Below are 227038 nucleotides of genomic sequence, written 5' to 3' on the forward strand. Positions count from 1 at the left end.
AGCGTGCGGATCGACTGGGTCGGTTCGATGAAGGTGCGGCCGACATAGTGGTTGCGGATGATGCCAAGTTCAAACGGAACGCCGGATTCTTGGCTGTAGCCGATGGCGGCAGGCACGCCACTGTCCGGCACCGGCACGACCACATCGCTGTCGGCATGGGTTTCGCGGGCAAGCTGGCGGCCCATCTCGCGGCGCACGTCATAGACCGAGCGGCCACCGACGACGGAGTCGGGACGGGCGAAATAGACATATTCGAAGATGCAGGGACGCGCCGGGCGACGGCCGAAGGGGAAGTAGCTCTCGATGCCGGACGGGGTGCAGACGATGACTTCGCCATTTTCCACTTCGCGGATGAAGCGGGCGCCGATGATGTCGAGGGCGCAGGTTTCAGACGCCAGGATCGGGGCGCCGTTGAGATCGCCCAGAACCAGCGGCCGGATGCCGAGCGGATCGCGGGCACCGATCAGCTTCTTGCGCGTCAGGGCAACGAGCGAATAGGCGCCTTCCATCTGCTGGATCGCCTCGATGAAGCGGTCGACGATCTTCGGCTGGCGGCTGCGGGCGACGAGCTGCAGCACGACTTCCGAATCCGAGGTTGACTGGCAGATGGCGCCGTCGCGGATCAGCTGGCGCCGCAAGGTCAGCGCATTGGTGAAGTTGCCATTGTGGCAGATGGCAAAGCCGCCGCCATCCAGTTCGGCAAACAGCGGCTGCACATTGCGCAGGATCGGCTCGCCGGTGGTGGAATAGCGTACATGGCCGACAGCGGCCGAACCCGGCAGGCGCGAGATCGTGTTGGCGCTCGAAAAATGATCGCCGACAAGGCCAAGATGGCGCTCGGCGCGGAACTGGTCGTTCTCGTCATAGGTGACAATGCCGGCGGCTTCCTGGCCCCGGTGCTGCAGCGCATGCAGGCCGAGAGCGGTCAGGGCGGCGGCATCCTCATGCCCCAGAACGCCAAACACGCCGCACTCCTCGCGCAGCGTGTCGCCGTACATGTCGTCGATCTGGTCAATTGCGTCTTTCGACACCTGGTCCGGGTGATGGGTCGTTCCGGTCATGGCGATGTCCTTAGCTCTTTACGAACCGGGCGGACCCGGCCCAACCTGGCTTAGTTTCCGGTGCCACCGGTTGTCAGTTGCTCGATACCCTGGCGTTCAGCCGGGGAGTAGCCTGTATTCTCGTTCGCCGTCGCCGGGGAAGTCCCCGACGGGGCTGCGGGCGCGGCGCCCTGGCCCGAGCGGATCCGGTTGAGAATAGCAGCTTCCGGGTCTTCCGGCAGCGCCGCGACGAGGCGGTCGCCGATATGAACCAGCAGATCACGCGACTTGGCCTGGGCCACCCAGGTCGGCTGGCGCTCGGGGGCGACGAACCAGTTGAAGAACAGCATGGCGACGACGACCAGCAGCAGGCCACGAGCCGCGCCGAAGACGAAGCCGAGCGTGCGGTCGAGTGCCCCGATGCGGCTGTCCAGCACGAAATCAGAGATCCGCATCGTGATGTAGCTGACGATGATCAGGGTCAGCAGGAATACGCCGGCGACTGACGCGCCAAGGGCGACATATTCGTTGCTGATATACTGGCGCGCGAAAGGCAGCACATGCCCGTAGAGCATGTAGGCGCTGGCCGCTGCAGCCACCCAGGAGGCGATCGACAGCACCTCGCGCACGAAGCCGCGTACCATCGCCAGGACAGCCGAAATAAGCATGATGACGATAAGGATTCCGTCCAGAAGCGTGATCGGCATTGCTCGGTCTTGTCCTCATGTCCCGCGCGGCGCACCGGACATAAGCCGGTTGCTCCCTGCGCGCAAGGTGCAGGTCAAATTCCGTTCCGGCTAAGCGCTTTTTCCGCAGCTCAGTCGGCACTCCGGCCCGGTGTCCGGGCCGTTTCCCTGGTCGGTGCATCGCCCTTGCGGGGCGCACCGGCGGTGATCCTTGCTATGAAGGCGGCGAGATCCTGAACTCCGTCCGCCGCAATCTCCGCCTTGCCCCCGTCCTTGACGGTGCCCTGCGGACAGATCGCCCGGTCAAAGCCGAGTTTCTGCGCCTCTTTCAGTCGTGCCTGTCCCTGCGCGACCGGTCGGATCGCACCGGACAGGCTGACCTCGCCGAAATAGACGCAATTGGCCGGCAGGGCAAGGCCGCTGAGGGAAGAGACGAGTGCTGCGGCAACCGCAAGGTCAGCGCCCGGCTCGTTGATGCGAAGGCCACCGGCCACGTTCAGATAGACATCGTGCTGGGAAAACCGCACGCCGCAGCGCGCTTCCAGCACGGCCAGGATCATCGACAGGCGGGCACTGTCCCAGCCGATCACGGCGCGGCGGGGCGTGCCGAGCGGCGAGGGAGCGACCAGCGCCTGGATTTCGATGAGCAGCGGACGCGAGCCCTCCAGGCCGGCGAAAACAACGGATCCGGGCGAATTGGTGGCGCGATCGCCGAGAAACAGCGCAGACGGATTGGCCACCTCCTGCAGGCCGGCCCCGGTCATTTCGAAGACCCCGATCTCGTCGGTGGCGCCGAACCGGTTCTTGACCGAGCGCAGGATACGGTACTGGTGCGCCCCGTCGCCCTCGAAATAGAGCACCGCGTCGACCATATGCTCGACGACGCGGGGACCGGCAATCTGGCCGTCCTTGGTCACATGCCCGACCAGCACCATGGCGGTGCCGGACTTCTTGGCATAGCGGACCATGGCCTGAGCGGATGCACGGACCTGGGTCACGGTGCCCGGGGGCGAATCAGCCTGTTCGGTCCAAAGTGTCTGCACCGAATCAAGGATCAGCAGGGCAGGGGGCGGGCCAGCTTCGAGGGTCGCAAGGATATCCTCGACACTGGTCTCGGCGGCCAATGCCACTGGCGCCTGCGACAGGCCAAGGCGCTCAGCGCGCAGGCGAACCTGGTCAATGGCCTCTTCACCCGAAATGTAGACCGAGCGCAGGCCCTTGTTGGCAAGCGCTGCGGAGGCCTGGATCAGCAGGGTCGACTTGCCGATGCCCGGATCGCCGCCAACGAGCAAGGCCGAACCGCGCACGAACCCGCCGCCAGTCACCCGGTCGAGTTCCTTGATGCCGCTCTGGAAGCGCGGGGCTTCCTTGGCTTCACCGGACAGGCCAACGAGCTGGACGACCCGGCCCTTGGCCGGTTTGCCCTTGGCCGGTCCACCGCCGACGCCGCCTCTGGTCTGCTCCTCAACTATGGAATTCCATTCACCGCACGCATCGCAGCGGCCGGCCCAGCGGGTGCTGACCGCGCCACAAGACTGGCACAGGAAAGTGGTTGAGCGGCGCGCCATCTCAGCGGGGTTCCTTCAAGGTTGCAGAAACTGCGGCCGACAGCGGGGCATAGATCCGCTGATGGCGCTGGCCGAGGCTGGTGAGCAACTCGTAGTCGATGGTTTGGGCCGCACCAGCAATGTCAGTCATGTCGATATCGGGTCCATAGAGCTGAATGAAAGCGCCGCGCCTCGTGAGGTCGGCGGGAACATCCGTGATGTCCACCGCCAGGAGGTCCATTGAAACCCGGCCGAACAGTGGCACCTTGTAGCCAGCCACCGCACCATAGGCAGACGGCTGGCCGTCCGCGCGGTTGTCCGCGCCGCCGGCCCTGCGGTGATATCCGTCGCCGTAACCGGTCGACAGGATGGCGAGCCGGGTCGGGCGGCAGGTGGTCTGGGCCTGACCATATCCGACGGACACATCAGCCGGGACATGCCGGATCTGCAGGATCCGCGCCTCGAGCTTGACCACCGGACGCAGCCGCTCCGGCGCGCCCTCGATGATCTCGCCGCCGTAGAGTGCAATCCCCGGACGCACCATGTCGAAGTGATAGTCCGGGCCGAGATAGATACCGGCGGAATTGGCAAGCGAACAGGGCGTGCACGGAAACAGCTCCCGCAGCGACTTGAACCGCGCGAGCTGCTCCGCGTTGAAAGGCGAACTGGCCGTTGAGCCGCAGGCGAGGTGGCTCATCACCAGCGTGAGGTCGAAGGCCTGCAGCATCGCGCTGTCGGCGGCGATCCGCCGCGTGTCGGCCTCGCTCAGTCCAAGGCGGTTCATGCCGGTGTCGATATGCAGCGCCGCGCCCAGCATCACCTTGCGCCTGCGGCAGAACAGGGCCCATTCCTCTGCCTCAGCCAGCGAGCCGAGCACGGGACGGAGCCTGGCTTCGGCGTAATGGGGAGCGGCGCCCGGCAGGAGACCATTCAGCACATAGATGATGGCACCCGGCATTTCGCGGCGAACCACGACGCCTTCTTGCGGCAGGGCGACAAAAAAGGTGGTGCAGCCGGCCCCCGCCAAGGCCCGCACGACCGGCGTCAGCCCACAGCCATAGGCATCGGACTTGACGGCCGCAGCGCAGATCACAGACGCACCGACCCGGTCACGCAACATCCGCCAGTTGGCTGCAATCGCATCGGTGTCGATGGTCAGGCGGCTGCCATGGACCATGCTGTCGGCGTCACCTTCGGCCCCGCCGTCCGGCCGCAGGCCAGGCGATGCAGATGGCGGTCTGGTCTCTTTGGTGACTGGCGTCATGCTTGGCGGTCTTGTCCGGCGATGCGTCGACAGGAAGGCGATTCGTGGCCCAGGCGGTTGGCACCATCATAAAGACCCGAAGCCGGAATTTCGCCCGTTGCCTTCGTCCAGAACGAAGAAACCCGGGCAACGGTGCTGCCCGGGCTTGTCCAAGGCCCGACAAGGCCAAGGCAAGTGAAAGATTTATTCCATCCGTTCGGGCAGATACTGGTCTTCGGCCAGATCCGAGAAGCGGGTGAACTCGCCCTGGAAGTGCAGCTGCGCCGTCCCGGTCGGGCCGTGACGCTGCTTGGCGATGATGATTTCTGCCTTGCCCTTCAGGCGATCCATCTTGTCCTTCCAGACCTCGTATTCCGGGGTGCCTTCCTCCGGCTCGGTCTTGCTCATGTAGTATTCCTCACGGAACACGAACATGACCACGTCGGCGTCCTGCTCGATCGAGCCTGATTCGCGCAGGTCCGACAGCTGTGGCCGCTTGTCCTCGCGCGATTCCACCTGACGCGAGAGCTGGGACAGGGCGATGATGGGAACGTTGAGTTCCTTCGCCAGCGCCTTCAGGCCCGTGGTGATCTCGGTGATTTCCTGGACGCGGTTGCCGCTGTTCTTCTGGGAACCGGACAGGAGCTGGATATAGTCGACGATAAGCAGGTCAAGGCCGCGCTGGCGTTTGAGCCGGCGGGCACGGGCGACCAGCGAGGCGATGGAAATGCCACCGGTCTGGTCGACGTAAAGCGGTACGGTCTGCATGTGCTGGGCGCAGGCGGCAAGCTTCTCGAACTCGGCCTCGGTGATGTCACCGCGCCGGATTTTCGACGAGGAAATCTCGGCCTGCTCGGAGATGATACGGGTGGCGAGCTGTTCGGCCGACATTTCCAGCGAGAAGAAGCCGACGACACCGCCGTTCATCGTCTTCATCGTGCCGTCTGGCTGCTCCTCGGCCATGAAGGCCTGGGCGACGTTGAAGGCGATGTTGGTGGCAAGTGATGTCTTGCCCATGGCGGGCCGACCGGCGAGCACGATCAAGTCGGAATGCTGCAGGCCGCCCATCAGCCGGTCGAGATCGGTCAATCCGGACGAGATGCCCGACAACGCGCCTTCGCGGTTATAGGCGGCATGCGCCATCTGGATGGTTTCGGTCAGCGCATCGCTGAAGGAGACAAAGCCGCCCTCGCTGCGGCCCTTTTCCGCCAGTTCGAACAGCCGCCGCTCGGCATCGTCGATCTGCTGGTTCGGCGGCATGTCGATCGGCGCGTCGAAGGCGATATTGACCATGTCCTCGCCGATGCGGATCAGGTTCCGGCGCACGGCAAGGTCATAGATCGTGCGGCCATAGTCCTCGGCGTTGATGATCGAGGCCGCATCGGCGGCAAGGCGCAGGAAATATTGCGTCGCGCTGAGGTCGGCGATCTTGGTATCGGCGGGATAGAAGGTCTTGAGCGTGATCGGCGAAGCCGTCTTTCCGGCCCGGATGAGTTGGCCGATCTTCTCGTAAATATCCTTGTGCGGCGGCAGGAAGAAATGATGTGCTTCGAGAAAGTCCGAGACGCGGTAGTAGGTCTCGTTGTTGACCAGGATCGCGCCGAGCAGCTGGCGTTCGGCCTCCGCATTATGCGGCGCGACGCGCAGGCTGTCGCTGGCAGCCTCGATCTTCTGAATGTTGCCTTTCATGGGGTCCCCCGCCTGTCGCACCCCTTCGTTTAGCGGGGATGGCGAGACAGGAAAAGGCGGGAGTGAAGGATCTGTTAATATCCTGCCTGCGCTTCAGATCAGCGGGGACAACTGTCGTTTTCCGCCTTGACGTCCTTGCCCGAGGGGCCGTGACCTGACCTATCCGGCAAACGAAAAACGGCGCCCGCAAGGGGCGCCGTCGCTCAGGTCTTCGATGATGCGAAGACCAGAAAATCAGACGTTGTCGTCTTCGCCTTCGACATCGTCGTCACCGTCTTCAGCTTCATCTTCTTCAAACTCGAAGATGTCCTGCTCGCGGCCGGTCAGGTCTTCGCCGGTTGCCTGGCGCGCGGCTTCGTCGGCCGAACGGGCAACGTTGATGTTGATCGCGACTTCGACTTCCGGGTGCAGCGCAACGATGACGCTGTGCAGGCCGATGTTCTTGATCGGGGCAGACAGGACAACCTGGGTGCGGGCAACGGTGAAGCCGCCAGCGGTTGCAACATCGGCGATGTCACGGGTCGAGACCGAGCCGTAGAGCTGGCCGGTTTCAGAGGCCGAGCGGATGACGACGAAGGTCTGGCCCTTCAGGGTCTCGCCAACAGCCTCGGCGTCCTTGCGGCGCTCCAGGTTGCGGGCTTCGAGCTGAACGCGGTCAGCTTCGAACTTGGCGAGGTTCGCCTTGTTGGCGCGCAGCGCCTTGCCCTGCGGCAGCAGGAAATTGCGGGCGTAACCGTCGCGGACGCGAACCTTGTCGCCCATCTGGCCGAGCTTGGCCACGCGTTCAAGCAGAATGACTTCCATTGGACTTCTCCAGTCGGTCTGTCCCACGGACATCATGGTCCGTGGTTAGAGGCCGAGCTTCAGCCCGTCGGCCCCAATCCGGGATTGCCAGGTTTTACGCCGACAGCGTCAGGTCTTAAACTGACAAGGTCGCGGCAAGGAAACCTCGCCGCGACCTGAACCGGGTCAGGCCCGGGATTACTTGATGACGAAGGGCAGCAGCGACAGGATGCGCGCACGCTTGATGGCGCGGGCCAGTTCACGCTGCTTCTTCGCGGACACCGCAGTGATGCGGCTCGGAACGATCTTGCCACGCTCGGAAATGTAGCGCTGCAGCAGACGGATGTCCTTGTAGTCGATGACCGGGGCACCGTTGCCGGTGAACGGGCAGGTCTTGCGACGACGGAAGAACGGACGACGGGTCTGGGACTGGGTCTGGGCGATTTCGGACATTGTCAATTACTCCGCATCTGCACGGCGGGGACCACGGTCGCCGCGGTCACCACGAGCCGGACGGTCGCCACGATCCGGGCGGTCGCTGCGCTCACCGCCGAAGCGGTCGTCGCGGCGGCGACGGTCGTCACGGTCGCGCTTCTGCATCATGGCAGACTGTTCTTCGTCATGGGCTTCGACCTTGATGGTCATGAAGCGCAGGACGTCTTCGTTGAGGCCCATCTGGCGTTCCATCTCGGCAATCGCGGCATGCGGTGCGTCGATGTTCATCAGGGTGTAGTGAGCCTTGCGGTTCTTCTTGACGCGGTAGGCGAGGGAGCGCAGGCCCCAGGTCTCGATCTTGCCGACCTTGCCACCATTGGCCTCAAGGAGACCCTTGTACTGCTCGACGAGCTGCTCGACCTGCTGGGTCGACACGTCCTGGCGGGCCAGGAACACGTGTTCATAAAGCGGCATGTGTTGATTGCCTTTCTAAGTGTCAATCGGACGGAACCTGGCGCAAAGCCTCAACGTGCCTACGGAAAGGTACGTATAAGTCCTACGAGAGCGGAGACACGGGAAGGCGGATCCCTTACGATCCTGATGCGTCCAAAAAGACACATCCTTCCGTTCAGCCACCAGCCAAGGTTCCGGACGAGCCCGCTCTATACAGGAACTTTGCCGGATTGCAAGACGAATGGCGCTTCAAAGCTGGTCGAGGCGTGACAATGGCGGGGCTGGCCATGGACTTTGACAGGCCTTGCGCCTGGAAACGGGGATTAGCGCCCTGCAGTTCCGGCCCCTGACCAAGAGAAAGCCACGGAAATCTAGGGGTGCATCGGGGGGCAGACGCCCTGCAAGACTTGACAGCAGGCCAGCGCCCGGACCATAGCGGCGCAAAGATCGGTTGTATTCCCGCTTGGATGGCGCTGCCGCGACAGGGCGGGGACAACATGAACAGGTTAACAAGGGCCAGGCGGATCACGCCTCGCCGCTGCGGAGGCACAGGCATGAGCGTTGCTTTCATCTTCCCCGGACAGGGCAGCCAGGACATCGGCATGGGCAAGGAACTTGCCGACGCCTTTCCGCAAGCCCGTGCCGTGTTTGAAGAAGTCGACGCCGCGCTTGGCCAGAAGCTGTCCGAGCTGATGTGGTCGGGCGAGAAAGATGAACTGACGCTGACAGCGAACGCCCAGCCGGCGCTGATGGCCGTCAGCCTCGCGGCCATGAAAGCCATGGAATCGCGTGGCATCGACCTGAAGGCAAGCGCTGCCTTTGTTGCCGGCCATTCCCTCGGTGAATATTCGGCCCTGGCTGCAGCCGGAAGTCTGAGCATTGGTGACACAGCCCGGCTGCTGCGCCTGCGCGGATCCGCAATGCAAGCAGCGGTCCCGGTCGGGGTCGGCGCCATGGCGGCCCTGCTCGGTCTGGAGTTCGACGTTGCCCGGGAAGTCGCCGCCGAAGCGAGCGCGCCGGGAGAAGTCTGTGAGGCGGCCAATGACAACGCCCCCGGGCAGGTGGTCGTCTCCGGCCACAAGGCCGCAGTCGAACGGGCGCTGGAAATCGCCAAGGGCAGGGGAGGGCGCCGTGCCGTTCTGCTGCCTGTCTCCGCACCGTTCCATTGTTCCCTGATGCAGCCGGCCGCAGATGCGATGGCTGCAGCGCTTGCGGATGTGACCATTCATGCGCCGAAAGTGCCGTTGGTCGCCAATGTGCTGGCCGCACCGATCAGCGACCCGGACGAAATCCGTGCCCGCTTGGTCGAACAGGTCACCGGCACCGTGCGCTGGCGCGAATCCGTCGAGTGGATGGCCGGACAGGGTGTGGATACGTTTGTGGAAATCGGGGCCGGCAAGGTGCTGACCGGCATGGTCAAGCGCATTGCCAAGGACGCGGGCGGCCTTGCCGTGAACGTGCCGGCCGACATCGATGCCGTGCTTGAAAAACTGAACGGCTGAGTGGCCCTTGCCGAAGTCGAACTAGGAAGGAAGAAGCAATGTTCAACCTGACCGACAGGATGGCCCTCGTCACCGGCGCAACCGGCGGGATCGGTGAAGCCATCGCCCGTGCGCTGCACGCCCAGGGCGCAACCGTGACCCTGTCCGGTACCCGCGCCGAAAAGCTGGAAGCCCTGGCTGCCGATCTTGGCGAACGGGTGCACGTCGCGCCGGCCAACCTGTCCGACCGCGCCGCCGTTGAAGGGCTCATCCCCTCAGCTGAAGCTGCAATGGGCCGGGTCGACATTCTCGTCAACAATGCCGGCATTACGCGGGACAACATCTTCATGCGGATGAAGGACGACGAGTGGGACCAGGTGCTGGAAGTGAACCTGACCTCCGGCTTCCATCTCTGCCGCGCCGCGATCAAGGGCATGATGAAGCGCCGCCATGGCCGCATCATCGGCATTGCCTCGGTCGTCGGCATCACCGGCAATCCGGGCCAGGCGAACTACGCGGCGGCCAAGGCAGGCATGATCGGCATGTACAAGTCGGTTGCCCGCGAGATTGCCAGCCGCGCCGTCACCGTCAACACCATTGCGCCGGGCTTCATCGAGACGGCGATGACGGATGTGTTGAATGACAAGCAGAAAGAATCGATTCTGGGCAGCGTCCCGGCCGGACGGCTGGGCACCGCGCATGAAATCGCCGCTGCAGCTGTCTATCTGGCCAGCGACGAGGCCGGTTACATGACGGGCCAGACCCTGCATGTGAACGGCGGCATGGCGATGATCTGATCCCGAGCGGCGGGCGATCCGGCCCTTTGCCGGGTTCGTCCACAGCACGGTCGGTCAGCCACCATAAGGTGCTGATGCAGAAGCATCATCGCATCTATACAAGAGTTTCCAATTGCCGGTGGAACACGTTGTTCCCCGGCATTCCAAGCCCTGGGTCTGCGTCTGGTAATGCCCTACAAAGTGTGTTACCTAGCCGCCGATTATTCTGGACAGATCAACGGACTGGCCTATTTCCCTTGGCTATGCCCGGCGATCGGCCCGGATATCTCCCGAGCGAGCACTTGTGGATTTCTAAAATATGCCCAAGATGCGCTGGCACGGGTGACCGGTTCGTAAAAACCACCGAGGTAAGTAAAATGAGCGATATCGCGGAACGTGTGAAGAAGATCGTTATCGAGCACCTGGGCGTCGATTCCGAGAAGGTTGTCCTGGGCGCGAGCTTCATCGACGACCTCGGCGCAGACAGCCTTGACACTGTTGAACTGGTCATGGCGTTCGAAGAAGAATTCGGCGTTGAAATCCCGGACGATGCAGCCGAGACGATCCTGACCGTCGGTGACGCTGTCAGCTTCCTGGAAAAGAACGCCGGTTAATCCGGTTCTCCCCCTGACCTTACGGGCAGCAGCGTTCGCGCTGCGCCCGAACCATGTGCGGGCTTATGAGACGAGTCGTCGTTACCGGTATGGGCATGGTCACTCCGCTTGGTTGCGGAGTTGACGTGACCTGGAAGAAGATCCTCGAAGGTCAGAGCGGGGCGCGTCGCGTCACCGGCTTTGAAAGCGATGATCTTGCCTGTCAGATTGCGTGTCAGATCCCGCGCGATCCTTCGGTCGAGGGGGCCTACAACCCGGATGACTGGATGGATCCGAAAGAGCAGCGCAAGGTCGACGATTTCATCGTCTATGCCATGGCTGCCGCGGATCAGGCCCTTGCCGATGCCAACTGGAAGCCATCGACCTACGACGAGCAGACCCGCTCGGGCGTGTTGATCGGCTCCGGCATCGGCGGCCTCCAGGGTATTGAGGAAGCGGCAAACATCCTGCGGGACAAGGGCCCGCGCCGCATCAGCCCGTTTTTCATTCCCGGGCGACTGATCAATCTGGCCGGCGGTCAGGTGTCGATCCGGCATGGGCTCAAGGGACCGAACCATGCGGTCGTCACAGCCTGCTCCACCGGTGCGCATGCCATTGGCGATGCCGCCCGGCTGATCGCCTTCGGTGATGCCGATGTTATGGTGGCCGGCGGAACGGAATCGCCGATCTGTCGCCTGTCGCTGGCCGGCTTTGCCGCCTGCCGGGCACTTTCCACAAGTTACAACGACCAGCCGACCAAGGCCTCGCGCCCCTATGACAAGGACCGCGATGGGTTTGTCATGGGCGAGGGGGCCGGTGTCGTCGTGCTGGAAGAATATGAGCACGCGGTCGCCCGCGGCGCCCGGATTTACGCCGAAGTCATCGGCTATGGTCTGTCCGGCGACGCCTTCCACATCACGGCCCCGTCCGAAGATGGCGATGGCGCTTTCCGTTGCATGAGCGCCGCCCTGAAGCGGGCCGGCGTCATGGCCAGCGACATCGACTACGTCAATGCCCATGGCACGTCGACGATGGCCGATACGATCGAACTGGGCGCTGTCGAACGCCTTGTTGGCAATGCCGCCAATCGGCTGACCATGTCCTCGACCAAGTCGTCGATCGGACACCTGCTCGGCGCAGCCGGGGCCGTGGAGGCAATCTTCTCGGTTCTGGCCATCCGTGACAGCATCGTTCCGCCGACATTGAACCTGGACAATCCGTCGGTTGAGACAGAGATTGATCTGGTTGCGAAAAAGGCCAAGCCGATGAATGTCGACATTGCCCTGTCGAATTCTTTCGGCTTCGGCGGCACGAATGCCTCGCTGGTGTTCCGCAAGGTCGCAGCCTGAGGCAAGACATGGCGTCTGGTCCCGGGCAGCGCTGGCTGTGCCGTCCGGGGCTCCTGCAAATCGCTGTTTCGCCCCAATCGGCAGGTTTAACCGTGACGGGGTGATCAGCCGGGGACCTCGCATCTCCGGCGCGCCCTGACAGAACGCCAGCTGTATCTCGTCCGACATGCCCCCGCGGGCGGCGGACGCAGTGCCTGCGAACCCGATCCTGAGGAACGAGCGAGCCTATGCGACTGAAGCCGAAAAGCCCGCGCGAAGCGATTCAGCCGGACAAGGCCCCCGAGCCGCCCACCCGCTCGCGCCATGTGCGCAACCCGTTCGTCATTCTCATCAATCTCATCCTCAGCAGCATTGTCCTGATGATGTTGGCTGCAGGAGCCGCGCTCTACTGGGGCAAGACCCAGTTCGATGCCGGTGGCCCCCTCACGGCGGACAGGACTGTCATTATTTCCTCCGGACAGGGCCTCAGCACGATTGCCGAAACCCTCGAAGCGAACAACGTCATATCCAATGCCTGGGTGTTTGACGTCGGGGTTCGCGCCTACAAGAACGCCGGCCGGCTCAAGGCCGGGGAATATGCCTTCAAGGCAGGCGTCTCGATGCAGGACGTCATGCAGGATCTGGTCGAGGGCAATGCCGTTACGCATGCCGTGACCATCCCGGAAGGCTGGTCTACGGCACAGATCGTCGCGCGGCTGCGGGAAAACGAGATCCTCACCGGAGAGATTGCGACCATCCCGGACGAAGGTGCCCTGTTGCCGGAGACCTACACCTTCACCCGTGGCGCCTCCCGCCAGCAGATCCTGGACCAGATGGCGGCTGCCCAGACAAAGCTTCTCAAGGAAGTCTGGGGACGGCGGACGGAAGGCCTGCCGATCAAGACACCGGAAGAACTCGTCATCCTCGCCTCCATCGTGGAGAAGGAAACCGCCCGGGCCGATGAACGTCCGCGCGTCGCTGGTGTGTTCGTCAACCGGTTGAACAAGTCGATGCCGCTGCAGTCGGATCCGACCATCGTCTACGGCATTCATGGCGGCGAAGCCTGGACCCGTGACCGTTCGGCGATCACGCGGGCCGATCTGGATCGCAAGACCCCTTACAACACCTACCAGATCCCGGCGCTGCCGCCCGGACCCATCGGCAATCCGGGCCGGGCAGCCATGGAGGCCGTGGCCAATCCGTCGCGGACCAAGGACCTGTATTTCGTTGCGGACGGCACGGGCGGACACGTCTTTGCCGAGACCTACGAGCAGCATCAGGCCAATGTGCGCAAGTGGCGTGAGATCGAGCGCAACCAGCGCAGCCTGCAGGGGCAGCAGACCCCTGCAGCTCCGGCCGCACCCGCGACGCAGAACTAGGCGGCGGCCGGTGGGACCGGTGACAGCATCCGAAAGCGTGAAGGACAGGACAACATGGCACTGGCCAGCATGACCGGGTTTGCCCGGGTCGAGGGCTCCCATGGCGGCGCCCGGTGGACGTGGGAACTGCGGTCTGTCAATGGCAAGAACCTGGACCTGCGCCTGCGACTTCCGGCCGGTATGGAGGAGCTTGAGGCCAGCCTGAAAGCGCGGGCCGGTCAGGTCCTGGCGCGCGGCAACGTTTCCGCCAATCTGTCGCTTCAGCGCGAGCAGGGCGGGGCTGTCCTTGCCGTCAACGAGGCCGCGCTCGAAGCTGTCCTGCGTGCGATCCAGGTGCTGCACCGCCGGCTGCCGGATGCTGCCCCGCCGACGCTGGACGGGATCCTCGCGCACAAGGGGGTGTTGGAACTGGTTGAACCGGAGGAAGACGAAAGCGAACGGGCAGCGCTTCAGACGGCCGTTTCCGAAAGCTTCGACACCGCGTTGGCGGCATTGGTCGACATGCGTCTCAGTGAAGGGGCAACCATCGCCGAGGTGCTGGACGGTCATCTCAACACCATTGCCGCCGCAACGATGGCAGCAGAAGCGCTGCCAGCCCGGCAGCTTGAGGCGATCAAGGCACGGCTGAAAGCGCAGCTGGAAGACCTGGTCGCCGCCGTCCCGGCACTCGATCCCCAACGCCTGGCACAGGAGGCCGCCTTGCTGGCCACCAAGGCGGACGTGCGCGAGGAACTGGATCGCCTCAGCGCCCATGTGGACGCAGCGCGCAAGCTGCTGGCGACCGGCGGCCCAATTGGCCGCAAGCTCGATTTCCTGGCGCAGGAATTCAACCGCGAAGCCAACACCCTGTGTTCCAAGTCGAATGACGTGGCGCTCACCGCCATCGGACTGGAGCTGAAGGCGGTGATTGATCAGCTTCGCGAACAGGTTCAGAACTTGGAGTGACCCCGATGGCAGATGCGCAAAAGTCGCAAGCCGGTACAGTCGTGACTGCGGACGCTGCCGAGGCCAGCCGACGCGGCCTGATGCTGGTGCTGTCCTCTCCGTCAGGTGCGGGCAAGTCGACCATTGCCCGGCTGTTGCTGGAGCGGGAAGACAATCTCGAACTGTCGATCTCGGTGACCACACGGCCACGCCGCAGCAGCGAGATCGACGGCGTGCATTATCATTTCATCAGCCGCGAGCGTTTCGAGCAGATGCGCGACCGCGGCGAATTGCTGGAATGGGCCGAAGTGCATGGCAATTACTACGCCACGCCGCGCGATCCGGTCGAGATGGCGCTCGGCGAGGGCAGGGACGTCCTGTTCGATATCGACATCCAGGGCACGTTCCAGCTCTATGAGCGCATGCGCGAGGACGTGGTCTCGGTCTTCATCCTGCCGCCGTCCATCGCCGAGATGAAGTCGCGGCTGCATCGCCGGGCGGAAGACACCGAGGACGTCATCCTGCGCCGCCTGAAAACGGCTGTCGGCGAGATGCGGCACTGGAGCGAATACGACTATGTCGTCGTCAACGAGGATCTTGCCCGCGCCTATGAGGCAGTCCGGGCGATCCTGAAGGCCGAACGCCACAAACGCGCCCGCTCCGCCGCCATCGGCCAGTTCATCGAAGGCATGGTCGGAGACCTGCAAGGGGAACTCGGCGGCGAAAGCTGAGCGGACAAATCAGGACACGCCCCAAGCCCGCCCGGGTTGCCGGTTGCGGGCTTTTTGCCAGTCACATCAGAGCAGCCAGATGCCGTTTTCGATAGCCGGAGCGACGAGGGCCTTGTTCTCAGCGCTCTCGGAGAAGCCGATGAGGACGCCCGCCCGGTCCCAGGCGCCGGATGACAGTCGCTCGAGCCAGCCGGTCAGTCCGGCACTTTCGGCATCACGGCCAAGGACGTTGTTGTACAGGGCGTTGATATAGGCGCTGTCGGACGTGTTGCTGCCATAGCGCTGGAGGAATTCGGCCGACCCGAGGAAGGCAGAGGACATCTGGTGCTGTGTCATCCCGGCATCCACAAGTTTAACATTGTGCCTCAGTCCGTCGGTATCGGGAGTGCGGGCAAAGGCCGCCTGGTAAAGGCGATAGGTCTGGCCGGCGGCACCATCCAGGTCAAAGGCGAGGATATTTACTCCGTAACTGTAAAACTCGACCCGTTCAACATTCACAATCTCGATTGATTGGAGGGGCGTGGTTGATTTGTGGCAGATCAGAAAGCCGTTCGAGTTCTTTTCAATATTATAGGATGTTGGATGCCCTTGAAGACGAGCCGTATCGAGTCCGCCTCTTCCATCGAAATAATTCTGTCCTGATCCTAGGAAAGCTCGATTGTTAAATTGATTTCCATATACTGTATCGTCGCCGGATCCAGCTGAAACATCTCTAAAGTTCGTATATGTATTTTCGATAATCTTTCCATCGTACGTGCCGCGATAAGCACCGCTTTCCATATCGAAAGAACTGATTTGTGATTTCGGGTCGGCACTTAGGCTAATAGCGCCGTTTCCGATCACAGTAGAACCTGAACTGAAAACAATAATTGACGTTCTAATATTTGCTTCGGAGAAATCTATAAACAGCGACTTTCCACTCGAGCCGAAGTGCAAATCGCGCGATCGCTCCCAGGTCCCATAAAACTCAAATCGTTCAACATTGTTGATAATATACTCGCTTAAATATGCGGCGTTCATCCTTAGGGTGTCATAGCCATCGCCGCCATCCAGATTGAATGAGTCGATCTTTGAATTGAGGTGGAAAAAATCATCTCCGGCGGTCCCGAAATTGTCGCCTTCCTTGATCGAGATCACATTGCGCACGCTGGTCTCCAAATGTCGGCCATGACTTGGGCGCACTGATAAAATTTACGAGTGCAAAATGCAATCGGAAGTCGCGGGAAATCCCGCGCGTGCCGGCGCAGTCCCGAATTAAGCCAAGAGGCAACCAGGGCGGAAAACAAGGCGCAGGGCAGGGGCAGGGCGGGACCCTTTCAGCCTTGACGCGCGTAGGCGCGCAAGAAAACGCGGACGGCGGCGTTGACCGTTGCGGTTCGCTCAGTGTCGGTCGGTGCGTCGCCAACGTTCAGCAGCATGCGGCGCAGGGTGCCGGCGATGCACAGGTCGAGAAAGTGCCAGGCGGCCACGTCCTCGTCCTCGATGTCCAGGGCGCCGGCGGCGATATGCGGGCGCAGGAAATCCTTGAGGTTCTCGCGGCCACGCAGCGGGCCTTCCTCGTAGAGCAGGCGGCCGAAGTCGGGGAACTTTTCGGTGGCGCCGATGACCATGCGCAGCATCGAGATCATGTCCGGCTGCATCATTCTGGCCAGATAGAGGTCAGCGATGGTCTTGAGGTCGTGTTCCAGGTCGCCGATGGTTGCCGGGATCTGCAGGCAGCTTTCCGGCTGGTCAAAACGGTCCTTCAGGATCAGCGCCTTGAACAGGGCTTCCTTGCTGTCGAAATAGACATAGAGCGTACCCTTTGACACTCCGGATTCCCGGGCAACCGCATCCATGCTGGTGCCATCAAAACCGTTGGCCCGGAACACGCGGCGTGCGCCGTCAAGGATCTGCTGCCGCTTGGCATTGTCCTGCCGGTCATCTGCCGGCGTGGCTTCTGGCGTTGCTTCCGGCCTGGTGGCTCCGCGTGTCATGTCGTGTCCATGGTTGAAGGGCAGAGAGCCTGCCGTTTGTCCCGGTTCGTACGTATCTGGCCCGATCCTGTCAAACCCCGAGACCCGATCTGGCGGAAGAGTGCCAGATTCGCGGGCTCCTCCTGCCAGAATGTCCCGAATTTGCCAATTGCCCGGATCACCTGGCGGAGGAGGGCGTGTTTTCGAGGGGGCCGGCCTCTTGCAAGGGGGCGGGCACAGCGCTATAAACCATTGACCGAACCGTTCAGTCAATACGCAATGCCCCTTCTGGCGCGCAGTGCGGTTCCAAGGAAAGTTTACGCCTGTGTCCGACAGCGTTCCCGCCTCGATTGACACTTCCGCTGCACCTACAGCAGCAGAACCGAATCGCCGCTCGCCCCACGCGACGGCGACGGGCGGCGGATCTCCGACAGGTCAACCGGAAGCACATTCCCCCACCCGTGCCCGGAACAACCCCGGAGATCCGTCGCCGATCCCATCCGATCGCAGCCGGCGCAAGGCGAAGGCAAAGACCATCCTCAGCGTGATCGCGCTGGTGGCGCTTGGCAGCGCGTCCTGGGCCGGATTTGGCTGGTGGACCGAGGGCCGCTTCATGGAGACCACCGACGACGCCTATGTCTCGGTGGATATCACCAGCGTCCTGTCCAAGGTTTCCGGCTATGTCGCGGCCATCGAGGTGAGTGACAACCAGCGCGTCGAGGTTGGGGACATCCTGGCCCGCATCGATGATGGCGACCACCGGCTCGTCGTGCAGGGCGCACGGGACCAGATTGCCAGCGCCGAGGCGACGGTCGACCGGATCGCAAGTCAGATCACGGCTGCCCATGCTTCGGTCGACCAGGCCACCGCAACAGTGGCGGCCATGCAGGCCCGGGCCGACGAGGCCCGCGCCAACCACGAACGGCAGATCCGACTGACGGAAGGCAAGGTGACCAGCCAGGCGTCACTGGATGGAGCCGTCGCCAATCTGCACAGCAGCGAAGCCAACTTGCGGAGCGCGGAGGCCGCTGTCGCCGTGGCGCGCGCCAATATCCTCGTGCTGGAAGGCCAGAAGCGGGAGGCGGAACAGGCCATCGCCGCGGCCCGCACCAAGCTGGAAAAGGCCGAGTACGACCTCAGCTTTACCGCCATCCGGGCACCCGTCGCCGGCATCGTCAGCAACCGGGCGGCGCAGGTCGGCACGTTGCTGCAGCCGGGCAGCCGGGTTGCGGCCATCGTGCCGCTGACCGACACCCGCATCGACGCCAATTTCAAGGAAACCCAACTCGGCCACATCCGCCCCGGCGCCCGTGCGGCGGTCAAGGTGGATGCCTATCCGGGGCTGGTGCTGGAGGCGACCGTCGACAGCATTTCGCCGGCGACAGGCTCTGTGTTCTCGCTGCTGCCGTCGGAAAATGCCACGGGCAATTTCACAAAGGTGGTGCAGCGCGTGCCTGTTCGCATCACCGTGCCGATGAGCCAGAAGGGCGCCGATGCCCTGCGTGCCGGCATGTCGGTGGTGGTGGACGTGGACACCCGCACGGGTGCGGCCAATCCCGCCGCCACGGCCAGCCTGCACTAGGCCCGGCATGACCAGCGCGGTGGCAACCAGCAGTGACGCGCCAAGCCGGGGCGGGGAAGGGCGCAAGCTCTTCACGTTCCTTTGCATGGTCTTCGGCATGTTCATGGCGATCCTGGACATCCAGATCGTCTCGGCCTCGCTTGCCGAGATCCAGGCCGGGCTGGCGGCGTCCTCGGATGACATCCCCTGGATCCAGACCAGCTACCTGATCGCCGAAGTGATCATGATCCCGCTGTCCGGCTACCTGTCGCGGATGCTGTCGACGCGCTGGATGTTTGCAATTTCCGCCGCCGGCTTCACCTTGATGAGCCTGATGTGCGCCACCGCCACCTCCATCGAGGAAATGATCGTCTGGCGCGCGCTGCAGGGATTTCTCGGTGGCGGCATGATCCCGACGGTGTTTGCCACGGCCTATCTCATCTTCCCGCGCGAGAAGTTCAACGTCATCTCGCCGATCATCGGCCTTGTCGCCACGCTTGCGCCCACCATCGGCCCGACGCTCGGCGGCTACATCACCGACTTTGGCTCGTGGCACTGGCTGTTCCTGATCAACGTGGTGCCCGGCATCTTCGTGACGCTGGCCGCCGTGATGCTCATCGACTTCGACAAGCCCGACCTCAGCCTGTTCGACCACTTCGACTGGGTCGGCTTTGCCGCCATGGCGGTGTTTCTCGGCTCGCTGGAGTTCGTGCTGGAGGAAGGCAACGGCGAGGACTGGTTCCAGAGCGAGGAAATCGTCCTGTTCACGGCTGTCATGCTGCTGGGCGCAGCGATCTTTTTCTGGCGCGCGTTCACCGCCCGCGAGCCGGTGGTGGATCTGACGGCCTTTTCCAACAAGAACTTCGCCATGGGCAGCCTGTTCAGCTTCGTCCTCGGCATCGGGCTCTACGGGCTCACCTATCTTTATCCGGTCTATCTGGCTGGCGTGCGCGGCTACACGTCGCTGCAGATCGGCGAGACGATGTTCGTCAGCGGCCTCGCCATGTTCCTGACCGCGCCACTGGCCGGACGGCTGATGTCGGTGCTGGATCCGCGCGTGATGATGGGCATCGGCTTTGCCGGGTTTGCCGCCGGCACCTGGCTGATGACCGGCATCACCCGGGACTGGGACTTTTATGAGTTGCTGCTGCCGCAGATCCTGCGCGGCTCGTCGCTGATGTTGTGCATGGTGCCGATCAACAACATCGCGCTCGGCATGCTGCCGCCAGAGATGATCAAGAATGCCTCCGGCCTGTTCAACCTGACGCGCAACCTGGGCGGTGCGGTGGGGCTTGCCATCATCAACACGGTGCTGAGCCAGCGGCAGGATTTCCACTATGCGCGGCTGCAGGAAAGCGTCAACGGCGCGCGGGCCCCGGTGACCGAAACGCTTGCCGGCCTGACGCAGACGTATCAGAGCCTCGGCGATGATGCGGCCACTGCGGCGCTGAAGGCGCTGAGCGGCATGGTGACGAAACAGGCGTTCCTGATGTCCTTCATCGACGTGTTCCTGATCCTGACGCTCCTGTTCCTGTCGCTGCTGGCGGCGATCTTTTTCGTCGAACGGCCCAAGCCCATGGGCGGCGGGGGCGGGGGCCACTGAGCGGGCATCCGCATTCGCACCGGCAGACACGGCACGAATCCGGTAGGCTCGCGCCCATGTCCGACCCTGCAAAACCCGTGCGCAAGAAGCCGCGCGTGCCAACCGAAGAGCGGCTGACGCGGATCACGCTGGCCTATCTGGAGCGCTACGCAACGTCACTCGCCAACCTGCGCCGGGTGCTGACACGGCGTGTCGAGAAGGCTGCAAAGGCGCATGAGCGCGATGTGGCCGAGTTTCTTCCGCTCGTCGAGATCGTGCTGGAGAAAGCCGCGCGGTCCGGCCTCGTCAATGACGAGGTCTATGCCGAGACAAAGGCGGCCAGCCTGCGCCGCAAGGGCGCGTCCAGCCGCCAGATCACCGCGAAACTGAGCGCCCGTGGGGTCAGCCGCAGCGTCATCGAAGAGACGCTCGCCCGCGATGACTCCGATTCAGCCGCTGCCGCCCGCCGCTACGCACAGCGCCGCCGCCTTGGCCCCTGGCGCAAGGGCTGGCACGACGAAGACGGTGCCGCCCGCCGGGACCGAGACCGCAAGGACCTGGCGGCCCTGTGCCGTGCCGGCCATGGGCTGGATGTGGCGCGCAAGGCGTTACAAGGTGCCGAGGACGAGTTGGGGTAAGCGTTGCGATCCAGACGCATAGAGCACCTTGGATGCGGCGGCCTTGGTCGGTGATCGCGGCGGAAGTCCCGGCGAGAAGTGATCAGTGGTTTGGCCATCATCTGGGCGCAGGCAGACAAGGCGTTCTCGTTCCACCTATTCATATAAGTTCCATAATATATCTTATGCGAATTACGGGTATGGCAACAGCGGCGTGGGTATGAGGCGCAGAACAATGCCTCGATTGGAGGATTTCCGCTCCCCCTATCGGCGACACACAGCAGTTCTGTCCATCTGGCCATCAACCCAACTGCTTGCACATGAAAACCGAGTACGGGTCTGGCTGGTAGTCTGCAAACGGGTCGACGTACGAGAAACCGGACGCCTCATAGAGATGGCGTGCGGCAAAACTGTCGGTGCCGGTCTCCAGATAGAATGCGCGGATGCCTTCGGCCACCGCGTCAGTCTCCAGCCTTGCGAGGATCGTCCGGGCAATGCCTTGGCCGCGAAAGGCCGGACGGACAAACATGCTCTTCACTTCGGCAGTTGCCGCATCCATCGGCACATAGGCACCACATCCGGCCAATGCATCGCCAACCCGCGCAGTCAGGAAAACAACAGACGACTGATTGAGCGCGCGGATGCCCAAGGCATGATTGCTTTCCGGCGGCGAGGTTTCGGCAGACTGGGCTAGCCGCTCGGCGATCAGTGCCTCGATCTCAACGCCTGCCGGACACTCGCGGCGAATGACGGGTTGCATGACAAGCCTCCGATGAAACAGCAGATACTCGCTTGAGAGGCAAGAATGGTGCCGGTTGGCGCTCACCGGGTGGTTCCATCTCTTGGTGTCTCGAATGCCCTCAGGTGATCGAGGACAAATTCGGCCCTGGTCGGAACATCCGTCTTCGGCAGGATGACCACGTCGTATCCAAGCCCCGGATAGATCTGCAGCAGGCGCTCATACTCCTCTAGGGCACTGGCAAGATCATGCCGCCTTTCCGCGTCGGTCCGGTAAAGTTCCGGCCAAGGCGGCGTCAGGAAGACCTGAGCGTGAAAGCGCGGCTGGTCGCCAAGGGTGTCCGCAAGGCTGCAGCCTGACGCAAGCTGCAGGGCCGCCGCCGCATCGATGAGGCCCCGATCAAAGAACACCCATCCCTTTTCATCCGCAACACGGATGCGATCGAGACAGGCCATGTCGACGGCGCGGCGGGCAAAAGCATCGAGATTGACCCAGGGAAGCGCCGTTCCTGCCCCGTGCAGTTCCTCGGCGACGATCCGCCGGCCAGGCTCCTCGACCGTCCTGTAGCCGCGTTTCGCGAGCGCCTCGATCAGGGTCGACTTGCCCCCACCGGAACAGCCGGAGAGGATCACATGACGACTTCCGGCATTCTGATGCATTGATCCGGGTTCCCTGCCCCTGCCTTTAAGTCGGGCCATGCTGCCCCCTGCTGCCGCTCAGTCGCTGTCCGGCCGTCCGCTGCGCAGTTTCTTGATGCCGCCGCGCTGCTTCTTCGTATCGAGGCGGCGCTTTTTGGAGGCAAGCGTCGGCCGGGTTGCCTTGCGGGGCTTGTCGCGGTGGGCGGCCTTGATAAGAAGCTCGATCAGCCGGGCCAGCGCATCTTCGCGGTTTTGTTCACGCGTGCGGAAACGGTCGGCCTGAATGAGGATTTCACCAGCCTGCGTCAGGCGGCTACCGGCCAGTTCCCCTGCCCGTTGCTTCACATCATTTGGCAACGTACGGTTGTTGTCAAGTTGAAAACGCAACTGCACCGCCGTCGAGACCTTGTTGACATTCTGGCCGCCCGGCCCGGAGGCGCGGATGAACTCTTCGCTGAGGTCGCGCTCGTCAATATGCAGCCGTCCCTTGATCGTGATGCGGCGGCTTTCCGGCGCGGTCTCGAGCGGCCTCGGGGCTGGTGGACCCGGAGGCGCCGGCGGCACTGGAGGCTCCCGGTCGCTCATGCCAACACGCCTCCCAGAATGGTGGCGACAAGCGCTGCTTCTGCCTCGCCGCGGAAAGCCTCGTCCTTCAGCGTTTTGCCGGTGAGCGCAAGAACCTGGGTCTCGAAATCGGCATAATGTTGCGTCGCCGACCAGATGAGGAAAATCAGATGCACCGGCTCCACATGCGGCTTGAGTTTGCCTGCCGCGATCCAGGCGCGGATGACGGCTGCCTTTTCGCTCACCAGCTGGCGCAGCGAGCCCTGCAGCACGGGTTTCACCTGCGGCGCCCCTTGCAGGATTTCGGAGGCAAAAAGACGCGACGCTTCAGGCCATTCAGCCGAGATCTTCAACTTCTGGCGGATGTAGTCCGCCAGCTCTGCCGCCGGATCACCGGTGATGTCCAGCATGCGCAGCGGCGCCAGCCAGGTGTCGAGAATGTGCTCGAGCACGGCTTCGTAGATCGCCGTCTTGGTCGGGTAGTAGTAGAGCAGGTTCGATTTCGACATCCCTGCCCCGGCGGCGATCTTCTCGATGGTCGCCCCGCCGAAGCCGAAGCGCGAGAATTCCAAAAGACCGGCTTCCAGGATGCGGGCGCGGTTGCGTTCCTGGATCCGGGTCGGCTTGCCATCCGTGTCGCCTGGCGTCTGCCGTGCTGCTGGCGCGCTGCGCAGGCCGGGCTTGCGCTTCAAGGGGGATGATTTCGGCGTGCTGCGCGTCGGGCTCATCGGGCAGCTCCGGCCTTGACGCTGCTTGCGACCCTAGGCCGGATGCCGACGCCGGACAGGATGATGCGCACCACGTTGTCGCGAGCAAGGGCGAACTGCTCGTCGCTCAGCGGCTTGCCGTCGTTCAGCGTCTCGATCTGGTGGATGAAATCGGCGTAGTGCTGCGTCGTCGACCAGATCATATAGAGCAGCGTGCGCGGATCGACCGGGTCCATCCGCCCTTCCCCGACCCAGCGCTCGATGATGGCGATGCGGGTGGCGGTCCATTCGCGCAATGTCGTCTCGAGATAGTCCTGGATGACCGGCGCCCGGTGCAGGATCTCGTTGGCCCAGACCTTGGATCCCATCGGGTGCTGGCGCGAGATGTCCATCTTGGTGGTGATGTAGTGGGTCAGCGCCTCCTCCGGGTCCTCGCAGTCGTCGAAGGAGTTGGCGGCATCGAGCCAGATCATGAAGATGTTTTCGACGACCTGGCGGTACAGCGCTTCCTTGGTGGCGAAATAGTAATGCAGGTTGGCTTTCGGGATCCCTGCCCGCTCGGCGATCATGCCGGTCGTTGCGCCCCGATAGCCATGCTCGGCAAACACGGCCTCTGCTGCCGACAGGATCGCCCGTTCCGTTTCCGCCCGTGCTGCACTTCTGGTGGACACCTTGCGATCCATGCGCTCCCGTTTCCCCTGCGTTCGGCAGGTCGTATTCCGGCAAGCGGGTGCCGGGAAAATCATCTGGCCGATGAAATTATCATCTTGACCGTTTGGTCAAGTATTCATAGGCTCAATTTGACCGTTTGGTCAGGTTTCATGGACGCCCAGTTCCGGCTGCATAGCCCGAACAGGAGGACATTGAAAGCTAGCCAAGGTCCAACGACAAGCGTCAAAGTCCACAGAACAACGGACGGCGCACTCCAGAGAGATATCCGGCCTCGCCTGCGGCTTCATTTCCGCACGATGATCCGGTGGGAACAGCACGAATGGATAATCTGAAGACGACCCCGGACAAGACCGCGCGCCACTGCTAGGCTCGGGTGCTGTTCGCGTTCGGCCAGGTCCGTCCGCGTGCGCTGAATGCTGCTGCCACGACCGGTCCGCTTGAGATGGACCGGCAAGGAGGAACCATGTCTGACAAGGCTGCGACCGCTGCCATTCCGAACAATCTCGAAGCTTTCTGGATGCCGTTCACTGCCAACCGGCAGTTCAAGAAGGCCCCGCGCATGTTCGTGGGCGCCAAGGACATGCACTACACCACCGCCGACGGCCGCCAGGTGCTGGACGGAACGGCCGGCCTGTGGTGCTGCAACGCCGGCCATGGTCGCCCGCGCATCGTCGAGGCCGTGCAACGCCAAGTGGCCGAGATGGACTATGCGCCGGCCTTCCAGATGGGCCATCCGCGTGCCTTTGAACTGGCTGCCCGCCTGGCCGCACTGCTGCCCTCCCCGCTCGATCATGTGTTCTTCACCGGCTCCGGCTCGGAAAGCGTCGACACGGCGCTGAAGATCGCGCTCGCCTATCAGCGCGCCATCGGCCAGGGCTCGCGCACGCGCCTCATCGGCCGCGAGCGCGGCTATCATGGCGTCGGCTTTGGCGGCATCTCGGTTGGCGGCATCGTCAACAACCGCAAGCATTTCGGCACCATGCTGGGCGGCGTCGACCACATCCGTCACACCCATGACCCGGCCCGCAACGCCTTCACCCGGGGCGAACCGGAGCATGGCGCAGAGTTTGCCGATGACCTGATCAAAGTCATCCAGCTGCATGATCCCTCGACCATTGCCGCTGTCATCGTCGAGCCGGTGGCAGGCTCCACCGGCGTGCTGATCCCGCCGAAGGGCTACCTGAAGCGCCTGCGCGAAATTTGCGACCAGCACGGCATTCTCCTGATCTTCGACGAGGTCATCACCGGCTTCGGCCGCCTCGGCACCGGCTTTGCGACGGATTACTTCGGCGTGGTTCCGGACCTGATCACCACCGCCAAGGGCATCACCTCCGGCGTGATCCCGATGGGCGCGGTGTTCTGCAGCAGCACGATCTACGAGACCTTCATGACAGGTCCGGAACACATGATCGAGCTGTTCCACGGCTATACCTACTCGGCCCATCCGGTCGCCTGCGCTGCCGCCCTCGGTACGCTCGACACCTACGAGGAAGAAGGCCTCCTGACCCGCGCGGCAGAGCTTGCCTCCTACTGGGAAGACGCGGTGCATTCGCTGAAGGACTGCCCGAAGGTCATCGACGTCCGCAACCTCGGCCTGATCGGCGCCATCGAGCTGGAATCGATCCCGGGTGAGCCGACCAAACGGGCCTTCTCGGCCTTCCTGAAGGCCTATGACGATGGCCTCCTGATCCGCACCACCGGCGACATCATTGCCCTGTCGCCGCCGCTGATCATCTCCAAGGCGCAGATCGACGAGCTGTTCGGCAAGCTGCGCACGGTGCTTCAGAGCAATATCTGACACGGCACTTTCTGGCCCGCGCGGACACGCGCGGGCCCTTCCAGACAAGACAACAAGTCCGCCAGGGACAGTCCGGGGATCCAGACCATGAAGAAGATCAACAACGCCATTGGCGGCCGCGAAGTCGTGTCGAATTCCGGGCGCGTCGCGCCGGTGTTCAACCCGGCGACGGGCGAACAGGTGGCCGAACTCGGACTGTCGTCGGCAGCCGAAGTGGCGGACGCCATTGCGGTGGCCAAGGCCGCCTTCCCGGCCTGGCGCGACACGCAGCCGCTGAAGCGCGCCCGCTTCATGTTCCGCTTCAAGGAACTGCTCACCGAAAACGCGGATGCCATCGCCCGGGCGATTTCCGCCGAACACGGCAAGACCCATGACGATGCGCTTGGCGAAGTCGCGCGCGGCATCGAGGTGGTGGAATTTGCCTGCGGCATCCCGCATCTCCTGAAGGGCGAGTTCGCCCGCAACGTCGGGCCGGCCATCGACAGCTACTGCGACCGCCAGCCGCTCGGCGTCGTCGCCGGCATCACGCCGTTCAACTTCCCCGCCATGGTGCCGCTGTGGATGTATCCGATCTCGGTTGCCTGCGGGAACACGTTCATCCTCAAGCCGTCCGAGCGCGATCCGTCTGCGGTCATGTTCGTCTACGACCTGTTCCGGCAGGCGGGCTTCCCCGAGGGTGTCCTCAATGTGGTGCATGGCGACAAGGAAGCCGTGGACGTTCTCCTGAAGCACCCGGACGTGAAGGCGATCTCCTTCGTCGGCTCCACGCCGATTGCCGAATATGTCTATGCGACCGGCACCGCCCACGGAAAACGCGTGCAGGCGCTCGGCGGGGCCAAGAACCACATGATCATCATGCCGGACGCCGACATGGACCAGGCCGCCGACGCGCTGATGGGTGCGGGTTATGGTTCCGCCGGCGAGCGCTGCATGGCCATCTCCGTCGCGGTTCCCATCGGCGAGAAGACTGCGGACGCGCTGGTTGAAAAGCTCATCCCCCGCGTCGAGGCGCTGAAGATCGGTCCGGCCACGGACAAGTCGGCCGATATGGGGCCGGTGATCACCGAGGCGCACAAGCGCAAGGTGCTGGGCTACATCGACCAGGGCGTCAAGGAAGGCGCCAAGCTGCTGGTCGATGGCCGCGGCTTCAATCTGCAAGGCTACGAGAACGGCTATTTCGTCGGCGGCACCCTGTTCGACCGCGTGACGAAGGACATGACGATCTACAAGGAAGAAATCTTCGGTCCGGTGCTTTCGGTCGTGCGGGCCAAGGGCTACGAGGAAGCGCTGACGCTGATCAACGAGCATGAGTATGGCAACGGCACCGCGATCTTCACCCGCGACGGCGATGCGGCGCGTGCCTTTGCCGACCGGATCGAGGTCGGCATGGTTGGCATCAACGTGCCGATCCCGGTGCCGGTGGCCTATTTCTCCTTCGGCGGCTGGAAGCGGTCTCTGTTCGGCGATCACTCGATCTACGGGCCGGAGGGCGTGCGCTTCAACACGCGCATGAAGACGGTCACCACGCGCTGGCCGGCCGGTATCAAGGACGGCGCGGTCTTCACCTTCCCCAGCCTCGAATGACGGCAAGCCGGCAAGACCACACGAACCACAGCATCAGGGAAACGGCATCATGGCAGCACTGGGACAGAACCTCAGGATCAACCCGGACCGGCTCTGGGACAGTCTGATGGACATGGCGAAGATCGGACCGGGCATCGCGGGCGGCAACAACCGCCAGACCCTGACGGATGCCGACGCCGAAGGCCGCAAGCTGTTCCAGTCCTGGTGCGAGGACGCAGGCCTGACGCTGGGCGTCGACAAGATGGGGACGATGTTCCTGACCCGTCCGGGCAGCGACCCGGACGCCCTCCCCGTCTATGTCGGTTCGCATCTCGACACTCAGCCAACCGGCGGCAAGTATGATGGTGTGCTCGGCGTGCTGGCGGGTCTCGAACTGGTGCGCACGCTGAACGACCTCGGCATCAGGACGAAGCATCCTATTGTCGTCACCAACTGGACCAACGAGGAAGGCGCACGCTTTGCCCCCGCCATGCTGGCCTCCGGCGTCTTTGCCGGCGTACACAGCCTTGACTACGCCTATGGCCGCAAGGACCCGGAGGGCAAGACCTTTGGCGATGAACTGAAGCGCATCGGCTGGGTCGGTGAGGAAGAGGTGGGCGCACGCAAGATGCACGCCTATTTCGAGCTGCATATCGAGCAGGGCCCGATCCTGGAGGCCGAAGACAAGCAGATCGGCGTCGTCACCCATTGCCAGGGCCTGTGGTGGCTGGAGTTCACGCTGACGGGCCGCGAGGCGCACACCGGTTCGACGCCGATGAACCTGCGCGTCAATGCCGGACTGGCCATGGCGCGGATCATGGAAATGGTCCAGACCGTGGCGATGGAAAACCAGCCCGGCGCGGTCGGCGGCGTCGGCCAGGTGAATTTCTCGCCCAACTCGCGCAACGTGCTGCCGGGCAAGGTCGTCTTCACGGTCGACATCCGTACGCCGGATCTCGCCAAGCTCAACGCCATGCGCGCCCGCATTGAAACCGAAGCCGCCGAAATCTGCGCGGCGCTCGGCGTCGGCTGCGCGGTGGAGGCCGTCGGTCATTTCGATCCGGTGACCTTCGATCCGAAACTCGTCACCAGCGTGCGGGCGGCAGCTGAGCGGCTCGGCTATAGCCACATGGATCTGATTTCCGGCGCGGGCCACGACGCCTGCTGGGCAGCCAAGGTTGCCCCCGCCACCATGATCATGTGCCCCTGCGTCGGCGGCCTGTCGCACAACGAGGCGGAAGACATCTCGAAAGACTGGGCCGGCGGCGCCTGCGACGTGCTGCTGCATGCGGTGCTGGAGACGGCGGAAGTTGTGGGGTGAGTGATGCGGCTGGTGGCCTGTTTGGTGTTTTCTCCGCGCCGTCCCGGCCCTGAGCCGGGACCCGTGAAGGGGGCTCAGAGTGAGGCGCGTTCGAGCTTCGGGCGGTGGCGGGAATTTGTAACCCGGCACTCCTCCGCATGACAGGTCCCGGCTCAAGGCCGGGACGGCGCGGGAGTTTTGGGGAGCGCGGGAAACACCGACTGCATATGAAACCAAAAGGGAACAGACATGGCAAGCACTGTGATCAAGGGCGGCACCGTGGTGACCGCTGATCTGACTTACGAAGCCGATGTGAAGGTCGAGGGCGGCAAGATCGTCGAGATCGGCAAGAACCTCTCCGGCGACAAGGTGCTGGATGCCAAGGGCTGCTACGTCATGCCGGGTGGCATCGATCCGCATGTTCACCTCGAGATGCCCTTCATGGGCACCTATTCGGCCGATGACTTTGAAAGCGGCACCCGCGCCGGGCTTGCCGGCGGCACCACCATGGTGGTCGATTTCTGCCTGCCCTCCCCCGGCCAGTCGCTGCTCGACGCGCTGTCCATGTGGCACAACAAGACCAGCCGGGCGACGGCGGACTATTCGTTCCACATGGCGATCACATGGTGGGGCGAACAGGTGTTCAACGACATGGAGACTGTCGTACGCCAGAAGGGCATCAACTCCTTCAAGCATTTCATGGCCTACAAGGGCGCGCTGATGGTGGATGATGACGAGATGTTCTCCTCGTTCCAGCGCTGCGCGGAACTGGGGGCGCTCGCCATGGTCCATGCCGAGAACGGCGACGTGGTGGCCCAGATGCAGGCCAAGCTTCTGGCAGAAGGCAACACCGGCCCTGAGGCGCATGCTTATTCGCGGCCAGCTGAAGTCGAGGGCGAGGCCACCAACCGCGCCATCATGATCGCCGATATGGCGGGCGTGCCGCTCTATGTGGTGCATCTGTCTTGCGAGCAGAGCCACGAGGCCGTGCGCCGTGCCCGGGCCAAGGGCATGCGCGTCTTTGGCGAGCCGCTGATCCAGCACCTGACGCTCGATGACAGCGAATATGCCCATCCTGACTGGGACCATGCCGCCCGCCGCGTCATGTCGCCGCCGTTCCGCAACAAGATGCATCAGGACAGCCTGTGGGCCGGCCTGTCGTCGGGCTCGCTTCAGGTGGTGGCGACGGACCATTGCGCCTTTACGACAGCACAGAAGCGCAACGGAATCGGCAACTTCACCCAGATCCCCAATGGCACCGGCGGCCTTGAAGACCGCATGCCCATGCTGTGGACCTATGGCGTGGCGACCGGCCGGCTGACGATGAACGAGTTTGTCGCTGCGACCTCGACCAATATCGCCAAGATCCTCAACATGTATCCGAGGAAGGGCGCGATCCTTGTGGGGGCGGATGCCGACATCGTCGTCTGGGACCCGAACCGGGAGAAGACGATCTCGGCCGCCAGCCAGCAATCCTCCATCGATTACAACGTCTTCGAGGGCAAGCATGTGAAGGGCCTGCCGCGCTTCACGCTCACCCGCGGCCACGTGGCCATTGAAGAGACGACGATCAACACCCGGGAAGGCCACGGCGAATTCGTCGCCCGCCCGCCGGTCACGGCCGTCAACAAGGCCCTGTCGACCTGGAAGTACCTGGTCGCGCCGCGCAAGGTGGAACGCAGCGGCATTCCGGCCAGCGGGGTCTGAACTGGGAGGCTTGCTCCGCCAGTCCCCCTCCCCCCCCGAGGGGAGGGGTTAGGGGGGGGTGAACCACACGGGGGGCCTTGCGAGTACGGCAGCCCTGCAGGAGTTCCGGTTGCAAGGGTGGAGGGAGCGGCAAGGCCGTTACCCCCACCCCTACCCCTCCCCTCAAGGGGGAGGGGTACAAGTGGCAAGGCCTTGGGTGATGTTGGTTGGCGTCGCTGGACCATGACGAAATGCGGCTCGCCCCACCCCTAACCCCTCCCCCCTTGAGGGGAGGGGTTAGGGGTGGGGGTGAGCCACACGGAAAGGCCTGAAGATTGAGGCAGCGCGGCAGGTGTTCCGGTTGCAAGGGTGGAGGGAGTAGCAAGGCCGCTCCCCCCACCCCTGCCCTTCCCCTCAAGGAGGAGGGGTACAAGTGGCAAGGCCTTGGGTGATGTCGGTTCGCATGGCCGGAACGTGACGAAATGCGGCACTCTCCACCAGTCCCCCTCCCCCTTGAGGGGAGGGGTTAGGGGTGGGGGTAGACCACACGGAAAGGCCTGACGATTACGGCGGCGCGGCAGGAGTTCTGCTTGCAAGGGTCAAGGGTGCGGCAAGGCCGTGTCCCCCCCCCCCCCCCCCCCCCCCAAGGGGGAGGGGTACAAGTGCCAAGGCCTAGGGTGATGTCGATTGATGGGAGCGGGAAATGGCACCGACGCAAGTCAAACGGCCAGCAATCACGCGGGCAAGACGACTGCGGGAGGCCATGACCGATGGGGAGCGGAGGCTGTGGCAGAGCCTGAAGACGTTTCGGCTTCTGTACGGGTTCCATATCCGCAGGCAGGTGCCAATCGGGCCCTACACAGCAGATTTCGCCTGCCATGCCGCACGGCTGGTGATCGAGATCGACGGGGAATGGCATGAAGAAGCTGGACGCCGGCAGAGAGACAAGCTGAGGGACGAGTGGATGGCGCAAGCCGGTTACCGAACTCTGCGCATATCGAGTGGCGACCTGAGCGAGAATTTTGACGGGTGTTTGAACCTGATCCTGACTGACCTAGGGGGACTGAAATGAACGCAACGGCCATGAAACATCCCCCCGCCCCACATGGGGACCGGGCCGGGCCTGTGATTGATATCGAGAAGCTGTCGCTGACCTTCGAGACCAATGACGGGCCGGTCCATGCCCTGTCCAACATCGACCTAAAGATCGAAGAGGGCGACTTTGTCTCCTTCATCGGTCCGTCGGGCTGTGGCAAGACCACGCTCTTGCGGGTCATCGCCGATCTGGAACAGCCGACGGCCGGCAGGATTGCCGTCAATGGCATGAGCCCGGAAGAGGCGCGGCTGAACCGGGCCTATGGCTATGTGTTCCAGGCGCCCGCGCTGTATCCCTGGCGGACGATAGCCGGCAATGTTGCCCTGCCGCTTGAAATTATGGGGCTGGAGCGGACGGAACGCGAGGCGCGGATCGCGCGCAACATGGACCTGGTCAACCTCAAGGGCTTTGAGAAAAAATTCCCATGGCAATTGTCGGGTGGCATGCAGCAGCGTGCGTCCATCGCCCGCGCGTTGGCTGTCGAGCCGAAGCTGCTGCTGATGGACGAGCCCTTCGGCGCACTGGACGAGATCGTCCGCGATCATCTCAATGACCAGTTGCACCAGCTCTGGGCCAAGACCAACAAGACGGTGGTCTTCGTCACCCATTCGATCCCGGAAGCGGTCTACCTGTCGACCAAGATCGTGGTGCTCTGCCCACGCCCCGGCCGGATCTATGATGTGATCGAAAGCGACCTGCCCCGCCAGCGCACGCTCGATATCCGCGAGACGCCAGAGTTCCTGAAGATTGCCCACCGTGTCCGCGAGGGGCTGAAGGCGGGGCATTCCTATGACGACTGAGGCTTCTCCGCGTCCGCTCTCCCCTTTCGCCGGGCTCATGTCGGGCACGACTGGCCCTGTGCTGGTGGTGGTGCTTGCGATCATAGCCATCTGGTATGTGGCAACCGTTGCCCTCAATGCCCCGTTCCAACGCGACATTTATTCCCGCGCCGGCCAGGCCGACGTCCCCTTCACCCAGCTTCTGGCCGATACGCTGGCGCAGGAGCGACCGGTTCTGCCCTCGCCGCATCAGGTGGCCGGCGAGATCTGGGACACGACCGTCAACAAGAAGATCACCTCCAACCGCAGCCTGATCCATCACACCGGCATCACCCTCACCTCGACCTTGACCGGCTTTGTCATGGGCACGCTGCTCGGCATCGGCCTTGCTGTCCTCGTCGTGCATTCGCGCGTGCTCGACATGTCGCTGATGCCCTGGGTGATCTCCTCGCAGACGATCCCGATCCTCGCCATCGCGCCGATGATCATCGTGGTGCTGAATGCGGTCGGAATTTCCGGGCTGATCCCGAAGGCAATGATCTCGACCTATCTGTCGTTCTTTCCTGTGACGGTCGGCATGGTGAAAGGCCTGCGTTCACCTGAACTCATCCACCTCGATCTGATGCGCACCTACAGCGCCAGCCGGGCCGAGACCTTCTGGAAGCTGCGGTTGCCCTATGCGGTGCCGTATCTGTTTGCCTCGATGAAGGTTGGCATTGCTGCCAGCCTCGTCGGCGCCATTGTCGGCGAACTGCCGACGGGCGCTGTGGCCGGGCTCGGGTCTCGCCTACTTTCAGGGTCCTATTATGGCCAGACGCTGCAGATCTGGTCGGCACTGATCGTGGCCGCGGTCGTTGCCGGGCTGCTGGTCACCCTGATCGGGCTGCTGGAGAAACTCACGCTGACGCGGATGGGGATGAACCGATGAGCACGATTGCCGCGGGCCAGCCCCGCATCGACACGCCCGCGCTGCTGGCGATCACCGTCCTCGTCTTCGCGGTGCTGGGCCTGACCGGGACGGCCTTCCGCCCGGATCTGGGTGCGCTGGACCTGCCCCGGCTTGCCATCGTGGTCACGGTGCTTGCCATTCTTGGCGTGCGCTACACGCTGGGATTTGCCCGCCACAAGCTCGGCGATGTCATCATCGGAGCGGTGACCGCCCTCTCCGCCTGGTTCCTTGTCGGCACTGCCGGCAAACATCCCGGCCAGGCCGCCTTCGGCTTCTGGTGCCTGACACTGGCCACCTGGGCAGCGGCCTGGCTGTTCGTCGAACGTCTTGCGCATTGGCGCGGCCTGTCGCCCACTGCGCAGAAGCTGGTCAATCTGGCGATCCCACTGATCTTCGGTGTCACAGTGCTGGTGCTGTGGCAGCTTGTCGTGGTCGGTGCCGGAATCCCGCAGGTGCTGCTGCCCTCCCCCGGTGCCATCGGCGCGCGGCTGGTCAGCTCGGTGCCGGTGCTCTGGGCCGACTTCCAGCAGACCTTCCTGAAGGCGGTGCTGGCCGGCTATGCCATCGGCTGCGGCAGCGCCTTTGTCGTGGCGATCCTGATCGACCGGGTGCCGTTCCTGCGCCGGGGCCTGCTGCCGATCGGCAACCTGGTCTCGGCCCTGCCGATCATCGGCGTCGCCCCGATCATGGTGATGTGGTTCGGCTTCGACTGGCCGTCAAAGGCTGCGGTCGTCATCATCATGACCTTCTTCCCGATGCTGGTGAACACGGTGGCAGGGCTCGCCGCAGCTGACGCCATGCAGAAGGACCTGATGCGCACCTATGCGGCCTCCTACTGGCAGACGCTGGTCAAATTGCGCCTGCCGATGGCCCTGCCCTTCATCTTCAACGCGCTGAAGATCAACTCCACCCTCGCCATGATCGGCGCGATTGTGGCCGAGTTCTTCGGCACACCAATCGTCGGCATGGGGTTCCGCATCTCCACGGAAGTGGGGCGCATGAACCTCGACATGGTCTGGGCCGAGATCGCGGTCGCGGCGCTGGCTGGCTCGCTGTTTTACGCGGCCGTCGCCCTGATCGAGCGCATCGCCACGTTCTGGCATCCCTCGCAGCGCGGCTGAGCGGGCCGAACCGGCATAGGCACCTGGCCGGGAAGCCTGTAGGCTCCCGGCCAGGTGATTCCGTCTGATCTGCCTTGCAAGGACCGCCATGAAGCCCGGCCGCGACATTTCCGTTCTCATCAACATTATGGCAGCGCTGCGCACCCCTGTGACGGGCTGCCCCTGGGACCTGGAGCAGGATTTCTCCACCATCGCCCCCTACACGGTCGAGGAAGCCTACGAGGTGGCGGAGGCAATCAGCCGCAACGACCTCGATGACCTGCGCGAGGAACTGGGCGATCTGCTGTTGCAGGTGGTCTATCATTCGCGCATGGCCGAGGAACAGGGAGCCTTCAGCTTCCCCGATGTGGTGGAAGCGATCACGAAGAAGATGATCCGCCGGCATCCGCATGTCTTCGGCGACGACACCGCCCGCAGCTCCGGCATGGCCAAGGGCATGTGGGACCGCATCAAGGCCGAGGAAAAGGCCGAGCGCAAGGAACGCCGCGCGGCTCTTGGTATGGCCGATACAGAACCTGGTTATCTCGATGCGGTGCCCTCCGCCTTCCCGGCCCTGATGGAGGCGGAAAAGATCCAGCGGCGGGCCGCCCGCGTCGGCTTCGACTGGGACAGCTTTGCGCCTGTCATCGCCAAGATCCGGGAAGAACTGGACGAGCTGGAAGCCGAGCTGAAGGACCACACCGCGCCTGCCGTCACCGGCAACGTGCCGGACGCGATCAAGGACGAGATGGGCGACGTGCTGTTTGCGCTGGCGAACCTTGCCCGTCATCTGGACGTGGAGCCGGAAGACGCGCTGAAGCGGACCAACGCCAAGTTCCGCCGCCGCTTTGCTGCCATCGAGGCCGAAGCCACCCGCCGCGGCGTTGCGCTGGAGGACATGACACTCGATGAGATGGAAGCGGTCTGGCAGGCGGCGAAGGGGAAGTGAGCCGACCAATTAGCAGGCCAGGATTTTTTGGCACGATCTCCAGCCGGTCTGCTGGCGTGCCCTCCTGACAGGTCCCGGCACAAGGCCGGGACGGCGCAGTCACTGAGTTGCTGGCGGCGCAATAGCCGGGTTGCTGCAGCGCCACCGGCCTGCGTTGCGGGTTTGTAGTGCGGGAAATCTGGAGGGACAGCTTTTCTCCGCGCTGCCCCGGCCTTGTGCCGGGGCCTGTCATGGGGCCTCAGCTTGCAAGACGTTCACTGCCAGAGATCAGTTGCTGTCAGCTTCACTCCGCCCCTTCAATGAACGCACCATAGCGCGCCCGGAAGTTGCCGCGCTGCTTGTCGGAGACGCGCACGGTCAGTTCGATGCCCTCGTCCGTGTCCTCGCGCGCCAGAACCTCGGCGATCTGGTAGAGACCGGCCAGCAGGTGACCGTCGGTAACGGGCAGAACGAGATCGAACCGGTCATCGCCAAGGGCGACGAAATTCTCGATCCGCGCGAGCAAGGCATCGACACCATCGCCCGTGAGCGCAGAAAGAGCGATCGCGCCTTCGGGCCCGTTCGCCTCCAGCAGCTTGCCTTGGCGTTCAGCATCAAGACAGTCGATCTTGTTCCAGACCTCGACGATGGGTGCACCGGTCTGCGCGCTGACACCGAGGGCCTCCAGCGTGCGGGAGACGTCGACCGCCTGGGCTTCTGTATCCAGATGGCTGATGTCGCGCACATGCAGGATGAGATCGGCTTCCAGCACCTCTTCCAGCGTCGCGCGGAAGGCGGCGACCAGATGGGTCGGCAGTTCCGAGATGAAGCCCACGGTGTCGGACAGGATGACCTCGCGGCCGTGCGGCAGCTTGATCCGGCGCAGGGTGGGATCGAGCGTCGCGAACAGCAGGTCCTTGGCAAAGACCTCGGACGAGGTCAGCCGGTTGAACAGTGTCGACTTGCCGGCGTTGGTGTAGCCGACGAGTGCCACCACCGGCTGGGGGATCTTCTTGCGCTTCTTGCGGTGCAGGTCGCGGGTGCGCCGCACCTGCTCCAGCTCACGCTCCAGCCGCAGGATCTTGTCCTGGATCTGGCGGCGGTCGGCTTCAATCTGGGTTTCACCCGGGCCGCCCATGAAGCCGACACCGCCGCGCTGGCGTTCAAGGTGGGTCCAGGAACGCACGAGCCGGCTCTTCTGCCAGCTGAGATGGGCCAGATCGACCTGCAGCCGGCCTTCCTTGGTGCGGGCGCGGGCACCGAAGATTTCCAGGATCAGACCGGTCCGGTCGATCACCTTGGTCTTCAGTTCCTTTTCCAGATTGCGCTGCTGGATCGGTGTCAGCGCATGGTCGACCACGACCACGTCGACCTCATGCGCCTCGACGAGAGCCGCGATCTCCTCGACCTTGCCGGTGCCGAGCAAAGTCGCCGGACGGCGCTTGGGGATCTTGACGATGAGGGCATCGACAATGTCGAGTTCGATGGCCGCGCACAGGCCAACCGCTTCCTCGAGCCGGGCTTCCGGCGTACGGACGGCGGATGCATCGGTTTCGCTGCCCCGTACCGTCTTGTCGGCCGTGATCGGCTCGATCACCAGGGTACGGGAAATCGGCGTGCGCCGATCCATGTCTGGCCCACGCTCGCCCGGCGCGGTCTCGCCGCGCCGGCGTTCGCCCGAGGGGCCATCAGATCTGGGAGTTTGCGTCAATCAGGCGCCCGCTTTGTCGGAGCCTTCTTCGCCCGGTTCGAACAGCTGAACCGGACCATTGGGCATGATCGTCGAAATTGCATGCTTGTAGACCAGCTGCGAATGTCCGTCACGGCGCAGCAGGACGCAGAAATTGTCGAACCAGGTCACAACACCCTGCAACTTGACACCGTTGATCAGGAAGATTGTGAGCGGGATCTTCTGCTTGCGAAGATGATTCAGAAAAGTGTCTTGGAGATTCTGCGCACGCTCAGCCATGAGTCTTCTTATCCTGTATCTGCCACATGCGGCCGGGGCATCTGGCAATTGCTTTTTTTACGCAGGGGAGCGAGGCCTTGAACACAAACGCTGCCGCCTCTCCCGGCTGCACCGGGTCCGCCCTGAGACTATATCAAGTCAGCTATGCTGCCCCACTACTATTTCACACGTTTAGCGGATTTCTTCCAGATGGCTCGCCGTGTGAAATGCTTGGCGCAAACCGGTTGCAATGCTGCCCGGGTGCCCATTGCCGATTGGCCGTCCATCGAGCTGAACCACCGGCATCACAAGCGTGGAGGCAGCAGTCACAAAGGCTTCGCGGGCCTCAAATGCTTCCTCAAGCGTAAAGGCGCGTTCCTCGAATCGAATGCCTTCGCGCGCCACCAGGTCCAGAACCACCGCCCGGGTGATGCCCTTCAGGATGCCGCTCTCGGCCGGCCGGGTCACCAACACGCCGTCCTTCGTGACGATCCAGGCATTGGTCGAGCCGCCTTCGGTGACATGGCCGGTCGCATCGACGTACCAGGCCTCCTTGGCACCCTGCTCGCGCGCATATTGCTTGGCAAGGACATTGGGCAGCAGGCCGACCGTCTTGATATCGACGCGCGGCCAGCGGTTTTCAGGATGGCTGACGACGGCAATCCCGGTCTCGGCCTGCGTGTCGCCCGCGCGCGGGTTGGTCGACTTCGCTGTAATCACAATCGATGGCGGTACATCGCCTGCAGGGAAGAAGTGATCGCGCCGGGCGACACCACGGGTCACCTGCATGTAGACGAGGCCGTGGCGGACGCGGTTGCGGCGGATCACTTCCTTCATGACAAAGGTCAGCGCCCGCCGCGTCATCGGCATGGCGATGCGCAGTTCCCGCAAGGACCGCTCCAGCCGGTCCAGATGGCGCGGGCCATCGACCAGATTGCCCTGCCAGACCTCGCAGACCTCATAGACACCGTCGGCAAACTGATAGCCACGGTCCTCGATATGCACTGAAGCGGAAGCGTGGGCGGCGTATTCGCCGTTTACATAAGCAATTCGGCTCATGATCCTGTCCCTGAAACATTCTGAAAGGGTGAGCCTCGCGGCTCAGAAAAACTCTAGGCTGACGCGGAACATCTGCTCGACCTGACGCACGCGATTGGCCATGGCAAAGATGACGATACGGTCCCGCGCCTGGATCTGCATCCCGCCATTCGGCATCAGCACCTTGCCGGAACGGAACACGGCGCCGATGCGGATCCCGTCCGGAAGATCGATGTCGCGCAACGGCCGGCCAACCAGCGGCGAGGTTTCAAGTGCCTCGGCCTCGATGACTTCCGCCGCACCATTTTGCAGCGAATGCACGCCGCGAATACGACCGCGCCGGACGTGTTGCAGGATCCGTGAAATCGTGACCGTGCGCGGGCTGATATAGGCATCAATTCCGAGCGCATTGGCAAAGGCCGGATAGCTCGGGTTGTTGAGCAGCGACAGGTTGCGCCGGCAGCCCATCTTCTTGGCCATGACGCAGGACAGGATGTTGACCTCGTCATCATTGGTCAGGGCCACCATTGTATCGGCGGCAGAGACGTCGGCTTCCTCAAGGATGGCCTGGTCCAGCGCCGAGCCATGCAGGATGACCGAGCGCTTCAGTTCATTGGCAATGCCAACCGCGCGTTCCCGCGAGGATTCGATCACCTTGATGCGCGTCTTCGACTGCCGCTGTTCCAGCGCCTTGGCAACATAGAGGCCGATGTTGCCGCCGCCGGCGATGACCACGCGATTGGCCTCCGGCTCCTCGTGCCCGAAAATGCCCAGGGTTCGGCGCACCTGGTCGCGCCGGGCAACCACATAGGCAAGGTCATCGACCAGAAGCTGGTCGGAACTTTTGGGAACGAACAGCTTGCCCCCACGGAATACACCAACGACAACCGCGCCGAGGTCCGGGAACAGGTCGGTGAGCTGCTGCAGCGGCGTATCGACGACGGGACAGTCTTCCTGGCAGACGATGCCCACCATCACCACCTGGTCATCGGCAAACCGCACGGTTTCGGCGGCGCCCGGCAGGGCCAGACGACGCAGCACCATGTCGCCCACCTCGATTTCCGGCGAGATGATCACGTCGATCGGCAGATGCTCACGGGCAAACAGATTGCTCCAGCGGCCCTGCAAGTAGCTCTGGGCGCGCACGCGGGCGACCTTGGTCGGCACGTTGAACAGGGAATGAGCCACCTGGCAGGCGACCATGTTGACCTCGTCATAGAGGGTCACCGCGATGATCATGTCAGCCTGGTCGGCGCCGGCCTGGGCCAGCACGTCCGGATGGGCGCCGTTGCCGACAAAGCCGCGCACATCGAGCTGATCACTGATCGCGTTGACGAGTTTGGGCGAGGAATCGATCACCGAGACATCGTTCTGCTCGGCAGCAAGACGCTCTGCAATGCCGTATCCGACCTGTCCGGCTCCGCAAATGACGACTTTCATCGGAACGAACTCCCGAAAGACTCAGAGGCGCAAACGCGCATCACGATAGCCCTAGCGACTTCAGCTTGCGATGCAAGGCCGAACGCTCCATGCCGACAAATTCAGCCGTGCGCGAAATGTTGCCGCCAAAGCGTTTGATCTGCGCCTGAAGGTAATCCCGCTCGAAGATTTCGCGGGCCTCGCGCAGGGGCACGGACATGAGATGATCGCCGCCGCCGTTCGATGGCAGGTTCGGCAGCATCGCCCCCACTTCGGCCGGCAGGAGATCGGCCGTGATCACCGCAGCCGGATCAGCCCGGGTCAGGATCATCAGCCTTTCAACGTTGTTGCGCAGCTGGCGGATGTTGCCGGGCCAGTCGTGGGTCTGCAGCACAGCCATGGCGTCCTCGCCGATCCGGCGCATCGGCAGACCGGCGCTCGACGAAATCTGCTCCATAAAATGCCGCACCAGGACCGGCACGTCCTCACGGCGCTCTGCCAGTCCCGGCACCCGCAGCGGCACCACGCCAAGCCGGTGATAAAGGTCCTCGCGGAACGTGCCGTTGGCAATTTCCTGCTCCAGATTGCGCGCCGTCGAGGACAGGATGCGAATGTCGACCTGCACACGGGTGGCCCCGCCAACGCGGCTGAATGTCTGGTCCACGAGAACGCGCAGGATCTTGCCCTGAGTCTCGCGCGGCATGTCGGCCACCTCGTCGAGGTAGAGCGTGCCGCCATGTGCTTCTTCCAGCGCGCCGACCTTGCGCAGGTTGCCCTTCTCGTCCTCGATGCCGAACAGCTCTTCCTCCATGCGCTCGGCGGTGATCGTCGCGGCATTGAGTGCAACAAACGGGCCCTTCGAGCGCGGCGACAGATCGTGGATCATCCGCGCGGCCAGCTCCTTGCCCGCGCCAGACGGTCCGGAAATCAGGATGCGGCTGTTGGTGCCCGCAATGCGCTCGATGGTCTGGCGCAACTGATGAATGGCATTGGATTCGCCGATCAGCTTGGCCGTATCGCCGGAGCGCTGCTTGAGGTCACGGATTTCCCTCCGCAGGTTCGAGGCTTCCAGCGCCCGCTCGGTGATGAGCAGCAGCCGGTCAGCCTTGAACGGCTTCTCGATGTAGTCGTAGGCGCCCCGCTTGATCGCCGAGACGGCGGTTTCCACGTTGCCATGGCCGGAGATGATGACGACCGGCAGATCCTTGTCCTGCGCCTTGATCTCGTCGAGCAAGGCCAGCCCGTCGAGACGGCTGCCCTGCAGCCAGATGTCGAGAACCACCAATGACGGACGGCGATCCTTGATGGCCGCCAGCGCGCTGTCGCTGTCGGAGGCTGTCCGCGTTCCGTAGCCTTCGTCGTCAAGGATCCCCGCGATCATTTCGCGGATGTCCGTCTCGTCGTCCACGATCAGGATGTCATAGGCCATGGCCGGTCACTTCTTCTTTTCTGATGTCCTGGTTTGGCGAACCGGCAGGCCCCTCAACTGCCAGTTCCTGCGGCCCGATGATCAACCGGACCAATGCCCCGCTTTCGCCCTCGCTGGCGCCCGGCGCATCGAGCAATTCGATGCCGCCCCCGTGGTCCTCCATGATCTTGCGCACGATGGCAAGCCCCAGTCCTGTGCCTTTTTCTCGGGTGGTCATGTAGGGTTCCAGTAGACGCTGGCGATTTTCCATTGGCAGGCCGATGCCATTGTCGATCACGTCGATCACCTGCCTGCTGCCGTCCTCATAGAGGTGGATGCGGATGCGGCCCTTGGGCAGGTTGTCGCCCGTCCGACCGGTCACGGCTTCGGCGGCGTTCTTGATCACATTGGTCAGAGCCTGCCCGATGAGCCGTTGGTCGACAAACCCCGAGATCGGCCCTTCGGGCAATTCGGTGCGGATCTCGATGTCGGGATTGCCGACGGTCTGCAGGAAGGCGGCCTCGCGCACCATGTTGCGCAAATCGGCCTGGCTCTTGGTTGGCTTGCGCATGCGGGCGAAGGACGAGAATTCGTCGACCATCTGGCCGATGTCGCCGACCTGCCGGATGATCGTGTCGATACACTGGTCAAAGACGGACCGGTCATCTTCGACCTTCTTGCCATAGCGGCGCCGGATGCGCTCGGCCGACAGCTGGATCGGCGTCAGCGGGTTCTTGATCTCATGGGCGATGCGGCGGGCCACATCCGCCCAGGCGGAATTGCGCTGCGCCGAAACGAGGTCGGTGATGTCGTCCAGCGTCACGACATAGCCATGTTCGCGCCGGGTGGACTGCTCGGTGGTGATGCGGACGTTGACGGTGCGTTCGCGCCCGCCACGGACCAGCGTGATCTGGGTCTCCTTGACCCGCTCGGCTTCTTTCTGGATCGCATTGGCAACGCAGTCAGCCAGTTCCGGTAGCACCTCGGCAATGGGCCGGTCGAGTGCATCGCTTTCCTCGATCTGCAACAGCGCCCGCGCCGACCGGTTGACCAGCGTGATCGCCCCCTCGTCATCGATACCGATGACAGACGCCGTCACACCGGACAGCACCGCTTCGGTGAACCGGCGGCGGCGGTCGATCTGCTCGTTGGCCGCCAGAAGCGCATCGCGCTGGCCGCGCAACTGCCCTGTCATGTTGTTGAAGGTTGATCCAAGGTTGGCCAGATCGCCTTCGGATTTCTCCGTCACGACCTCGACATAGAGATTGCCCTTGGAGACCTGGTCTGCCGCCGAGATCAACCGGCGGATCGGCGCAACCAACCGGCTGGAAAAGCCGAAGCCGATCCAGATCGCGGACAAGAGCAGGATCAGCGCAACGCCAAGATAGATCAGCGCAAAGGCCACCTGCGCCCCGAAGCGCGTTTCTTCCATCTTGCTGTATTCGGTCGCCCCTTCCTCGGCGAGGCGCAGATACTCGGTGACCCGCGGATCCATGCCGCGCGTCACATAGAGATACATGCCGTCAAAGGACTCCAGCTTCATGACACCGCCAACAAGGTTGGAAGTCCCTGGCGCAATCAGGATCGGTTCGCCGGCGGTCGCCTTGGCATAGATATCTTTAGGTGGCAGCAGGATGTTGGCGCGCGGATCCAGCACGACACGGGTCACCACCGTGCCGTCTTCCTTCATTACGAAAGCCGCAAGCAGGCCACGCACCTGGGCCTGCGCCGTGAAGAACGAATCAAACCGGGTCGGTTCGTAGTCATAAATGCCTCGGGCCCGATCGACATCGCTGACCATCGCGGTCAGATCGGCTCGCAGCACATGGGCATGTTCCTGAAGATAGGCTTGGGCCACCGTCAACGCGTTGTCGATGATCTGACGGGTGCGCTGCTCGAACCAGCGATCCAGCCCCTGATCGAGGGTAATCGTGGCAACGACGGCCATCAGAAGCGCGGGAACGGCGGCGATCAGACTGAACATGGCGACGATGCGCACATGCAGCCGGGCAGCGGCCCTGCCCTTGCGCCGCGCCTGCAGCAGTTTGTAGATCTCGAGAAGAATGGCAGCAACCAGCCCGCTGGCGAGCAGGCCGTTGACCAGCATCGACAGTTTGACGACCTGCTGGGTCGGCTCGATCGGGGTCGCGCCGGTCAGCACCATGAAGGTGATGCCGATCGAGGCCAGCGACAGGATCATCACCGCCAGACCGATCCGCCGCCCGATCCGGCCACGCCGGCTTTGATCCACATCCGCGCGCGGATCACGTTCCAGTATCATCCGTCCTCATCGAGTCTTTGGCTGAATGGTCATCGGGTGGCGAGTCCGGGGCAATTGCGGCGCCAGCAAGTCAATCTGACGCGGGCAAGCCACAGGAAGCGACATGGTTACCACACCTTGTTGCCAAATTGCGACAGGATTGCGACCAGGCAACCAGCAAGGGCATCCCTCATCCGCAGCACTACGGAGGATATGTTGCATTGCAAGCAGCCCGTACGCGCCGCATAACTCAGGCTGGAAATCCTGAGGTTGAGGGGCAGATACAATGACCGCGCGCGGACGGATTTTGGCTCTGGCTGCACTGGTTCTCATGGCCGGAGCTGCCGGCGGATGGTGGTGGTGGCAAGGCCAAGCAACCCTGCCCGACGGCATTGCCACGGCGAACGGGCGAATCGAGGCCGAAACCGTCCAGATCGCGACCCGCACCGGCGGACGCGTCATGGAGGTGAGGGTCGCCGAGGGGGATCTGGTTGCGGCCGGTGAGGTTCTTGCCCGGGTCGACACGTCGGAACTGGAGGCCATGCGGCGTGGCGCGCTGGCCCAGGAAGCGGCATCACGCGAGGCCGTGAACACGGTTCTGGCCCAGATCCTCCAGCGCGAAAGCGAGTTGAAATACGCCGAACAGGCGCTGGAACGCGCCCGCACGCTGCTCGGCAACGGCCATATCTCACAGCAGGAAGTTGACCAGCGCCAGACAGCCCGTGAAACCGCCGCTGCCGCCCTCACCGCCGTCAAGGCACAGCTTGCCAATGCCGAGAACACGGTTCTTGCAGCTGCCGCTGAAGTCGGCCGGATCGCCACGCTGATCGACGACAGCACGCTGACCGCTCCGATCGCCGGGCGTGTCCAGTATCGGCTGGCAGAACCGGGCGAAGTGGTCGCAGCGAGTGGACGGGTGCTGACACTGCTCAACCTTGGCGATGTCTACATGAGCGTGTTCCTGCCGACTGGCAGCGTCGGGCGTGTGCTGATCGGGGCCGAGGCGCGGATCGTGTTGGATGCGGCCCCAGAATTCGTGATCCCGGCGACGGTGTCCTTTGTTGCTGCCGATGCGCAATTCACCCCGCGCGAGGTTGAGACGCGGTCCGAACGGGACAAACTGATGTTCCGCGTCAAGCTGAAGATCGATCCGGCCCTGCTCGCCCAGCATATCGACAAGGTGCGTACCGGCCTGCCGGGTGAGGCCTATGTCATGATGGCGCCGCCCATCCCCTGGCCATCGACGCTCGAGGTTCGCTTGCCGCAACAGCCGTGAGGCAGCCATGACCCTGGTTACAGACACCCCCACCCCGCTTCCAGTCGCCCGGCTGATCGATGTCACCCATCGCTACGGTAAGGTTCTGGCCCTCGACGCCGTGTCGCTTGGTGTGCCGGCCGGCCGGACCATCGGACTGATCGGACCCGATGGCGTCGGCAAGTCGACCTTGCTGGCATTGCTGGCCGGTGCGCGCAAATGCCAGGGTGGCAAGGTCCATGCTCTTGGAGCGGACCTGTCGCGCTCAGGAGCCCGCCGCAAGGTGCTGCCGCGCATTGCCTACATGCCGCAAGGCCTCGGCAAGAACCTCTACATGGACCTGACGGTGACCGAAAACCTTGAGTTTTTCGGGCGTCTGTTCGGACAGGACCGGGCCGAGCGGCAACGCCGGATTGCCGATCTGACGCGCGCGACCGGATTGTTTTCCTTTCTGGACCGACCGGCAGGAAAACTCTCCGGGGGCATGAAGCAGAAGCTCGGGCTGTGCTGCGCCCTGATCCACGACCCGGACCTCCTGATCCTGGACGAGCCGACCACCGGCGTCGATCCGCTGTCCCGCCGCCAGTTCTGGACGCTGATCGAGACCATCCGCGCCGATCGGCCGGGCATGACCGTGATCGTCGCCACCGCCTATATGGACGAGGCCGAAGGGTTCGAGCATCTGGTGGCCATGCATGCCGGACGGATCCTGGCTGAGGGCACGGCGGCGGACCTGAAGGCGCAAGGTCAGGGCGCAACGCTTGAGGAAGCCTTCGTCAACCTCCTGCCGGAGCGCGCCGGCCGGCCGCATGAGGCACTGATCGTGCCGCCCTTCACCGGCTCTGCCGACAAGCCAGCCATCGTTGCCAGGGAACTGGTGCAGCGCTTCGGGGCCTTCACGGCCGTCGATCACGTCAGCTTCGAGATCCGCAAGGGCGAGATTTTTGGGTTCCTTGGGTCGAACGGCTGCGGCAAGTCGACGACGATGAAGATGCTGACGGGCCTTCTGCCGCCGACCGAGGGCGAGGCTTTCCTGTTCGGCGAGAAGGTCAACGCGGCCAATCTGGAGAGCCGGAAGCGTGTCGGCTACATGTCGCAGGCCTTCTCGCTCTATGGCGAGCTGACCGTGCGCCAGAACCTGACGCTGCACGCGCAGCTTTTCCACATGCCGGCCGCCGACGTACAGACCCGTGTCAGCGAGTTGCTCGACCGTTTTCGCCTCGCCGAACATGCGGACACGCTGCCCGATGCGCTGCCGCTTGGCGTCCGCCAGCGCCTGTCGCTGGCGGTCGCCATCGTGCACCGTCCCGATGTGCTGATCCTTGACGAGCCGACGTCAGGCGTCGATCCGGTGGCGCGCGATGAATTCTGGCAGCTGCTCATCACCCTCGCCCGGCAGGACCAGGTGACGATCTTCCTGTCGACGCATTTCATGAATGAAGGCGAACGCTGCGACCGCATTTCACTGATGCATGCCGGCAAGGTTCTCGCCTGCGACACGCCGCAGAACCTGATCCGGGACCATGGTGCCGCCAATCTGGAGGATGCCTTCATCGCCTGCCTTGAGGCGGCAAGCCCGGAGGGACCAGCAACCGAGGCCGCACCGGCCGGTGCTGTGCCGCCAAACACAACAACGGCGCCAATGCCCGCAACGGACGACGCCCCTGCCCGCAAACGCCGGGCGCCGTTTTCGTTTCTGTCACGCCGCCGCCTGATGGCCTATTCGCTGCGCGAAGCCAAGGAATTGCGCCGCGATCCCGTCCGGCTGGCGGTCGCCCTCATGGGAACGATGCTGCTGATGCTGGTGTTCGGCTACGGCATCACCACCGATGTCAACGAGCTGACCTATACCGTTCTGGACCAGGACCAGACGCGCGAGAGCCGGCAATATGCCGAGAGCTTTTCCGGCTCACGCTATTTTGCCGAACAGGCCCCGATCCGGTCCGAGGCGGAGATCCTGCCGCGCCTCAGATCCGGCGACATCTCGCTCGCCATCGAGATCCCTCCCGGCTTCGGCAAGGCCCTGCTCAGAGGCGAAACACCGCAGGTCGCGGCGACCATCGACGGGGCCATGCCGTTCCGGGCCGAGACGATTGCCGGTTATGTCGAGGGGCTGAACCGGGCCTATCTGGTCGAGCAGTACCGGCAACAGCAAGGCGAAGCCCCGCCGCTGGGGGCTGCGACCATCGAACCCCGGTTCCTCTACAATCAGGACTTCAAGAGCATCAACGCCATGGCGCCCTCCGTCATGGCGCTGCTCCTGGTCTTCATCCCGGCCATCCTGACCGCCGTCAGCGTGGTGCGCGAGAAGGAGCTGGGCTCGATCACCAATCTCTATGTCACGCCGGTGACCAGCCTTGAGTTCCTGATCGGCAAGCAGGCGCCCTATGTTCTTGTGGCGCTGATCAATTTCGTGCTGATGACGCTGATCGCCGTATTCGTGTTCGGCGTGCCGATCAAGGGCAGCCTCGCAGCGCTCACGCTCGGCGCGGTGCTCTACATCCTCGCCACCACGTCCATCGGCCTTTTGTTCTCGACCTTTACCTCGACGCAGGTCGCCGCAATCTTCGGCACGGCCATCGGCACGGTTCTGCCGGCGGTGCAATTCTCCGGAATGATGCAGCCGGTGTCTTCGCTGGAAGGAGCCGGGGCTTTCATTGGCGCGATCTATCCGACAGCTCATTTCATGACCATCGCGGTCGGCACCTTCACCAAGGGACTTGGCTTTGCGGAACTGTCCGCCAGCTTCCTGGCGCTGTTGCCGGCAGCTCCCCTGCTGCTCTTTGCCTGCGTCCTCCTGCTGCCGAAACAGGAGCGCTGACCCATGCGCCGTCTTGCCACCATCTACCGGCTGGGCCTCAAGGAAATCCTGTCGCTGTGGCGTGACCCGGTGCTGCTGATCCTGATCCTCTGGGCCTTTACCGGCGGCGTCTACATGGCCGCCGAAGGCATGAAGAGTGACCTCAACAACGTCTCCATCGCGGTGGTGGACGAGGATCGCTCACAGCTGTCCCTGCGGCTCGTGGAGGCGCTGCGCCCGCCAGAGTTCCTCCCGCCAGAGCGGATCTCCTATGGCGAGATCGACGCAGCGCTCGACAGTGAAACCTACTCTTTTGTGCTGGTGATCCCGTCGCGCTTCGAGGCGGATGTGCGGGCCGGAAAGACGCCGGCAATCCAGCTCGACATCGATGCCACGGCCATGATGCAGGCCGGGATCGGGGCCAATTTCATTGCCAATGCGCTGGGACAGGAGATCAACCGGTTCGCCGAAAGCCTTGGTCTGTCACAGGACATGCCGCTCGATCTGGTGCTGCGCTATGCCTTCAACCCCAACCTGACCGGCGCCTGGTTTTCCTCGGTGATGGAAATCATCAACAACGTCACCATGCTGACCGTGGTGCTGACCGGCGCGGCAGTGATCCGCGAGCGCGAGCATGGCACGCTGGAACACCTCCTGGCGATGCCGCTGACGCCCTTCGAGATCATGATGGCCAAGGTCTGGGCCAACGGGCTGGTGATCGTCGCCGTCGTCGCCTTCTCGCTCTGGATTGTCGTCGAGGGGCTGTTGAAGGTGCCGGTGGCGGGCTCGATCCCGCTGTTTCTTGCCGGAACCGTGCTCTATCTGTTCTTCGCGTCGGCCCTCGGCATCCTGCTTGGCACGCTGGCGCGCACCATGCCGCAGTTCGGCCTCCTGTTCATCCTCATCGTGCTGCCGATGAACCTCCTGTCCGGCGGTGAAACTCCGCTCGAAAGCCAGCCGGAGGCCTTGCAGAGGGTCATGAGCCTGGTGCCCTCGACCCAGTTCGTGGCGATGGCGCAGGCGGTGCTCTACCGGGGCGCGGGTGCGGCCATCATCTGGCCTAAGCTGGTGATGATCACCATCGTCGGCCTCACACTGTTCACCCTCGCCGCCGCCCGCTTCCGCCGCTCCATCGCCGCTGCGCGGTGAGGCTCGGCGGCGGGGATGTCTGCTTAGCGGCTGGAGCGCAGGACCTGGACGTCGAGGTCGCGGATCTTCTTGCGCAGCGTGTTGCGGTTGACGCCGAGGAGTTCTGCAGCCTTGATCTGGTTGCCGCGTGTGGCCGCAAGGGCTGCGCCGATCAAGGGATACTCGATTTCGCGCAGGATACGGTGGTAAAGCCCCGGAGGCGGCAAGGCGTCGCCGTAGTTGGCGAAGTAGCCGTTGAGATAGCGTTCGACTGCCTGGCCGAGGTTGATCTCGCCGGACTGTTCCTCCGAGGCCTGCGATGCCACCGGCGTTGACAGTTCCTGCTCCAGCAGTCCTTCGCCGATGACGTCCTGCGGATAGAGCGCGGCAAGCCGGCGAACGAGGTTTTCCAGCTCGCGCACGTTGCCCGGCCAGCGATAGCGGCGCAGCAGGTTCATGCCGCTCGCATCGATCTGCTTGGCTGGAAGGCCTTCCTTTTCCGCTAGCGCAAAGAAGTGCCGCACAAGATCCGGAATGTCCTCGACACGCTCGCGCAGCGGCGGAAGGCGGATCGGCACCACATTCAAGCGGAAGAACAAATCTTCGCGGAACAGGCCCTGGTTGATCGCCTGGCGCAGGTCCTTGTGGGTGGCCGCGACGATGCGCACGTCGGTCTTGATCGGCGTGCGGCCGCCGACGGTGGTGTATTCGCCCTGCTGCAGCACGCGCAAGAGCCGGGTCTGTGCCTCCATCGGCATGTCGCCGATTTCGTCGAGGAACAGCGTGCCACCGTCCGCCTGTTCGAAGCGGCCGGAGGAGCGGGCCTGCGCGCCAGTAAAAGCGCCCTTCTCGTGACCGAACAGCTCGGCCTCGATCAGGTCGCGCGGAATGGCGGCCATGTTGATGGCAACGAACGGCCCGTTGCGGCGCTTGCCGTAGTCATGCAAGGCCCGAGCAACCAGCTCCTTGCCGGTGCCGCTCTCGCCGTTGATCATGACCGTCAGGTCGGTCTGCATAAGGCGGGCGAGCACCCGGTAGATCTCCTGCATCGCCTGCGACCGGCCGATCAGCGGGATATTCTCGCCCATGTCCTCGGTCTCGACCTGGCGGCGCTGTTTCGGCTCCTCCAGCGCGCGGGCGATGATGCTGGTGAGTTCCTTCAGGTCGAAGGGCTTGGGAAGATATTCATAAGCCCCCTTCTCCGACGCCCGGATGGCGGTCATGAAGGTGTTCTGCGCGCTCATGACGATGACCGGGAGGTCGGGCCTGAGCTTCTTGATGCGCGGCAGCACGTCGAAGATGTTCTCGTCCGGCATGACCACATCTGTCACAACGAGGTCGCCGTCGCCCGAACTGACCCAGCGCCACAAGGTGGCGGCATTGGAGGTGAGGCGCACCGTGTAGCCGGCCCGCGACAGGGCCTGGTTTAAAACCGTGCGGATAGCTGCATCGTCGTCAGCAACCAGAATGGTCCCGGTCGGCATGGTCAGGCGGTCCTGTCGCTGGAGGTGGGGTCAATGTCGATGAAGGCTGGCAGAAGGATGCGGAACACCGTGCGGCGTGGCACGCTCTCGCATTCGATGACGCCGCCATGATCGCTGATCATCTTGGCCACCAGCGCCAGCCCGAGGCCCGAGCCATTGGTCTTGGTGGTGATGAAAGGCTCGAAGATATGCGGCATCAGGTCGTCCGGCACGCCCGGGCCGTTGTCCTTGACGCAGAATTCCAGCGGCAGGCTGACCTTGTCGCTGGTGCCGGGCACCGACAGGCGCACGCCGGGACGGAAGGCGGTGGTGATGCGGATCTCGCCGTCGGGATCGTTGCCTATGGCCTCGCTGGCGTTCTTGACGAGGTTGAGGAACACCTGCACCAGCTGGTCGCGGTTGGCATAGACGAAGGGCAGCGAGGGGTCATACTCCTCAATAATGCGCTTGCCGCGGGCAAAGCCGGTGTCCGCCAGCCGTTTCACATGGTCCAGAACCACATGAATATTGACCGGCTCGCGCTCGATCGGCCGCTCGTCGGAGAAGATTTCCATCCGGTCGACGAGTTTCACGATCCGGTCGGTCTCGTCCATGATCAGGCGGGTCAGCGCCCGGTCGTCCTCGCTGGCGGACTGCTCCAGAAGCTGCGCTGCACCGCGAATGCCGGAGAGCGGGTTCTTGATCTCATGCGCCAGCATGGCGGCAAGACCCGTGACCGTGCGCGCGGCGCCGCGCGAGGTGAGCTGGCGGTCGATCTTCTCCGCCATGGTGCGTTCCTGGAACATCAGCACCACCGCACCCGGCCGGTCCGACACCGGCGCGGCATGGATATCGACGACCCGGTCGGAGCCGATGCGCGGCGAGCCGATGTCGACCTTGTATTCATTCACGGGCGCGCCGCGCTCGCGCACCTGCTCGATCAAAGTCAGGAGCGGACTGCCGAAGGGCACGAAATAGTCGATCGGATGCCGGCGCAGCACCGAAACCGAAGAGCGCAGGAAAATCTCTGCCGCCATGTTGGCCGCCTCGATCACCCCGTCGGGGGCAACCAGCAGCACCGGATGCGGCAGCGCATCGAGAATGGTCGGTCCGTCCGTTGTCAGGGCCGCCGCGCGGCCATCTGTAGATCTTGCAACGGGCGCGGTCATGCGGCGGTCCTTGTCGGTTGCGAGGAAAACCAGGCGCGGACGAGGTCACGCACGGTGGCCGGGCTGTCGCTGGTCATCATTTCGGCGCGCAGGGCGCCGGGCACGTTGTCGGTCTGGTCGAGATACCAGCCGAGATGCTTACGGGCGATGCGCCGGCCGAGCTCCAGCCCGTAGAGGGACAGAAGCGCGTCATAATGTTCGAGCGCGAGGTCGGCGAGTGCTGCCCCCTCCGGTGCAATGGGAACAGGCGTGCCGTTGAGATGGGCTCCAATCTGGCCGGGCAGCCAGGGCCGGCCATAGGAGCCGCGCCCCACCATCACACCGGCGGCCCCCGACTGCGCCAGCATGTCCTCTGCCGCGTTTATGGACACGCAGTCGCCATTGGCGATCACGGGAATGCTGACGGCCTCAACGACGGCGCGGATCGCCTTCCAGTCGGCCTCGCCCTTGTAGAACTGGTTGCGGGTGCGGCCGTGCACCGTAACGAGCTGGACGCCGGCATTCTCGGCCCGGCGGGCAAGATCGGGTGCGTTCAGGCAGTCCCGGTCCCAGCCGAGCCGCATCTTCAGCGTCACCGGCACCTTGACCGCCTGCACGGTTGCCTCGATCAGCGTCAGGGCATGGTCGAGATCGCGCATCAGCGCCGAGCCGGAATAGCCGGTGGTCACGCGCTTGGCCGGGCAGCCCATGTTGATGTCGATGATGTCGGCGCCGGCATCCTCGGCAATGCGGGCTGCCTCGCCCATCCAGTGTGCCTCGCGGCCGGCAAGCTGCACGACATGCAGGTCAAGGCCATCGCCTTCGGCACGCGTCCGGGTTTCAGCATCGCCTTCGACAAGGCTTTCGCAGGCAACCATTTCCGACACGACGACGCCAGCGCCGAAACGGGCGGCGAGCCGGCGGAACGGCAGGTCGGACACGCCGGACATCGGCGCAAGAAACGCCCGATTCGCCAGGCGATGCGATCCGATGACCAAGGGGTCGGTTGGGGTGATGGGGCCGCTTCTGCTCATATCGTGTGCAAGTTTCATTGTGCCTACAGAGTAATCATTTTTTGCGCTGCGGCAAGCGTCATATTTCCGGCAGAGGGGAAGTGCGGCAAATAACCGGTTGAGGCTTGCAAAGGAAAGCCTTTATCTGCAGTCAACCCGAAGCGACCGCTGCGCCGCGCTCTCCTTGCCTGGACCGATCTGATGAACAGCCCTCCCCTCGTCGACGCGCTCGTCGTTGCAGCAGGCCGTGGCACCCGGTTGAAAAGCGCCGATGACAGCGCCCCGAAACAGTATCTGCCGCTGGGCGGACTGCCGGTTCTGACCTGGACCCTGGAAGCGCTGTGCGCGTGCCCGGATATTCACCGTGTCCAGGTGGTGATCCATGCAGACGATCAAACGCTGTATGAAGAAGCACGCGCGGCCCTGTCGCACCATGCAGCCGGACGCCTGTTGCCGGCTGTTACCGGCGGCGACACCCGCCAGGCATCGGTGCGTCTGGGGCTGGAGGCGATGTCCGCCGGTCGCGATGAGGTTCGCCACGTGCTCATCCACGATGCGGCGCGGCCATTCTTGCCGGTCAAGGTGATCGAGCGGATGATGGCAGCGCTCAGGTCAGGTGACCTGGCCGTGCTTGCCGCCCTCCCCGTCCACGACACCCTAAAGCGGGCCGGACCGGACGGCTTTGCCACCGGTACCGTCGACCGCAGCGGGTTGTGGGCGGCGCAGACGCCGCAGGGCTTCGGCCTTGCCGAAATCCTCGCGGCTCACCGCGCGGCCTTCGCCGCAGGCGAAGCCGCCTTTACCGACGACACATCCCTTGCCGAATGGGCCGGCCTGAAAGTGAGGCTGGTGGAAGGCGCCGCCGAGACTTACAAGATCACCACGAGAGCCGATCTGGACCGGGCCCGCAGGGATGTGGAGCGGTTCGCGGCAACGCTGAACAGGAACGCCCCCGCATGACCGACTGGTCCAACTACCCCGATATCCGTGTGGCAACCGGCTATGACGTGCATGCCTTTGAAGCCGGGGATGCGGTGATCCTCGGCGGGATCTCCGTGCCGCATGAGCGCAAGCTTGCCGGCCACTCCGATGCCGATGTGGTGCTGCATGCGCTGACCGATGCCATCCTCGGCGCAATAGCAGACCGGGACATTGGGGCGCATTTCCCGCCCTCCGATCCGAAGTGGAAGGGCGCGGCCTCGGACCAGTTCCTGATCCATGCGCTGGATCTCGTGGCCGCACGCGGCGGCAAGGTGGCTCATCTCGATGTGACCATTGTCTGCGAGGCCCCCAAGATCGGCCCCGTGCGCGAGACGATGCGAGAGAAGATCGCGGAGATCTGCGCCCTGCCCCTCGGCCGCGTGTCGGTCAAGGCAACCACCTCAGAGCGCCTTGGCTTTACCGGACGCAAGGAGGGCATCGCGGCGCTCGCCACCGCAACCGTGCGCCTGCCGGCCGGGCAGGACGAGGCCTGATCCATCCCCCGCATGCAGGAGCCCTCGAATGACCGATCTTGATCCCCTGCTGGCGGAGACCGCCGAACTGGTCAAGCGCATGGCTGAGTCTGGCTTGAAGCTTGCGACAGCCGAATCCTGCACCGGCGGCCTTGTTGCCGGGCTGGTAACGGAGGTACCGGGATCATCGGCCGTGCTGGACCGTGGTTTCGTTACCTATTCCAATGAGGCCAAGGCCGAGATGATCGGCGTTCCGATGGCGCTGATCAGGGAGCATGGGGCGGTCAGCCGGCCAGTTGCCATCGCCATGGCAGAAGGCGCGCTCGCCCGCTCAAGGGCCGATATTGCGGTCGCCATCACTGGAATCGCAGGTCCGGGCGGTGGCTCGGCGGCAAAACCCGTTGGTACAGTTCACTTTGCCTGCGCTGCGCGCGGCCAGGACACAGTCGCCGAGTTGCATCAAATACCGGACACCGGACGCGCCGCAGTCCGGGCTCAAGCAGTCCGTGTCGCCGTTCGGCTTGTTTCAAATTTTACCGATGTTCTGAAGGCATCTTCAAACAGTTGCCCGTAGAACCGTATGCTTGTGTGAGGCTGTTTCGGGTCTCGCACCGGATACAGAGGGTACCATGCGCGCAATGATTGCGTCGCTCTGGCTGGCCATCTTCGGTCAGGCCGTTTGGGCAGATGAACTGCCGGTCGAGGGAGACTACTTCCTCATTGCCCGTCAAAATGACGGCAGCTTTTCCGGGAGCCACAAGGTTCTGGACAAGCCCGGCGAGGGCTATGTCGAGGCAACCTATTGCGGCCGCGTGTTCTGGGTCCGACCGTTGACCGTTGCCTGGACACAGATGGAAGTCTCCGAGTATCGCCGCCGTGTTGCGCTGGAGTTCAATGCTGGCCGCGGCTGGCTTCCGCTGTGCCGGGAGGCGCACAAGGAAGTTCAACTCGCAGACCTCGGTATCACGGAGGAGGACTTCGTCGTAGCCAATGGCGGCGACTATTCCCGTCCGTCCACCGAGAGCCGCTTCAAGGCCATCAGCGACCGCTTCAACACCAAGCGCGCGCCCACGCACAAGAGCAGCAGCTACCACCAGAATTGACGGGCCACACCAACCTGTCCCAGCGCTTTTGCCCCAACGCTCATGTTTTATTAAACATTGAGCGTTGATACTCATTCTTAAGAAACAGTTATTGTTCACACTGGCATCGATCAGTACCGACCGACAGACAGTTGGCCGGGCAACTCGATGGGATCCTGTCGTGAAGTGGTATGTAATCCTGATGCTCGCCCTGGGCCTGATCGCACCGCCATCGGCTGCCGAGGCCTATCGCTATCCCGAAGAGTTTCACATCATATCCCGGGACAACATGAACCGGTTCCGGGGTAGCCACCAGTTGCTGCGGCGGGCCCAGGACGGCTTTGCCGCGGTGATCTACTGTGACACGACCTATTGGGTCCGCCCGCGCACGGTTGCCTGGACCGAGCAGGAAGCCGAGCGCGGCTATACGCTTGCCATCGAGACAAACAGCGGCAATGGTTGGGCGCAAGTCTGCCTCAATCCACAAAGCCAGGTGCGGCTGAGAGATCTCGAGCTGAACCGGCAGGAGGAACGGGCCGCGACGTCGGAGCCCGCTCCGCGCAAGTTCCGTTTCCAGGAAATCAGACGGGCCTTTGAATCGCGCTGACGTTCAGGCCGGTGTCGCCGGGCCGTAGACGTCATCCGCCCGCGCCTCGAAGGCGCCGGCAAACTTGCGGAAGGCCATGTCGAACATGGCGCCCATCAGCGATGCCAGGGTCCGGCTCTTGAAGTCATAGGTGATGAAGAACTGCACCTTGCAGCGCCGGTCATCGACGGCGGCAAAGCTCCAGCGGTTTTCCAGATGCCGGAACGGTCCGTCGAGATATTCGACGAGGATCTCGTTCTTTTCCCGGTCAAGGGTGACCTTGCTGGTGAAGGTCTCGCGGAACAGCTTGTAGGCCACCGTCATGTCGGCGATCAGCACTTCCCGCGCCGCATCCAGTTCCCTGCGCCCGCGCACGACCAGGTTCTGGCACAGCGGCACGAACTGCGGATAGTTTTCCACATCGGCCACAAGATTGAACATGTCCGCCGCCGAATGGCCGACATCCCGGGTCGTATCAAAGGACGGCATCGCTCTGTGTCCGGTCTCTGTCCGCGTTGCGCTCGCCTCAGTAGCCGAGCCGGGCCGCCCGCGCAGCCCTGAGGTCAGCAAAATCTTCACCCGCATGGTGTGAAGACCGCGTCAACGGACTGGCGGAAACCTTGAGGAAGCCCTTGGCATAGGCAATCTTCTCATAGGCCTTGAACTCGTCCGGTGTCACAAAGGACAGCACCGGATGATGCTTCTTCGAAGGCTGCAGATACTGGCCGATGGTGAGGAAGTCGACGTCGGCCGACCTGAGATCGTCCATGAGCTGCAGCACTTCATTGCGGACTTCACCCAGGCCGACCATGATGCCGGACTTGGTGAACATCGACGGATCCAGTTCCTTCACCCGCTGCAGCAGGCGGATGGAGTGGAAGTAGCGCGCGCCGGGGCGCACCTTCAGATATTTCGACGGGACGGTTTCCAGATTGTGGTTGAACACATCCGGCTTGGCTTTCACCACAATCTCCAGCGCGCCGTCCTTGCGCAGGAAGTCGGGCGTCAGCACCTCGATGGTGGTCTTCGGCGCCTTGGCGCGGATCGCGGCAATGACGGCGGCGAAATGGTTCGCGCCGCCATCATCCAGATCGTCCCGGTCAACGGAAGTGATGACCACATGTTCCAGGCCCATGGTGGCGACGGCCGTGGCGATGCCCTCGGGCTCATGCGGGTCGACGGCGGTCGGCATGCCGGTGCGCACGTTGCAGAAGGCGCAGGCGCGGGTGCAGGTGTCGCCGAGGATCATGAAGCTGGCGTGCTTCTTCGACCAGCATTCGCCGATGTTCGGGCAGCCCGCTTCCTCGCAGACGGTGACGAGCTTGTTCTCGCGCACCACCTGATGCGTCTCCCGGTAAACGGGCGACGTCGGCGCCTTGACGCGGATCCACGCCGGTTTGCGCGCGACCGGATTGTCCGGGCGATGCGCCTTTTCCGGATGGCGGGGCTTCTGGGCATCGGTGTCCGGCTGCGGCCGGTTCAGGGTGTCGAGGATCGTGACCATGTGCACCAGATGTAGCGGTTCTGCGCGAAGGTCAAGAGCTGCCTTCGCCGCGGGCCTATGCGTTGTCGTTTGAACTGATGAGCTGCGTGAGCCGCGCGACGGCTGTGGGAGACAAGGGACGTGACTTGCGTGTCGTCTCGTCCATCTGCACGATGACGGAAACGGCGCGCGCGGCGCAGACGTCGGTCTGGAACACGGCCTGTTCGAGCGTCACCGAGCTGGTGCCGATCTTCAGGACACGCGTGCCGATGGCAACCTCGCCGGGCCAGCGGATCTCGGCCAGAAAGTCCAGCTCGAGACGGGCGATGACGAAGGCGGACCCGTCGTCTGCCAGATCAACGCCCGTGCCGGAGGCCGCGCCGAACAGCGCCTCGACCCGGCCGGTTTCCAGGAACGTTGCGAAGACCGCGTTGTTCACATGGCCCTGACGGTCGGTGTCGCCGTAGCGCAGCTTGTCACGGGCTACACTCGGGTAGTCTTCGAGTCTGATAGCCTTGGCGTCCACGTCCCTCTCTCCTGCCAACCAGAGCGCGGTTCAGCGGCCCCGGATCTTGCGCCAGAGAAACAGGAACAGGATCGCCCCGACCGTCGCCACCACCAGCTGGTCGAGAATCCCGCCCGTGATGTTGAGCTTCAGCATTTCGGACAGCTTGCCACCGACAAGTGCGCCGATGAGCCCGACGATGAGCGAGCCAAGAAACCCGCCCCGGCTGTCGAGTACCCGGTGGGCGACGGCACCGGCAATCAAACCGATGATGATCCAGTAGAGAAAGCCCATGCCGTCTTCCTTCAGTTCGTGCCTCAGGCCAGCATCCGCGCGATCAGCACGACGACAATCGCACCAATGGCCGCCACCAGGACTTCATTGACCAGCGGATGACCGATGTTGATGGAAATCCCCGTCGCCTTGACGAGGAAACCGCCAACAAAGGCGCCGATCAGACCGGTCAGCAGATAGCGGAACAGACCGCCGCCGCCGACAATGAAACTTGCAATCCAGCCTGCCAGCAGACCGATGATGCACCAGATGACAATCGCCTTGACGTCCATGACAACACCTCAACCTTCAAAGAAACAAAAATGAAAGCCGCCGCCGGGGACAGCGGCTTTCCCATCAAGCATTGAGGGCGCGCCCGTAGGCGTCCAGAACGCTTTCCTTCATCATCTCAGAAAGCGTCGGATGCGGGAAGATCGTGTGCATCAGGTCTTCCTCGGTCGTCTCCAGGTTCATGGCGACGACGAAGCCCTGGATCAGCTCGGTCACTTCCGTGCCGACCATGTGCGCGCCGATCAGCTCGCCGGTCTTCTTGTCGAAGATCGTCTTGATGAGGCCGTTGTCCTCACCCAGCGCAATCGCCTTGCCGTTGGCGCCGAAGGAGAAACGGCCGACGCGGATCTCGCGGCCGAGTTCCTTGGCCTTGGCTTCCGTCAGACCAACAGAGGCGACCTGCGGATTGCAATAGGTGCAGCCCGGGATCTTGCCCTTGTCCATCGGATGGACATTCGGCAGGCCGGCGATCTTCTCAATGCAGATGACGCCTTCATGCTCGGCCTTGTGGGCGAGCATCGGAGGACCAGCCACATCGCCAATGGCATAGAGACCGGGCACATTGGTGCGGCCATAACCGTCGATCACGACGCAGCCACGGTCGGTCTTCACGCCGAGGGCCTCAAGGCCGAGGTTCTCGATGTTGCCCTGCACGCCGACGGCGGAGATCAGGCGGTCAGCGGTGATCTCGGTCACCTTGCCGTCCTTGGTTTCCACATGGGCGGTGATGGAATTGGCACCCTTCACGACCTTGGCAACCTTGGCTTCGGTCATGATCTTCAGGCCGCGCTTTTCCAGCGCCTTGCGGGCGATCGCCGAAATCTCGGCGTCTTCCACCGGCATCACCTGCGGCATGACCTCGACGACGGTCACGTCCACGCCCATGGAGCGGTAGAAGGACGCAAACTCGATACCGATGGCGCCCGAGCCCATGACGACCAGCGACTTCGGCATGAAGTCCGGCTTCATCGCCTCGAAATAGGTCCAGATCAGCTTGCCATCCGGCTCGATGCCCGGCAGCGCGCGCGGACGGGCGCCGGTGGCGACGATGATGTGCTTGGCGGTGTAGGTGCCCTCCCCCTTCACGCCCTTGGGCGCGGGGTGCTGCGGCTCGACCGCAGGCTTGGAGGATTTCGCCACCACGACCTCACCCGGCTTGGTGAGCTTGGCCTCACCCCAGATGACGTCGATCTTGTTCTTCTTCATCAGGAAGCCGACGCCGGCATTGAGACGGGCCGAGACGCCGCGCGAGCGGGCGACCACGTCCTTGACGTCGGCCGTTATCCTGCCTTCCAGCGTCAGGCCGTAGGACTTGGCGTGGTTGGCGTGATCGAGGATTTCGGCCGAGCGCAGCAGCGCCTTGGTCGGGATGCAGCCCCAGTTGAGGCAGATGCCGCCGAGATGCTCGCGCTCGACGATGGCAGTCTTGAAGCCCAGCTGGGCCGCACGGATCGCGGTGACGTAGCCGCCGGGTCCGGAGCCGATGATGAGGACGTCATAGCTGTCGGCCATGGAAGTTCCCTCGCCTGTTTCGCAGGAATTTTGCGTGTGCCAAAAAAGGAAGAAAGGCCCCGGACCAGCCGGGGCCTCGCTGAGGTCACTCAGACCAGCATGCTCATCGGGTTCTCGATGTAGCCCCGGAAGGCCCCGAGAAGTTCCGCGCCGAGGGCGCCGTCGACGCAGCGGTGGTCGGTCGAGAGCGTGACGGTCATGACGGTGGCAACCGCCAGGGCGCCGTTCTTGACGACAGGACGCTGTTCCCCCGCGCCGACGGCCAGAATGGTCGCATGCGGCGGGTTGACGACGGCCGAGAAGCTCTTCACGCCCATCATGCCCATGTTGGACACGGCGGTGGTGCCGCCCTGGTACTCTTCCGGCTTCAGCTTGCGGTCCTTGGCGCGCTGGCCGAGGTCCTTCATCTCGTTGGAGATGGTGGACAGGGCCTTCTGCTCGGCGCTGCGGATGATCGGGGTGATCAGGCCGCCCGGGATCGACACGGCAACGCCGACATCGGCGTGCTTGTGCTTGACCATGGCGTCGTCGGTCCAGGACACGTTGGCGTCCGGCACATCGCGCAGGGCCAGCGCCAGGGCCTTGATGACCATGTCGTTGACCGAGAGCTTGTAGGTCGGCTTGCCGTCCTTGGACTTCGGCGCAGCATCATTGAGCTGGGTGCGCAGGGCCAAGAGCGCGTCGAGCTCGCAGTCGACCGACACGTAGAAGTGCGGAATCGTCTGCTTGGACTCGGTGAGGCGCTTGGCGATGGTCTTGCGCATGCCGTCATGCGGCACGAGCTCGTAGGAGCCTTCGGCGAAGAGCTTGAGCACCTGTTCCTTCGAAGCGCCGGTGGCCATCGCCGGGGCAGCAGCCGGAGCTGCAGGTGCGACAATTGGAGCCGGGGCGGCGGCAGCGGCCGGAGCCGCCTTGCCTGTTCCCGACTTCAGGGCCGCTTCGATGTCGCGCTGGACGACACGACCATGCGGGCCGGAGCCGGCGATGGCATGAAGGTCGAGCCCGTTCTGGGCCGCGAGACGCCGGGCGAGCGGCGAGGCGAAGACCCTTGCCCCACCGGACGCAGGCGCTGCGGCAGGTGCCGCTGCAGCAGGAGCGGCGGCAGCAACCGGTGCTGCAGCTGGGGCGGCCGGAGCCGGCGCTGCAGCCGGAGTTGCAGCCGGGGCAGCCGAAGCCGTTGACGCATCTTCGCCCTCAGCGGCCAGCACGGCGATCACCGTGTTGACCTTGACGCCCTGAGATCCGGCCGGAACCAGGATCTTGGCGATGGTGCCCTCATCGACGGCTTCCACCTCCATGGTCGCCTTGTCGGTCTCGATCTCGGCGATCACGTCGCCGGAAGAAACCTTGTCGCCTTCCTTGACCAGCCACTTGGCCAGATTGCCCTCTTCCATGGTGGGAGAGAGGGCCGGCATGGTGATGTTGATCGGCATCTGTGCCTCCCTCGCCTCAGGCCTTGTAGGTGACGGCTTTCACCGCATCGATAACGTCCTTGACCGTCGGCAGCGCCAGCTTTTCAAGGTTGGCGGCATAGGGCATCGGAACGTCCTTGCCGGTGACGCGCAGGATCGGGGCGTCGAGGTAGTCGAAGGCCTTTTCCTGGACCTGGTAGCCGATTTCCGACGACACCGAGCAGACCGGGAAGGCTTCCTCGACGGTGACGCAGCGGCCGGTCTTACGGACCGAGGCCAATACCGTGTCGATGTCGAGCGGACGGATGGTGCGCAGGTTCACGACTTCCGCCGAAATGCCCTGGGCCGCCAGTTCGTCCACGGCCTTCATGACATAGGTCATGCCGATGCCCCAGGAAACGATGGTCACGTCCGTGCCGGCGCGCTCGATCTTGGCCTTGCCGATTGGCAGGACAAAATCGTCGACCTTCGGCACCTCGAAGGACTGGCCGTAGAGGATCTCGTTTTCCAGGAAGACGACCGGGTTCGGATCGCGGATGGCAGCCTTCAAGAGGCCCTTCGCATCGGCGGCCGACCACGGCTGGATCACCTTAAGGCCCGGGATATGGGCATACCAGGAGGCATAGTCCTGGCTGTGCTGCGCGCCGACGCGGGCGGCAGCGCCGTTCGGACCGCGGAAGACAATCGGAGCACCCATCTGGCCACCAGACATGTAGAGCGTCTTGGCAGCGGAGTTGATGATGTGGTCGATCGCCTGCATGGCGAAGTTGAACGTCATGAACTCGACGATCGGCTTCAGGCCAGCCATCGCAGCGCCAACGCCAAGACCGGCAAAGCCGTGCTCGGTGATCGGGGTGTCGATGACGCGGCGGGCGCCGAATTCGTCCAGCAGCCCTTGCGTGATCTTGTAGGCGCCCTGGTACTCGGCCACTTCCTCGCCCATGACGAAGACGCGGTCATCGGCCCGCATTTCCTCGGCCATCGCGTCGCGCAGCGCTTCGCGAACGGTCATGGAGACCATCTCGGTGCCGGCCGGCGCATCGCTGTCGGCAGAACCGGAGGTGACGGGAGCAGCCGGAACCGGAGCTGCAGCGGCAACCGGCGCAGGCGCAGGCGCAGCAGCCGGGGCAGCGGCGGGCGCCGGTGCGGGTGCAGCAGTTGCTGCGGAGGCATCTTCGCCTTCGGCCAGGAGAACGGCGATCGGCGTGTTCACCTTCACGTTCTCGCTGCCCTCGGCCACGAGGATCTTGCCAAGCGTGCCCTCGTCGACGGCTTCCACTTCCATGGTTGCCTTGTCAGTCTCGATTTCGGCGATGACATCGCCGGCCTTGATGGCGTCGCCCTCGGCCTTCAGCCACTTGGCGAGCTTGCCCTCTTCCATGGTCGGAGAGAGAGCCGGCATCAGAATGTTGATCGGCATGGTATCCCCCGGCCTTAGAGCAGAATGTCGGTGTAGAGCTCGGACACATCCGGCTCCGGATCGTTCTGGGCGAATTCGGCCGCCTCGGCGACAATCGCGCGCACATCGCGGTCGATTGCCTTGAGGTCGTCATCCGTGGCCCAGCCGTTTTCCATCAGACGCACGCGGACCTGCTCGATCGGGTCGTGCTCGGTACGCATCTTCTGCACTTCGTCCTTGGAGCGATACTTCGCCGGGTCGGACATGGAGTGACCACGGTAGCGGTAAGTGATCATTTCCAGGATGTACGGGCCCTTGCCTTCGCGGCACCAGGCCAGCGCCCGGTCGGAGGCCGCCTTCACGGCGCGCACGTCCATGCCGTCGACCTGCTCGCCCGGAATGCCGAAGGACAGACCGCGCTGGGACAGGTCGGTCATGGCGGAGGCGCGCTCGACGCTGGTGCCCATGCCGTACTTGTTATTTTCGATCACATAAATGACCGGCAGCTTCCACAGCTCGGCCATATTGAAGCTCTCGTAGACCTGGCCCTGGTTGGACGCGCCGTCGCCGAAGAAGGCCATCGAGACATTGCCATTGCCGGTGTACTTGTTGGCAAAGCCGATGCCGGTGCCAAGCGCAACCTGCGCGCCGACGATGCCGTGGCCGCCGTAGAAGTGCTTCTCCTTGGAGAACATGTGCATGGAGCCGCCCTTGCCCTTCGACAGGCCGCCCCGGCGGCCAGTCAGCTCGGCCATGACGCCCTTCGGGTCAAGGTCCATGGCCAGCATGTGGCCGTGGTCGCGGTAGCCGGTGATCATCTGGTCACCGTCCTTCTTGGCCATCTGCATGCCGACGACGACAGCTTCCTGACCAATGTAGAGGTGGCAGAAGCCGCCGATGAGGCCCATGCCGTAAAGCTGTCCCGCCTTCTCCTCGAAGCGGCGGATCAGCAGCATTTCGCGATAGGCGTGGAGTTCGTCCTCTTTGGTGAACTCAGCGATGGCGGGCGCGGCCGGATTGGCGGCGCCGCTGGACCGGGTGGCGCCTTTCGCGCGCGTACCGGCGGAAGACTTGTTCGTTGCGGCCATGACCCTCGTCTCTGCGTGGCGTTTCCCCTAGGAAAGCAAGCGGAAGGTAACCCGCGATCCTTGTCAATCCAAGAGGAGGTGGGTTGGGAAGGAAATTCGAATAACGTATTGGATAAGCGAGAAAAAAAGAAATAAACCAGTTTGTGGTTATCTCAGCGAAATCAACCGAATTTTGGTTATTAACTCATCTTGCAGCAGGGCGCAGGATGGCGAGTTCATTGACATGAACAACATTGAGATTTGCCCGGGCCCGCTCGTCCACCATGTCCGGATCCAGGCTCTCGGGACGCAGAAGGCTGACGCGACCGGCCAGATGCTCCCGCTCGGAGACGAGATCAGCCAGTTCCGTCTCAAGGGCTGCAACCTGATGCTCGATCCGCTCGCGGCCGGCCATTCCAAATTCACCGTTCACCGCATGATAGGCAAAATAAGCCAGCACGGCGCTCGCCGCGACCGGGATGACAAATCGGCGGAGGACAGACTTCTTGCGCTGACGGGTGGTAGCAGACACGCGGGACGACCTACACGGGACAATGGGCCTTGAAGACCTACTGTGCCGGATCTGCCTTAACAGACCCTTTCACCTGATATGAACACGGCGGGAAAAGCCTTCATTATCAGGTACCGTCTCGGAGAGGCCCTCCCGTCAGGCGGCCTTGGGCGGGGCCGCCAGACGGGCCAGTTTCGTCATGATGGTCGCCGTGCCCTTGAGCCGGTCGTCCGCCTTGTCCCAGTCGCGCGACAGCACGACCTTCTGATCCGGCCGGATCTTCGCGAGCGAGCCCTGCTCCGCGATATAGGCGACAAGCCCCGCCGGATTGGCGAATTGCTGCCTCCGGAACGTGATGACGATGCCCTTCGGACCCGAATCGACCTTCTCCACATTCGCCTTGCGGCACAGGCCCTTGATGTAGACGATCTTCAGGAGATGCCCGACCTCTTCCGGCAGCGGGCCGAACCGGTCGATCATCTCCGCGCCGAAGGCATCAATCTCCTGGGCTTCCGTCAGATCCGCCAGGCGGCGGTACAGCGACAGGCGCAGCTGCAGGTCGGGAACATAGCTTTCGGGAATCAGCACGGGCGTGCCGACATTGATCTGCGGCGACCACTGGTCCTCGCCGATCTCGTCGCCGCCATCCTTGAGCTGGGCAACCGCCTCTTCCAGCATCTGCTGATAGAGTTCGTAGCCGACTTCCTTGATGTGGCCGGACTGTTCCTCGCCCAGCAGATTGCCGGCCCCGCGAATGTCGAGGTCGTGGCTGGCGAGCTGGAAGCCGGCGCCCAGATTTTCCAGCGACTGAAGCACCTTGAGCCGCCGTTCCGCGGTTGCCGTCATCGGCTTGTTGGCCGGAACCGTGAAGAGCGCATAGGCTCGGGTCTTCGACCGGCCGACGCGGCCGCGCAGCTGGTACATCTGGGCAAGGCCGAACATGTCGGCCCGGTGCACGATCAGCGTGTTGGCGGTCGGGATGTCTAGACCTGATTCGACGATTGTCGTCGACAGCAGCACGTCATACTTGCCCTCGTAGAAGGCGTTCATCACGTCCTCGAGCTGGCCGGGCGCCATCTGGCCATGGGCGGTGGCTACCTTCACTTCCGGCACGCTGGCGGCCAGGAACTCTGCCTGCTCGGCAAGATCCGAAACGCGCGGGCAGACATAGAAGCTCTGGCCGCCGCGATAATGTTCGCGCAGCAGGGCCTCACGCACGACCAGCGGATCGAAGGGCGAGACGAAGGTGCGCACGGCAAGCCGGTCCACCGGCGGCGTGGCGATGAGCGACAGTTCACGCAGGCCCGTCAATGCCTGCTGCAAGGTGCGCGGGATCGGCGTTGCCGACAGGGTCAGGACGTGCACGTCGGACTTCAGTTCCTTCAGCCGTTCCTTGTGCTTGACGCCGAAATGCTGCTCCTCGTCGATGATGAGCAGGCCAAGGTCGCGAAACTTGACGCCGGCGCCCAACAAGGCATGAGTGCCGACGACGATATCAATGGAGCCGTCCTCGACGCCCTTCTTGGCCGCCGAAAGGTCTTTCGGGCTGACGAGGCGCGAGGCATGGGCGACATTGATCGGCAGGCCATGGAAGCGGGTGGCAAAAGTGCGATAATGCTGGCGTGCCAGCAGCGTTGTCGGGACTACCACAGCCACCTGGCGCCCGGACATGGCGGCGACGAAGGCGGCGCGCAGCGCCACTTCCGTCTTGCCGAAACCGACGTCGCCGCAGACGAGGCGATCCATCGGCCGGCCAGCCGCCAGATCCTGGAACACCGCGTCGATGGCGGTCAGCTGGTCTTCCGTCTCCTCGTAAGGGAAACGGGTCGAGAATTCGTCATAGACCCCTTCCGGCACCTCGACCACCGGCGCGGTCTTCAGCGCACGGGCAGCGGCGGTCTTGATCAGGCCGTCGGCGATCTCGAGGATGCGCTTCTTCATCCGCGCCTTGCGCGCCTGCCAGGCCCCACCGCCCAGCTTGTCGAGCATGACGTCGGTGTCTTCTGAGCCGAAGCGTGTCAGCAGCTCGATGTTCTCGACCGGAAGGTACAGCTTGTCGCCGCCCTGATATTGCAGCTCCAGACAGTCATGCGGCGCGCCGAGCGCCTCGATGGTCTTGAGGCCGATGAAGCGGCCGATGCCGTGGTCGACATGGACGACGAGGTCGCCTTCCGAGAGGCTTGTGGCCTCGGTCAGGACATTGGCGCCCTTGGCCTTGCGCCGGCCCTTGCGCACCAAGCGGTCGCCCAGGATGTCCTGCTCGGAGATGAAGACCAGCCGGTCGACCTCGAAGCCCTGCTCCAGGCCGAGAATGCTGAGCGCCGTGGCGCGCGGCGGCAGGGTATCCAGATCCGCCACCCGTTCGGCCGGCATCGGCAGGTCAAGTCCGTGATCGCCGAGGATCTGGCCAAGCCGGTCGCGCGAGCCCTCGCTCCAGCAGGCGATGACCACCCGGCGCTGGTCCTTGTGCAGCGCCCGGACATGTTTCACCAGCGCGTCGAAGATGTTCACGTCGCCGGCTGCGCGCTCGGCGGCAAAGCTGCGACCCTGACGGCCGCCGAAGTCGATCACCGTCCGGCCAGACCCCGGCGGCGGCGTGAAGGGATCGATCTGGCAGCTGGCACTGTCGGCGAGCCGGACGGTCCATTCCGTCCCGACCGGATAGAGCGCCTGCGGCTCCACCGGCATGTAGGGCACCGCGCCGGCCAGGTGACCGTTCTCGAGCGCGTCCTTGCGGGCGGCGTGATGCTCGTTGATCTGATCAAGCCGCTCGCGGATGGCATCGCCCGACATGGCATCAAGCACGACCGGTGCGTCGCCGATATAGTCGAACAGGGTTTCGAGGTGCTCGTGGAACAGCGGCAGCCAGTGCTCCATGCCGGCATAGCGGCGACCGTCACTGACAGACTGATAGAGGACATCCTCGCGCCGGGCGGCACCGAAGCGGGCGAGATAGTTGCGGCGGAAGCGCGAGATCGCCTCCTCGCCCAGAACCACCTCGCTCATCGGCACCAGTTCCAGCCGCCTCAGCTGCTTCGTGGTGCGCTGGCTTTCGGTATCAAAGGCGCGGATCGATTCCAGCGTGTCGCCAAAGAAATCCAGCCGGACCGGATCGTCTGCGCCGGGCGCATAGAGATCGATGATGCCGCCGCGCACCGCGTATTCGCCGGTCTCGCGGACGGTCGGCGTGCGCGAGAAGCCATTGAGTTCCAGCCAGGCGGCAATCTTCGTCAGGTCGATGCGGTTGCCCGGTGCCATCGAAAATGTTTGGGCCGCCACCCAGGCCCGTTCCGGCAGGCGCTGCAGCGCTGCGTTGACCGTTGTCACCAGCACCTTCTGGCCGGACCCGGCGGGAATGCCCCGCGCGAGCTGGCCCAGCACAAGCAGCCGGCGGGCGCTGATCGCCGGGTTCGGTGAGACGCGGTCATAGGGAAGGCAATCCCAGGCCGGCAGGGACAGAGCCTCGACGTCTGGCGCAAAGTAGCTCAGCGCCTCGATGACGCCCTGCGCCCGGCCGGCGTCCCGTGCGACGAAGACGGCTGCCAGCCCATCCTTCGGCGCCTGCCCCAGGATGCGCGCGAGCGCCAGTGCCTCGGCTCCATCCGGAACGCTGGCAAGGGTGATATTGGCGCGGTCGCGGAAGAGCGTCTCGAACACGGCTTGGGTTCCCGGGAGGTTTTGCGGCAATCAGCCGAGGGTGATGTCGTGGAAGGCCAGCATCTTGCGGAACAGCGGCCGGTTCCATTCCTCCGGCAGCGGCTTGCGTCCTGTGATCCAGGCGTAGAGATCCTGATCGTTGATCGGGATGATCTCTTCCAGCTCGTCCAGCTCCGCTTCGCTCAGCCGCGCGATCTCGGCCTTGGTGAAGCCGCCGAGCAGCATGTCCATTTCCTTCATACCGCGATGCAGGGTGCGGAACAGGATGCGCTTGCGGCGGGTGTCGAGTTCACCGTCGCCGGAGGGGTCGGCGGGAGCGTTGGCGCTGTCTGTCATGGCGGATCCTGACGAATCGAGCTTGATCCGGATGCGGGTTGCATGCCGGAGCGGGGAATGTCTGAGGGCTTATAGCGCTGTGCTGGCACGATGTCAGTCCTGAACACTCAGCAGAACAACTGATCGGACTGACCTTCCCGCGTTGCAAGGCGAAAGCAAAGGGTGCAGAACGCTGGTCTGACCCATCGCGACCGACTGAAGACAGATCCTCGCCCATGCGCCCGTCCCTGCTCGATCCCCTGTTTGCTCCTGTCTCGGTGCTGCCCGGCATCGGGCCGAAGATTGCCAAGCTGTTGGAGACCTTGCTGGATACGGCCCCTGGACGCGAGGCCACCGTGCTGGACCTTGCCTTCCACCTGCCCCATGCGGTTATCGACCGCAGCCGCCGTCCGGGCATCGCCTATTCCGAGAACGGCGACACGGTGACCCTGGACGTGCGCGTCGAGCGGCACATGCCCACCCCGCGTGGCAGCCGGGCGCCTTACAAGGTGATCGCCGCGGATGCGACCGGATCCATCGCGCTGGTGTTCTTCCATCCGCGGCAGGACTGGCTGGAAAAGGTGCTGCCTGTGGGCGGCAGGCGGATCATTTCCGGCAAGGTCGAGTGGTTCTCCGAACGGCCGCAGATGGTCCATCCCGACTATGTGCTGACGCCGGAAGAGGCCGAGACCATGCCGGCCATCGAGCCGGTCTATCCGATGACCGCAGGGCTTGCACAGCGCACCTTGCTGAAAGGCATCGCCGGCGCGCTGGATCGGCTGCCCGTGTTTGCGGACTGGCTCGATCCGGAGTTCCGCGCCCGCCAATCCTGGCCCGATTTCGATGAGGCACTGAAGCGGGTGCACCGGCCGGACGGCGCGCGCGATCTTGACCCCGCCTCCCCGGCCCTGTCGCGCCTTGCCTATGACGAGTATCTCGCCAACCAGCTGGCGCTTGCACTCGTCCGCGCAACCATGCGCCGGCTGGATGGCGAACCGCGCATGACGACCGGTGAGCTGAAGGCCCGCATCCTGGCGGCCCTGCCCTATCAGCTGACCGGCGGCCAGGCAGAGGCGGTGGCCGAAATCGAGGCCGATCTGCGCAGCCCGCAGCGCATGCTCCGCCTGCTGCAGGGGGACGTGGGCGCCGGCAAGACCATCGTCGGCCTGCTTGCCATGGCTGCTGTGATCGAGTCCGGCGCGCAGGCGGCGATGATGGCCCCGACCGAAATTCTCGCGCGCCAGCATTTTGCCTCGATGGCGCCCCTGTGCGAGGCGGCCGGCATCCGGATTGCGCTCCTGACCGGACGCGACACGCCGAAGCAGCGGCGCGAGACCCAGGCAGCGCTGTCGAATGGCGAAATCGATCTTGCCGTCGGTACCCACGCTCTCTTCCAGGGCGCGGTCGAGTTCGCCAATCTCGGCATTGCCGTGGTCGACGAGCAGCACCGCTTTGGCGTGCATCAGCGCCTGGCGCTCTCCTCCAAGGGCAAGGGCGTCGACGTGCTGGTGATGACCGCAACACCGATCCCGCGCACGCTGGTTCTGACCTATTTCGGCGACATGGACGTCTCCCGCCTGACCGACAAGCCGAAGGGGCGAAAGCCGATCACCACGGTCTCGGTGTCGCTCGACCGGATGGGCGAGATGGTCTCCCGCGTCAAGGCGGCCGTCGCCGAGGGCCAGAAGGTCTACTGGGTCTGCCCCCTCGTCGAGGAAAGCGAGAAGATCGACCTTGCCGCCGTCGAGGACCGGCATCGTCATCTGTCGCAGGAGCTGAAGGTTCCGGTCGCCCTCGTTCACGGCCGGATGAGCGGCGAGGACAAGGACACGGCAATGATGGCCTTCAAGGAGGGCCATGCCCGGGTGCTGGTGGCTACCACCGTCATCGAAGTGGGCGTTGATGTGCCCGATGCCACGATCATCGTCATCGAGCACGCCGAGCGCTTCGGCCTTGCCCAGCTGCATCAGCTGCGCGGTCGTGTCGGGCGCGGCGACAAGCCGTCCTCCTGCGTGCTGCTCTACAAGGGACCGCTGGGCGAGACCTCGGCGGCGCGCCTTGCCGTGATGCGCGAGACCAACGACGGCTTCGTCATCGCCGAGGAAGACCTGCGCCTGCGCGGCGAAGGCGAAATCCTCGGCACCCGCCAGTCCGGTGCGCCAGGATTCCGTCTGGCGCGCGGCGACGCCCGCACCGACCTGATGGAAATCGCTCGCGACGATGCAAGGCTTATCCTGGAAATGGACCCGGAGCTGAAGGGCCCGCGCGGTCCGGCGCTGCGGACGTTGCTCTATCTGTTCAGCCGCGACGAGGCGATCCGCCTGCTCCGGGCAGGCTAATCTTCTGCTTTAGATTTATTATATATCATATTGATTTTGAATATTATTTTATATCATTTAAAGTGATTTCTCAGCTTCCGGACCTCCACTCGGTGATGCAATTTGTCGCCAGGGCTGCGGCGCTTTGGACAGCGCGGAGCAAATCGGCTATGCCAACAGGAAACCGCTGCACCGCAGCGGTCTGAACCGGCGGCGTCCCTCCCTAACCCGCCGTACAGTGGAGCCCAGCACGTGCGACGGACCGCCTACAAGCTCGCGGGCCTGGCCTTTGTCGCCACCGGCCTTGTCGGTGCAGTGCTGCCGCTGCTGCCCTCGACCATCTTCTTCATCCTCGCCGCCGCCATGTTCGCCCGCTCCTCGCCGGAGTTAGAAGCCAGGATCCTGGCGCATCCGGTGGTCGGGCCGCAGGTCATCGCCTGGCGCAATCACGGCGTGATCCCGCCACGCGCCAAGGCTCTGGCCGTCGGCGGCATGGTGCTCGGTTACGGGGTGTTTCTGGCCACAAGCGGGGCCGGGCTCGTGCTGGCGCTGATCGTGGCGGCCATCATGGCGGGGTGCGCTGCCTATGTCGTGACCCGGCCGTCGCGGCCGCAGACCTGATCAGGTCTGTCGTGGATTCTAGGCCACCCCAGCGCGCGCTCACGCGTCAGGAATGAGCCGCTTGCCAAGCGAGATGACATCGTCCTGCGCATAGCCGATACGGTCGTAGAACGCCATCACAGGAAGGTTCGAACTGCGAACCAGCAGGTTGAGCTTGGGGCAGCCACGGTCAATCAGCAGCGCTTCGCAGTGCTCCATCAGGCGGCGGGCGTGGCCCTGCCCCTGATGGTCCGGGTGAACGCAGAGATAGTACAGCGAGCCGCGATGGCCGTCATAGCCCAGCATGGCGGAGCCGATGATGCCATTGCCCTGGCGCAGCACGAGAAAGCCCCAGGGGCTGTCTGCCATCTTGCGGTCGATGTCCTTGTCCGGATCGTTCCAGGGCCGCGTCAGGCCGCAGTCGGTCCAAAGGCGCACGACCCGGTGCCGGTCGCCTTCCGAAAACGTGTCGATGACGGTCTCGAAGATCAGGCTCATTCCACCGTCACCGACTTGGCAAGGTTGCGCGGCTGGTCCACGTCCGTGCCCATGAAAACGGCCGTGTGATAGGCAATCAACTGGATCGGGATCGAATAGACGATTGGCGCGACGATATCGGCAACGGCCGGCATGATCACCCGGTCGTTGTCGGCCAGACCCGAGGCCTCGGCGCCCTGCGCGTCGGTGATCAACAGGATGCGCCCGCCGCGCGCGGCCACTTCCTGCATGTTCGACACGGTCTTCTCGTAGACGCTGTCATGCGGCGCGATGACGATCACCGGCAGGTTCTCGTCGATCAGCGCGATCGGTCCATGCTTCAGCTCGCCGGCCGCATAGCCTTCGGCGTGGATGTAGGACAGTTCCTTGAGCTTCAGCGCGCCTTCCAGGGCAAGCGGGTAATTGGTGCTGCGGCCCAGATAAAGCACATCCGAGGCCCGCGACAGGCTGGGGGCGAGCTTCTCGATGCGCGGCTCCAGCGCCAGCGCGGTGAGGGCCAGGCCCGGTGCCTCGGCCAGCGCCTTGACCAGTTCGGCTTCCTGGGCTTCGGAGAGCACGCCGCGCTGGTGTCCGGCCAGAATGGCGAGCGAGGCCAGCACCGCCAGCTGGCAGGTGAAGGCCTTGGTCGAGGCAACGCCAATTTCCGGACCGGCGATGGTCTGGAACACCACGTCGGATTCCCGGGCGATGGTCGATTCCGGCACGTTGACCACGGCGCCGATCGTCAGGCCTTGCGCCTTGCAGTAGCGCAGCGAAGCCAGCGTGTCTGCCGTCTCGCCGGACTGGGAGATGAACAGCGCCATCTCGCCCGCATTGACCGGCAATTCGCGGTAGCGAAACTCGGACGCGACATCGATCTCGACCGGCAGGCGCGCGTATTTCTCGAACCAGTATTTGCCGACGAGACCGGCGTAATAGGCCGTGCCGCAGGCCGACATGACAAGGCGCGTCAGCTTGGAGAAATCAGCGCTTGCGCCGTCCGGCAGCTTGGCGCGGTGGTTGGCCAGATCCAGATAGCGCGACAGCGTGTGGCCGATGACCTCCGGCTGTTCGTGGATCTCCTTGGCCATGTAGTGGCGGTAGTTGCCCTTGTCCATCATGGCCGCGCCGACGCTGGAGCGGCTTTCCGGCCGGACGACCTCGCGGTTTGCACTGTCGTGGATGCTGCAGCCCTTGCGGCTGATGACGGCCCAGTCGCCTTCCTCCAGATACGTGATCCGGTCGGTGAAGGGGGATAGCGCAATGGCATCGGAGCCGAGGAACATCTCGCCCTCGCCGTGGCCGACGGCAAGCGGCGAACCCTTGCGGGCACCGATCAGCAGATCGTCCTCGCCCTCAAACAGGAACACCAGCGAGAAGGCACCCTTGAGGCGCGGCAGCACGGCGGCAACCGCATCCGCCGGGCTCTTGCCGGAGCGCAGTTCGAGGTCGGTCAGGAGCGCGACCACTTCCGTGTCGGTATCAGTCACCGGTGACAGGCCGGCAGCAACGGCCTCGGCGCGCAGGGCGAGATAGTTCTCGATGATGCCGTTGTGGACGACGCAGACGCGGCCACTCTGGTGTGGATGGGCGTTGGTGACGGTCGGCGCGCCATGGGTGGCCCAGCGGGTGTGGCCGATACCGATGGAACCGCCGAGCGGGCTGCCGTCCAGGACCGCTTCGAGGTTGCGCAGCTTGCCGCTGGCCCGGCGCCGGGTGAGGACGCCTGCCTCCAGGGTGGCGACACCGGCGGAATCATAGCCGCGGTACTCAAGGCGCTTCAGCGCGTCCACAAGCTGCGGCGCAACGCCCGACTTCCCGACAATCCCGATGATGCCGCACATGCCATCCATCCCTTATAATGAAACCGCCAGCTTCCCTTAGACGAGGCAGGCTGGCGGATTGAAATAAAACCTTGTTTCAGACCGTGACAATGTGTTCCAGGATCACGACTTTTCCGCCTTGCGCGCTGCGAACCTTGCCCGCAACTCTTTCGCGCGCTCGGGCTTTACCGACTGATGAGCCCGACCGATGGCCAGCGCATCCACCGGCACCGCTTCAGTAACTGTGCTGCCAGCCGCGATATAGGCGCCATCGCCAATCTGGATCGGTGCCACCAGTGTGCTGTTGGAGCCGATGAAGCAGCCCTCGCCGATCTCGGTCTTGTATTTGCCGTAGCCGTCATAGTTGCAGGTGATGGTGCCTGCGCCGATGTTGGAACGTGCGCCAATGCTGGCATCGCCAATGTAGCTGAGGTGATTGACCTTGGCCCCTGCCCCGACCTTGGCGTTCTTGATCTCGACGAAATTGCCCACATGCGTGTCGGCGGCAAGGACTGCGCCGGGACGCAGGCGCGCATAGGGACCGATGAGCGATCCGGCCCCAACATGAGTCCCCTCCAGGTGGCTGAAGGCCCGGATCCGCGCCCCTGCCTCGACCGTGACACCCGGCCCGAACACCACATTCGGCTCAACCGTGACATCAACGCCCAGCACCGTGTCATGCGAAAAGAACACGGTCTCCGGTGCCTGCAGCGTGACGCCGGAGAGCATCACGTCCTGCCGCATCCGCTTCTGGAAAATCGCTTCACATTCAGCCAGTTGCGCGCGATTGTTGATGCCGCGCACATCGTCCTCGCTGGCCGAGACGGCGATGACCTTGAGCCCGCGGGCATGGCCAAGCTCGGCCGCATCGGTGAGGTAATACTCGCCCTTTGCATTGGTGTTGCCGATGGCCGAAATCAGATCGAGCGCGATGGTGCCGCGAAAGCCCATGATGCCGGAATTGCAGAAGGTGATCGCCCGCTCGGCCTCGGTTGCGTCCTTCTCCTCGCGAATGGCCAGAAGCGCGTCGCCCTTCATCACCAGACGGCCATAGCCGAAGGGATCGACGGCCTCGAAGCCCAGCACCACCACATCAGCCCCCGACGCCAGTCCGCCCCGGACCCGGTCGACGGCGGCGTCACTGACGAGCGGCGTATCGCCGAAAAGGACCAGCACGTCGTCCTTCGGTTGCTTGAGAACATCGCGTGCAGCCAGCACGGCATGGGCGGTGCCAAGGCGGTCAACCTGTTCATGGCAGGTCGCTCCCGGAGCCAGCTTGCCGACCAGCTTGACCAGATCCGGCATCTGCGGTCCGACGACAACGGCAATCCCTGCCCCGTCGTAGCGCTGCACGCGCTTCAGCACATGCCCGACCATGGGCAGATTGCCGATCTCATGCATGACCTTCGGGGCGGCGGACCGCATCCGTGTGCCAAGCCCGGCGGCCAGAACGATTGCCTGCAGGGAACGATCAGACATCAGCTTACCTCTTCACTCGGTCGGCGCTTGCGCCATCTCCGGGACATCGCCCGCATGGCGTCAGTTCAGGCCGGCACTGTTTCGATCTCTGCGCCGGGGCGCAAGAGGGGTTTCATGCCGCGATCCACAGGTCAATAGCTCCTGTCACCTCGCGGCAATCCGGGTTTCTTGTTCGTTAACCATATTTGCGCTGTGATGGCAGCGTCGCGATCTAAGATTCGTTTCAGGGCAGGACAGAACCGCCGTGCGTAGCCGTCAGAAGGACGCCGAGATGCCGGAGGCCGGAGCATCCTTGCTCCGGTCGCGCTATCTTCTGGCCGGCTGGTCCTTTGCAGCGGTGCTGTTTGGCATCGTTGGCGTCTCTGCGGTCCACTTTGCTCCAACGCCGGATATCGAGCGCAACAGCCGTACCTTCGCCGGGCTGCCGCTTCCATTGGGAGGAACCGACCGTGTTGGCCCGACGGGCAGCATCGTGGCTGACGATGAGACCGTGACAATGGGCGTGATGCCTTCCACAGGTGGAATGGCCAATGCCGAGGCCATGCGGCTGATGGAAGCACAGGTGGACACGCTGCGGCGGGAACTTGTCGCCCTGCGTCGCCGCTCCGAGATGCTTGCAGAGCAGAACAGGGCCCAATCCGACCGGATCGCGACACTGGAGAAATCGGGAGCCCCCCTTCCGCCAGAGGCTGAACGCACGCCGCGCCCCGCTGTTCCCCAATCCCAACCGGACGCAAAGGCACCAGACAAGCCGAAGCCGGACCAGAAGGTCAGGGCTGTCCCCGCTCCGCGGCCGGTTCCCGTCGAAACCATGCCTGCGCCCGAGACACGTGCTGGCATAGAGCCACCAGCGGCCGTTGCGCCTGTCCGTGGCAATCCGGAAGCGATGACATCGGAGCCTGTCAAGGTCGCCCGCGCTCCGGCAACACCGGTCCGGATCGTCGACTTACCAAAGGCCAGTTCAGCCGAACCTGTCGCGACCGGATCCATTCCCCAGACGGATGTCAGCCCGCCGGCGATCACCCGCGATCTAGCCGCCGCCATGGTCATCCGGCCAGCCGACCCGTCCGGCCGGACCCTTGGCTCCAGCACGGTGATCGGTCGCAGCGATTTTGCCGTCGAGATTGGGCGCTACGCCAGCCGGGCCGAAGCTGACGCCGCCTGGGCGGGTTTCCGCGACACGCATCAAGACCGCATGGCGGATCTGCGTGCCCTGACAGCCCCGGTCGAGGGCGCGGACGGTGTCAGGCTTCTGGCAGGCCCCTTTGCCAATGCAGCGCTGGCCGCTGTTGCCTGCCTTCGCCTGAGCGAAGACGGGAACACCAGTTGCCGTCCGACCTTCTTTGTCGGCGAGCCGCTGGACGACCAGTAGGGTCACCCGATCTGGCTGAACACCGGAAATGTTTCAAGCAGCCAGAACGAGGCCTGCTGCATCCAGCCACCGAGAAACAGGATCCCTGTGAGGATCATCACCACGCCCATCGCCTGTTCCACCCGGCCAATATGCCGGCGGAACCGTGTCATGAAGCGGAGAAACGGTCCGGCAAACAGAGCCGCGCCCAGGAACGGAATGCCAAGGCCAAGGGCATAGGCCGACAACAGCAACGCCCCTTGCGCAGCTGTATCCTCGGCACCGGCAACGAACAGGATCGCCGCAAGGATGGGCCCGATACAGGGCGTCCAGCCAAAGGCAAAGGCAAGGCCAAGCACATAGGCCCCCGGCAACCCCGCCGGCTTCCGGTTCACCTGCACCCGCGCCTCGCGGTACAGCAGGGCAATGCGAAACACGCCCAGGAAATGCAGCCCCATCACGATGATGACGATGCCGGCAATGGTGCTGAGGATCCCGATATATTGCGAGACGGCCTGCCCGACCAGGGACGCGCTCGCCCCCAATGCCACGAACACTGTCGAGAATCCGGCGACAAAGGCGATGGACGTCTGGAACACCCGGCGGCTTGCATCTGTCGGAGCGCTGCCGTCGGCAACTTCCTCAAGGCTTGTTCCGGCGAGATAGCCAAGATACGGCGGCACGAGCGGCAGGACACAGGGCGAGACAAAGGACAGAAGGCCGGCAAAGACGGCTCCAACGAGCGTGACGTCCTGCATCATTGTGATGGAATTCCCTGGCTGTGCGTGCGGATCGGCGACATCGCCGAGAAACCGTCCACCTCTTTTACCGGCATCGCGGTGAAAGCTAAAGGTGCCGCCATGTCACAGGTTCGGGACCAAACACAGGCACATCGTGAAGTGACGGACATCCCGGACGAGCGAGGAAGGAATTGAGTGAGGTCGAAGAGACAACACTAATGTCAGGCGTCGTTCTTGAGACCGCCCCTGACGACTTCAAAGACGCGGCGGTTCAGCTGTGCCACATCATGCCCGTCGCGCAGCCCCTGTCGCCATTGTTCCAGCACGGTGCGCAGCGCCAGCGTCTGGCGATTATGCGGCAGCTGGTGCATGAAACCGGCAAAAAAACTGTCCAGCGCAACCCTGTCCACCGCCCCCTGATCGATCAGCGCATGGATCAGCGTCATGGTCGCTGCGATGTGCCCCTTCAGGAAGTCGAACTCCGCGCCAAGGGCGGCATGATCTGCAGTTGCGTCCAGCATGTCCTCAACCCATCTGCCGGCCATCCCGGCCCTTTGGCACCACGCCTGTCTACCGAAGCTGACACATCTTCCTTTACGTCCGGTATCTCACGCCGCAGCCCAATCTAGGTATATTTCCTAGCAAATAACCACTGTTTCGCCGAACTGTACACAATCCGACCGGATTTGAAATGGAATTGATGTCCGTCTTTCCCCGAAGTTGCAGAAGCACACCAAGTGTGCGTTGCAACTTTCAGGCATCAAACTGACCTCCGGCCAGTGAGCCGGTCCGCAACAGGACTGCCCTGTGCAGGCCCAGTACCATGGAAAATCGATTGCCCGGTCCAGTGGCCTGAACACACAAACGCCCAGACTGGATAAGCCCGGGCGATGCCATCAAAAAAGAAGGGGAATGGTGAGCGAGCGGGGGCTCGAACCCCGGACCAACTGATTAAAAGTCAGTTGCTCTACCAACTGAGCTACTCGCTCCCACTTAAGGGACCGCAGAGCCAGGCTCCGCGTTGGCGGTGTGTTTATGTCCAAGTGGCGCGGCGCGCAACCCAGAAAATGACACACACAACATGCTATCCACGATCCATAGCCTGCCATGCAAGCGATGAAGGGCCCGTAAACCGGCCGTGTCGCCGGTTTCCAGGCTCCGGTTAGTCAGGCTGGGTCGAGGATCAGGCCGAGACCAAAATTTTCAGCCGCAGCAACGACCTTGCGCGTTTGGATTGCCGGCACGGTCAGGCGCACTGCGGCAATGCAGGGCAAGGTTCCTGCCCCCTGGATTGTCAGCCCATAGAGGCCTTCAAATGCCACCGGTGACAGGATGGTGATCAGGCCACGCGCGGTCCGGCATTCAATGCCCAGACTTGTCGAACGCAGTTCACGCACCCCTGTGAAGGCTTCCAGGAACACGTGATGATCGGCCGGATCCCGCGCCACCAGAATCACATCGGCAAGTTCCAGCGCGCCGTTGGCATGCGTCTGGTACTCGGGCTTCCAGAAGTTTTCCGGATAGCGGTTGCGGCAGGTGAAGAAGCCGATTCCCGGCGCATCCGGATCAAGGGTAAAGGTCAGGTCGAAGCCGACCTTGCGGGCACTGCCATCCGGGGCCGTCGCCGTCCGCTCAAACCCGAAGGGCTCAAACACCTTCAAGCCGGCGGCAGCAAACTCAGTCCGGTCCGCGTCCGGATCAATGCTGTCCAGCACCAGCATCGAGGCCCCCTCGCCACGGGCGAGAAAATCCCGGTTGAACGCACCGAAGGAAAACGCGCCCTGGCCTGGTGCCGCAATATCGACACCGGCCGGCACCGTCAGCAACTCCAGGAAGGTGCCCTGAAGCTGGACCAGCCGGTTCTCCGTGCCCCAGGGATGCCGGGCTTTCGGCGTCAGGGTAAAGCCCAGTGCTTCGTAGTGGGCCGCGGCCTGATCAAGTTCACGCACGGCCACCACGACATGATCGAGACCCCGGATCATCCGCCCCTCCCCGCCCGGCTCAGACAAGTCGGCTGCGCTTGACGGCCGCGCCAATGAAAGACGCAAACAGCGGATGCGGTTCAAAGGGCCGCGACTTCAGCTCCGGATGATACTGCACGCCGATGAACCAAGGATGGTCGGCGATCTCGACCGTCTCCGGCAGCACGCCGTCCGGAGAGGTACCTGCAAAGCTGAGACCGCAGTTCTCCAGGGTCGGGCGATAGGCGATATTCACCTCGTAGCGGTGACGATGGCGCTCCGAGATTGTTGTGGTGCCATAGATTTCAGCGATGCGCGATCCAGGCTTCAGCGCGGCCTGATAGGCTCCGAGGCGCATGGTGCCACCGAGGTCATCCCCGTCCGCGCGCGTCTCCACTTCATTGCCGCGCACCCATTCGGTCATCAAGCCGACAACCGGTTCGGACGATGGGCTAAACTCGGTCGAACTGGCCTTGGCGATGCCGGCGAGATTGCGGGCCGCCTCAAGCACGGCCATCTGCATGCCGAAGCAGATGCCAAAATACGGAACCTTGCGGGTACGGGCGAAATGCGCCGCAGCGATCTTGCCTTCGGCACCGCGCTCACCGAAGCCACCCGGCACCAGGATGCCCGCAACGCCTTCGAGGTAGAGGCCCGGATCCTCCTTTTCGAAAGTCTCCGATTCGATCCATTCGAGGTTGACCTTGACATTGTTGGCGATGCCGCCATGCACAAGCGCCTCGATCAACGACTTGTAGGCATCCTTCAGCACCGTGTACTTGCCAACGACGGCAATGGTCACCTCGCCTTCCGGATTGGCGATCCGGCGCGAAATTTCCTCCCAGCCTTCCAGCTTTGGTGCCGGGGCTCCGGTGATGCCGAAGGCCTTCAGCACTTCCTCGTCAAGGCCTTCCTTATGGTAGGCGATCGGCACGTCATAGATCGAGGACACGTCATAGGCTGGGATGACCGCGCTTTCCCGCACGTTGCAGAACAAGGACAACTTGCGCCGCTCGGTGTCCGGGATCTTGCGGTCGCAGCGGATCATCAGGATGTCCGGCTGGATGCCGATGGAGCGCAATTCCTTGACCGAGTGCTGCGTCGGCTTGGTCTTCATCTCGCCGGCGCTCGGAATATACGGCATAAGGGTCAGGTGGATGTAGATCACCTGGCCGCGCGGCAGATCATTGCCCAGTTGGCGGATCGCCTCGAAAAAGGGCAGCCCCTCGATATCACCAACCGTGCCGCCGATCTCGACCAGCACGAAGTCGACGTCCTCATTTCCCTCCAGCACGAAGGCCTTGATGGCATCTGTCACATGGGGAATCACCTGTACGGTGCCACCGAGGTAGTCGCCGCGGCGTTCCTTGGCGATGATGTCCTGATAGATGCGGCCGGTGGTGATGTTGTCCTGCTTGGTCGCAGGACGTCCGGTGAAGCGCTCGTAATGGCCCAGATCAAGGTCCGCCTCGGCACCGTCGTCGGTGACGAAGCATTCGCCGTGCTGATACGGGCTCATCGTGCCCGGATCGACGTTGAGATAGGGATCGAGCTTGCGAAGACGGACGGTGTAACCGCGCGCCTGCAGGAGTGCGCCGAGGGCTGCCGAGGCAAGGCCTTTGCCGAGGGAGGAAACCACGCCGCCAGTGATGAAAATGTATCGCGCCATGGAGCAACACCTTAACGGGACCTGGGCCGGGTCGGCCACACGGGTCTTGCGGTTAGACACAATAAAAATGCCCTGCGATTGGTGCCGCAGGGCAAATTCAGACTGATGAGCCGGCTGGGCCGGGGCGCATTACTGCGCCGCCGGAACCTGCGGACCGGTCGGTTGCGGGCTCTGCTGCTTCAGCGCATCCAGAACGCCACCACCCGTTGCCGGCGTGTCGCCGCCCAGCGGCGTCGCAGGCGTCTGCGAGGTCGGCAGGCTGTCGAGCACCGAGGCCGGGCTGTCGTTCATCTTGGCGATGAGGGTGAGCGAGATGGACGTGACAAAAAAGGCCACGGCGAGCAGCGAGGTCGCACGGGTCAGCACATTGGCCGTGCCGCGCGCAGTCATGAAGCCGCCGCCGCCACCGCCGCCGCCCATGCCAAGCGCGCCGCCTTCGGAGCGCTGCAGAAGGACGACCAGCACCAGGGCCAGCACGACCATCAGATGAATGACGATGACCACCGTTTCCATTTGGGACCGAAACTCTGTTGTACGATTGGCGCCTTCTACACCACTCGTGTCTGGCTTTCCACCCTTGATGCAAAAGAGCTGCCCTGCGCCTGTGGCAAAGCAGCTCTCCGCTCAAGGATCAGCGATAGGCGGCGATGATACCGAGGAAATCCGCCGCTTTCAGGCTGGCACCGCCAACCAGCGCGCCGTTGACATTGGGCACGGCCATCAACTCGGCGGCATTAGCCGGCTTCACCGAGCCCCCATAAAGAAGCCGCATCGCAGCCCCTTCCGCGCCAAAACGGGCAGCAAGCCGGGCGCGCAAGTCGGTGTGAACTTCCGCGACATCATCGACGGTCGGCGTCAGACCCGATCCGATGGCCCAGACAGGCTCATAAGCTATGACCGTATTGGCCGCCGTCGCGCCATCCGGAATGGACCCGGCAATCTGGCCGGCGACCACCTCGATCGTCTTGCCCGCCTTGCGTTCGGCCTCGGTCTCGCCGACGCAGATGATCGCCACAAGCCCGGCCCGCCAGGCAGCTTCCGCCTTGGCCCGCACCGCTGCATCGCTCTCGCCGTGATCAGCCCGCCGTTCCGAGTGGCCGACGATCACGGCCGTGGCACCGGCATCCTTCAGCATTTCGGCAGAGATATCCCCGGTGTGGGCGCCCTTGGCATTGGCATGGCAGTCCTGGCCACCCATTGCGATCTTTGTCGATGCCGCATCAGCCGCCAGAGGCGCCAGCAGCGTGGCCGGCGGGCAGATCATGACATCGACCTTTTGGGTCAGTGACGGATAGAGCGCTGCAGCAAGCGCCTTGAACTCAGCGCGGTTCGCGTTGAGGCCGTTCATCTTCCAGTTCCCGGCCACCAGCGGGCGGATCGGATGTGTGTTTGCTGCGGTCATCTTGCACTCCTCCGGACTGCCAATGGCGGCAGGTCAAGCTGCTTTGCCGTCTTGGCTAGCGGGGCGCGGAAGAAAGCGCAAGGGCTGCTGCGGTGACGGCTTGTCCCTCGCCCCTATTGTCCGCTGCCGTTCAACGGGCTATGCAGGGGTAATCGCCCGGCGGCAACGCCAGGCCGCATGCATATTGACCAGTGGAGACAACATGCTCGACGCGCTGCGCAAGGGCGCCGGCACCTGGGTTGCCAAGATTTTCCTCGTCCTCCTCGTCCTCAGCTTTGCAGCCTGGGGCATCGCGGACGTTTTCCGTGGCTTCCAGACGACGACCGCTGCCAAGGTCGGCAATGCCGAAGTATCCCTGATCGACTTCGAACGGAGCTATCGCCAGGAACTCGACCGGATCGGCCGCCAGATCGGACGTCCGCTGTCGACGACCGAAGGCGCGCAGTTCGGCATTCCGCAACAGGTGCTGGGCCGTCTCATCGCCGATGCCGCAATGAACGACGAAGCCAAGGCCATGAACATCGGTCTCTCGAAAGAGGAACTGGCCAAGGCGATTCAGGCCAATCCGGCCTTTCAGCGCGGCGGCAAATACGACCGCAACCTGCTGCTGGAACTGCTGCGCAGCAACGGCATCCGCGAGGAGCAGTTCGTGACTGACCAACAGCTCACGTTCCAGCGCATGCAGATCGCGGAAGGCATTTCCGGAGGCATGAGCGCGCCGAAGACCATGCTCGAAGCCGTCAATGCCTATCAGAATGAAAGCCGCAGCGCGCGCTATCTGGTTCTCACGCCGCAGAGTGTCGGCGTTCTGGCTGATCCGGATGAAGCCGCCCTCACCGCGTTCTATGACGAACGCAAGTCTGACTTCCGGGCTCCGGAACTGCGTGCCCTGACCGTTCTGGAATTGACTCCCGAGACCATGGCCAAGGCCGAAACGATCACGGACGAGGCCGCGCGCGCCGAGTATGAGCGCACGATCAACCGGTACCGCACCGAAGAGCGCCGGCGCGTCCGGCAGATCCCCTTCACCGATCCGGCTGAAGCGGAAACGGCGGCGGCAGATCTGGCCGCCGGCAAAACGTTCGCCGACCTGATGGCCGCGCGCAACCTCAAGGAGACCGATGTCGATCTTGGCCTGCTCGCGCGGGACAAGTTCCTCGATCCGGCCATTGCCGAGGCGGCTTTCTCCGCCGCGCAGGGCATCGTTCCGCAGCCGGTCAAGGGGCGTTTCAGCACGGTGATTCTCGACGTTGCCGAGATTTCGCCGGCGGCGACCCGGCCGTTCGAGGACGTTCGGGACGAGATCAAGGCATCGCTGGCACTCGCAGCCGCAGAAGAAGACGTCATGGACCTGCATGACGAGATCGAGGATGCCCGCGCCGGCGGTACCACGCTTGCCGAGATCGGCACCCGGTTCAATCTCACCCCAACCACGATTGCTGCTGTCGACAGCACCGGCAAGGACGCAAGCGGCAATGCCCTGACCCTGCCCGGCACCGGCGACTTGCTTGCTGAGGCCTTTGCCAGCGACGTCGGCGTGGAGAACGACGTTCTGGCTTCCGGTCAGCGTGGCTATCTGTGGTTCGAGGTGGCCAGCGTGACGCCTGCGCGCGACCGCGACCTCTCGGAAGTTCGCCCGGCTGTCGTAGACGCCTGGCTTGCGGCCGAACGCGAGAAAAAGCTCGTGGACCTGTCCCTCGCCACGGCAGAGCGTCTGCGCAAGGGCGAGACACTGGACGCGGTTGCCGCGGAACTCGGTCTCGAAATCAAGACGGACCCGGCCTTGAAGCGCAATCTTGCCTCCGCAGACCTTCCTGCGACGGCCGCAAGTGAAGCCTTTGCCGGCCCCGTCGGCACCGTGGTGGAAACCGCCGGAACCGGTGGCAACCGGGTGGTTCTCGTTGTCGACAGCATTGCGACCCCGGCCTTCTTCATTGAAGCCGAGGAAATCAAGCCGATCGACGAACAGATCACGCGGCAGCTGCAGGATTCGCTCCTGAACCAGCTGGTTTCGCAGGTTGAAAAGGACAAGGGCGTCGAGATCAACCAGGCCGGGATCGCTCAGGTCATCGGAACCAGCCAGACCCAGTAACCCGCCATGCAACGGCAGCGCGTCGCGCTCCCCCGCGAAGAGACATCCCATGAGCAATTTCAAGGCCTATATCGCCAGGATCGCCGAGGGGGAGCCGCTTGCCCGCGAGGACGCCCGCGCTGCCTTCGACATCATCCTGTCGGGCGAAGCCACGCCGTCGCAGCTCGGCGGGTTTCTCATGGGCCTCAGGCTGCGCGGTGAAACCATCGACGAGGTCACCGGGGCGGTCGCATCCATGCGCGCCCGCATGCTCCCGGTCTCAGCCCCCGCCGATGCCATCGACATCGTCGGCACCGGCGGCGACGCGACTGGAAGCTACAATATCTCCACCTGCGCCGCCCTCGTTGTGGCGGGCTGCGGCGTGAAGGTCGCCAAGCACGGCAACCGCTCGCTGTCGTCGAAATCGGGTTCTTCGGAAGCTCTGGCCCAGCTTGGCGTCAACATCGACATCGGTCCGGAGCGAATTTCGGCCTGCGTCGCTGAAGCCGGCATCGGCTTCATGTTTGCCCCGCTGCATCATGCGGCCATGAAACATGTCGGCCCGACGCGCATAGAGCTTGGCACCCGCACCATCTTCAACCTGCTCGGCCCCCTCTCCAATCCGGCCGGCGTGAAGCGCCAGATGACGGGCGTCTTCGATGGCCGCTGGGTCGAGCCAATCGCCCATGTGCTGAAGAACCTCGGCTCCGAGCATGTCTGGATCGTGCATGGCTCCGATGGCATGGACGAGATCACCACCACAGGCCCGACTGAGGTGGCCGAGCTGAAGGACGGCGTGGTCCGCAGCTTCACCATCACCCCGGCCGATGCCGGCCTGCCGACCGCGCGCTTCGAGGACCTGAAGGGTGGCACGCCGGAAGAGAACGCCGCCGCGTTGCGCGCCGTGCTCACGGGTGCGAAAAACCCCTACCGCGATGTTGTGCTGATCAATGCGGCTGCCTCGCTTATCATCGCCGGCAAGGTCGCGACCTTGCCCGAAGGCGTGGCGCTGGCAGCCCGCTCGATCGACAGCGGCGACGCACTCGACCGGCTCGAGCGGCTCGTTGCCGTCTCCAACGGATAAAACATCATGGCCGATATTCTGACCCGCATCGAAGCCTACAAGCGCGAGGAAATCGCAGCCGCCAAGGCGGCCCGCCCCCTTAGTGAGGTGATGGCGGCGGCAAAGGCCCAGTCTGCCCCACGCGGCTTCGCCAATGCGATCCGGGCAAAACATGCTGCTTGCGATTTCGCCCTGATCGCAGAGATCAAGAAGGCCAGTCCCTCCAAGGGTCTGATTCGGGCCGACTTCGATCCTCCTGCGCTGGCCCGTGCCTATGAGGCTGGCGGGGCGGCCTGTCTGTCCGTTCTGACCGATACACCGTCCTTCCAGGGCAAGCCGGAGTTCCTGACCGCAGCCCGAACCGCCGTGTCGCTGCCGGCCTTGCGCAAGGATTTTCTCTACGACACCTATCAGGTTGCCGAAGCGCGCGCCTGGGGCGGTGACTGCATCCTGATCATTCTGGCCGCCGTCGATGACGCGCTGGCGAAGGATCTTGAGGACGCCGCCCTCGATCTCGGCATGGATGTGCTGCTTGAGGTCCATGACGAGGCGGAGCTGGAACGGGCGCTGAAGCTTGCCTCGCCGCTGATGGGAATCAACAACCGCAACCTCAAGACCTTCGAGGTTTCTCTGGAGACCAGCGAACGGCTTGCCCCGAGGATCCCGAACGACCGGATTATTGTCGGCGAATCGGGCCTGTTCACCCCGGCAGATCTCGCCCGGATGCAGACGGCTCGGATCTCCACTTTCCTCATCGGCGAGAGCCTGATGCGGCAGGACGACGTAGCCAGCGCCACGCGAGCGCTTCTTGCCCGCAGCGACGAGGCCGCCTGACCAATGGCCGGAGACCAGGATCACCTGACCCATCTCGATGCCAGCGGCACTGCCAACATGGTGGACGTTGCCGACAAAGCCGTGACGCGGCGCGAAGCCCTGGTTCAGGGCGGGGTCCGCATGGCGCCGGAAACCCTGCAACTGATTCTCGACGGCAACGCCAAGAAGGGCGACGTCATCGGCACGGCGCGCCTTGCCGGCATCATGGCCGCCAAGCGCACGCATGAGCTGATCCCGCTCTGCCATCCACTGTTGATCACAAAGGTCACCGTCGACATCGAACCGGACCCTGCCCTGCCCGGCCTGATCGTCACCGCCTCCGTTCGCGTCACCGGCCAGACCGGCGTCGAGATGGAAGCGCTCACCGCCTGCTCCGTCGCCTGCCTGACGATCTACGACATGGCCAAGGCCGTTGACCGGGGTATGGTGATCGGCAACATCCGGTTGCTTGAGAAAAGCGGCGGCCGGTCCGGCGACTGGCGTGCGGCCGACACCGCGCCTGACGCCTGAGCCCGCGCAAGGACCCACTGCCATGAGCCTGATGCCGGTCGAGGACGCCAGAGCCAAACTCCTAGCTGGTGTTGAACCGCTTGGCCGCGAGCAGGTGCCGCTCAAGGCGGCCAATGGCCGTGTGCTGGCCGAGAGCCTTGCCGCACGGCGCACCCAGCCGCCCTTCCCCGCCTCTGCCATGGACGGATATGCGCTGCGTGCCGCCGATGCCGCGTCTGCGGGGGTGGCACTCGCCATCATCGGCGAGGCACCGGCCGGCCATCACTTCGCCGGGAACGTAGGCTACGGCGAGGCTGTGCGCATTTTCACAGGTGCCCCGGTGCCTGCCGGGGCGGACGCAATCCTGATCCAAGAAAATGCCGTGAGAACCGGCGACCGGCTGACGGTCCAGGAACCGGTGCAGCCAGGCCAGTTCGTGCGCCCGGCGGGGCTCGACTTCCGGGAAGGCGAAGTTCTTCTGCGCGCTGGCGAGAGCCTCGATTACAAGGCCCTGGCGCTGGCTGCGGCCATGAACCACGCCGACTTGCCTGTCTGGCGCAAGCCCCTGGTGGCGATCATCGCCACTGGCGACGAGCTGGTGCCGCCGGGCTGCACACCCGGACCCGACCAGATCATCGCTTCCAACCACTGCGGCGTCGCGGCACTCGTCGAGGATTGCGGCGGTGTTCCACTTGACCTCGGTATTGCGGCTGACGATCCCGCCGCCATCGCGCTGAAAGTCCGCGAAGGCCTTGCAGCGCAGGCGGACGTTCTCGTCACTCTCGGCGGCGCTTCCGTCGGCGATCACGATCTGGTCCAGTCCGTACTGGGCGGCGAGGGCATGGACCTTGCGTTCTGGAAGATCGCCATGCGGCCGGGCAAGCCGCTGATGGCCGGTCACCTCGGCCGGACCAAGGTTCTGGGCCTTCCCGGAAACCCGGTCTCCAGCCTCGTCTGCGCGCTCCTGTTCCTGCGCCCGCTGTTGATGGCCCTGACGGGTCGCACTCCGGCTCTGGGCACGACCACAGCAACGCTGACCGCCCCGCTCCCGGCAAATGACCGGCGCCAGGACTATCTGCGTGCCCGCCTCATGACCTTGCCTGATGGCACAAGACAGGTAACGCCGTTCGACCGGCAGGACAGTTCCATGCTCGGCCTTCTGGCGGCGTCCGGAGCCCTTATCATCCGCCCGCCACATGCGCCGGCTTGCGCGGCCGGTGGGACGGTTGACGTTTTAGTAGTATAAGCGCAGTTTTCAACCGGAAATATTCTAACGCCATATTCCGGTCACAGCGCAAAGTCTATAGATCTTGCGGCGCGCCGTCACTTGACACCACAATGGTAGACTGCGTGGACACGCGCACAATATACCGCAACGTTATTTTATTGTTTGAGTATGAGATTAAAAAGATCCTTTCTGAAGCGGACAAAGAACATCCGCGCCCGCCTGTTCGACTATCCACTCTCCCCACTGGAAACCGTCGAAAATGCCGTCATCCGAGAAGTGCCCGGAACGGCGATCCCACCGGTCGTCTACCAGACCTGGGAAGAGAACCTGTTCGGCAAGCGTCATCTGGCTGCCCTGCAAGCCTTCAGGGCCAACAATCCCGATCTGTGCTTCATCCTGATGGATCGCAAGGCGCGGGATGACTACATGGCCGCGACCTGGGGCCAGCATCCGGCTTACCGGATCTACAAAGGGGCCCAGTTCGGCCCGATGCGCGCCGACATCTTCCGCTACTGTCTGCTGCATGACAGGGGCGGGTATTACTTCGACATCAACAAGGCGGTCACCCGGCCGATCCGCGCCCTTCACCCTGCACATGCAACCGCAATGCTTTCGCATGAACTGAGTGAATGCAACATCCTGCCGGACCGGGAGATCCTCGGCTTCTTCCCGCATCCGGGGCAGAACATCATCCAGTGGTCCTTCGGCTTTGCAGCCGGGCATCCGTTCCTGAAGCGCACGATCGACTGCATCTGCGACTATGCAGACACCTATGCCAACCGGGTGTTCCACAATCCGAAGTCGGCAATCCTGCAATTGACCGGACCCGGCGTCTTTACCAAAGCCGTGCGGGATTGCCTGAAGGCTGATCCAGCCCTGGCAACGTCCCTTTGCATCGTCGGTGAAAACTACGGCGGCGCGGCAGAAACCAATCTGCCTGGCTCGGAAGTCCGCTACCTGCGCCAGCCGCCCTATTTCCAGAGCCGGAACCAGCCGATCCTGATCCTGCCTGAGACAGGTTCCGACAGTTTCGCCAACAGCCCCCCGCCCGCCCAACTGCAGTTCGCCTAGCACCTGCAGGCGGGGAGACCGGGCAGGCTGGGAGACCGGGAGGCAGGGAGACTGGGCAGGCTGGGAAATTGGGCAGGCTGGCACCTGACCCTTCATTTCATTTCCATGGACTTTATTTCGAATGAAATAAGATCATTTCTTATGACATAAAATCAGATCGCCTTCCGGATCCACACCGCCGTGTCATGGTACGCAGCACCGCCATAAGGAGCGACCGGATCGGCACCGGTCAATGTATTGATCCCGCACCCTGTCTCGAAGGCGGAGTTGGGCCACAACCCTTCGGAGATCACCGTCCCCTGCACCAGCCCCTCGATCACCCGGGCATGCAGCACGACCTCGCCCCGCGCATTGCCCATCACCACCTTGTCGCCGTCGGCCACGCCGGCCTGTGCGGCATCCATCGCCGTCAGCCAGACTTCGGGCCGTCCGCCTTCCTTCTTCACCGAGCCAGGTGTCTCGGAGAAAGTGGAGTTAAGGAACGAGCGTGCCGGTGCCGTCACGAGGCGGAACGGGTGTTCGACATCGGCCCGCTCGACCGCATCCCAGTAGTCGGGCAGTTCCGGCATGGTGGCCACTGGTCCGAGCGCCTTGCCGTCCTCGGGCCGGTTGGGGGCCAGCGTCTCAGCCCAGTCGACGCGGAAATGGAACTTGCCGTCCGCATGGCCGAAGCCGGTGAGAAAATGCGCCTGCTCGAAGCCGGGCTGCATGTCCTTCCAGCGGCCGGCCTCCAGGTCGGCGAGCGTGCCATAGCCGGAGTTGACCAGCATCCAGTCGACATGCTCGCGCGCGCTCATGTGGAAGCCGGGATGGTCCTTCGCCCCGAGCCGGCGGGCCAGTTGGTTGATGACGAACAGGTTCTCGCGCGCCTCACCCGGCGCCTCGGTCAGCTTCGGACCGAAGATCAGATACTGGTGGCCGCCGCCCTTGTAGATGTCGTCATGCTCGAGGAACTGCGTCGCCGGCAGCACGATGTCGGCATGGCGCGCGGTATCCGTCATGAACTGCTCATGCACGACGGTGAAGAGATCCTCGCGGGCAAAGCCGGCGACCACCTTGCGCTGTTCGGGGGCGACGGAGACCGGATTGGTGTTCTGGATCAGCATGGCCGTCACCGGCGGGCCTCCGGCCAGCGCCGTGCGATCGCCGGTCAACACCCGGCCGACGAGGCTCTGGTCGAGGAGGCGCGTTGCCGTCTTCAGCTCCGGGGCCTCCACCATCGCCTTGTTGAGCTGGTAGATCGCGCCGTTGTTGTGGAAAGCGCCGCCGCCCTCATATTGCCAGCAGCCGGTTACCGCAGCGATGCTGGCGGCCGCATGCATGGACACAGCGCCGTTGCGCGTGCGGGTGAAGCCGTAGCCGAGGCGGAAGAAGGTCTTCTTCACGTGGCCGATCATGTGGGCAAGGCTGACGATATCTGCCGCCGGGACGCCGCAAATGGTCTCTGCCCATTCCGGCGTACGGCTCGCCAGATGCGCCTCGAGGGCGTCCGGGCAATCGGTGTAGCGGGCGAGATACGCCCGGTCGGCAAGACCATCACGGAAGAGCACATGCATGATGGCACAGGCGAGCGCCGCGTCGCTGCCAGGCTTGACGATCACGCCCACATCCGCCTGCTTCATCGTTTCGGTGCGATAGACATCGACGACGATGATCCGCGCGCCGCGCTGCTTGCGGGCGGCAATCGCGTGGGTCATGACGTTGACCTGCGTCGCCACCGCATTGGTGCCCCAGATGACCACCTGGTCGGCGCGGGCGATCTCGCGCGGATCGGGCCCCGACAGCCGCCCCGTGCCGGCGACATAGCCGGTCCAGGCCATGTTGGTGCAGAAACTGTCGAACTGGCGCGAGGTACCCTTGGCGTGGCGGAACCGATGGATGGCGTCGCGCTGCACCAGGCCCATGGTCCCGGCATAGTGATAGGGCCAGATGGTCTCGGCACCAAAGCGGGCCTCGGCCTCGAGGAACTTCTCGGCAATGAGATCGAGCGCCGCGTCCCAGGAGATCGGCTCGAAGCGCCCCTCGCCCTTGGATCCAACGCGCCGGAGCGGCTGGGTCAGCCTGTCGGGATGATAGAGCCGCTCGGTGTAGCGGGCCACCTTGGCGCAGATGACGCCGGCCGTGTAGTCATTGTCCGGCGCCCCGCGCAAACGGCCGATCCGCCCCTCCGCCGTCACCTCCACCTCGAGCGCACAGGTCGAGGGACAGTCGTGCGGGCAGGCGGAAAAGGCAGTGATCGTGGCGGGCTTGTTCATGAAACACTCGCTGGCTGGTGCCTGAGCGGACGAAAGCTCCGATAAGGCGACGTTGATCGAGGTTTCAGACCTTGCGCTGGCGAAGTCAAGCAACAGCCCGCGCAAAATCGGGGTGCCAGTTTGGCCCCTTCTCCCGGACATGAAAAAAGCCGGCCCCTCGCGGAGCCGGCTCAGACTGCTGACAAACCTCGACCTCACCGAAGTCATCCCGGCCAAGCGCAGCGCCGAGCCGGGACCGGAGAGCCGAGGCCCCTATAATTCAATGAATTAAGCCCGAAGAGACCTTGGCTCTCCGGTCCCGGATCTCCGCTTCGCTGCGTCCAGGATGACGATAGAGGGTTTGTCATCAACCTCAGCCGGCCCCTTGCGGAGCCGGCTCTTGTCACTGCGTGACGGTCAGTTGATCAGCCGACGATCTCGTTGCCGGCGAACCAGAACGCGATTTCTTCGGCAGCGGTTTCCGGAGCATCCGAACCGTGAACCGAGTTTTCGCCGATCGACAGGGCGAACAGCTTGCGGATGGTGCCTTCTTCGGCGTTGGCCGGGTTGGTCGCGCCCATGACTTCACGGTTCTTCAGAACAGCGTTTTCGCCTTCCAGAACCTGGACAACGGTCGGGCCGGAGGACATGAACTCGGTCAGTTCGCCGAAGAACGGGCGGTCCTTGTGGACGGCGTAGAAGGCTTCAGCCTGGCGCTGGCTCATCCAGACGCGCTTGGAAGCGACGACGCGCAGGCCAGCTTCCTCGAGCTTGGCGATGATGGCACCGGTCAGGTTGCGCTTGGTTGCATCCGGCTTGATCATGGAGAAGGTGCGTTCAATGGCCATGGGTCATCTTTCCTGAAAGTGTCAAATCCGCTTGAAAAGCGGCGGGCAGCTTATGGCCCGAGCATATTGCCCCAGGCCGGAAACTCGCGCGTTCCTATAGCTTTGCCCAGCACGCCCTGCAAGAGCCCGTGGAGATTTCTCGCCACACCTTGGCAACTCCGTGCAGGGAACAGCCAAAGTCCTGTGCGAGATGCTTGCAAACGCTGCAAAGCTCCCCCAAAGATCCGCCCATGCTTCAAATCAATGACCTCACCTATCGCATCGCCGGCCGCCTTCTGATTGACGGCGCAAGCGTTATCCTCCCAGCCCGCACCAAGACCGGTCTTGTCGGGCGCAATGGCGCTGGAAAGTCGACGCTGTTCAAGCTGATCACCGGCGACCTGACGTCGGAATCCGGCTCGATCAGCATTCCCAAATCATCCCGCATCGGCCAGGTCGCCCAGGAAGCGCCGGGCACGGAGCAAAGCCTGATCGAGGTCGTTCTGGCCGCCGACACAGAACGCGCTGCCCTGCTGGCGGAAGCCGACACGGCCACCGATCCGAACCGCATCGCCGCCATCCACACGCGCCTTGCCGATATTTCCGCCCATACGGCCGAGGCCCGCGCGTCCTCGATCCTGTTCGGTCTGGGTTTTGATGCCGAAGCACAGCGCCGGCCCTGTTCCGCCTTCTCTGGCGGCTGGCGCATGCGCGTGGCCCTCGCCGCCGTGCTGTTTTCCGAGCCGGACCTGCTGCTGCTTGATGAACCGACCAACTACCTCGACCTGGAAGGCACGCTGTGGCTGGAGACCTATATCGCCCGTTATCCGCATCAGGTTCTCCTCATTTCGCATGACCGCGAACTGCTCAACAAGGCGGTGGATTCCATCGTCCATCTCGACCGTGGCAAGCTGACCTTCTATCGCGGCGGCTATGACAGTTTCGACCGGCAGCGGCGCGAGACCATGATCCTGCAGCAGAAGGCCAAGGAAAAGCAGGACACGCAGCGCAAGCACATGCAGGCCTTCGTCGACCGCTTCCGCGCCAAAGCCTCCAAGGCCCGCCAGGCCCAGTCGCGCCTGAAGATGCTGGAGCGCATGGACACGATCGTGCCGCTCACCGAGGAAAGCGCCAAGCCGATCCATTTTCCCGCGCCCCAGGGCCGGCTCGCCCCGCCAATCCTGAAGCTGGAAAATGTTTCGGTCGGCTATGACGAGCGCGTTGTCCTGTCACGCCTGACCCTCAACATCGACACCGATGACCGCATCGCTTTGCTCGGCTCCAACGGCAACGGCAAGTCCACCTTCGCCAAGCTCATTTCCGAGCGTCTTGCCCCGAAGGGCGGCGAGATCACGCGCGCGTCCAAGCTGAAGATCGCCTTCTTCGCCCAGCATCAGCTCGATGAGCTGCGCCCGGCCGAAAGCGCGGTCGCCCATGTCCGTTCGCTGATGCCGCAGGCCGCGGAGGCGCAGGTCCGCGCCCGGGTTGCCCGGTTCGGGCTGCCGACAGACCGCATGGAGACGCCGGCGAAGGACCTGTCCGGCGGCGAGAAGGCCCGGCTGTTGCTCGGTCTTGCCACCTTCGATGGTCCCAATCTCATCATCCTCGACGAGCCGACCAACCACCTCGACATCGACAGCCGCGAAGCGCTCGTCCAGGCCCTGAACGAGTTCGAGGGCGCCGTGGTGCTGATCTCGCACGACCGCCATCTGGTGGAAGCCTGCGCCGATCAGCTCTGGCTCGTGGCCGACGGGGGCGTGAAGAACTTCGACGGCGACATGGAAGATTACCGCCGCTACATCCTGCAAGGCCCGGATGCCGTCCGAAAGGCCCGCGAAGAAGAAGCCCGCGCCGCCAACGCCCAGGAAAAGCGCCGCGAGGCGGCCGTCAGGCGGGCCCAGAACGCACCCTTGCGCAAGAAACTGGAAGCTGCAGAAGCCGAGATGGCCCGGCTTCAGGACAAGATCGCCAAGATCGATGCCATGATGGCCGATCCTGACTTCTTCACCCGTGATCCCGAACGGGCCTCCAAATTCGCCAAGGAACGCGCCTTCTGCGAAAAGAAGCTGACGTCCACCGAGGAGGACTGGCTGGCCCTGTCATCTGAACTGGAGGCAGGGTGAATTGATGGCGTATCGCGTTTGAGATACAGTCGGCAACGACCAGATGCGCGGCTATCAGCCCAGGAGACTTTTCATGACCTCCAAGACCGGCATGCTGCATGTCCGGATCGAAGACGAGACGAAGGCACGTGCCGCAGCCGCACTGGATGGCACCGGGCTGTCCCTGTCGGATGCGGTGCGGATCCTCGTGACCCGGATCGCTCAGGACGGCGTCCTGCCCCCGGGGCTGTTGCTTGACACAGAAGCCCATGACGCCTGGTTCAGGGACAAGGTCGCCGAGGCGCTGAATGACCTTTCAACCCCCGTGTCGCACGAGGATGTCATGGCGGCGGCAGACCGGCGGATTGCACGCGGCCGAATTGACAGCGGCATCTGAGGGGCTCTGCGGTGCGGCTAGCGTGGCACCCATTGGCAGCGCAGGACTTTCTTGCGATCATTGACTACATCGCGGCGGACAATCCGGCCGCCGCGACGGCGTTCAAGCAAGATGTGGAAGCCCGCGTCGCAACACTGACGCGTCATCCTGACCTCGACCGCCCGGGCCGTGTCGCGACAACACGAGAACTGGTCGTTCGCTAGACCTATATCGTTGTCTACACTGAACGGGCCGGTTCGGTCCTCATCCTGCGCCTGCTTCATGGCGCCCGGCAATGGCCCTGAGCCTGCCTGTCACCACCACCCGAAAGCCTGTCCATGCCGCTGCCGCAGTCTCCCGCCGTGATCGCCTTCGATGCCGATGACACGCTCTGGCACAACGAAAGCTTCTTCAAGCTGACGGAAGCCCGTTTCGCCGGGCTGCTCGCGCCCTACTGCGAGAAGAACCGCATCGAGGAACGGCTGGTGGCGGCCGAACGGCGCAACGTCCACCACTATGGCTACGGCATCAAGGGCTTCATCCTGTCGATGATCGAAACCGCGATCGAGGTCACCGACGGCAAGGTGCCGGCGACGGTGATCGGCGAGATCCTGACGGCGGGCCAGGAGATGCTGGGCCACCCGGTCGAGCCGCTCGACGGCGTGCGCGAGGCGCTTTCCGCCATCAATGGCATTGCCCCGCTGATCCTCATCACCAAGGGCGACCTGTTCGACCAGGAACGCAAGATCGCCGCCTCGGGCCTGCAGAAGCACTTCACCGCCGTTGACGTGGTCAGCGAGAAGAGCCCAGAGGTCTACGCCCGGATCTTTGCCCGTTACACCGACGACATGTCCAAGGTGGTCATGATCGGCAACTCGGTGCGCTCCGACATCCTGCCCGTCCTTGAATTGGGAGCGACAGCCATTCACGTGCCCTACCCGCTGCTCTGGGCGCTGGAAGCGGCCGACTTCCCGCAAGACCATCCGAGAGCGTTCCAGCTCAAGAGCCTCGCCGAGCTGCCGGCGCTGTTCGGGCGGGCCTGAGAGCCGCCTGCATCAGGGGGCGGCAACCGGATGCAGCGGCGTCCCGGTTGACAGGAAGCTCGTGACATTGGCGATGGTCGTCTCGGCGATGGCTCTCAGTGCTTCCTCGGTGAAGAAGCCCTGGTGGCCGGTGATGAGCACATTCGGGAAGGTCAGGAGCCGGGCGAAGAGGTCATCCGGGATGATCCGGTCCGACAGGTCCTCGAAGAACAGCTGGCTTTCCTCCTCGTAGACATCGAGACCGAGGGCGCCGATCTGGCCGCTCTTCAGCCCCCGGATCACGGCGGCCGTGTCGATGACCGCCCCGCGCGAGGTGTTCACCAGCATGACGCCGGGGCGCATCTGCGCAATCGTTTCATCGTTTATGAGATGAAACGTGGCCGGCGTCAGCGGGCACTGCAGCGACAGGATGTCTGCGACGGCGAAGAGTTCGGCCAAAGGCAGATAGGTGACGCCAAGGGCGAGGCAGGCCGGGTTCGGCACCGGGTCATGCGCCACCACGCGGCAGCCGAATCCGGTCATGATCCGCGCCAGCACCTCGCCGATGAGACCCGTGCCGATGATGCCGACCGTGCGCCCATGGAAGTCGAACCCCATCAGCCCGTCCAGCGAGAAATTGCCGTCCCGCACCCGGTTGTAGGCGCGGTGGGTCTTGCGGTTCAGCGTCAGCATCAGGGCCACCGCGTGCTCCGCCACGGCTTGGGGCGAATAGGCCGGCACCCGCGCCACCTGAATGCCGCTGGCCGCTGCGGCCTTGAGGTCAACGTGATTGAACCCGGCCGAGCGCAGCGCGACGAGCTTCACCCCGTAATCCGACAGTGCGTCCAGCACCGACGCCGACAGCGTGTCATTGACGAAGGCGCAGACCACATCCGCCCCGCGCGCCAGCGGCAGGGTCCGCTCCGTGAGGCGCATGTCGTGATAAACGAGGCTGACCGGCGCCTCCACCCTTGCCGCCGCCGCATCCAGAAACCGGGCGTCATAGGGCTTGGCGCTGAACACATCGACACGGAAACGGGCATCGGACATTGTCGGGCTCCGGAAGGGAGGAAGGCGAGATATGTGCAGTTCCCCGGCTCAGGGGTCGTTACCCGCAGTCATACACATCAACAGGGGCTTGCCCATGACATGGCGCATGGCACTGCGTTGAAATCTCCTGACTGAAACTGCCCCTCCCCGTCATTCCGGACAAAGTGAGCGGCAGCGAACCGAAGCTCCGGAATCCAGCATGCCCGTGCGAGCGACAGCGAGCAGAAGAAACAGCGCGCAAACAAAAACCTCGGACCCTTAAATCCGAGGTCAGACTGCTGACAATCCTCGACCTCCCCGAAGTCATCCCGGCCAAGCGAAGCGCCGAGCCGGGACCGGAGAGTCGAGGCCTCTATAATTCAATGAGTCAAGACCGGAGAGACCGTGGCTCTCCGGTCCCGGATCTCCGCTTCGCTGCGTCCGGGATGACAATAGAGGGTTTGTCATCAACCTCACCCCGGACCTTTCGATCCGGGGTTTCCACCACTCATGCGCTGTCCAGATCAGCCGACACCAGATCAGCCAACAAAGGGCCGGGTACCGGAGGCGTCTTTGATCTCGGTCGGCAGGCCGATGCGGTTCAGGATCGCGAGGAAGGGCTTGGGGTCCAGTTCCTCGACATTCTTCATCGCGCCGACGTCCCAGGTGCCATCGGCAATCAGCATGGCAGCGGCGACCGGCGGCACGCCGGCGGTGTAGCTTATGCCCTGCGAGCCGACTTCGGTGTAGGCGTCCTTGTGATCGGCGATGTTGAAGACCAGAACTTCAGCCGGCTTGCCGTCCTTCTTGCCCTTCACCAGCGTGCCGATGCAGGTCTTGCCGGTGTAGTCCGGGGCAAGCGACGAGGGATCCGGCAGCACGGCCTTCACCACCTTGAGCGGAACAACCTCAAGGCCTTCCGCCGTCTTGACCGGCTGCTCGGACAGGAGCCCGAGGTTCTTCAGCACGGTGAAGACATTGATGTAGTGATCCGAGAAGCCCATCCAGAAGCGCACATCCGCCTGCGGATAGTTGGCCGACAGGGAATGCACCTCGTCATGCCCGGTCATGTAGGTCTGCTGCGGTCCAACCAGCGGCATGTCCCAGACCTTGCCGACCTCGAACATCTTGTTCTCCTGCCAGCCACCGTTCTGCCAGGAATAGACCGTGCCGGTGAACTCGCGGAAATTGATTTCCGGGTCGAAGTTGGTCGAGAACCAGCGCCCATGCGAGCCAGCGTTGATGTCGATGATGTCGATCGACTCCGGCTCCGGCACGTATTCGTCGATGGCCAGGCGCGCATAGGCGTTGACCACGCCCGGGTCGAAGCCGACGCCGAGAATGGCGGTGACGCCCTTTTCCGCGCAAGCCTCGCGGCGCTTCCACTCGTAATTGCCGTACCAGGGCGGCGTTTCACAGATCTTCTTCGGATCCTCGTGGATGGCCGTGTCCATATAGGCCACGCCCGTCTCGATGCAGGCATCGAGCACCGTCATGTTGACGAAGGCCGAGCCGACATTGATGACGATCTGGCACCCGGTCTTTCGGATCAGGGCGGCAACCGCCGCGCTGTCCATTGCATCCAGGGCATGGGCTTCAAGAGCGCCCTCGACCTTCAGGCTGCCTTTCTCGCGGATGCTTGCGATGATCCGCTCGCACTTCGCGGGATTGCGCGAAGCAATGTGAATGTCGCCGAGCAGGTCGTTGTTCTGCGCACATTTGTGCGCGACAACCTGCGCTACGCCACCGGCGCCGATGATGAGTACGTTGCGCTTCATTTCGCCCATAGTCCTCCTTGAGTCATGCAGGGGGCAGTCAAAAGATGGGCCCCCGGGCCCTTGATCACGACAGGGCAGCCGTGAAATCGTCATAGGTGAAGTCCCGGGCAAGGCGCACGGCCCCGTCCAGTTCCTTCACCGCGATCGCCGGCATCTTCACGCCATTGAACCAGTTTTTCTTGACCATGGTGTAACCGGCGGCATCCTGCATCGACAGCCGGTCACCTGCCTTCAGTGGCTCGGGAAAACGGAACTCACCAAAGATGTCGCCGGCCAGGCACGACTTGCCGCAGACCATCCATTCATGGTCGCCGGCATTCGGCTCCATCTTGGCGTTCAGGCGGTAAATCAGCAGATCGAGCATATGCGCCTCGATCGAACTGTCGACGATGGCGAGGTTCTTGCCGTTGTAGAGCGTGTCCAGAACGCTCACCTCCAGCGTGGTCGACTTGGTGATCGCTGCCTCGCCGGGCTCCAGATAGACCTGCACCTCGTTTTCGCCGGCAAAGCGCTTCAGCCGCTCGGCGAATTTCTCCAGAGGATAGCCTTCGCCGGTAAAATGAATGCCGCCGCCAAGGCTGATCCACTTCATCTGCCGGATCAGGAACCCGAAGCGCTGCTCGATATGGCCAAGCATGGCATCGAAGCGATCGAAGTCATCGTTCTCACAATTGTTGTGGAACATGAAGCCGGTGATCTGGTCGGCGACTGCGGCGATCTTTTCCGGGTCATGCTCGCCAAGGCGCGAGAACGGCCGTGCCGGATCGGCCAGGTCAAAATCAGAGGTCGATACGCCGGGGTTGACGCGAAGCCCGCGCACATGGCCGGCCGACTGCGCTTCGAACCGCTGCAGCTGGCCGATGGTGTTGAACAGGATCTTGTCCGAGACGGCGACGACCTCGTCGATCTCGTCATCGGCATAGGCCACTGAATAGGCATGCGTCTCGCCCGGGAACTTCTCCCGGCCGAGTTTCACTTCATAGAGCGACGACGACGTCGTGCCGTCCATGTATTGCGACATGAAATCGAACACGGACCAGGCTGCAAAGCACTTCAAGGCCAGGAGAGACTTGGCGCCGGAAGCCTCGCGCAGCCACGCGATCTTCTCCATGTTCGGCAGAAGCTTCGACTTGTCGATGAGATAATAGGGAGTGGGAATCATCATTAGCCCTTCCGCCATCCTGAACAAAACAGGGAGGGAACCCAGTCAGGGGGGCCTGTTACCCCCTTTGCCCCCCGGGCACAATGAAAATCGGCCCACTTGCTTAAAATTTCGCGCTTGACCGCCTCTTGCAGCACAGCGTTCGCATATGCGGCAACAGCAACGCGCGGTTCCTGTTTTAATGTAGGATGGCAGGCCGACAATGGAAGGTCGAGGGCAGTTGCACGGCGATGATTTGAAGCCACGCTGATATTTCAATGGCAGCGGCCCTCAGCCGGCTTAGCTAGACCATCATCTCGCAGCAATAACTTGAAAGCTGCGAACGCTATCCTTGAACATTTCAGAAAGTGCCTGCTCCTGATCGGGCCTAGGCCTTGCGCTCCCAGCCGCCGTTTGGCTTCTGCTGCCAGTAGGTCACCTCGGCGCCCTGCCCCTTGAACGTCTTCCAGTGAATGCGCGCTTCGGCAAGAGCCTCGGGGTTTTCACCGTCGAACATCACGACGATCCGGCTGTAGCCATCAATCGAACCGGGACGCGCCCGGTCAACCAGAAAGCGCACCTCGGCACCGTTGGGGTTTTCCTCGCCGTCCGTCAGATAGATCGGCTGGTGTTCGGCAAGGCCATCTGCGGCCGTCCCGTGCGGCAGAAAGCTGTCGTCGGAAAAGGACCACAGATGCGCATCCAGCGCCGCGACCCGTTCCTGCGATCCACACTGCACCACCACGGTCCAGTCCCGTTCCAGGCACTTCAGCAACAGCCCGGGCAGCACCGCTTCCAGAGGCTGGCTCATCAGGTGGTAGAACAGGACTTCAGTGGCCACGAGGTTTTCTCCCTTGAACGATGCGCAATGTGATGCAGCGCTGCCACAGGCAGCCAGCAAACATGTGCAACGCAAAAAATTGCGCATGGACAGCCGCCGGGACTCCTAGCATTAACCGGACACAAATTTGCAGGCCCTAATTTCAGATCCGCCGAAGAGCAAAGCGTTAACCTCGCGGCTTCGGACAGGATTTCACCAGGGGCACATTTTCGGGGGTTTAGGATGGTCGTTCGCGTTGCGTTGTTTTTCACGCTGGTCCTGGGCCTTGCCGGCGCAACTGCAGGCCTCGGCCTCATCGTGACCGAACCCGCAACAGCCTGCCAGGCCTACAAGGCCTGCTGACAGCCCGGACAGCGGCCTACGCCACCCCGTCCAACCTGTGAAAAACCCGCCCTGATACCGGCGGGTTTTTTGTTGCTAAGGCTGTGGATAAACCATGGAAAAGCAGGAGGCCCGTCAGCCCCCTGCCCCTTGCAGTCATCCCTCGTAGTGCGCGCGCACCAGTTCGTCGAGCAGACGCACGCCGAAGCCGGATGCCCAGCCCTGACTGATCTCGTCCTTATCTGAGCCCATCGCCGTGCCTGCGACATCGAGATGCGCCCACGGCACATCGTTGACGAAGCGCTGCAGGAACTGCGCCGCCGTGATGGAACCGGCCGTGCGGCCACCGGTGTTCTTCACATCGGCATTCGGCGTGTCGATGAGCTTGTCATAGGCCTTGGACAAGGGCAGCCGCCAGACAGTCTCGCCGGTGCTGAGGCCCGATTCCGTCAGCCGCTGGGCCAGATCGTCGTTGTTGGAGAACAGGCCCGCATTCTGGGTGCCGAGGGCGATGATGACCGCGCCGGTGAGGGTCGCAAGGTCAATCATGAACTTCGGCTTGAAGCGGTCCTGCGTGTACCAGAGCGCATCGGCCAGCACGAGGCGGCCTTCGGCGTCCGTGTTGAGGATCTCGATCGTGGTGCCGGACATGGCTCGCACGATGTCGCCCGGGCGCTGGGCATTGCCGTCGGGCATGTTCTCGACAAGGCCGATGACGCCGATGGCATTGACCTTGGCCTTGCGGGCGGCCAGCGCACGCATGAGGCCGGTGACGGCCGCAGCTCCGCCCATGTCGCCCTTCATGTCTTCCATGCCCTGGGCCGGCTTGATCGAGATGCCGCCGGTGTCAAACACCACGCCCTTCCCGACAAAGGCGACTGGCGCCTCGTCTTTCTTGCCGCCGTTCCAGCGCATGATGACCAGACGCGGCGGACGCACCGAGCCTTGCGCAACGCCAAGCAGCGCCGCCATCTTGAGCTTCTTCATTTCCTTTTCGGTCAGGATCTCGATCTCGACGCCGAGCTTCTCCAGCTTTGCGGCGCGATCGGCGAACTCGACCGGTCCCAGCACATTGGCCGGCTCGTTGACAAGATCGCGGGCAAGAAGCACGCCTTCGCCGAGCCCTTCCTTGACGGCCCAGGCCTTCTTGGCGGCCTTCGGGTCGACGCCGGCGATGTTCAGCGTCACCTCGGATGGTGCAGCATCCTCGTCCTTCTTGGTCTTGTAGGTGTCGAAGCTGTGGCTGCGCAGGACTGCGCCAAGTGCAAAGTCAGCCGCATCGTCGGCGCTGACTTCGCCCGCCGCCGTCTCCAGATAGACCAGGGCATGTTCGGCCTTGGCTGCGGCCAGGGCTGCCTGGACTGTGCCGCCCAGCTTCATCCAGTCGGTGCCCTTCATCTCTGCCGTCTTGCCGAGGCCGATGACGATGAGACGGTCAAGGTCGAGACCTCCCGGAGCGATCAGGTCGAGCTTGCTGCCGCGCTTGCCGGTAAAGGCTCCGGCCTTGGCCGCGCGGGCAAGACCGCCGGAAAGGCCCTCGATGACGCTCGTCCCGAGCGCACCGCTGGCCAGTGCGTCATCGGCGAGGATCACGACGATACCGGGCTGGGAGACGGCTTTGCCGAACTGGATCTTTGTGAGCTTGCTCATGATTTTCAGGGGTTCCATGTTTTGTTGTTTGTCTGTTGCGGCAACATGGCTTGCCGGCGCTGCGCTCGCAAGCCTTGCTAAAATTATTGTCAAATTCATCCGCTTGTTTGCGTGCTGTTCATTCCCTTCCATGCTAATCGGAGATCGGGGGCGTGCAGCGGGGCATGGATTTTGGACAACTCGTGCCTGAAAGGGCGCTTCGGCTGATCACGATGAAGACGCTTGAACGATACATCATCCGGCGTGCCCTGTTTGTGTTCGTGATGACACTGACCGCAATGACCGGCGTCGTCTGGGCGACCCAGGCCCTGCGTCAGCTGGACCTTGTCACCTCCAAGGGCCAGACCATCGTCCAGTTCATCTCGATCACCATGCTGGCGATGCCGTTTCTGGTCGTCATCGTCGCGCCCTTTGCGCTGATGATCGCGCTGATCCTGGTTCTCAATGCCCTGTCCAGCGACAGCGAACTGATCGTGATCAACGCGACAGGGGGATCGCGCTGGCTGGTGCTGCAGCCGGTGCTGCTGTTTGCCCTTGGCGTCACGGCGGCAACTGCGCTGTTCTCCCTTTATGTCGCCCCGCTCGGCCTGTCGCAGCTGCGCGACGAGATTGCCCGTGTCCGTGTTGACCTTGTGGCCAATATCGTGCGGCCCGGGCGTTTCATCACGGTCGAGGATGGGCTCACCTTCCACATCCGCAACCGCAGCGGCGACGGCAAGCTCGACGGCCTGCTGCTGCATGACACGCGCGATCCGGAGACGATTTTCACCTATCAGGCGCATCAGGGAAACATCGTCGAGGCCGCCGGTCGCACCCTGCTGATCATGCAGAACGGCACGATCCAGCGCCGGCCCAAGCGTCAGGGCGATATCTCCATCGTCCGCTTCCAGTCCTACGCCTTCGATCTCTCGAGCCTGATGCCGCAGGCAAGCGAGCCGGTCTACAAGGCCTCCGAACGCTCGACCTACGCCCTGATCTTCGAACGCGGCATCGACGACTATGCGCGCGGCAACCGCGAGCGCCTGATCGGCGAATTGCACAACCGCTTGAGCCAACCGCTCTATCCCCTTGCCTTCGCGCTTGTCGTCTTCGCCTTTCTCGGTCAGGCACGCACCACGCGGCAAAGCCGCGGCATGGCCATTCTCGGCGCCCTGACCGGCTGTATCCTGCTGCGGACCGCTGGCTTTGGCGTGACATCGCTGACCGCCGGCGATGACGCCATGATGATCGGCTACTATCTGGTGCCGCTCGGCGGCATGGGCCTTGCGATCTGGTCTATCCTGCAATCCGAGCAAGCCGCCCCGCTCTGGATGAGCCGTACCCAAGAGCGCTTCACGGATGCGCTGGATGCGCTGCAGCAACGGCTGCAAGGCCGCAGCAGTGGCGGAGGGGCCTGAGATGCTGGGCCGTACGCTGACCGTTTATCTGTCTGCCCGCTTCCTCAAGGCCATTCTTGGCCTGTTCCTGCTGGCTGCCGTCCTGATCTACATGTTCGACGTGCTGGAGCTTCTGCGCCGCGCCGGCGAGCGCGGCGACGCATCGGTCCTGCGCATCAGCCTGATTTCGCTGCTGCGTGTTCCCCTGCTGCTCGAGCAGGTGATCCCATTCGCGGTGCTGTTCGGTGCGATCCTCGCTTTCGTCACCCTCAGCCGCGCGCTTGAACTGGTCATCACCCGCGCGGCCGGCATATCGGTCTGGCAGTTCGGGGCACCGGCAGCGCTCGTGGCTCTGCTTCTCGGGGTCCTGTCTGTGGTTGCTTACAATCCAATGGCGGTCTGGATGCAGCAGCGCTCGGATGCCCTGGCCGCCGGAATTTTCGGATCGGAAGAGACATTCCTGCTGCAGACGACCAACTCGGTCTGGCTGCGGCAGGATGGCGTCGATGGAGAATCGGTTCTCCATGCCGAACAGTTGCTGTTCCAGGGCACCGTGCTGCGCGGTGTGACCATTTTCACCTTTGATCACACGGGCACCTTCCAGGAGCGGATCGAAGCGCGCGAGGCACGGCTCTTCGAGGAATACTGGAACCTGACGGATGCCACCGTCTACACCACCCAGGCTGACCCGCAGGCCTATGGCGCCTACAAGGTGTCCACGTTCCTGACCCCGACAGAGGTGCGCGAAAGCATCGGCGCGCCCGAATCAATCTCGTTCTGGGACCTGCCCCGCTTCATCGAGCTTGCCCGCCGTGCTGGCTTGCCGGCCTACCGATATACGCTTCAATATCAGACGCTTCTCGCCCGTCCCCTGCTTTTGTTGGCGATGGTTCTGATCGCGGCGGCGGTTTCGCTAAAGGTTTCTCGATTTGGCGGACTTGGCCAGATGATTCTGGGTGGAATCCTTGCTGGCTTCGTGCTTTACGTTCTGTCGGAGCTCGCGCGCGATTTCGGTGGTGCAGGTATTGTGCCGCCGCTTGTCGCCGCCTGGGCCCCGGGTGTGTTTGGAGTTCTCATGGGATTGACGATCCTGCTCAATCAGGAAGACGGCTGATGGCGCTCGCTTCGCGTTTCGCCCCCTCTTTCCTGAAGCAAGGTGCTGTGCGCCCGGCGCGTGGATTGTTTATCCGCGGCCTAGGCCTCGTCATTGCCACCAGTCTGGCTGCGGCAGCCCCTGGCATCGGTCAGGTGCAAGCCCAGGATGCGCTCGCCGGTGCCCTCCAGGTACGCGTCAAGCCGGATGCCCAGATGCTGCTGGAAGCCGGTGAACTCACCTATGATTTCGACCGCGACCAGATCTCGGCCATCGGCAAGGTCGAGATTTTCTATGACGGCTTCACTCTGGAGGCCGAGCGCGTCGACTTTGACCGCAAGAACGGCAAGATGATCGCCCGCGGCTATGTTCGCCTGACCGAGCCGGATGGCAATGTCGTCACGACCAACGAAATGCAGCTGTCGGATGATTTCGCCGAGGGCTTTGCCAATTCGCTACAGCTCGATACGCCCGAGCGCACCCGGTTCATTGCCGATCGCGCCACGCGCAGCGCCGGCAATGTGACCACTTTCGAGAACGGTCTCTACACCGTCTACACCAATGCCGGCCGCCCGGCAGACAAGCCGCCGCTCTGGCGCCTGCGCGCGCAGAAGATCATTCATAACCAGCAGGAACAGGTCGTCCATTTCGAGGACGCCTCGCTGGAATTCTTCGGTCAGCCGATCGCCTATATGCCGTATCTTTCGATGCCGGATCCGACCGTGAAGCGGAAGACCGGCTTCCTGATGCCGTCGGGCGTCTATTCCGAGCGCCTGGGTGTCGGCGTAGCCCTTCCGTATTTCTGGGCGCTGGATCCCAGCTACGATCTCAGCGCCACGCTCACGCCCTTGTCAAAACAGGGTGTCCTCAGCGAGGCCGTCTGGCGTCAGCGCCTTGTCTCCGGGTCCTACAGAGTGGCCGCTGCCGGCCTCTTCCAGGCCAAGCCGTCTGAATTCCGCGGCACCTCGGGCGATCGCCGCTGGCGCGGCGCTATCCACACCGATGGCGAGTTCCGCATCTCGCGCGACTGGTACTGGGGTTGGGATCTGACTCACAAGACCGACCGGGCCTTCCTGCGCGACTATGACAGCGTCAGCTTCGCACGCAGCGACGAGGTCTCGCAGATCTATCTCGCTGGCCAGACAGAGCGCAACGCACTCTCCGTCAAGGCTTATGCCTTCCAGATCTCGCAGGAAGACTACAATTCTGCGCCCGACGGACATGATCCGATCGGCCCCTTCGCCAAGGTCGGCAGCAGCCTGCAGGACAAGCAGCCTTACGTCCTGCCGGTCATCGACTACAATTACGTCTTCGAGAACCCGATTGCCGGTGGCGAGTTGTCGCTGTCCAGCAACTTCACCAGCCTGACCCGCAGCAAGACCGACGCCTTCGCCTTCAACGGCGTCGACCGGTTCCGCGGGATCGACGGGACTTTCAGCCGCCTCAGCGTCCAGACCGACTGGCGCCGGACCGTGATCGACCCGATCGGCCAGGTCTTCACCCCGTTTGCCTATGTCCGCGGCGACCTGTTCTTCCTGGCCTCGCAGGACAAGAACGTCACCGAGCTGACAGACGATGCGTTCGCCGGTCGCTTCATGCCGGCGGCCGGACTTGAATACCGCTATCCCTTCGTGGCGGCATTCGATGGCGGCAACCAGATCATCGAGCCGGTGGCGCAGGTCATCGTCCGTCCCGATGAACAGCGGATCGGACAGTTGCCGAACGATGATGCACAAAGCCTCGTCTTCGACGCCTCGACCCTGTTTGACTACGACAAGTTCTCCGGCTTCGACCGAGCCGAAGGCGGCACACGCGCCAATATCGGGCTGAACTACAAGCTGCAGTTCGATAGCGGTGAGTATCTCAGTGCCATGTTCGGCCGGTCCTTCCACCTGGCAGGCCGCAACTCCTATGCCAAGGCCGATCTCCTTGGGGCAACGCAGAATTCCGGTCTGGAGACCGGCCGTTCGGACTATGTCGGCAGCGCCTATTTCGACACGCGTCATGGCGTGAAGCTGGGAGCCCAGGCGCGGCTGGACGAGAAGAGTTTCGCAGTCCGGCGGCTTCAGGCCCAGGCGACCGCCACCTATGGCCCTGTCGTGAGCAGTCTTGCCTATGCTTTCCTCGGCGCGCAGCCGGACTTGGGCATCGACAAGCCCCGTGAAGAGGTGCTGGGCGCGTCCAGCCTGCGGCTCAGCGACAATTGGCGGATCTTCGGCTCGTTGCGTTACGACATGGAAAATCGGAACGTGGTTCAGAATGGCTTCGGGGTCGGCTATGATGACGAAGGGTTCTCGCTCTCCGTCGCCTATCAGGAAGACCGAAGCCGCAACAACAACGAGTCTGTCGACCGGACTGTCTTCTTCCGCTTTGGCCTGCGCACGATTGGCGATACGCAAGTCTCTACAGGTTCGTTCTAGCCCGGTTCATTCGCTCAAATGGGCGACCGCAGACCGGAACAGGCCTGAATTCCCAACTTTGGCCATGGTTTGACGTCATGGGCAAGTCTCGGGATCCGAAAGGAATGAGGGTGGTGATCGGGAGGCAGCACGGCACGGCTGGTCCGAACGGCAAAAGGGAGGCGCCGGGCATCAAGGTCCGGCCAGTCTGAACATGAAGAAGTCATTTCGCCTCGCATGCATGGCCTTGTTTCTGGCAACCGCCCCTGCGTCGCACGCCGTGGCGCAGTCTGCCATCAAGGTCATCGTTGCCGACCAGGCTGTCACGTCCTACGACATCAGCCAGCGCGCCCGCCTGATCACCCTCACCCAGCGCAAAAGCAGCGGTGCCGCGACCCGCGAGGCACAGGAAGAACTGATCGACGAGGTGCTCAAGCTGCGCGAAGCCCGGCGCATGGGCATCAATGTCTCGAAGTCCGAAGTCGACGGGGCCTTTGCCAGCATCGCCAGTCGTGTGAAGCTGACCCCGGCGAACTTGGCCGCAGCCCTGCGCCAGGCCGGTGTCAACCCGGACACCTTGCGCAACCGGCTCAAGGCAGAACTGGCCTGGCAGCAACTCGTTCGCATGCGCTTCCGTACCGAAGTGCAGATCAGCGAGACCGATATCGTCAATGCCCTGCAGAAGCAGAAGGCCGGCGAGAAGGACAAGTCCGAGCCGCCGATCAGCATCGAGTATGAGCTGCAGCAGGTGATCTTTGTCGTTCCGGCAAAGTCGAGCGGCGCCTTCAAGACCCAGCGCAAGCGCGAGGCCGAAAGCCTGCGCAAGAGTTTCACCTCTTGTGAACAGGGTGTGCCCCAGGCCCGCGCGCTGTCCGAAGTCGTCGTCAAGTCCGTTGGCTTTCGCCTCGAGACCGAACTCCCGCCCAACATGAAGGACGAGATCGGCAAGACGGAAGTTGGCCGCCTGACCGCTCCGCAGGACGGCGATCGCGGGATCCAGATGATTGCGGTCTGCAAGAAACGCGAGATCAAGTCTGATATTTCCGCCCGCACCGCCATCGAGGATGACCTTCGGCAGAAAGAAGGCGATCAGCTTTCCCGCCGCTACATCCAGGAACTGCGTCGCTCGGCGGTCATTGTCTACAAATAACCCGGGCCGGCGCCACATGACATCTCTCCGCCCTGCCCTCGCCGTCACCTGCGGCGAGCCCGCCGGAATTGGTCCCGATGTCACCCTGCTGGCCTGGACCCGGCGCGGGCCATTTGACCTTCCGCCGTTTTATGTACGCGGTGACCCGGAGTTTTTCCGCGCGCGGGCAGCCCGTCTAGGGCTGGCGGTGCCGGTCCTGGCCTGTACGCCGCAGACCGCAGCCGAACTGTTTGAGGATGCATTGCCCGTCGTGCCGACAGGCAGCGCGATGTCTGATCGACCAGGCGCTCCGGCAGCGAATACCGGCGCCAGTGTCATCGCCTCCATCGATGCTTGTGTCGAGGATGTCCGCCAGGGCCTGGCCGCTGCGGTCGTGACCAATCCGATCGCCAAGAAAGTGCTCTATGACGCCGGGTTCGAACATCCCGGACACACCGAATATCTCGGCGAACTGGCAACCCGCTTCGCCACCGGCCCGTTCCAGCCGGTGATGTTGCTCGCCGGACCGAGGCTGATGGTCGTCCCGGTCACCATTCATGTCCCGCTCGCCTCAGTGCCACAGTTCCTGACCGCCAGGCTCATTGCCGACACGGCGAGGATCGTCCACGCCGACCTGGTCACCCGCTTTGGTCTGAAACAGCCGCGCATTGCCGTTGCCGGCCTCAACCCCCATGCCGGCGAAGGTGGCAGCATGGGGACCGAGGACCGCGACGTGATCGCGCCGGTGCTCGAGGTGCTGAAGGGTGAAGGCCTGAATGTCACCGGCCCCTGGCCCGCCGACACATTGTTCCATGAGGCGGCCCGCGAAACCTATGACGTGGTTCTCGGCATGTATCACGACCAGGTGCTGATCCCGGTCAAGACCATCGGCTTTGACGACACCGTCAACGTGACGCTCGGCCTGCCCTTCGTGCGGACATCGCCCGATCATGGCACGGCCTTTGACATTGCCGGAACCGGCAAGGCTCGACCGGACAGTTTTGCCGCTGCCGTCCGCATGGCAGCCGCCCTCAGCCGGAACGACGCGCTCAACAAGGATGACAGGGCCGCATGAGCCAGATTGACGACCTGCCGCCGCTGCGCGACGTCATCCGCACCTACGGCCTCGATGCCAAGAAGTCGCTTGGCCAGAATTTCCTGCTCGACCTGAACCTGACCTCCCGGATTGCCCGGGCCGCCGGCGACCTGACGAATGCAACGGTCATCGAAGTCGGACCGGGGCCCGGTGGATTGACACGCGCCTTGCTGGCCAATGGTGCGCGCAAGGTTGTCGCCATTGAGAAGGACAGCCGCTGCCTTCCGGCCCTTGCCGAGATCAGCGCCCGCTACCCGGGCAGGCTCGATGTCATCGAGGGAGACGCGCTCAAGGTCGATGTCGCCGCGCTCGGCGAGGGCTATCCGATCCGGATCGTTGCCAACCTGCCGTACAATGTCGGCACCCAGCTGTTGCTGAACTGGATCACGACGGACGACTGGCCGCCCTTCTGGTCCTCCTTGACCCTGATGTTCCAGAAGGAAGTCGGCGAGCGCATCACCGCAACCGTCGGCGACAACCACTATGGCCGGCTCGGCGTGCTGGCCGGATGGCGCACCCGCGCCCGCATCCTGTTCGACATTGGCCCGCAGGCTTTCACGCCGCCACCGAAGGTCACCTCCGCCGTGGTCCACCTCGAGCCGAACCTGGCCCCTCTGCCGGGCAGGCTGAAGGACCTCGAGCGCCTGACCGCTTGCGCCTTCGGCCAGCGCCGCAAGATGCTGCGCGCCTCGCTGAAGGGGCTGAAGCCGGATGCAGAACAACGCATCACGGACTGCGGCATCGCCCCCACCGCCCGCGCCGAAGAAATCGACATCGCCGGGCTGGTCCGGCTCGCTGCGCGGTTTGCCGAGGCGTAATCGCGTTCAAGCGGTGACATTGCCGGCATTCAGCCCAGGGGAACCGCACCACTGCCGAACCGCAGCACCATTCCGTCATGGGCCGGCACGATACCCCTGGGCAACGCCTCGCAAAGCGCAGCATAGTCCATGTCATTGTGCATGTTGGTCAAAACGGCCTGCGCCGGCTGCAGGTCGGCGATCCAGCCGAGCGCATCACTCAGCGAAAAATGGCTCGGGTGCTGGGTACGCCGCAGGGCATCGATGATCCAGAGCCTCAGCCCGGCAAAGCGCGTCACCGCCTCCTCCGGAATGCCGGAGACATCCGGCAGATAGGCCACATCGTCGAAGCGGAAGCCGAGCGCATCGATGTCGCCGTGATGCACCTCGATGGGCAGGAAGCGGATATCGCCCCCCTGCCCGCTGATCACCGTCTCCATGTCCTTCACCAGCCGGTGTTCGTCGAGGATCGGCGGATAGGATGAGCCCGGCGGCGTCTCGAAACAATAGCCGAAGGCCTCGCGCGAGCGGCGCGAGGTTTCCGCGTCCATGTAGACGGGAATGCGCCGGCGTTCGCGGATGGCAAACATGCGCAGGTCATCGATACCGTGAAGATGATCCGCGTGGGCGTGGGTGTAGAGCACGGCGTCAACATGATCGACCTCGGCGCCCAGCAGCTGCTCGCGCATGTCCGGGCCGGTGTCGATCAGCACCGTCGTCACCCCGGCCTCACCGATCCGGCGCACGAGGATCGAGCAGCGCCGCCGGCGGTTCTTCGGGTTGCGTGGATCGCAGCTGCCCCAGTCATTGCCGATCCGGGGCACACCGCCGGACGAGCCGCAGCCGAGGATGGTGATTTCCAGCACTGCGCTCATGCAGCCTCCGGGCGCGGCACCTTGGAGAAGAGACGGAAGAAATTCTCGCTCGTCTGCCGCGCCATTTCCTCCGGCGACACCCCATGCACCTCGGCCAGCGTCTCGTTGGTGAAGGCGGTATAGGCCGGCTCGTTGCGCTGGCCGCGCCGGGGCTGCGGCGCCAGATAGGGGCTGTCGGTCTCCACCAGCAGCCGGTCGCGCGGCACGCTGGCGGCAATCGCACGGATTTCGTCGGAGCGCTTGAAGGTCAGGATGCCGGAGAAGGACACATAGAGCCCCAGTTCCACCCCGCGCCGGGCGAGCTCAGGCCCGGAGGAAAAGCAGTGCAGCACCGCCGGGAAAGCGCCCTTTTCCATCTCGGCGCTCAGGATGGCGATCATGTCGTCATCGGCATCGCGCGAATGGATCACCAGCGGCAACTGCGTGCGGCGCGCCGCCTCGATATGGGTACGAAGCCCCTGGGCCTGCGCCTCGCGCGGCGACTTGTCGTAGAAATAATCGAGCCCGCATTCACCGATGGCCACCACTTTCGGATGCGCCGCCAGCCGCTCCAGCTCATCGGCGGTGATGTCCAGTTCCTCATGCGCATTGTGCGGATGGGTGCCGACCGAGCAATAGACGCTGTCGTACTGTTCAGCGATTGCAAGCACTTGCGGGAACTTCCGCACACGGGTCGAGATCGACACCATCAGCCTCACCCCGGCCGCATGCGCGCGCGCGATGACCGCATCCCGCTCCTCGGCAAAGTCGGGGAAATCCAGGTGGCAATGACTGTCGACAAGCATGGGACATCCTGTGGAAAACGACTGTAAAATCAAAGGACAGGCTGTGGACGATGCCGGGTTCCCCGAGACCTGCCCTGCGCCTGTCGTTCCTGTTCCGGATCTTGCTTCCCCGTATCGTCTGGCTCCCTCTCCCCCCCCTTGAGGGGGAGATGTCTGCGACAGCAGACAGAGGGGGGTGTCAGCCTGTCGACACGAAACCACATCCCGGATGATCGGAGGGACCGTTACCCCCCTCTGCCCCTCAAGGGGCAGGGCTATCGCATATGAAGTCTGGCACATGTTCGATGCGAAGGACTGAGCCGAAACAGCTAACCCTGTCGGAGCCTCTCCGCTCCCCTCCCCCGCGGGGGGGGGGGGGGGGGGGGGAGCGGACTTCAATCCAGATTCCTTACGTTCCTGACCAGGCCTGCTTCAAACGCTTTGTGATTTGACTACCTCCCGTACCCCCCACCCCTCCCCACGAGGGGGAGGGGCGCTGAGAGGCCTTGAAAACCGTCAGCTGCAATTGCGATACACCCCTCAAGGGGTGCTGCGGCGAGACGCTCCTCCTTGCCCCAGCGGTCCCGACCTGACCCGGGCTCCCATCCCCGCTCAGCCCTCGCTAGCGTCTGCCTCCGGCTCGACATAGCGCGGGAAGGCCTGTTCCGGCTTGGTGATGGCCACGCCCGGCGCCAGCCGGCCGGCGGCGCCAAGCGTTGCAAAGCTGCGCTGGCCCGCCGGAACCTGCAGGCCATCCAGCAGCTTGGAGGCCGCAAGCGGCGTCACCGGCTGGGCCAGGATCGCGATCTGGCGGATCACCTCGGCCGTGACATAGAGCACGGTGTTCATGCGCGCAGGATCGGTCTTCTTCAGCGCCCAGGGCTCTTGCGCGGCGAAATAGCGGTTCGCCTCGGCAACGCAAGCCCAGACGCAATTGAGCGCATGGTGGATCTCCTGCTTGCCGAATGCCGCGCGGCAGGTCTCCAGCATGGCGTCCGCCTGATCCAGCATCGCCTGGTCGGCCTCCGAGAACGCCCCCGGCTGCGGCAGCGCGCCATCGCAGTTCTTGGCGATCATCGACAGCGAGCGCGAGGCCAGGTTGCCAAGGTCATTGGCCAGATCCGCATTGATGCGGTTGACGATGGCCTCGTGGCTGTAGTTGCCGTCCTGCCCAAACGGCACTTCGCGCAGGAAGAAGTAGCGCGTCTGGTCGAGGCCGTAATGCTCGACCAGGTTGAACGGATCGATGACGTTGCCGACCGACTTCGACATCTTCTCGCCGCGGTTGAAGAGGAACCCATGGGCGAAGACGCGCTTGGGAAGCGGCACGCCGGCTGCCATCAGGAAGGCCGGCCAGTAGACCGCGTGGAAGCGGATGATGTCCTTGCCGATGACATGCACATCCGCCGGCCAGTAGGCCCACTTCGGATCGCTCTCATCCGGGAAACCGACGCCGGTGATGTAGTTGGTGAGCGCGTCGACCCAGACATACATCACATGCCGCTCGTCGTCCGGCACGGGGATGCCCCAGTCGAAGGTGGTGCGCGACACGGACAGGTCCTTCAGGCCGCGGCTGACGAAGCTGACAATCTCGTTGCGGCGCTCCGACGGGCCGATGAAATCCGGGTTGGCCTCGTAATGAGCGAGAAGCCGATCCTGATAGGCGCTGAGGCGGAAGAAATAGCTCTCCTCCTCGACCCATTCCACAGGCGTGCCCTGTGGGCCGTAGCGCACCCCGTCCGGGCGCAGCTCCGTCTCGCCTTCCTGATAATAGGCCTCGTCGCGGACCGAGTACCAACCCGAGTAGCTGTCCTTGTAGATGTCGCCATTGGCCAGCATCCGGCGCCAGATTTCCTGGCTCGACGTGTAGTGCCGCTCCTCGCTGGTGCGGATGAAGTCGTTGTTGGTGCAGCCGAGCGTCTCGACCATCGCGCGGAACCGGGCCGAGTTGCGATCCGCCAGCTCGCGGGGCGTGATGCCTTCCTTGCGCGCCGTCTGCAGCATCTTCTGGCCGTGCTCGTCCGTACCGGTCAGGAAGAAAACATCCTTGCCGTCCAGCCGCTGGAACCGCGCCATGGCGTCCGTCGCAATCGCCTCATAGGCATGGCCGATATGCGGCACACCATTGGGATAGGAGATCGCGGTGGTGATGTAGTAGCGGGGCTTGTCGGTCATCAGGGTCGGGCGCTTTCAGCGAGGGGCGGACAGGTATCGGAGTAGGACCGGGCAAAGATCAGCGGCGGCGACGCGTTGGAGAAACGCTCAACCCGGCATTCGCATGACTTCGGAAAAGCTCCGGAACACGTCGATCACAACCTGTTTCTTGTCGAGATTGAGCGCTTCGGCATCAGCCGCCGCGCGGCCCATCTTTTCCCATACCTCCGTCCACCTGACAAGCCGGGTGGGCACTGCAGCATCAGCGCCCCGGAGCCGCCGGTGCAGCCAGTCGCGGGCGACGGAGAGGAACGCCTCCCAGTTGTCGGTCTGCCCCCGCGCGGCCACCAGATCGGCAAAGGCATGTAGCTTGATCACATCGATTTGCGGCAGTCGCTCTGCCATGGCGAGAAAGCCCCGGTTCACGGCCAGCCCCTGCCCGTCCATCAACAGCAAGGCGGAGCGCAGGCTGCCATCGGCGAACCGGGCTATGTCGGCGAGCGTCTCGGCATCCGGAGCCGTTCCAGTGATGGCCGGCAGCGCCCTGGCAAGCTCGGACTGGTTGAGCGGCGCAAGATCAAGACGACGGCAGCGCGAGCGGATCGTCGGCAGCAGGCGTCCGGGCGCATGCGAGAGAACCAGGAACAGCGAGTTCGCAGGTGGCTCCTCCAGGATCTTCAGGAGCGCATTGGCTGAGGACGCATTCATGTCATCGGCCGCGTCGACGATACAGATGCGCCAGCCGGCACCTGAGGCCGTGGTGCCGAAGAACGACACGGTGCGGCGCACTTCTTCCACCGGCAGCGCCTGCTTGAAGCGCTTGCCCTTGTCATCCCAGGGACGGCGCAGATGCAGGATATTGGGATGGGCACCGGCCGCCACCTGCCGCGCCACAGGATGCTCCGGCGCAACGGCCAGGCTTTCGACGGCTGCCACGACCGGTGAGAACCGGTCGGGATGAGCCAGCGCAAAGCGGGCGAAGCGAAACGCCAGCGTCGCCTTGCCGATCCCCTTCGGCCCGCCGATCAGCCAGGCATGATGAAACCGCTGCGACCCGTAGGCCGCAACCAGTTCGCGCTCCACGGCATCATGACCGAACAGCGTCATCTGCGCACGCGGCAGCGCCACGCCGTCGATCTCGTCGATTTCAGGCGCTGCCTCTATGACCTGGACCCTAGCCATGTCCAGCCAGCCCCAGGCGGGCTTCCACCGCCCGCCAGATCGCGTCTTCGACCGAGGCGACATCGCCGGTTCCGTCGACAACGGTGACCCGTTCGGGTTGCGCCTCCGCCAGTTCCAGAAACAGCGCCCGCCGACGTTCATGCACGGCAAGCGTATCAGCTTCGAACCGGTCCGGCGCGGTGCCGGCAGGATTGTGGCTGCGCGCCTCAACACGCTTCAGTCCGATTTCAGCGGGAATATCGATCAGGATGGTAAGATCCGGGACCAGGCCTGCCGTGGCAGCAAGTTCGAGCAGATCCAGCATCTGGCCGTCAACGCCGGCTTCTCCCTGATAGACCCGGGTCGAATCGGCGTAGCGATCGCACAGCACCCAGGACCTTGCGTCCAGCGCCGGGCGGATCGTGGCATCGACATGGTCAGCACGGGCGGCGGCAAACAGCATCGCTTCACCGCGCGGCCCGAGGCTCTTGGCCTTGCCGGACAAGAGCACCTCGCGGATCATTTCCGCCCCGGGCGAGCCGCCAGGTTCACGCGTCACGGTGACGGCCACACCGGCCTTTTCCAGCCGCTCGCGCAACCGGCGGATCTGCGTCGACTTGCCCGCGCCCTCGCCGCCCTCAAAGGTAATGAACCTGCCGCGCACCCTGACCTCTTGCCTGCAACGCATCCCGCGCCGCATTTCATTTACATCCAGCCGAACAACAACTCGGTGACGCCGTTGAGCGCCCGCTCGCCCAGGCTTCCCTGCGGCACAGCAGCGCCCGTCACGACAGGTGCCCGGTAGACAACCGCATCATCAGGCCCGATCACCCGCAACTCGCCGACTGTCGCGCCTTCCTGCACCGGAGCAACAAGCGGCCCGGAATAGACGAGGCGCAGCCGGTAGCCCATGCTTCCACCGAGCGGCAGCAGTACCGCGATCCTGTCCTTGGCCACAAGAGGCACAACGCCGGCAATCCCCCCGAACACCCGCGCCTCGCCAACCTTTGCGCCTGCATCATACAGCAGCTCGGTCGCAAAACTGTCCCAGGCGACATCTGCAAGTTCCTTGAGTGCCGTCAGGCGCGCCTTGTCCGTCGGCAATCCCGCCAGCACACCGACAATGCGCCGCCCGTCCCGCTCGACCGTGATCAGACCTGAAAACCCGTCCCGTTCCGACTGCCCGCCACCAAACCCGTCAAGGCCTCGGATCTCGCCGAGAAACGGGCTCTTGTTGCGCTGGAAAATGTTGTTCCAGGTAAACTCGGGCCGGGTGAACAGCTCAAGCTGGTCCGGATGTTGCTGCAACAGATAACGGCCGAGGGTCGCCAGATCTCGTGCAGTCACCTGAGATGAATCGCCATCTAGGCCTGTCGCACTGGCAAAACGCGATCCGTTCAGGCCAATCTGCGTGCCGAAGGCCGTCATCCGGGCAGCAAATGCAGCGTCCGATCCTGACAGGCCTTCGGCCAGAACCAGGGCAGCATCATTGGCATTGTGGATGATCAGGCCTGCGAGCAGGTCGGCAACCGAAATCTGGCTTTTCACTGCCGCAAACATGGTCGCGCCTCGCGACGGCGCCCCACCCGTGCGCCAGGCGTGTTCGCTGACGGTGTAGAGCGTATCTGGCGCAATCTCGCCCTTTGCCAGCGCATCGAACACCACCGCTGCGGTCATGATCTTGGCGATCGACCCCGGCGCAAAGGGCTTGTCCGCGTCCTTGGCAAAAAGCAGCGTGTCCGCTGACAGATCCTGAAGATAGGCGACCGGCGCCTTTGTGGAGACGACATCGGCGGCGACAGCGGCTGGCGGGGCCGACAGGACCAGACCGCAAAGCAAAAGCCTCACGGCCAGGCGCTGAAAAGACGCCCATGTGCCGGAACCGTTTGCGTTGCGGAGAACGTTGCTTGCGCGGGCTGTCAGGCGGCCCGAGCCGCCCGGTATCAGGTTCGCGAACCGCTGACGTGCCAAAGCTCCCCCCTTCGCCCAGCCGCGGCTGTCATAGCCCGACAATTCCCGGCTTCAACCTGCCGGGTAAGTTTAGCGGTTCAGGACGTTCAGGGGAACTGCACTCGCCTCAAATGCGCCAAAGGCCGAATGCGCGGAACTGATCCGGTCATTGGCCGCGTAGGACGAGATAGCGCCGCCCAGCAACAGGTTGCGCGGTCCGCTGCCCGACGGCTGAAGGCCCTCGAACGGCGACTGCACCGGCTGGGGAGCATAGGCTGCAGGCTGCTGCAAGCCCTGCGCCGGCAGGTGCACCGGCAGCGTACCGAGCGTCTGCGGCGGCGTCCCGAGGGCCGGGGCCGCAGACGGTGCGCTGTCATAGGAGACCGGCGCCAGACCTGCCGATGGCAGTACCGCAGCCGGCGCCGCCTGGTACTGCCCGGAAGTCATGGCCGGAGAGGCCGATGCCACCATCACCGGAGACCCGCCGACTTCATAGACGGAGGCCGGATCGAAGGCCACCTGATACGCCGGATTGGAAACGGGGGTGGATCCAGACGCACTGGCAACAGCAACGGACGCTGGAATCAGGAACGGCCTTGGAGCCGGAGCCCGAATACCGCCTGTGGACGCAGCAGCCCCAAGCGTGTCTGCGGCAGATGCCATCAGCACCGGAGCGGCAATAGCAGGGGCAACGGCTGCCGGCGGCGGCGTTGCCTGGGCAATCATAGTGCCCGGCATTGTGCCACCCGGCGTGACGGCGTCCGGGCCGTTGTAGGACGCCATGAGGAACGCTTCGTCCCGGCCATGCAGCGGAGCGCGACCGACGTATTCGACCTTGACCTTGGCAACACCCGCCGCCTTGGTGCCGAGCATCTTGGCAACACGCTGCGACAGGTCGATCTCGCGGTTGCCATGGAAAGGTCCGCGATCATTGACACGCACGATCATGGAGCGGCCATTGGCCACATTCGTCACCCGCGCATAGGACGGCAACGGCATGGTCGTATGAGCTGCGGTCAGCGCATTGCGGTCGAAGATCTCGCCATTGGCTGTCTTGCGGCCATGGAAGGCTTCGCCGTACCAGGAGGCAAAACCCGTTTTCTTGTAGTTCGGGTCTTCCTTTGGATAGTACCAGCGCCCAGCCACCTTGTAGGGCTTGCCAGTGACATCCCGGCCGCCGCCTTTCGGCACGGCCTGTCCGTCCGCAACGATACGCGGGCTGGCCTTCACCCCGTATTTTGATTCAGGAAAATACTCGCTGGAACGTTTCTTGGGCGGGGCCGAAGCGCAGCCGGCCAAAGCCAGCGCTGCAGCGACCGCAACCAGGATCCCGGATGTCACCCGGCGACGCGCAGGCCGACAGGATCCGCCAAAGCTCGGATCAGCCGGGGACACAGATCCGGCATCGTGGCCACCTGCGGCTGCCCCAGTCAGATCGGTCCCGGAAGTCGGGGTCAGTCGGCTCACGCCAATCCCTTGCATACTGCCGTCCCACTCATCACGCGTCTGGCGGCCCCAGGCTTACGCGGTCCATTTCGCCGTTGATCGGCTCTTGTCTCGCGGTCGTGGCACAGATCCCGTTCCCGTCGCATCCCGGTGGACATAAACTCGAACGGTTGCGCTCACGCAACAGCCGCATCCCGCCCCCGCAGAATGCTGCTGATCGCAGTTAACGCTATAGTCGTTACCCGATCCTTACCGCTCCGCCAAGTGCCCAAATCACCGCACGGCCTTGGCCGAGGCAACCAGCCGGCAGAAACCTGTTCAGCCGGCCTGCCAGGTCCAGGTTCGGGAGCACCAATCTCCCGACGTCCCTGGCCGCAAGGCCGTCTTTGCCCCCGGGCTGGCCGACTCAGATGCCAAGACCGGTTACCGCTGCCACCCGGTCAGCCACCTGGTCCACCAGTCCACCCGACAAGGCCGCCGCGCGGCGTGGCTGCGAACCGTCCGGAGTGTGATGGCCGTCACACTCCGGTCCGGATGTCCGGTGCTACCAAGATGTCACTGCAGCAGGCCGCCCCGCCGCGCTGCAGGCTGGGCCCCTCCCGGCACCGGCCGTCGACCCGACCCCTGCCCACAGTTCATGGGTCGACGGCCCCCTCCCCATCGCATCCCCATCTTAAGCCACCCCCTCCGCTTGACATTCCCGCGCAAAGGCGAGAAACGGAAAACAACGGAAGAGTGGCCGAGTGGTTTAAGGCACCGGTCTTGAAAACCGGCGAGCGTGAGAGCGTTCCGTGGGTTCGAATCCCACCTCTTCCGCCATTCCGCCTCCGATGTCATCCCGCCCCGTCCCGAACTTGGCTGATAGTCCAAGGTTTGCGCCGGATGTTCGTCTCGCGCTGTCCGATGCGGTCTCAGCAAGTCCACATCACCTGCGGGCACAGTGTGGGCACCGGTCCGGAAAAATGCGGGCATGGGGCGGAGGGTTGGATTGCACAGCAACGCCACGATCGAGAAGGCGACGGCCACGGACTAGCCTCTGAAGATGGCAGATGGGCACAGTCTGCGTCCATATCCGGCGCGCGCAATATCCAGGCTTCCAGTTGACAGCCCTCGTCAGAGATGATGGCTGCGCCGCCTCTCGACCTTGAACAGGAGCACGAGGGAAGCCGTCAGCAGGAGGGCTGCGTTGAACGGGTGAAAGGCAAGTGCCGCAGGCCCCGCCGCGCCCAGCAGCACCTGCAGGATGTACAGTCCGAAGATCACCCCTGCCCACCAGCCAAACCCGCGCAGGTGACGAAAAGCTGCGGCCCCGACGACAAGAACAATCAGGGGCAAGGCAATAAGGGTGCCCAGCGTGCTGTGCATCGCCCAGGACTGACCACCGAACAAGGCCTGTCCGGCAAGCAGGAACTGCCCCGCAATCATTGCTGGCAGAAGCCGCGCCGACCAGAGAAAAACCGCCGGTGTGCCACGGTCAAGGTGCTGGAGCGTGTCGTGCTTGAGACTGGTCATGGGTCAGACCCCCTCATTTTGCAGGATCGACGGTGAAGCCGTGACGGGCACCGGAACCCAAGCGGCGAAGCGCTTCAGCGCGGCAACATAGTGTGCAGCGGCGTCCGCAAGGGCCCCGTCCGACAGGTGCCCCGCTGCAAACAGGATGTGAGGCGCGTGCCAAGGCAATCCGCACCGATGGGCCATGGCTTTCAGCGGCGTCAGGATTTCGCCGATCGTATAGTGGTTCCGGCCGCCGGGCCCATAGGCTTCGGCGACATTGCCGGCAGTCGCGGCAATCATCAGCGGCGTCCCGGTGAGCCGGGCCCCTTCTGTGTCTGCCCTGACATAATACATGCGCGTCAGAACCGCATCCTGCCATGCCTTGAGGAGCGCCGGGGTCGAGTACCACTGGACCGGGAACTGCAGCACGATGCGGGAAGCGCCAAGCAGCATCTCAGCTTCTGCGGCGCCATTGGTAAACATGTCGATCTGACCGCTGGGATAGCGCGCCTGCATGTCGACGACGTCGGTATCGGGCAGTTGCCGCGCCGCCGCCGCAAGGGCTGCATTTGCCCTCGATTTGGTAATGTCCGGATGAAAGAGAAGAATGAGGGTCTTGTTCATGTCTGCCTCCTGCTTGTCTGTGATGGCTGAAGGCTAGAGGCAGGATGAAAATCACTCCAATCAATGATCGATATATGCCATTATCTGTTTCATGAATTTAAGATCCATCGATCTCAACCTTCTTGTCATTCTCGATGCCCTGCTTGATGAGGCGCATGTCTCGCGTGCGGCGCAAAGGCTGAACCTGTCGCAGCCAGCCGTTTCGAGTGCGCTGCAGCGTTGCCGGCATCTCTTTGGGGATGATTTGCTGGAACGGGGCCGGGGCGGAATGCTGCGGACGCCGCGCGGTGAAGCCCTGCGTGCCCCGCTCAAGTCGGTTCTGGCCGGGATACAGGGTCTGACCGGCCCGCAGGATGTCCCCTTGCAGGACATCGAGCGAACGGTCCGCATCACGACCGCCGATCTTCCGGCCGCCATGATGACCGGTCTGCTGCTGGAAAAATTACGGCAATCCGCCCCGGGGATTACAGTCATCATCCAGCCCTGGCATGGATCGGGCGCGGCAGTCTCAGCGCTGATCAATGGCGATGCGGATCTGGCGATCACCGTGTTCATGTCCGAGCCCGACGACATCATGCGCGTGACGCTGCTGCAGGAGACCTACGTTGTTGCCATGCGCAAGGGGCATCCGGCTCAAGGCCATCTGGATCTGGAAACATGGCTTGCCTGGCCACATGTCACGGTCTCCGGGCGCGGCGATCATCGCACCCCGGTCGATGCACAATTGGCGGCCTTGGGGCTGAGCCGCCGGGTCGGGCTCGTTGTTCCAACTTTCCAGCTTGTTCCTGATCTCCTGATGCGAACCGATTTTCTGGCGCTGCTGCCCAGCCACAGCTTTGCCCGGCACAAGGATGGCAACCTCGTCGGTGCAACGCCGCCGATTGCCGTCGATGGCTTTCCGCTTCACCTCGCCTGGCACAGGCGGCAAGCTGGTGATCAGGTGATCACCCATGTGATTGCCACGATCCGGGAAATTTTCCGGGAGATTGCTGCAGGCTGAAGCAGGGTATCTTCAGGCTTGATCTCTCGGTGCTGATCGGAAGCGAACCATGCCATCCGTATCCAGCCGCAAGGCCGCCTGCCACAGGGGTGTTTTCGAAAATATGGCATCGCTGTAGCTGAAGCTTCCGGCGACTTCTGTTTTCTGCAGAAGCCCTGCCCAGCAAAGCGGACGCAAGACGCTGATGTAGAGGTCTCTCATCGCGTGATCATGCTGCCAGGCGGGACTTGATTCCGGCTCACCGAAAAACACACGGCGAAGCTGGTCGCCGGAGGCTCCGTTTCGTGTCTCGACATTCAGCACGTTGAGAAACACATCCCAATTGACCAGAGGAGGTGCCTCTTCCTTGCGGGCGGACAGACTGGCGTGATCGAGCTGGAACAGGAAGACAGGAACCATGGTGCTGAAGATCCGCCCCGGCCGTTCCGCAAGATCCCGACCTGCCTTCGTCAGCCTGAATTCGCCCTTGTAGTGACGGCCAAGCCGCATCGCGAGCATGAGACCGTGCAGCATCTGCAATGGCATGAAGTCACCTTCATTGAGCACCTTGCAGATCGCGAAAAGCTCCTCCGCCGTATGCCCCGGCCAGGCAAACTCGGCCGCCGCCCAATGCACGAAAGAGCGCTTGAAGGCCTTCCCGGGCGTCAGCGGAATATCGCCATGCTCCGCCATCCAGCCAAGTGTCTTTTCCACCCCGCGCACCAGCGGCGACAGACTGAGCGCCGGGTTCCGGTCGTCCAGCTCGCAAAACCTGATCATGCCGGATACCTCCATGCTGCTGCCTTGCAGCATCTGGCATGACCCCACCCGAAATGGGAACAGCCCAAATGAAAAGCGGCCCCCGGAGGAGCCGCCTTATTTGGTGCTGTCTAGAGCGTGTTATCGACCAGACCGCGATTTCTGAACTGCTAAGTAAGCCTAGGTTGCAATCGGCATCGCTGATTGTCAAGATGTAATGTCGATTCATAGGCTTATGGAGGTTGAAATTGCGGGGGCCACTCTTCTCCTTCGACATCGGCACAAACTCGATCGGCTGGGCCGTTCTGGCTCTCGGCGGCAACGGCGATCCGGTGCGGATTACGGATGCCGGGGTGCGGATCTTCTCAGACGGACGCGACCCGAAGTCCAAGGCTTCGCTGGCAGAGGCGCGGCGGATGGCGCGGGCCATGTCGCGCCGGCGGGACCGGACATTGCGGCGCAAGCGGGCAACGCTGCGCACGCTGGCCGAGACCGGCCTGCTGCCGGATACATCCTCCGCGCGGCAGGCACTGCTGCGCGAAACCTCTGATCCGCGGAGCGGTTCCAGCCAGCCCACTCGCAACCCCTATGCCCTGCGCGCCCTCGCGCTTGAGGAGAAGCTGCCGCTCTTCCACATTGGCCGTGCGCTGTATCACCTTGGCCAGCGGCGGGGCTTCAAGTCCAACCGCAAGACGGACCGCAAGGACAACGACAAGGGCAAGATTGCCCTTGGCATCGACGAGCTTCGCGCCGCCATGCATCGGGACGGGTCGCGGACCTATGGCGAGTGGCTCGCCCGGCGCCATGCGCTGGGCCAGACCGTGCGGCTGCGCTCCGGCGCGCTGGACCTGGAGGGGGAAGGCTATGCCTTTTATCCTGAGCGGAAGCTGCTGGAAGACGAGTTCCACCGCATCTGGGAGGCGCAGGCCAGCCATTATCGGGACATTCTGACGCCGGAACGGCGCGATCACCTGTTCAAGGTCATGTTCTTCCAGCGCCCGCTGAAGAAGCCGAAGGTGGGCAAATGCTACTTCAACACCCATGAAGAGCGCCTGTCGAAGGCGCATCCGCTGTTTCAGGAGTTCCGCCTCTACAAGGAGGTCAACGAGCTTGAGATTGTGGAGCCGGATCTGACCCACAAGAAGCTGACGCTGGACCAGCGCAATGCTCTGGTGACGAAGCTGCAGGTCAGCCGTGAGGCGAGTTTCACCGAACTGCGCACGGTGCTGAAGCTGCGCCCGGACCAGCGGCTCAACAAGGAAAGCGAAAGCCGGACAAAGCTGAAGGGCAATGAAGTCTATGCCCTTTTGAGCGGCAAGACCCGCTTCGGGCCGCGCTGGGGCAGCTTCAGCCAGGCAGACCAATGGGCCATCATCGAGCGGCTGAAGGAGGAAGAAGACCCCGTCCGCCTGTTCGAGTGGCTGCACGGTGAATTCGGCATTCACGGCGAACAGGCGGCGGCCATCGGCAATGTCCAACTGCCTGAAGGTCATGGGCGGCTGGGCAAGAAAGCGTTGCAGGACATGCTGGAGGAGCTGAAGGCGGAGGTGATCACCGAGGCGGAGGCAGCGAAGCGCTGCGACTATGATCATGCCCGCCTTGGCGGCGGCAGCGATGAAGGCGAGGACCAGCTGCCGCCCTATCAGGAGATCCTGCAGCACCGCATTCCGCCGGGCACCAACAACCCGGACGATCCCTACGACATCGAAAAGGGCCGCTTCACCAATCCCACGGTGCATATCGCCCTGAACCAGCTGCGCCACGTCATGAACGCCCTGATCGGGCGCTACGGCAAGCCTGCGAAAATTGCGGTGGAACTGGCGCGCGATCTGAAGCTCTCCGAGCGGCAGAAAGAAGAAGTCAACCGCACCATTGCCCGCAACACCCGCGATGCGGAGCGCCGGGGCAAGACGCTGGAAGAGAACGGGATTCCGAATACTGGCTACTACCGTACCCTGTTGCGGCTGTGGGAAGACCTGAATCCGGGCAAGCCTGAAGACCGGTGCTGCATCTACACGGGCAAGCCGATCAGCATTTCCATGCTGTTTGACGAGCGGGGGCTTGTGGACATCGACCATATCCTGCCCTGGTCCCGCACGCTGGATGACAGCCATGGCAACAAGCTGCTGTGCCTGCGCGAGGCAAACCGGGTGAAGCGCAACCGGGCCCCGGCTGAGGTGACCGAGTGGCAGGACCACTTTGACGAGATCCTGTCCCGTGCCGCCCGCCTGCCGCAGAACAAGCGGGACCGCTTCGCCCCCGATGCCATGCAGCGGTTCGAGAAGGAGGGCGGGTTTCTTGCCCGCCAGCTGACGGACACGCAATATCTGTCCCGGATGGCACTGGAATATCTCGCCTGCCTTTTCCCGGAAGAAGAAGCCGATGAGGTGGGAGAACTGAAACGGCGCAACCACATCCGCGTCTCTCCCGGCCGCCTGACCGAAATGCTGCGGCGGAACTGGGGGCTGAACAGCATTCTGGCCGACAGCCACCTGGGCGAGACGGCGCAGGAGAAGAACCGCAAGGACCACCGGCACCATGCCATTGATGCCATTGTCATTGGCGTCACCGGCCGCAGTCTGCTCAACCGCATCTCCAATGCGGCCGGCAGGTTGGAGGCGCAGCAGCTCGAAACGCTGGTGAAGGAGGCGGCGGCAACGAACAAGCCCTGGGAGGGATTCCGCGAGGATGTGGCAACGGCGGTGCGCGGCATCATCGTCAGCCACAAGCCGGATCACGGCACCGCAGGCCGCAAGGCGAAGGATCCGGCCCGGCGGCAGACAGCCGGACGGCTGCACAATGACACGGCCTATGGCCTGACCGGCGAAACCGATGCACGCGGCAACACCATTGTGGTGCGCCGCAAGCCGTTCCTCTCGCTCACGTCCAAGGATATTCCGTCCATCCGGGATGAAGCGCTGCGGGCGGTGCTGGAGCAGGAGTTGCGCGGCATTCCTGATGGCAAGGCGTTTCAGGCTGCGCTGGATGCCTTCCGCAAGAAGAAGGGCTTCCACCACTATCACGGCATCCGCCATGTGCGCCTGACGGAACCGCTGTCGGTCATCGGCATAAGGGACCGCGATGGCAGAGTCTACAAGGGCTACAAGGGCGATGCCAACCAGCGCTACGATGTGTGGGAAACGCTGGATGGCAAGTGGCATGCGGAAGTCGTGTCCATGTTCGACGCGCACCAACCGGGCTGGCAGTCGCGTTTCCATGCGGAAAACCCCACCGCCCGCCGGGTGTTGAGGTTGCAGCAGGATGACATGGTGGCCCTGAATGCGCCGGACGGCGGGCGGCTCCTGGTGCGTGTGGTCAAGTTCCGGCAGAACGGGCAGATAACCTTCGCCGCCCATAACGAGAGTGGTAACCTGAAGGCCCGCGATGCAACCAGCAACGAACAGGACCCCTTCAAGTACATCTCCCGCATGGCCAGCAGCCTGAAGGACAGCGGTTGCCGCCAGATCCGCATCGATGCAACCGGCAAGGTGTTTGATCCCGGCCCGCAGGACCGGGCCTCCAGACTGAAAAAGCAATCCAAGCGATAAACTTCAAATAGTTCGCTTACCGGTTGATTCACCTGCCTGTGCCAGCCTTGGCGCATGAACAGGGTGTTAGACATTTCCAGCGATGGGCTGCACCTCGCGGTCCATCGCGGTTTTCTTACGGTTTCGGACAGGGACGCCGAAATTGGCCGTATCGCGCTGGATGATATCGGCGCGGTGATCGTGCATGCGCATGGCACCACATGGTCCAACCATGTTTTCGTGCAGATGGCGGAACGCAATGTGCCGGTGGTGCTTTGCGCGCCCAATCATGCGCCGGTCTCGGTGGTCTGGCCACTGGCAGGCCATCATGCGCAGGGCGGGCGCATGCAGGCGCAAGCTGGCGCTTCGAAGCCTCTCAAAAAGCAGCTCTGGCAGCAGGTTGTCACCGCCAAGGTGCGCATGCAGGGCCACGTGCTGGCCTGCAACGGGCAGGAGGCCGGGGCTTTTTCCCTGCTGGCCCGCAAGGTGCGATCCGGCGACCCGGACAATATCGAGGCCCAGGCAGCGCGGCGCTACTGGCAGGCGCTGATGGGGCCGGACTTCCGGCGCGATCAGAATGCGGAAGGCGCCAATGCCCTGCTGAACTATGGCTACACGGTGCTGCGTGCCATCGTCTCCCGCTCCATCTGCGCCTCCGGTCTGCATCCCGGCCTTGGCATTTTCCACGCCAACCGGGGCAATAGCTTTCCCTTGTCAGACGATCTGATGGAGCCGTACCGGCCTCTCGTCGATCAACTGGTATTGAACCTCATCCGGCAAGGCATCACCGAAGTGGACCGCACGGCCAAGCAGCGGCTGGCCGCCCTTGCGAGCTTTGACCTTGAGACGCCGGACGGCACAAGCCCGCTGTCCGTACAGGTGCAGCGGCTGACCCATTCCTTTGCGGTCAGCTTCGAAACCGGCCTCCCCGTTCTCGCCCTGCCCCTCCTGCCCCTGCCGGGCGCGTTGCAGACACTGGGCTGGCCCCACGATCCGGGACCAGATCCGGAACCAGATCCCGAGCCCGAGCCAGCCCCCCCGCTGACAGGAGATCGACAGACATGAACAAGCGCAATCTCAAGGCAAACAGTGGCGCCACCCATTTGAGCGGATACAGGATCATGTGGATGCTTGTGACATTCGACCTGCCGGTCGAAACAAAGAAACAAAGGCACGCGGCCACCAAATTCCGCCAGTTTCTGCTGGATATCGGCTTTGAAATGAGCCAGCTTTCCAATTATCTGAGGTTTTGCGCCAGCAAGGAAAAGTTTGACGCCTATGTTCGGCAGATTGAACAGGCCCTGCCGGAATGGGGCGACATCTACATCTTCCAGTTCACGGATCGCCAGTATGAAAACATCGTTCGGTTCTCGGATCAGGCCCGCAAGAAGCGGAAGAAAAATCCGGAACAACTGGCCCTGTTCTGACGGTTCATGCCTTTTTACGCGCAGGAAACTGCCCAATTTCCCTTGTTTTTCAAGAAATTGGGCAGGAACCTAGCTTATCAGTTCAGAAATCGCGGTCCAGCCGGAACCCTCTGCTGAGTTGACAATGCCCGCCTGCAAGCTTATCAGTTCAGAAATCGCGGTCCAGCCGGAACCTCAGATCGGATTGCAACCGAGATATTCGGCAGCTTATCAGTTCAGAAATCGCGGTCCAGCCGGAACTCGTCTTCCATGGCAAGCACTGAAGCGGTAGCTTATCAGTTCAGAAATCGCGGTCCAGCCGGAACCCAACTGGCCCTGAGTAAAGCCACGCTCGAAGCTTATCAGTTCAGAAATCGCGGTCCAGCCGGAACCGTGCATGTGCATGTCGTGTCCGCCGACACAGCTTATCAGTTCAGAAATCGCGGTCCAGCCGGAACGATCAAGGTGAGCCAAAACCGCCGAAACTTAGCTTATCAGTTCAGAAATCGCGGTCCAGCCGGAACCAGGTTCTGGGCGTGACGCATCACGTGGTAAGCTTATCAGTTCAGAAATCGCGGTCCAGCCGGAACCGTCGAGGAGGGCATCCGCTTCCCGGCCGCAGCTTATCAGTTCAGAAATCGCGGTCCAGCCGGAACCCGCGCGCCATGCGCCCGCCGGAACTCGCCAGCTTATCAGTTCAGAAATCGCGGTCCAGCCGGAACGGTTTTCGGCGTCGATCAGATCCTTGACCCAGCTTATCAGTTCAGAAATCGCGGTCCAGCCGGAACGCTTGGCGGCGCTTCCCCTGTCAGGATCTCAGCTTATCAGTTCAGAAATCGCGGTCCAGCCGGAACTGCACGGCATCGGGCCCGAGGATCGGCAGGAGCTTATCAGTTCAGAAATCGCGGTCCAGCCGGAACCACATCCGCCAGAGACTGCGATTTGCTGCGAGCTTATCAGTTCAGAAATCGCGGTCCAGCCGGAACCGACATGCGCGCCGATCTGTGTGATCGGGCAGCTTATCAGTTCAGAAATCGCGGTCCAGCCGGAACCTTCGGGCGGGGCGCGTCGTCGGGGGCGGACAGCTTATCAGTTCAGAAATCGCGGTCCAGCCGGAACGTATCGGCGAGCTTGACGCGCTGACGGTTCAGCTTATCAGTTCAGAAATCGCGGTCCAGCCGGAACGATTCAAGGGCTTGAAAAAGTGAGTCCGCTAGCTTATCAGTTCAGAAATCGCGGTCCAGCCGGAACGCATCCAGCCGTGTCTCGATGCCATTGCCGAAGCTTATCAGTTCAGAAATCGCGGTCCAGCCGGAACGCGAGTCCACCATTCCCGTCGATGCGGAAAAGCTTATCAGTTCAGAAATCGCGGTCCAGCCGGAACCAAAAGCTCATTCAAGGTCACTTCAGAGGCAGCTTATCAGTTCAGAAATCGCGGTCCAGCCGGAACGGACCGTCGAAGGCACCGACCCGGCGGTGTAGCTTATCAGTTCAGAAATCGCGGTCCAGCCGGAACAGCGCAGGTCAGCGCCGTAGGTCAGGCGCAAGCTTATCAGTTCAGAAATCGCGGTCCAGCCGGAACGCCGAGGCCGTCGTGCCGCCATAGCGGGCAGAGCTTATCAGTTCAGAAATCGCGGTCCAGCCGGAACTCAACAACCGTGCCGTTACGCGGGCATTTGAGCTTATCAGTTCAGAAATCGCGGTCCAGCCGGAACCACATCCGCCAACGGATCCGATTTGCTGCGAGCTTATCAGTTCAGAAATCGCGGTCCAGCCGGAACAGGCCGGAGCTTCTGGCACGGCTTGGTACAAGCTTATCAGTTCACAAATCCCAGCCCAGCCGGACATGCTTGCCCCCTCCTGGGCAAGAAGGCGAAGGCCACGGGTGTGCCGCCGCTCAGGCGATGGCAAAGCGCAGCCGGACGGTGAGCCCGTTCGGCGCAAATGTGCGTTCGATGGTGCCACCCAGCTCGCCGCGGACCGTTGCATCAATCAGCCGTGTGCCAAAGCCCTTGCGCTCGCTGGCAGTCACCGGAGCGCTGCCTTCTTCGCGCCAGTCGAGACCCAGCACCCGCCGGGTCCCCTCCTTTTCGATCCGCCAGGCGACCCTGAGCTTTCCGCCGCCCTCGCCGATCCCGGCGTATTTTAGCGCGTTGGTCGCCAGTTCATGGGTGATCAACCCCAGCGCATGCGTCGCCTTCTCGTCGAGAATGACTTGCGGCCCATCCAGCGCCGCGCCGTCGAGCCCGCTGCCAAAGACCTGCTCCAGTTCCTGTGTCAGCAGGTCGCGCAAGGCCGCTTTCTGCCAGCGGGATCGGGTCAGCAGGTCCTGCGCGTTGGCCATGGCCTGCAGTCTGGCGGAAAATGAGGCGGAGAAGGCGTCGAGCGTCCCGGCGCTGGCCGCCGTCTGGCGCGCCATGGCGAGGATCCGGGCAATGGAATTCTTGATCCGGTGCTTCATTTCCTGCAGCAGGAGGTCCTTTTCCTCGATTGCCTGCTGCGAGATCCGAACAACCTCCCGCCGGGCTTCAACGGCGCGCATCTGGTTGCGGATCGACACAGCCAGCGCGGCAGCGAACAGCAGTGACACCGTGCCGAGAATAAAGGACCGCCAGTGGCTCATGCCGCCATTCACCGGGATCCGTGCCACCACCGAGATCGACCAGGTGCGGCCGCCAACCTCGACCTGCCGCGTCACCGGCTCCTGCAGGCGCCCTGCAACCTGCTCATATCCCTCCGAGCGGAACAGGGGCTGCCGACCTCCATCTGTAATGTCCCAGCTTTCCACCAGCACCGGCAAGGGTGTTGGATAGTCCAGCGCCATCTTGTGCAGGTTGCCGGCCCGGAACGGGGCATAGACGAAGCCTTCGGTTTCGCCCTTGGTGCGGTAGGGAATGTAGAACAGGAAGCCGGTCTGCGGGTCGTCACCGTTTTCCTGCACCAGTTCGACAGGTCCGGAAGCCCGCAATTCGCCCGTTTCCAAGGCCGCCTGCATCGCGGCGCGTCGACTTTCCTCGCTGTACATATCGAACCCCAGCGCCCGGGAATTGCGCGGATCCTGCGGCTCGAGCAACACGATCGGAGCGCGCCATTCCTGGTCCGTATCCGGCCAAATGTCCTGCGTGATCCCGTAGTTCTTCATCAACTCGGCACTGGCACGGGCTTCGTCGCCGGTTGGCACCAGCCTGGCAAAGCCAAGGCCCTGCATGCCGCGTCCCTCGTCGCTGAGATCAAGCCCTTGTACGAAGATCTGGAATTCGGATCGGCTCAGCGGCCCCCGGTTCGCTTCGAAATAGGAAAGCGTTGCCGTCAGCAGCGCCTTGCGCTGGTCGACCCGGGCCTGAATGCGCCCCTTGGCCTCGTGCGCCAGAACGTCGAAGCGCCCCTGCTCAGCCGCCCGCTCGGCCTGAAACAGCACGAAAGTCATCACCAGGCCGATGAGGGACGTGATCATGAAAACGATCACGGGCAGATAGCGTTTCATGATGGAAAGCGAACCTCGGGCGGCAGGGACCAATAACATTAGAGCGAAGCTATTCCTTGCAGAAGGCAATTCTGCGACCTTTCCGCGATGTCCAAGACCACGCGGACCAGACCGGAACAAAAACCCCGACCAACCGTTAACCTCTCGAGCAGCGCGCAGCTCCAGTCAACACGAAACCAATCGCAAAGGAGTTCGCAATGAACTGGAACCAGATCGAAGGCAACTGGGAGCAATTCAAGGGCAAGGTCCAGGCCCAGTGGGGCAAGATCACCGGCGACGAGCTGGATGTGATCGCAGGCAACCGCAAGCAGCTCTCCGGCCTTCTGCAGGAGCGCTATGGCAAAGCGCAGGACGAGGCCGAACGTGAGATCGACGACTGGCTGAAGCGCAACTAATCCGTTCACCGATCACCTGATCTGATGATCGCCCAGGCCGACTGCGCTGGCCTGGGCGCCCCTTGCAAGCCTGACATGGCCGCATCCTCCCGGACGGTCGCAGCTATCGTCAGGTCTGCAGGCTGAAGTCTCACTCCGCGTCCCCGTCCCCACACCCGGCTGGAAACACCAGCCGGTATGACACAAGGCGTGGCGTCAGATGGTACTCCGCCCTGCCATTGACGGCGGCCGGAACGACACGCTCCAGCACGGTGCTGCCAAATTGCCCGTCGCTGCGCATGTCCGTCGCTTCCGCGCCCGCGCCCGCGCCCGGCGTCACGCTCTCCAGCCAGACGATTTCCAGCAAGTCATTTCCCTGCTCCTGAACCCGGCTGCAGCGAACCGTCACCGGCGGCCCGAGGGAGACCGCCGTACCGTAACTGACCGCGTTCACCATCAGTTCGTGCAGCGCAAGGCCGACATGCAGGGCGGCATTGGGATCCAGCAGCACGTCTTCCCCCAGCACCTCCACAGCAGCTCCCTGCTGCGGAATGTAGCGGTTGACCTGATGACGCACGAGTTCCTTGAACTGCGCCCCATGCCAGTTCGATTGCGTGACGAGATCCTGTGACTGCGCCAGCGAGAAAAGCCGGCCCCGGAACTTGGCCAGAAACTGATCGAGCGTGGTCGACCGGCGTGCGGTCTGCGTTGCCAGGCTCTGGATGATGGCGAGCAGGTTTTTTGACCGATGGCTCACTTCCCGCAGCAACGCCCGCAGCACCTTTTCACGCCGGGTTTTCTCGGTCAGATCGGTAATCGTGGTCAGAAGATGTGGCTGGGTCCCGAAGCCATCGACCAGCTCGACACGGAAGTTGAAAAGCCCGTCTTCACCGGCCACGGCATCGAGGCATCGCGTTTCCCCAGTGCCGAGAACCTCCTGCTTCAGCCGCCGCAGGCGCGCCGCAAGATCGGCTCCAAACACCGACACATCCGACGGAGCGCCAGCCGCCCGGTCGAAAGGCCAGCAGGCCGGCAGATTGGCGAGATACAGGTAATCCAGACTGGCGGACTGCAACAGGACACAGACACCGGATCGCTGCAAAGCAAGCAGGAGATATTCCCGCATCTGCGCGTCGGACTGTCCGGCATTCTGCCAGGTCAAACGATGGCTCACATCAAAACTCCAACACAACCCCGGCACGCCAGCGCGAGCGACGTCCCTTGGGAACGCCGCTCGCCCGGGCCGCTGGGAAGTCAGTGTTCCTGTCAGACTTTCCTGATCACGCTCATGATCAGCGAGATGACAAGGAAGGCCAGGAACAGGAAGAACAGGATCTGCGCAATGCCGGCAGATGCGCCGGCGATACCGCCAAATCCAAGTACACCAGCGATGATGGCAACGATAAAGAAAACAAGAGCGTAGTACAGCATGAGTTTCTCCTACAAAGTCCATGCTGTCAAAACGCTTCACCGCCCGCTTTGTTCCGCGCGCAGGCGATTTTTCAGGCCTCCGCCTTGGCACCTTGATCAAAGAACAGGGCTTGTCCGATCAGAGCTTTCACCATGTCCGGATTAAACGGCTTTGTGACAAGAAACGCCGGTTCAGGGCGCTCGCCGGTCAGAAGGCGTTCTGGGAAGGCGGTGATGAAAATGACCGGAACGGAGACATCCCCAAGGATCTCGTTGACGGCATCAATGCCGGAACTGCCATCGGCCAGCTGGATATCGGCCAGGATCATGCGCGGGCTGGTCTTGCGGAACAGCTCAACCGCCTCCTTGTGCGTGCGCGCAATCCCGCTGACCCTGTGACCCAGCGATTCCACCATCTGTTCGATGTCCATCGCGATCAGTGGTTCGTCCTCGATGATCATGATGTCGGTCGACACCTGACGGGAAATCTCCAGTCCCGCTTCGGTCACCATGGCATCGAGATCAGATGGCTCGACCGACAGGATCTCGGCTGCTTCGGCCCGGCTGAACTCTTCAACCGAGACAAGCAGGAAGGCGAACCGGTTCTTCGGCGGGATCGCCGCCAGATATTCGGCTGCCCGGCGTTCCCAGACATAGGGCGAGGCCGTCGGTTCGACCTTGATGAGCGTGGAACCAAACAGCGAGGCGAAGAGTTTATAGAGCGCGACCCGGTCGCTAGATGCCTCTGGCAGCAGGTCGACATCGGCAATGAGCGCCTCCAGCGTTGCGGCGACATAGGCGTCTCCAGACGTCTGCGACCCGGTGACGGCTCTGGCGTATCGGCGCAGATAACTCAGGTGAGGTGCAATGCGGGTGGAAAGCGACATTCGTTGGCTCCGTTTGCCTGTCCCTGGGCCTGTCGGCCTGAACTCCTGCTGCCCGTCATGGCGGGCGAATGAGCCTTCAACGAATGTCCGACAAAAAAGTTCCCTCCTTCGGGAACTTTTTTTTCGCTGCCGCGTTACGATTATCAGATGACCAGAACGGATGCATGAGACCCATGAGCAAACGCACCAGTCAGAACGGAACAGCGGCCCTGCAGGAAACGGCAACTGAAGCTGCCCAGCAGGTCACCGACCGTCTGCGCCAACTCTATGAATCGGTGCAGGCCGAAGGAATTCCGGACAAGTTTCTCGACCTTCTTGAGCGCCTTGACGAGGCCGAGCAACGGAGCCTCAAGAAATGAGCGCCTCGAAGGATTCAGACGCCGCGATTGCGCGGACCTTCAAACGGGAGATGCTCTCGTGTCTGCCCAGCCTGCGCGCCTTTGCCTATTCCCTCACGGGCAAGCCGGATCGTGCCGACGATCTGATGCAGGATGCAATCATGAAGGCCTGGGCGAAGCAGGACAGCTTCGAGCCCGGCACCAACATGAAGGCATGGCTTTTCACCATCCTGCGCAACGAATTCTACAGCCAGGCCCGCAAGCGCGGGCGCGAGATACAGGACAGCGACGGCCTCTTCACCGAGCGGCTGGCTGTTCACCCGGGTCAATATGGCAGTCTCGATATGCAGGATTTCCGCCAGGCGCTCGACCGTCTGCCGGACGACCAGCGTGAAGCCATCATTCTTGTCGGCGCCTCCGGGTTTTCCTATGAGGAAGCTGCAGAGATCTGCGGCTGTGCGCTCGGCACGATCAAGAGCCGCGTCAACCGGGCCCGCAACCGGCTGCAGGAGTTGCTCGATGTATCGGGCGAGCAGGATTACGGTCCGGATCCTGACACGGCCGCCATCACCAATCGGGCCTTCGCCGGTTAAGCCAGCCAGAAGCAAGACGGCCCCGTTCATTCGGGGCCGTTCTTTTTTTGCCGCCTTATGTGTGGCACCGGACCAGACCCTTCCCGATCCAAGCCTCCTCCTGTGTGCCTCACCTCAATCAGGTCGGCAGGCAGATGCTCTGCGGGTAAAACGGACAAGGCCTTGCCAACACGTGGCAAGGCCTTGGTCTGCAACGCAGGGCCGCAGTGGCAGGGGCATTTCCGGGCGCTTCAGAGCGACGCCGGGCTCCGCCCCTCCTCATCGGCCAGCGCTTCGCCGCCGAGCCGGGAGATGGCAAGATCCAGACGCGTCAGCACATCGGTCAAGCCATCGTCATCGATCATTCCGCTCTCGCTTGCCGCCCGCTGTTCGGCACGCGCATCATCGCGCAGCAGCGTGAGGCCCTTGATCCGCTCCTCCCGCGCCAGACCCGGCGCGGCGAGGATTTCGTTGATCCGATCGGCAATTGGCGTAACAGCCGCAGCAGAACCAAGATCGGGCATGGACTATGTCTCCTTCTGTTGTTCACGGCGCCTTAGTCGCGCTTGTTCGGCCAGAGCGCGAAACCAAGCCCTGCAGCGACCAGGGCCAGTGTCGCGATCGACCCTGTCCGACCAGAGGGCAGCAGGGCCAATGCGGTTGTGAGGGCCAGTGCCTGACGGGCCTGACGCGCCTGCCGGGCCTTGCGCGATCTTCGGCGCAGGGCCGCTCCGATCATCAGGACCAGACCGGCCGTCAGACCCAGGGCCAATGCTCCGAGCACAAGCGACAGCAGTGGATCGCCAGTCAGCCGGACCAGCTTCAGCACGGCGGCGGTCATGACCATCGCCCAGGCACTCAGTCCGAGGAGCACCGCAATGGCGGCGAGGATCATCTCCCGCCGCACATCCTTCAAACGTGCCCTCGCATCGGCGACCGACGCGAGGGCCATCGTGGCGAAGGGCCCCATGATCAGCGCCGGGCGAGCAGCGCGATCAGGACGCCGGCGCCGGCAGCGAGCGCCAGCGAGCGCAGCGGGTTCTGGCGCACATGGGCGCTGACCTGGCGTTCGAGTGTTGCCAGTTCGCCTTTGAGCTGAACCAACGCATCCTCGCTGGCGACCTTCAGATCATCGGCCTTGTCCGCGCCGTAGCCGGCGACAGCCTTACCGAGATCGGCGATGTCGGTACGGATACGGGCAATCTTGTCTTCGATCTCCTTGCTGCTGGCAGTCTTGGTGTCGTTTGCGGCAATTTGGGCGGCGGAAGGCATGAAACTCTCCTGTTTTGTCGTGGATTTGTCGCGGGTCGGACGCGCGGGTCCGACCCTGTCTCGATGTCTTGCGGGATCAGCGAATCAAGACGGCTTCCGGGTCGGCCCGGTAAGCTTCAGCGGTATAAGTCGGGCGATCCTTCAGACTTTCAGCGGTGAATGGCGTGTCGACCCGCAACTTGCCGTCGGCGAGGCGATAGATCGCCAGGTTGTCGGCAGCGAGGGCCACCGGCTTCGCCCCGATGCCAAGAACGCCACCAACATCAACGACATAGGCCTCGACGATGCCCTCTTCGGACATCAGCACGTCGCTGACACTGCCAAGCTTTGCCTCTGCGGCACCGTTGACCCAGGAGCCGAGAAGCTCGTCAGCGCTGATGGTGGTGCGGTCCACCAGCATCATGTCGCTGCCAGACACCGTACCTGTCGTTCCGCTGGAGGTCACTTCAACCGAGGTCTTCGCCTCTGGCTTTGCTTCACTCATCCCCATGGAATTCATCAGCTTTTCTGCCGCAGTCGGCCCCGTCAGAGCCGAACGGTCAAAGGCCGGCGCGGCATCCAGCTGGTCTTTGGTCAGCGGTACGATCAGCCAGCTGACGCCGCCCTGCTCGATCCAGCGGACCTGATCGAAGGACACGGCAACGTCTTTTTCGCCGATACCGAGCAGGCCGCCGACGCCGATGACCAGCGCCTCGGCCATGCCCTCACGGCTCAGCACCACATCATTGACGGTGCCGATCTTGTCGGAGGTCCTGCTGGCATCGGCATGCACTGCCTTGCCAATCAGGCCGGTCGCCAGAATCTGGCCCGCAGTTGCCTGACCATACGCAGCCGTCGTGCCACCGGCAGCGGGCGGAGTGAGTGTGAAGATCGGCGACCCTGTTGAACCGGCATCACTTCCCGAAGTCGTCGCGGTCTGCGCGTAAGCAGTACCTGTGAAAAGTGCAGCCGTCAGGGCTGTCGTCGCAAGAATTGCGCGAAGCATGAGCGTTCTCCATTTCAGTGTCGAACTCAACTTCAGATCAAAAGTTCGGGGGATTGCCAAATCTGATCTGTTGGACATCTGGAAAACGCCGCAATGAGAAATTGGTTCCCAAAAAATACAGGCCGTCGACGAAAGCACAATGATACGAGACACTCAACCTTCCAGCAGGGGAAAAGGACCTGGACCGACAGCGCGCCCGCGAATGCCCGGCTTTCGGCCAACTCGAGCATACGGGCGGCGTATCCTCTGCCGGACTACGCGATCCTTCGGGGAGGCCGCAGGATTGAGCCGTAAACTGGCATGGATGATCTGATCCGTTGAACTGACCCCATCCTGCGCGCGATCCGGATTGAGTGGCCTCGGTGCGGCCGTTGCCAACCGCACCGACGCCGTCAAGCTGGATCATGTCGCCGGTCGCAATCCGGTTACCTTGACAGTCGCGATCTCGCCCAGGGTGTCGGCGACAAAGCGGACCAGTGCAAGGTCGGGCTCCACACCGAGCCCTACCGCAAGCGCGCGCAGAGCTCCTGGAAGTTCCGACCGGATGAGGGCGCCTAACGCCTCGGCGTCATAGACAAGCCGCTCCACAACATATACGCCTGACAATCCAGCAGCCGCAGCAAGGGCAAGGCAATGTGCCTCATAGGTCGCGCCTGTGATGCAAGCTGCATGCAGGTCGGCATGGCAGGACAACCAGGACGGCAGGTCCTGAACGACAATGTCAGAGATCAACATCCGCATCCTGAGGGGGGTGCCAGCAGTTCCGCGCCGTAATCCAGCGCAAGCGCCGACACCAGCGGGCAATTGTTGGCCATGCGGGCGGCCGCAAGGCGATCTTCCTAGAAGGCAATCACTGTGCTGGCGATCTGCACAATATCGGCCCTGCCCAGCAACAGCAGTCGCCGAAACACTGGTGCGCGGGAGGGATCACAAAGCGCCTTGAAGAACGCCGTATCCAGAAGGGCATCACTCGCCTGCGCAGCGGAGCGATGGGACGGTTTGGTTTGATCACTCAAAAGAGCAAACAGGCGCACTCATGCCTACAAGACAAACAAGACCGCTTCTCGCGTGGTGTGCTGGCAGTTCAGCCACATTCAAAACTGCCCCCCCTCACCCGACACGGGTTGGAGAGCCCTGAAGCAGCGGGGCGGATCATCCGATCCTGCAGAGTTTACCGAGCCCCCTGCACCACGTGGAGGCCGGGCGCCGTCTATCAAACACTGTATTCCGCTTGGGAAAAATGCCAACAGAGCAGATCCGCAAGCAGCTGACACCAAACCGTCACACAAAAGAAGTGGAACATTTACCCCTTGTCTGCGATCTTTTGGAACAAATGCCACCGGATTCCCTGAATTTTGTTATGACCCGATCCAATGACTACGCGGCAGACTTTGTGGATGTCGCCATCAGCATGGAGCAGGCGCTGGACGAGGCGGGGATATTCGCCGCGCTCCATGCCGCTTGCGAGCAAATGCTGGGGCCGACACACCTGTCCGGCTATGTTGCAGCGCTGAACAGGCGCACGGTTCGACGGGCTTTTTCAACCGGCATGACAGACTTTCCGGTCGACGCGATCAGGGACTGGCTCGCCGGCGCGGACTGCCCGCCGCCTGCGCCCCCTGCCCGCCCCGAGGGGCGCGAGATGGTCTTTCACAGGTTGACCGGCAACAATCAGACAATCGGCGGCTTCGTCCTCGAAACTGCCGACCTCGAAGCGGGGGGGAAGACTGTCGTCAATCATCTGGCCAGGCTGACCAGTTGCAGCCTCTCGACACTCCAGCGCCGCAAGCTGTCGCAGCTCGTGCTGGAAGCGCTCGAGCAAAGTGAAGAGGCAATCTCCTTCTACGATGAGGAAGACGGCGTCGTTTTCAGCAACCCGGCCTATCACCGTGTCTTTCCCTATTACCCGGACCGCCAGGGCCTGCTTGGCGCCCGCCACCTCGAGCTCTACAAGCTCGACCTCGACGCCGGCGTGATCGACGATCCCCTGGCACGCACGGACCCTGAAGCCTATCTTGCGGAACGGGCCCGCCTCGCCGACCGGCTTGTCGACAGCCATCGGGAAATTCAGCCGCTCGGCGGCAGGGTCTATATTTACTCAAGGGTCAAGTCGAAGACCGGGGCGACCATGTCGCGCCGGATCGATGTGACAGAGCAGTGGCAGGCCACGGCCCAGTTGCGCGAGCGCGAACGTGAGCTGAAGGAGTTGGTCTTTCGCGATACCCTGACCGGCCTCCGCAACCGGGCCTTCCTGCGCGAGCACATCGCCGGGGTAACGGCAGCGATTGAAGCCGGCACTGTCGATGGCTTTGGTATCCTTCTGATCGACCTCAATGATTTCAAGGTCGTCAATGACGGGTACGGTCACGATGCGGGTGACCAGGTCTTGCGGGCCGTTGCGGAACGCATATCCCGGACAGTCGGGGATCAGAATGTCGTCGCGCGGCTTGGCGGGGACGAGTTTGTCGTCGTTCTGCAGAACCAGACAGCCCGCCCGGTGCTCAGTTCGCTGGCGCGCAAGCTGATTGCAACCATCGCCCAGCCGATCGAGACCAGCGCGCGGATCTTCCGGATGGGGGCGAGCATCGGGATTGCGATGTCACCTGGGACGGGCGGCGCAGGCGTCCCGGACAGTGGCACCCGCGATGTCCTGGTTGATGCAGATGTCGCCATGTATGCGACAAAGAGCCAGCGGCCGAAGACGAGTGACTATGCCTTTTTCCGTCCGGCCATGCTTGACGCGCTGACACAGCGGCGCAACATGGTCGAGGCGCTGCGAACGGCCGTAGCCGAGCAGACCTTTGAACTGCATTATCAACCGCGTTTCTCCACCCACACCCGCGAGTTGCTTGGCTTCGAGGCCTTGCTGCGCTGGCGAGACGACCAGGATCGTCCAGTGCCGCCGAGCCGGTTCATTCCGCTCCTGGAGGAAACCGGCCTGATTGAACAGGTTGGCGAATGGGTTCTGGCCACGGCCTGCAGACAGGCACAATCCTGGCCCTCGCACCTGTCGATTGCCGTCAATGTGTCGCCGCTTCAGGTGTGCAATCCGCGCTTTTCCATGAAAATCGTGGAGACCCTGGCGCACACCAACCTGTCGCCGCACCGCCTGGAACTGGAAATTACGGAATCGGTGTTCCTGGAAAACGAACAGATCGCGATCCAGCGTCTTACAGAATGGCGCAATCTCGGGGTTCGCGTCGCGCTGGACGACTTCGGCAAGGGCTATTCCTCGCTGGATTACCTCAGCTGGGTTCCCGTCGACATCATCAAGCTCGACCGGACGTTCATCGCCCGTTTCGATCCGGCCGCACCGGATGAACGGGTGAAAGCGATCCTCAGGAGCGTGGTCGATCTCGGCAAGGCGCTCGGCATGATCGTGATCGCAGAAGGCGTCGAGCGCGAGGACCAGATGGACCTGCTGAACAGCATCGGCTGTCCCCAAGTGCAGGGCTTCCTGCTCGGGCGCCCGATGCCACTCTCTGCCCTGCCCTTGCTGCTCAGCAAGACCGGTTGATTGCCGCAACAGCGCTAGAAAAACTGGCCGAGTGGCCCCGATGACTGATGCCGACCAATTGTCCGCCCGCCCCGCAGCTTGCCAGCCTAGCTGCTGATCTGCCATCCCAGTGCCTTGGCCCTGTGGCTCCACAGCCTTGCATAGAGCTTGCCCTGCGCCAGCAAGGTATCGTGCTGCCCGCACTCCGCCACCTGGCCCTGATCGAGCACGATGATCTGGTCCGCCGCCTGGATAGTCGCCAGCCGGTGCGCGACGACGATCAGCGTCCGCCCAGCCACCAGCCGTGCCAGGGCAGTCTGGATGGCCCGTTCGTTGGTCGGGTCGATGGCGGCGGTGGCCTCGTCCAAGAGGACGATCGGCGCATCCTTCAGGATGGAGCGGGCGATGGAGACGCGCTGGCGCTCCCCGCCGGAAAGGGCGGCTCCGCCCTCGCCGACCTCTGTGTCATAGCCGCACGGCAGCGCCATGATGAAATCATGCGCCTGCGCTGCCCGTGCTGCCGCCTCGATATCGGCCTGGCTCGCGTCTGGACGGCCGATGGCGATGTTGTCCCGTATGGTGCCGGCGAACAGGTATACGTCCTGAAACACGACCGTAACGAGGCTTGCGAGCTCTTCTTCGCCAAGATTTGCGACATTTGCCCCGCCGATCGTCACTTTGCCGGAGGTGACATCCCAGAAACGGGCAATCAGGCTCAGGATCGTGCTCTTGCCGGCGCCCGAGGGGCCGACGATGGCCGTCATCGTGCATTCGGGAACAGTAAAGCTCAGCCCGTTGAACACAGGCCCTGCGCCCGGATAGGCGAAACCGACATTGTCGAAGCGCAGTTCAAAGCCCCTTGCCGTTTCGGGTGCCTTGGGCTCCGGGAGAGGATCGGCTTTGAGCAGGCGATCCATCCGGGTCAGCGAGGCATCTGCCATCCGCACCACCTCCATCACCCCCAGCAGCGCCATCAGCGGCATGTACAGGGTCAAGATCAGCACAAGGACCGTGATCGCCACTGAAGGCAGCATAAGCGCCGCGCCGAGCTGTTCTCCGGTCAACCAGATCACGAGGGGTACACCCAGCATGACGATCATGCCGAACAGCGCCATCGGGGCTGTGAGCTGGACCACCATCTTGACCGAGATGTCGCGGAAATCATCGATGGCTTTGCGGAACTCTTCCTGTCCCTGGCGGATCCGGTTGAAGGCCCGGATCACGCCCATGCCCTGGACATATTCGATCATCCGCGCTCCGGCCTCTGCCTGCATGTCCTGTCGGCTAAGGCTGAGACGGGACAGGCGGCGCGAGGTGCCGAGGAACACCGGCAGCGCCACCACGATGGACAGGGCTGCGGCCAGTCCGACGCGCCAGTCCTGCACCAGAAGCACAATGAAAACGGCCAGCGGCAGGCCGAGAGCCTGGGCAATGCGTGGCAGGCCGTCGGCAAAGAAACTCTCCAGCATCTGCATGTCGCTCGTGAGAACGGTCACGGTGTCACCGCGATGGCGTGCCTGATGGAAGCCCAGCGGCAGCCGGCGCAGGTGATCCAGCATCCTCAACCGCAAATGGCCCGCCACCTCGTAGGACGCAAGCCAGCTGTCACGTGCCGACAGCCAGCCAAACAGCAACTGGCCCGCCAGTGACAGCGCCATCAGCCCGCTGACCATAAGGATCCAGTCGCCGGTCAGCGTCCGCCCGGCCTGAAGGCTGGTGATCACCCAGACCACGACGGCAAAGCTTGCCCCGAGCGTCATCGACTGGAGCAGCTTGAACAGGATGCCCCGAGCCACGCGGCGCTTCAGCGGACCGGCGAGGTCCCAGGCACGGACAAGGCTTTCAAGGTCGGAACGGGGACCAGTTGCACTCATTGTCCGGCCTCCATCAAATGCCTGCGCATGGGAATGGCCTGTGCGGCCGAATAGTCCGCCCAGAGCTGGGCGTAGAGGCCCCCGGCGGCAATGAGGTCGGCGTGACGGCCCTGTTCCGCCACGCGGCCCCGGTCCAGCACGACGATCCGGTCAGCGTTCATGATCGTCTGCAACCGATGCGCCACCACGATGAGGGTCCGTCCCTTGGCCAGTTCGCCAAGCGCTTCCTGGATGGCGGCCTCGCTGTCGGGATCGGCGAAGGCCGTGGCCTCGTCGAGCACGATCACCGGTGCGTCCTTCAGGATGGCCCGGGCGATGGCGATGCGCTGGCGTTCCCCACCGGACAGGGTTGCCCCGCCCTCGCCGAGCCTGGTGTCGTAGCCGTCCGGCAAGGCGGCGATGAAGTCATGCGCACGGGCCGCCTCTGCCGCAGCCTCGACCTCCGCCAAACTTGCGTCCGGCTTGCCAAAGCGGATGTTGCTGGCGATGGTGCCGGTGAACAGGAATGTCTGCTGAAACACGAAGGCCACCTGCTCCATGAGCTGATCAAGCCCGATGTCGCGCAGGTCCTGCCCGCCCAGCGTGATCCGGCCGCCGCGCGGATCATGCAGCCGCGGCACCAGGCCGGCCAGCGTGCTCTTGCCGGATCCAGATGGACCAACCAGCGCCGTCATCTCTCCGGCCCTCGCGGTAAAGCTGACGCCATGAACGACATCGTGGCTGACGTAGCCGAAGCTGACATCCTCAAACCGGATTTCGTGGCTGTCCAGATCAAGGCGACGGCCGCTGTCCGCTTGCCGGGGCGTGGCCAGCACGTCGTCGATCAGCGTCGAGGCCATCGAGATGTGAGCCATGTTGTGGAACAGGTTGAACAGCTTCAGCAGCGGTTGGCTGTAGTTTGCCCCGAGGATGACGAACAGGCACAAGGTGGTGAGATCGATCAGGCCCGCCCGCATCATCAGCAGCCCTGCCGGCAGGATAAGGGCGATGTTGGCAACCACCAGCGTGTGAAACGCCGAGCCGAGCGGCACGAAGCTGCGTCCCATCTCGGTCTCGATGGCGGTGTAGTCACGCACGGCCTTCGCACTTTCATCAAAGGCGGCGCCGGTGCGATTGAACACCTTGATCACCGGCATGCCGGCCAGATACTCGACGACCGCACTGTTCAACCGTTCCGAGCGGCGCTGATACTCCCCGATCTGCACGCTGGTGCGGGCCATGGCGAAGATGATCATGAAGAAGGACACCGGGGTCAGCACGATCGTCACCAGGGCCATGCGCCAGTCAACGGCGAACAGCCACACGGTGACAGCAGCCCAGGTGCCGACTGCCGAAACCCCTTCGGGCAGGCCGTGGGCAATGATCAGTTCCAAACGCTCGGGTTCATCGACCACGAGTTTCTTAGCACCTCCGGACCGGCGCCCCTGGAACCAGCCCATCGGCAGGCTTGCAAGATGCCGCGACAACACCAGCCGGAGGCTGTGGATGAGATTGAAAGCAACCAGATGCGACAAGCCGAGCGCCAGCCCCATCAGCAAACTGCCGAACACAACGGCCAGCAGCGTCAGCGCGGCAAGTCCGGCGAAGCTGCTTGCCTCACCCGTCCCCGCGACAAGACCGGAAACGGCCTGCCAGACCACCCAGACCGGAATGAGTTCAAGGCCGACTGCACAGGTTGCGATGAGCACTGCAAGAACCAGCCTGCCCCGCAGTCCGGTGCCGTGACGGGTCAGGAGCTTGATGCTGGAAAAGAGATCCGGCTTCGGATCGGGCTCGGATGCTGATGTTGCCGACGGACGTGTCAGGGACATGGATCAAATCCTGATACTCGAAATCAAGTCTGCGCTGGCGGGCTCGCCCGTCACTCACGCCAAGTTGTCTGGAAGCAAACAGAAACGCGCAGTCTGGCCTTGCGCGTGATACCGAGCCGGGACGTCCTGCTTCTGTTGCAACGCAGGCTGTCCCGGCAGGGTCAGCGGACTTGACAATCGGCCGCAAAAGCGGACGACGACGCGCAAACTCAGAACCGGAGTTTCACCCCCGCTCCAAGCGTTGCACCCCGCGCGTAGGACACGCCAAACACCGGCGATCCGGAGGTTGGATCCGTCCCGAAGCGGTCCTTGACGGTCATGTATTCCTTGTCCAGCAGGTTCTCGCCAAAGAGGTAGGCTTCGCCGCTGCCCCAGTCGATGCCGACGCGCGCCGAGACGAGATGCACCGGGTCGAGCTTGCCGAAGTTCGATGCATCGGTGTAGCGGGTGCCGATGTAGTTGTAGGCCAGCTGAGCCTTCAGGCGGCTGCTGCCCATCCAGTCTCCAGCGCCGAAATCACTCATTGCCGCGTCATAGTTTACGGCTGCGCGTGCGGTCCACCGCGGTACAGTCGGCAGCCAGTTGCCGGACGCAAGGCCTTGCTGCAACTCCGCAGCCCCGGTCGGTACATCCACCAGTTCGCTGAAGGTATAGGCCAGGCCGCCGGCCAACGCCCAGTTGCCCGTGACCTTGAACTGGCCCTCCAGTTCGAACCCGGCACTGCGCGCATCGAGATTGTAGTTGTCACCGGTGAAGTTGGTGTAGTCCCACAGCGTCACCTGCTCTTTCTTCATGTCATTGAGGAAAGCCGCAGTGTTGATCTGCAGGCGATTGTCGAGGAACGATCCACGTGCGCCCACCTCATAGCTGATGACGGACGATGAGCCATAGGGATTGCGCGGAACACCGGCCCACATCAGCGAGTTGGTGAAGCCGTAGCCGCCGCTCTTGTAGCCGCGCGCGATGCTGGCATAGGTCATCAGGTCGTCGGACCATTCATAGGCCAGCGCCGCCCGGCCAGTCACGAAGCCATAATTGCGCTTGTCACGTTCGGAGAAACTCGGCACTGCCCCGTTCTGGCCATCACTGGAAAAGTCGCTGCTGAAGGACTTGGCTTCCCGCGTCGCCCGTGCCCCGACTGACAGCTTCAGCCGTTCCAGAACCGGATAGGTCACTTCACCGAAAACCGCCTGACCGGAGGTCCGCTGGTTATAGGTCATGAGACCGGTCGCGCTTGGGCCGAAATACCACATCTCGCTGGTACGGTCGCGGTGCGCCTTGTCCTGATACAGCGCGAGACCTGCGACCCACGCAATCGGGGCATCGGCGGCTGATGACAGGCGGAACTCCTGCGTGAACCGGGACTCGCGCTTCTTCCAGTCGATGAAATTCGTCGCCGGATTGAGGAAGTCCGCTGGCGGCAGGCCACTGAACTGGCCGGCAATGAAGGCGTCAGGATAGTTGTAGGTGTTCCGGCCGTTCAGCGTCGAGAAGCTCGTCTGAGAGGTGAAGGTCACTGTTTCGAAGTCATGCTCGAAACGCGAACTGATCAATGCGGTCTGGGTGTCATCGACCGTATGGTTCTGCGCGGCAAGCTTGGGCTGCCCCGGACGGATCGCAATGTAGGTGGTCGGCGTGATGTCCGTATCTTCGCCCTGAAGTGAGACCAGCCAGCGGGTCGCAGGGGATGGCGTGTATTTCAGCGACGCCCGCCCGACCCAGCTGCCCTCCGCCCCAAGCGCCTTGCCCGCCACATTGCCGATATAGCCGTTGGCCGCCGACCGCCGCAGCGCAACGCGCCCCGCCAGAACGCCGGGAATGATCGATCCGTTCAGCATGGTCTCGGCACGGTACAGCCCATCAGTGCCGATCTCGCCGCCGGCAAAGCCCTCAAATTCGTGGCTCGGTTCAACCGGAACAAGATTGATCGCGCCACCCGATGTGTTGCGTCCGAACAGGGTGTTCTGCGGCCCCTTGATAACTTCCACCCGCTCCAGATCGATGTAGGACGAGGAGAAAGACGCACCGAGCGGCAGGGGAGCACCGTCAATGAATGTCAGGACCGAGCTGTCATCGGCGCTGAGCGGAGACAGGATCGGCGCCACGCCGCGCAAGACGACAAAGCCGTTCGACCGGTCGCCAAATGTGCCGAGGCTGGCCCCGGCGACGTTTTTCATCACCGACTGCCCGTCGATGGCACGGCTCTGTTCGAGAGCCTCCGCCGTTTCCACATGAACCGAGATCGGCACCTTGCGAAGGTCCTCCTCGCGCTTGCGCGCGGTGACAATCAGGGTTTCGAGCAGCGTGACGTCGCTTTTGGCGTCCTCAGCGCGAGCGGGAGTTCCCAGCCCAGTGGCCATGGCAGCACTGGCGAGGATGGTGGAAGCGATCAGTCGGGAGCGGAGACAGTTGAAGATGGTCACTTTGCAGCGAGCCCCTCGGTTGGTGCGTTGGTGGAAGAAACGGGATCGGTGGTGCCAGGTGACGGGGCGAACGCGACCCCGGCTGCGGCCAGACACAGCGCCATCGAAATCCAGAAGAAGCCGTCAAGCCCGATGATCGCGATCAGCGTGCCGGACAACGAAGCGGCGACAATCGCAAGTGTCAGATCGATGGAGGCAAAAGCCGCTGCCCGGCTGGCCGCCAATCGGCCATCACTGACGCCAAGCGACAGCGCCTTGAACGGGGCGACATAGGCATAGCCAAGCGAGAGGAAGGCGAGCGATACACCGACGGCAAAAGCCGGGCCGGCCAGGACCTGGTGGAACAGCGCTGCGAAGGTGAATATCAACGCCCCAGTCAGGTTCATCCAGCCGATGGTTCGCAGTCCGCCGAGCTTGAGCAGCAGGGCGCCGCTGCCAAAGGCAATCACCAGGCCGAGTACATTGCTGCCAAAGGCCCCGAAGAAGCCGGCTGCTGCTGCCGGAACGCCCTGGTCGACCTGCAGGATCGGCAGATAGCCGGCAACCATGCCAAGTCCGAGCTTGCTCAGGAGGGACAGCAGCAGCAGCCTGCGGGCTGCGGGAGCTTTCAGCAGCGAGTTCGACGGCTGCAGCACGTTCACCGAACCAACTGGCTCGCTCGCCTCCGGCGCAGGCGCAGTTGGCAGCATCAAGACCGGCAAGGCCGCCAGAACCGCAACACCAGCAATAACCAACGTCAACGTCGGCCAGGACCATGCGGAAGAGACAACAGCGATCAGGCCGAGCCCGACACCGCCGAGGGTGAAACCGACCGTCTGCCAGATACTGGCCTTCTGCCGCCCACGTGTGTCCAAGCTGGTGATTGCATAGCCGTCGAGGCCAGTCGTGCCGGTGGCCAAAGCCACGAAGAGCGCGGCAGAAAGGACCATGATTCCAGTCAGGTGACTGACAGGATCGACAAAGCGGAACGCCAGGACCACCGCAATGGCCACGGCCAGTGCGACCAGGATCACCGTCTTGTAGCGCTGGGCCATGGCGGCCTTGGGAGACCGCGCTGCATAGCCGTCAACCGCCGGAGCCCAGAACAGGCGCAGGGCATAGGGCAAATAGACAAGCGACAGCGCGCTGATCATCTCGGCCGGATGCCCGGCCTCGCGCAATTGCGCCGGCAGCAGATAGAAGACGTAGGACATCGGGACCGCCGTGGCGGCATAGAACGCAGCCGCCCCTGCGAAGGTCGCGGCGGATCCTGAACGGCTGGCTGAAGTGAAGGTCACGGCGGGAACCCAGACTGTTGCATCTGGGGAAACTGCTTAACCGCGAAGGGCTTGTGCGCGGCGGGATAAGACTATTGCGTGTCAGGCATTCTTGCCCCGCTCGGCCCCGGGCGGGTAGCCGTAGTGGCGACGATAGGCGGCGGTGAAATTTGCCGGGCTCGAGAAGCCGCAACGGAAGGCAACCTCAGCGATCTGCAAGCGCCCGTCACGCAGCAGCACGCGGGCCTGTTTCAGCAGTTCGGACCGCACATAGAGCGTGATGGAGACGCCGTAGGTCGCCTTGAACGCCCGGCGAAGTGTGCTCTCGTTGGTGGCAAAGCAGTCTGCCATGTCTGGCACGCTCGGCAGATCGGCGGCATGAATATCGAGATACTCACGCAAGGCCACTGCCAGTTCGCGTTGTCGCCGGGTTGCCGAAGCGCCGCTCGGGGTGACCCCGAGCGCAGTTGCCAGTTCGACCAGGGCGGCAAGACCGAGGCTCGTCAGGGACAGCCGCGCCAGATAGCCATCGATCGGCATCTCGAACATCTGCCTGAGCAGGCGCTGGATCGAACCGGCAAGTTTCAGACGGTGAGCGACCAGCCCCTCCCCCTGCAACAGGTTGGTCAATACATCGGGCGGTACAGTCTCATCCCATTCTGCGGCAAAGAAGTCGGCAGAAACATACAGCGAGGCCATCTCGATGCTGGCGTTTTCCGGTTGCTTCTCAAGGAACGGCAAAGGTCGGCCGGTGCCGTAAACCAGCAGGTCCGCGCCAGCCTTCAAGTCAAGCGGCATTCCGTCCACTTCACTGCGCCAGGCGCCTGAAAATGCATGGGTGATCAACAATCCCGGCGCGACCAAGCCGCCCACCACAAACGGCTCGGTCGTGGTCAGGCTGCAATCCAGATACTGCAGGCCCGGGATCAGCATCCTCGCCCGGTGCCGGCCACGAGCGAAAGGATCCTCCGGACAGTCCGCAGGTGGAGCCACAAGCACATCGGCGACTGAAACGACAGCGTCCTCATGCGTCGCGGCTGCATCAGGCGTCGCGCCGTCGCGATAAGGAGACCAGTCCGTCATGACCGGCGCACGCTTTCGCAGCCATGCGCCGGACGCGCCTGGATCGACTGTTTTGAGCAAACAAGGAGTGAGAGGCAGTACATGGGACAGGACCACTTCGCAGATGCATAATTATGAGTTTTATACTCATCTTTTATGCGCTCCCGCAATCCCATCAACACGCCGACCATGCAGGCAACAGCAACTTCGAGCCGGCAAAACACCGTCCTCGGGCCACCGTCCATAGCAATGTGTCAAGCGGCATGGTGATCAGCAGGTCTGTGGAACGGTCAGGAACGGCCGCACATTCCCAAATCGGACACCGGCACGCAGCTTCCGACCAGAGCCATGGCCGGTCAAAGTGGATTGACAAGATGCCGGTTCACCAGATCCGATCCACCTGGAAAACGCGCAGGAATGTTTCTCGCCAAACGTTGCAAAACAAAAACGGCGGCCACCAGGGCCGCCGCCGACTTGCGCTCAAAGGAAGCGCGATCATTCCCACTCTATTCTCCAGACCGCATATAACAGATTGAAATCACTCGCAAATATTCTCTGGCGATGCGAAAAATCCGACGCTTGGGCCGTCAAAAAGCTACGCTTTTGATTTTAAAGGGAAAATCACTGAAAAAATATTTTTGAGGTTTCGCCAACTATCGGGACCGGCCTGACAATTTTGGCACCTCGTGGCATCCGGCGGCATATCCGACCCGAGTCAAAAAGTACCGTCATTTAATCTATATCACGCATCGCGGGCGAATGTCATCCGGCCGGACGCGAGCTGCACGCGGCCTAACCGAATCTTGTTCAAGCACTACCGCTGGCTATATTACTGGAAATAGTTTGGAGGTTTCGCTGGGCAGCTCGAAAAAACGCGCCATTCAAAACTATAGATCTCGCCTAAGCGAGCGTGGTTTGGCTCGCTTTGAGGTGCTTGGTCGCGATACTCTGCAGGCCACCAAGCCCGTAAAGCGCCGTGCGAGCCTTCGGCGCGACGCCTCTAACCGCCTCATAACAGGATCCCCGACATGTCCGAAATCGTCCGCGCCCTCGTCCCGCTCGACAGCCATTCAACCGAGGCGTTCCAGACGGCATTCGGCTACGCCAACGCCATCTGCGAAAAGACCGGTGCGACAGATATCATTGTGCTGACCCACACCAAACAGCAGTTGGATCATACGAGCCTGTCCCGCCTTCTCGGCGACGGCACGGTGCGGGCCCTGGCCAAGGGACCGGTCACCCTCGGTTCAGGCGTCCGACTTCATGCTGAGACCATGCGAACGCTGGGTTGGCCGCAGCGTAAATCCGTTCTAGTCGTCTACTACGCCGAGACCGGCATCCTCGATCTGGCTGACGGAACGCGGAATGTGGCCGGAGTCGTCGCCGTGCCGGACGTCCCCGGCGAGGCAGATGACTGGGCGAAGCGCTGGGGCGTGATCATCCATGGCGAAGACCGCAAGGCCCCGGCGCCTTTGATAGAGGATGAAGTTGTTGTTCGGGCTCTCACAACCTTGTCCCGGATGGTCAACCTGTCCACCGGCGTTGGACATCCGCGCGACAAGGACTTCGCCAATGAAACTCTGCGCATCCTGAGAGCCAAAGGTCACGCCGATCCCACGTCGAACATCAGGTCCTGGGCCATCCGTCACGGTTGGAAGCCAGAGCACGCCGTCAAACTGGAGGAAATGTCGCGCAAGATCTGGGCGCTTAAGGGCAAGCCCAGCCTAGCGAGCTTCCATAATCCAAATGAGCGCTACGACCGCTGGCGCCGCGGCGAGGATTGAGTGCTCAGCTCCCTACCCCGATAGTGCACGCCTATCGAGCCCACATTTGTCCGAGTGTTGAAATTGCGGGTACGGCATCGAAGAAGACCTGCAACCGCCACCGGATTATCGCGCATCTGAAATGCGCTATAATCAAATTCAATCCGGAGACTTTAAACTCGCCAATGCAAAGCTTGATGGAGACCACGTGGCAAGCCTGCGGGGGGCACCATCGGTCTTACGTAGCGGGAAATGAAATCTAGGCAGCATCGACGAAGAGAAGTGGCGAAAATGATTGCGTGATCCTGATCCTACCCGCGCCCGATTAGACATCATCGCGCGTTGGCCAGTCCAATGGGATGAGCGCGCGGCCTGAAGCCCTGGTCCACCGCTCACGAGTGGCAGCCACATAGCGGGGATCATCAGCAAAATAAGCATGCTCTATCAGTAGAACTTGCAGGCCGGACCGCCGAGCGGTTTCACGAAACAGGAAGTCTATATGCTTGCGCATGGCCTGCACGTCTTCGTCTTCCTCGCGGCCCGCAATCTCCGTCTCGTCTTCATCTTCTCCACTCGTAGGGAAATACGGACGGCTAATTTGGTCAAATACGAGCACCCCAGGAACCGGGGCCATGACGGTCTCGAAGTATCGCTGCAATGCAAACGATAGTGAGATGTGGATAGCTAGATAATTCTGATCAGAACCGATGTCCGGCATTCGTAGGATAGCACCGCTGTCCGCCTCGATCACCGTGACCTCCGGCTGGCGGGACGCGAGAAGTCGAGCTCAGATCCCACGCAAGGAGCCACCGTCGGCAGTGCTGCAAAGGCTTCCGACGCGAACTGGGAAATCTTGTTCTCGGCGCGACGCAGCTTGATCTCTTTGGCTTCACGGTCGACGCGAGACTCCAATTCTGCGATCTCGGCCCTTAGTACACTCAAATCGCGCGACACTTGGCGTGACTCATCCACGCTCGATTCTAGAAAGAAAGACACTCGTCCAAGGAGATGCGCCCGCAGTTGCGCCAAATCGGCCATCCGACGTGTGTCCTCACTCTGCCGCAGCCAGGTTCTGATTTGGTCATCCACACTTCGAAGTTCACCATTGAGCCTGCTAATTTCGTCATCAAGGGTTCGGTCGTGCTCAACCAGCTTGGGCCTTACCCGCTCAACCGCTGCGCTCTCTGCTCGTACCGTCGCGAGGGTCGCTTGCAACGCACTAGCCGTTTTGCGGCCCCGTTCAGAAGGTGCGTCGCACACCGGACACACGCCAGCGATATCTTTCAGGTGAAGATGCTCGGCAAGCATGAGTTTCTCGTGCTGCTGGGTCACTGCGCCCTCGAATCCAGATGCTTCGCGGATTGCGGTGCGAGTCGCCTGGAGTTGGCGTCGTGAGTTACCAAGGGCGCCTAATATTTCGCGACGGCGCGAATGAAGCGCTCCGAGTTCCCCTTCGCTGGGATATGTGTTCGCCTCAAGCTGAGTGTCGGAGACGGCTTTAACTTGCGCCAGCAGTTCTACCTCACCAGCGTCATCGGATGGCGCCGACGCGATGCCAATCCGATGCGCTTCCGCAAGCAGGCTAGCAGCGCGCTGCTTCAAGACTGAGTCAGCTGACACCCGAGATCGCTCTCGGGCCTCCTCCTTGTCGAGTGCACGCTGCAGTTGCCGAAGCCGCCGCTCAGCCATGGCGCTCGCCTCGTCATTGACCCGTAGGAAATAGGGCATCGACGCGAGGATATCCCGGGCCTTGTCCGCTTTTTCAAGGCCGTGAAGTAGGACCGTCTCGCTATAGATGACCTCCTTTGTCACGAACATATAAGGTGTAACATGACGGACAGTGGCCCTACCTCGCACTGCCTTGGTAACGTCGACATCACCACCAAGGTCGCCGATTCCGAAAGCTCGCTCGATGAACGCCTTGGCGGCATCCAACGTGGTGGCCCCCTCGAAATCAGCGATCATTCCGGGCAAAGGTAAGTTCATACCCGACGACGTGAACATATGCGTGCTGGTTGCTTGACCGACAGGAGGGACGATACGCCCAATGATCATCTCGCCGGAACCGCTAGTCCACTTGACTCCTACTGCCACGGTTCGACGCCGGACGTGGGCCGGCAATTCGCATTTGCTTGCCCCCAGACAGTAGTCGATCGCCTTAATGAGGGTCGATTTACCAGTGCCGGATGCGCCGGTGATAATGTTCATGACACCAGGCTTGAGTTCTACCTCCCTGCGTTCACCAGACACGCTGAGAAAGAAGATATTAGAGATATTCCAGCGCGTCATACTGTAAGGCCCATCATATCGAAGATTGTGCGTGTGGAGCCTGCGGAGGCGAACCAGAAGCCGAGCCGCTCAGCACGCTTGATCGACTGAGCGGGGCCCTCACTCAGCGCGGTGATCGCGCCCTTCTTTACCTTCTGGCTACCCAGCTCCAGTCGTGCAGCCGGGCTCACAACAAGGATGCGGCTAAAGCATCCAAAACGGATCGCTTCGGTTACGATGTCCATGGACGAGTTAACCAGGTTTGATAGGCCAATTTGCACCTCCGGCCGACGGTTCAACCATTCCTGTAAGCCGGTGTTCTTGTTGGTTCCGTCAAAGCAGCGGCCAAGATCTCCGGCCAAGGCGATTGGCAAGGCTAGATAGACTGCTGGAACCTCAGGTCCCTTGGGGTTTATCGAGAGGAATGCAGTCGTAAAACTGACCAAAACGAGGGCACAGAAGGCGGGATTCGTTTCGGAATAAATGTCGTGAGCAACGTTCATTCAGCATCGCCCAGCAGCTTGGCATAGTCGGAGTGCCAGCCGACCTTTAAGTCGATCGCCAGCACTTGATAACTACCGCGAATGTAGTAAGCAGCGCCCCAACCCTGCGCGATTGGCCGCACAGTACTGGGCGCGTTCTCATGTGTCCATCTCATGATTTCGAGACCCGATTGACACTTCCCCTTTTGATCAAGCTCAGCGCATTCCTCCACCATCTGACTGTGGCGATCGGACCAGTGTTCTTCGAGCACGAGATCGTAATCGTTAATAGTGACCGCCATTGCAGGACTGCCGTTGAGCCATTTTGACCTTTGTTCTCGCGCCTTCCACTCCTCGCGGATCGCTTTCGAGAAGTCCGACGTCTTGCCGTCGACTAATTGAATCTGACGAGCGAGCATGCCGTCAGGCTGATAATCCCTCGGCGGGCTAGCGATCTCGAAGTCGGGCACGAGCTTGTCGTGCTCGATATCCGAGACGATGGCGCTGATCTGGTGTTGCAGTTCGCCGCGAGCGATAACCCGCTCTCGCTTTCCGCATAGTGAGTAGATGATCTGTCGGTCCCACCACTCGACCAGGCGCATAGCTACGGCCGGCCGCTGCTCGGGTGGGAGAAGCTTTAGATGTCCGGCAACGTTGTCCTCAATGGCGCCTACGGCGGCGCTGCCGGGCTGAATCACTGTGCGACGCATGAGATTGAGCCGCTCTGTATCCGTGAGCGACAGGAAGGCCGAACAGCCATCAACACGGTCGGCATGGGGCAATGCCTTGCCCATCTTGCTGGCGGCAGCGCGCGCGTCCAAGACGCGCTGAGCTTCTTCCACCATTGCCTCAACTAGCTCGGTCCGCTCAGCCTCCAGGTTGGTCAGAGCAATCAGGGGGCTATCGAGCCCAAGTTTAGCGACCGTCACCAGATGAAGCGTTGTCTCGGAGAGAGTAAGATCCGGCAGGATATCAACCCAGACTTTCACCGTCTTCCACAACGCCTTCGACTTAAGGCTGATCACCGGCGGTGCATCGCTGGTCGAGTGCTTAAGCTGGTACAGCAAATTGTGGCCATCAACTTTCAGGTCCACGTCGTCCAGCTGCTCAATCCCTACAGCTGCGTTGTCCGTATCTTGGCGCATCAATGTCAGAAGCGCGAAGAATGCTTGATAGTAGAACCCCAGCGCGGAAGCTTCCGCCGAATGACCTGCGCCCTGCTGTTGCTTAACCATAGTCACTCTTAGTCGCCCCCCACTAGTTTTAGTGTGACCGTGTTCCAACCACAGCTCAAGTGGTGATGCGCCAGTTACACAATCCTACAATCTAAAGAGTGCCACCGAAGGCGGCTTGGGATTAAAATTGCCGTCATCTTGTCATAACAGTTCCAGCCGACTTCGCCGTCGGCGTGACCAGATCAACCACCTTCCAGCCTTGCTCCTGCGCTGGCCCGATCAACATCTTTGCCTCTGATTTACGCAGCGCCAGCCCAAGCAACTCGCGCGGCCGGGTCACCCCTACAAAGACATTGGTCGCCGCTGTTAGTCCCACCCCGGCGAAAGGCTGGGCGGTGACGCCGAAGGCGCGCGGGAGCACCGTAGTCAGGTCTATACACTGCTCATCCGCTCTGCTGCCTTTCCACACCTCGCTCTCTACGACGAGGATTCCGTCCACCGTCTTGCCCTTGACCGAGTGAATTGATCCAAGCCGCAGCGTAATATCGCCAAACTGCATGTGCTTGGTCGAGCGGCGCTCTGGATCAGTGAGATCCGCCTTTTGTTCGGGGGCGAAGCCACAGAACACGGCGATCTCTTCAGCCCCGCCCTCGGGGTGCGGACTGAAGAGCGGCAGGAGCGCTTCGAGGAACACCAGCCAGCGGGCTTCTTCCCAAACTGCGTCGCCAGCGAGGACATGATCTCGCAGCAACCGGCGCACTTTGTGCGGCAAGGCGACGTCGCGGTGCGCAAGCGTCGCCCAGACATTGTGTGCGGTAATCAAACGATAGTTGGCGGCCATCCATCCATGAGCGCGCGCCAGGCTGGCAACGCCAACAGCGAGCATCTCGCCTACCTCTGCGGGAGACCGTGTCGCAGCGTGGTGAACTGCTGCTCTCTGGAGTTGGCGGCAGAGGAGATTGGCTTTCGCGCGCGACCCGCCTTCGCTCCGATATGCCGGGTGATAGTCGACGAGGCTCTTGGGTTGCCATGCACCTTTCTTACCGGGCAGGTTGTGACGCGAGGCGACCGCCCAAATATCGCGCGCGCCGCACATGCCTCCCCAAAACTCGCGCGCTTCATCGGCGAAGGCTGGCAGCACGCCACCAATCGTCGCTTCGTCGAATAAAAACATTATGCGCGAAGCGGGTCGCGCATTAGCACCGATGATGGTTTGCGCCTGACGGGCAGTTAGCTGACTTGCAAAGCCCGCGATTTCTTCGCCGAAGCGACGGCTAGTATTGAGCGGGATGCATTCTGGTCCCGGCGTCCAATAAGCTGGCACAGCACCATCGTCTTCGTAAAGCGTCTGGTTACTGTCGCCTAAGCGCTGAAACGCAGTACCGGCCCGCTTGAAGACATGCTCAAGTAACCTGAGCTGCTCCCCATGGGTATCCTGCGCCTCGTCCAGGAGGACGAGCGGGAAGCGCGCCCGCAACCTACCGGCAAGCTCAGGATTGTCTTTGAGCGCGCGCCAGGCGAGCGCTGTCATGTCTGCGTAGCGATAGACACCGGCCTTGACCATTGCCGCCTTGAGCTGGCCAAGCGCGATGCCGCAAGGCGTCTCCGCGCCGTGCTGGCCTTTGCGGCGGCGCACCGCCAAGCTTGCCGGGGATGAACCAGCGTCGGAAAAAGCAGGGTCGAGATCGAGGCGTGCTATCCAATCCTCGAGCCGCCGCTTCAGCTTGAGTTTGGTGTTCTTCGCCAAACCATCAAGGACGCGCCAACCCGGATATCGTCGCAGTGCTTCGGCCGCGAACGCATCATCGTCAATCTGCCGGACGCTCCAACCCAGCCCGCGAAGATAGGGCAAGGCAATATACTGGTTGATGAAGGCAGTGACGGTGCCGATGAAATGAGGATAGGCCATCAGCCGTGCCGCGGTCGGGTGGCTGGCGATCAAACCCTCGACCTCGGTCCGCGCGGCGTTGGTGTGCGAGATGACGCAGACGCCTTGCTGGCGGGTCGTCCAGTTGCGCGACAGCAACGCGAGCTTGGCCGCGAGCAGTGTAGTCTTGCCATTGCCGGGCGCGGCTTGGACATCGCACGGGTCGGTCCTGCCGAGGAAATTGGTCTGGCTCGGATCAGTGAAATCACAGCCGCCTAGCTCAGTGCCGAGTTCAGCGAGGAGTTCGGGGGTGAGTGGCAGGATCTCAAACATCGTGCTCGGCCGCCGGCGCCGCAACACCGTCCACTCCCACTTCGCCGTCCTCTGCATCCGGGTCGTCGGCGACGACAGGCGGCGCGCCGGGGGCATAACCGCCAGTCACATAATCAATCGCACGCACCAGATAGGGCGGAAGCCGATCGCGCATCTCCTGGGGGGTGTCGATGCGCTTGCGCAGGATTGCGGCGAGTTGCTCCGCCACCTCAGCTTTGGATGCCTCCTTGTCGTGCACGGGTTGGTAGATCTTAACTGCGATCTCGACTGCCGTCAGCCCCTCTTCCTTCCACCCTACGTAGGTGGCGCTCGCATCTGTGCTGATTTTCGCGAGCCGCTCCGGCTTACGGCTGCTGGTCTTGGCGAGTTGGACTGCCTTGTGAACGCTTTCAGCAAGCTCTGGCTGAAGCGCTAGGTCGAATTCGAGTGTCCAACTATCAGCAATGAAGGCATCGACGGGATCGCCGACGTCGCGTCGCAGCGTCTTCATTCGCGCCGCAACATCGCCTTCCGTCAGTTCGTTCGCGGTCTTGCGCTTGCCGACCAACGCCTTCGCCTCCGCAGGAGGTATGTCGCGGTCGGGGATCAGTGCAACCGGCACTGCAATCGCTTCGCCGGTCTTACGCTGTATGATGCGACTGTAGCGGAACAGCCCGCGGTGGCCGACATTGATGATCGAAACGCCGTGGCGGCTAAGCGGGCGACCGAGCTTCTCGGCTATGGCAGGCAGTAACAAATGCTCGCCGTCGCCTTCAACCACGATCAGCGCGCGTGCAAAAAAGAGATTCGCTTTGGTTGCGTCGAGGAAGCGACGCAGGAATTCATAATCATTCGGCTCGAGCCGGGTATGCGCCGCGCCCAGCGGATAGGCGCGATGTCCGACGATCATCGTCATCGTCTCGAGATCGGCGCCGGCGGCGAGTTGTGGGCTGTGCGTAGTGAGCAAGACCTGGACCTGCTGATGGGCTTCCCCCTTCTCGGCGTTGGGCTTGGCGGCACGGGCCGTGAGGACCTCCATGAACAATGTCTGGTGCTGCGGGTGGAGATGCGCCTCAGGTTCCTCAATCAACAGAAACGGCACCTGGTCGGGGTGCGATTGGAGCAGCAGTAGCTCAGCGGCCATAAACAGCAGATTATTGTATCCGAGCCCGCGCTGGACACGCTCGGTGCCGGCCTTGGCATTCAGATAGAGCTCAAAACGCTCGAGTATCTGGTCGAACGAGCCGCCCGCGCCGAGGTCGAGTGTTGCGACGAGGCGATCGTCGACGAAGGAGAGCTTGTCGAGGAAATCGGTGTTGACGCTGCTCGCGACTCCGCCGACCGCGGCATTGTCGCGCACGGCAGCGTCGGTCGCGGCGAGAGTGTCGTGGAGCGTTGCGTTTGCGCCCAGCGCCGCAGGCTTGCTCTGCGGCCCCATCGCCGGCATCGCGCCGAGAATGCGCGACAGACGGGAACGGCGGCCGGCGCGCATCTCGCGCTCAGCGTCTCGCAACGGTTTCAGATAAGTCGCCTTGAGATACTCACGCAACTCGCCGTCGAGCGGCAGGCCCTCACCTTCGCCGCCGGCTCGATGCTGGCTGGCGACAACGCTGCCGCCACCAGGCGAAATCCGCCGCGCGCCGCGCATGCAGACTTGGAGGCGCAGCTTTCCCTTTTCGTTGGTGCACCATTCGAGGAAGCGAGCTTCCTCGTCAGGACTGAGGTCATCGAAGGTGCACCGTACGATGAAGTCGCACCCGCGCACGCCCGCCGTGTCGACATGAAAGTCGTGCTCGTCAGGACGGATATAATCGTCGCCGCGTGTCCACAGCACGTAGCGGGCGGCATCGATGATTGCGCTCTTACCCGCATCATTCGGCCCAACAAGGATATTGAGCCCAGGCGAGAGTTTGAGTTCTAGCGGTGCGGTCGGCGCGAAGCACCTGAAGCCGCTCGCATAGATTTCAGAAATATACACAGTCGCCCCCTCAGCATTTTTTCTTATCTTGTCGTGCCATTGGCGCGCTCAGCGATGTCGGCGCAACGCTCCATGAGTGCAGAGAAAGGCTCGGCATCCTCCAGAAGGAGACCATCCTCGACCATGCGGGCGTAATCTTCTTCCAAAGCCTTCGCGCCATCACCGACCGGTACGAGCTGCAGCTTGCCATTAACGGCAGCTGAGTAATCGATCAGCGATCGATCCGGCGCCTTTTCGGCGAAGAACATCGTCTTGTGGCGTGCGACGGCGTCGGCCAGTTCGCGATCAGCGAAAGCAGCGGTTGCGAAGCCGGCTTCGTCCAGTCGAACCACGTCATGCCAATGCCGCGCGAAGCGATCACCGCGCAGGCGCTCCTGCCGACAAAAGACGTGGATAGCCGTCACCTTCTCCCAGAAGGTGCGCTCCGCATGCATCACACGCGGCCTGGCGGTCGGGAAGACGACCCCCTCGATCAAGCCAGAAGCGTCGCAGACCACGTCGCGCAAACTGGCCGGCTCGCCCGTCGATCGCGCGCCGAACTCAAGCATCACGCTTGGGGCGACATAGCCGGAGCCAGCCGTCGTTGCCGCGTAATCAATGAACAATTTTTCGCCTTCGGCGCGGATGGTGGCCTCAAGGGACTCTGCGGCCAGCGCGTCGGCGATGATACGCTGAACGGTGCCACCCACCCAGTTCGGCAACCGCTTGCGCACTTCACTCGACCAGCGTTTCTCCTCGCTGCGGGTCTTCGGCAACGCCTCGCCATCGTCGCCCACGAGGTCGGGGGCGATCGTTCGAATGTCATAGGTCAGATCGACGTCCTCGGAGAACCGCCGGATGACCCCATAGGCTTTGGACAGGGAAGTGCCGCCCTTGAACACTAAGTGCTCGCCGAGCGGCGATCCGTAAAGCACGGCAAGCGCCCAAACCACCCACGCATCCTTCTCGAGGAGGTGTGCCGGTCGACCAGAGCGATCGGCCGCGACGCTCATCGCCTCGCGGCGATCCGCGACCGAAAGGTGGAGAAAGGCGTCAGCCATGCGCGGCCCTCCCTACGCTGCGCGCGAGCCAAGACGGAAGCTGCGGCGCCGCCGCGACCAACTCGCTGAAGGCCGCTGGCGATAGCTTCCGCTTCAACGTGTTCAGAGCTGCCTCGGCCTTGTCTGGGCCAAGCCAGGCCAGCGCTCGCACCGCCTCACCGGCCGGTCGCTCGGCCATAGCCAGTTGCCAGCGCGGAGCGTGGCGAAGCTCAACTACCTGCTTGCCGAGGTTCATTTTCCGAGTACGACCGGACGTCAGATACACCGACCGGATCGGCACCTGGGTCGTGAGACCAAGGGTATTGGCGGCAGCGGCACCGCTCGGAACGATGACTTCGCCGCGCTGAGCCGCTAGCGCCTCGACCGCCAGTTCGACCGAAGGGGCCCTGGTGCCGAACCGGCTCGTGACCGGGAGAAGATAAACCCCGCGCCCAGCTCTCATCAGCTGCCCCCGCTCGGACAGACGCGACAATGCCTGATCCACCGCGGCGCGATTGCCGAGATGAAGCAAACCCTTTGCCGCGACGGGCATGCCCTCGGGCAGCCGCCTCGCATATTCGAGAATCCGTTCGGTCAAGCGCTGCATAGTCAATCTCCTGTCAGAAATATACGCAGTTTTCTGACAGTTTGCAATCGGCGGTCCAGTGCGCCCTCGCGCGGCGCTAGATCAGCGGAGCGCCCTTATCGAGAAGATCATCTAGAAAGTCTTCTCGCGATGAGACCGTGCCGGCGCGGGTAGCGAGGACCAGCGCCTCGACGACCTGACGCGCCAGCGAACGGGCCATCATACGCTCCTGCGTCGAGATGTCGGTCATGGCGCGACCATGCAGGAAAGCGCTTCTTATATTGAAAAGCTGCTCATACTGGTCGGCATAGAGACGGTCACCGAGCAGGCCCGCAATGCGCCCTCGCATCCGGTTCGTCGCGCGCATTTTTTTGTGGCGATCAGGGGCGACACGGAAACTGTTTTGATAATCGGCACGCAAGCCGAGCCCGGCCTCAATTGTCGTGATGTGTGCCAGGAACTCGTCTACGCCCTCAGCCAAGAAGGCGCGGACAAGGAAGTGGGCGATTGGCGTCTCGAACAGAACCGACTGCTTCGCCCAGTCGAGAATCTCCCACCGACTCTGGTCCCAAACGCTCAGCTCGGCCGCGGCGTTGTCGTCGAGCCGCAGCTCAAGCGGCCGCTCTTGCTCATAGGTCCCGCCATAGCCATCATCATAGATGCGGTCCTCCCAACACAGCGTGTCGGGTGAAGGCGGCGCACCCGGACGCACGAAAAGGTCGCTATCAACGGTGTAGACCCACGGTACGCGGAACCCGCGCCAGTCAAATTCCGGCATGGTCGACCAGCTCTCCCAGGGCGCCAGCAGGAGGAAGAACAGCGCTTCCTCGAAGGCGTTCGGGAAACGCCCTTTATGTGGTTCAATTCGCCCCAGGTCTTGGCTGAAATCCATGCCGAACACCGGAACGGCTCGTGTCCCGGGCTCGTCCGCGAGCGCCACAACCTCCTCAACGACGAGCCAGTGGAATTGCGAAAACCGCCCAGCGTCGAATTCCTGGCTCGGATACAAGCGCTTCAACCGTCGCTCATCGACGAGCGCCCGCAACTCGTCCGGCGTCAGCCGACACACCCGGGCCGAACCGAACACCAGCGGCGGCAGTTCATCAGCGAGATCAAGCGGAGCGAGATGCAGACGCCTTGCGTGCGTGGCGCGCAGCGCTGCGGTGAGCGCATCGGCCGCCAGGTCGGACGGCATGGCGAGAGCGTCCATGTCATCGGGCAGCGAGCACGGCATGCCCAGTGTCCGCAGCGCCGTTGAAAGCGCAAAGGCAAACCCGATCGTCCCGGCCCCAGATTGGTCGGCGCGGCACGCCTCGCGCAGACGCACGAATGCCGGATGTGCGAGGATATTGTCGGGTCCCGGTGGTCGAAGCCGCCACAGCTCGGCTATCGCGTCTAGCAGGGCCACGCTCGGGCCGGTCGCGGCTCCGCTCATCAGGCGATCCGAAGACGTCGCAGGAGCTTACTTAGGACCGCCTCATAGTCCTCGGACTTTGAAAAGTCGGCGTAGAGCTTGCCCTTTAGGAATTCAGGCAGATCGCACTCCTCGTAGAGCAGCGGGAGCACCACGACCTCGCCGCTGGCGATCTCCCTATTCATCGCCACGTCGAGCTCCTTTTTTACCCAGGGCGCGCCGATCGACTTCTTCGACAACACCACCGCGATGTACCGGCTGAGCTTCATGCCCTCCTCAATCTTGGCGATGAGCGAATCTCCAATGTCGATTTCGGCCTCGTCCAGCCATACACGCGGCACGCCATGCGCCATGAGATCCTTGCGAAGCTGGCGAACGAAGGGTTTGTCGACGCCCGTGTGGCTCAGGAAGATGCCATGGTATTTCTCGTGCGCGGGATCGGCCTTTTCCACAGCCAGGCTGTCGCGAACGAGCTGGTTGGCAGCCTCCGGCGATGTCGGTGCTGCCAGCAGCCAACCCGTCGTGGTCCCGAGCGTCACCCTGCCACCCAGACTATAGCCTTCCGGCGTCGTCGCGATCGCGCCGAACCCGTCGGTCGGATCGGACAGGCACAGGGTCCAGCCGCCTGCTTTAGACAACTCGTCGAAGTAGCGGGTAAATGGGCTGTCGGGATCGACGCTGCCCATCCGCCGCCCCTTCTTCACGAGAAGACCCGAGCGCTTCACGAAGCTGGCGATCTTCGGCGCAACATAGCCGAGATGCGTCTCGCGATAGCCGAAGAAGTTCATCCGTTTAGGTTCGGACAGGCACCAAACGACGGTGGCGCCGTCGGCAATCGCCACCTCCATTTCTTTCTGCCGGTCCTCAGCGTCAAAGGCGGCGTCGATGTCGTAGCTGTCGTTCTGACGCTTCAGCTGGCCCAGTTCGTTGGGCTCGTTCGAGAACTCGCCGGCCCTGCCGAACAGGAAATGCGTGTAGCTCTCCGGGTTGATGATGATTGTGTCATATTCATAGAGGGGATACGCGGCACGCTCGCGATCCGCGCCTGGCTGGCACAGACCCAAATTTTCGATATCCACTCCCTCGATCGCGTCACCGGTATAGGTCACGCCGATCGTCAGCACCTTTCTCATCAGCCATCCCTCTTTCGACTTTCGCGACCCTTGTCCGCCGCGTCATTTGTTCCTGCAGCACGCTCCGCGTCCCGCGTCGACTTCACGTCCATGACCTCGCCACGGCTGCCGACCAGCGCGATCTCGATGCCGGCCACCGAGCAGCGGGGCGCCAGTCGTTCCGCTAGGCGCAAGGTGCCTTCCGTGAAAGGTACGACGGCAACCTGACGCCCTTGTGATGGTGTCGCCATCAGCATGCCGACCGTCTCGCATAGGCCCTTATAGAGCCGGGACACCTGACCTGAATGCCTGGTATTGATGATCCCGCCTTTGCATTCGGCGGAGATGACTTGATTGCCGACCTCCGCAACCACATCCCCCAGACCCGACTTGGGATTGACGGTGATCTCCTGGCCCGCAGCGTTCCGATATGCGCCGCCGTAGCTGGTGCTGCCGATGCTCGAAATCTTGGTGAAGCCTCGCCGGACCAGCCAACCCGAGAAGTCGAATTGTTTGCCATGTTCACCATCGGGATGGACGCGGACGTGGTGGGTATCCTGCGTTCGCAACAGGTGCATGGCATAGGCGACCATCACCGCGCCTTCATAAAGATGGTGTTCATGCTCGCCGTCGGATTTTCCGATGCGGTTGGGCGGCGGCGAAAGCGCCGTGACCAGATCTTCGAAGTCCACAATTGCCCTCCAGCAGGTTAGAATATCTGATTGACTGAGAGCAATCTGCATCCAGCAACTCAAATCGTTCAAAGAATACCATAAACGTATCTAACGCCAGTATCTCGCCATGCCTCTGTTCGGCCAGAAGCTGAAATGAATTGGATACCTGCCGAGGTCGGTGGAGGGGAAAGCCTTCCCCTGCGTCCGAGTCTCTCGTCTCGATCGACCCCTTCTGCGGGGTCGGCGGCCCCGCAACGCCCCGCTAGAGTGAGAGTGCGGACCGGGTTCTGTGACGGGTTGAAGGTCGGGAGAGAGGCTTCTGGCGCCCGTCGCGGAGAACCGCGATGTCCAAAAACACCACTCGCGCTCGCACCGGCTCGGACAGATCGAGCCTCTACGACAACATCACCAACAAGATCATCGGCGAGCTGGAGGTCGGGCGCGTACCCTGGGTCCAGCCCTGGGGCACCGCGGCGGCGAAGGCGCCGCTCGCCATGCCGAAGAATGCCGCCACCGGCCGCCAATATTCGGGGATCAACGTCCTGATCCTCTGGGGCGCGGTGATCGAACACGGCTTTCCCGGGCAGGGCTGGCTGACGTTTCGCCAAGCGCTGTCTCTCGGCGGCAATGTCAGGAAGGGCGAGCACGGCACCACCGTCGTCTACGCCGACCGCTTTGTGCCGGACGATGAGAAGAAGCGCGCGCGCCACGCTGGCGAGGAAGCCCAGGCGATCCCGTTCTTGAAGCGCTTCACGGTATTCAATGCGGCGCAGTGCGACGGTCTTACAGAAGATATTTCCGCCGTCGCGCCGCCGTCTCTGCCGGGTTTGATCGAACCCAGGGTCGAAGCCCTGATAAAGGCGACCGGCATCGACCTCCGCATCGGCGGCAGCCGTGCCTTCTACGTCCCGGCCCACGATTATGTGCAGGTGCCGCCGCCACAAGCCTACTTTGAGCCGATCAACTGGCACCGGACGGCGCTACACGAACTTGGACATGCCAGTGGCCACCATTCGCGGCTCAATCGTGATCTGACCGGCTCCTTCGGCTCGAAGAAGTACGCCTTCGAGGAGCTAATCGCCGAGATAAACGCTGCCTTCTGCTGCGCCTCTCTCGGCATCGCACCGACCGTGCGTCACGCCGATTATATCGGCTCCTGGCTGGAGGTGCTGCGCGAGGACAACCGAGCGATCGTGCGCGCTGCCGCGCAGGCGAGCAAGGCTGCGGACTATCTCCTCGGTTTCTCGCCGGACCTCGTCGCCGCGGAAGACGATCAGCGGGAGGCAGCATGATGGCCGCTCGCCCGCCAGTTCAGCACCTCCTCAACAATGCGCTTGGCTTCGCCGCCGGAGCGCGCCACGCGACCTCGATGCCCGAACGTCTCGCCGGTCAAGTCGTGTTGCAATGCCTGGGCAACGCGATCGAGCTGTCCCTCAAATCGATCTTGCAGACGCACGGCTGGAGCGACGATCGATGCCGGCGCGAGATTCGGCACGATCTGGTGAAAGCCTTGGCGGCGGCTCAGGATCTCGGCTTCCGGCCGAGCGATCCGGCGCTTGAGCCGTTCATCGCCCTTTCACCGGAGCCACCGCATGGTCGTGCTCGCCGCTTGCACATCGCAGGCCGCTTTCTATGAACACGGGGTCGAAATGACCGAGCAGTTGCTCCGCGACATTGCCCTGTGGCTGCCGAGGGCATGAGAGGGAGAGGAGTGTGGGGATTTCGTGACGGGTTTGAGGTCGAGAGAGAGGCTCTCGGCGCCCGTCGCGGAGATTACCCCGATGGCCACCACCGTTCAGAAACTCACCCTGTCGTCCTCGCGCGACATCCCCTTCAACAAGCTGATCCTCAGCCAGTCCAATGTCCGCAAGGTCAAGGCCGGCGTGTCGATTGAGGAACTGTCGCAGGACATCGCCCGGCGCGGCCTGCTTCAAGGCCTCAATGTCCGGCCCATCGTCGATGCCGACGGCAATGAGACCGGCATGTTCGAAATCCCCGCAGGCGGGCGTCGTTACCGGGCGCTCGACCTGCTGGTGAAGGCCAAGCGTCTGGCGAAGACCGCGCTCGTGCCCTGTGTCGTGCGCGAAGCCGGCGCCGACATCCTCGCCGAGGACGATAGCCTGGCCGAGAACATCCAGCGCGCGCCGCTTCATCCCCTCGATCAGTACCGTGCGTTCCAGGATATGCGCCTCAAGGGCATGTCCGAGGAAGACATCGCCGCGGCCTTCTTCGTCTCGGTGAACGTGGTGAAGCAGCGCCTGCGTCTGGCATCCGTCGCCCCCTCGCTGCTCGACCTCTACGCCGACGACGGCGTGACGCTGGAACAGCTCATGGCCTTCACCATCAAACCCGACCATGCCCGTCAGGAACAGGTCTGGGACGCGATCAAGGATTCGTGGTCGAAGGAGCCCCACCAGATCCGACGCATGTTGACCGAGACCACGGTGCGCGCTTCCGACAAGCGGGCGCAGTTCGTCGGTCTCGCCGACTATGAGGCCGCCGGCGGCATCGTGCTGAACGACCTGTTCCAGTCCGACGATGGCGGCTGGCTGCAGGATGCCGGCCTGCTCGATCAGCTCACGGACGACAAGCTGAAGGCGGAAGCCGAGGCGATCGGCGCGGAAGGCTGGAAGTGGGTCGATGCCAGGATCGAGACGCCTTACGGCCACGGTCATGGCCTGCGCCGGCTGATCGGCGCGACCACGCCCCTGACCGATGAGGAACAGGCGACGGTTGATGCCCTCACGGCGGAATACGAGGCGCTGGAAGCCGAATACGCCGAAGCCGAGGAATATCCCGACGAGGTGGACGAACGAGTCAGCGAGATCGAAACCGCGCTCGCCGCCTTCGAGGATCGACCCGTAACCTACGATCCGGCCGAGATCGGTCGCGCGGGCGTGTTCGTCAGCATCAATCGTGAAGGCCGTCTGTGGGTGGATCGCGGCTATGTCCATCCCGAGGACGAAGCCCCGCTGGTCGTGGAGGACGGTGAGGACGATGGCGAAGGCGCCGCAACGGATGGGCCTGCCTCTTCGATCCCGGCCGTGCAGCGGGCGGTCATCACCGTCGGCGGTCAGGCGGCCGAACCGGAAGAAGAAGAGGAAGATAGCGCGATCAAGCCGCTGCCCGAACGGCTGGTCTCGGAACTGACGGCGCATCGGACGCTGGCGCTGCACGATGCGCTGGCGAACAACCCTCACGTCGCCATGACGGCGTTGCTGCATCGGTTGGTGATGGAGCGCTACCACTATTCCGCACCGAGCGGGTGCCTGGAAGTCACTGTTCGTCACCACTTCTTCTCGGCCCAGGGAACGGACCTGAAAGACAGCCCGTCCGCCAAGGCCATTACCGCGCGCTATGAGGACTGGAAGGCCGATCTTCCGACCGACGACAACGCCCTATGGGACTGGATCGCCGCACTCGACGACGCCAGCCGCATGGCCTTGCTCGCCCATTGCGTCGCCTATGGGATGAACGCCCTCTACGAGAAGCCGAATCCGTTCAGCGGCAGCGGCCTCTCGCAGCATGGGCTGGACCAGCGCCTGTCCCAGGCCGACCGGCTGGCGCGTGCCACGGGTCTCGACATGGTGGAGAACGCCGAATGGCGGCCGACGGTCGAGAACTATCTCGGCCGCGTCACCAAGTCCCGCATCCTCGAAGCCGTGCGTGAAGGCGCTGGCGAACGGGCGGCCTCGCTCATCGAGCATCTGAAGAAGGGCGACATGGCCAAGGAGGCCGAACGCCTGCTGGCCGATACCGGCTGGTTGCCCGAGCCGCTGCGTCTGTTCGAGCCGGGTCAGGCCACGGACGATGCGGGCGCGCAGGGCTACATTGAGGCGCTGCCGGACTTCCTCGCCGATGACGACGAGGAAGAAATCCATGCCGAGGTTGATGCGGCCCATCTGATCGCCGCCGAATAATCCTCACCGACGGGGCGGTTCCGGTCGCCCCGTTTCTTTCCGCACCTTCGATCCATCAGGCCCGGCATCCGTCGGGCCTTTCTCGTTTCACTGAGACCTCTTTCATGTCCGCACATATCATCCACGACACCGCGCCGCTCGGGGCATTGATCCGCTACACCGACCACGCCCCGAAGCCACCGGCCCGCTTTACGAAGAAGCTCGCGGCCTGGGAGCGCCGCAATGGCGTCGGCCGGCTGGTGAGGAAGGAACCGGCGCGCGAGCGCCCGACCTATTCCTCTCCGGCGTCCATCACCCTGCATGAAGGCAATTTCTCCAGCCGCAGCGTGATCCTCGTGACCATCATGCGCACCCATTCGCTCGATAGCGATCTGACCTTCGAGATCGCCGAGCGTCCCGCCATCGGCATGGTGCGCGTGCTTCAGGATTTCGGGGGAAACAGCGAGCTGCTGCACCTTGCCGAAAGCCGTGAGGCCGCCGAGCTGTGGCTGGCCGGGAACAGACACGGCAATGCCCGTCTGGAGGACGTCAGCGCCGATGAGGTCGGTGCCGATGTCGTTGAAGGCCGGATTGCCGCCTGACCACCCCCATAATCACCTCAATCTGGCCCGACCTCCCCGCAGGAGTGTCGGGCTTTTTTGTTCCGGGAGGTCCGGGGCAGCGGCCGCAGCACCTTGAGAGGAAGAGGAAGGCCGGGGCGGGTTTGAGCCGGTTGGAGTCGAGAGAGCACTCCCGGTTCGGCCCGTTCCTGCTCTCCGAAAGCCTCCTCATGGCCGACTACTTCACCCACTTTTCGTGCCTGCTCGATGTCGGTACGCCCGACAACGCCGCCCGCGCACTCGATCTCTACAACACCCTGTCCGAGGAAGGCGCGTCGGAAGACCCGCCCTCAGATGGTTTCCTGCTGTCGATCCAGCCCGAGCATGGTGGCACGCAGCTCTGGCTGCGCGATGACGTTACCGGCGATCCCGAGCGCCTGATCCAGTTCGTCAAAATCTGTGCTGCCGAATTCAGTCTGACTGGCCGCTGGGGCTTCCAATACGCCAACACCTGCTCGAAGGCGCGCGTCAACGCCTTCGGCGGAGGTGCGCACGCTCTCGACCTCGCCACCGGCGAGACCATCGCCTGGACCTATACCGATGGCTGGCTTGCCGAGATCCTCGATGGAGGTGATCCCGATGCCTGAGATCATCGAAACGACCGTCTATCGCCTGAATGAGCTGTCCGACTCGGCAAAGGACAGCGCTCGCGCATGGTATTGCGAAAGCGCAACCGACGTCGACTGGCACGAGTTCGTCTATGAGGATTTCGAGACGATCTGCGAAACCCTCGGCGTTCGCCTCAAGACCAGGCCGGATCGCCTTTACGGCGGCGGGACACTCCAGAAGCCAAGCATCTGGTTCCGAGGCTTCTGGAGCCAAGGCGATGGCGCCTGCTTCGAGGCCTTCTATTCCTATGAGAAGGATGCGCCCCGCAAGATCAAGGCGCACGCGCCGCAGGATGCCGAGCTTCATCGGATCGCCGATACCTTGCAGGCGATCCAGCGGCGAAATTTCTACCAGCTTCACGGCGAGACCAGCCATCGCGGTCATTATTACCACGAATACTGCATGTCGATCTCAGTCGAGCGCGACAGTCTGACCTGGCAGGACATGACCGAAGATGCCGAGGAGGCCGTGATCGAGGCGCTACGCGATCTGGCCCGCTGGCTCTACCGCCAGCTCGAACGTGAATACGAACACCAGACTTCGGATGCCGTCGTCGACGAGACCATCGTCGCGAACGACTACACCTTCACGGCGTCGGGCCGACGTGTTGGCTGAACGCCGGGACGTCATCGTGAACAACCCGCATCGAGAGGAAGAGGAAGGCCGGGAGGGGTTTGAGCCAGTGCGGTCGAGAGAGAGCGCTGCGCGGCTCGATCCGTTCCCGCTCTCCCGAGGTTCCTCCCATGACATATGCTTCCGCCGCGACCCTTCCGGCTGCGCCGATTTCTGCCGCAGTCGATACGGCCGTCGCTGTTCACCAGGCAGCACTTCTGCTTCTTCCTCATCTCGAACGCGGCCAGCGCATTGATGCCGCCACTCTGCGCGGCGCGATGGAAACCGCCTTTGGCGCGTCCGACGCCACGGGCGCGTGGGACTGGAAGACCGCCTATGAAGCCTGCGAGGCGGCAACCGTGCTGTTCCTGCGCAGATACGGCAAAGCGCTTTTCCGTAAAGCCGGGTCTCAGGCGGCCAGCCTGCCCCTGTTAGCGAAGATCGCCGGATTTCTGCCCACCCACACGCGCCGTTCGGAAGAGAGCCAGGCCTTCCAGCAGTTCTCGACGCCGATCCCGCTCGGGCTGATCGCCGCGACGGCCGCCGCCATCACCGCCGCCGACCGCGTTCTGGAACCTTCGGCTGGAACCGGCCTCCTCGCCATCCTGGCCGAGATCGCCGGAGGTTCGCTCATGCTGAACGAGTTGGCGGAGACTCGCGCCGATCTGCTGTCCCACCTCTTTCCAGCCATTTCCGTCACCCGCTTCGACGCGGCCCAGATTCACGATCACCTCGCGCCTGGCACCGTGCCGACCGTGGTGCTGATGAACCCGCCATTCTCGGTCATGGCGAATGTTTCCGGCCGGATGGCCGACGCCGCCTATCGCCATGTCGCCTCGGCGCTGGCGCGTCTGGCCGATGGCGGGCGGCTGGTGACGATCACCGGATCGAGCTTCGCACCCGATATGCCGGCCTGGCGGGACGCTTTTATCCGGCTTCAGGAACACGGCCGCGTGGTGTTTACGGCGTCCATCGACGGTTCGGTCTATGCCAAACATGGCACGACCATCGACACCCGACTGACCGTCATCGACAAGCTGCCCGCCGATGATCCGTCGGCGTTTCCGGCATCGCCGGGGATTGCACCCGATGTCGCCACGCTGATCGGCTGGATCGGCGCGCATGTTCCAGCACGGATGCCGGTCGATCCTGCGATCTCGGTTCCCGTCACTGCACCGTCCGCAGTACCGCGCATCGTTCGCGGCTACCTCGCCCACGCCGCCGCATCCTCCCCCGTCCGCACCGCCACGGAACTCGAGGGTGTGGAACTCGCCTATGAGACCGTGGACTGGACGCCTGCCGAGAACGGCCGGATCACCGATGCGATCTATGAAGAATACGGATTGCAGGCGATCCGTATTCCCGGCTCTGCGGCCCATCCAACGAAACTGGTGCAATCGGCCGCCATGGCTAGCGTCGCACCGCCGAAGCCGAGCTACCGGCCGCAGTTGCCTGCCAACGTCGTCACCGACGGCCTGCTGTCCGACGCGCAGTTGGAAACCGTCATCTATGCCGGAGATGCCCATTCGGACTTCCTTGCCGGATCATGGACGCTGGACGAGACCTTCGATGTCGTCTCGGCTGCACCTGATGATGCGCCGAACGCCGTCCGCTTCCGTCGCGGCTTCATGCTCGGAGACGGCACCGGCGCTGGCAAAGGCCGCCAGTCAGCCGGGATCATCCTCGACAACTGGATGCAGGGTCGGCGCAAGGCCGTCTGGATCTCCAAATCCGACAAGTTACTCGAAGACGCGCAGCGCGACTGGTCGGCGCTCGGCATGGAGCGGCTGCTGGTCACGCCGCTGTCGCGTTTCCCGCAGGGCAAGGACATTCGCCTCCCTGAAGGCGTCCTGTTCACCACCTATTCCACGCTCCGGTCCGATGAGCGCGGCGAGAAGGTTTCCCGCGTCAGGCAGATCGTCGAATGGTTGGGCTCCGACTTCGATGGAGTGATCATCTTCGACGAAAGCCATGCCATGCAGAACGCCGCCGGCGGCAAAGGGGAACGCGGCGATGTTGCCGCCTCGCAGCAAGGTCGCGCCGGCCTGCGGCTCCAACACGCCCTGCCGAACGCCCGGGTCGTCTATGTCTCGGCCACAGGCGCGACCACAGTTCACAACCTCGCCTACGCCCAGCGGCTCGGCCTCTGGGGCGGTGAGGATTTCCCGTTCTCGACGCGCGCAGAATTCGTCGAGGCCATCGAAGCGGGTGGCGTCGCAGCGATGGAGGTGCTGGCCCGCGATCTTCGGGCGCTCGGGCTCTATACAGCGCGGTCGCTCTCCTATGATGGCGTCGAATACGAACTGGTCGAACACCAACTCACGCCGGAACAGACCCGCATCTATGACGCCTATGCCGGGGCGTTTTCGGTCATCCATAACAATCTCGACGCCGCGTTTCAGGCCGCCAACATCACCGGCGGCGGCGATGGCGGCTCCGCCACGCTGAACCGGCAGGCCAAGGCCGCCGCGCGTTCCGCCTTCGAGTCAGCCAAGCAGCGCTTCTTCGGTCATCTGCTCACCAGCATGAAAACCCCGACCCTGATCGCCGCCATCGACCGCGATCTGGCAGACGGCCATGCCGCCGTGATCCAGATCGTTTCCACCGGCGAGGCGCTGATGGAACGCCGGCTGGCCGAGCTTCCCGCCGAGGAATGGAACGACGTCCGCGTCGATATCACCCCCAGGGAATACGTCCTGGACTACCTCGCCCATTCCTTCCCGGTGCAGCTCTACGAGCCGTTCACCGACGACGAGGGCAATCTCTCGTCGCGTCCCGTCTATCGTGACGGCCAGCCGGTCGAAAGCCGCGAGGCCGTCGCGCGCCGCGACCGGCTGATCGAGAAACTCGCCTCGCTGCCTCCCGTTCCGGGCGCGCTCGACCAGATCGTCCAGCGCTTCGGGACGGACGTGGTGGCCGAGGTGACGGGGCGTAGCCGAAGGATCGTGAGGAAGATCAGCCCCGGTGGCATCGACCGGCTGGTTGTCGAGAACCGCTCCGGATCGGCCAATCTCGCGGAAACGGCCGCCTTCATGGACGACATGAAGCGCGTGCTGATCTTCTCTGACGCAGGCGGCACCGGCCGCAGCTATCACGCCGATCTCAACGCGAAGAACCAGCGGCTGCGCGTTCACTACCTGCTGGAACCGGGCTGGAAGGCTGACGCCGCCATTCAGGGGCTGGGCCGCACCAACCGCACCAACCAGAAACAACCGCCCCTGTTCCGGCCGATTTCGACCAATGTGAAAGCGGAAAAGCGCTTCCTCTCGACCATCGCCCGCCGTCTCGACACGCTGGGCGCGATCACGCGCGGCCAGCGTCAGACCGGCGGTCAGGGCCTGTTCCGGCCGGAGGACAATCTGGAATCGCACTATGCGCGTGATGCGCTGCGACAGCTTTATCTCCTGCTGGTGCGCGGCAAGATCGAAGGCTGTTCGCTCCAGATGTTCGAGGATGCGACCGGTCTCAAACTGATGGACGATACCGGCATCAAGGACGAGTTGCCGCCGATCACCACCTTCCTCAATCGGCTGCTGGCGCTCACCATCGAATTGCAGGGCGTGCTGTTCACGGCCTTCGAGCAGCTTCTCAATGCCAAGATTGAGGGCGCCATCGCCTCGGGCAACTACGATGTCGGACTCGAAACGCTGCGGGCGGAATCGTTCGTCGTCACCGACCGCCAGACCATCCATGTCCATCCCGGCACCGGGGCGGAGGCCCGGCTGCTGACCATCACGCAGCGCGAGCGCAACCGGCCGATCACGCTTGCCGAGGCCCTCGATCAGCTTGCCAATCCTCGGGCGAAGCTGCTCATCAATGAGCGGTCAGGCCGCGCCGCCGTGCAGGTCCCGACCACCAGCGTCATGCTCGACGATGGCGAAATCGAGCGGCGCATCCGGCTGATCCGGCCGATGGAAGCGCACAACGTCCCCATAAAGATGATGGACGAGACCCATTGGGTCGAGGCTGACCAGACTGCGTTCACGTCGGCGTGGAATGCCGAGGTCGCCGAGGTGCCGGAGTTCGTCGACAGCACCATCCATGTCGTCAGCGGCCTGTTGCTGCCGATCTGGAAACGCCTGCCGAATGACTCGACGCGGGTTTACCGGCTCCAGACCGATGACGGCGAGCGCATCGTAGGCCGCCGTGTTGCGCCCGCCTGGGTTGCCAGTGCGATGGCTACCGGCACATCGACGCTGACGCCGGATGACGCCTTCATGGCGTTGATGGACGGCAAGACCATCCTCGACCTGACCGAAGGACTTCAGCTTCGGCGCAGCCGCGTCATGGGCGCCAACCGCATCGAATTGTCGGGCTTCACCGACACGATGCGCGACCGCCTCCGCGCCTACGGCCTCTTCCACGAAATTATCTCGTGGAAGCTCAGGATGTTCATTCCGACCGATGCTTCCGGCCCCGCCATCCTGGCCAAAGTGCTGGAGCGCTATCCCGTCCAGCGCATTGGTGAACGGGAGGCGGCATAGATGGCTCGCCGTGACACCGCCCAACTCGCAATCCGTCTCGACCGACAGGCCGAGGCAGTGTGCAAGCACTATCTGTCGAACGGCCATCGTGAAGGCCGCTACTGGCTGGTAGGTGATGTGCAAAACAGCCCTGGTCGCTCGATGTTCGTGCGCCTGACGGGACCGGAAACCGGCAAAGGTGCTGCGGGAAAATGGACCGATGCGGCCACCGCTGAACACGGCGACCTACTCGACGTCATTCGCGAGAGTTGCGGCCTCGTCGATTTCAAGGACGTCGCTGACGAAGCCCGTTCTTTCCTCAGCCTGCCAAGGCCGGAGCCTGATCCGCTTCCCCGATCCCGCCCCGAAAGAGCGCTGGCAGGATCACCGGAGGCAGCACGGCGTCTGTTCGCCATGGCGCAGCCGATTACGGGGACAGTCGTGGAAACGCATCTACGCAAACGTGCGATTACGACATTGCACGAAACCGGAGCCCTCCGGTTCCACCCGCGCTGCTATTATCGCCCCGAGAGGCATGATCCCACCGAAACCTGGCCCGCGATGATCGCTGCCGTCACCGACCTTGACGGCGTCCAGACCGGCGCGCATCGCACCTGGCTCCTGCCCGATGGAAGCGACAAAGCCCCCGTCGCAACCCCGAGGCGAGCGATGGGCAATCTCCTGGGGCACGGTGTCCGCTTCGGTGTGGCGCAGGATGTCCTCGCGGCAGGCGAAGGGATCGAGACCGTGCTGTCGGCCCGCTCGGGTCTGCCCCATATGCCAATGATGGCGGCGCTCTCTGCGGCGCACCTCGCCGCCATCCGGTTCCCGGCAACGCTGCGGCGGCTTTACATCGTGCGCGATGCCGATCCGGCGGGGGATGGTGCGCGCGACAGCCTGATCGAACGGGCGAGAGGCGTCGGGATCGAGGCGGTTGTCCTGTCGCCAGTGCTCGGGGACTTCAATGAGGATCTGCGCCAGTTCGGCATCGATGCACTACGGGCGGCCTTGCGGGTTCAGATCCTGCCTGAAGACGTCAGCCGGTTTCTCGCGGCGTGAGGCGGCATCGGTCACGTCGGAAATGAGGCGCACAGCAGCCCAAACCTGCCATATGCGGTGATGGTGTTGTCCTGATGTGTCGGAGAGGCCGCCGCCCACGGCCTTCTGAGAGGGCGATCGAGCCGTCAAACGGCCCTGACCGGCAATGGCTGCGCCCGGCTATTTTCCGCCGCACCCTATGGGCGCTTTGCATCGCGAGGCAAAATAGCCGGGCTACGCCATCCAGCGCTTGAGGCTTGGCCCTCCGCTTTGCTGCGGGTGCAGGTCCAGGCCGCCCGACAGCTTTCGTCGCCTGCGAAGGCCGCGATGGGCGCGGTCGATCCGACAAAGGCGAACACCATGATGACCGAATACGATGACGCAGGTTTCGAACCGCCGCACACCTCATCCCCTACCGATCACCTCCTCAGCGAACTCCAGCTCTACGGCTACCGTCCGTTCGAGGATGAACCCGACCCAAGGCCGCTTCCCGAAGGCAATGCCGTCGCTGGCGCCGTCGCAGACATCTTCGACGCCTTGATCGTCACGCTCAGTGATACCCGCCTCGAACCCGACCTCGACGAACTGCTGTGGTCGACCGTCAATCTCTTCCACCGCGCCACCGCCCGGATCGAGCGCGACCTGGACGATAACGAGCAGGCTCAACGTCGCGGCCAGCGCGAACAGGACGGCTCGGAGGTGAAGTCGGTCGAGCTGGAACGTCTGACAGCCGAGGGGCAGACCTTCATCGAGCGGCGCAACAGCATGGAACTCTTCCGCGATATCGCCGCCGAACAGTTCGAGCGCCACACCGGATCGGCCTGGCGGCCGCGCTCAGGGTCGATGGTCAACCACCGCAACCTGACCTCGGCGATGATCGACTCCAGGGACTTCCTCGCCGCCAAACGTCGGGCGGAAACCGAGGTGATGCTCCCCGCCGGTCCCAAGGTCGCCTTCACCGGCGGTCTCGACTTCAACGATCACCACCTGATCTGGGCCAAGCTCGATCAGGTCCATGCCAAGCATCCCGATATGGTGCTGCTGCACGGTGGATCGCCGAAGGGCGCCGAGTTGATCGCGGCGAAATGGGCCGACACCCGCAAGGTCCCGCAGGTTGCCTTCAAACCCGACTGGACGAAGCACGCCAAGTCCGCGCCCTTCAAGCGCAACGACGCCATACTGGATGTCCTGCCGGTCGGCGTTCTCGTCTTCCCGGGCACCGGGATTCAGGAGAACCTCAGTGACAAGGCCCGCAAGCTCGGCATCCCGGTCATGAAGTTCGACGGCGGCGCGTAAGCGCCGCCGCTCGGCGGCTGTTTCAGCCGCCATTACTTGACTGAGCCATATTCTGGCTCTCATAAAGCATCCTTGCAGAACCGGCGAAGTAGCATAGTCGCAGGCGGAACGTACCTCTGGCAGCCTGTCGTGACCCACAACCCTTGCTGTGGAGGCTTCCATGACCCTGATCCTGCTCGCCATCTCTTTGTCGATTGCGCTTTGCGTCATCGCTTATAATTTCGCCATCTATGCCTTGCCGTTCATGGTGGGACTGACGGCATTCCAGTATGTCTATGGAACCGGCGCCGGTTTCCTGATGTCCGGCCTGGCCGCCATCGGTGCGGCATTGCTTTCGGTCGGCCTGGTCATCGCCGTTCTGGGCTTTGCAAAGAACCCGGCTTTGCGGCTCATCGCGCTCGCCATCTTCGCCGTGCCGGCCGCTATCGCGGGATATGCGCTCGTTTATGGCGTCACGAAAAACGCCATCGATTCGACCATCGCGCTCAACCTACTCGGCGGCATTGGAGGTCTCTTCATCGGCATTGCGGCGATGCTCAATCTCAACGCCCTCGGATCGGCCGTCCTCTCGCGCTGAGGCGGCGACCACGATTCGCCGTTTCCATGGAAAATGCCACGGCGGCAAACGCGATCAAGCATCCCGACTCCTCCTCTGAAACGAAGATTGCAGCGTCAGATCAACGGCGTTTGTCGCTCTTGGTCTTGCCCGGAAGCTGAACGTCATCCGTCGTAGTCGACCATCGAAGCAGACAAGATCGTTATGCTGCTGGTCAATTCCTTGTGCCTTGATGGACGGGGCAGAGAACCGCATTCCTTCTCGCGTACAGGCGTCGTCAAAGAGCGATTGAAGGGAATACGGTGCCTTTCACCTTCTCCCTGATACCCTTCTACCGTCCCGGATAGCCCGGCTCTTCATGAAGGCGAAGCGCGGGGCGCGTGAGGGTGAATGACATCCCGTTGCCGAAGGCGCCGCAGTTCCGGTGTCGTGTCTCGATGGTGGATGTCGGCAAGGACGAAGGTTCCGCAGATCGCCCCGATTGGCTTTGCCGCAGGACTTATCCCTCCGACTGATTGATCCCCTAAGCCCGTTCAGTTTCCGCCAGCAACCCCTGCGAACCGGGCCGAGTTGGCGCCGAAGCGCCTGCCCGCACCACCCCTATTCTTCGGGGTTCGCCCTGCGCATTCGCTTCGGTGCAGTCGTCTCCCGACGGTCTTGGCCGGGTCTCGTCGGAGGGACGGCCCCTCGGGCTGAAGCAACGGAGACATCAAATGCAGAACATCGTCATTCTCGCCGGCAATATCGGTCAGGAGCCCGAAACCCGCACCACCCAGGGCGGCACCAGCATCACCCACTTCACGCTGGCCACCTCGCGCCCCCGCTACTCCGAAGGCAAGGTGGTCCGGGACGAAAACGGCTATCGGGTTCAGGATACCGAATGGCACCGCATCACCGCCTTCAACGGCCTCGGCAAGACGATCCAGCAATATTGCGAGAAGGGCATGAAGGTTCTGGTTCGCGGCCGCATCCACTACACCAAATGGACCGACCAGCAGGGAAACGATCGCTACGGCTGCGAGATCATCGCCGAGACGGTGGATTTCCTCAGCCGGGCCAAGCAGACCGAGAGCAACGACGGCAAGTTCAGCGACGACGATGACATCCCGTTCTGAGCCGGAGCCCGAAGCCCGGCGGCTCAAGCCGCCGGGCTTCTTTCCTGTTCTCGGCAGATCGCGGATAACGCAAGGTCATCAGGCCAGCACTGCGAAAGCTATCGACTTCCGCTCACCACGGCTCCGCCAGACTGACACCCGCCGTGGAAAGGGTCGCAAGCCGCCCGTCATACCAAAATGATCCTCGAAAAAGCGCGACTGCGCGCGGTCCTAACCCTCTCAGCGAAGGTCTGGCGCTCATCGTATGGCACGGCCGGTCAAAGCAGCGGCGGGGATCACCCGTCCCAGTCTCCGGTGCAGAACGACGATCGAGTATTGGGCGCTGAGGGCTGAACACTGGCTTCAGCGTGAGCAAAGAACATCACCAGCTCCTGTGGTCGAAGCCCCAACCCCGCTCTCAAAGACGCAATTCCTTGGTTTATCTCAGGGCTATTGCCCTCAACCCATGAAGGGTCCGCTACGCGAGCGTGCGGCCTCTACGGCTTCGCCTGCGAGGTGATCGCAACCCGGAGACAAACACTTCGGGCGCCTGTCGAGCGGGGGATGGTCCTCCGCCTCCAAGACAGGAGCCGGAACAATGTCCTTCGCAGATGCTCACGCTTTCGCCTTCAGCCTGGCCGCCACCCTCATGGTCTCCATCGTCATCTTCCGCGCCGGGGACGGCACCATGGGCGTGATGCCCGCCTGCGAGTATGACGGCGAGGACGACACCATTGTCGATGAGTTGGACCCTTTCGCCCCGTGAGGGGCTAAGGCCATGCGAAAGCCGCCACAGGCTTTCGCCGCTGACATCCGCCAGCATGAACACGCCTTTCCCGGCGACCGAATCAGTCGCCTTTTCTGGCGCCTTTCAAAAATCTCAAACGACGATTCCGGGTCGCTATTTGCCCATATCCCGACTATAATAGTCGTTTTCGTGGCGTACGTACTGATGTCTGTGGAGGTGATCATGCATGATCACCGCCCGACAGACACGGGCCGCACGCGCGTTACTCGGCTGGAACCAGGAGACGCTCGCTGACAAGGCCCTCGTATCCCTGACCGCGCTCAAGCGTTTGGAGTCGGTCAACGATCTGCGCGTGCATGAAGGCACCCGCGATCAGGTACGCAGGGCGCTCGAAGCGGCAGGCATCATCTTCCTGTCCTCCGGCCGCCGTGAAGGCGTGATGGTGGATGCTGAGGTCGCAGAGATCAGGCGATAGGCTTTCAGAGCTCATTTCGGCATGTCCGACCCGCAACACCCGTTGCTTCCGACACACCATCCCCCCGGCACGTTTCTGCGATAAGCCGCCACTCACATCCATTGTGGAGACGACAACCTGCGTCGCGCCGACATGACTACGTTCCAATTTCTCGATGAACCACCGTCAAGCCCTGCCTTGACCGAATACGACCGCGCGCATTTCAAACTCTATATGCGTCTCCTCGACGCGCAGGCCGACGGCGCAGACTGGCAAGAGGCCGTGAGCGTGCTGTTCGGCATCGACCATGAGCGGGAACCAGAACGCGCACGGCATATCCACGACACGCATCTGGCGCGCGCGCGCTGGATGACCGAACACGGCTATCGGCAACTGCTGCTCGGTCGCCCAAACTGACGAGGTGTTGTCGCGGTGACAACACCTGTTGCCAGCGCTTCGGCTTCACGCGCGCTCGACTCACTGGAATCAATTCCCGCCTGACGTGCGTATCTGTCAGTATTGGGAGTAGTGCCCATGGTCCCCGATACATCTCGGTGGAAAACAAGTCCCGACTATGACTTCATGGACGATCTCAGCGTCAGTGATCTTGCATGGGAATGCCTGCGCCGCAACGAGGCCTACCAAACAGATTATTCAGGGCTGTTGAAATCAGAGCAGGCTGGCCAGCCATTGCCGCAAGCGTTGCGCCAACGCTGGGGGTTGCGATTTCGCCGCTCGCCCCAGTCGCAGCAGCCATGAAGAGGCCGTTTTCTGGACCCCGGAGGCCGATACCAGCACGCTCCATCTGACAGGCGCGCCTTCACCTGTGGGCGCTTCGCCCAAAAGCCAATCGGATCTACGCGAGACCATCCGGCGCCACGCGCCCGAGGGCACACACCTGCAACTCGCGATCCTCTCCCCCGCAATCCATGTCATCGTTTTGGCGTCACCGGAGGCTGGCGTGCCGCTCGCGGCGATAGTGCCGCTCGACGCCGACGGCCTCGACCGCATTGCGGCGGTCGACCGGCTGTGGCGAAGCCTCCACCACCTGCCAGCGCCAGTCGACGCACGCCTGACCCAGCAACAACGCCGCCGTCTGAAGCTGATGCTGCGCGCCGCCGATGGTCGCATGAACCATGCCACCTATCGTGAAATCGCTGACGCAATCTTCGGCACTGACCGTGTCGCCGACGATCCCTGGAAGACCTCGGCGTTGCGCGACACAACCAGGGATCTTGTCCGCGACGGCCACGCCATGATCGCAGGCGGCTATCTCAAATTGCTCCGTCATCGTCGACGCTCCTGATCGAACCCTCATCTGAGGGGGGAGAATTAGGCTTCCCCAAGATCCCCCTCCTTCTTCGCGGTCCTACTTCGCCACCTTGGCCCTCGTCCGCCGCTGACAGTCAGCGGCCCCAACGAACCCCACGGAGGCCCTCTCATGTCCCCCAATCTCGCCGGATTGCCGCCGCGCTATCTGCGTACGCCTGAAGCCGCCCGCTTCCTCAGCCTGTCTGGCCGCACCTTGGAAAAGCACAGGACCTATGGCACAGGCCCGGCCTATCGGAAGCTCGGCGGCCGCGTCGTCTATTCGATCGAGGATTTGCAGGCCTGGGCCAACCGCGGCGCCGTCACCTCGACCTCCGACCCGGCCGGCTCGATCCTGCCCGCGAAACGCCACGAAAACCACGCGACCGAGCGCGGCGCGCGTTCGTATCGTTGAGGAGCCGTATATGTCACGGCGTCGCCTCATCACCTCCAGCGAGCGGAGCAAGCTCGATCCCTTTATCGTAGCCACCGGCGACGCCAGCCCGCGCGATCAGCGCGACCTCATGGAACGGCCCTTCTTTTCGCTGGCCAAGGCCAAGCGCGTCGTGCCGATCCTCTATGAAACCGGCGACGTCCGCGTCGAGGTCTTCGCCGTGCCGGAACATGGCATGGCGACCATCTGGGATGCTGACGTGTTGATCTGGGCCGCAAGCCAGATCGTTGAGGCCGAAAACCTCGGCCTCAAGACATCCCGCTTCCTGCGTTTCACACCCTACCAGCTCCTCATCGCCACGGGCCGCGAAACCGGCGCCCGTGACTACCGGCTGCTGAAGGGCGCGCTGTCGCGCCTGCAATCCACCTCCATCCGTACAACCATCCGCCACGGTGAGCATTGGCGGCGGCACCAGTTCTCCTGGATCAACGAATGGGAGGAACTGACCCGCGCCGACGGCCGCGTCGAGGGCATGGAGTTCGTCCTGCCCGACTGGTTCTATCGTGGTGTTATCGACCGGACATTGGTTCTGGCCATCGACCCAGCCTATTTCCGGCTGACCGGCGGCGTTGAACGCTGGCTCTACCGGGTCGCCCGCAAACACGCCGGCCGTCAGCCGAACGGCTGGGTGTTCGAAGTTCCTCATCTCCATGAAAAATCCGGCAGCCTGGTGCGGGTTTCCGACTTCGCCCTCCAGCTCCGGCGCATCACAATCCGCCAGCCGCTGCCGGGCTATCGCCTGCACATCGAACGTCAGGGACGGCGCGAACTGCTTAGAATCCTGCCCGCAGAGTTTTCCACAGGTCCTGTGGACAAACCTGTGGAAGCGATCGGGACTTCGCACGCAAACGGTATCGGGACTTCACACGCAGCACTATCGGGACTTCGCACGCACGGATCGCAGCTAACCCTCTGGCCCGAAACGACGATTCCGACCCTTAACTTAGAGTCTAACCCAGAATCTAACTCTTCTTTTGTAGATGGGGCTGTGAACAACGTCGGCAGCGGACTCCGGAAAGGGCCTGTCGCACAGACCCAGACCGATGACACCAGCCGCCTGCGCGATGACCGCGAGAGCGGGGGCGCCCGATGATCGTGGCGCTCCTCAACCAAAAAGGTGGTGTCGGCAAGACGACGCTCGCGCTGCATCTGGCGGGCCAATGGGCCAGCGAAGGCAAGCGCGTCACCCTGATCGATGCCGATCCGCAAGGCTCGGCGCTGGACTGGTCGCAGCAGCGCGCGCGTGAGGGCCTGCCACGCCTGTTCGGCATTGTCGGCCTGGCGCGCGACACCCTGCATCGTGAAGCACCCGAACTGGCCCGCGACGCCGATCATATCGTGATCGATGGGCCGCCGCGTATCGCCGGACTGATGCGCTCGGCACTTCTCGCCGCCGACCTCGTGCTGATCCCGGTGCAGCCGTCACCGTTCGACGGCTGGGCCTCCGCCGAAATGCTGGCATTGATCACTGAGGCGCGCATCTATCGGCCTGATCTGATCGCCCGCTTTGTCCTGAACCGTTGCGCCGCCCGCACCGTCATCGCCCGCGAAACGGCCGAGACGCTGGCAGATCACGATCCGCCTGTACTGACGACCACCATCGGCCAACGCATCGCTTTCGCCGACCTGGCGCAAACCGGCCGCCTCGTCTTCGAGGCCGATGCCGACAGCGTGGCCGCGCGCGAGATCGCTGCGCTCGCCACCGAGGTCGGGAGGCTGTCGCCATGACGAAGCCGCCGCAAAAGCGTGGCTTCACTGCGCGCCCTGCCGATCCCGAACACTGGGTCAAGGCGTCCGATCCTGCCGCCACGGCGCCGTTGCTGTCATCGCCGAAGCAGAGCGGGTTCACCGCCCGACTGACCGTCGATGTCACCCCGGACCTGCGAGGACGCATCAAGATCGCCGCCTTCCAGCGCGGCGTCACCGCCGCCGACATGCTGCGCAACTTGCTCGCGCGCGAATTCCCACCCTCATCAGGAGACCCCTCATGACCGGAAACGCGACTCCTCGCCTGCGCGGCGGCCCAACGCCGGCCAACCCCGCACCGTTCACCACCCTCGTCGAACTGACATGGGTCGAAAAGAAAATCGAACACTGGATCAGGTTCGGTCGCCAGAGCTACGACCAGATCCTCGACCGACGCCGGCGTGTCGTCGGCTTCGCGCCGAACAGTCTGTTCGCATTCGTCCGCTGGGCGTCGAATGACTACGGCACGATCATTTCACGCATCGACATCGTGCGCGCCATCGGTCCTGGCGAACCGTTCCAGACGCTGCCCTTCGTGCGTCCAGGCGGCGAAATCCATCTGAATATCGACGGCTGGCCAAAGGTCGAACGGGTGCTGCAACTGATCGACGCCATCGAAGCAATGGGCCTCGATCCGGTTGATGCCGCCCCGGATTACTGGCGCCATGTCCACAACCGGCTGACGGCCAACCAAGAACCCCACGCCTATACCGCCGAGCAGCACCGGGCGTGGTTATTGCGCCGGAGGGCGGAGCCATGAGCCGCCTCGGTTGGGCCGTGGCGACCTTCATCGCCACTAGCGGCGTGGCCGTCGCCACTTGGATCGATGCCCCGACCAAACTGATCTGGAATGCGTCGGCCAGCACGCCGATCGGGTTCTACACCGTCGAGCCAGTGGGGCGCCTGGAAGTCACAGACCTAGTCGCGGTCGATGCACCCGAACCGATGGCGAGCTTCCTTGACGAAGGCGATTATCTGCCGCGCGACACGCCACTCCTGAAGCGCGTTCTCGGCCTGCCAGGGCAGACCGTCTGCCGTACGGGCGTCGTCATCACCGTCGACGGGATCAAGATGGGAACGGCGCTCGAGCGCGACCGCATCGGTCGACCGCTGCCGGACTGGCAGGGCTGCCACGTCATCGCCGACGGCGAAATCTTCCTGATGAACTGGGAAGTCCTCGACAGCCTGGACGGTCGGTATTTCGGCCGGATCCCGTCGGTTTCGATCATCGGTCGCGCGGTTCCGCTGTGGACCGACAATGACGGCGAAGGCCGCTTCGAATGGCGCGCGTCAACGCGGTGAACGCCACGCCTGCGGCGGGCGCACCGCTCGCCGCCAGCTCTCCCACCGCAACAGGAAGGAACCAATCCATGCCACAGATCGGTCAATTCACCCGCGAGAAGTCGGGCTTTTCCGGGCGCATCCATACGCTCACCCTCTATCGGGAAGTCAGCATCGTTCCGGCAGAACCATCGGACGCCGAGAACGCGCCAGATTACCGCATTCTTCACGGCGGTGATGACGGCGCACCGGAGATTGGAGCGGGCTGGAAGCGCACCGGCGAGAAGGCTGGCGACTATGTATCACTGCTGATCGACGATCCCGCTTTCGCTCAGCCATTCCGCGCCAACCTGTTCCAGAATGGTGACGACGACAGCTCTTGGTCGCTGCACTGGAACCGCCAGCCCAAGCGCGGCGAGCGGGAGTGACCGATGCCGCTCTCCCGCACATCGTCCGCCATCATCACTAAACCCGGAGGTCATACCGCCGTCCAGCGCATCTCCCTCCTTCTCCTTTCCGGCCTTCTTCTCGCCGTCACGCCGCCGGTCGTCACACAGGCGCAGAGCGTGCCGGTGACGCGAACGTCGATGGCCGATCCGCATGCCGCCTTCGTCACCGAAGCCTCGCAGCGCTTCAGCATGCCCGAGCACTGGATCAGGGCGGTGCGCCGCGTTGAAAGCGGAGGCGACGTGCGCGCCATCTCGTCGGCGGGCGCGATGGGGCTGATGCAGGTCATGCCCGCGACCTGGGCCGAGTTGCGCACCCGCTATCGCCTCGGCAATGACCCCTACGATCCGCGCGACAACATCATGGCGGGGACGGCTTACTTGCGTGAGATGCACGACCGCTACGGTTCGCCAGGCTTCCTCGCAGCCTATAACGCCGGTCCCGGTCGCTATGAGGAATACCTCGCAGGCCGCCCCTTACCGGCAGAAACCCGCGCCTATGTCGCCACGCTCGCGCCCCTTGTCGGTGCGGGCGAAATCGCTCCAAGCAATCCCAGCGCTGTCGTTGTCGCCGCCGCCGATCCACATGTCTGGCGGCGCGCGCCCTTGTTCATCGCGCGCTCGGACGGGCCATCTCCTGCCATTCCCGTGCAGACTGATGCCGCTTCTGACGACGCCCCGGCTGCAGCTCCAGTGCGTCATGTTTCGGGGATCGTGCCGCAATCGGGTGGCCTGTTTGTCGCCCCATCTGGCGCAGGAGGCCCGCAATGACGGGTTTCGCGGTGTGGCGTGGCATGGCGTGCTTCTGGAAAGGAGGTGCGGGATGGCGGGGGTGGAGGCAGGAAACGACAGGCAGAGGGCAAGATAAAAGCGCCATGTCCACCGCCGCCCAAGTCTTTGACTTGGCTTGGTTTTTGGCGTGCCGGTCGGTTGGGAGCAGTGCCGCTGACCGCGTTTTCTTTAATGATTACAAGGCTGTTTCCGACACTGTGCCCGTCTTGGCCTGCTGGAGGGCGCGGCCATGAGCGAAGGCGACGGCGACTTCAATGTCCGGCCAGGGCGTATCAAGAGCACCCGCGCGGGTAAGCAAAAGAGTTTCATCAATCAGGTCCTGCGCGCCGCGAAGAAGGCTGGTCACACCGGGAGCGGCGGGGTGTCACGATCTGGCGGCGGGACAGCGGCGCGTGGCCGTTCGACCTTCGGGCGCGGCCGCAACACGTTCAGCCGCAACCGCCTGTTTGGCAGCAACCGCCGTGTCGTGGTCACCGCCCGGATCGCCCGCCACTCCGGCAAGGCCTTTCGTTCGGCCCCGCTCTCGACGCATCTGTCCTATCTGAAGCGCGAAGGTGTCACCCGTGACGGGGAGAAGACGGTGATGTTCGATGCCGGCAGCGACCGCGCCGATGACATCGCCTTTGCCGAGCGTTGCAAGCATGACCGGCATCATTTTCGTTTCATCGTCTCGCCCGAAGACGCCGCCGACCTGACCGACATTCGCGCCTTCACCCGCGATCTCGCCAGCCAGATGCAATCCGATCTCAGGACCAAGCTCGATTGGGTGGCCGTCGATCACTGGAACACCGACAACCCGCACGTCCATCTGATCGTGCGCGGTGTCGACGAGACCGGCGCAGACCTCGTGATCTCGCGCGATTATATCAGCCGCGGACTGCGCTCCCGCGCCGAGGATCTCGTCTCCATCGAACTCGGCCCCAAGCCCGAGCACGAAATCCGCAACGCCCTGGACAAGGAGATGACGGCGGAACGCTGGACGCGGCTTGATGTCGAGATCCGAATCGCGGCCGACGAGACCGGCTTCATCGACCTGCGGCCGGAAAATCCTGGCACGGCCGATCCCGAACTGCGCCGCCTGATGGTCGGGCGCCTTCAGCATCTGGAAAAGATGGGCCTCGCAGCACCTGCATCATCGGGCGAATGGATGGTCGGGCTGGAGGCCGAGCGATCCTTGCGCGATCTCGGCATGCGTGGCGACATCATCAAGACCATGCACCGCGCCTTCACCGAGCGCGGTCAGGATCGCGGTGTCGCCGACTATGTGATCGACGGCGGCGCGGCAGGGACGCCCGTCATCGGTCGACTCGTGGACAAGGGCCTGCAGAACGAACTGACCGGTGAAGCCTATGCCGTGATCGACGGCATCGATGGCCGCGCCCACCATGTTCGTTTCCGAAGCATCGAGGCGTTCGAGCATTCCCCGCCCATCGGCGGCATCGTCGAGGTCCGCCGTTTCGGCGGCCCCGACGACCCGAACCCGACAGTGGTCCTGGCCGGCCGTTCCGATCTCGACCTCAACCGCCAGATCACGGCGCCGGGCGCCACCTGGCTCGATCATCGCCTGGTCGAGCGTCAACCGACCACGCTTGCCATGGGCGGTTTCGGACGCGAAGTCCGCGATGCGATGGCGACTCGCGCTGACCATCTGACTGAGGAGGGCCTCGCCCGCCGTCAGGGTCAGCGCATCATCCTGCAGCGCGATCTTCTCAAGACACTGCGCCAGCGCGAACTGGATACCGTCGGTGCGAAACTCTCGACCGAAACGGGGTTGCCACACATGAAGGCACAAGCCGGCGAGCATGTCGCCGGCGTCTATCGCCAGCGCCTGACGCTCGCATCCGGCCGTTTCGCCATGATCGACAATGGCCTCGGCTTCCAGCTCGTGCCCTGGAGCCCACCGCTCGAAAAGAAGCTGGGCCAGCACATCGCCGGTGTCGCCAACGGCAGCGGCGGCATCGAATGGAGCCTTGGCCGCAAACGCGACCTTGGCCTGTAGCGCCGGGCAACACATCAACCGTTATGCAGAAAGGGCAACGTCAATGTCCGCGACAAAAATTCTCTGGGGCCCGATCCTCGTTGTTGTCCTGATCGTGCTCCTGTCGATCTGGGGCGCCACGCAATGGACAGCTTGGCAGCTTGGGTTTCAGGCGCAGCTCGGCACGCCCTGGTTCGAGCTGGCTGGGATGCCCGTCTACTACCCGCCGATGTTCTTCTGGTGGTGGTACGCCTATGAGGCCTACGCCCCCGGGATTTTCAACATCGGCGGGATGATCGCTGCATCCGGCGGCTTCATCGCCATCACCGTCGCCATCGGCATGTCGGTATGGCGGGCGCGTGAAGCCAAAACCATCGCCACCTATGGCTCGGCCCGTTGGGCGACCCCCGCCGAGGTGAAGGGCGCAGGCTTGCTCGGTCAGGATGGCGTCGTTCTCGGCAAGCTTGAGCGCGACTACCTCCGCCACGATGGCCCCGAGCATGTTCTGTGCTTCGCCCCGACCCGCTCCGGCAAGGGCGTTGGCCTCGTCGTTCCCACCTTGTTGACCTGGCCGGGCTCCGTCGTCGTTCACGACATCAAGGGCGAGAACTGGCAAATCACCGCAGGCTTTCGCGCGCTTCATGGCCGCGTGCTGCTGTTCGATCCGACCAACACCAAATCCGCCGCCTACAATCCGCTGCTCGAAGTCCGGCGCGGCGAGTGGGAAGTTCGCGACGTCCAGAACGTCGCCGACGTGCTGGTCGACCCCGAGGGGTCGCTGGAGAAGCGCAACCATTGGGAGAAGACCAGCCATAGCCTGCTGGTCGGCGCCATCCTGCATGTCCTCTATGCCGAACCCGACAAGACGCTGGCCGGTGTCGCTGGCTTCCTGTCCGACCCGAAGCGCCCGATTGAGACGACGCTGGCGGCGATGATGACCACGCCGCACCTCGGCGAGAAAGGCCCGCATCCGGTCATTGCTTCAACTGCGCGCGAGTTGCTGAACAAATCCGACAACGAGCGATCCGGCGTGCTGTCCACCGCCATGTCGTTTCTCGGCCTCTATCGTGATCCCGTCGTCGCCGAGGTGACGAGCCGCTGCGACTGGCGCATCGCCGACCTCATTGAGGACGAACGGCCGGCGACGCTCTACCTTGTCGTGCCGCCCTCGGACATCTCCCGCACCAAGCCGCTGATCCGCCTGGTGCTCAATCAGATCGGCCGCCGCCTGACCGAGGATCTTCACACCAAGAGCCGACGGCATCGTGTTCTGATGATGCTCGATGAGTTCCCGGCGCTCGGCCGGCTCGATTTCTTCGAAAGTGCCCTGGCCTTCATGGCGGGGTACGGCCTCAAAGCCTTCCTGATCGCGCAGTCCCTCAATCAGATCGAGAAGGCTTATGGCGCCAACAATTCCATCCTCGACAATTGCCATGTCCGCGTCTCATTCGCCACCAACGACGAACGCACCGCAAAGCGAGTGTCGGACGCACTTGGCACCGCCACCGAGATGAAGGCGATGAAGAACTACGCCGGCCATCGCCTGTCGCCCTGGCTCGGGCATCTGATGGTCTCGCGCTCCGAGACCGCGCGCCCGCTGCTGACGCCGGGCGAGATCATGCAGCTTCCACCCAATGACGAGATCGTCATGCTCGCGGCGACCCCGCCGATCCGGGCCAACAAGGCGCGCTATTTCGAGGACAAGCGCTTCAACGAGCGCCTGTTGCCACCGCCGGACCCGGCCAAGACTTCACGGACCACGCGGAAAGACGCCTGGACGGAGCTGAAACCACAGACGCCGGATGCTGCCCTGCTGGCCGAGATCCAGAAGGCGAAAAAGGACGCTGCCAACAGCGGACTACGCCGCGAGCCGGAACTACCCGATCATGTCGCCATCGCCAGGGAAACCACGCCGTCCAACCCATCCCAGGAGTTCGACATCGTGATGGATGACCAGCCCGAAGATGCGGCCCGGCAATCCCGTATTCTGCGCCAGCAGATGCGCGGTGTCGCCCGTCAGATCGCCATGGACCCCAACGACAATATGGACCTGTGAGGAAACCCATGCGCGACCGAATGAACGTCTATCTGCCCTCGGACCTGATGAAGGGGATTTCCGAACTGGCCGAGCGCAAAAAGCTTTCACGCTCCGCCATCGTCGAGGCGGCCGTGGCGTCGTTCCTATCTCCGGATGGCGCCGACAAGCGGGAGGCTGCCTTCGCCCGCCGCCTCGACCGGCTATCGCGGCAGGCGCAGAGGATGGAGCGCGATCTCGGCGTCACCGCCGAAACCCTGGCGCTGTTCGTCCGTTTCTGGCTGACGGTCACGCCGCCGCTTCCTCCGGACGCGCAGTCTGCCGCGCAAATCAAAGGGCGGGAACGCTATGAGGGCTTCGTGGAGACGCTGGGGCGGCGACTGCAAAAGGGGCAGAGCTTCTTGCGAGAGATTCCTGATGATCTGCCTGGCGGTGATCATCCCGCCGACGATGCGAAAACAGACACCTAATCCCTAGTGCAACGTCACAGGGCTATTTTGCGAATTCTTTCTCGCCCGCCACGCACGCCAACACGGCGATAGTGACGGCAGGCATCATCGGGCTGACCTGTTCATGCAACAGCGTGGCAGTGAGCGCGAGCCCAAAAGGGTCGGAGCAATTGAAGTTGTCCAACGGCAGCGATGCCACCCTGAGCCAGTCCGCGATGCCAGAAGACAAAGCCGATCAGCGAAGCCAGCCGCCGAGCTTGCGCGACAGCTTCGCCCCTTCGGTATAGCCGAGACCGCACATGATAACGGCCGCCAGCATCAGCAGGTCGCCGATGGGCGCGACCGTGACGCCCTGTGTCACAGCGAACCCGGCCACGAGCGCATTCCCGAGACAAGAGAACAGCCAAAACGCCGGGCGCGGATGATCATGAAGGCGCCAATGGGGACGGCGGAACACGATCTCGTTGACGTCGATCTCGATGAGCGGCTGACCGTGCCGATGCTGGAGCGATTCATTTCGACGGATCGGGGCTTTGCGAAGGCGCGGCGGTCGCCGGATCAGGATCCATTCATCCCGCTTTCCAAAGGACCAAGCAGGCATGTAGTGACAATGCTGGCCTCGCAGCGTTTCGAGATTACCTTTGCCAGGCTAAGCAGCCGCCGGAAAGCGGGATTGTCGTTGCGCGGCGACCAGACCGCGCAGAACGGCAGTACTTGTCCGGCAAGCGGGCGATAGACGGCGCCAGGGAATTGCGTGGCGGTGGTCGCCTCACTGGTTAGCGTCAGGCTTTGCCCTGTGGCCACGATCTGCATCAACGTGTCGCGATAAACCGCGTGCCGCTGGATGTTGGGACTATGTCCCAGTCCGGCAAGGTGCTTCACCAGATAGTCATGGATCTCCGCACCCGATTGCGCCTCACTGACGACGAATTCGCAATCCCGAAGATCATTCCAGCCAATCTCCTGCTTTGCTGCCAGATCATGCTTCTCGGACATCGCCACATAGACGCGCTCATTCCACAGATGCGCGAAATCACAACCCTCGACTGAAGGCATTCCGGTCAGAAATGCGACATCCAGCCGATGCTGCTGAATCGCCGGCACATGGTCGGTTGCATCGCCTTCGGCATATTCGATCCGCACCCTAGCATGATCGGCGCCATAGGCATCCAGCAACTGGGTAATAAAGCCGGAGGCCATGGAAGACATCAGACCAATTCTGACAACGCCCTCTTGGCCCCGCCCGATTATGCCAACCTCCAGCGTCGCGTGGGTGAGTTGATTCAGCGCCTTGCGCGCCCTGCGGATGAACCGCTCACCCGCGATCGTGAGGGTGACGCCACCGTGACCGCGAATAAACAGGGCGGCACCGATATTGTCTTCGAGATCACGGATGCGACGACTGACTGTTGAGGGTTCAACAGACAGGCCGCGCGCCGCGCGTCGAAAGCTTCGTTGCTCCGCCGCTGCAAGAACATATCTTAGATGACGGAGCTCAAATTTCATGTGCCGTGACCCATCCGGTCCCGGCACTCCACATTGTGCATCCGCTTCATCGAAGCAGGATATTTCGGAAGCAACGTTTCCGGCCTGATCGGCCTTGGAACAAGATTGCCGCCGCAGTTTGGACATGTACCGTCAGGCAGCATCTTGGCGCAGGCAGCGCAAAACGTACATTCAAACGAGCAGATGCGTGCTTCTAGGCTGGAAGGCGGGAGATCTCGGTTGCAGCATTCACAGTTCGGGCGGATATCAAGCATCGATCCGCCTCACGCCTTGAGATCATATGTGATCCAAGGCGTGGCCTGCGCAACCTCGTCATAGAATCCTCGCGCTATCGCATTGTCGGGTGCCGTGATCCAGCGCACTAGAGGCCAGCTGCGTTCCCGCGCGATTAATGACAGCCTCTCGATCAGATGACGCCCGATGCCGAGGCCTCGGCTATCGGGATCGACAAACAGATCGTCAAGGAACCCGGCATCCTTTCCCAAAAGCGGCTTGGGGAACGCTCGAAAGTGCGCGAAGCCGATAACCTCTCCACCGTCGGTGACGGCGACGATACATTCCTGAATATGAGCGGAGTCAATGAGCCATGCCCATGTCTGGTCAAGAATGCTGTCATCCATCGGTACATCATAGAATGCGGCATAGCCGCGATAGAGCCTTCGCCACGCTTCGGCATCTTCCGGCGCGACAGCTCGAACCAAGACTTCTTGGCGTTCAGATTTCTTTGTCGGCGCTATCATAGCCTATCCTTCAATGGGTTCGATCGCTGTATTCAGAAGTACTGCTCGCCTATTCTTCCTCGGCGAGCAGTACACGTTGTATTACTTCATCACGGTCTTGAAACCGAAGAGCGCCCCGCCTGTAGAGAATGGGTTATTGCGCGGCGGCTGACCGATTGGCCTTGCCCGGCAAGATGATGGCGGCGCTGACGAGGCCGACCAGCACAATGCAAGCGGAGATCAGGATCGCCGAACTTGACCCCTGTGCCGCCGTTCCGCCCGATGCCAGGACGGCAACGCTGACCGCGACCCCCACGGCAAGCCCGACGGCGGAACCCACCTCCTGCGTGGTGGTGAGCATTCCACCTGCCAGACCGTGATCGGCGGCTTCGACCCCTTCGATCCCGGCTACTGTCCAGGCGGGGAATGCGATGCCGTAGCCGATTCCCGCTATGAGCGTTCCCGGCAATATAGACACGGCCCACGAGGCGTCCGCCGACAGGGACACGCCCAGCGTCGCCAATCCTGCGACAAACAGGATCATACCGCCGAGAACGACCAGCTTTGTACCCACTCTCGCGATCAGGGCGGGCCCGACCCAGGCGCTTGAAAGCGTGAACGCAATCGCCATCGGCAGTAGGCCCAGACCGGTTCCGGTGGCCGTAAAGCCAAGGATTTCCTGCATATACAACGCCACGATCACGAAGGTCGGACCCAGCGCCGTATTTGCCAGAAGGGAAACAAGATTTGCGCCACCCGTCAGTCGCCGCCAGAAAACAGGCAGCGGCATCAGAGGCGTTTCCACCTTGCTTTCCACCCAGACAAACAACCCGAGCAGTACGATTGCCAAAAGGATCAGACCGAATGTAACTGGGTGCGCCAGTCCGACATGCTCGCTGTTGGCAAACGCATAGACCAGAGTGGCGGTGCCCGTTGCAACCAGCGCCGCGCCCAGAACATCCAGTCGTCCCGACGCTGTGCTGGCGTCCGGCTTACCAGCAGGCAGCATGCCCGCACATGCAATGACTATCGCGCCGATGGGGACATTGATCCAAAGCACCCAACGCCATCCCATCAGATCAGTGATGATGCCGCCCAGAATGAGACCCGCCACAAACCCACTGGCGGCAACGGCCGTCCAGGCGCCCAATGCCCGATTGCGTTGCTGCTCGGATGGGAAGACAGCCAGAAGCAGCGAAAATGCGGCAGGCGAAAACAGGGCCGCGCCGAAGCCCTGCAAGGCGCGCGTTGCGATCAACGTCCCTGGGTTTTGAGAAAAACCCCCAACCAAAGAACTTATGGTGAAAATCACCAACCCTGTCAGAAACACACGCCTGCGGCCGAACATGTCGGCAGCGCGCCCGCCCAGCAGGAGAAAACCGGCGATCGCGACGCCGTAGGCATTGATGACCCACTGCAACCCACCCGACGTAAATCCGAGGCTTTCCTGGATCTGCGGCAAGGGAATCATCGTGATCGAAAAATCGAGAAGCGCAACGAACTGCGTTGTGCATAACAAGATCAGGCAAATAGCCTGTAGGGATCGGTTCATGAACTTGCCTCAAGGTCGGCGTTGACGTGTTCGGCACAGATTCGACGTAGAACTATTGTGCTTGTGGGGATGCGATTGATGACTGCGCTATTGGGCTCGGCCGCTTTTGTTGAAATTGGCAGAGGATGCGTACGGCGATCCGTAACGCTCACCATTTCTGACTCAGGGGCGCTGGCCCCTCATGGGACGGGAACAGCGGCAACACCTCTTCGGCGAGTTCCTGAATGATCTCCGCCGCCGGTCGCGCAGCAAACTGGATACCGAGTGCCGCATGGTTCACCCCGGCCTCCCGCCATTCACCGAGAAGGTCGATCAATCCGTTGCGCCCGGTTTTCAGGGTGTAGCCACCCCGCTGCGGGGTTCGGGGAAAGTTAGGATCGTCGACAAGGTCGAGCCATTCATTGGTCATATGCGGGCGGAAGCCGCCGCCCGGAACAAGCTCACGCCACGCACGGATGTTTTGCGCCAACCGCCGCGGCCCCTCGGGCGTATGCGTCGGCTGCGGATAGGTCAGCCAGCCATCGGCATGTTCAGCGACCCATGACGGGGCCTGTCTGCTTGATCCCGTCACAATGAGCGGAATACGCCCCGCAGCCGCCTTGGGCAGGAAATCGACACCGTTCATCACACCTAGCGGAGAGTTTATAGATGGGCGGCCCACGCCAACCAGTTGGCGGAAATAACTCACCGTCTCCGCGAAGCGTTCGCCTCGAGCATCGATGTCGAGACCATAGGCGGGATATTCAACGGGCCGGTCGCCCGATGCGATGCCGAGTACAAGGCGTCCGCCCGATAGATGGTCGATCGTTGTCGCCATCTTGGCGAGATCGATCGGATGGCGCAGGGAAAAGATCGCGCTGCCGGTTGCGAGCGCGGCACGCTCCGTCCGCGCCGCGAGATAGGCAAGGTAAGTGAAGGGATCGAAGACCTGGCCCGCATCTCCGAAGCCAGGATCGAACAGCGGCACGTCGCGTACCCAGACAGCAGCGAAACCGCGCCGGTCGATGTCGGTAACAAGATCGGCCTGACCTTCCAGCACTCCCATATCGCCCTCGAAAAAGCGCAGCGGCAGAAAGATGCCGATGGTGAGTTGGTCGGGCGCGAACATCCGGCGATAGCCGGGATGCCCGGCAAAGGCATCGGAAGAGGCCCCAGTGGGCCTTGGACCTGCCGGAACAATGGCGGTGGCGATATTCATGGTACGGGTCTCCTTTGATTTTTTCCGCGCATATGCTCAGGGGCCGGTCGCCGGTGCGGGAAGCGCTATGCCGCGCTGGACGGCTGGCCGTTGCGCAACCAACTTGTGCCAGCGGGCAAGATGTTGATGGTGGGTGAAGCTAAAGCCGCATATCGCCGCGATATGGGTCCAACCGAAGGTGGCGATATCGGCGATGGAATAGTCCTCACCAGCGAGCCAGAGGTGGTTAGCCAGCTGCGCATCGAGCGTTGCGAAGGCTTCTTCTGTCAGACGTCGGTAGCGATCGATGGCAAGCGGGATTTTCTCTGCGGAGAACATCTCGAAATAGACGCGCTGACCAAGGATCGGCCCCATGCTCGACGCATGGAACTGAAGCCACTTGATCGCCTCCCAACGCGTCTTTGTTTCTTTTGGCAGCAGTTGGCCGGACTTGTCGGCGAGATAGAGCAGGATGGCGGCGGATTCGAACAACGTGACGCCGGTGTCGTCATCCGTGATCACCGGGATGCGTCCGTGTGGGTTGAGGGTGAGAAACGCTGGTCTCCTGTGCTCGCCATCATCGATGTTCACATGATGCAGGCGATAAGGCAGCTCCAGCTCCTCAAGCGCGATCGTCGCCTTGAAGCCATTGGGGGAGGAATCCGTATAGAGATCGATCATCGCATTGCTCCTTCCGGCAGCGCTCGCGCACTGGTTTCATTCGGTTTGTCCTGAAGGGTGAAGACCAGCAGCGCCGCCAGTACTGAAAGTGCGAGCGACCCCATCCAGAGCCAGCCATAAGCGCCAGTCGTGTCGTAGAGCAGGCCTCCGAAGAGGGCGTGGCCGCCGGCGACAACAATGCCAAAGCCACTTACGAACCCGGCTGCGGAGTCAGTAAGCGCCAGCACTCCCGCGCCGATGGCGACCATTCCGGCATACATGAGCGACCTCGGACCGCTCACGTCGATGATCCTGCCAGCAAAGGGCGCCGCGAAGGCCATCAGCACTAGCGCCAGCGCACCAACGCCCGACAGGAACGAGCGCGACCAGCCAAGTTCCCCCTCCAGAGCGTGCATCACCAGACCCAGCATAGCCCGCACAGAGAACGACACCGCGAGCGCCGTAAATCCCAGCATGACCAGAATCCAGGGATTGAACGCTGGTCCGCTTTCTTGTGCGCCTGCTTCAATGGTCATTGATCCATCTCGCTTTCATCTGCGAGGCACGCTAAAGTATGAAAACGTCCTCAGACGCTGAAATACTATTTATTTCAGGGTATAAGAAACGATATGATCTGCGATAAGAATTTAGGTGATCTATATTATGAACTCTGTTCTTCCCCTTCTTGCCCTGCGCGCCTTCACGGAAACTGGGCGATACGGCAGTGTCAAACGAGCCGCCGAGACCATGGGTGTCACCTCCGGCGCGGTCAGCCAGCAGATCAGGCAGTTGGAAGAACGGATTGGCGTCACGCTCTTCACGCGTGCGCGATATGGCGTCCAGTTGACGGAGGCTGGCGCAGAGATTCACCCAGGCCTGCTCAGGGCATTTGATCAAATCGGAAACAGTATGGAGGCGCTGGAGGCGATCAATGCCCGGCAGACCGTCACGATCAGCACGGTCCCCTCATTCGCGGCATCCTGGCTAGTGCCGCGTCTGGGGCGCTTCACCAGTGAGCACCCCGACATCGAGACCCGCGTTGAAGCGACATCAGCCCTCGTCGATCTTCGGCGAGATCGGGTCGATGTCGCCATCCGTCATGGCTTGGGCGACTATCCTGGCCTCGTCTCCGAACATCTGATGGCGCCGGTGTTTCTGCCTGTCGCAAGCCCCTCCTTACTAGCGGCTGGGCAGCCGATACGCGAGCCCTCTGACTGCCTGGCCTATCCCCTACTTCAGGATTCCGACCGGGCCGACTGGCGTCTCTGGTTCAAGGCTGTTGGTGTCGCAGATGATCCCCGTGCTGAACGCGGACCTTCGTTTGACGACGACTTCCTCCTTATTCGTGCTGCAGAGGCTGGTCAGGGACTCGCACTGATTCGGGATATCTATGCAGCGGAAGAAATTGCATCCGGCCGTCTGGTACTTGCGCTGGACCGCCCATGGCCCACTGACTTTGCCTATTATGTCGTGACGCTGCCGAATGCCCCCAACCGCAAGCCCGTTGCTGATTTCGTTGAATGGCTGAAACATGAAGCAACGCAGCCTTCCGAAATATAACGCTTCAGGCATCATGCGTTTTTGGATGTATTGCAGGAATAACGCAGAGGAAAACAAACAGTCATGGCAGCACCTCGTTCGCGCCGCCTCATAAGCATCAAGGATTTCCTCATCTGAGGCGCGCCAATAAAGAGCTATTGCATAAACGCTCATCATCACCGGGGACAACCCGCCGGTAGGAGAGCTACCTTAATCCGAGTGTCGACTTGCCCTGTACTTGGCTGTCGGCCCTTATCAGGCGTAAGTCTCAGCCTGAGTGCGACAAGATGGAATTGACATCCTTGACGGCGCCGAACCGCCTATCCAGGAAAGCCAGCGGCTATCCCGTCTCGTTCCCCTGATTTCATAGTAGTGTTCGGCCCCGTCGATAGTCAGGTGCTGCCGTCCCTGTGAGGAAATACGTTCATCTTATCTTCTGTAAGATTCGTTGATCTTTTGCTCGCATCAATTATCGCGGAATCAGACATACCGCCGATCTCCTGTCTTCCCACGCCGAACCACTACTACGCCCTTGACGCTGTTGCGCGGGCCTAATCTCTGCCTCTCTTACTCATCCCCGATCCAGGGCTGGCCGAACGGTCCCTGAACGCTAGGGGACGACATGGCAGAATCTCATCAGAAATCCGAGGCGATCACGCGAGGCGCGCGCATGCTGCGCACCGCCCTTGGCCCCGCCATCGCCCGGTTTCTGGAAGACCCGTCGATCGTCGAGGTGATGCTCAATCCTGATGGTCGGCTCTGGATCGACCGGCTCTCCGAAGGCCTGTCCGATACCGGCGAGCGGCTGTCACCAGCGGACGGCGAACGGATTGTGCGTCTGGTCGCGCACCATGTCGGCGCCGAGGTCCATTCCGGCGCTCCGCGTGTCTCGGCGGAACTCCCCGAGACAGGGGAACGGTTCGAGGGGCTTCTCCCTCCCGTCGTCGCAGCGCCGAGCTTCGCCATCCGCAAACCCGCCGTCGCCGTCTTCACCCTCGACGATTATGTCGCTGTTGGGATCATGACAAGCGATCAGGCGGCGGCCCTGCGTGTCGCAGTCATCGAGCGCAAAAACATTCTCGTCGCCGGCGGCACCTCGACCGGCAAGACGACGCTCACCAATGCGCTGCTGGCCGAGGTCGCCAAGACCTCCGACCGGGTGGTGTTGATCGAAGATACCCGCGAGCTGCAATGCGCCGCGACAAACCTCGTGGCGCTACGCACGAAGGACGGCGTGGCATCGCTGTCGGATCTGGTGCGCTCATCGCTGCGCCTGCGCCCCGACCGCATCCCCATCGGCGAGGTGCGTGGCCCGGAAGCTCTCGACCTCCTTAAAGCCTGGGGCACCGGCCATCCCGGCGGCATCGGGACCATCCACGCCAGCACCGGCATTGGCGCCCTTCGCCGTCTCGAACAGCTCATCCAGGAAGCTGTCGTCACAGTCCCGCGCGCGCTGATTGCCGAAACCATCGATCTGGTCGCCGTGCTGACCGGCCGCGGATCGAAGCGCCGCCTCTCCGAACTCGCCCTCGTCGAAGGCCTCAGTCCTGACGGCGACTACCGCGTCATCCCCTCAACGACAAATCTCACAGGAGAGCCAACATGATCCGCCGTGCCCTGCGCGTCCGCCGCCACATCGCGACAGCGACCGCCGTCACCTATGCCAGCCTGATACTCGCCCCCGCTGCCCACGCCTCCGGCTCGTCCATGCCCTGGGAAGCACCATTGCAGTCGATCCTGCAATCGATCGAAGGCCCCGTCGCCAAGATCATCGCGGTGATCATCATCATCGTCACCGGCCTGACACTGGCCTTCGGCGACAGTTCGGGCGGCGCCCGCAAGCTGATCCAGATCGTCTTCGGCCTGTCGATCGCGTTTGCGGCCAGCTCGTTCTTCCTTTCGTTCTTCTCCTTCGGCGGCGGGGCGCTCGTCTGATGGCGGGCTTTAACGATCAATCTGGCGAAGTGTCGGGCTTCTCCGTCCCCGTTCACCGAGCGCTGACCGAGCACATCCTGCTCGGCGGGGCTCCGCGCTCGATCGCCATCGTCAACGGCACGCTGGCCGCCGCTCTCGGCCTCGGCCTGCGTCTCTGGCTGGTCGGCATCGCGCTTGGGCTCCTTGGGCATTTCGCGGCCGTCTGGGCGGCCAAGCGCGATCCGCTCTTCGTCGATGTGGTGCGCCGCCATCTGCGCATCCCCGGTCATCTCGGCGTCTGAGAGGACAACCATCATGATGAATCTTGCCGAATATCGCCGCACAACCACGCGGCTAGCCGACTTCCTGCCCTGGGCAGCGCTGGCCGGTGATGGCGTGGTGCTCAACAAGGACGGCAGCTTCCAGCGGACGGCGCAGTTCCGCGGGCCGGATCTGGATTCCGCAGTCCCCGCCGAATTGGTGGCCGTCGCAGGACGATTGAACAACGCCTTCCGCCGCCTCGGTTCGGGCTGGGCCATTTTCGTCGAGGCGCAGCGTCATGCTGCCGCCACCTATCCGGCAAGCCGCTTTCCCGATGCCGCATCGGCGCTGGTCGATGCCGAGCGTAAGGCCGCGTTTGAGGAAGCGGGCAGCCATTTCGAATCCAGCTATTTCCTGACCTTCCTCTATCTGCCGCCCGCCGAAGACGCGGCCCGGGCCGAGAGTTGGCTCTATGAGGGTCGCGAACAATCCGGCGTCGACGCTCATGAGATTCTGCGCGGCTTCATCGATCGCACCGACCGGGTGATCCAGCTCGTTGACGGTTTCATGCCGGAATGCGCCTGGCTCGATGACGCCGAGACGCTGACCTATCTGCATGGCTGCATCTCGACCAAACGCCACCGCGTCCACGTCCCTGAGACGCCGATGTATCTCGATGCGCTGCTCGCCGACCAGCCGCTGACCGGCGGGTTGGAGCCGCGTCTGGGCAATTCTCATCTGCGAATTCTCACCATCGTCGGTTTTCCGACCGCGACCACGCCCGGCATTCTCGATGAACTGAACCGGCTGGCCTTTCCCTATCGCTGGTCGACGCGGGCGGTGATGCTCGACAAGGCCGACGCCACCAAGCTGCTGGTCAAAATCAGGCGGCAATGGTTCGCCAAGCGCAAGTCAATCGCCTCGATCCTCAAGGAGATCATGACCAACGAAGCCTCGGCGCTGGTTGACACCGATGCCTCGAATAAAGCCGCCGATGCCGATCTGGCGCTTCAGGAACTGGGTGCGGACTATGCGGGCCAAGCTTACGTCACCGCGACCGTCACAGTCTGGGACGACGATCCGCGCATCGCTGACGAGAAGCTCAGGCTGGTCGAGAAAATCATTCAGGGCCGCGATTTCACGGCGATGCCTGAGACCATCAACGCGGTGGATGCCTGGCTCGGCTCGTTACCGGGGCACGTTTACGCCAATGTCCGGCAGCCCCCCATCAGCACACTGAACCTTGCCCATATGATCCCGCTTTCCGCGGTGTGGGCGGGTCCGGAACGGGACGAGCATTTTGCAGCGCCCCCTCTGCTCTTCGGTAAAACCGAAGGCTCGACCCCGTTCCGGTTTTCCCTTCATGTCGGCGATGTCGGCCACACCCTGATCGTTGGGCCGACTGGCGCGGGCAAGTCCGTGCTGTTGGCGCTGATGGCGTTGCAGTTCCGGCGCTATCCGGGCGCGCAGGTCTTCGCCTTCGATTTCGGCGGTTCGATCCGCGCCGCTGCGCTTGCCATGGGCGGCGACTGGCACGATCTCGGCGGCGGATTAAGCGAAGATGCAGATGACAGCGTTTCGCTTCAGCCTCTGGCCGGCATCCATGATGTCCCCGAACGCGCCTGGGCCGCCGACTGGATCGTCTCGATCCTGACGCGCGAGGGCGTCGGCATCACGCCGGAGGTGAAGGAATACATCTGGACAGCGCTGACCTCGCTGGCGTCCGCGCCGGTGAACGAGCGCACCATCACCGGCCTCGCAGTCCTGCTGCAATCCAATGATCTGAAGCAGGCGCTACGACCCTATTGCGTCGGAGGTCCCTATGGCCGTCTGCTCGACGCCGAGACCGAGCATCTGGGCGCCGCATCGGTACAGGCATTCGAGACCGAGGGACTGATCGGCACAGGCGCCGCGCCCGCCGTGCTGACGTATCTGTTCCATCGCATCGGCGATCGGCTCGACGGGTCGCCGACCCTGCTGATCATCGACGAGGGCTGGTTGGCTCTCGATGATGACGGCTTCGCTGGTCAGCTCCGCGAATGGCTGAAGACGCTGCGCAAGAAGAACGCCTCCGTGATCTTCGCCACGCAGTCGCTCAGCGACATCGACGGCAGCGCCATCGCTCCGGCCATCATCGAAAGCTGCCAGACCCGACTGTTGCTGCCGAACGAACGCGCCATTGAGCCGCAGATCACCGCCATCTATCGGCGCTTCGGCCTCAATGACCGGCAGATCGAGATCCTCGCGCGGGCAACGCCGAAGCGCGACTATTACTGCCAGTCTCGGCGCGGCAATCGCCTGTTCGAGCTGGGCCTTTCCGATGTGGCGCTGGCGCTCTGCGCCGCCTCTTCCAAGACCGATCAGACCGATATTCAGCGCATCGTCGCTGAGCATGGGCGCGAGGGCTTCCTCTCCGCCTGGCTGCGCCACCGCGACGTGGCCTGGGCCGTCGACCTCATCCCCGACCTCAACAACCTGGAGACATAATCATGATGATCCGCCGTTCCTGCGCCGCCCTTGTCGCCGCGACGATCCTTGCTGCGCCGCTGGCGCTCGCCCCCATTCTGACCGCCCCGGCATATGCGCAGTTCGGGTTTGGTCGCATCGTCTTTGACCCGTCGAACTATGCCCAGAATGTGCTGACGGCGGCGCGCACGCTTCAGCAGATCAATCAACAAATCACCCAGCTTCAAAACGAAGCGCAGATGCTGATCAATCAGGCCCGCAATCTGGCGAGCCTCCCCCATTCCTCGCTCCAGCAGATTCAACAGTCGGTACAGCGCACCCAGCAGCTTCTGGACCAGGCGCAGAACATCGCCTTCGACGTTCAGAAGATCGATCAGGCCTTCCAGACCCAATATGGCGCGGCCTCGCTCTCGGCGACGGACCAACAGCTCGTCGCCGGTGCGCGAGAACGCTGGCAGAATACCGTGGGCGGTCTTCAGGACGCCATGCGCGTACAAGCCGGCGTTGTCGGCAATATTGACGGGCAGCGCACCGAGATGTCGGCCCTGGTCGGCCAGAGCCAGAGCGCGACCGGTGCGCTTCAGGCAACCCAGGCTGGCAATCAGCTCCTCGCCCTTCAGGCCCAGCAACTCGCCGATCTCACAGCACTTCTCGCTGCCAATGGCCGGGCCGAGGCGTTGTCGGCGGCTGAACAGGCCGCAGCTGCCGAACAGGGCCGTGAGCAGCGCCGCCGCTTCTTGACGCCCGGCACAGGCTACCAGCCGGGCAACGCCCAGATGTTCAAAAACGGCAACTGAGACCGGAAAGGGGAGCACCATGGACGGCAAGATGCTGGCCCGGTTGGGCGCCATCATATTCGTCGCCGTCGCGATCACCGCGACCGCCATCGAGATGACCCGCAAGGACGAATCCCCGGCACCCCCCACCACTCGGCAGCTTCAACCGTCCACCCCCGATCCGCTGCGCGCCGGACAGCGCCGCTGCCAGCAACTCGGTGAAGCCGCGACCCGCGATCCGGAATGCTTGGCTGTCTGGACGGAAAGCCGTGATCGCTTTCTCGGAACCCCGGCACCTGCCGCACCGATCGCTCCCCGTCAGAACGAAGGACAATAATCATGGGTGGCACCGGCGTCATCGACCAGTTCCTGCAGGTCTTCACCAGCTACATCGACAGTGGCTTCGGCCTGCTCGGCGGCGAGGTCGCCTTCATCGCCACCACGCTGATCGTCATCGATGTGACGCTGGCCGCGCTGTTCTGGAGCTGGGGCGCCGATGACGACATCATCGCCCGCCTCGTCAAGAAGACCCTGTTCGTCGGCGTCTTCGCCTATTTGATTTCCAACTGGAACAATCTGGCGAAGATCATCTTCGACAGCTTTGCCGGTCTCGGCCTCAAGGCTTCCGGCACCAGCTTCACGACCGCCGACCTGCTGCGCCCCGGCAAGGTGGCGCAGACCGGGCTCGATGCCGGACGGCCCCTGTTGGAGTCGATCTCCGGCTTGATGGGCTACTGGTCGTTCTTCGAGAATTTTATCCAGATCGCCTGCCTGCTGTTCGCCTGGGCGCTGGTGCTGCTCGCCTTCTTCATTCTGGCCGTTCAGCTTTTTGTCACGCTCATCGAGTTCAAGCTGACGACGCTCGCAGGGTTTGTCCTGATCCCCTTCGGCCTGTTCGGTAAATCAGCCTTCATGGCCGAAAAGGTGCTCGGCAATGTCATTTCCTCCGGTATCAAGGTCCTGGTGCTGGCCGTCATTATCGGCATCGGCTCGACCCTGTTCAGTCAGTTCACCGCAGGTTTTGGCGGAGCGACGCCCACCATTGATGATGCCATGGCCATCGTCCTGGCCGCCCTTTCCCTTCTCGGTCTTGGCATTTTCGGCCCCGGAATAGCCAATGGCCTCGTCTCCGGCGGTCCCCAGCTTGGCGCTGGCGCCGCAGTCGGAACCGGCCTCGCCGTCGGTGGCGCAACGCTGGCCGCGGGCGGTGCCGCAGGTCTCGCCGCAAGGGGTGGTGCTGCTGCACTTTCCGGTGGCGCTGCTGCCGTGCGCGGTGGTGCGGCGGCCGCTGGCGGCGCCTCCACCGCTTACAGTCTCGCCTCGGCTGGTCAGTCCGGCGTGGGCGGTGTTGCCTCCGGCCTCGGCGGTGCGGCGAAAGCCGCGGGCAGCGCCGCAATTTCACCGCTGAAGCGCGCCGCGTCAAAGGCCACCGAGAGCGTCAAATCCAGCTTCTCGGACGGTGCGAAGTCAGCCTTCGAGACCACCGGCGGCTCCTCGACCATGGGAACGATCGGCGGCGGCGCTGACACCGCCGGTGCCCCCTCAACTCCCGCAGGCAACGGCCCGCCTGATTGGGCCAAGCGCATGAAACGCTCGCAGGGCCTGTCCCACGGTGTCTCCGCCGCCGCCCACGCGGTGCGATCCGGCGACAGCCATGGCGGCGGTTCGTCCATCAACCTTTCTGAAAGTGACCGCTGATGTTCAAACGTCCCGCAGCCCATTACGGCAAGACGCCCGAACCCGAGACCCCATACCAGAAGGCCGCGCAGATTTGGGACGAGCGCATTGGCTCGGCCCGTGTCCAGGCGAAAAACTGGCGGTTAATGGCCTTCGGCTCGCTGCTTCTCGCAGGCGGCTTCGCTGCTGCCCTGGTCTGGCAATCGGCGCGCGGCACCATCGTTCCCTGGGTGGTGCAGGTCGACAATCTCGGCCAGGCGCAGGCAGTCGCCCCGGCCGTTGCCGATTACCGCCCGACCGATCCACAGGTGGCCTGGCATCTGGGCCGCTTTATCGAGCAGGTCCGCTCGATCCCGGCCGACGCCATCATCGTTCGCCAAAACTGGCTACGCGCCTATGAGTTCACGACCGATCGCGGGGCGGCAGCGCTCAACGACTACGCCCGCTCCAACGATCCATTCACCAAGGTCGGCCGGAGCCAAATCGCCATCGAAGTATCGAGCGTCATCCGCGCATCGCCGGATTCATTCCGCGTCGCCTGGACCGAACGCCACTATGAGAACGGCCAGCTCTCGAGCACGCAGCGCTGGACCGCGATCCTCACGATCGTCGTCCAGCCGCCGCGCGATGCGGAGCGGCTGAAAGCCAATCCGCTCGGTATCTACATCAATGCAATTTCCTGGTCGCGCGAGATGAGCCAATGACCCGCGCCGTCCACGTCTCGGATAGGCCGGGAAAGAGAGGTGCCGCCGTGGCGGCCCTGCTCCTGGCTGCAACCATGCTTGCCGGTTGCGCAACGATGAAAAAGCCGCCGGAAATTAGCTACGACGCCGATGTTCCACCGCTGCCCGCCGTCGCGGCAGTTATAACGGAACAGTCGCCACGGTCCCTGCATGTGCCTCCAGCATGGACGCCGAGCCGCGGTGGGACTTCGGCTGGCACGCCGACCGGACGCGTCGAGAACGCCAACGCCGCCGCCCGCGTGGAGCCGAGGCGCGACGGCTATTATAACGCCATCCAGATCTACCCATGGAGTGAAGGCGCCCTTTATCAAGTCTACGCTGCCGTCGGGAAGATCACCACGATTGCCCTGGAGCGCGGCGAAAGCCTGACCGGCGCGGGCCCAATCGCAGCAGGCGATACCGCCCGCTGGATCATCGGCGACACCGAAAGCGGTTCAGGCCTCACCCGCCGCGTGCAGGTTCTGGTGAAACCCACGCGCGCTGAAATCTCGACCAACCTCGTCATCACTACGGATCGCCGGACCTACATGATCGAGCTACGCGCCCGCGAAGCCCTCTACATGCCGGCCGTTTCCTGGGCCTATCCCCAACAACCGGCATCACAGCGCCAATCCGTGCCGGCCACACCCGTCATTCCGGCGGCAGCGGCTCGCAACCATCGCTATGGCCTCACCGGCGGCAATCCGCCGTGGAAGCCGATCTCGGTCTATGACGATGGCCGCCGCGTCTATGTCGAGTTCCCGCGCGGCATCGTCCAAGGCGAAATGCCGCCGCTCTTTGTCATCGGGCCGGACGGCGAAGCGCAGATCGTCAACAGCCGCATCCACCAGAACATCCTGATCGTCGACCGCCTGTTCGGCGCTGCCGAACTGCGCCTTGGCGGCGGCGACCGTCAGCAGACCGTCAGGATCGTTCGCACCGACGGAAGGCCAGCGTCATGACCCCTATCGATCCCACGGCGAACCGTCAGCCGAATGCGGACGGTGACGACGATGCCCTGCCTCTGACCGGCGGACCTGCCGCCCCTATGCGACTGCGCGCCGACGCTCCCCGCGTCACGCGCATCTCGCGCAAGGTGCTTGCCGGTGTCGGTCTTGTCGCCAGCCTCGGTATTGGCGGGGCCCTGATCTATGCACTCCAGACCCGGGATGCCGGCTCAGGCAATGAGGAACTCTATTCCGTCGACAATCGCGCCACGGCAGATGGCATCGCCAGTCTGCCACGCGATTACACCGGCCCGATCCTCGGGCCTGCATTGCCCGGCGATCTTGGGAGACCGATCCTCGACGCTCAGAACCGCGGGCAACCGATCGCGCCGCCAGCCATCACGACACCCAACGTCGATCCAGAGGAGCAGCGCCGGATGACCGAGGAGGAAGCGGCCCGCCTGAGCCGCGTCTTCTTCCAGACCGCGCCTGGCACTTCAACCGCCGGCGCGACAGCTGGCGGTACTTCCCCGAACCTTACTGGACTAGGTCTGTCCGGCCAGCCAGGCACACCCACGGCCCAGGACCGCCAGCTTGCCTTCCTCAACGCCGGCGTCGACCGCCGAACCGTTGCGCCGGATCGTGTCATGGCGCCGGCATCGCCCTATGTGCTTCAGGCTGGCGCGGTGATTTCCGCTGCGCTTATCACCGGCATCCGCTCCGACCTGCCAGGGCAGATCACGGCACAGGTAACGGAGAACATCTACGACAGTCCGACCGGTCGTATGCTCCTTGTCCCGCAGGGCGCGCGCATTATCGGCGAATACAGCAACGATGTCGGCTTCGGGCAGCGCCGCATTCTCCTGGTCTGGAACAGGCTCATCATGCCCAATGGTCGCTCCATCGTGCTGGAACGGCAACCAGGCGCCGATGGACAAGGCTATGCCGGCTTGGAGGATGGGGTTGACTATCACTGGTGGGATCTCGCTAAGGCAGCGGGCTTGTCGACCCTCTTGGCTATTGGCACGGAGCTGGCCGTCGATGACGACGACCGGCTTCTGAACGCTATCCGCAATGGAGCGCAGGACACCATCAACGACGCTGGACAGCAGATTGTTCGGCGTCAGCTCAATGTGCAGCCGACGCTCACCATCAGGTCAGGCTTCCCCGTCCGCGTGATCGTCACCCGCGATCTCGTCCTTGAGCCCTATGGAGGATGATATGACCAAGCTGAAACTCGGCCCGATCACAGAGGACAAACCCATCAAGGTGACACTTGAACTTCCGGCCACCTTGCATCGTGATCTTGTAGCATATGCCGAGGCGCTGGCCAGAGAGAGCGGCCAATCTGCTGCCGATCCAAAACGGCTGATCGTGCCTATGTTGGAGCGGTTTATTGCGACGGATCGAGGATTTGCGAAGCTTCGTCGGATCGGTTCTGCGCCCCACTAGGAAACTCCCCGGAGCGTTTCGACATCACCTTGGCCAGACTGAGAAGTCGCCGGAAAGCGGGATTGTCGTTTTTCGGCGACCAGACCGCGCAAAAGGACAAAATCTCTCCGGCGAGCGGGCGATATGCAATACCGGGGAGCTGTGCCGCAATCGTTGCTTCGCTGGTCAGCGTCAGGCTGCTTCCTCCGGCGACGATCTGCATTAGCGTGTCGCGATAGACCGCCTGTCGCTGAATGTTGGGGGAATGGCCGAGAGACGACAGGTGCTTCACCAGATAGTCGTGAATTTCCGGCCCAGGCTGCGCCTCGCTCACAATGAATCGCCGCCCATGGAGGTCATGCCACGCGATCTCCTCCTTTTCAGCCAGTTCGTGCCTGTTCGGCATCACGACATAAATCCGCTCGTCCCACAGATGCGCGACGTCGCAACCCTCGGCGGATGTTGTCCCGGTGAGAAATGCGACGTCCAGCCGGTGCTGCTGCACGGCTGGGACGTGATCAGAGGTCCCGCCTTCGACATATTCCAGTCGCACGCCTGCATGATCTGCGTAGTAGGCTTCCACCAACTCGGGCAGGAACCCCGACGCTAACGACGAGATCAAGCCAATCCGGACGACACCCTCCTGGCCTCGCCCGATGACGCCAGCCTCCTGGGCGGCATAATTGACGTGATTGATCGCCTTGCGCGCCTGCTGAAGAAACCGTTCCCCTGCATAGGTTAGGCTGACACCGCCATGGGTGCGAATGAACAAGGCTGCACCAATGTCATCCTCAAGATCGCGAACTCGCCGACTAACCGTCGACGGTTGAACACCCAACGCTCGGGCTGCCTTCCGGATGCCCCCAAACTCCGCCATCGCGATAAGATAGCGCAGATAGCGGAGTTCAAACCGACCAAGCTTATTCATCAAGTTCAGTGGGCATACAGCCCGCCATAGATGCCATCATTGCGCCAGTCTCTTCCGCGCGATCCAGGCAATCAGCAGGGCGGCAACGGCAGCAGCCGCAAGATTGTAGAACATGGCCCCGGCGAAGGCGGCCACGTAGCGGCTGGCTTCCGGTTCAGTACCGCTCGAATGCCCGGCTAGAATGGACACGAAGAAGATGCCGGCGATGGAAACGCCAAACGCACCGCCGACCTGTTGCAAGGTCGAGATGATGCCTGCCGCCATACCGGCATGACGCTCTTCGACGAAACCGATAACGAGGTTGAGCAGCGGCGTCATCGACAGCCCCTGTCCGAAGCCGAACAGGATCAATGCCGGAAGCATCACAAGCACGTCTTCTCGGCCCGCGAGTTCGGACGCCGTGAGGATCAGCCAGCCTATCCCCAAAGCATAGATCAGTGCGCCACCAGCGATCACTCCATTGCCCCAACGCGCTACCAGCTTTGGTGCGATCAGCGAGGCCACAACAAAGCCCACGCTCGCCGGCGCGAACAACATCCCGGCCTCGAAAGGTGACAGGCCAAGGCCCGTCTGTAGCAAAAGTGCGAAACACAAAAATAATGAGGTCGAGGTCGAGTAGATCAAAAGCACGACGACTGCCCCGGCCGAAAACCCTCGATTGGCAAAAAGGCCCAGATCGACGGCGGGATGAGTTGCCCGACGTTCCCAGGCAAGGAAGCCGACGAGCAATAGCCCGGAAGCCAGAAAGCTGCCCCATGTCCAGGCGGGCCACCCGCTATTCGGACCTTCCAGCAGCGGCAGAAGCAGCAGCAGCAAGCCAACCGTGGCCAAACTAACGCCCGGCCAGTCGACGCCTGCTACATCCGACGCTTTCGATTCCGGGATAGTGCGGGCAAAGATCGCGGCCAGCACGCCGATCGGCAGATTGATAAGAAAGATCACGCGCCAGCCGAGACCGAAGAGATCACTCTCAACGATCAACCCGCCCAGCACCTGTCCGGCGATGGCGGCAAGCCCCAGCGTCATGCCGAGGAGGCCGAAGGCGCGGCGGCGCCCAGCCTCGTCATACATGACGCGCAGCAGCGCGTAGACTTGAGGAAACAGGATTGCTCCCGTTGCTCCCTGCAGCAAGCGTGCAGCGATCAGGCTGGTCGCATCCGGCGCGATTCCGCACAGGAAGGACGCAACCGCAAAGCCCAGCATTCCGAGAACAAAGAGCCTGCGACGGCCATGAATGTCGCCCAAACGACCGCCCGCAATCAGCAACACCCCGAAGGCCAACTCATAACCAGCGATGACGAAGCCGATCTCGGCGAAATTCGCGCCAAGGTCGGCCTGCATCGACGGGATTGCGACATTAACGACGAACAGGTCGAAGACCGTGATGAACCCGCCGAGCAACAGGATGGCCAGCGCGAGCGGGGAGGAAGTCGAACCTTCGTCAACGCTCGATCGTGATGATGATGTTTTGGTTCCTGAAATGCAGTTGTCAGACATGGCGGCTCCCGAGGTTGAAACCGTCGGATAAGCCGCCTACAATCCTATTACTATGGAGTAAGTTATACGGTTACTATGAGCAATATGCTGGACACTCGCCTCGATCGCACCCGGACAGAATTGGCGGACTTTCTGCGTCAGCGTAGGGAAAGCCTTTCTCCGCTCGATGTCGGCCTTCCACCCGGCAAGAGGCGGCGGACGCCTGGATTGCGGCGGGAGGAAGTGGCGGCGCTCGCTGGCGTCGGCCTCAGTTGGTACACATGGCTGGAACAGGGCCGCGACATCAATGTCTCGACCGCATTTCTCGACAACGTGTCGAGGGTGCTGAAACTCGATGAGACCGAGCGACGGCATCTGTTCCTTCTGGCGCATCACCGGCCTCCCGCCATCCATGGTCGCGCCTGGTGCGCCTTGCCCGCGCTGGTTCGGAGGCTGATCGACGATTTGGCGCTGCGGCCCGCCTATGTATTGAACCTTCGGTGGGATGTGATCGGCTGGAATGCGGCGGCAGAGAGGCTCTTCGGTTTCGAGGCGCGCGATCCAGCAGAGCGGAACATGCTGTGGATGCTGTTCGCTGATGACAGCCTGTCCGGCCGAATCTTGGAGTGGAACATCCAGGCTCCGCAGATTCTCGCAAGCTTCCGGCGCGATTATGCGCAGGCGCCCGACGACGAGGACATGATCGAACTGGTCGAAACTATCGAACAGCGATCACCTGCGTTTCGCGATCTTTGGCGCAGGCATGATGTGCATGGCCGTTGCCAGGGGCGTCGGAGCTTTCATCTAGAAGGCATTGGCGCGGTCACGTTCGATCATTCCACCTTTATCGTGGATGAGGAAAAGCACCTGCGGCTCGTGGCCTATGCCAGCCTTCCCGACGAACCCAGCAGCGAACGGTTCGAGTGCATGCTCCTGTCGGAGGCGCTAAACACTCATCGAGCTACCTTATCGGCATCAGCCCCGCCTGCGTGAATCCGACGAACATTGAACGTCCCATATGCACGCTAGGACGGGCCGAAATTACTACGCCCCTTTTTATCGCCTTCCTCTTTTCAGCATCTATTGCTTTCAATCAGCCAGGAACAATAGATGAAGGCGAAAGAGAATGACTCGGGCGACTGAGAATACGATCACGCGGACGATCCGAAGGAAAGAGCTGCGCGCAATAGTCCCGCTGGCCGACAGCACTATCTACGAGATGGAGCAACGCGGGCAGTTCCCGCGCCGGTTTGCTCTGACGCCGAGGTGCGTCGTATGGGATTTGGCAGAGGTGGAGGCGTGGCTCGCGTCCCGCAGAGCCACGCCGATCAATCGCGCGCAACATCCTGATGTTAGCCAGCGAAGGACGCGCCCTGTCAAAGAGACGGATCGGGGTCGAAAAGCGGCATCGAAGGTGGAATGAGAACTGGTAGGCGTTTGCGTCCTTCGAGCCACGCATCGATTATATCCGACCACTCCTGCATCATGTGGCGGCGCTGCACCTCGTATTCAGCCTTATTGTAGACTCCCCGTGACGAGCGACCGTCTTCATGAGCGAGGCACTTTTCGATCCAATCGCTATTGAAGCCAAGTTCATTGAGTAGCGTCGATCCTGTCCGTCGAAGGTCATGCACCGTGAATGGTTCGAGGGGCAGCCCCTCCTTCTTGGCCTGTTCCACCACTGAATATGTTACGCGGTTGAAGGTTGCGCGAGACATAGGCGCGTCGGCGTCATAGCGCGACGGAAGTACATATCGCGAATTACCCGAGCACGTCTTTAATGCGATAAAGATATCCAGGACTTGGCGCGACAGGTAAACATTATGCGCCTTCGATCGCTTCATCCGTTCCTTTGGAATTGTCCAGACGGCGTTCTCGAAATCGACTTCATCCCAGGTCGCGTCCTGTAGCTCGCTCTTGCGCACCATGGTCAACAGAAAGAGTCGCAGCCCCAAGCGGATCGTAGGCAAGGTGGCAACGTGTTCCAGCTGGTTCAGCATTACACGGATCTCGGAAGGCGATAACGAACGATCCCGAGGTACGAATGTTGCGATCGAGGTTGGCCCCACTTCGTCGGCCGGATTCGAAACCTTTTCACCATGCAGGATCGCGAACCCATATATTTGTTTGAGTATGTCGCGCACATGGATGGCCGTGGCCGGCGCTCCTCGATCAACGATCTTGCCGCAATGTGCTCGCAAGTCATTCGGAGTGATTTCCGTTAACAGGCGATTGCGCCAGACGGGGAGCAGTTCGCGCTCGAAGATGGAGCGACGCATCGCGCGCGTGCTGTCGGCCATCGGCCCAGCCGTCAACCACTTCTCGCCGAATTCGCCGAAGCTCCTCGCTTCCTTGATACGACGTTTTTCTCGCTGTTTTTCGATCGCCGGTGAGCGTCCCTCGCTGACGGCACGCTTCGCGTCGATGCACTTCTCTCGGGCTCGGGCAAGCGAGATCCCGTCGCGTCCATACCTGCCCAGATAGACGGTCTCCCGGCGTCCGTTGAGCCGGTAGTCCAAACGAAATGAGACCGTGCCACTGGGCATGACGCGCACATACATGCCGTCGCGGTCTGCGACTTTGTAAATTTTCTCTTTTGGTTTCAATGCCTTGATGGCAGCGTCCGTAAGCATCCCTTCCGCCTCCTGAAAAGTACCGTCAGCACAATTTCGAGGACTAATGACAGGGAATATCTTGTATTTTCAACGGATTATGTTGAAAAAAGTACCGTCACGAGCCTCATTGACCGTGACGGTACTTTGTAAAATTCGCCGGAGCAATATACCGGAGACCCGTCGGGTGGGCCGACAGAGCCAATCTCTACATGCCGATAGCTACTGATTGCTACCGGCATGATTTATATTTGTTTTCAGATACTTAGGTCGTGCTTTAGCGTAAAATCGGCGGCTTACGGATGGGCCTGAATCATTCCCACTCGATGGTGCCCGGGGGCTTCGAGGTGATGTCGTAGGTGACGCGGTTGATGCCTTCGACCTCGTTGATGATGCGGGTCGCGGTCTCGCTCAGGAACTCGTGGCTGAAGGGGTAGTAGTCCGCCGTCATGCCGTCGACGGAGGTCACGGCCCGGAGCGCGCAAGCAAAGTCATAGGTCCGCCCGTCGCCCATCACGCCGACGGTGCGCACCGGCAGGATTGCAACGAAGGCCTGCCAGATCTCGTCATAGAGACCGTGCTTGCGGATCTGGTCGATATAGACCGCATCCGCCTTGCGCAGGATGGCGAGCTTCTCGCGGGTGATCTCGCCCGGGCAGCGGATGGCAAGGCCCGGCCCCGGGAACGGGTGGCGGCCGATGAACTTCTCCGGCAGCCCCAGCTCGCGGCCGAGGGCGCGAACCTCGTCCTTGAACAGCTCGCGCAGCGGCTCGACCAGCTTCAGGCCCATCTTTTCCGGCAGGCCGCCCACATTGTGGTGGCTCTTGATTGTCACCGACGGGCCGCCCGAGAAGCTGACGCTCTCGATCACATCCGGATAGAGCGTTCCTTGCGCCAGGAACTCGGCGCCGTCGATCGAGTTGGCGTGTTTCTGGAACACGTCGATGAACAGCTTGCCGATGGTCTTGCGCTTCACTTCCGGATCGGACACGCCTTCCAGCGCGCCGAGGAACAGCTCCTGTTCATCGGCGTGAATGAGACGGATGTTGTAGTTGTCCCGGAACATGGTGACGACTTCTTCCGCCTCCCCCTGACGCAAGAGGCCGTGATCGACGAAGACGCAGGTGAGCTGGTCGCCGATGGCCTCATGGATGAGCACGGCGGCAACCGAACTGTCGACGCCGCCGGAGAGGCCGCATATCACCTGTTTGTCGCCGACCTGGGCGCGGATCTTGGCGATCGCGTCCTCACGGTAGGCGCCCATGGTCCAGTCGCCGGTGAAGCCGGCCAGACGGACGAAGTTTTCGTAGAGCTTCTTGCCATTCGGCGTGTGGTGCACTTCCGGGTGGAACTGCACCGCATAGAACTTGCGCGAGGTATCGGCCGTGATGGCATAGGGCGCGTTCGGCGACACGCCATAGACCTCAAAGCCCGGCGCGATCTTGCTGACGTGGTCGCCGTGGCTCATCCACACCTGCTCGCGCTCGCCCTCGAACCAGCCGTCGAGCAGTGGCAGCTTGTCACCAGCCGGCGTAACGAAGGCACGGCCGAATTCCGCCGTGCCGCCGCCACCGGAGATCTTGCCGCCCTCGACCATGCCGCCGAGGTCCTGCATCATGGTCTGCTGGCCATAGCAGATGCCGAGGATCGGCACGCCGAGCGTATAGACCGACTGCGGCGGGCGGGGCGACCCGGCGCGGGTCACCGAATCCGGCCCGCCCGAGAAGATCACCGCCTTCGGGCCGAACTCGGCCAGAAACGCATCAGTGACCTTCTGATAGGGGTGGATTTCGCAATAGACATTCAGCTCGCGCAGACGCCTGGCAATGAGCTGCGTCACCTGGGAGCCGAAGTCGATGATGAGGAGGCGATCATGCTGTGTCATGGGCAGCTTCTACTCTGACATCTGACGGAATTGAACCGGATTCTTGATATCGACAGCTGGCAAACCGCAAAAGGTCTGCGGCGCCCGGTCAGGCGCCATCCCTGGTCTGCAAGGCCGCCAGAAGGCTGGCCAGCCGGATGCGATCCGACGCGCCAAGACCCTTGAAGATCTCGCCTTCAAGCGGCCCCAGCTTGTGTCCGATTTCCCCGGCCAGATCCCGTCCCGCCTTGGTCGCCTTTAATACGACCAATCGGCGGTCTTGCCGGTTTTCGGTCTTTTTCAGCAGTTTGCGATCCGTCAGGCGCATCGCAGCCCGGCTGATGGCAACCGCATCAAGCCCAGTTCGCGCGCCCAGGTCCCGGACCGACCCCTCCCCCGCCTCGATCAAGGCGGACAGCACAAGCCATTCCGGCAAGGCGATGCCATGATCGCCCTGCAGCGCCTTCACCAGGCGCCGCTCGACAAGGCGAGCCGTGGCCAGGATTTTCAGCGGCAGGAAGTTGTCAAGCCCGATCGCCGGCTCGCTGTCGAACAGGCTGACCTGTGCCGGGGCGCTCGTCGCTCCTGCTGTCGATTTGCCGCCCTTGGCCGCCATCTTCGTCTCCCCCGGTTGTCCCGGTTGCCGTCCCAGTTGCCGTCCCGGTTGCCGTCCTGGTTACCTGTCCGGACATCACGCCTGCCCGACGCAGGCAACCAAGCCGGATACAGCTCTTGTCATATCAATTTCACTTCAAGTGAAAAGATCTCGTCTGCCGCAGTTCCGGCTCCTCCACAGCTTTCACGGGCATCGCGAGCCACCAGCCACCCCGCCCGCGGGAGCAGCTTTTGACCCCGGGCACCAGACTGGATATGGTTACCGCAGACGCGGCAGGGACGATTCGGTCTGCATTCCAAGGCAATGTGCCGGCACTCGGGCCGGCAAGCAGCAGCGGTTAGGGTACCGCCGCCAGAAAACTCAGACCGCCAGGCAGGTTCCAGGCCCGATCAAGAGGGGAAACGGTCCTTCGCCATGACAACGGCCGACATGTCCACGACAGAGGTTGCGCGCGCAGCGGAGAGCACCGCCGAAACGTGTCCGCCGAACGGCGGAACCGTAGCAGCCCCGCGACTGGAAGCCGGAACGCCGTCCGAAACTGAAGCAGCGCCAACGGCTCCCGTGCCCAGCCTTGAAAATGTGCGCCGATCCCAAGAGGAAGTCGAGGACGCCTATCTTCAGGCAACCGAGGCCATGCGCAACGGTCAGCTTGAGGACGCGGCTGCACAGTTCCGCAAGATCCTTTTTGCCCATCCCGATCACACCCGCGCCCGCGCCAATCTGGGCAACTGCCAGTTCCTGCTGGGAGATCTGGCCAATGCGGAGGCCGCATTCCGCGCCGCTCTGGCGGAGGATGCGGACAATCACAACGCTCTCTACGGGCTTGCCAGCATCCTGATCCGGCAGGGCAATCTGGACGAGGCGCAGGAACTTGCAGCGCGGCTCGCCGCCTTGCTGCCGGACAGTGCGCCGGCGCTGACCTTGCTCGGCGATGCAACCACGACCGATCCGCGCCCGGGCACAGCCATTGCAGCCTATCGCGCAGCCTTGCGCATCGATGACGGTTATGCCCCTGCCCTCACCGGTCTGTCGCGCCTCTTGCTGAAACGCAGCCGCCTTGATGAGGCGCGTGACCTGGCCGAGCGGGCCACCCTGTCCGGAGCAGTCTCTGCCGAGGCTTTCACCTGTCTTGCCGATGTCCTGGCGGCCCAGGGCGACCTTGTCGCAGCCCGCAATGCCTATGAGACATCCTTGCGGCTCGAGCCGGGGGATGCCGCGGTCAAGGTGCGATTGTCGCTGCTTGCGCGCAAGGCCGGCGATCTTCGCGCTGCCCTGCGCCATGCCGACGATGCCTGGACCGACCAGAGCGACAACCGCGAGGCCGGCAATGCGGTCGGGGCGGCCCTTGCCGCCATCGGAGAACGCCTGGCCGCCCGTGAAATCCTGACCGCGATCGCGAATGGCCGCAGCGTGCCGGACTGGGTTCGCGATGTCATTGAACGCCACCGAACCGTGCCGATGCCGGACCTCGTCTGGTCTCCGCATGCCCCGCTTCAGTCGCAATCCGCCGAGCCGGTCCCGGCCCTGACAGCAGAAGAACCGGAGCTTGCCGGATCAGCCGATGCGAGTGATCCGGCCGCCGCAGCTGATCTGGAAACAACCACCGATAACGCTGAGCCCGACAATCAGATCGGCTGAGGCTGCTTCAAATGAAAAACACCGTGCAGTCGTCAGACCGCTCGGTGTCAAACTGCTGACAAACCTGCTCACAGTCATCCCGGCCCAGCTGAGCGCCAGCGAAGCGCCGAGCCGGGATCCAGACATCAGCCGCGCGAAGCGCGACAAACTTGTCAATCGCAAGTCTTATCGCATTGATTTGTCTATGGGCTCGCTTACGCTCGCACAGACGCGCTGGATTCCGGATCTACGGTTCGCTGAACGCTCACCTTGTCCGGAATGACGGCAATCCGTCAAAACCCGAAGTTTGTCAGAAATCAGACACCGTGCAGTCGTCAGACCGCGCGGTGCTTTTGGATTTGGGCCGTCCAGCGGCCCCGTCAACCGACCCGGGTGACAACCGAAAGGAAGAAACCATCCGTATCGGTGGTAGCCGGCGTGAGCAGGATATGACCTTCCAGGCTCACGTGAGCGGGCATCGGCTTGCCCGGCAGTGCCGCAGCAAATGACTCGGCCGCCGACTTGCGGGCAAACCGCGCGTCCCGGGCAAGAAAGGCTTCGATCTGGTCGCGGTTTTCCACATCCAGGATCGAACAGGTGGCATAGACCAGCCGCCCGCCGGGCTTGACGAAGCGGGCCGCCGCATCCAGCACCCGTGCCTGTTCCTCGATCCGGTCGGCAAGGGCCTTTTCGCTGAGGCGCCACTTGGAATCCGGCCGCCGGCGCCAGACGCCTGTCCCCGTGCAAGGGGCGTCGACGAAGACGAGGTCCATCTGGCCTTCCAGATCCTCGAGCGTTCCCGTTCGCGGATCACGGACCTGCACATTGCGGGCGCCGGCCCGGGCCAGCCGCTCATGAATCGGGGCGAGCCGCAGACGATCATTGTCATAGGCGTAGATCTGGCCACGGTTTTCCATCAGGGCAGCCAGCGCCAGCGTCTTGCCGCCGCCGCCAGCGCAGAAATCCAGCACCTGTTCGCCGGGCTTGGCCCCGGCAACCAGCGCCGCGATCTGGCTTGCCTCGTCCTGCAGTTCGAACCAGCCCTTGCGATAGCCTTCCTCGGCCTGCACATGCGGCAGACGTGCCGCCCCTGGCTTCGGCTCGACCCTCAGGCCGTAGGGCGAGAGGGACGTTTCCTTCAGGTCGATATGCGCGAGGCGCTTGAGGACTTTGTCACGCGATGCCTTCAACGTATTGGCGCGCATGTCGATCGGCGCCCGGCGCGCCAGCGCCTGGCCCTCCGCCACCGCATTGGCGCCAAGCGCTGCGGAAAAGGCGGGCCACAGCCAGTCCGGCACGTCCGCTGCGGTGGCATCAGGCGCCGCATCCTCACGCGGGGTCGTCAAGCCGACGCGTTCCGCGTCGGTCAACGGCTCCGGCGCATGGCGGTCATCCGCCATCACCTCTTCCAGCTTGGCCAGGCCCTGCTGCCAGTTGAGCGCATAGGTCGCAAGCGCCAGCGCACGGGCACTGGCATCCTGCATCTGCCAGCCAAGGCTTTGCTTGTGGCGCAGGGCATCGAACACAAGGTTGCCGATGATCGTGCGATCTCCGGAGCCTGCGAATCGATGGCCGTTGCCCCAGTCCTTCAGCGCGTCCTGCACCGGACGACGGCGACTTTCCACCTCGCCCAGCACTTCGATGGCCGCGGCGATCCGTCCACCATCTTTCATGTCATTGCTCCAGTGTTTCAGGCGGGCACCACGGCGCCCGTCCCGGCCACCGACTGCGCCCTGCCCGTCAGATATTGGTCGGGTAGTTCGGGCTTTCCCGGGTGATCGTCACGTCATGGGCATGGCTTTCGCGCAGGCCCGCGCCGGAGATGCGCACGAAACGCGCCTTCTCCTGGAATTCAGGCAACGTCCTGGCGCCAACATAGCCCATGGCCGCCCGCAGGCCGCCGGCCAGCTGATGCAGCACGCTCGACAGCGGGCCCTTGTAGGGCACCTGGCCCTCGATGCCTTCCGGAACCAGTTTCAGCGCATCGCGCACTTCAGCCTGGAAGTAGCGGTCGGCAGAGCCGCGCGCCATGGCTCCGACCGAGCCCATGCCCCGGTAGGACTTGTAGGACCGGCCCTGGTGCAGATAGACCTCGCCCGGGCTTTCCTCGGTGCCAGCCAGCAGCGAGCCGATCATGGCACCGGCAGCACCGGCAGCCAGGGCCTTGGCCAGATCACCGGAATACTTGATGCCGCCATCGGCGATGATCGGCACATTGTGCTTGGCGGCCTCGTCACAGGCTTCCAGAATGGCGGTCAGCTGCGGCACGCCGACACCGGCGACGATGCGGGTGGTACAGATCGAGCCCGGCCCGATGCCGACTTTCACGGCGTCAGCGCCGGCATCAATCAGCGCCTTGGTGGCTTCGCGGGTGGCGACATTGCCGGCCAGCACCTGAACGGTGTTCGACAACCGCTTCACTTCGCTGACCATCTGCAGCACGCGGGCGGAATGGCCGTGCGCGGTATCGACCACAAGAAGATCGACGCCAGCGTCCATCAGCCGCTCGGCGCGCTGCATGCCCTCGTCCCCGACAGAGGTCGCGGCGGCAACGCGCAGGCGGCCCTGGTCGTCCTTGGAGGCGTTCGGGTTGAGCTGGGCCTTTTCGATGTCCTTCACAGTGACCAGGCCGATACAGGTATAGCTGTCATCCACCACCAGCAGCTTCTCAATCCGGTGCTGGTGCAGCAGGCGCTTGGCCTCTTCCTGGCTCACCGTGTCCCGCACGGTGATGAGGTTCTCGCGGGTCATCAGTTCAAAGACCAGCTGATCCGGGTTGGTGGCAAAGCGCACATCGCGGTTGGTCAGGACGCCCACCAGACGGCCGGTCAGCTGACCGCCGAGGCCGCCATTCTCAACCACCGGAATCCCGGAAATGCCATAGGCCTTCATTAGGTCCAGCGCATCCTTCAAGGTCGCATCCGGTCCAATGACGACCGGGTTCACCACCATGCCGCTCTCGAACTTCTTCACCTGACGCACCTGTTCGGCCTGCTGGTCGAGGGTGAGGTTGCGGTGAATGACACCGATGCCGCCGGCTTGCGCCATGGCAATGGCAAGGCGCGCTTCGGTGACTGTGTCCATGGCGGATGACAGGATTGGCAGGTTCAGTTCGATCGACCGGGTGACGCGGGTGCGCAGGTCCGTGTGGGCAGGCATGACCTCGGAATGCCCCGGGATCAGCAGCACATCATCGAAAGTGAGCGCCTCTGCGCCTGTTGCCGGAACGAAAAAAGTGGCCATTGCCAAATCCCCTGTTGAGAAAGCCCGAAATCCGCCATCCCTTGCCGGGGATGGCGGCGACGAAGTGTGCTTCGGCGTTGCCGGAGAAGTTGGCGCGGGTGAATAACACGCAGGTGACACCTTGAAAAGATCAAAGCGCCATCAGTCCCTGATTGCAGTTAAGACCCCGCCAGTTTGACAGGCTCACATGTCCTCGTCTTCACCGCGTCCAAAGACTGAGCCAGGGGCACTTTTACCGCGGAAACCCTTGGCAACGACGTAAAGTTCCGGGCTTTCCTTGCGGCTGGCCGGTGGCTTGATGTGGGCGACCGAGACGAAATCCCGCTTCAGCAGCGCCAGGAGTTGCCCCTCCGTCCCGCCCCGGAACACCTTCGCCAGGAACACACCGCCGGGCGCGAGATTCTCGAGAGCGAACTGGATCGCCACTTCGAACAGGTGAGTCGTGCGCAGGTGATCGGTCTGCCGGTGCCCCGTTGTCGGTGCGGCCATATCGGACAAGACGACATCAGGCTTGTGCCCGCCAAGCGCGGCGAGCAGTGCATCCGGCGCGTCCTCGTCAAGGAAGTCCTTCTTGAGAAAAGTCACGCCCGGGATATGGTCCATGTCGAGATAGTCGATACCGACGATAGTCGGCGCGTCTGGCGACGACCCAACCCGGTCGACCGCGATCTGGCACCATCCCCCGGGCGCTGCCCCAAGGTCGACGACCCGGGCGCCGGGTTTCAGCAGGTTCAGCTTGTCATCGATCTCGATCAGCTTGTAGGCCGCGCGCGACCGGTAGCCGTCCATCTTGGAGCGGCGCACATAAGGGTCGTTGAGATGGCGCTCGAGCCAGCGGGTCGAGGACACCGTCCGCTTGGCCGCCGTCTTGACACGCACATGCAGGCCACGCTCGCCTGAACCGCGTTTGCCGTCGGTCATGTCTTTCCTTTCTGCCCCCGATGGGGCCGGTTGCCGCGCGACCAGACGCCGTCAGCAGCCATGAGTTCCGTCAAGATGCCCTCGCGCAAGCCCCGGTCGGCAACCCGCAGCCGCGAGCAGGTCCAGCGCCGGCGGATGGCCTCGAGAATGGCGCAGCCGGCCAGCACCAGATCGGCCCGGTCCGCCCCGATGCACGGGTTGTCGATCCGCTCGTCATAAGACATCGCACGCAGCTTCTCGATCATAGCCGCGACGTCCTCATCAGCCAGCCAGGCGCCATCCACCCGCCGCCGGTCATAACGCCTGAGGCCAAAATGCACCCCGGCAAGTGTCGTCACCGTGCCGGAGGTGCCCAGCATATGCACCTGGCCAGCATCGATCGCCTCGTTCAAGGCCGACCCGACGGCAAAGCCCTGCAGATGCCCGGAGACATCATCGACCATGTCCTCGAAGATCTGATGCGTCACATGCATGCCGCCATGGCGTTCGGCAAGGTTCACCACCCCAACTGGCAGGGAGGTCCAGGCCCGGATGAAGCGCGTCAGCGCATAGCCGCGTGCGTTGCCCCGGTTGCGCAGGTCCAGCCAGACGATTTCAGACGAGCCGCCTCCGATATCGAACAAGAGCACGCCCTCGGCCTCCCGGTCGACAAGCGTGGCACAGCCGGCCACCGCCAGCCGCGCTTCGGTCTCCCGGTTGACGATTTCGAGCGCCAGCCCGGTTTCCCGCTGTACCCTTGCAATGAACTCTTCCCCGTTGCCAGCGGCCCGGCAGGCCTCGGTGGCGATCAGCCGGAACCGCGACACGCCCCGTTCAACCAGCTTGCGTTGGCAATTGTCGAGCGCATCGATGGCCCGGTCCATCGCCGCATCGGACAGAAGCCCGCTGGCGCCAACGCCCTCGCCGAGCCGCACGATGCGCGAGAAGGCATCGACCACCTTGAAGCCGCGTTCTTCCGGACGCGCAATCAGCAGCCGGCAATTGTTGGTGCCAAGATCCAGCGCGGCATAGAGCTGGCTGTCGCTTGTGCGGCCGGACAGGAAGGTGCCCGCCAGCGCAGCCGCCGGGCGTGTGCCCTGCGCCCCATCTGAGCCGCGCGGCAAGCCCTGGTCCTGCTCACGCCCCCGCGCACCATCTCGACCGGCTCCGACCTTGGCCGCACCGGATGGACCCAAGGCCCCAGGCGCGCTTGTCTCCGCTGAATTGCGCAGCCCGGCCTGGCCATTGCCACCAACGGCAGGCGCAGGAAGATCAGCGCGAAAGTGACCACTCGGACGCCCCCGGGCCCGGCGCCGCCGGTTGCCCTCAGACTTCGGCCCCGCCCCGGCAGACGGGTTGGCTGCGGCAGGCCTTGGCCCACCGCACGGCCCCGCGTCGCTCCCACCGGAGCGCGGCGGCAACGCGCCTGAAGCGTCCCCGCCTCCACGCCCCGTTGACCCGTCTCCCGCCTGATCCGCTTGACGGGAATGCCCGCTTGAAAGACCTGGCGGCAACGCGCCGGTGGCTGGGGAGGCCCCGTAGGCCCCGCCAGATGCCTCCCGCCCGCGTGTCGCTCCCGACCCGGCCCCTGATCTTGACCAGGGCGCCACAGCCGACTTTTCGTCCAGTTGCCGCCCCGCCCGCGCGCCCTCGGAGGGAGCGACCGGCTGCGACGCCTGTCCAGCATGTGCTGCCTGTCCTGGCTGTGCTGGCTGTGCTGCCTGTCCCGGCTGTGCCGCCTGTCCTGGCTGTCCTCGCTGACCGGAATGCCCATGCTGTCCCTGTTGGGCACTGGGTGCAAACGCCTTCGCGCCGCCCCGGCGTTTACCCTGGCGGCGTCCATGCCCTGTGCGGGCCTCTGCGGGCGGCGCCACAGCGCCTGAATCCCCCAGCATGTCGGCGCGGCGCTCCGCCCTGTTCGGGCGGCTGCGCCGTTTGCCTTTCTTTTGCGCCGGACGCGGCGCCGAAGACGTTTCCGCCTGCGGCCTCGGTGCGGAAGCACCGGATTCGCCTCCCCGTCCGCTGCCGGCAGGAACCTTGTCCTGGCGACGGCGTTTCTTGGAACGCGGCCGCCCATTGGCAGCCACGGGAGGCGACGCCGCGTCAGCCTGCCCCCGTGCTTTCGCGGGGGCGTCCTGACCCGAGTCGTCCACTTCGATGTCCTTTTCGCGCAGCCTCAGCCTGACTGGCCGGGCGCGCCTGATCGTGTTGTTGACGAAAGTGTAACAGGTTGCCCCCGCGCACGCAAAGGACACCTTGGGTCCGACGCCTGCCGCGCCATTGGCAACAGGCAGGAGCGCCGCGCGGAGCGATATGTACCTTGTTTCACGGCAAAGGCACGGATCCCTGCCAAGGACAGCGTCGGCAGACTGTCATCCCTCAGTCATCCACAGGCTGAAAAACTTTTTGCAGGAGCCTGTTGATCGATCCCGATCCTGCAGCTATAAGCCCCTCACATCGCGGCGCGGACAGCAGCCGCGGCGTCTACTGGGGAATAGGTTAACGGTAGACCCACGGACTCTGACTCCGTTAGTCCTGGTTCGAATCCAGGTTCCCCAGCCAAATTTCCAGATAAAACCTGTAAGTGCCGCCCTGCCTTCGAGGCGGACCATGTCCATCGAGCCTGTTTCAATGCGCTTCGGTCGGTCACATTTAGGTCCGGTCACATTTAGGCCCGGTCGCGTTTGGGACCTCATACCAATCCATATCTTTTCGCGCGCGCGTGACGGGCACACAAGCTCCCCGAGCACCACCACACCTGTGCCACACCATAAAGTCTGATAGCGCCCCCTGGTACATTGGCGATCAGGCATAGCTCTGGATCCACCTTACAAGTCTCGGAGACGTTTGCGTCAAACCACAAGCAGATCAACCCGCAGCTTGATATTGGCGGTGCCAGAATGCTCTCAAACTTTTGCCAAGTGAATTGAAGATGATGTAAATCAGCAAGACGATCAAAAAAATCAATAAATGTCGACAATTGAACATGAAGGCCCTTCTGTCGCCGCGCTCATGCCAGATCACCGACACAATTGGCCAGTTGAGCCATAAAATGTTGCGCTGCGGGTTGACCAGGTCACCTAAGGCGTTAGGATTGACTGGAAGCGAAGTCCAATTTGATACGCTGATCTGTTGTTTTTGAAGAAGGAATTGACTATGACGATTTCATCCCGTCTCTCCCCTTTCCGAAATCTGCAGCTGCAGCCAGGCGCCTCACGCCGGCTGAACCTGGCCCTCGGCCGGAGCCTTTTCGTCACCACCGCGCTGCTGTTCGTCCAGCCTGGGGTTTCTACGGCTCAGGAGGCGCAGAAACCGGCGAGTATCAGTGAGTTGCGCCAGATCGTCCGCGACGGCGGCGCAGATGACGCGGTCCAGTCTGCACTGGCGCAGATCAAGGCCCGAGCCGAGGCCGGCGACAAGGATGCCCTTCATGCGATGGGCGATTTCTATTCGCGCGGCGGCGCCGTGCCGCAGGACCCGAAGTCGGCAATCGAGTTCCTGACCAAGGCAGTGGAAGCCGGCAACGTCTGGAGCAACGTCCGCCTTGGTGAGATCCACCGCGACGGCATCGGCGTCGACAAGGACCTCGCCAAGGCCTTCGCCTATTTCCAGGCTGCAGCCGACGGCGGCAACACCTCCGGCAAAATCGCCGTCGCTCGCGCCCTGATCAGCGGCCAAGGCACCGACGCCAACCCGGACCGGGGCCTTGCCCTGCTCACCGAAGTCGCCGAAACCGGCGACAAATGGGCGCTCTATACGCTTGGTGACCTCTACACCCGGGGCGGACCAATCGCCGTCGACGGCGCAAAGGCCATCGACTATCTCACGAAATCCGCCGAGGCCGGCAACAGCGGCGCCTATACGCGCCTAGGGGAAATCCACCGCGATGGCATCGGCGTCGACAAGGACCTCGCCAAGGCTTTCGCTTACTTTCAAGCTGCCGCTGAGGCCGGCAACACCTCCGGCAAGATCGCCGTCGCTCGCGCCCTGATCAGCGGCCAAGGCACCGACGCCAACCCGGACCGGGGCCTTGCCCTGCTAACCGAAGTCGCCGAAACCGGCGACAAATGGGCACTCTACACGCTTGGCGACCTCTATACCCGTGGTGGAGCAATTCCCGTCGATGGAGCAAAGGCAACCGAGTTCCTGGCCAAGGCCGCAGAAGCCGACAATGTCGCCGGCTATGTCCGCCTTGGTGAGATCCACCGCGACGGCATTGGCGTCGACAAGGACCTCGCCAAGGCTTTCGGTTACTTCCAGTCTGCCGCCGAGGCTGGCAACACCTCAGGCAAGATCAATGTCGCCCGTGCCCTGATCAGCGGCCAGGGCACAGCACCAAACCCCGACCAGGGTCTCGCCGTCCTGACCGAAGCCGCCGAGACCGGCGACCGGGGTGCGCTCTATACGCTCGGCGACCTCTACACCCGTGGCGGAGCAATCGCCGTGGACGGCGCAAAGGCCATCGACTATCTCACGAAATCCGCCGAGGCCGGCAACAGCGGCGCCTTTACGCGCCTAGGGGAAATCCACCGTGACGGCATCGGCGTTCCGGTCGATCCGGCCAAATCGCTCGTTTATTTCCGAGAAGCCGAAAACGCCGGCTCCTCAAGCGCCAGCCTGCGTCTGGCGGAGGCCGCTCTTTGGGGCTTTGGCGAGCCGCAGGATGTCGAAAAGGGGCTTGGCCTGCTGCGCGCTGCGGCAGACGCAGGGGATGTATCGGCAATGCTGTCCCTGTCAGATGTTCTGCTGCGCGGCGAACTGGTGCCGCCAGATGCGCCTGAAGGCCTGCGCCTCCTCCAGGCAGCAGCTGACACGGGCAATGTGACCGCCCTTCTGCGCCTAGGCTCGGCCTATCGCTATGGCACCGGCGTGCCGAAAAACCCGCAGAAGGCGCTGGCTGCTTATGAAAAGGCGGCAGCCGCCGGCAACAGCGGTGCGCTTCTGGACCTTGCCCGCGGCCACATGAACGGCGACTTTGGCCGCAGCTCCAGCCAGAAAGAGGCTCTGGCCTATGCCCGCAAGGCGGAAGGACTTGGCAACGCCGGGGCGACAGTGCTGCTGGCCGAGTGGGCACTTTATGGCAAGGGCCAGAAGCAGAATGTCCGCGCGGCCCTTGCAAGCCTGGAGACCGCTGCCAAGGCCGGCAACGCCGATGCCGCCCGCCGGCTGATCGGCCTCCACCGCAGCGGCGCCGGCAAGACGCTCAGTGCAAACCCGGCTAAAGCTAAGGCCGCGCTTGCTGCCTATGCTGAGCTGCTGACCCCGGCACAGCAGGCCCAGGAAGAGCTGTTGCTCCTCGGCACATCGGCCCGCACCCGCGCCGAATTCGAGGCCCTCGCCAAGGCCTTCAAGGCCGCGCCGCAATCAACCCGCATCGGCCTGCTCACCACCTTGCGCTGGTCCAATGCCAATGCCTTTGTCTATCTGGTGCAGGACGAGTTGAAGGCACGCGGGCTTTACAAAGGCACGCTGAACGGATTGCTGACCCGGGACACCATCCGCGCTGTGACGACCCTGTGCGACAGCGGCCCCTCGGGCGACCGCTGCCGCAAAGGCCCGCTCTCGGGCGATGCCGCCCGCCTGATCGCCGTCCGCGTCGCCGCCGGCGCCTGAACGTACTCCGCCCGGTCCGGCAGGCACGGCTTGCCGGACTGGGCGCATGATCGAGTGCCAGAGCGGGTGCCTGAGCGGGTACCTAAACGAGTGCCGAGCGTGCGTCGGACCGCTTGCCTGACCCTGCGTGCGCCGCCTCCCCTTGGCGTCATCCCGGGCGGAGCGCAGCGAAGACCCGTGACCGGAGAGCCCAAGGCTTTCAAACCCTTGCCCAACCAACCCCGGTTGATCGCTGGCTGGTTTCGACCCAAAGCCCGCTCGCCGGATGTGTCCAGACGTTCTGGCAGGCTCCAGAATTCAGCAGCACGCCCCTGCACGCAAAACCTGCGCGAATGCGCAAAACCACCCCTGGATGCAAACTTATCCCCGGTCTGCCGCACCGTGAGACACTCGAGCTGTTCCCGCTCTCCGGGAACGGCAACAGGAGTGTCATGAATGAGTGAACCGAACACGCCACAGGATGGTCTTCTTGAATATGGTACCCCCGTCGGCGGGCTGGAACTGCGTGCCGAACCCGACGACGACCACGCGCCCTATCGCAGGCCGGGCATGCCGTTTCTGGAAACCAAGGCCTATATGCAGCCCGCCTTGGCTGAGGCTCGCCCCGACCCGCAGGTGGAAGGTCTGGCCCGGGTGCTGGACGAGCACCGGCGCAGCTTCGAGGAGTTCAAGCAGGCAAATGACCAGCAGCTTCTGGAGCTGAAATCCCTGCGCGGCCCCGATGTTCTCACCGAAGACAAGCTGAAGCGCGTCGAACGGCGCATGGACGATCTCGCCCTGACCGTGCGGCGCATGCACCTCCATGGCGGCGAAGCATACGAGGACCCGGACAAGATCGAACTGAAGAGTGCGATCGACAATTATGTCCGCCGCGGCCGCACCGATGGCTTCCATGCGCTGGAGACACGGGGCATGTCCGTCGGATCTGAAGCCGATGGCGGCTATCTCGTCCATCCGGAAATGGAAAAGGCGTTGTTTGCGCGTCTGCGCAAGGACACGCCAATCCGTGCCCTCGCCAGTCAACTGACCATTTCGACGGGGCTCTACAAGCGCCCCTTCGTGATCAGTGGCCCAGGCGCCGGCTGGGTGGCGGAAACCCAGGTCCGGCCGACCACCTCCAGCCCGCAAATCGCTGAACTGAACTTCCCGACGCATGAACTTTATGCCTGCCCCGTGGCAACCAAGCAGTTGCTCGATGACGGCGTCATCGACATCGAGGCCTGGCTGGCGGTGGAGCTCTATTCGGCCTTCTGCGCCCAGGAGGCGACCGCCTTCATCACCGGCAATGGCACATCGCAGCCGAGAGGAATTTTATCCTATCCACAAGTCAACCCAGAAGCGGCTGGCTTTGGTGAAGTGGGCACGCTGGTGACCGGCGCGAATGGCGGCTTCAAGGCGGATGCCCCGATCGACTGCCTGATGGATCTGGTCCATTCCCTGCCAGCTGTCTATCGTAAGAACGCCGCCTTCCTGATGAACCGCATGACGCTCAGCGCCATGCGGCGGCTGAAGACCGAGAGCGGAGACTATCTCTACCAGACACGGATGTCCGACAAGCTGGAGGAGACGCTGATGGGCTTTCCCTTGGTGGAATGCGACGACATGCCGGGGATCAGCCCGGGCAGCACCGCAATCGCCTTTGCTGATTTCCAGCGGGCCTATCTCATCATTGACCGCCAGGGCATCCAGATCCTGCGCGATCCCTATTCGGCCAAGCCCTACATCACCTTCTATGCCACCATGCGCGTCGGCGGCGGCATTGCTGATTTCAACGCCATACGGCTCTTGAAGTTCGCGGCCAGCTGATCGCAGAAACCCGCTGAAACCCCTCAAGTCCGGCCCGTCCTGCGACGGGTCGGACACCCCCAGGCTAGCCACGGCCGCCAGCGGGGGCCGCCGATGCCTTAACCTTGATCAAACGTTAAGCGGAACACGCCTCTCCCCGCGGCAACGGCGAATTGAAACCGACATTAAACTCGGGTAACACAAAGTCTAGGCGGCTTGCTCCGTTGCAAACACACGCGCAAACCTCTGGAATGAGTGCAAGATCCACCCCGCGCCGTCGACAGCCTGGAATTTCCCGGGGCTGGGCACAGGGTCTACGGTTCCGGCACAGCATTTGCTTTAAGTTCAGTGCCATACGTTTGGTCGGGATTTTGACATGAAGATTGCGATGATCGGCTCCGGCTATGTGGGCCTTGTTTCCGGTGCCTGCCTTGCGGATTTCGGCCATGAGGTGACCTGTGTCGACAAGGCCGTCGACAAGATCGAGGCGCTGAAGCGCGGCGAGATCCCGATCTTCGAGCCGGGGCTTGACCAGCTGGTCGCCACCAACGTCAAGGCCGGGCGCCTGTCCTTCACCACCGATCTCTCCG

General features: G+C 63.0%; 201 protein-coding genes, 3 tRNA genes, 3 pseudogenes and 1 CRISPR repeat array (1 of these 208 cut by a window edge). Of the genes and pseudogenes, 102 read left to right on the top strand and 105 right to left on the bottom strand.

Annotation, left to right across the window (positions count from 1 at the left end; translation table 11 throughout):
* From purF to rpsF, 8 genes are all read right to left on the bottom strand, one after another.
* A protein-coding gene (gene purF, locus ACTIFE_RS01635) for an amidophosphoribosyltransferase (protein WP_439527426.1) crosses the window boundary here: on the bottom strand, positions 1–1061 show its 5' portion. 442 nt of this gene lie to the left of the window's left edge; 1061 of the gene's 1503 nt are visible here — the first part of the coding sequence; it begins with the start codon at positions 1059–1061; its stop codon lies beyond the left edge, outside the window.
* A gap of 50 nt (positions 1062–1111) precedes the next feature.
* Positions 1112–1747, bottom strand: a complete 636-nt coding sequence (locus ACTIFE_RS01640; protein WP_439527427.1) for a CvpA family protein — start codon at positions 1745–1747, stop codon at positions 1112–1114.
* A 110-nt stretch (positions 1748–1857) separates the two neighbouring features.
* On the bottom strand, positions 1858–3294 hold the full coding sequence (radA, locus tag ACTIFE_RS01645) for a DNA repair protein RadA (RefSeq protein WP_439527428.1): 1437 nt from the start codon (positions 3292–3294) through the stop codon (positions 1858–1860).
* Between the two features lies 1 nt (position 3295).
* The gene (gene alr / locus ACTIFE_RS01650) at positions 3296–4537 is read right to left on the bottom strand and encodes an alanine racemase (protein ID WP_439527429.1); all 1242 of its coding nucleotides are present in this window, start codon (positions 4535–4537) and stop codon (positions 3296–3298) included.
* Between the two features lie 183 nt (positions 4538–4720).
* On the bottom strand, positions 4721–6205 hold the full coding sequence (locus ACTIFE_RS01655) for a replicative DNA helicase (RefSeq protein WP_439527430.1): 1485 nt from the start codon (positions 6203–6205) through the stop codon (positions 4721–4723).
* 234 nt (positions 6206–6439) lie between these two features.
* Positions 6440–7009, bottom strand: coding sequence for a 50S ribosomal protein L9 (rplI, locus tag ACTIFE_RS01660; protein WP_439527431.1), 570 nt, complete (start codon positions 7007–7009; stop codon positions 6440–6442).
* Positions 7010–7186: 177 nt separating this feature from the next.
* Entirely contained in the window at positions 7187–7441 is a 255-nt protein-coding gene (gene rpsR / locus ACTIFE_RS01665) for a 30S ribosomal protein S18 (RefSeq protein ID WP_106754180.1), read from the bottom strand.
* A gap of 6 nt (positions 7442–7447) precedes the next feature.
* Positions 7448–7897: a 30S ribosomal protein S6 gene (gene rpsF, locus ACTIFE_RS01670; RefSeq protein WP_439527432.1), complete on the bottom strand. Its 450-nt coding sequence runs from the start codon at positions 7895–7897 to the stop codon at positions 7448–7450.
* 533 nt (positions 7898–8430) lie between these two features.
* Here rpsF and fabD point away from each other — a divergent pair.
* The 7 genes from fabD to gmk all read left to right on the top strand — a co-directional run bounded on the left by fabD (position 8431) and on the right by gmk (position 15088).
* Entirely contained in the window at positions 8431–9378 is a 948-nt protein-coding gene (gene fabD, locus ACTIFE_RS01675) for an ACP S-malonyltransferase (protein WP_439527433.1), read from the top strand.
* 38 nt (positions 9379–9416) lie between these two features.
* On the top strand, positions 9417–10154 hold the full coding sequence (gene fabG, locus ACTIFE_RS01680; RefSeq protein ID WP_439527434.1) for a 3-oxoacyl-[acyl-carrier-protein] reductase: 738 nt from the start codon (positions 9417–9419) through the stop codon (positions 10152–10154).
* A 356-nt stretch (positions 10155–10510) separates the two neighbouring features.
* Positions 10511–10747 (top strand): acyl carrier protein, encoded by a 237-nt coding sequence (locus tag ACTIFE_RS01685; protein WP_106754174.1) that lies wholly within the window; start codon positions 10511–10513, stop codon positions 10745–10747.
* Between the two features lie 65 nt (positions 10748–10812).
* A complete protein-coding gene (gene fabF / locus ACTIFE_RS01690; protein ID WP_439527435.1) occupies positions 10813–12075 on the top strand; it encodes a beta-ketoacyl-ACP synthase II in 1263 nt (420 codons plus the stop codon).
* Positions 12076–12302: 227 nt separating this feature from the next.
* Complete coding sequence (mltG, locus tag ACTIFE_RS01695) at positions 12303–13433, top strand: endolytic transglycosylase MltG (RefSeq protein ID WP_439527436.1); 1131 nt, start codon at positions 12303–12305, stop codon at positions 13431–13433.
* Positions 13434–13487: 54 nt separating this feature from the next.
* The gene (locus ACTIFE_RS01700; RefSeq protein WP_439527437.1) at positions 13488–14378 is read left to right on the top strand and encodes a YicC/YloC family endoribonuclease; all 891 of its coding nucleotides are present in this window, start codon (positions 13488–13490) and stop codon (positions 14376–14378) included.
* Between the two features lie 5 nt (positions 14379–14383).
* Positions 14384–15088 carry a guanylate kinase gene (gene gmk, locus ACTIFE_RS01705; protein WP_439527438.1) on the top strand — a complete coding sequence of 235 codons (705 nt, stop codon included), beginning with the start codon at positions 14384–14386 and terminating at the stop codon, positions 15086–15088.
* 66 nt (positions 15089–15154) lie between these two features.
* On the opposite strand, the gene ACTIFE_RS01710 is transcribed toward gmk, so the two are convergent.
* Both ACTIFE_RS01710 and ACTIFE_RS01715 read right to left on the bottom strand, forming a co-directional pair.
* On the bottom strand, positions 15155–16234 hold the full coding sequence (locus tag ACTIFE_RS01710; protein WP_439527439.1) for a DUF4214 domain-containing protein: 1080 nt from the start codon (positions 16232–16234) through the stop codon (positions 15155–15157).
* A gap of 170 nt (positions 16235–16404) precedes the next feature.
* Positions 16405–17064 (bottom strand): TetR/AcrR family transcriptional regulator, encoded by a 660-nt coding sequence (locus ACTIFE_RS01715; protein ID WP_439527440.1) that lies wholly within the window; start codon positions 17062–17064, stop codon positions 16405–16407.
* Between the two features lie 304 nt (positions 17065–17368).
* Between ACTIFE_RS01715 and ACTIFE_RS01720 the strand changes: the two genes are divergently transcribed.
* From ACTIFE_RS01720 to ACTIFE_RS01730, 3 genes are read left to right on the top strand one after another with little or no spacing between them, the layout of a single operon-like run.
* A complete protein-coding gene (locus ACTIFE_RS01720; RefSeq protein WP_439527441.1) occupies positions 17369–18625 on the top strand; it encodes an HlyD family efflux transporter periplasmic adaptor subunit in 1257 nt (418 codons plus the stop codon).
* A 7-nt stretch (positions 18626–18632) separates the two neighbouring features.
* Entirely contained in the window at positions 18633–20207 is a 1575-nt protein-coding gene (locus ACTIFE_RS01725) for a DHA2 family efflux MFS transporter permease subunit (RefSeq protein ID WP_439527442.1), read from the top strand.
* Positions 20208–20263: 56 nt separating this feature from the next.
* Positions 20264–20824 carry a regulatory protein RecX gene (locus tag ACTIFE_RS01730; protein WP_439527443.1) on the top strand — a complete coding sequence of 187 codons (561 nt, stop codon included), beginning with the start codon at positions 20264–20266 and terminating at the stop codon, positions 20822–20824.
* Between the two features lie 280 nt (positions 20825–21104).
* On the opposite strand, the gene ACTIFE_RS01735 is transcribed toward ACTIFE_RS01730, so the two are convergent.
* The 5 genes from ACTIFE_RS01735 to ACTIFE_RS01755 all read right to left on the bottom strand — a co-directional run bounded on the left by ACTIFE_RS01735 (position 21105) and on the right by ACTIFE_RS01755 (position 24134).
* Positions 21105–21563 carry a GNAT family N-acetyltransferase gene (locus tag ACTIFE_RS01735; RefSeq protein WP_439527444.1) on the bottom strand — a complete coding sequence of 153 codons (459 nt, stop codon included), beginning with the start codon at positions 21561–21563 and terminating at the stop codon, positions 21105–21107.
* Positions 21564–21625: 62 nt separating this feature from the next.
* Positions 21626–22201, bottom strand: a complete 576-nt coding sequence (locus ACTIFE_RS01740) for an AAA family ATPase (RefSeq protein WP_439527445.1) — start codon at positions 22199–22201, stop codon at positions 21626–21628.
* Between the two features lie 57 nt (positions 22202–22258).
* On the bottom strand, positions 22259–22765 hold the full coding sequence (gene arfB, locus ACTIFE_RS01745; protein WP_439527446.1) for an alternative ribosome rescue aminoacyl-tRNA hydrolase ArfB: 507 nt from the start codon (positions 22763–22765) through the stop codon (positions 22259–22261).
* Entirely contained in the window at positions 22762–23472 is a 711-nt protein-coding gene (locus tag ACTIFE_RS01750) for a TetR family transcriptional regulator C-terminal domain-containing protein (RefSeq protein WP_439527447.1), read from the bottom strand. Before ACTIFE_RS01750 ends, arfB begins: the two co-directional genes overlap by 4 nt.
* Positions 23469–24134: a TetR family transcriptional regulator C-terminal domain-containing protein gene (locus ACTIFE_RS01755; RefSeq protein WP_439527448.1), complete on the bottom strand. Its 666-nt coding sequence runs from the start codon at positions 24132–24134 to the stop codon at positions 23469–23471. The genes ACTIFE_RS01750 and ACTIFE_RS01755 overlap by 4 nt, the downstream gene beginning before the upstream one ends.
* Before the next feature lie 452 nt (positions 24135–24586).
* Here ACTIFE_RS01755 and ACTIFE_RS01760 point away from each other — a divergent pair, with 452 nt between their 5' ends.
* The 9 genes from ACTIFE_RS01760 (at position 24587) to mazG (ending at position 35343) form a co-directional block, all read left to right on the top strand.
* Entirely contained in the window at positions 24587–25921 is a 1335-nt protein-coding gene (locus tag ACTIFE_RS01760; RefSeq protein WP_439527449.1) for an aspartate aminotransferase family protein, read from the top strand.
* A gap of 87 nt (positions 25922–26008) precedes the next feature.
* On the top strand, positions 26009–27505 hold the full coding sequence (locus ACTIFE_RS01765; protein WP_439527450.1) for a CoA-acylating methylmalonate-semialdehyde dehydrogenase: 1497 nt from the start codon (positions 26009–26011) through the stop codon (positions 27503–27505).
* A gap of 49 nt (positions 27506–27554) precedes the next feature.
* Positions 27555–28805: a Zn-dependent hydrolase gene (locus ACTIFE_RS01770; protein WP_439527451.1), complete on the top strand. Its 1251-nt coding sequence runs from the start codon at positions 27555–27557 to the stop codon at positions 28803–28805.
* A 228-nt stretch (positions 28806–29033) separates the two neighbouring features.
* Entirely contained in the window at positions 29034–30491 is a 1458-nt protein-coding gene (gene hydA / locus ACTIFE_RS01775; protein WP_439527452.1) for a dihydropyrimidinase, read from the top strand.
* Positions 30492–31233: 742 nt separating this feature from the next.
* Positions 31234–31542, top strand: a complete 309-nt coding sequence (locus ACTIFE_RS01780) for an endonuclease domain-containing protein (protein WP_439527453.1) — start codon at positions 31234–31236, stop codon at positions 31540–31542.
* A gap of 11 nt (positions 31543–31553) precedes the next feature.
* Positions 31554–32366 (top strand): ABC transporter ATP-binding protein, encoded by an 813-nt coding sequence (locus ACTIFE_RS01785; RefSeq protein WP_439527454.1) that lies wholly within the window; start codon positions 31554–31556, stop codon positions 32364–32366.
* 37 nt (positions 32367–32403) lie between these two features.
* Positions 32404–33273, top strand: a complete 870-nt coding sequence (locus ACTIFE_RS01790) for an ABC transporter permease (protein ID WP_439527618.1) — start codon at positions 32404–32406, stop codon at positions 33271–33273.
* Positions 33270–34415, top strand: a complete 1146-nt coding sequence (locus tag ACTIFE_RS01795; protein WP_439527455.1) for an ABC transporter permease — start codon at positions 33270–33272, stop codon at positions 34413–34415. The genes ACTIFE_RS01790 and ACTIFE_RS01795 overlap by 4 nt, the downstream gene beginning before the upstream one ends.
* Before the next feature lie 88 nt (positions 34416–34503).
* Positions 34504–35343 (top strand): nucleoside triphosphate pyrophosphohydrolase, encoded by an 840-nt coding sequence (gene mazG, locus ACTIFE_RS01800; protein WP_439527456.1) that lies wholly within the window; start codon positions 34504–34506, stop codon positions 35341–35343.
* A gap of 283 nt (positions 35344–35626) precedes the next feature.
* Here the strand turns inward: mazG and hflX are convergent, their stop codons facing one another.
* From hflX to ACTIFE_RS01830, 6 genes are all read right to left on the bottom strand, one after another.
* Positions 35627–36952: a GTPase HflX gene (gene hflX / locus ACTIFE_RS01805; protein WP_439527619.1), complete on the bottom strand. Its 1326-nt coding sequence runs from the start codon at positions 36950–36952 to the stop codon at positions 35627–35629.
* An 81-nt stretch (positions 36953–37033) separates the two neighbouring features.
* Positions 37034–37291, bottom strand: a complete 258-nt coding sequence (gene hfq, locus ACTIFE_RS01810) for an RNA chaperone Hfq (RefSeq protein ID WP_106754155.1) — start codon at positions 37289–37291, stop codon at positions 37034–37036.
* 171 nt (positions 37292–37462) lie between these two features.
* Positions 37463–38329: a D-amino-acid transaminase gene (locus ACTIFE_RS01815; protein ID WP_439527457.1), complete on the bottom strand. Its 867-nt coding sequence runs from the start codon at positions 38327–38329 to the stop codon at positions 37463–37465.
* Positions 38330–38371: 42 nt separating this feature from the next.
* Complete coding sequence (gene trkA / locus ACTIFE_RS01820) at positions 38372–39748, bottom strand: Trk system potassium transporter TrkA (RefSeq protein ID WP_439527458.1); 1377 nt, start codon at positions 39746–39748, stop codon at positions 38372–38374.
* A gap of 40 nt (positions 39749–39788) precedes the next feature.
* The gene (gene ntrX / locus ACTIFE_RS01825; protein WP_439527459.1) at positions 39789–41156 is read right to left on the bottom strand and encodes a nitrogen assimilation response regulator NtrX; all 1368 of its coding nucleotides are present in this window, start codon (positions 41154–41156) and stop codon (positions 39789–39791) included.
* Positions 41146–43416 (bottom strand): ATP-binding protein, encoded by a 2271-nt coding sequence (locus ACTIFE_RS01830; RefSeq protein WP_439527460.1) that lies wholly within the window; start codon positions 43414–43416, stop codon positions 41146–41148. Before ACTIFE_RS01830 ends, ntrX begins: the two co-directional genes overlap by 11 nt.
* A gap of 265 nt (positions 43417–43681) precedes the next feature.
* Here ACTIFE_RS01830 and ACTIFE_RS01835 point away from each other — a divergent pair, with 265 nt between their 5' ends.
* The 3 genes from ACTIFE_RS01835 to ACTIFE_RS01845 are packed head-to-tail and all read left to right on the top strand — an operon-like array spanning position 43682 to position 48599.
* Positions 43682–44671 (top strand): HlyD family secretion protein, encoded by a 990-nt coding sequence (locus ACTIFE_RS01835; RefSeq protein WP_439527461.1) that lies wholly within the window; start codon positions 43682–43684, stop codon positions 44669–44671.
* Positions 44672–44678: 7 nt separating this feature from the next.
* Positions 44679–47471: a ribosome-associated ATPase/putative transporter RbbA gene (rbbA, locus tag ACTIFE_RS01840; RefSeq protein ID WP_439527462.1), complete on the top strand. Its 2793-nt coding sequence runs from the start codon at positions 44679–44681 to the stop codon at positions 47469–47471.
* Between the two features lie 3 nt (positions 47472–47474).
* Positions 47475–48599 (top strand): ABC transporter permease, encoded by a 1125-nt coding sequence (locus ACTIFE_RS01845; protein WP_439527463.1) that lies wholly within the window; start codon positions 47475–47477, stop codon positions 48597–48599.
* 23 nt (positions 48600–48622) lie between these two features.
* Here ACTIFE_RS01845 and ntrC read toward each other — a convergent pair whose 3' ends face one another.
* The 3 genes from ntrC to dusB are packed head-to-tail and all read right to left on the bottom strand — an operon-like array spanning position 48623 to position 52223.
* Positions 48623–50062, bottom strand: coding sequence for a nitrogen regulation protein NR(I) (gene ntrC, locus ACTIFE_RS01850; protein ID WP_439527464.1), 1440 nt, complete (start codon positions 50060–50062; stop codon positions 48623–48625).
* Positions 50063–50064: 2 nt separating this feature from the next.
* A complete protein-coding gene (locus ACTIFE_RS01855) occupies positions 50065–51210 on the bottom strand; it encodes a two-component system sensor histidine kinase NtrB (protein WP_439527465.1) in 1146 nt (381 codons plus the stop codon).
* A complete protein-coding gene (dusB, locus tag ACTIFE_RS01860) occupies positions 51207–52223 on the bottom strand; it encodes a tRNA dihydrouridine synthase DusB (RefSeq protein ID WP_439527466.1) in 1017 nt (338 codons plus the stop codon). The genes ACTIFE_RS01855 and dusB overlap by 4 nt, the downstream gene beginning before the upstream one ends.
* Before the next feature lie 180 nt (positions 52224–52403).
* Between dusB and ACTIFE_RS01865 the strand changes: the two are divergent.
* The 4 genes and pseudogenes from ACTIFE_RS01865 (at position 52404) to ACTIFE_RS01880 (ending at position 55345) form a co-directional block, all read left to right on the top strand.
* Positions 52404–53677 (top strand): annotated as a pseudogene (locus ACTIFE_RS01865) (bifunctional 2-C-methyl-D-erythritol 4-phosphate cytidylyltransferase/2-C-methyl-D-erythritol 2,4-cyclodiphosphate synthase).
* A gap of 28 nt (positions 53678–53705) precedes the next feature.
* Complete coding sequence (locus ACTIFE_RS01870; protein ID WP_439527467.1) at positions 53706–54230, top strand: CinA family protein; 525 nt, start codon at positions 53706–53708, stop codon at positions 54228–54230.
* 55 nt (positions 54231–54285) lie between these two features.
* The gene (locus ACTIFE_RS01875) at positions 54286–54759 is read left to right on the top strand and encodes a hypothetical protein (RefSeq protein WP_439527468.1); all 474 of its coding nucleotides are present in this window, start codon (positions 54286–54288) and stop codon (positions 54757–54759) included.
* Positions 54760–54919: 160 nt separating this feature from the next.
* A complete protein-coding gene (locus tag ACTIFE_RS01880; RefSeq protein WP_439527469.1) occupies positions 54920–55345 on the top strand; it encodes a hypothetical protein in 426 nt (141 codons plus the stop codon).
* A gap of 3 nt (positions 55346–55348) precedes the next feature.
* Here the strand turns inward: ACTIFE_RS01880 and ACTIFE_RS01885 are convergent, their stop codons facing one another.
* The 12 genes from ACTIFE_RS01885 to ACTIFE_RS01940 all read right to left on the bottom strand — a co-directional run bounded on the left by ACTIFE_RS01885 (position 55349) and on the right by ACTIFE_RS01940 (position 67770).
* Entirely contained in the window at positions 55349–55813 is a 465-nt protein-coding gene (locus ACTIFE_RS01885) for a type II toxin-antitoxin system RatA family toxin (protein WP_439527470.1), read from the bottom strand.
* Between the two features lie 37 nt (positions 55814–55850).
* Positions 55851–56828 (bottom strand): lipoyl synthase, encoded by a 978-nt coding sequence (gene lipA, locus ACTIFE_RS01890; protein WP_439527471.1) that lies wholly within the window; start codon positions 56826–56828, stop codon positions 55851–55853.
* 55 nt (positions 56829–56883) lie between these two features.
* The gene (locus tag ACTIFE_RS01895) at positions 56884–57333 is read right to left on the bottom strand and encodes an acyl-CoA thioesterase (RefSeq protein WP_439527472.1); all 450 of its coding nucleotides are present in this window, start codon (positions 57331–57333) and stop codon (positions 56884–56886) included.
* A gap of 30 nt (positions 57334–57363) precedes the next feature.
* Entirely contained in the window at positions 57364–57606 is a 243-nt protein-coding gene (locus ACTIFE_RS01900; protein WP_106754140.1) for a GlsB/YeaQ/YmgE family stress response membrane protein, read from the bottom strand.
* Positions 57607–57629: 23 nt separating this feature from the next.
* Positions 57630–57878, bottom strand: coding sequence for a GlsB/YeaQ/YmgE family stress response membrane protein (locus ACTIFE_RS01905; protein ID WP_439527473.1), 249 nt, complete (start codon positions 57876–57878; stop codon positions 57630–57632).
* Between the two features lie 64 nt (positions 57879–57942).
* On the bottom strand, positions 57943–59388 hold the full coding sequence (lpdA, locus tag ACTIFE_RS01910; RefSeq protein WP_439527474.1) for a dihydrolipoyl dehydrogenase: 1446 nt from the start codon (positions 59386–59388) through the stop codon (positions 57943–57945).
* A gap of 89 nt (positions 59389–59477) precedes the next feature.
* On the bottom strand, positions 59478–60821 hold the full coding sequence (locus ACTIFE_RS01915) for a pyruvate dehydrogenase complex dihydrolipoamide acetyltransferase (RefSeq protein WP_439527475.1): 1344 nt from the start codon (positions 60819–60821) through the stop codon (positions 59478–59480).
* Positions 60822–60837: 16 nt separating this feature from the next.
* Positions 60838–62220 (bottom strand): pyruvate dehydrogenase complex E1 component subunit beta, encoded by a 1383-nt coding sequence (locus ACTIFE_RS01920; RefSeq protein ID WP_439527476.1) that lies wholly within the window; start codon positions 62218–62220, stop codon positions 60838–60840.
* Positions 62221–62234: 14 nt separating this feature from the next.
* The gene (pdhA, locus tag ACTIFE_RS01925) at positions 62235–63287 is read right to left on the bottom strand and encodes a pyruvate dehydrogenase (acetyl-transferring) E1 component subunit alpha (protein ID WP_439527477.1); all 1053 of its coding nucleotides are present in this window, start codon (positions 63285–63287) and stop codon (positions 62235–62237) included.
* Between the two features lie 184 nt (positions 63288–63471).
* Complete coding sequence (locus ACTIFE_RS01930; RefSeq protein ID WP_439527478.1) at positions 63472–63798, bottom strand: FtsB family cell division protein; 327 nt, start codon at positions 63796–63798, stop codon at positions 63472–63474.
* Between the two features lie 135 nt (positions 63799–63933).
* The gene (gene mfd, locus ACTIFE_RS01935; RefSeq protein WP_439527479.1) at positions 63934–67434 is read right to left on the bottom strand and encodes a transcription-repair coupling factor; all 3501 of its coding nucleotides are present in this window, start codon (positions 67432–67434) and stop codon (positions 63934–63936) included.
* Between the two features lie 30 nt (positions 67435–67464).
* Positions 67465–67770, bottom strand: coding sequence for a succinate dehydrogenase assembly factor 2 (locus tag ACTIFE_RS01940; protein ID WP_439527480.1), 306 nt, complete (start codon positions 67768–67770; stop codon positions 67465–67467).
* A 215-nt stretch (positions 67771–67985) separates the two neighbouring features.
* Here ACTIFE_RS01940 and recG point away from each other — a divergent pair, with 215 nt between their 5' ends.
* The gene (gene recG / locus ACTIFE_RS01945; protein WP_439527481.1) at positions 67986–70088 is read left to right on the top strand and encodes an ATP-dependent DNA helicase RecG; all 2103 of its coding nucleotides are present in this window, start codon (positions 67986–67988) and stop codon (positions 70086–70088) included.
* A gap of 231 nt (positions 70089–70319) precedes the next feature.
* Positions 70320–70688, top strand: a complete 369-nt coding sequence (locus ACTIFE_RS01950; protein ID WP_439527482.1) for a YbaN family protein — start codon at positions 70320–70322, stop codon at positions 70686–70688.
* Positions 70689–70727: 39 nt separating this feature from the next.
* Here ACTIFE_RS01950 and ACTIFE_RS01955 read toward each other — a convergent pair whose 3' ends face one another.
* The 3 genes from ACTIFE_RS01955 to glmU form a co-directional block, all read right to left on the bottom strand.
* Positions 70728–71165 (bottom strand): GNAT family acetyltransferase, encoded by a 438-nt coding sequence (locus tag ACTIFE_RS01955; protein WP_439527483.1) that lies wholly within the window; start codon positions 71163–71165, stop codon positions 70728–70730.
* Entirely contained in the window at positions 71162–72988 is a 1827-nt protein-coding gene (glmS, locus tag ACTIFE_RS01960) for a glutamine--fructose-6-phosphate transaminase (isomerizing) (protein ID WP_439527484.1), read from the bottom strand. Before glmS ends, ACTIFE_RS01955 begins: the two co-directional genes overlap by 4 nt.
* 102 nt (positions 72989–73090) lie before the next feature.
* Positions 73091–74446, bottom strand: a complete 1356-nt coding sequence (glmU, locus tag ACTIFE_RS01965) for a bifunctional UDP-N-acetylglucosamine diphosphorylase/glucosamine-1-phosphate N-acetyltransferase GlmU (protein ID WP_439527485.1) — start codon at positions 74444–74446, stop codon at positions 73091–73093.
* Positions 74447–74690: 244 nt separating this feature from the next.
* Between glmU and ACTIFE_RS01970 the strand changes: the two genes are divergently transcribed.
* A complete protein-coding gene (locus ACTIFE_RS01970) occupies positions 74691–75818 on the top strand; it encodes an SPOR domain-containing protein (protein ID WP_439527486.1) in 1128 nt (375 codons plus the stop codon).
* Positions 75819–75820: 2 nt separating this feature from the next.
* Here the strand turns inward: ACTIFE_RS01970 and ACTIFE_RS01975 are convergent, their stop codons facing one another.
* The 7 genes from ACTIFE_RS01975 to tpiA form a co-directional block, all read right to left on the bottom strand.
* Entirely contained in the window at positions 75821–76558 is a 738-nt protein-coding gene (locus tag ACTIFE_RS01975; RefSeq protein WP_439527487.1) for a cytochrome c biogenesis CcdA family protein, read from the bottom strand.
* A 200-nt stretch (positions 76559–76758) separates the two neighbouring features.
* On the bottom strand, positions 76759–77058 hold the full coding sequence (locus tag ACTIFE_RS01980) for a hypothetical protein (RefSeq protein ID WP_106754249.1): 300 nt from the start codon (positions 77056–77058) through the stop codon (positions 76759–76761).
* Between the two features lie 392 nt (positions 77059–77450).
* Positions 77451–77526, bottom strand: a tRNA-Lys gene (locus ACTIFE_RS01985).
* Positions 77527–77703: 177 nt separating this feature from the next.
* A complete protein-coding gene (locus tag ACTIFE_RS01990) occupies positions 77704–78519 on the bottom strand; it encodes a VOC family protein (RefSeq protein WP_439527488.1) in 816 nt (271 codons plus the stop codon).
* A 19-nt stretch (positions 78520–78538) separates the two neighbouring features.
* Positions 78539–80167, bottom strand: a complete 1629-nt coding sequence (locus tag ACTIFE_RS01995) for a CTP synthase (protein ID WP_439527489.1) — start codon at positions 80165–80167, stop codon at positions 78539–78541.
* A 129-nt stretch (positions 80168–80296) separates the two neighbouring features.
* The gene (secG, locus tag ACTIFE_RS02000; RefSeq protein ID WP_439527490.1) at positions 80297–80680 is read right to left on the bottom strand and encodes a preprotein translocase subunit SecG; all 384 of its coding nucleotides are present in this window, start codon (positions 80678–80680) and stop codon (positions 80297–80299) included.
* Between the two features lie 118 nt (positions 80681–80798).
* On the bottom strand, positions 80799–81569 hold the full coding sequence (tpiA, locus tag ACTIFE_RS02005; RefSeq protein ID WP_439527491.1) for a triose-phosphate isomerase: 771 nt from the start codon (positions 81567–81569) through the stop codon (positions 80799–80801).
* 202 nt (positions 81570–81771) lie between these two features.
* Between tpiA and ACTIFE_RS02010 the strand changes: the two genes are divergently transcribed.
* The 6 genes from ACTIFE_RS02010 (at position 81772) to ACTIFE_RS02035 (ending at position 88325) form a co-directional block, all read left to right on the top strand.
* Complete coding sequence (locus tag ACTIFE_RS02010) at positions 81772–83661, top strand: SurA N-terminal domain-containing protein (RefSeq protein ID WP_439527492.1); 1890 nt, start codon at positions 81772–81774, stop codon at positions 83659–83661.
* A 49-nt stretch (positions 83662–83710) separates the two neighbouring features.
* Entirely contained in the window at positions 83711–84724 is a 1014-nt protein-coding gene (gene trpD / locus ACTIFE_RS02015) for an anthranilate phosphoribosyltransferase (protein WP_439527493.1), read from the top strand.
* 6 nt (positions 84725–84730) lie between these two features.
* Complete coding sequence (trpC, locus tag ACTIFE_RS02020) at positions 84731–85537, top strand: indole-3-glycerol phosphate synthase TrpC (protein WP_439527494.1); 807 nt, start codon at positions 84731–84733, stop codon at positions 85535–85537.
* A gap of 3 nt (positions 85538–85540) precedes the next feature.
* Entirely contained in the window at positions 85541–86047 is a 507-nt protein-coding gene (gene moaC, locus ACTIFE_RS02025) for a cyclic pyranopterin monophosphate synthase MoaC (RefSeq protein WP_439527495.1), read from the top strand.
* Positions 86048–86069: 22 nt separating this feature from the next.
* Complete coding sequence (locus ACTIFE_RS02030) at positions 86070–87272, top strand: molybdopterin molybdotransferase MoeA (protein ID WP_439527496.1); 1203 nt, start codon at positions 86070–86072, stop codon at positions 87270–87272.
* Between the two features lie 150 nt (positions 87273–87422).
* Entirely contained in the window at positions 87423–88325 is a 903-nt protein-coding gene (locus ACTIFE_RS02035; RefSeq protein WP_439527497.1) for a glycosyltransferase family 32 protein, read from the top strand.
* Positions 88326–88477: 152 nt separating this feature from the next.
* On the opposite strand, the gene ACTIFE_RS02040 is transcribed toward ACTIFE_RS02035, so the two are convergent.
* Positions 88478–90580, bottom strand: a complete 2103-nt coding sequence (locus ACTIFE_RS02040; RefSeq protein ID WP_439527498.1) for a molybdopterin-dependent oxidoreductase — start codon at positions 90578–90580, stop codon at positions 88478–88480.
* A 404-nt stretch (positions 90581–90984) separates the two neighbouring features.
* Positions 90985–91407 (bottom strand): nucleoside-diphosphate kinase, encoded by a 423-nt coding sequence (gene ndk / locus ACTIFE_RS02045; RefSeq protein ID WP_439527499.1) that lies wholly within the window; start codon positions 91405–91407, stop codon positions 90985–90987.
* 230 nt (positions 91408–91637) lie between these two features.
* Between ndk and ACTIFE_RS02050 the strand changes: the two genes are divergently transcribed.
* From ACTIFE_RS02050 to ACTIFE_RS02065, 4 genes are all read left to right on the top strand, one after another.
* A complete protein-coding gene (locus ACTIFE_RS02050) occupies positions 91638–93509 on the top strand; it encodes an ABC-F family ATP-binding cassette domain-containing protein (protein ID WP_439527500.1) in 1872 nt (623 codons plus the stop codon).
* 73 nt (positions 93510–93582) lie between these two features.
* A complete protein-coding gene (locus ACTIFE_RS02055; protein WP_439527501.1) occupies positions 93583–93885 on the top strand; it encodes a type II toxin-antitoxin system RelB/DinJ family antitoxin in 303 nt (100 codons plus the stop codon).
* A gap of 11 nt (positions 93886–93896) precedes the next feature.
* Positions 93897–94088 (top strand): type II toxin-antitoxin system RelE/ParE family toxin, encoded by a 192-nt coding sequence (locus ACTIFE_RS02060; RefSeq protein ID WP_439527502.1) that lies wholly within the window; start codon positions 93897–93899, stop codon positions 94086–94088.
* A gap of 114 nt (positions 94089–94202) precedes the next feature.
* Complete coding sequence (locus ACTIFE_RS02065) at positions 94203–94907, top strand: HAD family hydrolase (RefSeq protein ID WP_439527503.1); 705 nt, start codon at positions 94203–94205, stop codon at positions 94905–94907.
* A 12-nt stretch (positions 94908–94919) separates the two neighbouring features.
* Here ACTIFE_RS02065 and ACTIFE_RS02070 read toward each other — a convergent pair whose 3' ends face one another.
* The 5 genes from ACTIFE_RS02070 to ACTIFE_RS02090 form a co-directional block, all read right to left on the bottom strand.
* Positions 94920–95936 carry a 2-hydroxyacid dehydrogenase gene (locus ACTIFE_RS02070; RefSeq protein WP_439527504.1) on the bottom strand — a complete coding sequence of 339 codons (1017 nt, stop codon included), beginning with the start codon at positions 95934–95936 and terminating at the stop codon, positions 94920–94922.
* Positions 95937–96454: 518 nt separating this feature from the next.
* A complete protein-coding gene (locus ACTIFE_RS02075) occupies positions 96455–97693 on the bottom strand; it encodes a saccharopine dehydrogenase family protein (RefSeq protein WP_439527505.1) in 1239 nt (412 codons plus the stop codon).
* A 64-nt stretch (positions 97694–97757) separates the two neighbouring features.
* Complete coding sequence (locus ACTIFE_RS02080) at positions 97758–98855, bottom strand: carboxynorspermidine decarboxylase (protein ID WP_439527620.1); 1098 nt, start codon at positions 98853–98855, stop codon at positions 97758–97760.
* A gap of 367 nt (positions 98856–99222) precedes the next feature.
* The gene (locus tag ACTIFE_RS02085) at positions 99223–99675 is read right to left on the bottom strand and encodes a DNA polymerase III subunit chi (protein ID WP_439527506.1); all 453 of its coding nucleotides are present in this window, start codon (positions 99673–99675) and stop codon (positions 99223–99225) included.
* Between the two features lie 477 nt (positions 99676–100152).
* Positions 100153–101646, bottom strand: coding sequence for a leucyl aminopeptidase (locus ACTIFE_RS02090; RefSeq protein WP_439527507.1), 1494 nt, complete (start codon positions 101644–101646; stop codon positions 100153–100155).
* A gap of 164 nt (positions 101647–101810) precedes the next feature.
* On the opposite strand from ACTIFE_RS02090, the gene lptF reads away from it, so the two are divergent.
* The 6 genes from lptF (at position 101811) to rsmA (ending at position 109557) form a co-directional block, all read left to right on the top strand.
* Positions 101811–103043: an LPS export ABC transporter permease LptF gene (gene lptF, locus ACTIFE_RS02095; protein ID WP_439527508.1), complete on the top strand. Its 1233-nt coding sequence runs from the start codon at positions 101811–101813 to the stop codon at positions 103041–103043.
* 1 nt (position 103044) lies between these two features.
* Positions 103045–104136, top strand: a complete 1092-nt coding sequence (gene lptG / locus ACTIFE_RS02100; protein WP_439527509.1) for an LPS export ABC transporter permease LptG — start codon at positions 103045–103047, stop codon at positions 104134–104136.
* Positions 104136–106535 carry an LPS-assembly protein LptD gene (locus tag ACTIFE_RS02105; RefSeq protein WP_439527510.1) on the top strand — a complete coding sequence of 800 codons (2400 nt, stop codon included), beginning with the start codon at positions 104136–104138 and terminating at the stop codon, positions 106533–106535. Before lptG ends, ACTIFE_RS02105 begins: the two co-directional genes overlap by 1 nt.
* Before the next feature lie 193 nt (positions 106536–106728).
* On the top strand, positions 106729–107664 hold the full coding sequence (locus tag ACTIFE_RS02110) for a SurA N-terminal domain-containing protein (RefSeq protein WP_439527511.1): 936 nt from the start codon (positions 106729–106731) through the stop codon (positions 107662–107664).
* A gap of 16 nt (positions 107665–107680) precedes the next feature.
* A complete protein-coding gene (pdxA, locus tag ACTIFE_RS02115; protein WP_439527512.1) occupies positions 107681–108718 on the top strand; it encodes a 4-hydroxythreonine-4-phosphate dehydrogenase PdxA in 1038 nt (345 codons plus the stop codon).
* Positions 108715–109557 (top strand): 16S rRNA (adenine(1518)-N(6)/adenine(1519)-N(6))-dimethyltransferase RsmA, encoded by an 843-nt coding sequence (gene rsmA / locus ACTIFE_RS02120; RefSeq protein ID WP_439527513.1) that lies wholly within the window; start codon positions 108715–108717, stop codon positions 109555–109557. The genes pdxA and rsmA overlap by 4 nt, the downstream gene beginning before the upstream one ends.
* A 29-nt stretch (positions 109558–109586) precedes the next feature.
* On the opposite strand, the gene ACTIFE_RS02125 is transcribed toward rsmA, so the two are convergent.
* The 7 genes from ACTIFE_RS02125 to ACTIFE_RS02155 form a co-directional block, all read right to left on the bottom strand.
* Positions 109587–110411 (bottom strand): MBL fold metallo-hydrolase, encoded by an 825-nt coding sequence (locus tag ACTIFE_RS02125; RefSeq protein WP_439527514.1) that lies wholly within the window; start codon positions 110409–110411, stop codon positions 109587–109589.
* Positions 110408–111196, bottom strand: a complete 789-nt coding sequence (locus ACTIFE_RS02130; protein ID WP_439527515.1) for a TatD family hydrolase — start codon at positions 111194–111196, stop codon at positions 110408–110410. Before ACTIFE_RS02130 ends, ACTIFE_RS02125 begins: the two co-directional genes overlap by 4 nt.
* A gap of 591 nt (positions 111197–111787) precedes the next feature.
* Entirely contained in the window at positions 111788–113350 is a 1563-nt protein-coding gene (gene metG / locus ACTIFE_RS02135; RefSeq protein ID WP_439527516.1) for a methionine--tRNA ligase, read from the bottom strand.
* 87 nt (positions 113351–113437) lie between these two features.
* On the bottom strand, positions 113438–114511 hold the full coding sequence (locus ACTIFE_RS02140; RefSeq protein WP_439527517.1) for a DNA polymerase III subunit delta': 1074 nt from the start codon (positions 114509–114511) through the stop codon (positions 113438–113440).
* Positions 114504–115154 (bottom strand): dTMP kinase, encoded by a 651-nt coding sequence (gene tmk / locus ACTIFE_RS02145; RefSeq protein ID WP_439527518.1) that lies wholly within the window; start codon positions 115152–115154, stop codon positions 114504–114506. The genes ACTIFE_RS02140 and tmk overlap by 8 nt, the downstream gene beginning before the upstream one ends.
* A gap of 41 nt (positions 115155–115195) precedes the next feature.
* On the bottom strand, positions 115196–116338 hold the full coding sequence (locus tag ACTIFE_RS02150) for a D-alanyl-D-alanine carboxypeptidase family protein (protein WP_439527519.1): 1143 nt from the start codon (positions 116336–116338) through the stop codon (positions 115196–115198).
* 192 nt (positions 116339–116530) lie between these two features.
* A complete protein-coding gene (locus tag ACTIFE_RS02155; RefSeq protein WP_439527520.1) occupies positions 116531–117907 on the bottom strand; it encodes a septal ring lytic transglycosylase RlpA family protein in 1377 nt (458 codons plus the stop codon).
* A 708-nt stretch (positions 117908–118615) separates the two neighbouring features.
* Here ACTIFE_RS02155 and ACTIFE_RS02160 point away from each other — a divergent pair.
* A tRNA-Ser gene (locus ACTIFE_RS02160) sits at positions 118616–118705 on the top strand.
* A gap of 294 nt (positions 118706–118999) precedes the next feature.
* Here the strand turns inward: ACTIFE_RS02160 and ACTIFE_RS02165 are convergent.
* Positions 119000–119398: a DUF6220 domain-containing protein gene (locus ACTIFE_RS02165; protein WP_439527521.1), complete on the bottom strand. Its 399-nt coding sequence runs from the start codon at positions 119396–119398 to the stop codon at positions 119000–119002.
* A gap of 3 nt (positions 119399–119401) precedes the next feature.
* Positions 119402–120004 (bottom strand): NAD(P)H-dependent oxidoreductase, encoded by a 603-nt coding sequence (locus ACTIFE_RS02170; RefSeq protein WP_439527522.1) that lies wholly within the window; start codon positions 120002–120004, stop codon positions 119402–119404.
* 91 nt (positions 120005–120095) lie between these two features.
* Here ACTIFE_RS02170 and ACTIFE_RS02175 point away from each other — a divergent pair, with 91 nt between their 5' ends.
* Entirely contained in the window at positions 120096–121004 is a 909-nt protein-coding gene (locus ACTIFE_RS02175) for a LysR family transcriptional regulator (protein ID WP_439527523.1), read from the top strand.
* 12 nt (positions 121005–121016) lie between these two features.
* On the opposite strand, the gene ACTIFE_RS02180 is transcribed toward ACTIFE_RS02175, so the two are convergent.
* Positions 121017–121763 (bottom strand): hypothetical protein, encoded by a 747-nt coding sequence (locus tag ACTIFE_RS02180; protein WP_439527524.1) that lies wholly within the window; start codon positions 121761–121763, stop codon positions 121017–121019.
* 227 nt (positions 121764–121990) lie between these two features.
* Here ACTIFE_RS02180 and cas9 point away from each other — a divergent pair, with 227 nt between their 5' ends.
* From cas9 to cas2, 3 genes are read left to right on the top strand one after another with little or no spacing between them, the layout of a single operon-like run.
* On the top strand, positions 121991–125290 hold the full coding sequence (gene cas9, locus ACTIFE_RS02185) for a type II CRISPR RNA-guided endonuclease Cas9 (protein WP_439527525.1): 3300 nt from the start codon (positions 121991–121993) through the stop codon (positions 125288–125290).
* Positions 125291–125344: 54 nt separating this feature from the next.
* Entirely contained in the window at positions 125345–126334 is a 990-nt protein-coding gene (cas1, locus tag ACTIFE_RS02190) for a type II CRISPR-associated endonuclease Cas1 (RefSeq protein WP_439527526.1), read from the top strand.
* Positions 126331–126696, top strand: coding sequence for a CRISPR-associated endonuclease Cas2 (gene cas2 / locus ACTIFE_RS02195; RefSeq protein ID WP_439527527.1), 366 nt, complete (start codon positions 126331–126333; stop codon positions 126694–126696). Before cas1 ends, cas2 begins: the two co-directional genes overlap by 4 nt.
* A gap of 71 nt (positions 126697–126767) precedes the next feature.
* Positions 126768–128522: a CRISPR direct-repeat array (repeat unit 36 nt; unit sequence AGCTTATCAGTTCAGAAATCGCGGTCCAGCCGGAAC).
* Between the two features lie 50 nt (positions 128523–128572).
* Here cas2 and ACTIFE_RS02200 read toward each other — a convergent pair.
* Positions 128573–130159 carry a CHASE domain-containing protein gene (locus ACTIFE_RS02200; RefSeq protein ID WP_439527528.1) on the bottom strand — a complete coding sequence of 529 codons (1587 nt, stop codon included), beginning with the start codon at positions 130157–130159 and terminating at the stop codon, positions 128573–128575.
* A 197-nt stretch (positions 130160–130356) separates the two neighbouring features.
* On the opposite strand from ACTIFE_RS02200, the gene ACTIFE_RS02205 reads away from it, so the two are divergent.
* Positions 130357–130554 carry a CsbD family protein gene (locus ACTIFE_RS02205; RefSeq protein ID WP_268137927.1) on the top strand — a complete coding sequence of 66 codons (198 nt, stop codon included), beginning with the start codon at positions 130357–130359 and terminating at the stop codon, positions 130552–130554.
* A 130-nt stretch (positions 130555–130684) separates the two neighbouring features.
* Here ACTIFE_RS02205 and ACTIFE_RS02210 read toward each other — a convergent pair whose 3' ends face one another.
* From ACTIFE_RS02210 to ACTIFE_RS02220, 3 genes are all read right to left on the bottom strand, one after another.
* Positions 130685–131707 carry a sensor histidine kinase gene (locus ACTIFE_RS02210; RefSeq protein ID WP_439527529.1) on the bottom strand — a complete coding sequence of 341 codons (1023 nt, stop codon included), beginning with the start codon at positions 131705–131707 and terminating at the stop codon, positions 130685–130687.
* Between the two features lie 92 nt (positions 131708–131799).
* Positions 131800–131964, bottom strand: coding sequence for a DUF1328 domain-containing protein (locus ACTIFE_RS02215; RefSeq protein ID WP_439527530.1), 165 nt, complete (start codon positions 131962–131964; stop codon positions 131800–131802).
* A 71-nt stretch (positions 131965–132035) separates the two neighbouring features.
* Entirely contained in the window at positions 132036–132830 is a 795-nt protein-coding gene (locus tag ACTIFE_RS02220) for a response regulator (RefSeq protein ID WP_439527531.1), read from the bottom strand.
* A gap of 173 nt (positions 132831–133003) precedes the next feature.
* Here ACTIFE_RS02220 and ACTIFE_RS02225 point away from each other — a divergent pair, with 173 nt between their 5' ends.
* Both ACTIFE_RS02225 and ACTIFE_RS02230 read left to right on the top strand, forming a co-directional pair.
* On the top strand, positions 133004–133189 hold the full coding sequence (locus ACTIFE_RS02225) for a NepR family anti-sigma factor (protein WP_439527532.1): 186 nt from the start codon (positions 133004–133006) through the stop codon (positions 133187–133189).
* The gene (locus ACTIFE_RS02230; RefSeq protein ID WP_439527533.1) at positions 133186–133761 is read left to right on the top strand and encodes an RNA polymerase sigma factor; all 576 of its coding nucleotides are present in this window, start codon (positions 133186–133188) and stop codon (positions 133759–133761) included. The genes ACTIFE_RS02225 and ACTIFE_RS02230 overlap by 4 nt, the downstream gene beginning before the upstream one ends.
* A gap of 230 nt (positions 133762–133991) precedes the next feature.
* Here the strand turns inward: ACTIFE_RS02230 and ACTIFE_RS02235 are convergent, their stop codons facing one another.
* The 5 genes from ACTIFE_RS02235 to ACTIFE_RS02255 form a co-directional block, all read right to left on the bottom strand.
* The gene (locus ACTIFE_RS02235; protein WP_439527534.1) at positions 133992–134264 is read right to left on the bottom strand and encodes a hypothetical protein; all 273 of its coding nucleotides are present in this window, start codon (positions 134262–134264) and stop codon (positions 133992–133994) included.
* 32 nt (positions 134265–134296) lie between these two features.
* Positions 134297–134710 carry a hypothetical protein gene (locus tag ACTIFE_RS02240; RefSeq protein WP_439527535.1) on the bottom strand — a complete coding sequence of 138 codons (414 nt, stop codon included), beginning with the start codon at positions 134708–134710 and terminating at the stop codon, positions 134297–134299.
* A gap of 2 nt (positions 134711–134712) precedes the next feature.
* Positions 134713–135012: a DUF883 family protein gene (locus ACTIFE_RS02245; RefSeq protein ID WP_439527536.1), complete on the bottom strand. Its 300-nt coding sequence runs from the start codon at positions 135010–135012 to the stop codon at positions 134713–134715.
* A 76-nt stretch (positions 135013–135088) separates the two neighbouring features.
* On the bottom strand, positions 135089–136150 hold the full coding sequence (locus ACTIFE_RS02250; RefSeq protein ID WP_439527537.1) for a PRC-barrel domain-containing protein: 1062 nt from the start codon (positions 136148–136150) through the stop codon (positions 135089–135091).
* Between the two features lie 249 nt (positions 136151–136399).
* Positions 136400–136729, bottom strand: a complete 330-nt coding sequence (locus ACTIFE_RS02255) for a hypothetical protein (protein WP_439527538.1) — start codon at positions 136727–136729, stop codon at positions 136400–136402.
* A 628-nt stretch (positions 136730–137357) separates the two neighbouring features.
* Here ACTIFE_RS02255 and ACTIFE_RS02260 point away from each other — a divergent pair.
* Positions 137358–139514, top strand: a complete 2157-nt coding sequence (locus ACTIFE_RS02260; protein ID WP_439527539.1) for a putative bifunctional diguanylate cyclase/phosphodiesterase — start codon at positions 137358–137360, stop codon at positions 139512–139514.
* A gap of 86 nt (positions 139515–139600) precedes the next feature.
* On the opposite strand, the gene ACTIFE_RS02265 is transcribed toward ACTIFE_RS02260, so the two are convergent.
* The 5 genes from ACTIFE_RS02265 to ACTIFE_RS02285 form a co-directional block, all read right to left on the bottom strand.
* The gene (locus tag ACTIFE_RS02265; protein WP_439527540.1) at positions 139601–141367 is read right to left on the bottom strand and encodes an ABC transporter ATP-binding protein; all 1767 of its coding nucleotides are present in this window, start codon (positions 141365–141367) and stop codon (positions 139601–139603) included.
* On the bottom strand, positions 141364–143178 hold the full coding sequence (locus tag ACTIFE_RS02270; protein WP_439527541.1) for an ABC transporter ATP-binding protein: 1815 nt from the start codon (positions 143176–143178) through the stop codon (positions 141364–141366). Before ACTIFE_RS02270 ends, ACTIFE_RS02265 begins: the two co-directional genes overlap by 4 nt.
* Positions 143179–143387: 209 nt before the next feature.
* Positions 143388–145601: a TonB-dependent receptor gene (locus tag ACTIFE_RS02275; protein ID WP_439527542.1), complete on the bottom strand. Its 2214-nt coding sequence runs from the start codon at positions 145599–145601 to the stop codon at positions 143388–143390.
* A complete protein-coding gene (locus tag ACTIFE_RS02280) occupies positions 145598–146878 on the bottom strand; it encodes an MFS transporter (RefSeq protein WP_439527543.1) in 1281 nt (426 codons plus the stop codon). Before ACTIFE_RS02280 ends, ACTIFE_RS02275 begins: the two co-directional genes overlap by 4 nt.
* Before the next feature lie 81 nt (positions 146879–146959).
* Positions 146960–147940, bottom strand: coding sequence for a helix-turn-helix transcriptional regulator (locus tag ACTIFE_RS02285; protein ID WP_439527544.1), 981 nt, complete (start codon positions 147938–147940; stop codon positions 146960–146962).
* Between the two features lie 1007 nt (positions 147941–148947).
* On the opposite strand from ACTIFE_RS02285, the gene ACTIFE_RS02290 reads away from it, so the two are divergent.
* Positions 148948–149703, top strand: a complete 756-nt coding sequence (locus ACTIFE_RS02290; RefSeq protein WP_439527545.1) for a hypothetical protein — start codon at positions 148948–148950, stop codon at positions 149701–149703.
* Between the two features lie 304 nt (positions 149704–150007).
* Here ACTIFE_RS02290 and ACTIFE_RS02295 read toward each other — a convergent pair whose 3' ends face one another.
* The 11 genes from ACTIFE_RS02295 to ACTIFE_RS02345 form a co-directional block, all read right to left on the bottom strand.
* Positions 150008–150433 carry a DUF3732 domain-containing protein gene (locus tag ACTIFE_RS02295; protein ID WP_439527546.1) on the bottom strand — a complete coding sequence of 142 codons (426 nt, stop codon included), beginning with the start codon at positions 150431–150433 and terminating at the stop codon, positions 150008–150010.
* Positions 150430–151971, bottom strand: a complete 1542-nt coding sequence (locus tag ACTIFE_RS02300) for an AAA family ATPase (protein ID WP_439527547.1) — start codon at positions 151969–151971, stop codon at positions 150430–150432. Before ACTIFE_RS02300 ends, ACTIFE_RS02295 begins: the two co-directional genes overlap by 4 nt.
* Positions 151968–152453, bottom strand: coding sequence for a three component ABC system middle component (locus ACTIFE_RS02305; protein ID WP_439527548.1), 486 nt, complete (start codon positions 152451–152453; stop codon positions 151968–151970). Before ACTIFE_RS02305 ends, ACTIFE_RS02300 begins: the two co-directional genes overlap by 4 nt.
* A complete protein-coding gene (locus ACTIFE_RS02310; protein WP_439527549.1) occupies positions 152450–153667 on the bottom strand; it encodes an ABC-three component system protein in 1218 nt (405 codons plus the stop codon). The genes ACTIFE_RS02305 and ACTIFE_RS02310 overlap by 4 nt, the downstream gene beginning before the upstream one ends.
* A gap of 133 nt (positions 153668–153800) precedes the next feature.
* A complete protein-coding gene (locus tag ACTIFE_RS02315; RefSeq protein ID WP_439527550.1) occupies positions 153801–155807 on the bottom strand; it encodes a UvrD-helicase domain-containing protein in 2007 nt (668 codons plus the stop codon).
* Positions 155800–157764, bottom strand: coding sequence for an ATP-dependent nuclease (locus ACTIFE_RS02320; protein WP_439527551.1), 1965 nt, complete (start codon positions 157762–157764; stop codon positions 155800–155802). The genes ACTIFE_RS02315 and ACTIFE_RS02320 overlap by 8 nt, the downstream gene beginning before the upstream one ends.
* 23 nt (positions 157765–157787) lie before the next feature.
* Positions 157788–158804 carry a nucleotidyl transferase AbiEii/AbiGii toxin family protein gene (locus tag ACTIFE_RS02325; protein WP_439527552.1) on the bottom strand — a complete coding sequence of 339 codons (1017 nt, stop codon included), beginning with the start codon at positions 158802–158804 and terminating at the stop codon, positions 157788–157790.
* A complete protein-coding gene (locus ACTIFE_RS02330) occupies positions 158797–159390 on the bottom strand; it encodes a DUF6088 family protein (RefSeq protein ID WP_439527553.1) in 594 nt (197 codons plus the stop codon). Before ACTIFE_RS02330 ends, ACTIFE_RS02325 begins: the two co-directional genes overlap by 8 nt.
* 76 nt (positions 159391–159466) lie before the next feature.
* Positions 159467–160804 carry a hypothetical protein gene (locus ACTIFE_RS02335; protein WP_439527554.1) on the bottom strand — a complete coding sequence of 446 codons (1338 nt, stop codon included), beginning with the start codon at positions 160802–160804 and terminating at the stop codon, positions 159467–159469.
* Positions 160804–161916, bottom strand: a complete 1113-nt coding sequence (locus ACTIFE_RS02340) for a toll/interleukin-1 receptor domain-containing protein (RefSeq protein ID WP_439527555.1) — start codon at positions 161914–161916, stop codon at positions 160804–160806. The genes ACTIFE_RS02335 and ACTIFE_RS02340 overlap by 1 nt, the downstream gene beginning before the upstream one ends.
* Positions 161916–162638 (bottom strand): hypothetical protein, encoded by a 723-nt coding sequence (locus ACTIFE_RS02345; RefSeq protein WP_439527556.1) that lies wholly within the window; start codon positions 162636–162638, stop codon positions 161916–161918. Before ACTIFE_RS02345 ends, ACTIFE_RS02340 begins: the two co-directional genes overlap by 1 nt.
* 275 nt (positions 162639–162913) lie before the next feature.
* Here ACTIFE_RS02345 and ACTIFE_RS02350 point away from each other — a divergent pair, with 275 nt between their 5' ends.
* The 27 genes from ACTIFE_RS02350 (at position 162914) to ACTIFE_RS02480 (ending at position 188468) form a co-directional block, all read left to right on the top strand.
* Positions 162914–163861, top strand: a complete 948-nt coding sequence (locus ACTIFE_RS02350; protein ID WP_439527557.1) for an ArdC family protein — start codon at positions 162914–162916, stop codon at positions 163859–163861.
* Positions 163858–164205, top strand: a complete 348-nt coding sequence (locus tag ACTIFE_RS02355) for a hypothetical protein (RefSeq protein WP_439527558.1) — start codon at positions 163858–163860, stop codon at positions 164203–164205. Before ACTIFE_RS02350 ends, ACTIFE_RS02355 begins: the two co-directional genes overlap by 4 nt.
* 145 nt (positions 164206–164350) lie before the next feature.
* Positions 164351–166489: a ParB/RepB/Spo0J family partition protein gene (locus tag ACTIFE_RS02360; protein ID WP_439527559.1), complete on the top strand. Its 2139-nt coding sequence runs from the start codon at positions 164351–164353 to the stop codon at positions 166487–166489.
* A 104-nt stretch (positions 166490–166593) separates the two neighbouring features.
* The gene (locus tag ACTIFE_RS02365) at positions 166594–167070 is read left to right on the top strand and encodes a hypothetical protein (RefSeq protein WP_439527560.1); all 477 of its coding nucleotides are present in this window, start codon (positions 166594–166596) and stop codon (positions 167068–167070) included.
* Positions 167071–167258: 188 nt separating this feature from the next.
* Positions 167259–167675 (top strand): hypothetical protein, encoded by a 417-nt coding sequence (locus ACTIFE_RS02370; protein ID WP_439527561.1) that lies wholly within the window; start codon positions 167259–167261, stop codon positions 167673–167675.
* Positions 167668–168312, top strand: coding sequence for an antitoxin of toxin-antitoxin stability system (locus ACTIFE_RS02375; protein WP_439527562.1), 645 nt, complete (start codon positions 167668–167670; stop codon positions 168310–168312). The genes ACTIFE_RS02370 and ACTIFE_RS02375 overlap by 8 nt, the downstream gene beginning before the upstream one ends.
* Positions 168313–168440: 128 nt before the next feature.
* Complete coding sequence (locus ACTIFE_RS02380; RefSeq protein WP_439527563.1) at positions 168441–172793, top strand: strawberry notch-like NTP hydrolase domain-containing protein; 4353 nt, start codon at positions 168441–168443, stop codon at positions 172791–172793.
* Positions 172794–173831 carry a DUF7146 domain-containing protein gene (locus tag ACTIFE_RS02385; RefSeq protein ID WP_439527564.1) on the top strand — a complete coding sequence of 346 codons (1038 nt, stop codon included), beginning with the start codon at positions 172794–172796 and terminating at the stop codon, positions 173829–173831.
* 339 nt (positions 173832–174170) lie between these two features.
* The gene (locus tag ACTIFE_RS02390; protein WP_439527621.1) at positions 174171–175106 is read left to right on the top strand and encodes a DUF2493 domain-containing protein; all 936 of its coding nucleotides are present in this window, start codon (positions 174171–174173) and stop codon (positions 175104–175106) included.
* Between the two features lie 160 nt (positions 175107–175266).
* Complete coding sequence (locus tag ACTIFE_RS02395; protein ID WP_439527565.1) at positions 175267–175683, top strand: hypothetical protein; 417 nt, start codon at positions 175267–175269, stop codon at positions 175681–175683.
* A gap of 692 nt (positions 175684–176375) precedes the next feature.
* Positions 176376–176777, top strand: a complete 402-nt coding sequence (locus tag ACTIFE_RS02400) for a single-stranded DNA-binding protein (RefSeq protein ID WP_439527566.1) — start codon at positions 176376–176378, stop codon at positions 176775–176777.
* Positions 176778–177354: 577 nt separating this feature from the next.
* The gene (locus ACTIFE_RS02405) at positions 177355–177522 is read left to right on the top strand and encodes a hypothetical protein (RefSeq protein ID WP_439527567.1); all 168 of its coding nucleotides are present in this window, start codon (positions 177355–177357) and stop codon (positions 177520–177522) included.
* Positions 177523–177730: 208 nt separating this feature from the next.
* Complete coding sequence (locus ACTIFE_RS02410; RefSeq protein WP_439527568.1) at positions 177731–177979, top strand: hypothetical protein; 249 nt, start codon at positions 177731–177733, stop codon at positions 177977–177979.
* A gap of 132 nt (positions 177980–178111) precedes the next feature.
* Complete coding sequence (locus tag ACTIFE_RS02415; protein WP_439527569.1) at positions 178112–178375, top strand: DNA -binding domain-containing protein; 264 nt, start codon at positions 178112–178114, stop codon at positions 178373–178375.
* A gap of 117 nt (positions 178376–178492) precedes the next feature.
* On the top strand, positions 178493–178717 hold the full coding sequence (locus tag ACTIFE_RS02420; protein ID WP_439527570.1) for a transcriptional regulator domain-containing protein: 225 nt from the start codon (positions 178493–178495) through the stop codon (positions 178715–178717).
* Between the two features lie 67 nt (positions 178718–178784).
* Complete coding sequence (locus tag ACTIFE_RS02425) at positions 178785–179264, top strand: DUF2285 domain-containing protein (protein ID WP_439527571.1); 480 nt, start codon at positions 178785–178787, stop codon at positions 179262–179264.
* Between the two features lie 135 nt (positions 179265–179399).
* On the top strand, positions 179400–179681 hold the full coding sequence (locus ACTIFE_RS02430; RefSeq protein ID WP_439527572.1) for a helix-turn-helix transcriptional regulator: 282 nt from the start codon (positions 179400–179402) through the stop codon (positions 179679–179681).
* 10 nt (positions 179682–179691) lie between these two features.
* Positions 179692–180813, top strand: a complete 1122-nt coding sequence (locus ACTIFE_RS02435; protein WP_439527573.1) for a replication initiator protein A — start codon at positions 179692–179694, stop codon at positions 180811–180813.
* Positions 180810–181448, top strand: coding sequence for a ParA family partition ATPase (gene parA / locus ACTIFE_RS02440; protein ID WP_439527574.1), 639 nt, complete (start codon positions 180810–180812; stop codon positions 181446–181448). Before ACTIFE_RS02435 ends, parA begins: the two co-directional genes overlap by 4 nt.
* On the top strand, positions 181445–181711 hold the full coding sequence (locus ACTIFE_RS02445) for a ribbon-helix-helix protein (RefSeq protein ID WP_439527575.1): 267 nt from the start codon (positions 181445–181447) through the stop codon (positions 181709–181711). Before parA ends, ACTIFE_RS02445 begins: the two co-directional genes overlap by 4 nt.
* A complete protein-coding gene (locus ACTIFE_RS02450; protein WP_439527576.1) occupies positions 181708–182226 on the top strand; it encodes a DUF2840 domain-containing protein in 519 nt (172 codons plus the stop codon). The genes ACTIFE_RS02445 and ACTIFE_RS02450 overlap by 4 nt, the downstream gene beginning before the upstream one ends.
* Entirely contained in the window at positions 182223–182768 is a 546-nt protein-coding gene (locus tag ACTIFE_RS02455; RefSeq protein ID WP_439527577.1) for a S26 family signal peptidase, read from the top strand. The genes ACTIFE_RS02450 and ACTIFE_RS02455 overlap by 4 nt, the downstream gene beginning before the upstream one ends.
* A 68-nt stretch (positions 182769–182836) precedes the next feature.
* Positions 182837–183175: a DUF736 domain-containing protein gene (locus ACTIFE_RS02460; protein WP_439527578.1), complete on the top strand. Its 339-nt coding sequence runs from the start codon at positions 182837–182839 to the stop codon at positions 183173–183175.
* A gap of 3 nt (positions 183176–183178) precedes the next feature.
* Positions 183179–183964 carry a lytic transglycosylase domain-containing protein gene (locus ACTIFE_RS02465; protein ID WP_439527579.1) on the top strand — a complete coding sequence of 262 codons (786 nt, stop codon included), beginning with the start codon at positions 183179–183181 and terminating at the stop codon, positions 183962–183964.
* A gap of 250 nt (positions 183965–184214) precedes the next feature.
* Positions 184215–185984, top strand: a complete 1770-nt coding sequence (locus ACTIFE_RS02470; RefSeq protein WP_439527580.1) for a relaxase/mobilization nuclease domain-containing protein — start codon at positions 184215–184217, stop codon at positions 185982–185984.
* A gap of 43 nt (positions 185985–186027) precedes the next feature.
* Positions 186028–188019 carry a conjugal transfer protein TraG gene (locus ACTIFE_RS02475; protein ID WP_439527581.1) on the top strand — a complete coding sequence of 664 codons (1992 nt, stop codon included), beginning with the start codon at positions 186028–186030 and terminating at the stop codon, positions 188017–188019.
* Between the two features lie 8 nt (positions 188020–188027).
* Entirely contained in the window at positions 188028–188468 is a 441-nt protein-coding gene (locus ACTIFE_RS02480; RefSeq protein ID WP_439527582.1) for a ribbon-helix-helix domain-containing protein, read from the top strand.
* Positions 188469–188490: 22 nt separating this feature from the next.
* Here ACTIFE_RS02480 and ACTIFE_RS02485 read toward each other — a convergent pair.
* A pseudogene (locus ACTIFE_RS02485) lies at positions 188491–188874 on the bottom strand (EamA/RhaT family transporter); the annotation flags it as partial.
* A 12-nt stretch (positions 188875–188886) separates the two neighbouring features.
* Between ACTIFE_RS02485 and ACTIFE_RS02490 the strand changes: the two are divergent.
* Positions 188887–188991: pseudogene (locus tag ACTIFE_RS02490) on the top strand (DUF2274 domain-containing protein); the annotation flags it as partial.
* Between the two features lie 14 nt (positions 188992–189005).
* On the opposite strand, the gene ACTIFE_RS02495 reads toward ACTIFE_RS02490, so the two are convergent.
* From ACTIFE_RS02495 to ACTIFE_RS02525, 7 genes are all read right to left on the bottom strand, one after another.
* Complete coding sequence (locus ACTIFE_RS02495; protein ID WP_439527583.1) at positions 189006–189953, bottom strand: LysR substrate-binding domain-containing protein; 948 nt, start codon at positions 189951–189953, stop codon at positions 189006–189008.
* On the bottom strand, positions 189950–190207 hold the full coding sequence (locus tag ACTIFE_RS02500; protein ID WP_439527584.1) for a DUF1272 domain-containing protein: 258 nt from the start codon (positions 190205–190207) through the stop codon (positions 189950–189952). Before ACTIFE_RS02500 ends, ACTIFE_RS02495 begins: the two co-directional genes overlap by 4 nt.
* A gap of 9 nt (positions 190208–190216) precedes the next feature.
* The gene (locus tag ACTIFE_RS02505; RefSeq protein WP_439527585.1) at positions 190217–190693 is read right to left on the bottom strand and encodes a GNAT family N-acetyltransferase; all 477 of its coding nucleotides are present in this window, start codon (positions 190691–190693) and stop codon (positions 190217–190219) included.
* Positions 190694–190826: 133 nt separating this feature from the next.
* Positions 190827–192224, bottom strand: a complete 1398-nt coding sequence (locus ACTIFE_RS02510) for an MFS transporter (protein WP_439527586.1) — start codon at positions 192222–192224, stop codon at positions 190827–190829.
* A gap of 148 nt (positions 192225–192372) precedes the next feature.
* Positions 192373–193422, bottom strand: a complete 1050-nt coding sequence (locus ACTIFE_RS02515; protein WP_439527587.1) for an LLM class oxidoreductase — start codon at positions 193420–193422, stop codon at positions 192373–192375.
* A gap of 36 nt (positions 193423–193458) precedes the next feature.
* Positions 193459–194082, bottom strand: a complete 624-nt coding sequence (locus ACTIFE_RS02520) for a glutathione S-transferase family protein (protein ID WP_439527588.1) — start codon at positions 194080–194082, stop codon at positions 193459–193461.
* A complete protein-coding gene (locus tag ACTIFE_RS02525; RefSeq protein ID WP_439527589.1) occupies positions 194079–194597 on the bottom strand; it encodes a hypothetical protein in 519 nt (172 codons plus the stop codon). The genes ACTIFE_RS02520 and ACTIFE_RS02525 overlap by 4 nt, the downstream gene beginning before the upstream one ends.
* Before the next feature lie 115 nt (positions 194598–194712).
* Here ACTIFE_RS02525 and gcvA point away from each other — a divergent pair, with 115 nt between their 5' ends.
* From gcvA to ACTIFE_RS02585, 12 genes are all read left to right on the top strand, one after another.
* Positions 194713–195621, top strand: a complete 909-nt coding sequence (gene gcvA, locus ACTIFE_RS02530; protein ID WP_439527590.1) for a transcriptional regulator GcvA — start codon at positions 194713–194715, stop codon at positions 195619–195621.
* Positions 195622–196222: 601 nt separating this feature from the next.
* Positions 196223–197206 (top strand): P-type conjugative transfer ATPase TrbB, encoded by a 984-nt coding sequence (gene trbB, locus ACTIFE_RS02535; RefSeq protein WP_439527591.1) that lies wholly within the window; start codon positions 196223–196225, stop codon positions 197204–197206.
* The gene (locus ACTIFE_RS02540) at positions 197203–197535 is read left to right on the top strand and encodes a TrbC/VirB2 family protein (RefSeq protein ID WP_439527592.1); all 333 of its coding nucleotides are present in this window, start codon (positions 197203–197205) and stop codon (positions 197533–197535) included. The genes trbB and ACTIFE_RS02540 overlap by 4 nt, the downstream gene beginning before the upstream one ends.
* Positions 197535–197816: a VirB3 family type IV secretion system protein gene (locus ACTIFE_RS02545; protein WP_439527593.1), complete on the top strand. Its 282-nt coding sequence runs from the start codon at positions 197535–197537 to the stop codon at positions 197814–197816. The genes ACTIFE_RS02540 and ACTIFE_RS02545 overlap by 1 nt, the downstream gene beginning before the upstream one ends.
* A 13-nt stretch (positions 197817–197829) precedes the next feature.
* The gene (trbE, locus tag ACTIFE_RS02550; RefSeq protein WP_439527594.1) at positions 197830–200262 is read left to right on the top strand and encodes a conjugal transfer protein TrbE; all 2433 of its coding nucleotides are present in this window, start codon (positions 197830–197832) and stop codon (positions 200260–200262) included.
* Between the two features lie 2 nt (positions 200263–200264).
* Positions 200265–201038, top strand: coding sequence for a P-type conjugative transfer protein TrbJ (gene trbJ, locus ACTIFE_RS02555; protein WP_439527595.1), 774 nt, complete (start codon positions 200265–200267; stop codon positions 201036–201038).
* Between the two features lie 19 nt (positions 201039–201057).
* Positions 201058–201354 carry a putative entry exclusion protein TrbK-alt gene (trbK-alt, locus tag ACTIFE_RS02560; RefSeq protein ID WP_439527596.1) on the top strand — a complete coding sequence of 99 codons (297 nt, stop codon included), beginning with the start codon at positions 201058–201060 and terminating at the stop codon, positions 201352–201354.
* A 2-nt stretch (positions 201355–201356) separates the two neighbouring features.
* Entirely contained in the window at positions 201357–202715 is a 1359-nt protein-coding gene (trbL, locus tag ACTIFE_RS02565) for a P-type conjugative transfer protein TrbL (protein WP_439527597.1), read from the top strand.
* Entirely contained in the window at positions 202715–203398 is a 684-nt protein-coding gene (gene trbF, locus ACTIFE_RS02570; RefSeq protein ID WP_439527598.1) for a conjugal transfer protein TrbF, read from the top strand. Before trbL ends, trbF begins: the two co-directional genes overlap by 1 nt.
* Positions 203395–204378 carry a P-type conjugative transfer protein TrbG gene (gene trbG / locus ACTIFE_RS02575; RefSeq protein WP_439527599.1) on the top strand — a complete coding sequence of 328 codons (984 nt, stop codon included), beginning with the start codon at positions 203395–203397 and terminating at the stop codon, positions 204376–204378. Before trbF ends, trbG begins: the two co-directional genes overlap by 4 nt.
* Positions 204375–205583, top strand: a complete 1209-nt coding sequence (locus ACTIFE_RS02580; protein ID WP_439527600.1) for a TrbI/VirB10 family protein — start codon at positions 204375–204377, stop codon at positions 205581–205583. The genes trbG and ACTIFE_RS02580 overlap by 4 nt, the downstream gene beginning before the upstream one ends.
* Position 205584: 1 nt before the next feature.
* The gene (locus ACTIFE_RS02585) at positions 205585–205815 is read left to right on the top strand and encodes a DUF2274 domain-containing protein (protein ID WP_439527601.1); all 231 of its coding nucleotides are present in this window, start codon (positions 205585–205587) and stop codon (positions 205813–205815) included.
* On the opposite strand, the gene ACTIFE_RS02590 is transcribed toward ACTIFE_RS02585, so the two are convergent.
* Together ACTIFE_RS02590 and ACTIFE_RS02595 are read right to left on the bottom strand one after the other, a co-directional pair.
* Positions 205757–206722, bottom strand: coding sequence for a LysR substrate-binding domain-containing protein (locus ACTIFE_RS02590; RefSeq protein WP_439527602.1), 966 nt, complete (start codon positions 206720–206722; stop codon positions 205757–205759). The two genes, ACTIFE_RS02585 and ACTIFE_RS02590, sit on opposite strands and share 59 nt — an antisense overlap.
* Before the next feature lie 36 nt (positions 206723–206758).
* Complete coding sequence (locus ACTIFE_RS02595) at positions 206759–208219, bottom strand: MFS transporter (protein ID WP_439527603.1); 1461 nt, start codon at positions 208217–208219, stop codon at positions 206759–206761.
* 75 nt (positions 208220–208294) lie between these two features.
* Here ACTIFE_RS02595 and ACTIFE_RS02600 point away from each other — a divergent pair, with 75 nt between their 5' ends.
* Both ACTIFE_RS02600 and ACTIFE_RS02605 read left to right on the top strand, forming a co-directional pair.
* Positions 208295–209191 carry a helix-turn-helix transcriptional regulator gene (locus tag ACTIFE_RS02600; RefSeq protein WP_439527604.1) on the top strand — a complete coding sequence of 299 codons (897 nt, stop codon included), beginning with the start codon at positions 208295–208297 and terminating at the stop codon, positions 209189–209191.
* 133 nt (positions 209192–209324) lie between these two features.
* Complete coding sequence (locus ACTIFE_RS02605; RefSeq protein WP_439527605.1) at positions 209325–209621, top strand: helix-turn-helix transcriptional regulator; 297 nt, start codon at positions 209325–209327, stop codon at positions 209619–209621.
* Here ACTIFE_RS02605 and ACTIFE_RS02610 read toward each other — a convergent pair.
* The 3 genes from ACTIFE_RS02610 to ACTIFE_RS02620 all read right to left on the bottom strand — a co-directional run bounded on the left by ACTIFE_RS02610 (position 209575) and on the right by ACTIFE_RS02620 (position 213290).
* Positions 209575–210831, bottom strand: a complete 1257-nt coding sequence (locus ACTIFE_RS02610; RefSeq protein WP_439527606.1) for a tyrosine-type recombinase/integrase — start codon at positions 210829–210831, stop codon at positions 209575–209577. The two genes, ACTIFE_RS02605 and ACTIFE_RS02610, sit on opposite strands and share 47 nt — an antisense overlap.
* Positions 210832–211123: 292 nt before the next feature.
* On the bottom strand, positions 211124–212695 hold the full coding sequence (gene guaA, locus ACTIFE_RS02615; protein WP_439527607.1) for a glutamine-hydrolyzing GMP synthase: 1572 nt from the start codon (positions 212693–212695) through the stop codon (positions 211124–211126).
* 88 nt (positions 212696–212783) lie between these two features.
* Entirely contained in the window at positions 212784–213290 is a 507-nt protein-coding gene (locus tag ACTIFE_RS02620) for a MarR family winged helix-turn-helix transcriptional regulator (RefSeq protein ID WP_439527608.1), read from the bottom strand.
* Positions 213291–213704: 414 nt separating this feature from the next.
* Here ACTIFE_RS02620 and ACTIFE_RS02625 point away from each other — a divergent pair, with 414 nt between their 5' ends.
* Positions 213705–214928 carry a tetratricopeptide repeat protein gene (locus tag ACTIFE_RS02625; protein ID WP_439527609.1) on the top strand — a complete coding sequence of 408 codons (1224 nt, stop codon included), beginning with the start codon at positions 213705–213707 and terminating at the stop codon, positions 214926–214928.
* A gap of 359 nt (positions 214929–215287) precedes the next feature.
* On the opposite strand, the gene ACTIFE_RS02630 is transcribed toward ACTIFE_RS02625, so the two are convergent.
* The 4 genes from ACTIFE_RS02630 to ACTIFE_RS02645 form a co-directional block, all read right to left on the bottom strand.
* Complete coding sequence (locus ACTIFE_RS02630) at positions 215288–216580, bottom strand: RsmB/NOP family class I SAM-dependent RNA methyltransferase (protein ID WP_439527610.1); 1293 nt, start codon at positions 216578–216580, stop codon at positions 215288–215290.
* A gap of 67 nt (positions 216581–216647) precedes the next feature.
* Complete coding sequence (gene guaB, locus ACTIFE_RS02635) at positions 216648–218150, bottom strand: IMP dehydrogenase (protein WP_439527611.1); 1503 nt, start codon at positions 218148–218150, stop codon at positions 216648–216650.
* A gap of 183 nt (positions 218151–218333) precedes the next feature.
* Positions 218334–219071, bottom strand: a complete 738-nt coding sequence (locus ACTIFE_RS02640; RefSeq protein WP_439527612.1) for an RlmE family RNA methyltransferase — start codon at positions 219069–219071, stop codon at positions 218334–218336.
* Positions 219068–220564 carry a Ppx/GppA phosphatase family protein gene (locus tag ACTIFE_RS02645; protein WP_439527622.1) on the bottom strand — a complete coding sequence of 499 codons (1497 nt, stop codon included), beginning with the start codon at positions 220562–220564 and terminating at the stop codon, positions 219068–219070. Before ACTIFE_RS02645 ends, ACTIFE_RS02640 begins: the two co-directional genes overlap by 4 nt.
* Positions 220565–221538: 974 nt before the next feature.
* Between ACTIFE_RS02645 and ACTIFE_RS02650 the strand changes: the two genes are divergently transcribed.
* From ACTIFE_RS02650 to ACTIFE_RS02665, 4 genes are all read left to right on the top strand, one after another.
* A tRNA-Gln gene (locus ACTIFE_RS02650) sits at positions 221539–221612 on the top strand.
* A gap of 594 nt (positions 221613–222206) precedes the next feature.
* Complete coding sequence (locus tag ACTIFE_RS02655) at positions 222207–224663, top strand: SEL1-like repeat protein (RefSeq protein ID WP_439527613.1); 2457 nt, start codon at positions 222207–222209, stop codon at positions 224661–224663.
* 435 nt (positions 224664–225098) lie between these two features.
* Entirely contained in the window at positions 225099–226469 is a 1371-nt protein-coding gene (locus tag ACTIFE_RS02660; protein ID WP_439527614.1) for a phage major capsid protein, read from the top strand.
* A 355-nt stretch (positions 226470–226824) separates the two neighbouring features.
* Positions 226825–227038: NAD-binding protein (locus tag ACTIFE_RS02665; protein WP_439527615.1), on the top strand; the 214-nt coding region annotated here is incomplete at its 3' end.

The sequence above is a fragment of the Pannonibacter sp. genome, assembly GCF_051860505.1.
GTDB lineage: Bacteria > Pseudomonadota > Alphaproteobacteria > Rhizobiales > Stappiaceae > Pannonibacter.

Coding starts and splice junctions, on each gene's coding strand:
- alr (WP_439527429.1), bottom strand. CDS start 4,537: ATGACGCCAGTCACCAAAGAGACCAGACCGCCATCTGCATCGCCTGGC.
- parA (WP_439527574.1), top strand. CDS start 180,810: ATGATCGTGGCGCTCCTCAACCAAAAAGGTGGTGTCGGCAAGACGACG.
- ACTIFE_RS02435 (WP_439527573.1), top strand. CDS start 179,692: ATGTCACGGCGTCGCCTCATCACCTCCAGCGAGCGGAGCAAGCTCGAT.
- ACTIFE_RS01725 (WP_439527442.1), top strand. CDS start 18,633: ATGACCAGCGCGGTGGCAACCAGCAGTGACGCGCCAAGCCGGGGCGGG.
- ACTIFE_RS01655 (WP_439527430.1), bottom strand. CDS start 6,205: ATGAAAGGCAACATTCAGAAGATCGAGGCTGCCAGCGACAGCCTGCGC.
- ACTIFE_RS02230 (WP_439527533.1), top strand. CDS start 133,186: ATGAGCGCCTCGAAGGATTCAGACGCCGCGATTGCGCGGACCTTCAAA.
- ntrX (WP_439527459.1), bottom strand. CDS start 41,156: ATGGCCTATGACATCCTGATCGTGGACGACGAGACGGACATCCGCGAA.
- ACTIFE_RS02305 (WP_439527548.1), bottom strand. CDS start 152,453: ATGAACGTTGCTCACGACATTTATTCCGAAACGAATCCCGCCTTCTGT.
- ACTIFE_RS01735 (WP_439527444.1), bottom strand. CDS start 21,563: ATGCAACCCGTCATTCGCCGCGAGTGTCCGGCAGGCGTTGAGATCGAG.
- ACTIFE_RS02450 (WP_439527576.1), top strand. CDS start 181,708: ATGACCGGAAACGCGACTCCTCGCCTGCGCGGCGGCCCAACGCCGGCC.
- ACTIFE_RS01700 (WP_439527437.1), top strand. CDS start 13,488: ATGGCACTGGCCAGCATGACCGGGTTTGCCCGGGTCGAGGGCTCCCAT.
- ACTIFE_RS02620 (WP_439527608.1), bottom strand. CDS start 213,290: ATGGCGGCCAAGGGCGGCAAATCGACAGCAGGAGCGACGAGCGCCCCG.
- ACTIFE_RS01835 (WP_439527461.1), top strand. CDS start 43,682: ATGACCGCGCGCGGACGGATTTTGGCTCTGGCTGCACTGGTTCTCATG.
- ACTIFE_RS01740 (WP_439527445.1), bottom strand. CDS start 22,201: ATGCATCAGAATGCCGGAAGTCGTCATGTGATCCTCTCCGGCTGTTCC.
- ACTIFE_RS02110 (WP_439527511.1), top strand. CDS start 106,729: ATGAAGAAGTCATTTCGCCTCGCATGCATGGCCTTGTTTCTGGCAACC.
- ACTIFE_RS02290 (WP_439527545.1), top strand. CDS start 148,948: ATGTCCGAAATCGTCCGCGCCCTCGTCCCGCTCGACAGCCATTCAACC.
- ACTIFE_RS02420 (WP_439527570.1), top strand. CDS start 178,493: ATGGTCCCCGATACATCTCGGTGGAAAACAAGTCCCGACTATGACTTC.
- ACTIFE_RS02375 (WP_439527562.1), top strand. CDS start 167,668: ATGCCTGAGATCATCGAAACGACCGTCTATCGCCTGAATGAGCTGTCC.
- ACTIFE_RS02415 (WP_439527569.1), top strand. CDS start 178,112: ATGACTACGTTCCAATTTCTCGATGAACCACCGTCAAGCCCTGCCTTG.
- ACTIFE_RS02430 (WP_439527572.1), top strand. CDS start 179,400: ATGTCCCCCAATCTCGCCGGATTGCCGCCGCGCTATCTGCGTACGCCT.
- ACTIFE_RS02465 (WP_439527579.1), top strand. CDS start 183,179: ATGCCGCTCTCCCGCACATCGTCCGCCATCATCACTAAACCCGGAGGT.
- hfq (WP_106754155.1), bottom strand. CDS start 37,291: ATGGCTGAGCGTGCGCAGAATCTCCAAGACACTTTTCTGAATCATCTT.
- ACTIFE_RS02660 (WP_439527614.1), top strand. CDS start 225,099: ATGAGTGAACCGAACACGCCACAGGATGGTCTTCTTGAATATGGTACC.
- ACTIFE_RS01920 (WP_439527476.1), bottom strand. CDS start 62,220: ATGCCGATCAACATTCTGATGCCGGCTCTCTCTCCGACCATGGAAGAG.
- ACTIFE_RS02405 (WP_439527567.1), top strand. CDS start 177,355: ATGTCCTTCGCAGATGCTCACGCTTTCGCCTTCAGCCTGGCCGCCACC.
- ACTIFE_RS01845 (WP_439527463.1), top strand. CDS start 47,475: ATGCGCCGTCTTGCCACCATCTACCGGCTGGGCCTCAAGGAAATCCTG.
- rpsF (WP_439527432.1), bottom strand. CDS start 7,897: ATGCCGCTTTATGAACACGTGTTCCTGGCCCGCCAGGACGTGTCGACC.
- ACTIFE_RS02510 (WP_439527586.1), bottom strand. CDS start 192,224: ATGAACCGATCCCTACAGGCTATTTGCCTGATCTTGTTATGCACAACG.
- ACTIFE_RS02080 (WP_439527620.1), bottom strand. CDS start 98,855: ATGATTCCCACTCCCTATTATCTCATCGACAAGTCGAAGCTTCTGCCG.
- ACTIFE_RS02130 (WP_439527515.1), bottom strand. CDS start 111,196: ATGCTTGTCGACAGTCATTGCCACCTGGATTTCCCCGACTTTGCCGAG.
- ACTIFE_RS02090 (WP_439527507.1), bottom strand. CDS start 101,646: ATGAGCAAGCTCACAAAGATCCAGTTCGGCAAAGCCGTCTCCCAGCCC.
- ACTIFE_RS01905 (WP_439527473.1), bottom strand. CDS start 57,878: ATGGACGTCAAGGCGATTGTCATCTGGTGCATCATCGGTCTGCTGGCA.
- glmS (WP_439527484.1), bottom strand. CDS start 72,988: ATGTGCGGCATCATCGGGATTGTCGGGAAGTCGGGCGTTGCGCCGCAG.
- ACTIFE_RS02040 (WP_439527498.1), bottom strand. CDS start 90,580: ATGAACAAGCCCGCCACGATCACTGCCTTTTCCGCCTGCCCGCACGAC.
- ACTIFE_RS02010 (WP_439527492.1), top strand. CDS start 81,772: ATGCTCGACGCGCTGCGCAAGGGCGCCGGCACCTGGGTTGCCAAGATT.
- trbK-alt (WP_439527596.1), top strand. CDS start 201,058: ATGGACGGCAAGATGCTGGCCCGGTTGGGCGCCATCATATTCGTCGCC.
- ACTIFE_RS02340 (WP_439527555.1), bottom strand. CDS start 161,916: ATGAGAAAGGTGCTGACGATCGGCGTGACCTATACCGGTGACGCGATC.
- ACTIFE_RS02590 (WP_439527602.1), bottom strand. CDS start 206,722: ATGAATAAGCTTGGTCGGTTTGAACTCCGCTATCTGCGCTATCTTATC.
- lptF (WP_439527508.1), top strand. CDS start 101,811: ATGGATTTTGGACAACTCGTGCCTGAAAGGGCGCTTCGGCTGATCACG.
- mazG (WP_439527456.1), top strand. CDS start 34,504: ATGAAGCCCGGCCGCGACATTTCCGTTCTCATCAACATTATGGCAGCG.
- ACTIFE_RS01830 (WP_439527460.1), bottom strand. CDS start 43,416: ATGATACTGGAACGTGATCCGCGCGCGGATGTGGATCAAAGCCGGCGT.
- ACTIFE_RS02220 (WP_439527531.1), bottom strand. CDS start 132,830: ATGTCGCTTTCCACCCGCATTGCACCTCACCTGAGTTATCTGCGCCGA.
- ACTIFE_RS01755 (WP_439527448.1), bottom strand. CDS start 24,134: ATGGATCGCAAGGTGTCCACCAGAAGTGCAGCACGGGCGGAAACGGAA.
- guaA (WP_439527607.1), bottom strand. CDS start 212,695: ATGACACAGCATGATCGCCTCCTCATCATCGACTTCGGCTCCCAGGTG.
- ACTIFE_RS02215 (WP_439527530.1), bottom strand. CDS start 131,964: ATGCTGTACTACGCTCTTGTTTTCTTTATCGTTGCCATCATCGCTGGT.
- ACTIFE_RS02335 (WP_439527554.1), bottom strand. CDS start 160,804: ATGAGCGGAGCCGCGACCGGCCCGAGCGTGGCCCTGCTAGACGCGATA.
- secG (WP_439527490.1), bottom strand. CDS start 80,680: ATGGAAACGGTGGTCATCGTCATTCATCTGATGGTCGTGCTGGCCCTG.
- lpdA (WP_439527474.1), bottom strand. CDS start 59,388: ATGGCCGACAGCTATGACGTCCTCATCATCGGCTCCGGACCCGGCGGC.
- ACTIFE_RS02410 (WP_439527568.1), top strand. CDS start 177,731: ATGATCACCGCCCGACAGACACGGGCCGCACGCGCGTTACTCGGCTGG.
- fabG (WP_439527434.1), top strand. CDS start 9,417: ATGTTCAACCTGACCGACAGGATGGCCCTCGTCACCGGCGCAACCGGC.
- trbG (WP_439527599.1), top strand. CDS start 203,395: ATGACCCGCGCCGTCCACGTCTCGGATAGGCCGGGAAAGAGAGGTGCC.
- ntrC (WP_439527464.1), bottom strand. CDS start 50,062: ATGCCGACCGGGACCATTCTGGTTGCTGACGACGATGCAGCTATCCGC.
- radA (WP_439527428.1), bottom strand. CDS start 3,294: ATGGCGCGCCGCTCAACCACTTTCCTGTGCCAGTCTTGTGGCGCGGTC.
- ndk (WP_439527499.1), bottom strand. CDS start 91,407: ATGGCCATTGAACGCACCTTCTCCATGATCAAGCCGGATGCAACCAAG.
- ACTIFE_RS01685 (WP_106754174.1), top strand. CDS start 10,511: ATGAGCGATATCGCGGAACGTGTGAAGAAGATCGTTATCGAGCACCTG.
- ACTIFE_RS02400 (WP_439527566.1), top strand. CDS start 176,376: ATGCAGAACATCGTCATTCTCGCCGGCAATATCGGTCAGGAGCCCGAA.
- ACTIFE_RS02365 (WP_439527560.1), top strand. CDS start 166,594: ATGTCCGCACATATCATCCACGACACCGCGCCGCTCGGGGCATTGATC.
- ACTIFE_RS02315 (WP_439527550.1), bottom strand. CDS start 155,807: ATGTTTGAGATCCTGCCACTCACCCCCGAACTCCTCGCTGAACTCGGC.
- ACTIFE_RS02655 (WP_439527613.1), top strand. CDS start 222,207: ATGACGATTTCATCCCGTCTCTCCCCTTTCCGAAATCTGCAGCTGCAG.
- metG (WP_439527516.1), bottom strand. CDS start 113,350: ATGACCGACAAGCCCCGCTACTACATCACCACCGCGATCTCCTATCCC.
- ACTIFE_RS02600 (WP_439527604.1), top strand. CDS start 208,295: ATGAGCAATATGCTGGACACTCGCCTCGATCGCACCCGGACAGAATTG.
- trbJ (WP_439527595.1), top strand. CDS start 200,265: ATGATGATCCGCCGTTCCTGCGCCGCCCTTGTCGCCGCGACGATCCTT.
- ACTIFE_RS01955 (WP_439527483.1), bottom strand. CDS start 71,165: ATGAGCCTGATCTTCGAGACCGTCATCGACACGTTTTCGGAAGGCGAC.
- ACTIFE_RS02595 (WP_439527603.1), bottom strand. CDS start 208,219: ATGTCTGACAACTGCATTTCAGGAACCAAAACATCATCATCACGATCG.
- ACTIFE_RS02445 (WP_439527575.1), top strand. CDS start 181,445: ATGACGAAGCCGCCGCAAAAGCGTGGCTTCACTGCGCGCCCTGCCGAT.
- ACTIFE_RS01975 (WP_439527487.1), bottom strand. CDS start 76,558: ATGATGCAGGACGTCACGCTCGTTGGAGCCGTCTTTGCCGGCCTTCTG.
- ACTIFE_RS01855 (WP_439527465.1), bottom strand. CDS start 51,210: ATGACCGCGCCCGTTGCAAGATCTACAGATGGCCGCGCGGCGGCCCTG.
- ACTIFE_RS02075 (WP_439527505.1), bottom strand. CDS start 97,693: ATGAAGCGCAACGTACTCATCATCGGCGCCGGTGGCGTAGCGCAGGTT.
- trbL (WP_439527597.1), top strand. CDS start 201,357: ATGGGTGGCACCGGCGTCATCGACCAGTTCCTGCAGGTCTTCACCAGC.
- ACTIFE_RS01780 (WP_439527453.1), top strand. CDS start 31,234: ATGACCGATGGGGAGCGGAGGCTGTGGCAGAGCCTGAAGACGTTTCGG.
- ACTIFE_RS02390 (WP_439527621.1), top strand. CDS start 174,171: ATGATGACCGAATACGATGACGCAGGTTTCGAACCGCCGCACACCTCA.
- ACTIFE_RS01990 (WP_439527488.1), bottom strand. CDS start 78,519: ATGATCCGGGGTCTCGATCATGTCGTGGTGGCCGTGCGTGAACTTGAT.
- ACTIFE_RS02235 (WP_439527534.1), bottom strand. CDS start 134,264: ATGCCCGATCTTGGTTCTGCTGCGGCTGTTACGCCAATTGCCGATCGG.
- ACTIFE_RS02330 (WP_439527553.1), bottom strand. CDS start 159,390: ATGCAGCGCTTGACCGAACGGATTCTCGAATATGCGAGGCGGCTGCCC.
- trpC (WP_439527494.1), top strand. CDS start 84,731: ATGGCCGATATTCTGACCCGCATCGAAGCCTACAAGCGCGAGGAAATC.
- ACTIFE_RS01770 (WP_439527451.1), top strand. CDS start 27,555: ATGGCAGCACTGGGACAGAACCTCAGGATCAACCCGGACCGGCTCTGG.
- mltG (WP_439527436.1), top strand. CDS start 12,303: ATGCGACTGAAGCCGAAAAGCCCGCGCGAAGCGATTCAGCCGGACAAG.
- pdhA (WP_439527477.1), bottom strand. CDS start 63,287: ATGGCCGCAACGAACAAGTCTTCCGCCGGTACGCGCGCGAAAGGCGCC.
- ACTIFE_RS02300 (WP_439527547.1), bottom strand. CDS start 151,971: ATGACGCGCTGGAATATCTCTAATATCTTCTTTCTCAGCGTGTCTGGT.
- rbbA (WP_439527462.1), top strand. CDS start 44,679: ATGACCCTGGTTACAGACACCCCCACCCCGCTTCCAGTCGCCCGGCTG.
- cas1 (WP_439527526.1), top strand. CDS start 125,345: ATGAACAGGGTGTTAGACATTTCCAGCGATGGGCTGCACCTCGCGGTC.
- ACTIFE_RS02180 (WP_439527524.1), bottom strand. CDS start 121,763: ATGATCAGGTTTTGCGAGCTGGACGACCGGAACCCGGCGCTCAGTCTG.
- lipA (WP_439527471.1), bottom strand. CDS start 56,828: ATGGTCACGATCCTCGACACCCTGAACCGGCCGCAGCCGGACACCGAT.
- ACTIFE_RS02395 (WP_439527565.1), top strand. CDS start 175,267: ATGACCCTGATCCTGCTCGCCATCTCTTTGTCGATTGCGCTTTGCGTC.
- dusB (WP_439527466.1), bottom strand. CDS start 52,223: ATGAGCAGAAGCGGCCCCATCACCCCAACCGACCCCTTGGTCATCGGA.
- trbE (WP_439527594.1), top strand. CDS start 197,830: ATGATGAATCTTGCCGAATATCGCCGCACAACCACGCGGCTAGCCGAC.
- hydA (WP_439527452.1), top strand. CDS start 29,034: ATGGCAAGCACTGTGATCAAGGGCGGCACCGTGGTGACCGCTGATCTG.
- ACTIFE_RS01900 (WP_106754140.1), bottom strand. CDS start 57,606: ATGGGCTTTCTCTACTGGATCATCATCGGTTTGATTGCCGGTGCCGTC.
- ACTIFE_RS01750 (WP_439527447.1), bottom strand. CDS start 23,472: ATGAGCCCGACGCGCAGCACGCCGAAATCATCCCCCTTGAAGCGCAAG.
- ACTIFE_RS02345 (WP_439527556.1), bottom strand. CDS start 162,638: ATGCAGATTGCTCTCAGTCAATCAGATATTCTAACCTGCTGGAGGGCA.
- ACTIFE_RS01760 (WP_439527449.1), top strand. CDS start 24,587: ATGTCTGACAAGGCTGCGACCGCTGCCATTCCGAACAATCTCGAAGCT.
- moaC (WP_439527495.1), top strand. CDS start 85,541: ATGGCCGGAGACCAGGATCACCTGACCCATCTCGATGCCAGCGGCACT.
- gmk (WP_439527438.1), top strand. CDS start 14,384: ATGGCAGATGCGCAAAAGTCGCAAGCCGGTACAGTCGTGACTGCGGAC.
- ACTIFE_RS02605 (WP_439527605.1), top strand. CDS start 209,325: ATGACTCGGGCGACTGAGAATACGATCACGCGGACGATCCGAAGGAAA.
- ACTIFE_RS01790 (WP_439527618.1), top strand. CDS start 32,404: ATGTCGGGCACGACTGGCCCTGTGCTGGTGGTGGTGCTTGCGATCATA.
- ACTIFE_RS02050 (WP_439527500.1), top strand. CDS start 91,638: ATGCTTCAAATCAATGACCTCACCTATCGCATCGCCGGCCGCCTTCTG.
- ACTIFE_RS02640 (WP_439527612.1), bottom strand. CDS start 219,071: ATGACCGACGGCAAACGCGGTTCAGGCGAGCGTGGCCTGCATGTGCGT.
- rsmA (WP_439527513.1), top strand. CDS start 108,715: ATGAGCCAGATTGACGACCTGCCGCCGCTGCGCGACGTCATCCGCACC.
- ACTIFE_RS02205 (WP_268137927.1), top strand. CDS start 130,357: ATGAACTGGAACCAGATCGAAGGCAACTGGGAGCAATTCAAGGGCAAG.
- ACTIFE_RS02140 (WP_439527517.1), bottom strand. CDS start 114,511: ATGGCTAGGGTCCAGGTCATAGAGGCAGCGCCTGAAATCGACGAGATC.
- recG (WP_439527481.1), top strand. CDS start 67,986: ATGCGCCCGTCCCTGCTCGATCCCCTGTTTGCTCCTGTCTCGGTGCTG.
- ACTIFE_RS02240 (WP_439527535.1), bottom strand. CDS start 134,710: ATGGGGCCCTTCGCCACGATGGCCCTCGCGTCGGTCGCCGATGCGAGG.
- ACTIFE_RS02515 (WP_439527587.1), bottom strand. CDS start 193,422: ATGAATATCGCCACCGCCATTGTTCCGGCAGGTCCAAGGCCCACTGGG.
- ACTIFE_RS02630 (WP_439527610.1), bottom strand. CDS start 216,580: ATGAAAGATGGTGGACGGATCGCCGCGGCCATCGAAGTGCTGGGCGAG.
- trkA (WP_439527458.1), bottom strand. CDS start 39,748: ATGAAAGTCGTCATTTGCGGAGCCGGACAGGTCGGATACGGCATTGCA.
- ACTIFE_RS02370 (WP_439527561.1), top strand. CDS start 167,259: ATGGCCGACTACTTCACCCACTTTTCGTGCCTGCTCGATGTCGGTACG.
- ACTIFE_RS02520 (WP_439527588.1), bottom strand. CDS start 194,082: ATGATCGATCTCTATACGGATTCCTCCCCCAATGGCTTCAAGGCGACG.
- ACTIFE_RS02165 (WP_439527521.1), bottom strand. CDS start 119,398: ATGACCAGTCTCAAGCACGACACGCTCCAGCACCTTGACCGTGGCACA.
- ACTIFE_RS02505 (WP_439527585.1), bottom strand. CDS start 190,693: ATGATAGCGCCGACAAAGAAATCTGAACGCCAAGAAGTCTTGGTTCGA.
- hflX (WP_439527619.1), bottom strand. CDS start 36,952: ATGGATCGGCGCACGCCGATTTCCCGTACCCTGGTGATCGAGCCGATC.
- ACTIFE_RS02540 (WP_439527592.1), top strand. CDS start 197,203: ATGATCCGCCGTGCCCTGCGCGTCCGCCGCCACATCGCGACAGCGACC.
- ACTIFE_RS02625 (WP_439527609.1), top strand. CDS start 213,705: ATGACAACGGCCGACATGTCCACGACAGAGGTTGCGCGCGCAGCGGAG.
- ACTIFE_RS02170 (WP_439527522.1), bottom strand. CDS start 120,004: ATGAACAAGACCCTCATTCTTCTCTTTCATCCGGACATTACCAAATCG.
- ACTIFE_RS02030 (WP_439527496.1), top strand. CDS start 86,070: ATGAGCCTGATGCCGGTCGAGGACGCCAGAGCCAAACTCCTAGCTGGT.
- trpD (WP_439527493.1), top strand. CDS start 83,711: ATGAGCAATTTCAAGGCCTATATCGCCAGGATCGCCGAGGGGGAGCCG.
- ACTIFE_RS02455 (WP_439527577.1), top strand. CDS start 182,223: ATGAGCCGCCTCGGTTGGGCCGTGGCGACCTTCATCGCCACTAGCGGC.
- ACTIFE_RS02175 (WP_439527523.1), top strand. CDS start 120,096: ATGAATTTAAGATCCATCGATCTCAACCTTCTTGTCATTCTCGATGCC.
- ACTIFE_RS02035 (WP_439527497.1), top strand. CDS start 87,423: ATGAGATTAAAAAGATCCTTTCTGAAGCGGACAAAGAACATCCGCGCC.
- guaB (WP_439527611.1), bottom strand. CDS start 218,150: ATGGCCACTTTTTTCGTTCCGGCAACAGGCGCAGAGGCGCTCACTTTC.
- ACTIFE_RS02105 (WP_439527510.1), top strand. CDS start 104,136: ATGGCGCTCGCTTCGCGTTTCGCCCCCTCTTTCCTGAAGCAAGGTGCT.
- ACTIFE_RS02545 (WP_439527593.1), top strand. CDS start 197,535: ATGGCGGGCTTTAACGATCAATCTGGCGAAGTGTCGGGCTTCTCCGTC.
- ACTIFE_RS02380 (WP_439527563.1), top strand. CDS start 168,441: ATGACATATGCTTCCGCCGCGACCCTTCCGGCTGCGCCGATTTCTGCC.
- ACTIFE_RS02525 (WP_439527589.1), bottom strand. CDS start 194,597: ATGACCATTGAAGCAGGCGCACAAGAAAGCGGACCAGCGTTCAATCCC.
- ACTIFE_RS01795 (WP_439527455.1), top strand. CDS start 33,270: ATGAGCACGATTGCCGCGGGCCAGCCCCGCATCGACACGCCCGCGCTG.
- ACTIFE_RS02065 (WP_439527503.1), top strand. CDS start 94,203: ATGCCGCTGCCGCAGTCTCCCGCCGTGATCGCCTTCGATGCCGATGAC.
- ACTIFE_RS01640 (WP_439527427.1), bottom strand. CDS start 1,747: ATGCCGATCACGCTTCTGGACGGAATCCTTATCGTCATCATGCTTATT.
- ACTIFE_RS02350 (WP_439527557.1), top strand. CDS start 162,914: ATGTCCAAAAACACCACTCGCGCTCGCACCGGCTCGGACAGATCGAGC.
- ACTIFE_RS02325 (WP_439527552.1), bottom strand. CDS start 158,804: ATGGCTGACGCCTTTCTCCACCTTTCGGTCGCGGATCGCCGCGAGGCG.
- ACTIFE_RS02610 (WP_439527606.1), bottom strand. CDS start 210,831: ATGCTTACGGACGCTGCCATCAAGGCATTGAAACCAAAAGAGAAAATT.
- ACTIFE_RS02360 (WP_439527559.1), top strand. CDS start 164,351: ATGGCCACCACCGTTCAGAAACTCACCCTGTCGTCCTCGCGCGACATC.
- ACTIFE_RS01980 (WP_106754249.1), bottom strand. CDS start 77,058: ATGCTGGACGCAACTGCAGATCATGCCGCCCTTGGCGCGGAGTTCGAC.
- ACTIFE_RS01995 (WP_439527489.1), bottom strand. CDS start 80,167: ATGGCGCGATACATTTTCATCACTGGCGGCGTGGTTTCCTCCCTCGGC.
- lptG (WP_439527509.1), top strand. CDS start 103,045: ATGCTGGGCCGTACGCTGACCGTTTATCTGTCTGCCCGCTTCCTCAAG.
- ACTIFE_RS01875 (WP_439527468.1), top strand. CDS start 54,286: ATGCGCGCAATGATTGCGTCGCTCTGGCTGGCCATCTTCGGTCAGGCC.
- ACTIFE_RS02265 (WP_439527540.1), bottom strand. CDS start 141,367: ATGAGTGCAACTGGTCCCCGTTCCGACCTTGAAAGCCTTGTCCGTGCC.
- ACTIFE_RS02475 (WP_439527581.1), top strand. CDS start 186,028: ATGTCCGCGACAAAAATTCTCTGGGGCCCGATCCTCGTTGTTGTCCTG.
- ACTIFE_RS01765 (WP_439527450.1), top strand. CDS start 26,009: ATGAAGAAGATCAACAACGCCATTGGCGGCCGCGAAGTCGTGTCGAAT.
- arfB (WP_439527446.1), bottom strand. CDS start 22,765: ATGAGCGACCGGGAGCCTCCAGTGCCGCCGGCGCCTCCGGGTCCACCA.
- ACTIFE_RS02200 (WP_439527528.1), bottom strand. CDS start 130,159: ATGAAACGCTATCTGCCCGTGATCGTTTTCATGATCACGTCCCTCATC.
- rplI (WP_439527431.1), bottom strand. CDS start 7,009: ATGGAAGTCATTCTGCTTGAACGCGTGGCCAAGCTCGGCCAGATGGGC.
- ACTIFE_RS01785 (WP_439527454.1), top strand. CDS start 31,554: ATGAAACATCCCCCCGCCCCACATGGGGACCGGGCCGGGCCTGTGATT.
- ACTIFE_RS02245 (WP_439527536.1), bottom strand. CDS start 135,012: ATGCCTTCCGCCGCCCAAATTGCCGCAAACGACACCAAGACTGCCAGC.
- ACTIFE_RS01885 (WP_439527470.1), bottom strand. CDS start 55,813: ATGCCGTCCTTTGATACGACCCGGGATGTCGGCCATTCGGCGGCGGAC.
- ACTIFE_RS01915 (WP_439527475.1), bottom strand. CDS start 60,821: ATGCCGATCAACATCACCATGCCGGCCCTCTCTCCCACCATGGAAGAG.
- fabF (WP_439527435.1), top strand. CDS start 10,813: ATGAGACGAGTCGTCGTTACCGGTATGGGCATGGTCACTCCGCTTGGT.
- ACTIFE_RS02480 (WP_439527582.1), top strand. CDS start 188,028: ATGCGCGACCGAATGAACGTCTATCTGCCCTCGGACCTGATGAAGGGG.
- ACTIFE_RS02585 (WP_439527601.1), top strand. CDS start 205,585: ATGACCAAGCTGAAACTCGGCCCGATCACAGAGGACAAACCCATCAAG.
- ACTIFE_RS01715 (WP_439527440.1), bottom strand. CDS start 17,064: ATGACACGCGGAGCCACCAGGCCGGAAGCAACGCCAGAAGCCACGCCG.
- ACTIFE_RS01815 (WP_439527457.1), bottom strand. CDS start 38,329: ATGAGCCGAATTGCTTATGTAAACGGCGAATACGCCGCCCACGCTTCC.
- trbF (WP_439527598.1), top strand. CDS start 202,715: ATGTTCAAACGTCCCGCAGCCCATTACGGCAAGACGCCCGAACCCGAG.
- trbB (WP_439527591.1), top strand. CDS start 196,223: ATGGCAGAATCTCATCAGAAATCCGAGGCGATCACGCGAGGCGCGCGC.
- ACTIFE_RS02385 (WP_439527564.1), top strand. CDS start 172,794: ATGGCTCGCCGTGACACCGCCCAACTCGCAATCCGTCTCGACCGACAG.
- ACTIFE_RS02270 (WP_439527541.1), bottom strand. CDS start 143,178: ATGTCCCTGACACGTCCGTCGGCAACATCAGCATCCGAGCCCGATCCG.
- ACTIFE_RS02355 (WP_439527558.1), top strand. CDS start 163,858: ATGATGGCCGCTCGCCCGCCAGTTCAGCACCTCCTCAACAATGCGCTT.
- ACTIFE_RS02310 (WP_439527549.1), bottom strand. CDS start 153,667: ATGGTTAAGCAACAGCAGGGCGCAGGTCATTCGGCGGAAGCTTCCGCG.
- ACTIFE_RS02495 (WP_439527583.1), bottom strand. CDS start 189,953: ATGAAATTTGAGCTCCGTCATCTAAGATATGTTCTTGCAGCGGCGGAG.
- ACTIFE_RS02225 (WP_439527532.1), top strand. CDS start 133,004: ATGAGCAAACGCACCAGTCAGAACGGAACAGCGGCCCTGCAGGAAACG.
- ACTIFE_RS01730 (WP_439527443.1), top strand. CDS start 20,264: ATGTCCGACCCTGCAAAACCCGTGCGCAAGAAGCCGCGCGTGCCAACC.
- ACTIFE_RS02470 (WP_439527580.1), top strand. CDS start 184,215: ATGAGCGAAGGCGACGGCGACTTCAATGTCCGGCCAGGGCGTATCAAG.
- ACTIFE_RS02500 (WP_439527584.1), bottom strand. CDS start 190,207: ATGCTTGATATCCGCCCGAACTGTGAATGCTGCAACCGAGATCTCCCG.
- ACTIFE_RS02460 (WP_439527578.1), top strand. CDS start 182,837: ATGCCACAGATCGGTCAATTCACCCGCGAGAAGTCGGGCTTTTCCGGG.
- pdxA (WP_439527512.1), top strand. CDS start 107,681: ATGACATCTCTCCGCCCTGCCCTCGCCGTCACCTGCGGCGAGCCCGCC.
- glmU (WP_439527485.1), bottom strand. CDS start 74,446: ATGTCTGATCGTTCCCTGCAGGCAATCGTTCTGGCCGCCGGGCTTGGC.
- ACTIFE_RS02260 (WP_439527539.1), top strand. CDS start 137,358: ATGACCCGATCCAATGACTACGCGGCAGACTTTGTGGATGTCGCCATC.
- cas2 (WP_439527527.1), top strand. CDS start 126,331: ATGAACAAGCGCAATCTCAAGGCAAACAGTGGCGCCACCCATTTGAGC.
- ACTIFE_RS02070 (WP_439527504.1), bottom strand. CDS start 95,936: ATGTCCGATGCCCGTTTCCGTGTCGATGTGTTCAGCGCCAAGCCCTAT.
- ACTIFE_RS01940 (WP_439527480.1), bottom strand. CDS start 67,770: ATGACAGACAGCGCCAACGCTCCCGCCGACCCCTCCGGCGACGGTGAA.
- ACTIFE_RS02125 (WP_439527514.1), bottom strand. CDS start 110,411: ATGAGCGCAGTGCTGGAAATCACCATCCTCGGCTGCGGCTCGTCCGGC.
- ACTIFE_RS02055 (WP_439527501.1), top strand. CDS start 93,583: ATGACCTCCAAGACCGGCATGCTGCATGTCCGGATCGAAGACGAGACG.
- ACTIFE_RS02285 (WP_439527544.1), bottom strand. CDS start 147,940: ATGACGGACTGGTCTCCTTATCGCGACGGCGCGACGCCTGATGCAGCC.
- ACTIFE_RS01870 (WP_439527467.1), top strand. CDS start 53,706: ATGACCGATCTTGATCCCCTGCTGGCGGAGACCGCCGAACTGGTCAAG.
- ACTIFE_RS02580 (WP_439527600.1), top strand. CDS start 204,375: ATGACCCCTATCGATCCCACGGCGAACCGTCAGCCGAATGCGGACGGT.
- fabD (WP_439527433.1), top strand. CDS start 8,431: ATGAGCGTTGCTTTCATCTTCCCCGGACAGGGCAGCCAGGACATCGGC.
- rpsR (WP_106754180.1), bottom strand. CDS start 7,441: ATGTCCGAAATCGCCCAGACCCAGTCCCAGACCCGTCGTCCGTTCTTC.
- tpiA (WP_439527491.1), bottom strand. CDS start 81,569: ATGACCGCAGCAAACACACATCCGATCCGCCCGCTGGTGGCCGGGAAC.